Here is a 224,824-nt window from a genome sequence, read left to right on the forward strand (position 1 = left end):
CAGCGACCTGATGCTGCCGGGGCGGCACGGCCTGGACCTGCTGCAGACGCTCAGGCAACGGCCCGAGCTGCGCGGCAACGCGCGGCTGGCCGTGTTCAGCGCCGGGCTCAACCCGGCCGTCCGTGAACAGCTGGAAGCACTCGGCGTGACGCGCTTCCTGTCCAAGCCCTGTTCGCTGGGAGAGTTGCAATCCTGCCTGGACGGCCTGCGCGACGCGACGCCGCCGGCCGCGACGCCGTCGATCCATCAGGCCGCCATCGAGCAGTATTTCGGCGGCAATGCCGCGCTGTATCAGGCCTTCCTGGCACGCTGCCGGATGCAGTTCCCGCTGGACATCGCCAACGGCCGCCTCGCCTGCGAGCGCGGCGAACACGTCAAGCTCCGCCATCTCGCGCACAGCCTCAAGAGCGTGCTGCTGACGCTGGGGCATGCCGAGGCGGCCGAGGTCGCGAGGCAACTGGAGCTCGATGCGGAACAGGCCGCCACGGGCTCCGAGGACGCCCTCGCCGCCGCGCGCGCCGCCTGGCCGATCCTGGAAGAAGCGCTCGCCCGCCTGCTCTGATCCCGCGGCTCAGATCGCCAGCGGATCCACATCCACGGCCCACCGCGTCAAGCCCTTCTGACGGCGCTTGAGCGCGTGCAGCGCCGGCAGCCAGGCCCGCAGGAAGCGCTGCAGCTGCGCCCGGTTGCCGGCCTCGATCAGCATCTGGAAACGCTCGCTGTCGGCCACGCGCGCGATGGCCATCGGCACCGGCGGATAGAGCAGCAGTCCCAGGGACAAGGGCAGCGCCTGCGCCGCCTCCTGCGCCGCGGTCAGGAAGTCGCGCGCGGCCTCGACGCTGCGACCCTCCGCGCGCACCAGCGCCAGATGCGCGAACGGCGGCAGGTTGGCGGTCATGCGCTCATGCAGCTGGCTGCCCGCGAAAGCCTCGTAGTCGTGCTTCTGCAGCGACTGGTAGAGCGCGTGCTCGGGATACCAGGTCTGGATCCACATCTCGCTCGCGGCCGCCTGCGCGGCGTCGCGCCCGGCCCTGCCGCCGGCCTGCATCAGCAGCGAGAAGAGCCGCTCCGGCGCGCGGAAGTCGCTGCTGAACAGCGCCCCGTCCGGGTTCACCGCGGCGACCAGCGTGATGCGGCGGAAATCGTGGCCCTTGGCGACCATCTGCGTGCCGACGAGGATGTCGACCTCGCCCTCGTGCACCGCCGCCAGCTGCGATTCCAGGCTGCCCTTGAGCCGGGTCGTGTCCGCATCGATGCGCGCCACGCGCGCGCCCGGCAGCGCCTGCGCGAGCTGCTCCTCGAGCCGCTCCGTGCCGCGCCCGAGCGGCGCGATGTCCGGGTTGCCGCAGGACGGACAGGCGCGCGGCACGCGCGTCGTCACGCCGCAGTGGTGGCAGCGCAGCGTCCGGTCCTCCTTGTGGAAGACCTGGTGCGCGCTGCAATGCGGGCAGTCGCTCTTCCAGTTGCACTGGTCGCAGTGCAGCACCGGCGCATAGCCGCGGCGGTTCAGGAACACCAGGCTCTGCTCGCCGCGCTCCAGCCGCTTGCGCATGGCGTCCAGCAGCGGCACCGACAGCGCCGTCGTGACGCCCTTCTTGCGTTCGAGCCGGTTCATGTCGAAGAGCCGGACGCGCGGCAGCGCCCCGCCGCCGATGCGCTCGGTGAGGTCGACACGGCGGTAGCGTCCGGCCAGCGCGTGCTGCCAGCTCTCCAGCGACGGCGTGGCGGAACCGAGCACCACGGGCACCTTCTCCAGGTGTCCGCGATAGACCGCCAGGTCGCGCGCCGAGTAGCGCGCACCGTCCTGCTGCTTGTAGGAGGGGTCGTGCTCCTCGTCGACGACGATCAGCCCCAGCCGAGGCAAGGACGCGAAGACGGCCAGCCGCGTGCCCAGCACCAGCTGCGCGCGACCCAGATGCGCGGCGAGCCAGTTGCGCAGCCGCTGCGCCGGTGTCAGCGCGCTGTGCAGCGAAACGATGGAACGGCCGGCGAAGCGTTCGGCGAAGCGCGCCTCGAGCTGCGGCGTCAGGTTGATCTCGGGCACCAGCACCAGCACCTGCTGGCCGCGTTCGAGCGCGGCTTCGGCGGCGCGCAGGTAGATCTCGGTCTTGCCGCTGCCGGTCAGGCCCCACAGCAACGCGGGTTGGGGCGCCTCGCGAGCGGCCAGTTCCGCCAGCGCGTCCAGCGCCGCCTGCTGCTGCGCGGTCAACGCCGGACGGTCCGGTGCGGAGGTCGCCTCTCCGGTCGCGGCGGCTGCCGCCTTCGCAGCCTCTGCATCCGCCTTGTCGAGCTTCTTCAGCCGCGCCTGCAGCTGCTTTGCATCGAGGTCCCGCAGCTGCGGCGGCAGCACCGCCAGCGCCAGCTCGCCGATGCTGCGCTGGTAGTAGCCGGCCGCGAACTCCACCAACCTGCGCCAACGGTCCGACAGCGGCGGCAGCGCGTCCAGCGCCTCGCCGACGGGACGCAGCTCGGATTCCGGTAGCTGCTCCTCCTCGGGCAAGTCCTGGCCCTCGGGCAGGTCATCCCAGACCAGGCCCATCACGTCGCGACGACCCAGCGTCACATGGACCAGCGTGCCGGGGGTCAAGTCTTGTGGGCCGAGGTAGTCCAGCGGATCGGTCAGGCCGCTGTGCTGGGGTGCCTCGACGGCCACCCGCACGCGGCGCAGCGGTATCTCGCTCACCGGATGCCCCTTCCGACGACGTCACCACCGGTCTGGACATGCTTCGTCGCGGCGTCCCTCAAGGCCTCCATCGGCCATGAGGAAAACGCGCCAAGTGCCTGATTTCCAAGGGTGTTCACAACGGGGTCGAAAGCCTGTGGATAACTTTGTGGGAAACGCCCCGGCTTTTCCAAGGCCACCGGGATTGCCGCCGCGGAGCCCCGTCGGCGTCAAATCCCGGAGAAACGCGCCGCCTCCTTTGAAATCAACGACTTACGCGCCCATCGGGGAAAGCCCTAGCTCGGATCCCTCGTTTGTGCTGCGTTTCGGTGACATGCACGGATTTGGGGATAACTCCAACTAGGCCTTGCGCAGTTTGCGCGAATGCTGATGCACTTCGTCGACCAGTTCAGAGACGCTTTCCGGCGGCGTGAACTGGCTGATGCCATGGCCCAGGTTGAACACGTGCCCGCCCCAACCGCCGTCCGCGCGTTGCGGTGCGCCGAAGCTGTCGAGCACCGCGCGCGCCTGCTCGCGCACCGCGGCCGGCGGCGCGAACAGCACGTTCGGATCGAGGTTGCCTTGCAGCGCCACGCGGTCCTGCACCTGCGCCCGCGCGCGGCCGAGGTTCACCGTCCAGTCCAGGCCCACGACGTCGGCGCCGGCGGTGGCGATCTCGTCCAGCCACAGCCCGCCGCCCTTGGTGAACAGCAGCTTGGGAATGCGGCGGCCGTCGTGCTCGCCCTTGAGCTGCGAGAGCACGCGGCGCGAATACGCCAGGCTGAACTGCTGGAACTGGCCGTCGGCCAGCACGCCACCCCAGGAGTCGAAGACCATCACCGCCTGCGCGCCGGCCTCGATCTGGGCGTTCAGGTAGGCGGCGACCGCGTCGGCGTTGATCGACAGGATGCGGTGCATCAGGTCCGGACGCGCGTACATCAGGCTCTTGACGTGGCGGTAGTCGTCGGAACCGCCCCCTCGACCATGTAGCACGCCAGCGTCCACGGGCTGCCGGAGAAGCCAATCAGCGGGACGCGTCCGTTCAGCGCGCCGCGGATCGAGGTCACCGCGTCGAAGACGTAGCGCAGCTTGTCCATGTCGGGCACGGCCAGCGCGTTCACGGCGGCTTCGTCACGGACGACCTTCTCGAACTTCGGGCCCTCGCCCTGCGCGAACGACAGGCCCAGGCCCATCGCGTCCGGCACGGTCAGGATGTCGCTGAACAGGATCGCCGCGTCCAGCGGGTAGCGTTCCAGCGGCTGGAGGGTGACCTCGGTCGCGTAGTCCTTGTTGGTGGCCAGGCCCATGAAGCTGCCGGCCTTCGCGCGGGTGTCGCGGTACTCGGGCAGGTAGCGGCCGGCCTGGCGCATCAGCCAGACGGGCGTGTACTCGGTGGGCTCGCGCAGGCAGGCGCGCAGGAAGACGTCGTTCAGAAGGGGGGCGCTCATGGGGAGGGGATTATGCTCGGGGCCCCCTGCTCTTGAATTGCGGGACATGGCACACGATATGCCGCTGCGCACAAGGAGGATCCGCCCATGACTTCGACTTCGTCCCGTCTGCTCGCCACCGTCCGCGCCGCCACGTCGGCCGCCCTGATCGTCGGCGCGCCCATCGCGCTCACCGGCTGCGGCTACAACGAGTTCCAGAGCCTGGACGAGCAGGTCAATGCCAGCTGGTCCGAGGTACTGAGCCAGTACCAGCGCCGCAGCGACCTGATCCCCAACATCGTCAACACGGTCAAGGGCGAAGCCAGCTTCGAGCAGGACACGCTGACCAAGGTGGTCGAGGCGCGCGCCAAGGCCACCAGCATCCAGGTCACGCCCGAGCTGGCGCGCGACCCGGCGGCGCTGCAGAAGTTCCAGGCCGCGCAGGGCGAGCTCTCCGGCGCGCTGAGCCGGCTGATGGTCGTCAGCGAACGCTACCCGCAGCTGCAGGCCAACCAGGGCTTCCGCGACCTGCGGGTGCAGCTCGAGGGCACCGAGAACCGCATCACCGTTGCTCGCAACCGTTACATCAAGTCGGTGCAGGAATACAACGTGCTGACCCGCCGTTTCCCGTCCAACCTGACGGCGAAGATCTTCGGCTACGAGACCAAGCCGAACTTCACCGTGCAGAACGAGGCCGCGATCTCCGCGCCGCCGACGGTGAGCTTCGACAAGCCGGCCACGCCTGCCGTGACGGCGCCCGCGCCATCGGCGTCGCCCGCGTCGAACTGAGGCCCCGCGCATGCGGGCCGTTCGATTCCTGGCGCTGGTCGTCTTCAGCCTGCTGATGAGCGTCGGTCTGCTGCCGCGGGCGCGCGCGCAGGACGTCCAGCCGATACCCCCGCTCAGCGGCCGCGTGATCGACCAGACCGGGACGCTGAACGCCGCGCAGCGCGAGGCGCTCGATGCGAAGCTCGCCGCCTTCGAGCGCGAAGCCGGCCCGCAGATCGTCGTCCTGATGGTGCGCACCACGGCGCCGGAAGACATCGCCGCGTTCGCGCAGCGCCTCGGCGACCAGTGGAAGCTCGGCCGCCGCGAGGTCGGCGACGGGTTGCTGATCGTCGTCGCGAAGGACGATCGGCGCATCAACATCCAGACGGCCAAGGCGCTCGAGGGCGCGGTGCCGGACCTCGCCGCCCGGCAGATCATCGAGCGCGACATCACGCCCGCGTTCAAGGCCGGCGACTATGCCGGCGGCCTGAACCGCGCGATCGACTCGTTGCAGGCGCGCATCCGCGGCGAGCACCTGCCGGCGCCGACGCAGCGCGCCTCGAAGTCCGGGGGCGGCCACAACATCGACATCGGCGAGATCGCCATGATCGCGTTCCTCGCCGTGCCGCTGGTCGGCGCGGTGCTGACCTCGATCTTCGGCCGCAAGATCGGCAGCCTGTTCACGGGCGCCGGCGCGGGCGTTGTCGGCTGGGGCTTGAGCAACAGCGTGCTGCTGGGCGCCGGCGCGGCGGTCGCCTCGCTGATCCTGGTCGGCGTGCTCGGCATCGGCGCGGCGCGGCGGCGCAGCGCGAGTCCTTCTTACAGCGGCTACCGCCGCAGCTCGCATGGTTCGGGCGGCATCGCGCCGCCGATCATCTGGGGCGGCGGCGGCAGTTTTGGCGACGGTGGCAGCAGCAGCGGCGACAGCGGCGGCTTCTCGTCCGGCGGCGGCGGCGACTTCGGCGGCGGTGGCGCTTCGGGAGACTGGTGATGGAACGTCCCTCCGATCACGACATCCGCCACGCCGGCGATACGAGCCGGCTGGGGCGCTTTTTCCGGCACCGCTTCTGGGACGAGGCCGACGTGCGGCGTGTGCTGCCGACCGCGGCGCTCGCGCGCCTGTCGGCTCGTGTCACCGAAAGCGAGTTGAGCCACGCCGGCGAGATCCGCCTGTGCGTGGAAGCCAGCCTGCCCATCAGCTACCTGTGGCGAGGGCTGACCGCGCGGCAGCGCGCGCTGGCGCTGTTCGGCAAGCTGCGCGTGTGGGACACCGAGCACAACAACGGCGTGCTCATCTACCTGTTGCTGGCGGAGCACGCGATCGAGATCGTCGCGGACCGCGGGCTGAACCAGCGCGTCAGCGCGGCGCAGTGGCAGCCCATCGTCGACGGGCTGCGACAGTCGCTGCGCGGCGGGCAGTTCGAGCAGGGTCTGGTGGAGGCGATCCGTGCCGTCGAGGCCTTGTTGGCGCGGCACTTCCCGCCCGAGGCCGGCACCGTGCCGCGCAACGAGCTGCCGGACGCGGTGGTGGTGCTCTGAGCCTCAGAGGCTCTTGATCGGCTTGAGCTTCCAGTCGAAGCGCTCTTCCTTCAGACCCCCTTCACGGCCGGGAACTGCAGTTCCTTCGCCGGCACGGTCACATCCGGGAGATGGTCCAGCAGATGTCGGATCAGCGTCAGCCGGCCCCGCCGCTGATCGTTGAAATCGACCAGCGTCCACGGTGCCTGCTTCGTGTGCGTGTGTTCGAGCATGCGGTCGCGCGCGCGGCCGTAGTCCTCGTAGTGCTGGCGCGCCTCGAGATCGATGGGCGACAGCTTCCATTGCTTGAGCGGATCCTCGGCGCGCTCGGCGAAGCGCTCCTCCTGGTGCTGCTGGTCGACCGTCAGCCAGTACTTGAACAGCAGCAACCCGTCGTCGACGAGCAGGCGCTCGAGCACGGGGGCCTGCTTCAGGAAGTCGTCGGTCTGCTGCGGGGTGCAGAAGCCCATCACCGCCTCGACGCCGGCGCGGTTGTACCAGCTGCGGTCGAAGAGCACGATCTCTCCCGCGGACGGCAGGTGCGTCATGTACCGCTGGAAGTACCACTCGCCCTGCTCGCGCTCGCTGGGCTTGCCCAGCGCGACGGTGCGGCACTGGCGCGGACTCAGCGTCTCGGAGATCGCGCTGATGACGCCGCCCTTGCCGGCGGTGTCGCGGCCCTCGACGATGACCAGCAGCCGCTTGCGCGCGTGCTGCAGCCAGCGTCCCAGGTTGTTGAGCTCGACCTGCATCGGCTGCAGGCGGTCCAGGTAGTCCGACTTCGAGAGCTTGCCGTTCCTGTCGCCGCCTTTGTATGCGCCGTTCTTCGCGTTGCGCTTCTCGTCGCTGCGCTTGCCACCGTTCTTGGACTTCTTGTCGGCCATGCTGGCTCCGTGCCGTGAAGGACGGGCCAGCTTACCGCGCCTCGCCGAGGTGGCGGCCAATGCGGTCGATGGGGCACACGCGGGGGAAAGACTCAGAGCAGCTCCAGCGTCTGCATCCCCGCCCAGGTCTCGCCCGGCGGCAGCTCGACCGGCTTGAGCACCTGCGCGGCCTCGACGCACAGCATCTGCTTCCAGCCGCCTTCGGGCATGTCGGCCAGCGCGTCGCCCTTGGCCTGGCCCGGGTTCCAGACCACGACATCGGTGAAGCCCTGCTGACGGATGGCGACGCGGCGGTCGCCGTCGCGCAGGGTCAGGTCGTGCTTCGCATCCTGGTAGATGCGATCCGTCTCGCCGTCCAGGCGCAGCAGGTCCTCGTGCTGGGTGGCGGCGCGTTCCGTCGTCGCATCCCAGTACGCCAGCCCGGACAGTCCCTGCACGGACGCCGACATGATCTGCGTCAGCCGCAGGTAGGTGTGCAGCGCCGCCGTGAAGGACAACGGCGTGTCGCCCTTGTTTTCGCAGGCGAGCTCGATCTGCAGTGCGCGGCCGGCGATGCGGATGCTGATCTCGGCCTCGAAGGCATGCGGCCAGACCATGCGGGTGGCGTCGTCATCGGTCAGGCGCAGGACGGCCAGCGCGTCCTCCTTCCCGGACTCGGCGCTGACCAGTTGCCAGGGCTTGCCACGCGCGAAACCGTGGCGCTGCAGCGGCCCCCGGGTCGAGAACTGCGGAAAGATCACCGGCACGCCGCCGCGGATCGCCTGTCCGGTGCTGAAGGCGCTCTTGGAGGACAGGAAGAGCTGCTCGTCGGCGCCGGCAGGCACCCAGGACACCAGGTGGGCGCCGTGCAGCAGCAGCGTCGCGCGGGCGCCGCCCGGCGCGCGGAGTTCAAGGGCTTCGAGGCCCTGGTGGCGGGTGATGGCGATCGGAGTGGTCATGCTCAAAAGAAAAAACCCACCGGCGCGAACCGGTGGGTGGTTGACCAGCCGGCCGCTGAGGGCCGTCCGGTGCCGGGGTTCCTGACGAAGCCCTTAGTTTTTCACAACCGGACGCGCCCGCGGTCCCGGCAGCAGTCCGTTGGGGGCGGTGACCAGACGGTTGCCCGCCAGGCTCGCGATCTGGAAGCTGCGGTCGGACAGGTTGGCGGCGATCTGATCCACCACCGCCTTCACGAGCAGGCCGATCAGGCCACCCTGGTTGTTGTTGTTCTGCTCGGCGCTGGAGGCGGTCGCCTTGCCTTCCCAGAGCAGCGTGCCGGTCCGGAGGTCGATCAGCTTGGCCTGCATCTCGACGACGGTCTCGCTCGACAGCACCTTGTAGACCGAACCGTACTGCTTCACGCCGACGTACAGCGCCGCGTCGGCGCCGAAGATCTGGCGCAGCTTGGCGGTGTCGATGTTGTGGGCGTCCGACGGCGTCGTGATGCCGTTGGTGCGCAGGGTCTCGTCGACCAGCGTCACCGGCAGCACGTAGTAACCGGCTTCGCCCAGCGGCATCGACAGGTTGGACAACACGCCGTAGGTGGCGTTCACGTCCGGCGTGTCGTTCACCGGCGGCAGCACCAGCAGGGACGCCGGCTTGGCTTCCTTGAACGCGGTGTAGTCGTAGGGCTTGGACGGCGCGGCGCAGGCCGTCAGCGCGGCCAGCACGGCCACCGCGCCCAGGTGCTTGATCAGGGACATCAGGTTCGTCATGGTGTCTTTCTCCTGCACGCTCAGACGCCGCTCGCGGCCTTGGCGGGCGCGGCAGCCGCTGCGGCGGCGGTCTTCTCGGCGGGCTTCTTCAGCAGGAAGTCCACGTAGCCGGCGGACTCCGGGAACAGCGCGCGTTCGGCTTCCAGGTGCGCGCGGGCGGCGTCGTCGTTGCCGACCTTCGCGTACAGCAGCGCCAGGTGGCCATGCAGGCCGGGAGGCGTCGCTTCGTTGGCGGCCTTGTTCTTGATCAGCTGCGATTCAAGCTGCGTGATCTGGTCGCCGGGCGTCGCGCCGTTGGTCTTGAAGTACTGGTAGACGCTGCTCTGGTAGCCGCTCCACTGGTACAGCGGCTTCTGCGGCGTGCCGCAGGCGGTCAGCAAGGCGGCCACGGCCGCGAGGGCGCTCACGCGGAGCGCGCGGGTCATGCGGATGCTCATGATCGGTCTCCGGTTCAGCGGGCGGCTTGCGGCTTCCAGGCGCCGCTGTCGATGCCGGCGACCATCGTGTTGACGGCCTCCTTGATGGCCAGGTCCAGGACCTTGCCGTTCAGCGTCGCGTCGTAGCTCGCGGTGCTGCCGAAGCCGACGATCTCGCGGGTCGACAGCTCGTACTCACCGGCGCCCTGGGCGGAGTACACGACTTCCGAGGTCTGGCTGTTGACGATGTTCAGCGTCACCTTGGCGTAGGCGATCTGCTTCTTGCCGCGGCCCAGCACGCCGAACAGCGCCTGATCGCCGACTTCCTTGCGGCCGAACTCGGTCACCGAGCCCGTCACCAGGAAATCCGCGCCCTTGATGGCCAGGTTGCTGTTCTTGAACTTGGCTTCCTGCTGCGCCTCTTCGAGGTTGTCGCGGTCCAGCACGCTGAAGCGGTTGGTCTGCTGCAGATGGGCGACCAGGATCGACTTCGACTGATTGCCCAGGCGGTCGATGGCGTCGGCGAACATGCCGCGCATGAAGCTGGAGCGGTTCTCGAACTTGCCGACGGCGATCGGCGCGCGCTGACCCTGGTACTGGGCCGGGGCCGGCGTGGTGGCGCGCGGGACTTCGATGCTGCGGGACTGTTCGGTGGCGGCGCAACCGACCAGGGCGGTCACGGCGAGCACCAGCGAGGCGCGACGCGCCAGGACATTGAATGACATGGGAACTCCCTCAAAAAGATGCCGGCTTGATGCCGGCTGCTCTCCGGTTCGGACCGGATGTGCGAAGTGTGCGTCATCGCACAAAGGCGGATCGGCAACATCGAAAAGAACATCGGCAGGAGTGCGAGTTTTTCGCAGTCCTGCCGATGCAGTGTGGTGTCCTCGCCGCACCGGGCGACCGGTGCGGTATCGGAGCTGATGGGGTGGGCTCAGCGCTTGGCGCGGAACTTCCGCAGGGCCGCGATCTGCGCGGCCATCGCGGCGAACTCGCTTTGCGCCTTGGCGAAGTCGATGTCGCTCTTGGCGTTCTTCATCGCTTCCTCGGCCGCCTGCTTGGCAGCCTGGGCACGGGCCTCGTCGAGGTCCTTGCCGCGGATCGCGGTGTCGGCCAGCACGGTCACGACGTCGGGTTGCACTTCCAGCAGACCGCCGGCGACGAAGACGAACTCTTCATCGCCGTTGGGACGCTGGATGCGCACGGCGCCCGGCTTGATGCGGGTGATCAGCGGGGTGTGCTTGGGCAGGATGCCCAGCTCGCCGCCTTCGCCCGGCAGCGCCACGAATTTCGCCTCGCCCGAGAAGATCTGCTCTTCCGCCGAGACCACGTTCACGTGGAGGGTTGCCATTGCGTTTCCTTGATCGAGAAGTGAGAAGTCCGTTCGGAGATCGATGGAGCGCCGCTCTCACGGCGCGCCATCGATGGCTCTTTACTGGATCTTCTTCGCCTTTTCGAAAGCTTCATCAATCGTGCCGACCATGTAGAAGGCCTGCTCGGGCAGGTGATCACACTCGCCGTTCACGATCATCTTGAAGCCGCGGATGGTTTCCTTCAGCGGGACGTACTTGCCGGGCGCGCCGGTGAACACTTCCGCGACGTGGAAGGGCTGCGACAGGAAGCGCTGGATCTTGCGCGCGCGGGCCACGGCCTGCTTGTCTTCCGGCGACAGCTCGTCCATGCCCAGGATCGCGATGATGTCGCGCAGTTCCTTGTAGCGCTGCAGCACCGACTGCACCGACCGCGTCACGTTGTAGTGCTCTTCGCCGATGACGTTCGGGTCGATCTGACGCGAGGTCGAGTCCAGCGGGTCCACGGCCGGGTAGATGCCCAGCGACGCGATGTCACGCGACAGCACGACGGTGGCGTCCAAGTGGGCGAAGGTCGTGGCGGGCGACGGGTCGGTCAGGTCGTCCGCAGGGACGTACACGGCCTGGATCGAGGTGATCGAGCCGACCTTGGTCGACGTGATCCGCTCTTGCAGGCGGCCCATTTCCTCGGCCAGCGTCGGCTGGTAGCCCACCGCGGACGGCATGCGACCCAGCAGCGCGGACACTTCGGTACCGGCCAGCGTGTAGCGGTAGATGTTGTCCACGAAGAACAGCACGTCACGGCCTTCGTCGCGGAAGGACTCGGCCATCGTCAGGCCGGTCAGCGCGACGCGCAGACGGTTGCCCGGGGGCTCGTTCATCTGGCCGTAGACCATGGCGACCTTCGACTTGCTCAGGTCCTCCTGGTTCACGACGCCCGCATCGGACATCTCGTGATAGAAGTCGTTGCCCTCGCGGGTACGCTCGCCGACACCCGCGAACACCGACAGACCCGAGTGAGCCTTGGCGATGTTGTTGATCAGCTCCATCATGTTGACGGTCTTGCCGACGCCGGCGCCGCCGAACAGGCCGACCTTGCCGCCCTTGGCGAACGGGCAGATCAGGTCGATGACCTTGATGCCGGTTTCCAGCAGCTCCTGCGACGGGCTCAGCTCGTCGTAGGCCGGGGCCTTGCGGTGGATCGCCGAGGTCTTCTCGCGCGAGACTTCGCCGCGCTCGTCGATCGGGTTGCCCAGCACGTCCATGATGCGGCCCAGCGTCGGCTGGCCGACCGGGACCTGGATCATGTCGCCCGTGTTGTAGACCTCGCTGCCGCGGCGCAGGCCGTCGGACGAGCCCAGCGCGATGGTGCGCACCACGCCGTCGCCCAGCTGCTGCTGGACTTCCAGCGTCAGGGTCGTGCCTTCCATCTTGAGGGCGTCGAACACCTTCGGCATCTGGTCGCGCGGGAACTCCACGTCCACCACGGCGCCGATGCACTGAACGATCTTGCCCACCGATTGAGTGTTAGCCATTTTTTCGTTCCTTCAATTCAAATCTGTTGCCTGCGGTCGATCGCGAGATCAACCGCTGATGGCGGCGGCGCCGCTGACGATTTCCGACAGTTCCTTCGTGATCGCGGCCTGGCGGGTCTTGTTGTAGACCAGCTTCAGCTCACCGATCAGCGTTCCGGCGTTGTCGGTCGCGGCCTTCATGGCCACCATGCGCGCCGATTGCTCGGACGCCATGTTCTCGGCCACGGCCTGATAGACCAGGGCTTCGGTGTAGCGCACCAGCAGCTCGTTGATCACCGTCGGGGCGTCGGGTTCGTACAGGTAGTCCCATGCGTGACCCGCGGCATCCGTCTCCAGCGACTCGGCCGTCAGCGGCAGCAGCTGCTGCACCACCGGCTCCTGCTTCATCGTGTTGACGAAGCGGGTGTAGCAGAGATAGACCGCCGACAGCTTGCCGTCCGCATATGCGTCCAGCAGCGTCTTGACCGGGCCGACCAGCTTCTCGAGCTGGGGGCTGTCGCCGAGCTGCGTCGCATGCGCGACGACCTTGGCGCCGATCCGGTTCATGAAACCGAGACCCTTGTTGCCGATCGCCACCACTTCGGACTTCTGACCCGCGGACTCAACTTCCTTGAGCTTGCCGGTCGCTGCGCGAAGCAGGTTGGTGTTCAGACCACCGCACAGACCCTTGTCCGTCGTGACCACCACGAAGCCCACCGACTTGGCATCCGGGTTCGCCACCATGAACGGGTGACGGTACTCGGGGTTGGCCTTCGAGAGATTGGCGGCGATGTTGCCGACCTTCTCCGCGTACGGACGGGCCGCGCGCATCCGATCCTGCGCCTTGCGCATCTTCGAAGCGGCGACCATTTCCATGGCCTTGGTGATCTTCTTGGTGTTCTCGACCGACTTGATCTTGCCGCGAATTTCCTTGCCTGCTGCCATGATTTCTCCTGTGAGGGCCGGGTCTTGCCTGACTTCAGCGAGACCCGGTCATGGTTGCTTAGGCGAAGGACTTCTTGAACGACGTGATCGCGGCGTTCAGTTCAGCTTCCGCGTCCTTGTCCATCGCCTTGTCGTTTTCCAGCTTCGTCAGCAGGGCAGCGTGCGAGGTCTTCAGGAACTGGTGCAGGCCGTGCTCGAAGGACAGCACCTTCTTGACCTCGATGTCGTCCATGAAGCCCTTGTTGGCGGCGTACAGCGACGCGCCCATCAGGCTGATCGACAGCGGGCTGTACTGGGCCTGCTTCAGCAGTTCCGTCACGCGGGCACCGCGGTCCAGCTGCTTGCGGGTCGCGGCGTCCAGGTCGGAAGCGAACTGCGCGAACGCAGCCAGTTCCCGGTACTGGGCCAGGTCGGTACGGATACCGCCGGACAGCGACTTGATCAGCTTGGTCTGGGCTGCGCCACCGACGCGCGACACCGAGATACCGGCGTTGATCGCGGGACGGATGCCGGCGTTGAACAGGTTGGTTTCCAGGAAGATCTGGCCGTCGGTGATCGAGATGACGTTCGTCGGGACGAAGGCGGACACGTCGCCGGCTTGCGTCTCGATGATCGGCAGCGCGGTCAGCGAGCCGGTCTTGCCCTTGACTTCACCCTTGGTGAAGGCTTCGACGTACTCGGCGTTGACGCGGGCGGCACGCTCCAGCAGACGGCTGTGGAGATAGAACACGTCGCCGGGGAAGGCTTCGCGGCCCGGGGGACGGCGCAGCAGCAGCGAGACCTGACGGTAGGCGACGGCCTGCTTGGACAGGTCGTCGTACACGATCAGCGCGTCTTGACCGCGGTCGCGGAAGTATTCGCCCATCGTGCAGCCGGAGTAGGCCGACACGTACTGCATCGCAGCGGATTCGGACGCGGACGCGGCGACGACGATGGTGTATTCCATCGCACCGGCGGCTTCCAGGGCGCGCACGACGTTCTTGATCGAGGACGCCTTCTGTCCGATCGCGACGTACACGCAGGTCATGTTCTGACCCTTCTGGTTGATGATCGCGTCGATCGCCACGGCGGTCTTGCCGGTCTGGCGGTCGCCGATGATCAGCTCGCGCTGGCCACGGCCGACGGGCACCATCGAGTCGATCGACTTCAGGCCGGTCTGCACCGGCTGGTCGACGGACTTGCGGGCGATCACGCCCGGGGCGACCTTCTCGATGACGTCGGTCATCTTGGCGTTGATCGGGCCCTTGCCGTCGATCGGCTGACCCAGCGCGTTCACGACGCGGCCGATCAGCTCTGGGCCGACCGGCACTTCCAGGATGCGGCCCGTGCACTTCACGGTGTCGCCTTCGACGATGTGCTCGTAGGCGCCCAGGATCACGGCGCCGACGGAGTCGCGCTCCAGGTTCAGCGCCAGACCGAAGGTCTGCGTGCCATCGGCGGCGACCGGGAACTCCAGCATTTCGCCTTGCATCACGTCGGACAGGCCGTGCACGCGCACGATGCCGTCGGACACGGACACGACGGTGCCCTGGTTGCGCACGTCGGTGGACGCGCCAAGGCCTTCGATGCGGCTCTTGATCAGTTCGGAAATTTCAGCAGGATTCAGTTGCATTGCTTGCTCCCAGCGGCATCCCGCCGAAGCGGGACACCAGGGTGAATCGGGGGGATCTCAGGCAGTCGGGCCGAAGCCTGAAGCCGAGGCTTCAGGCAGTGAGCGCCACTTTCATGCGTTCCAGACGGGCCTTCACCGAGGTGTCCAGCACCTCGTCGCCGACCACCACACGGATACCGCCGATCAGGCCAGGCTCCAGCTCAACCTGCGCTTGCAGCTTGCGGCCGAAGCGCTTCTCCAGCGACGCGACCACGTCGGCCAGCTGGGCCGGCTCGATCGGGAAGGCGCTGAAGATGTGCGCATCGGACACGCCGGACGCGGCATTGGCCAGTTCGTGGAACTGCTGGACCATCGCCGGCAGCGCCGACAGGCGGCCGTTGGCGATCACCTCGCGCAGGAAGTTCTGAACGCCGGGCACCAGCGACTGCTTGCTCGCCGCGGACACCACGTCGAACACCTGGTCGGCGCTCACCTTGGGGTCTTCGGCGAACTGGCGCAGTTGGCTGTCGCCGGCGACGAGCGCCAGCGCGGCGAGCTGCTCGTTCCAGGTCTTGAGGTCCTGGGAGGACGCGACCTGGAACAGCGCTTCGGCGTAGGGACGGGCAATGGTTGCGAGTTCAGCCATGATTACAGCTCCGTCTTGAGACGGTTCAGCAATTCGGCGTGCACGCCGGCGTTGACCTCGCGCTGCAGGATCTGCTCGGCGCCCTTGACGGCCAGCGCGGCGACCTGCTCGCGCAGGGCCTCGCGGGCGCGCACCGACTGCTGCTCGGCTTCAGCCTTGGCAGCGGCGATGATCTTGGCGCCTTCGTCTTCCGCGCGCTTCTTCGCTTCGTCCACGATCGCGGCGCCGCGCTTTTCAGCGTCGGACAGCAGCTTGGTGGTTTCGTTGCGGGTCTGCGCCAGTTGCTCGTCGACCTTCTTGTTGGCGTTGGCCAGTTCGGCCTTGGCCTGGTCTGCGGCGGTCAGGCCGGCACGGATCTTCTCCGCGCGCTCGTCCAGTGCCTTCACGATCGGTGGCCAGATGAACTTCATCGTGACGAACACGAGAAGTGCAAACGGGATCCACTGGATGAAGAGGCTAGCGTTGATATTCACGGCACGATCCTTTCAGTCGTGAAAGGGTTCGGGCTCTATCAGCGAGCGACGGTGGCCAGCAGCGTAGCGGCGAACGGGTTGGCGAACGCGAACAGCAGGGCGATGGCGACGCCGATCAGGAAGGCGGCGTCGATCAGGCCGGCCAGGATGAACATCTTGGTTTGCAGTTCGTTCATCAGCTCGGGTTGACGGGCCGACGATTCCAGGAACTTGCCGCCCATCAGCGCGATGCCGATGGAAGCGCCGATCGCGCCCAGACCAACGATGATGCCGCAAGCCAGAGCGACCAGACCGAGGATGTTTTCCATGTTTTGCTCCTGAGAGAGTTAGATAAAGAGAAAGGGAAAAGGAATCGAGAAATCGCAGGGATCGAGCTGTCCGTCCGGATCAGTGCGCGTCGTGCGCCTGGCCCAGGTAGATCAGCGTCAGCATCATGAAGATGAAGGCCTGCAGCGTGATCACAAGGATGTGGAACAGCGTCCAGACCGTGCCGGCGAGGACGTGGCCGATGGCCAGGCCGATGCCGGTTCCGGTCAGGGCCCAGCCGCCACCCATCAGGGCGATCAGCATGAACACCAGCTCGCCGGCAAACATGTTGCCGAACAGTCGCATGCCATGGGACACCGTCTTGGCGATGAACTCGATGACCTGCATGAGGAAGTTGAACGGCCACAGCGCCCAGTGGTCGCCGAACGGCGCGGCGATGAGCTCATGGCCCCAGCCGCCCAGACCCTTGATCTTGACGCTGTAGAAGAACACCAGCGCCAGGACGAAGGTCGACAGGCTCAGCGTGGTCGACAGGTCGGCGGTGGGCACGACACGCTGGTAGGCGTGGTGCGCGTCATGGGCGACGTAGTTGGTGAACAGCGTCGGCAGCCAGTCCACCGGCAGCATGTCCATGAAGTTCATGAAGAAGATCCACACGAACACGGTCAGGGCGACCGGTCCGATGACGCGGCGGCTCTTCTCGTTGTGGATCACCGACTTGGCCTGGTTGTCCACCAGTTCCACCAGCATCTCGATGGCGGCCTGGAAGCGGCCCGGCACGCCGGCATGAGCCTTGCGTGCGACACGCCACAGGAGGAACACGGCCAGCAGGCCCAGCACCGTCGAATAGATCAGCGAATCGAAGTTGAAGACGCTGAAGTCGACGATGCCCGTCTGCTTCGCATCTTCGAAGGCGAAATTCTTCTGCCAATGCTGCAAATGGTGGGTGATGTATTCACCCGAAGTCGGCGCGTGCCCTTCTGCTGCCATGGTGGTGTTTCCGTCTCTATTTTCTGATTCGACCCCGCCGAAGCAGGGCCAGCCAATTTGCCTTCAGGGTCACGACGAGGGTCGAGAGCAATGCCGCCCAACTCAACGATGCGAAACCCATGGCGACCGCCACCAGGATGGCGACCGCCAGAATGATCTTCACCAGCTCCCAGACCGCGAACGTGAGCATCGGCGTGCCCGCGTCCCTGGCTGATTGCCGCGTCATGCCCCACGCCATCAGGGCGTTCGGCACGACGACCGAGACGGCACCGAACAGCGCCGACCAGGTTTTGTCGGCTTGCAGGGACAGCAGACCCCACAGCGCGACCATGATGGCGCCCGTTGCCGCCTGCCAGGTCAACAACGACCAGACGGACATCACCGGGAGCCGGGCCCGCAAGTCCTGCGCTTCTTCTCGCGTCAGGGGCTTGAAAGCCGGTTCGCCACCCGCATCTCCCTCTGTTCCATCATCCCAGGCATCCTTGCTGGCGGTGCCGCGGTCGTTCGCTGGAACGGGCCGGGGCGGCTCTGCGGGCGGTGCATCGGATGCACGCGCTGGATCGGGATTCACGGCGTCAGGGGCGAGCTGCAAAACCACGGGATTATAGGGGGTCTGGCCTGACAGGCCCTTAACAGCCCGTCGCGCCGGCCCATCCCCGCCGACTTGACAGCCTGTGCGAACCACGCCTAGGGCTCTCCCGAGCCCTGTTCATCGGCGTTGGCATCACTTGCGACACCCGTCCGTGCGCGGTGTGCGCGCAACACCTGTCCCCACATGGCGGGAAAAAAGGCCCTCAGTCTTCCCAGTGTGCGAACTGAACCGGCAACCCCGCGACGGGTACCCGCATCTTGAGCACACACCCGGCCCAGGGCTGCGCGGCGAGTTCCGCCTCGCTGCGCTTTTCCCGTGCGGTGGTGACGAAAAGGGTGCGCATGTCCGCACCACCGAAGGTCGGCATGGTCGCGCAGCGCACCGGCAGTTCGACGCGCTGGAGCACGTCGCCCGACGGCGACAGCCGCAAGAGCTGCTGCCCTTCCATCATGGCGATCCAGTAGGCCCCTTCCACATCGACCGCCGCGCCGTCCGGCCGGCCGCCGTAGTTTTCCAGCGACTGATCCGGCGCGCGCTTCTCGAAACTGGCGAAGACTTCGCGTGGGCCGACCGTGCCGGTTTCAGCATCGAAACTCAACCGGTAAATCTCATGGGCCTTGGTGTCGGCCCAGTACATCGTGTGGCCGTCCGGGCTCCAGGCCAGGCCGTTGGAGACGGTGATGCCGTCCTGGACCTGCTCGAACGCCCCGTCGCGCAGGCAATAGAGTGCCGATTCCGGCTGGCGGGCATCGTCGATGGTGCCGACCCAGAGACGGCCCTTCGCGTCGGCCTTTCCGTCGTTGAAGCGTCGCTTGGAGGCGTCATAGGGCGGATCGAGCAGCTTCTCGTACGCGCCGGTGGCGGGATCGAAGCGCCACAGCCCGTTGCGCTGCGGGATCAGCAACCGGCCGTCGGGCAGCGGCACGACGCAGCCGGGCTCGTCGTTGAGCGGCCAGCGGGTCGGCGTGTCCGCGCCGTTGTCGAGCCGGAACAACGCCTTGCCCGGGATGTCGACGTAATAGAGGCATTGCTCCAATGGATGCCAGAACGGCGACTCGCCGAGCAGCGCCGGCGTCAGCGACGCGGGTTCGAGGCGGTAGAGGTCGTCCGAGGACGTCGTCGAGGCGGCATGGGGCTGTGAGCTCATGCCCCGATGCTATGCCGGTAACCCGACGAAACCCGATGCCCCTGCCGACGGACTGGCGGGATCGCCCCGCCAACCGTCCGCCCTCAGTCCAGATCGACCTTCAGGTAATGCGCGCCGGCGATGGGGTTGAAGTAGTACGGCGGGATCTCCTCGAAACCGAGGCTCTCGTACAGATCGCGCGCGGCCTCCATGTCGTCGAGCGTGTCGAGCAGCATGCTGGAGTAGCCCGCCGTCGTGGCGCGATCGATCAGCGCCTGCGCCATCGTGCGTCCCAGGCCGAAGCGGCGGAACGCGGGGCGGATGAACAGGCGCTTCATCTCGCAGGCATTGGCGTAGTCGGAATCGGTCATCGGCCGGAAGCCGCCGCACCCGGCGATCTGGCCGTCGACCAGCGCCAGCAGCAACATGCCTTGCGGCTCGTCATATTCGCCGGGCAGCGAGGCGAGTTCCTGGTCGAAGTTCTGGAAGTCCAGGTCGATGTCCAGGCTCTGTGCATATTCGCGCATGATCGCCCGCGCTTCTTCCCACAACGGGGGCGAATCGGGGCAGATCAGTCGTATCTCAGGCGTGTCCACAGCGGGCGAGTGTAGCGAGGCCGTTCCGGCGATCAAGTGTCGCGTCTAGAGGCGTGCATCAAGGACCGGCGGCAGGACCGTGGGCCGCGAAGCCAGGGCGGGTCAGCAGGTGCTGGTACCAGGCTTCGACCGCCGGCAGATCCGTGTGCGCGATCGGCGCCGCGCGCCAGCGATGGGCGGACAAACCCAGCACCACATCCGCGAGCGTGAACGTCTCGCCCAGGACGAAGGGGCCACCCGAGCGCACGAGCTGCGTGTCGAGCATCGCCATGTGCCGGTTCCAGTTCGCGATGCCGGCCTCGATCTGCGCGGCGTCCTGGTGGAGCGCGCTCTTGCGCACCGTCGCCATGAACGCATAACGCCAGCTGTTGTTCAGCTCGCCGCCCTGCCAGTCCATCCACATCTCGACGAGCGCGCGCCGGCGTGGCTCGTCGGGCAGCAGGTCGAGGCGACCCTCGCGCCGCGCGAGGTAGCGGCAGATGCTGTTGCTCTCCCACATCGAGAACGGGGCATCAGACCCGTCGTCGTCGATCAGCACCGGCATCATCGCGTTCGGGTTGAGCGCGAGGAACGCCTCGGCCTTCACGTCGACGTCCTCACGCGCCAGGTCCAGGCCCAGTTCGGCGCCGGTCCACAACACCTTGCGGACATTGATGGACGCCGCGCGTCCGAGCACACGAAGCCTGCTCATGCCAGGGTCACCGATGCCGAAGCAGGCGACGAGGCCGATGTGTCCACGGTGGCGAAGCCGAGCACGACGCGGCGCGTCCTGGCCGACTTCTTCTCGATCTTCGTGACGACCACCGCGCCGATCTCCGCCGTGTTGGCGACGTGCGTGCCGCCGCAGGGCTGCAGGTCGACGCCGTCGATCGCGAGCAGACGCACGCGGCCGGTGCCGCGCGGCGGCTGCACGCTCATGCTGCGGACGAGGTTCGGATTCGCATCGAGTTCCTCGTCGCTGATCCAGCGATGGCCGACCGGATGCGCCTCGGCGACCAGCCGGGCGATGCCGGCCGTCAGTGCGTCCTTGTCGAGCGGATCGGTCATGTGGAAGTCCAGCCGCGCGTAACCCGCCGTGATCGAGCAGCCGTCGACCGGATGCGGCACCAGCGCGCACAGCAGGTGCGTCGCGGTGTGGAATCGCATGTGGGCGTGGCGACGCGTCCAGTCGATCCGCGCCGTCACCGGCGTGCCGGCGTCGAGCCCGCTCAGGTCCTGGCCCGGCGCGGGCAGGTGCAGGATCTCGCCGCCTTCGCCCTTGCGGGTATCGGCGATGCGGAGTTCGCGCCCGCCCGGCAGCGTCAGCGTGCCGGCGTCGCCGGCCTGCCCGCCGCCTTGCGGATAGAACACCGTGCGGTCCAGCAGCAGGCCAAGTTCGTCGGCGCGCAGCAGCGTCGCCTCGCATTCGCGCAGCTGCGCATCCTCGCGGAAGAGATCCTGCGTGCTCATCGGGTCCTTGTCGTCACTTCAGCGGCTCCTGGGCGATTCCTGGGCAGCGCTTGAGCCGTTCTTCAGCGGAACTCTGCTCGGCACTTCAGCGGGAAGCCGGCAGGACGTCATCAAGGTCGCCGGACTGCGTCGGCGCGTCGGACAAGGTCCCCTCGATCGCCTCCAGCTCGACCGTGCCCCGGGGCGTCGAGAGCTGCGCGCGCAGGCCGTCGCGGGCCTCGAAGCCCAGCAGCTGCACGCCGCTTTCCGGCAGCTTGTCGGTCGGATGGGCGTCGCCCTTCCATTCGATCGGCACCGGCAGGCCTTCCTTGCGCAGCCGGCGACCGTCCTCGCGCAGCGCGATGCGCCAGCTCAGGTCGCCGCGGGCGGCCTCGACCGCCTCGCCGGCATCGACGCCCTCGCCCGACCACGTGGCCAGCGTCGCGTCCAGGCTCTGCACCCGCGCGACCCAGTGCAGCAGCGACGGGCCATCCTCCTTCAGGCGCTCGCGCACGGCGGGCTGGTCCAGGTCGAACCATCGCGGGCGGCCCGGATCCGGCGCCTCCGGATCGATCGCGATGATCTCCAGATAGCAGCGCGGATAGGTCGGCGGCCCGCTGATGTTGAGCAGCAGGTTGTGCGTGCCCATCAGCGCATGGCGCCCACCGGGTTGAGGGGACACGCCGAGGACACGTTCGCACCAGGCGCGGCCCTCCTCCAACGTGTTCGCGGCGACAACGAGATGATCGACTTCCATGCTCATGGCTTCACAACCTCACCTGACCGTGGATCAATGGCGTGACATCGCCGCCAATCCAGCAATGTCCGCCCTCTTTCGCCACATGCACCCGGCCGGCACGCCCGAGGGCGGCGCCCTGGGCGGCCACATAGCGGTCGGGCGCCAGACCGGCGCCTTGCAGCCATAGTGCCAGACCCGCGTTCAGGCTGCCCGTGACCGGGTCTTCGGCGGGACCGAGGCCGGGCACGAAGGCCCGCACCTCGAATTGCAGCGGCGAACCCTCAGGATAAGCGCCAACGACGCCCAGCTTGAGTCGCCCCATGGACACGTAATCGGGTTCGATGGCCAGGACCGCCTCGGCCGAGGCCAGGCGCGCCGCCATCCAGTCGGGACCGTTGTTGACCCAGACGACGTCCAGCAGGTCCGCATCCGCGACGCGCAGCGATCGCGCCACCTGGTCGCGCAGCGCCGGCTCGACCGGTCCCTCGCGCAGCAGCGGCGGCGCGGCGAAGGCCAGCCGCGCGCCGTCGCGCCGGATGCGCACCAGGCCGATGGCGCATTCCTGCACCACCTCGCCGGGCCGCTTCGGATCCCCGCCGCTGGACAGCCACGCGTGGCAGGAGCCCAGCGTCGGATGGCCCGCGAAGGGCAGCTCGCCGCCCGGCGTGAAGATGCGGACGCGGTAGTCCGCGTCCGGATGCGTGGGCGGCAGCAGGAAGGTCGTTTCGGACAGGTTCGTCCATTCGGCGAACTTCGACATCGTGGCGTCGTCCAGGCCGGCGCCATCGATGACGACGGCCAGCGGGTTGCCCTTCAGCGCCTCGGCGGTGAAGACATCGACTTGAACGAAGCGGCGGAGTTCGGACATGGGAACCTCGGAAAACTCGGAAAACCAGGGCGAGTCGATCCGTCCCGCCTGACGAGGCGGTGACGGGTGACGGGAACAGGGGACAAGCCCCGACCCCGCGTGGGGTCGGTATCGGTCCCCGTGTGGGAACCGACGACGGCTCGTCGATCAGGGCGCCGTTTCGGCGGTCGTCAGCGCGAGCGCCTCGTGCAGCACGCGGCCGAGCTTGTCGACGCCTTCGGCGATCAGGTCGGGCGTCAGCGTCACGAACGACAACCGCAGCGTGCGCGTGTCCGGCTGGTGCGCGTAGAACGCGGCGCCCGGCACATAGGCGATGCCGGCGTCGACCGCGCGCGGCAGCAGCGCCATCGCGTCCAGGCCCTCGGGCAGGCGGATCCAGAAGAACATGCCGCCTTCCGGGGTCTGCCATTCGCAGCCGGGCGGCAGCGCCGTTTCCAGCGCCTTGGCCATCGCATCGCGGTTGGCCTTGTAGCGGGCGCGGATCTTGGGCACGTGCTCGTCCAGGAAGCCGCCCTTGATGACCTCGTGCACGACGCGCTGGTTGAAGCCCGGCGTGTGCAGGTCGGCGGCCTGCTTGGCCTGCAGCAGCTTCGGGTAGAGCTCGCTCGGCGCGACGATGTAGCCCAGGCGGAAGCCCGGCGTCAGCACCTTGGAGAACGAGCCCAGGTAGATGCTGCCTTCCGGCCACAGCGAGCTGAGCGAGGCCGGCGGCGCCTGGTCGAACCACAGGTCGCCGTAGGGGTTGTCCTCGACGATCGGCACGCCGGCCTTGCGGGCGGCGGCGACCACGGCCTGACGGCGCGCCAGGCTCATCACGCGGCCGGTGGGGTTCTGGTAGTTCGGCAGCAGGTACGCGAAGCGCGTGCCCGGCGCATCGTGCGGCAGCGCCTCGATGGCCGACGGCAGCGGGCCTTCGTCGTCGCTGGCGAGGCTGGCGAAGATCGGCTCGTACGGCGTGAAGGCCTGCAGCGCGCCGAGGTAGGTCGGCGTCTCCACCGCGACCGGCGCGCCCGAATCGCAGAGCAGCTTGCCGACCAGGTCCAGGCCCTGCTGCGATCCGCTGGTGATCAGCACCTGATCCGGCGAGGCGTTGATCCCCAACGTCGCGACCTTGGCCGCGACCCACTCGCGCAGCGGTGCGAACCCCTCGCTGGCGGCGTACTGCAGCGCCTCCTTGGCGTTGTGCGTCAGCACGCGGTCGCAGGCCGTCTTGATGGCATCCACCGGGAACGTGTCCGCGCTGGGCAGGCCGCCCGCCATGGACAGGATGCCCGGCTTCTCGGTGACCTTCAGGATCTCTCGGATGATGGACGGGTTCATGCGCGCGGCACGGCGGGCTTGCGTCCAGGGACTGCGGTTCATGGGGGTTGTCTCCGGTTGAGCGGACCAGTCTAAGGGGTCGACCAGCACAGGACCAATACACTGCGCCATACCACCGCATGATCTGTATCGGCATGGACACCAGCACAGCCAACGCCAGCATGAGCGCCCCCAACAGCGCGAATGTCGCGCCGGTCGCCCTCTCCCGCAACGCCAGCCAGCCACTCGCGCAGCAGCTGGCGCAGCGCTTCGCGGCGCGCATCCAGCAGCGGCTGCTGCTGCCGGGGGCACGACTGCCCTCCGTACGCGACTGTGCGCGGCACCACGGCGTCAGTCCCTACACGGTCGTCGCAGCCTACGACCAGTTGCTCGCCCAGGGCTTGCTGGAAGCGCGCAAGAAGCGAGGGTTTTTCGTTCGCGAAACCCGGACGCCACCGCCCCGGGCGCCGGTCGCCCATGACGTCGCGCCCACGCCACTGCCGCCGCCGGTGGACGCCAGCGCGCTGATCCGCGGCATGTTCCAGGCGGACGCACGGCGCTCGCCGGGCCTGGGCACCCTGCCGGCGGAATGGCTGGACCTGGGGTTGCTGCAGTCGACGCTGCGCCGCCTCGCGGCCAACGCGGACGACGCGCTGATTTCCGGCTACGGCGAGCCGCTGGGTGACGAGCGGCTGCGGCGCGCGTTGTCGCGACGGCTGCTGGACATCGCGGTGCAGGCCGCGCCCGACCAGATCATGAGCACCGTCGGCGCGACGCACGGCCTGGACCTGATCACGCGGGCCTTCCTGGAGCCGGGCGACGCCGTGCTGGTGGACGACCCGGGCTGGGCGATCGAATACGCGCGGCTGTCCCAGGCCGGCATGCGGCTGCTGCCGGTGCCGCGCGGCGCGCACGGGCCGGACATGGCGGTGATGCGCCGGCTGATCGAGGAGCACCGGCCGCGCATGTACGTGACGGTGTCGGTGCTGCACAACCCGACCGGCGCGACGCTGGACCTGGCGCATGCGCACCAGGTGCTGCAGCTGGCGCACGCGCACGACCTGCTGATCGTCGAGGACGACACCTACGCGCTGTTCGCGCCGAACCACGCCCCGCGACTGGCGGCGCTCGACCAGCTGCGGCGCACGATCTACGTCTCCGGGTTCTCCAAGATGCTGTCACCGGCCTGGCGCGTCGGCTTCGTCGCGGCGAGCGCCGAACGCATGGCGCGGCTCACCGACCTGAAGCTGCTGGCCTCGCTGACGACCAGCCCGCTGATGGACCGCGCGGTCGCGCTGTGCCTGGAGCAGGGCCTGCTGCGCAAGCACGCGGAACGGATCGCGGCGCGGCTGGTGTCCGCGCGCCAGCGTTGCGTGCGGCTGGCCGAGGACGCCGGCTGCCGCTTCGCCGCGACGCCGGCCGGCCTGTTCGGCTGGGTCGACGTGGGCGCCGACACCGAGCGCCTGGCGCCCGTGATGATGGACCAGGGCTGGCTGATCGCGCCGGGCATCCTGTTCAGCCCGACGCGCACGCCGGGCACGCTGATGCGCATCAACTTCGCGACCTCGCAGGACCCGAAGTTCTGGCAGGCGCTGGAGCGGGCGCGGGAGGCCCTCAAGCGCTGATGCATCGGGACGCGTTCGCCCTCGCCCGGAACCCCCGCCGAGGTGCCGACGACCGCCACGCATAAGATCCGCGGTCATGACGACCCCCAACTCCTCCTCCCCCGTCGACCTGGGCGCCGCGCTCGCCGAGGCCTGGACCGCCGACACCCTGCTCGACGACGCCGCGTGGTCGCTGCCCGACGAGGCGGCGGCCTACCAGGCGCAGGCCGAACTGGCGAAGCGGCTCGACTGGCTCTCGCCCGGTCGGGTGCAGTTCTGGAAGTGCGGCGGCTCGTCGCGCGAGGGCGCGCTGGGCAGCTCGCCGCTGCCGCCGATGCGCGCACGCGAAGTCCGCGGCCTGCGCAACGGCGGCGACTTCGGCGAGTTCACGCTGGTCGGCGCCGAAGCAGAGATCGCCCTGCGCCTGGGTCAAGACGTGACCCCGGAGATGGCCGCGGCCCTGGTGCCCGGCCAGGCCGAACACCTGATCGACGCGATGTGCGTCGCGGTGGAATGGCTGGGCTCCCGTTGGCAGCGCGGCCTGGCGGCGGACAACACGCTGCGCCTGGCCGACGCGCAGACGCACGGCGCGCTGGCGCTGGGTCCGTGGCAGGCCTGGAAGCCGGGCCACGACTGGGCGAACCAGCCCTGCGAACTGATCGTCGAGGGTCAGGCGCCCATGGGCGGCGTCGGCGGCCACGGCCTGAACGACCCGGCCTGGGTGATGGCCGGCTGGCTGCAGATCGCGACGCGCGGCGGGCAGACGGTGCCGGCAGGCAGCGTCGTGACGACGGGCTCGTGGCGCGTGGCCACGAAGCTCGCCAAGGGCGCGACGGTCACCGCCCGCTACGAAGGCCTGGGCGAGTTGTCCGTCCGCGCCTGACGATCACTTCCCGTCGAGTTCTTCCCAGCGCGTCATCAGGGTCAACAGCTCGTCGTCGATCTCGGCGGCGCGGTTGGTGACCTCGGTGATGCGGCCGGCGCCCTGCTGGTACAGGTCGGTGCTGTTGAGCAGCGCCTGCAGGTGCTTCTGCTCGGTCTCGAGCGCGCCGATCTGCTTGGGGATCTCGTCCAGCTCGCGCTGTTCCTTGTAGCTGAGCTTGCGCTTGGACGCGACCACCGGCGCCGGCGCGGGGGCCGGTGCGGGCGCCGGCGTGGGTGCGGCGGCCGGCGCCTGGCGCGCCTTGATCTCGGCGGCGCGCTGCGACTGCTGCAGCCAGTCCTCGATGTCGCCTTCGTACTCGCGCCACTTGCCCGCGCCTTCGCTGACGATGGTCGAGGTCACCACGTTGTCCAGGAAGCGCCGGTCATGGCTGACCAGGAACACGGTGCCGTCGTACTCGGCCAGCAGTTCCTCGAGCAGCTCCAGCGTCTCGATGTCCAGGTCGTTGGTCGGTTCGTCCAGCACCAGCACGTTGGCCGGCCGTGCGAACAGCCGGGCCAGCAGCAGCCGGTTGCGCTCGCCGCCGGACAGGCTGGACACCGGCGATTCCGCGCGCGCCGGCGAGAACAGGAAGTCGCTCAGGTAGCTCTTGACGTGCTTGCGCTGGTTGCCGATCTCGATCCACTCGCTGCCGGGGCTGATCGTGTCGGCCAGCGTCGCGCTGAGGTTGAGCGCGTCGCGCATCTGGTCGAAGTAGGCGACCGACATCTTCGTGCCCAGGCGCACCGCGCCGCTGTCGGGCGCCAGTTCGCCGAGGATCATCTTCAGCAGCGTCGTCTTGCCGGCGCCGTTGGGGCCGATCAGGCCGACCTTGTCGCCGCGCAGGATGGTGCCGGTGAAACCGTCGACGATCACGCGATCGCCGAAGCGCTTGGACACGCCTTCCAGCTCCGCCACGATCTTGCCGCTCGAGTCGCCGGTGGCGACGTCCAGCCGCACCTTGCCCTGCACGTCGCGGCGGGACTGGCGTTCGTTGCGCATCTCGTGCAGGCGCTGCACGCGGGCGACGCTGCGGGTGCGACGGGCTTCGACACCCTTGCGGATCCACACCTCTTCCTGCGCCAGCAGCTTGTCGAAGCGGGCATTGGCCAGCGCTTCGTTCTCCAGCTCGTAGGCCTTGGCGGCCTGGAAGGCGGCGAAGTTGCCGGGGTAGCCGCGCAGCTGGCCGCGGTCGAGTTCGACGATGCGGTTGGCGACGTTGTCCAGGAAGGCGCGATCGTGGGTGATCAGCAGCAGCGAGCCCTTGAAGCCGTTCAGCAGTTCCTCCAGCCACCGGATCGCGTCGAGGTCCAGGTGGTTGGTCGGTTCGTCGAGCAGCAGCACGTCCGGCTGCGCGACCAGCGCGCGGGCCAGCGCGACGCGCTTCTTCAGGCCGCCGGAGAGTTCGCCGATCTTGCGGCCGCCGTCCAGGTCCAGGCGGTGCAGCGTCTCGTCGACGCGCTGTTCCCAGTTCCACGCGCCGATCTGCTCGATGCGCTCCTGCACCCAGCCGAGATCGTCGTTCTCGTCATGCGCCTCGTAGCGTTCGCGCAGCGCCTTGGCTTCGGCGACGCCTTCGCTGACGACGTCGAAGATCGTGGCCTCGGGGCGCAGCTCGGGCTCCTGCGGCACGTAGACGCTGGTCAGGCCCTTTTCGAGCTGCAACAGCCCGTCGTCGAGCTTCTCGATGCCCGCGAGGACCTTCAGCATCGAGGACTTGCCGGTGCCGTTGCGACCGATCAGGCCGACACGGTCGCCGGTTTCGAGGGAGAAATTGGCGCCGTCGAGCAGCGGCACGTGGCCGAAAGCGAGGTGGGCGTTGGAGAGGGAAAGGACAGCCATGGGGGCGATTGTCCTCGAAGGCGCGTGACGACTCCCTCAGACCCAGACGCGATAGGCCCAGAACGCCTCGTCCTGGGCGACGCGACGGCGCAGTTCCTCGGGGCTGAAGCCGCTGAGCCGACGGGTCTCGCGGCACAGGTGCGCCTGGTCGGCGTAGCCGTGGTCCTGCGCCAGCGCGCTCCAGATCACGGCGCCCTCGTCCTCGTCGAGCTTGCGCACCTGCTGGAAGGCGGCCTCGGCGCGGCTGACCAGCCGCAGCGCGCGCAGGCTCTGGCCGCTCCATTGCTTGATGCGGCGCTCCGCCTGACGGACGCTGCGCCCGTGGCCGGCAGCGATCGCGCGCAGCGCCAGGTGTTGCATCCAGCCGGCGTAGCCGCGCGGCGGCGGATCGTCCGCCAGCACCTCGTCGCGCACGGCGCGCCAGCGCGGCAGCAGGAAGTCCTCCAGCGTGCGCCGGGCCGTCTGTTCGTCCCGGGCCGCAAGCACCGCGGCGTCGAGCGCCCGCCATGCCGGATCGTCGATGAACGACAAGGGCAGCATCCGGTCCTTGAGTTCAGCGAGATCGACGCCCGTCATCGCCTGCAGTGCCTCCGGCCGGATCGCGACCATGAAGGCCCGGCAGTCGGACGTCGCCTGGAAACGCTTGGGGCCGCGGCGCGGACCGCCGATGACACTGGCGGGCAGCCAGGGGCCGGGCGCGCCATCGTCACTGCCGTCGGAGACGCTTTCAGCCCCGACGTCCAATTCGCGCACACGTCCGCTCACGGTCCAGCTCAGGCCACAAAGCGGCGTCGCGGGGAACCAGCTCTGGCATTGCGCATCGGTCAAGGTGTCGCCTTGCTCGGCCACCGCCGACAGGTCCCGCCACAGGTAGGCGTAGAGGCACCCCTCCAGCGCGCGAGGCGGGATGTGCAACCGCGCGACGGTGCCGGGATGCAGAGGGGCGTCCATGCATCGCAGTCTAGATGCACCGCCCCTCTCACTTCCTCTCCCGCACTGCGGGAGAGCGTGGGGGCGAGGGCCTGCGGCGGTGGACGGACGGGAGCGCACGATGTCGCTTCGATTCAAGACGCCCCGGCGCAGCACGGAGACGATGCGATCCCATGAGCCATGTCCTTGCGATCCCCGACACCGTCCCCGGTCCGCGCCCTCGCTGGGCCGGCCTGCCCGAAGTCCTGTCCATGCGCCGCGACTACCTCGGCCACATGCAGCGGCTGCAACAGCAGTACGGCGACGTCGTCCACCAACGGCTGCTCGGCCTCGACGACTTCAACTTCTTCCACCCCGACCAGGTCCGCGAGTTGCTGATCGCCGGCCACGACGGGATGATCCGCTGGGAGCGCGCGACGCAGGTCTTCGCCCACGCGCACGGCCAGAGCGTCCTCGTCGCCGAGGGCCCGGCGTGGCAGCGTCAGCGCAAGCTGCTGCAGCCCGGCTTCGCGCCGCAGCGCGTGCAGGGATTCGTGCCGCTGACGGTCGAGGCTGCCCGCCGGGCGCTGGATCGACGCCCCGCCGGGCCCGAGGCATCGGACATCGACTTCGAACAGCTGATGACCCTGCTGACGATGGACGTGATCCTGCGCACGCTGTTCTCGACCGGCGAGGGCGAGGCCGTCGTGGCCGAGGCGTCCTGGGCGGTGCACGAGCTCGGCAGGATCGCGATGGGCGAGATGTACGTGCCGGTCAGCGCCCCGCTGTGGGCGCCGTGGAAGCGCGGCAAGCGTCGCGCGCTGCGCTCGCTGGACACGCTGATCCGCGGCCATCTCGCCGGACGCCGCGAACGCGCCCGACGCGGTGAGCCACCGCCGGACGACCTGCTCGGGATGCTGATGTCCCTGCTCGACGCCGACGGCGCGGCGCTCGACGACACCGCGCTGCGCGACGAGTGCATGACGACATTCCTGGCCGGCCACGAGACCAGCGCGGCCGCGCTGACCTGGTGGGGCTGGTGCATGGCCGCGCATCCGGACGCGCAGCAACGCGCGGCCGACGAGGTCGACGCCGTGCTCGGCGACCGGGCGCCGACGGCTGCGGATCTCACGCGGCTGCCGTGGCTGAGCCTGTGCATCAAGGAGACGCTGCGCCTGTATCCGCCTGCGCCCGCCCTGTTCTCCCGCCAGTTGACCGGAGAGAGGGAGATCGCCGGGCTGCGCCTCAAGCGCGGCGCGATGATCCGGCTGACGCCGGGCGTGATCCAGCGCGACCCGCGCTGGTTCGACGAACCGGACGCCTTCCGCCCGGAGCGCTTCGATCCGGCGGCGGGGCATCGCGAGATCCCGCGCGGCGCCTGGATGCCCTTCGGCGCGGGACCGCGGGTGTGCCTCGGCAGCCACTTCGCGCTGATGGAGATCACCTTGATCGCGGCGATGGTGCTGCAACGGCATCGCCTCGCGCCGGTGCCCGGAACGCCGCCGCCGACGCCGGTGCTCAACATCACGCTGCGTCCCGCGACGCCGCTGCGGCTTCGCCTGATGCCGCGCTGACCAGACGCGCTGAATCTTTTATTCGTGGACGGCGTGCGAGGCGGTCCGTAGCCTCACGGCATGCCCGCCTTACGAGATCGTCTCGGTCAACCGGACGAAACTCCCGTCCGAGAGTTGGAAGCGCACCCAGCGCATCCGGCTCGGCTGGATGGGCATGTCCTGCTCCACCGAAGCGCCGGTGTCGAACTCCACCGCGCCGGGCGCCGGCTCGTACCAGCCGAGCGCGTCCAGACGCGCCTCCTGCGCCACGATCTCGGGCGTGGCGTAGCACCACAACGCGCGTCCGATCAGCTCGGCGCGCGGCAGGCGGCAATGGTGTTCGCGACCGCGCGACATCGCCAGCAACCGGTGACTGAGGTCGCAGATCAGGTGCACCGCGCCGGGCGCGCGCTCGACGAGGCGGCCCAGCTCGAAGTCGGCGGCGCTGTCCAGCCTCGCGGCCATCAGCCGGCGCAGCGCCTGCTGCTCGTCCAGCGAGGGCGCGGCGATGCCCGATTCCCAACGCGACACCGTCGTCTGCGACACGCCCAGCTCGGCGCCGACCGCGCCCTGTTTCAAGCGGCGCAGCGTGCGCCATTGACGCAGGCTGCGGCCGAGCTGGCGGGCATCGCAGGAGAGCAGCGGCGAGTCGTTCATGGGGCGGCGGCGGGCATTCGCAGGGACGAAGGATCGATGTCGATGTCGATGTCGATGTCGATGTCGATGTCGATGTCGATGTCGATGTCGATGTTCAGGGTGATCGGTATTGGAGGACCGGAGTGAGGATTTTGCTGTACTACCTCTGCGGCGTGTTCGCCGCGGCCCAATTGGGCAAGCTGGCCGCGCTGTCGCCGCCGATCGCCCGCGAGCTCCAGCTGGGGTTGGCCGCGATGGCCGCGTTGACCTCGCTGCTCGAAGTCTGCGGCGCCACGCTGGGCGGCGCGGCGGGTCGCTGGCTGCCGCGTCTCGGGCTGAAGCGCGCGCTGGCGGCGGCGGTGCTCGCGCTCGCCGTCGGCTCGGCCGCGGCGGGATTCGCCCATGGCCTGGCCCTGCTCGCGCTGGCGCGGCTGGTCGAGAGCCTGGGCTATCTCGCGATCGTGGTCGCCGCACCGGTGCTGATCGCCCGCGCGGCCGAAGGCCGTCGCCAGGCCGCGGCGATGGCGCTCTGGAGCACTTTCCTCCCGGTGGGCATGGCGATCGGCGCGTGGGGCTATGCGCACGCGGCGGGCTGGGCCGGCTGGCGGCCCGCGCAGGCGCTGAGCGTCGCGGGCGGTGTCCTGCTCTGGATCGGGCTGTGGGCGATCCGCGTGGACGACGACCCGCACGCCGTCGAACCACGCCATCCGCCAGGACCGACCGGCGCACTGCTCTGGGCGCTGGTCGCCGCCTTCGGTGCGTACGCGATCGCGGAAGTGGGTCTGCTCGCGCTGCTGCCCAGCCTGCTCACGCAAGGCGGCATGCCCTTGAGCACCGCCGGGACCTGGACCGCCGCGGCCGCGCTGGCCAATGTGCCGGCGAGCGCGATCGGCGCCTGGCTGCTGAGGCGGCACGGCGCGCTGTCGCGCGCGATCGCCGTCGGCATGGCGGTGTCGCTCGGCGCATCCGGGCTGCTCTACCTCGGCGTGATGCACGACGGCGGCGACGCGTCCTGGCAGGCGATGCTCGCCATCGGCATCAACGCGGCGTCTGGCGTGTTCCCGAGCCTGGTCTTCGCCCTGCTCCCGCTGGCGGCGCGCACGCCGGAGCGGCTGTCGCTCGCCAGCGGGCGACTCACGCAGTTCGGCGCCTCGGGCGCGCTGCTCGGACCGCCGCTGATGGGCACGGTCGTCGAACGTTGGGGGTGGAGCGCCGCGGGCGGTCTGGCGCTCGCGTTGTCGCTGCTCGCGATCCCGCTCGCGCTCTTCGCCTGGCGGCGGCTCGCTCACTCGTCCGACGAGAACCCGGACGCCGCCACGATCGGCCCCCACTGCGCGCGTTCAGCGGACAGCCGGCGCGCGTAGTCCGCCGGCTGCATCGCCAGCGGCTCGCAGCCGAGCTTGGCCAGTCCCTCGACGACCTGCTTCTCGCGCAGCGCGACGCGGACCAGGTCGAAGACCTTGTCGACGATCGCGGCCGGCGTCTTCGGCGGCAGGAACAGGCCGTAGGTCTCGACGCCGATGATGCCCTTGAAGCCCTGCTCGCCGAAGGTGGGCACCTCCGGCGCGAAGCGGGAGCGCTCGTGGTCGGTCACGCCGAGGATGCGCACTCGACCACCCGCCACGTAGGGTAGCAGGTCGCCCAGCAGGAAGCAGCCCGACGCGATCTGCCCGCCCATCAGGTCCTGCAGACCGGGCGCCGCACCGCGGTACGGCACATGCGTCAGCGAGATACCGGCGGCACGCTTGAACTGGTCGCCGAGGAAGTGCGGCATCGCGCCGGCCGCGGGCGAGGCATAGGACGACTGCTCCGGATGCGCCTTGGCCCAGGCGGCGAAATCGCCCATCGTCTTCACCGACGCCGGCACCATCGGCCCGACGCCGAAGCCGCAAGTCGCGTTGGCCATCGGGGAGACTGCGATCGCGTCGGTCTCCGGCTTGTAGGCCAGCTTGCGGTAGACATGCGGATAGATCGTGAACATCGACGACGGGCTCACCAGCAGCGTGCCCCCGTCGGGCGGCGCGTCGCGCAGCGCGGTCACCGCGAGCCGGCCGCCGGCGCCGACGCGCTGCTCGACCAGCACGTTCTCCGCAAGGCGTCCGCGCCAGGCTTCGGCCAGGCGCCGCGCGCTGACGTCCACCGACCCACCGGCCGGGAAGCCGACGAGGATGCGCGGCATCGCCGCGGTCTGCGCGTGCAGCGGCCCGGCGAGGCCGGCCATCGCTGCGCCCAGCAGCAGTCCCGCGTCGCGGCGGGTGAGCTTCCGATCGAGGTCGTTCATCGCCTGTCTCCGTCGTTGTTATCCGTCGTTCCTGTCCGTGATCGTCGTGGCGATCTCCGCCAGGCGCTCCAGGTCCGCCTTCAGGCGCGCGGCGCGCTCGCCGAGTCCGCTCATCAGGCGCTCGTCGTGCGTGCGCACGCGGCGCTCCAGCACCGTGAGCTGGCGCTTTCCCGCCGCCGTCAGGAACAGCCCCCAGCGGCGCGCATCCTCCGCGTCGTCGCGACGCTCGACCCAGCCGCGGCCGGTGAGCCAGTCCGTCAGACGCAAGGCGCCGCTGCGGTGCAGGCCCATCGCTTGCGCGAGCAGTCCCTGCCGCATGCCCGGATTGCGTCCGACCAGCACCAGCGCCGCGAAACGCTGCGGGCTGACATCGAGCCCCGCGGTCGCGCGGTAGAAGTCCAGGTAGAGCGCGTTCTGGGCGCGCCGCAGCGCATAGCCGAGCAGATCGTCCAGGACGCCGTAGTCCAGGCCGGGCACAGGCAGCAGCGGCGCCTCCGGCGGTTCAGCGACGACGTTCGACGGCTTGATTCGGCTCATCGGGATCAGCTTAGGTACTGTTGCATAGCGCAACTATCTCGCTTACCCTGACTTGATCGGCGCCCCATCGCCATTCCACGACGCCTGGAGACTCCCATGGCCCTCGACATCCTGATCGCCGGCGGCGGCATCGGCGGACTGACAGCGGCGCTGGCGCTGCAGCGCGACGGGCACCGCGTGACCGTCTGCGAAGCCACGGCGGAACTCAAGCCGCTGGGCGTCGGCATCAACCTGCTGCCGCATGCGGTGGCGGTGCTCGACGGGTTGGGGCTGATGCCGGCCCTGCAGGCGATGGCGGTGCCGACCTCGGCGCTGATCTTCGCCAACCGGCATGGCCAGACGATCTACGAGGACCGGCGCGGGCTGGCGGGCGGCTACAGCCATCCTCAGTTCAGCGTGCATCGCGGGGAACTGCAGCTGATGCTGTGGCGCGAGGCGGTGGCGCGGCTCGGCGCGGATCGCGTCGTCAGCGGCTGGCGCACGACGGGCGCGCGGTCTGACGGCGACCAGGTCATCGTGACGGGGACGGATGCCGGCGGTGCGCCGGTGGAACGTCGCGCGGACCTGCTGATCGCGGCGGACGGCATCCACTCGGCAATACGGCGCCAGCGCCATCCCGACGAGGGCGCGCCCCGCTGGAACGGGATGATGATGTGGCGCGGCACCTCGCTGGCGAAGCCCTTCCTCGACGGACGGACGATGGTGCAGGCGGGCCACCGGCGCGCGAAGTTCGTCGTCTATCCGATCGCGCCACCGCGGCCGGACGGCTTGCAGCTGATCAACTGGATCTGCGACCGGCGCCTGCGCGAGGACGGTCTCGGCGGTGGGCTGACCGCGCCGGGCCGCGAGGACTGGAACAAGCCCGGCTCGATCGACGATCTGCTGCCGACCTTCGGCGGCTGGCGCTTCCCGTGGCTGGACGTGCCGGGCGTGATCGCTGGCGCGACACAGCTGCTGGAATGGCCGATGGTCGACCGCGATCCGCTGCCGCGCTGGCGACACGGGCGCATCACGCTGCTGGGCGACGCGGCGCATCCGATGTACCCGATCGGCTCGAACGGCGCGACGCAGGCGATCCTCGACGCCGAGGCGGTCGCGCGGGCGCTGCGCGAGGAAGACCGCTTGGAGACGGCGCTCGACCACTACGAGGCCGAGCGCCGCCCGATGTGCGCGAGGATCGTCGAACTGAACCGGCAGGAGGGCTTGGACTACATCCTCGACATGGTCGAGGAGCGTGCGCCGGACGGCTTCAAGCGCCTGGAGAACGTGATCGATCCGGCCGAGGTGGATGCGTTCGTCAAACGCTACAAGGCGGTGGCCGGGCATCGGCAGACGCTGCCGGCGGACCTGCCGAAGGCCGCGGCTCCGGCGCCCACGCCGTAGCAGCCGGAACGACCCTCCTCATCCCGGTCACCCACGCTGCTTGAATCGGGAGCTGCGCCCGGATTTCATGCGGATCGAGGTGAGAGACGTCAGGCGACCTCCCTCGAAGAATCACTGCTCCTTCCACAACCAAGCAAGGAGCGGTGAATGGCCTATGCATATTCGGACCGCCTGATGCCTCCCAAGCCGATTCTGCCGCGCGCCTCGCCGGCTCATCCAAGCGAACCAGCGCAACGCCACTCGTCCGGCGCGCGATGGCTGTTCGTCGAGGAGCGACTGACCGAGTTGGCGGCGCTGCCCTCGAATTGGAATGACGACGGTGCACCTCCCATCTCCGTGTTGGCACTGGAGATCACTCGGCAACTGCTGGCACTACGTCCGCCGCTCATTCGGTTGAGCGAGCTGTTTCCATCTCCCGAAGGCGGGGTGCTGATCGAATATGTCCGAGGCTCCTGGGACCTCACGGTGGAAATCAGCGCCGACGGAACGCTGGAGATCTTCGGGTTCGAGATCGACGGCACTCGCAAGCTGTTCCCGCATCCCTATCCCTCCTTGGATGCCAACTTCTTTGCGGCGCTCGACACTGCAGGAGGCCCGCAATGGCTGTGAGGTTGAGCAACGCGTGAGGGATCTCGCCCGCAGACCGCGCGGCGCCTGCCATCGCCCTCCTCATTCGTCCGCCCACCCCGTCCTCAACCACCTCGCCCAATCCTCCCGCCCGTTCCTGGCAGCGATGCTCGCCATCGGCTCATGGTCGTACGGCACGCTGATCGACTCGGTCATCCAGCCCTGCGCAGTCCGCTCCACGATCGCGTAGCGCGCGTCAGGAGAGCCGTTCTCGGCGACATGGCGGATCGGGTGATCGTCGTCCCATGCCTGCAGGCCGACGCTGCCGGGATTCACCAGCCATTGCCCTCGCGCGCTGCGCAGCACGCGCGGGATGTGCGTGTGGCCGCAGCACACCACCATGGACGCTTCATCGCCGAGTCGATCGGCGATCTCGGGCGATGTCGCCATGCGCAATCGCGGCCCGTCCTGCGTGTCGAGGAAGTACTCGATGTCGCTGCGCGGCGTGCCGTGGCACAGGAAGACCTCGTCGGTCAGTTGCAGCGTTTTCGGCAGCGCGCGCAGCCAGACCAGTTCCGCATCCCCGAGCCGCTCGCGCGCGAAGCGGTCCGACGCGCCACCCGGCTTCTCCGTCGTGACCGCGAGCAGTTGCCGTTCATGGTTGCCGGCGATCGTCGGCCAGCCTTGCGCCATCAGGTATTGCGCCGTCTCCAGCGGCTGCAGCGGGCCGGAGAGGATGTCGCCGAGGTTCACGATCTGATCCACACCCCGTCGCCGTGCGTCTGCCACGACGGCCTCCAACGCGAGCAGGTTGCCGTGGATGTCGGACAGCAGGGCGATGCGCATGGCGGCCTCGGGGGTGGCAGCGCGGGCGGCGATCAGTGAGCCAGTTGCCGCGCGTGATGCGCCAGGTGATCGTCGATCACCGTCGCGATGAAGTAGTAGCCATGGTCGTAACCCTCGTGACGGCGCAGCGTCAGCGGCTGGCCGATGGCTGCGCACGCGGACTCCAGCGCTTCCGGATACAGCTGCTCGACGAGGAACTTGTCCGCCAGCCCTTGGTCGACCAGGATGCCGTGCGGATAAGGCGCGCGCTTCTGCGCCTGGATGAGCGCGCTCGCGTCATGTGCCGGCCAGGCATCGCGGTCCTCGCCGAGGTAGCCGGTGAAGGCCTTCACGCCCCACGGGCAGCGGCTGGGCGCCGCGATCGGCGCGATCGCCGACACGGACGCGAACGCGCCCGGATGCCTCAGCGCCAGCGTCAGCGCGCCATGCCCGCCCATCGAGTGCCCGGCGATGCCGGTCTTCGCCGCGTCCACTCCGAGCGAGGCCTGCACCTGCGGGATCAGCTCCCGCATCAGGTAGCTTTCCATCCGCCAGTGCGTCGCCCACGGCGCCTGCGTCGCATCGAGGTAGAACCCCGCCGCCACGCCGAAGTCCCACGACGCCGTCGCGCCCGGCAGCGCGTTGACCGCGTCGCCGCGCGGACTCGTGTCCGGCATCAGCAGCGCGAGTCCGAGCTCCGCGGCCTTGCGCTGCGCGCCGGCCTTCATCGTGAAAGTCTCTTCGCTGCAAGTCAGCCCGGCGAGGAACACCACCAGCCCCTTCACCGCTCGCGCGCCGCCCGGCGGCAGGAACAGCGCGAAGCGCATGGGCAGGCCGATCTCGGCCGAATCGTGGCGATGGAAACGCTGCACGCCACCGAAACTGGCGTGCTCGCTGATCAATTCGAAAGTCATGTCGATGTCCTCATGCGACCGCGATCAGCGCCCCGCCGCCATCGCCGCTTCCAGCGCATCGATGAAGACGGCGCCGACGTCGAAGCCCGTCTGCTCCATGATTTCCTGGAAGCAGGTCGGGCTCGTCACGTTCAGCTCGGTCATCTTGTCGCCGATCACGTCCAGCCCCACCAGCAGCAGCCCGCGTGCCGCGAGCACCGGTCCCAGCGCCTCGGCGATGCGGCGGTCGTCGTCGGTCAGCGGCTGCGCCACGCCCTTGCCGCCCGCGGCCAGGTTGCCGCGCACCTCGGTCCCCTGCGGGATCCGCGCCAGCGAGTACGGCACCGGCTTGCCGCCGATCAGCAGGATGCGCTTGTCGCCCTTGACGATCTCCGGCACGAAGCGCTGCACCATCACCGATTGCGCGCCGTTCTTGTTCAGCGTCTCGATGATGCTGCCCAGGTTCAGCGCATCCGCCTTCACGCGGAAGATGCCCATGCCGCCCATGCCGTCCAGCGGCTTCAGGATGATGTCCTGGTGCTCCGCGTGGAACGCGCGGATCGCCGCCGCCGAGCGCGTCACCAGCGTCGGCGCGATGAACTGCGGGAACTCCAGGATCGCGAGCTTCTCCGGATGGTCGCGCAGCGACGCGGCCTTGTTGAACACGCGCGCGCCTTCGCGCTCGGCCTGCTCCAGCAGGTGCGTGGCGTAGAAGAACTCCGAGTCGAACGGCGGATCCTTGCGCATCAGCACCGCATCGACGTCGGCCAGGGCCAGGTCTTGCGTGGCCGTGACCTCGTGCCACACAGCCAGCTTGGTGCCGGCCTGGCTGGCGACGGCTTCCGGCGTCAGCGTGAGGCGCTGCGCCGCATGCGCGGTCACGCGGCCGCCGCTGACCCACAGCAGGTCCGGCACTTCGCAGACCCACAGTTCATGGCCGCGCCGGGCGGCCTCGCGCATCATCGCGAACGTGGAGTCCTTGTAGGTGTTGAAGGTCGACAGCGGATCGGCGACGAACAGCAGTTTCATGGGCAAGGCTTTCAGCAGGAGTCTCAAGGTTTCCGGAAGTGTTGCACCAAAAGAGAAACCGCACCGGCGACCACGCCCCAGAACGCCGAGCCGATGCCCAGCAGGCTCAGCCCCGACAGCGTCACGAGGAAGGTCAGGATTGCGGCGTCGCGATGAGGCTCGTCCTTCAGCGCGGCCGACAGGCCGCCGGCGATCGTGCCCAGCAGCGCCAGGCCGGCCACGGCGGCGATCAGCTCACGCGGGAAAGCCGTCAGCAGGCCCACCACCGCGCCGCCCGCCAGACCGATCGCCAGGTAGAACACCCCCGCCATCGCCGACGCCATGTAGCGCCGGGCGGGATCCTCGTGCGCCTCGCGCCCCATGCAGATCGCGGCGGTGATTGCTGCGAGGTTGAACGCGTAGCCGCCGAACGGCGCGAAGACGACCGATGCGAAGCCCGTGGCCGCGATGCTCGCCGACACCGGTGTCTGATAACCCGACGCCCGCTGCGCGGCGACGCCGGGCAGGTTCTGCGAGGCCATCGTGACCAGGAACAGCGGCAGGGCCACGCCGACCATCGCGGTCACCGAGAACGACGGCGTGACCCACACCGGTGTCGCCCAGTCCCAGACGACGGCCTCCAGATGCAGACGCCCCTGCGAGGCCGCGACGGCGATGCCGGCGACCAGCACCAGCGGCGTCGCATAGCGTGGCAGGAAGCGCCGCGCCAGCACATAGGTGAGCGCCATCGTCAGCACCATCGCCGGCGCGGTCTTCGTCGCCAGCACCGCATCCAGGCCGAAGCGCGCCAGCACGCCGGCCAGCAGCGCCGAGGCGATCGCGATGGGGATGCGGTCCATGATCCGTTCGAACCAGCGCGTCGCGCCGGCGATCAGGATCAACACGCCGCAGACGATGAAGGCGCCGACCGCCTCGGGCATCGAGATGCCGGAAACGCCGGCCAGCAGCGCCGCGCCGGGCGTGGACCAGGCGGTCAGGATGGGCTGGCGGGTCCACAGCGACAGGCCGAGGCTGGTCAGCCCCATGCCGAGCCCGAGCGCCCAGATCCAGGAGCTGGTCTGGGCCGGCGTCGCGCCCAGTGCCTGCGCGGCCTGGAACACGACGGCCACCGAGCTGGTGAAGCCCACCAGCACCGCGACGAAGCCCGCGACCACGGCGGACAGGGACAGGTCTTTCAGCCAGCGATTCATGGCCCGGAGCATACCGACCGCCTCGCCTTGGATCCCTCGCAAACGCTCAACGCAGGTTCAACCTGCAGTCAGCGAGCGCGGCGCCAAACGTGCAGTCAGCGAGTACGTGTGGGGCCGGAGTAGGGCTTGGGGTCCCTGGAGGGGCGCCCCATGCCCTGCGGAGAGCCCGCGCTTGGCAGATCGAGGTCAGGACCTCGCGTCAGATCTCGACCTTCGACCCCAGCTCCACGATCCGGTTCGCCGGCAGGTGGAGGAAGTCCGCCGCCGCCGCCGCGTTGCGGTGCATGCTGGCGAACAGCTTCTCCCGCCACAGCGCCATCCCCGAGCCGATCGTCGGGATGACGATGTCGCGCGACAGGAAGTAGCTGGTCTCCATCTCGTCCAGGTGCACCCCACGCTGCTCCAGCAGCTTGAGCGCGTCCGGCACGTCCGGCTCGTTCTTGAAGCCGAAGTGCAGGTTCACCTGCCAGCAGTCGTTGTCCAGGCTTTCCACCTCGACGCGCTTCTCGAAGCCGATCCACGGCACCTCGTGGTGCTTGACGCTGACGAACAGGTTCTGCTCGTGCAGCACCTTGTTGTGCTTCAGGTTGTGCAGCAGCGCGTTGGGCGTCACGCCCACCTCCGCCGACAGGAACACCGCCGTGCCCTGCACCCGCGTCGGCGGGTTGATGAACACCGCCTCGAGGAAGCTCTTCAGGTCGATCGCGTCCTCGCGCAGCTTGTCCGACAGCAGCCGCCGGCCCTGCTTCCAGGTCAGCATCAGCGTGAACATGCCGAAGCCGATCAGCAGCGGGAACCAGCCGCCGTGCGCCACCTTCAGCAGGTTGGACGCCAGGAAGGTCGCGTCGATGACGAAGAACGCCCCGGTCGCCACCACGCACAGCCACAGCGGATAACGCCAGCCGAAGCGGATCACGAAGAAGGTCATCACCGTGGTGATGGTCATGTCGATGGTCACCGCCACGCCGTAGGCGCCGGCCAGCTTGCTCGACGACTCGAAGAAGGCCACCGCCACGACGACGAAGGCGAACAGCCCCCAGTTGACGAACGGCACGTAGATCTGGCCGATGTCGCGCACCGACGTGTGCACGATGCGCATGCGCGGCAGCAGCCCCAGCTGCACCGCCTGCTTGGTGACCGAGAACGCCGCCGTGATCAGCGCCTGCGAGGCCACGATCGCCGCCAGCGTCGCCAGCACGAACAGCGGGATCTCCGCCCAGCTCGGCGCCAGCAGGAAGAACGGGTTCTTGATCGCCTCCGGCCGGTCCAGCAGCAGCGCGCCCTGGCCGAAGTAGTTCAGCGTCAGCGCCGGCATCACGAAGCTGTACCAGGCGATGCGGATCGGCTGCTTGCCGAAGTGGCCCAGGTCGGCGTAGAGCGCCTCGCCGCCGGTCACCACCAGCACCACCGCGCCCAGCGCGACGAAGGCGACCCAGCCGTAATGGGTGCAGAAGTCGACCGCCCACATCGGGTTGATGGCCTGCAGCACGTGCGGGTTGCCGACGATCTTGGGGATGCCCAGCAGCGCCAGCGACGTGAACCACACCAGCATCACCGGCCCGAAGGCCTTGCCCACGCCGCCCGTGCCGAAACGCTGCACCGCGAAGAGCCCCGCCAGCACCACCAGCGAGATCGGCACCACCGCGTCGTGGTACTGCGGCGCATAGACCTCGATGCCCTCGACCGCCGAGAGCACCGTCATCGCCGGCGTGATCACCGCGTCGCCGAAGAAGATCGCCGTGCCGAACAGCCCCACCAGCATCAGCCCGCGCCGCAGCGTGGGCTTCTCGCGCACGGCCGTCGTGGCCAGCGCCAGCATGGCGATCAGGCCGCCCTCGCCGTTGTTGTCGGCGCGCAGGATCAGCAGCACGTACTTGAAGGAGACCACGACGGTCATGGTCCAGAACAGCAGCGACAGCACCCCGAGGATGTTGTCGTGCGTCATGGGGACGTGCGCGCCGTGGAAGACTTCCTTGAGCGCGTACAGGGGGCTGGTGCCGATGTCGCCGTAGACGACACCGAGGGCGCCGATGGTCAGGCCGGCCAGGGCGGCCGGCGAACGGGGCGCGTGATGTGAACTCACAAAGGTCGCGGCAGCCACGCGGGCCGCCGGAAGTCGAAAGTGCGTATTGTCTGCCTTCCGTTGTGCAGTGCGTCAATGCCCCCGCCACCGTTGCGGGGGCGGGGGTTGACGGCCATCACTGGAACACGTAGCTCGCGCTCAGGTTGAAGCGGCGGCCCAGCACGTTGGACGCGCCGCTGTCGTAGTAGCTGAACACGGTGGGGATGCCGTTGGCGCGGTCGTAGTCGTTGGTGACGTTGATGACGCTGGCCGCCAGGGTCAGGCCCTTGAAGCCGCTGTACGCGGCGCCGAGGTCGATCGTGCGGTCACGGCCCACGCGGCAGCGGTTCAGGTTGGACAGGAAGGTCCGCTGCGCCGTCGTCAGCGACGAGCACAGCGTGCTCGACAGCGGATCCGCATGGTTGAAGCGGATCCAGGCGCGCGCCTTGTCGGTGTCCCACTTGAACGTGGCGCTCGCGCGGGTCTTGGAGATGTCCGACGTGGTCGTGCCGACCTGGTGCTGCACCGCCTGGCCCTTCACCACCAGCTGGTCGTAGCGCGCCGTGTAGGTGCCGTTGACGTTCATGCTGAACTTGCCCCAGGCCATCGCGGGCAGCCGGACGTTCAGGTCGTAGTCCACGCCCGAGGTCTTGGTCCACTCGTTGTTGCCGTACTGGCGCACCAGCATGATGATCGGGCCGCTGTTGTCCACGCCCGGCAGCCAGGTCTCCCGGTTGGGATCGCGCACCACCTGGACGTTGCCCGAGCTCGGATTGGCGTTGTAGTCATCCATGATGTCCACGCCGCGCTGCGAGCGGATCTCGTTCTTGCGGTGGAAGTACCAGCCGTCGATCGCCAGGTCCGCGTACTTGCTCGGCGTGAAGATCATGCCGAAGGTGAACGAGTTGGATTTCTCCGGCTCCAGGTTGGGATTGGCGCTGATCACGGTCGGGATGCTGCCCGGGCTGGTCGTGCCCGACGGCACCGCGGTGAAGCCCAGCACGTTGCAGTCCCGGTTCACCGGCACCGCCGCCTTGCTGACCGGCGCGTTCGGGTTGCTGGTGTCGCAGCGCAGGCTGTCGAAGACGCGGCGCTCCTGGAAGCTGTGGAAGGACAGCGCGAAGGAGTTGCCGATCTGCGAGATCGCCGGCGCGCGAAAGCCCGTCGCCGCCGTGCCGCGGAACACCATCAGCGACGGCAGCGCCGTCCACTTGAAGCCGGCCTTGCCGGTGGTGCTGTTGCCGAAGTCGTCGTAATGCTCGTAGCGCGCGGCAGCCTGCAGCTCGAGCTGCTTGACCACCGGCAGGCTCAGTTCGGTGAACGCGGCGTAGGACTTGCGGCTGCCCGAGGCGCCGTTGGCCACCAGGCCGATGTAGTCGCCGGTGCTGTAGACGTCGTCCGGAATGGCGTCGAGCTTCTCCTTGCGCAGCTCGGTGCCCACCGCGATCGCGGCCGGGCCGCCGGGCAGCTGGAACAGCTCGCGGCTGCCGCGCAGGTCCCACGAGACCAGCTGCGACTTGCCTTCGTTGTACGCCGTCGACGACACGCTGTTGATCGCCTCCTGCGAGTTCTGCTTGCCGAAGCGGTAGCTGCCGTTGGCGATCGCCGCGTTCAGCAGCGAGCTGCGCACGCGGCCTTCCTGGAAGCGCTCGTTGTTGTTCTGGCTCACCAGCAGCGCGGTGTCGAAGTCCCAGCCGAAGGCCGTGCCTTCCAGGCCCGCCGTCAGGCGCGTGGAGCGCAGGATGTTGATGTCGCCGGTGGGCAGGTCCTCGAAGCGGTAGATCAGCTGCACCTGCTGCGCGTTGGCCGTGCCGTTGGTCGGATTGTCCGGATGGCCGACCGGCAGGATGATCCCGTTCTGGCGCAGGAAGCTGCCGTCGAGCTTGGGCCAGGTCGTCGCGACCGGATTGCCCGAGGTGACCAGCGAGGTCGTCAGCGCGTACGGCACGCGCTGCTCGGTCGTCTTGGTCTTGGAGATCATCAGGTCGGCATACGCGGTCAGCTCGTTGTTGATCGCGAAGGTGCCGCGCACCATGCCGCTCTGGCGGTCCTGCTTGGCGACGATCTCGTCCGCGTCGTCGAGGCTGAAGCGGCACAGGCCCGTCGGCAGCGAGCCGGTCGTGGGCAGGAAGCCCGCGGGCCGGTTCGGCACGCCCTGGCCGGCCGTGCGCTCCGCCGGGCAGCCCGACAGCGTGCCCAGGTAGTTGGCCCCCGACAGGTTGCTGTTGGCGACGCTGATGCCGCCGATCGTCGTGGAGCCGGTCAGGCTGGCCGGCACGCGGTAGTAGTTGCCGTAGAAGGACGCCGACGAGTCGGGCGTGAAGCGCGCCAGCGAACCGTTCGAGGTCAGGTACTGGTTCTGCAGCGCCAGGTTGCCGCGATCCTTGAGCTCGTTGGCCATGACGCTGTCGCGCTTGGAGACCTCGATGCCGCCGAAGACGTTGAAGCGCTGCGTGTCCAGGTTGCCGAAGCCGAAGGTCAGCGCGGCGTTCTTCGTCGCGCCGACGCCCTGGTCGTTGGCGCCGTAGGACGCGCTGCCCTCGATGCCCTGGTAGTCCTTGCGCAGGATGTAGTTGATGACGCCGGCCATCGCGTCCGAGCCGTACATCGCCGACGCGCCGTCCTTGAGGATGTCGATGCGCTCGATCGCCTCCTTCGGGATGGTGTTGACGTTGATCATCGTGCCGCGGCCGAAGTTGACGTCCACCGCCGCGACCGGCGCGGTGCGGCGGCCGTTGATCAGGATCAGCGTGCCCTGCGAGCCGAAGCCGCGCAGCGAGATCGTCGACAGGCCGCCGACGAAGCCCGACGCCGCGCCGTCGCCGATCGAGCCCAGGTCGACAGCGGAATTCGCACGCAGCAGCTCCTCGACGTTGGCATATCCGGAGTTGCGGATGTCCTCGCGCGTGATACTTTGGACGACCGACGGCGTCTCCTTGTCGGTGCGCTTGATCAGCGTGCCGGTGATCTCGACCCGCTCCAGCTTCTTCGAGTCATCGGTGGCGGCGGCCGCCGATGCGGCGGCCGCGGGGGCTTGCTGGGCGTGGGCCTGGCTGGCGAGCGCGAGGGCGACGGCCACCGCGAGTTGCAAGGGCTGCGCGGACTGCAGGGGCCGCAGACGCTGCGGACGGGAAATGCGACGGACCATGGAAGGAACACTCCTGTGACGGGACTCGGGGAGACGGGGTCACGTTAAGGAGGCGTGTCTTTCCGGCCATGAAGCTTTGTGATGGACTTGTGAAACTTTGGTTATGAATGCGTCATCCACGTCGCCCGAGGCCGCCGAACACTTCATCGCCCGACGCATGTCGCTGCGCCACGCGCGGGTGCTGCTGGCCCTCGCCGACACAGGCAACATCAGCGCCGCCGCCGATCAGCTGCACGTGACGCAGCCCGCGGTGAGCAAGACGCTGGCGGAGCTGGAGCACGGGCTGGGACAAACCCTGTTCCTGCGGCGCGGACGCAACATGCAGCCGACGCCGCTCGGACGCCGTCTGCTGACGTTGGCGCGCAAGCTCGATGCCGACCTGCAACGCGCCGCGGGCGACGTCGCCACGATGGTGCGCGGCGCGTCCGGCGAGGTGCGCATCGGGGCGACCAACGCATCGCTTGCACGACTGTTGCCCATGGCCATCACGGCGATGAAGCTGGAGAACCCCGGCGTGACGCTGAGCGTGCGCACGCATGCGCTGCGCTCGCTGTTCGAGGAACTTCAGGCCGGGACGCTGGACCTGGTCGTCGCGCGGGCGATGCCCCAGGACGAACCGCTGGGGCTGGCGCGCGTGTCACTGCGGCCGCAGCCCGAGGTGCTGACGATGAGCGCGCAGCATCCGCTGGCGCGCACGCCCAAGCTGAGCTGGGAACTGCTGAGCAAGCAGCGCTGGATCTGGCAGTTGCCGGGCACGCGCACGCGGTTGCTGATGGACCGGCTCTGGCAGGAGATGGGGCTCGCGCTGCCCGCCGACCTGATCGAGAGCGGCGACGCGATGCTCGCGCTCCGCCTGATGCGCGAGATGCCGCTGGTGGCGGTGATGCCGCACGACATGGCGATGACCGCCGCCAAGCGCGGCGTGGTCGTGATCCTGCCGCACGCGGTGGACCTCGGGCTCGGACCGATGAGCGTGTGGCACCTGCCGGACACGCAGGGCGAGGCGGTCGACCGCTTCAGGCAGCTCCTGGTGGAGGCGGCCGACGCCTGCGTCGTCAAGACCTGACCCGGGACCGGAGCCGGGGCCGTTGCGCGGCCGGCCTCGACTCAGGCGTAGTCCTCGGCGTCCGGATCGGTCGTCTCCAGCTCGTAGCTCGCCGCGAGCATCGCCAGGCGGCCGATCACGCCGTACATGTAGAACCGGTTGGGCGCGCTGGCGCCGGGCTTCTCGCCGGGCGCGGGCAGGTGCGACGAATGCGCGAAGGCCAGTGGCACGTAGCTCGATCCCGGCGCGTTGAGGTTCTCGTCCTCGGCGCGGTCGGCGTGGACGCGGTAGAAGCCGCCGACGACGTAGCGGTCCATCATGTAGACGACCGGCTCGGCCACGGCCTCGTGCATGCGCTCGTGCGTCACGACGCCTTCCTGCACCAGCACCTGCGACAGCGCGGGCACGCCCTCCAGCCGGGCCAGCTTGTCGCGCGCCTTGATCGCCAGCGTATCCAGGTCCTTCGCGTCGCGGATCGTCATCACGCCCAGGCCGTGCGTGCCGGCGTCCGGCTTGACGACGACGAACGGCTTCTCCTGGATGCCGTATTCCTTGTACTTGCGGCGCGTGCGCGTCAGCGTCGCGTCGACCTGCGCCTGCAGCGCGTCCAGTCCGGCGCCGGTCGTGAAGTCCAGCCCGTCCACCGCCACCGAGTGCGGATAGATCAGCCACGGGTCCATGCCCAGCAGCTTGGCGAATTTCTTGGACACCTCCTCGTAGGCGCGGAAGTGCTGGCTCTTGCGGCGCTGCGCCCAGCCGGCATGCAGCGGCGGCAGCAGGTACTGCTCATGCAGGTGCTTCAGCACGTCCGGCGTGCCGGCCGACAGGTCGTCGTTCAGCAGGATGGTGCAGGGATCGAAGTCCTTGAGCATCAGCCGCGAGCGCTGGCGGATCAGCGGCTCCAGCGTCAGCGAGTTGCCGTCGGGCAGCGCGACCGTCGTCGGCTCCTTGACCGTCTCGTCCAGCGAGCCCAGCCGCACGTTCAGCCCGGCCATCGAGAAGATGCGGACCAGCGTCGCCAGGTTGGACAGGTAGAAGCTGCCGCGGTTCTTCGCTTCCGGGACCAGCAGCAGGTTCTTGGCCTCGGGGCAGATCTTCTCGATCGCCGCCATCGCCGCCTGCACCGCCAGCGGCAGCATCTCGGGCGTCAGGTTGTTGAAGCCGCCCGGGAACAGGTTGGTGTCCACGGGCGCCAGCTTGAAGCCGGCGTTGCGCAGGTCGACCGAGCTGTAGAACGGCGGCGTGTGCTCCATCCACTCGAGCCGGAACCAGCGTTCGATCGCCGGCATCGACTCCAGGACGCGCTGCTCCAGTTCATTGATGGGCCCGGTCAGGGCGGTGATGAGGTGAGGGACCATGATGAGCGGGCGCCTGGACAGCCGGGGGGCGGATGTTCCGATTCTAGGCACGCCCACATTGGGGTTACTCGCCCCATCTCAAGGGGGCCTCAAAAACTGCCGTACCCTCCCCCGCCGGGCGTGCGGATGACGAAGACGTCGCCCGGCGCCATCTCCACCTGGCCGATGTGGCCCAGGACCTCGATCCGGCCGTCCGCGCGCTCGACGAGGTTCTCCCCGACCGCCCCCGGCTGCCCGCCGGCCATGCCGAAGGCGCCCGAGGTCCTGCCGTTGCTCAGGATCGAGGCCGTCATCGGCGTCAGGAAACGGACGCGGCGCTCGCCGCCCTCCCCGCCGGACCAGCGCCCCGTGCCCGCCGACCCCTGACGGATGGCATAGCTGTCCAGGCGCACGGGAAGCGGAACTCCAGCACCTCGGGATCGGTCAGCCGCGAGTTCGTCATGTGCGTCTGCACGACCGAGGTGCCGTCGAAGCCCGGCCCGGCGCCGGAGCCGCCGGAGATCGTCTCGTAGTACTGGTGCGTCGCGTCGCCGAAGGTGAAGTTGTTCATCGTGCACTGGCCGGCCGCCATCACGCCCAGCGCGCCGTACAGCGCGTTGGTCACGCACTGCGAGGTCTCCACGTTGCCCGCGACCACCGCCGCCGGGAACCGCGGATTGAGCATGCAGCCCTCCGGCACGATCACGTCGATCGGCTTCAGGCAGCCGGCGTTCAGCGGGATCGCGTCGTCGACCAGCGTGCGGAACACGTAGAGCACCGCCGCCATCGTGATCGACTTGGGCGCGTTGAAGTTGTTGGGCTGCTGCGGGCTGGTGCCGGTGAAGTCGACCGTCGCGCGGCGCGCCGCGGCGTCCACGGTCACCGCCACCTGGATGCGGGCGCCGTTGTCCAGCGGCAGCGTGAACGCGCCGTCCTTCAGCACCGAGATCACGCGCCGCACCGAGGCCTCGGCGTTGTCCTGCACGTGCTGCATGTAGGCCTCGACGGTGGCGCGGCCGAACTGCGTCACCATCGCCTGCAGTTCCTGCACGCCCTTCTCGTTGGCCGCCACCTGCGCCCGCAGGTCGGCCAGGTTCTGCGCCGGGTTGCGGCTCGGGTGCGGGCCGGAGCGCAGCAGCGCCTGCAGCTCGGCCTCGCGCAGCCGGCCCTGCTCGACCAGCTGGAAGTTGTCGATCAGCACGCCCTCCTCGGTGATGTCCCTGGAGAACGGCGGCATCGATCCCGGCGTGATGCCGCCGATGTCGGCATGGTGGCCGCGGCTGGCGACGAAGAAGCCCGGCGTCGTGTCGTCCTCGTCCAGGAACACCGGCGTCACGACGGTGATGTCGGGCAGGTGCGTGCCGCCGTGGTACGGGTCGTTGAGCACATAGACGTCGCCGCGCTTCATGGCCGGGTTGCGCGCGATGACGGAACGGATCGATTCGCTCATCGAGCCCAGGTGCACCGGCATGTGCGGCGCGTTGGCGATCAGCTGGCCCTGCGCGTCGAACAGCGCGCAGCTGAAGTCCAGCCGCTCCTTGATGTTGACCGAGTGGGCCGTGTTCTGGAGCCGCAGGCCCATCTGCTCGGCGATGTTCATGAAGAGGTTGTTGAAGACCTCCAGCACGACCGGGTCGGCCTCGGTGCCGAGCGCGCGCGTGCGGGCCCGGTCACGGACTCGCGTCAGCAGCAGGTCGCCCGAGGATTGCAGCTCGGCGCGCCAGCCGGCGTCGACGACCGTCGTCGCGTTGCGCTCGGCCACGATGGCCGGGCCGTCGATGCGGGCGCCCGGACGCAGCGATTCGCGATGGTGCAGCTCGGCATCGCGCCAGCCGGCCGGCTGTTCGTCCGCCAGGCAGTACATGCGGACCCGCTCCAAGGGTTCGGGATGGTGCCCGCTCGCGATCGCGGCCTCGACCGGCGCCTCCAGCGACGCGCCGGCGGCCAGCGCCTCGACCGAGACCGCCTCGATCACCAGCGCGCGGTCCGGCATCAGGAAGGCGAAGCGGCGCCGGTAGGCCGACTCGAAGGCCTCGCGGATCGAGGCCATGGCGGCCGGGGCGGATCCGTCCAACGGCAGCGGGCAGGTCAACGCCGTGTCGGTGCCCTGGTAGCGGACCTGTGCCCGCGCAATCGTGCGCAAGGCACCGGCGGGAACGCCTTGCGACTCGAGCTCGCCGCCCGCCTGAACGGCCAGGGACGTCGCCGTCGCGCGCGCGGCCGACAGACCGTCGGCATCGAGCGCGCGCTCGATCGAGGCCTCCCGCATCGCGGTCTGGTCGGCCAGGCCCATGCCGTAGGCGCTGAGCACACCGGCGAACGGATGCGCCAGGATGCGCGTCATGCCGAGCGCGTCCGCGACCAGGCAGGCCGCCTGGCCGCCCGCGCCGCCGAAGCACTGCAGCGTGTAGCCGGTGACGTCGTACCCGCGCGCGACCGAGATCCGCTTGATCGCGTTCGCCATCGCGCCGACGGCGATCTGCAGCGCACCGGCGGCGGCGTCTTCCGCGGTCATCGGCTTGCCCGCAGCGGACATCTGGCCCGCGAGCTCGTCGAATCGCGCCTTCACGACCGCGCCGTCGAGCGGCTCGTCCGCGCCCGGCCCGAAGACCTTCGGGAAATGCGCCGGCTGGATGCGGCCCAGCATCACGTTGGCGTCGGTCGTCGCGAGCGGGCCGCCGCGGCGGTAGCTCGCGGGACCGGGGTTCGCGCCGGCCGAGGCTGGTCCGACGCGCAGCCGCGCGCCGTCGAACGCGATCACCGAGCCGCCGCCCGCCGCCACCGTGTGGATGCTCATCATCGGCGCGCGCATGCGCACGCCGGCGACCTCGGTGTCGAAGGCGCGCTCGAACTCGCCGGCGAAATGGCTGACGTCGGTCGAGGTGCCGCCCATGTCGAAGCCGATCAGCCGGTCGTGGCCGGCCGCCTCGCCCGTGCGCACCATGCCCACGATGCCGCCGGCCGGGCCGCTGAGGATCGCGTCCTTGCCCTGGAAGCGGCGCGCCTCGGTCAGGCCGCCGGAACTCTGCATGAAGAACAGCCGCACGCCGGGCATCTCGGCCGCGACCTGGTCGACGTAGCGGCGCAGGATCGGACTCAGGTAGGCGTCGACCACGGTCGTGTCGCCGCGCGGGATCAGCTTCATCAGCGGACTGACCTCGTGCGACACGGAGATCTGCGTGAAGCCGACGGCCTGCGCCAGGCGCTTGGCGGCGAGCTCGTGATCCGGCGCGCGCCAACCGTGCAGGAACACGATCGCGCAGGCGCGCAGGCCGGCGTCGAACGCGGACTGCAGCTCGAGGCGCAATGCGGCCTCGTCCAACGGCGCGATCTCGCGGCCCTGCGCGTCGACGCGCTCATCGGCTTCGACGACGCGCTCGTACAGCAGCTCCGGCAGCTGGATGTGCCGCTCGAACAGCTTGGGCCGTGCCTGCGTCGCGATGCGCAACGCGTCGCGGAAGCCGCGTGTCGTCACCAGCAGCGTGCGGTCGCCGCGGCGTTCCAGCAGCGCGTTGGTCGCGACGGTAGTGCCCATCTTGACGCAGTCGACCCGGTCCGCCGTGATCGGCTCGCCGGCCTTCAACCCGAGCAGGCGGCGGATGCCTTCGACCGCGGCATCGCGGTAATGCTCGGGGTTCTCCGACAGCAGCTTGAGCGTCTGCAGCGTGCCGTCGGGCGCGCGTCCGACCAGATCGGTGAAGGTGCCGCCGCGGTCGATCCAGAACTGCCAGCGATCGGAGGTGGGGGTGGCTTGCATGGTGAGGTCCAGGAATCGGAGAGTCGGAGAGTCGTCGGAGAGTCGTCGGAATGTCGTCGGAAGGGGATCCAGAGGTCTTCGGGCGCTGACGCCGGTCTCAGGCCGGCGCGGGGGCGAGCTCACGTCCGCGGGTCTCGGGCAGCGCCAGCGCCGCGACGATCACCAGGCCATAGCAGAGCGCCGCTATCCAGCCCAGGGTCTGCCCCAGCGGGTACTGCGTGCTGAAGCTGCCGATCAGCGCGGGACAGGCGGCGCCCAGCGCCCGTCCGATGTTGTAGCAAAAGCCCTGACCCGATCCGCGCACGTCGCTGGGAAACAGTTCCGACAGGAAGGCGCCCATGCCCGAGAAGATGCCCGACAGGAAGAAGCCCAGCGGGAATCCCAGCACCAGCATCAGGCCGTCGGTGATCGGCATCTGGGTGTAGGCCAGCACCAGGATCCCGCCCATCAGCGCGAACAGGATGAAGCAGCGGCGGCGCCCGATCGCATCGCAGAGCCAGGCGCTGGTCAGGTAGCCGGCGAAGGAACCCGCGATCAGCACCAGCAGATAGCCGCTGGTGCCCAGCACCGAGAGGTGGCGCTCGGTCTTGAGGAAGGTCGGCAGCCAGGTCGTCACCGAGTAGTACGCGCCCTGCATGCCGGTGGCCAGCAGGCTGGCGAGCACCGTGTTGCGCAGCAGCGCCGGCGAGAAGATCCGCAGGAAGCTGGCGCGCTCGCCGCGGGCCCGGGCGCGCGCCTGCTCGGCCAGGTAGACCGGCGGTTCGTCGAGATTGCGGCGGATGTAGAGGATGAGCACCGCCGGCAGGATGCCGATCCAGAACAGCACCTTCCACGCGGTCTCCGGCGGCAGCACCGAGTACAGCCCCCAGAACGCCACCGCCGACGCCGCCCAGCCGATGGCCCAGCTGCTCTGCACCAGCCCGGCGGCCTTGCCACGGTGCTTCGCCTTGATCGTCTCGGCGATCAGCACCGAGCCCACCGCCCACTCGCCGCCCATGCCGAAGCCCTGCATCGCGCGGGTGAAGAAGAGCTGCTCGAAGGAGGTGGTGAAGCCGCTGAGGAAGGTGAACAGCGCGAACCACAGCACCGTCCACTGCAGCACGCGGACGCGGCCGAAGCGGTCCGCGAGCACGCCCGCCGCCCAGCCGCCGACGGCCGAGGTCAGCAGCGCACCGGTGGCGATCGCGCCGGCCTGGCCCTTGCTCATGCCCCAGGCCGCGATCAGCGTGGGGATCAGGAAGGTGTAGATCATGTAGTCGAACCCGTCGACGCCGTAGCCGGCGAAGGTTGCGACCAGGGTGCGCCGCTCGGTCGGCGTGGTGTCTCTGAGCCACATGGCGTCGTTCCTCTTTCCAGGTGTCGGTCGGGGTGTCGGTCGGGTGCGTCGATCAGGCCGCGATCAGATCGCGATTGAGCAGGTCGGTCACGAGCATGTGCCCCGGCGCATGCGTGATGCAGAAGGGCGGACGCGCCGTGGCGATCGCCGATTGCGGCGTGACGCCGCAGGCCCAGAACACCGGCAGCTCGTCGTCGCGGATGTCGACGGCGTCGCCGTAGTCGGGACGGGCGATGTCGCCGATGCCGATGCGCGACGGATCCCCCAGATGCAGCGGCGCGCCATGCACCTGCGGCAGCTTGGACGTGATCTGCACCGCACGGATCGCATCGGCGGCGGTCAGCGGCCGCATCGACACGACCGTCGGTCCTCGGAAGACGCCGGCCGGCGCGGTCGCTATGCTGGTGCGGTACATCGCGACGTTGCGCCCCTGCTCGACGTGGCGCAGCGGAATGCCCTCGGCCAGCAGCGCATGCTCGAACGAGAACGAGCAGCCGATGACGAAGGCGACCAGGTCGTCGCGCCACCAGCGTGTCACGTCGGTGGGCTCGTCGACGAGCTCGCCGTCCCGCCACACGCGGTAGCGCGGCACGTCGGTGCGCAGGTCCAGGTCGGCGCCGAGCGCCGCCAGCGTCGGGTCACCCGGTTCGGTCACGCCGAGCAGCGGGCAGGCCTGCGGGTTCAGCGCGCAGTAGTGCCGGAAGTCCGCGGCCAGCGCCGCCGGCAGGATCGCGAGATTCGCCTGCACGAACTCGCTGGCCAGGCCGCTGGTGTGGCCGGTGAAGCCGCCGCGTCGCGCGGCGAGTCGGACGTCCAGCGCGCTGGATGACGCGTCGGGATCGAGGGGACCGGTCGGGTGGCTCATGGCGGGATCGCGGTGGCTGTCTGACGATGGAGCGGATTGTGGAAGTCGCCCACCCCCACGATCCAACGGAAATTTTCCGCGTTCCGTCATCGATTTTTTCGATGACGACAGCAGCACTTCCGCTTAGCGCCGAGACGCCGTCGATGCCATGCGGGCTTTCCCGGAAGACCCGCCGGACACTTTCCCCGCGCCGTGGCGCGCGACGTGATCCAGCGCGGAGTCGAGCACCGACTCCGTCAGCTGCGAACTCGGATCCTCGCGGTAGCTCGCGTGGATCGGCAGCGGCACCAGGTCGGTGTCGCTGCGCAGCACCCGCAGCGCGGTCCGCTTCGCGAGCTGTTCCGCCACGGCCACCGGCAGTGTCGCGATGCCGAAGCCGCCCTCCACCAGCTGCACCATCGCCGAGATCGACGAGATCGCATGCACGCGCGGCAGCGGCAGGCCCGACTCCTGGAACATCTGCAGCAGCGCCTGGTGCGGCTGCGAGCCGCGCTGGAAGGTCAGCAGGTCGTGGCCGGCCAGGTCAGACAGTCCGTAGCGGCGTTTGGTGTGCAGGTCGGATCGGCCGACGAAACCCATCGGCATCGAGGCCATCGCCCGGGTGCGAACGCCGCCGGCATCGGCCGCGGGGATCGCCGCGAAGACCAGGTCCTGCGCACCCCGCCTCACCTGGTCGACCAGCACCGGCGAGGTCTCCACCGTCAGCTCGAGCTCGAAGTCCGGATTCGCCGTGCGCATCTCCTGCAGCCAGCCGGTGAGCCAGCTGTGCACCACCGACTCGATCGCACCGATGCGCAGCACCGCCGGCCGGCCCGCGCCGCCGGTCCCGCCCATCTCCTCCTTCACCTGCCGCTGCACGTCGAGCAGCCGCTGCGCCAGGGTCTGGAAGCGCTGGCCGGCGACGGTCAGGCGGAACTGCTTGTCGCGCCGGTCCAGCAGCACGACGCCGAGCTCCTCCTCCAGCGTCGCGATCCGGCTCGACAGCGCGGACTGCGTGATGTGCAGCTTCTCCGCCGCGCGCGTGATGCTGCGCAGCGAGGCGGCCCAGTGGAAGGCTTCGACAAAGCGGAGGTTCATGGCGGCGGATTATGGGGAGGCACCGACGAAAAAAGCCGCCCCGAAGGGCGGCTTGAGCATTGCAGGAGATTGAAGTTCTTACTTGTCGATCACTTGTGATAAGCGGTCTCGCCGTGCGAGCTGATGTCCAGGCCTTCGCGCTCTTCCTCTTCGGAGACGCGCAGACCGATCACCAGGTCGACGACCTTGAACGCGATCACCGAGACCACGCCCGACCACACGACGGTCAGCAGGACGGCCTTGAGCTGCGTGAAGACCTGCGTGCCGATCGAGTAGGCGTCCGGCGCGATCGTCGCGGCGGTCACCCAGTCGCCGACGGCCGACGGGCCGCCCAGGCTCGGGCTGTTGAAGACACCGGTCAGCAGCGCGCCGACGATGCCGCCCACGCCGTGGACGCCGAAGACGTCCAGCGAGTCGTCCGCGCCCAGCAGCTTCTTCAGACCCGACACGCCCCACAGGCAGGCGAAGCCTGCGACCAGGCCGATCACCAGACCGCCGCCGATGCCGACGTTGCCGGCGGCCGGGGTGATCGCGACCAGACCGGCCACGGCGCCCGAGGCGGCACCCAGCATCGAGGCCTTGCCCTTGAGCAGCGCTTCACCGACGCACCAGGCCAGCACCGCGGCGGCGGTGGCGAACAGCGTGTTGATGAAGGCCAGGGCGGCGAAGCCGTTGGCTTCCAGCGCGGAGCCGGCGTTGAAGCCGAACCAGCCCACCCACAGCAGCGAGGCCCCGACCATCGTCAGGGTCAGGCTGTGCGGCGTGAACGCTTCCTTGCCGTAGCCGATCCGCTTGCCGACCATGAAGGCGCCGACGATGCCCGCGACCGCGGCGTTGATGTGCACCACGGTGCCGCCGGCGAAGTCCAGCGCGCCCCACTGCCAGAGCAGGCCGGCCTTGCCGTTCATCTCATCGACCACGGCGGCGGAGGTGTAGGCGTCCGGGCCCATCCAGAACCAGACCATGTGGGCCATCGGCGTGTAGCTGAAGGTGAACCACAGGACCATGAACAGCAGCACCGCGCTGAACTTGATGCGCTCGGCGAAGGCGCCGACGATCAGGCAGCAGGTGATGCCGGCGAAGGTCGCCTGGAAGGCGGCGAACACGATCTCGGGGATGTAGACGCCCTTGCTGAAGGTCGCGCCCGGCGCGAAGGTGCCGGCGACGTTGTCCCAGATGCCCTTCATGAACAGCCGGTCGAAGCCGCCGATGAACTTGTTGCCTTCGGTGAACGCCAGGCTGTAGCCGTACAGGGCCCACAGCACGACGATCAGCGAGAAGGTGACCATCACCTGCATCAGCACCGACAGCATGTTCTTGCTGCGGACCAGGCCGCCGTAGAACAGCGCCAGGCCGGGCACGGTCATCATGATCACCAGCAGGGTGGAGACCATCATCCAGGTGGTGTCACCCTTGTTGATGACGGGCGGCGCGACGGCGGCAGCCGACGCGGCATCGGCGGGGGCCGAGGCGGCAGGCGCGGCGGCATCGGCGACCGGCGCCGACGGCGCCGGGGCCTGGGCGGTGGTCTCGCTGGCGACGGCGGCGGGCGCGGAGGCCGCATCCTGCGCCATGGCCGCGGGGGCCAGGCCGGTGAAGGCTGCCGCGGCCAAGGCCAGGCAGGCGAGTAGTTTCTTCATGATCGGGACTCTCTTCGTTGGATCTTGATCGGCGGACGCGCGGGACTGCGGCGCGCGGGACGGCGAAGGACTGCTGCGGAGGACGGCGCGGCCTCCCTCGGGGGCCGCGGATTCAGGCGGTGATCAGAGCGCGTCCTGACCGGTCTCGCCGGTGCGGATGCGGATCACCTGGTCCAGCGGGGAGACGAAGATCTTGCCGTCCCCGATCTTGCCGGTGCGGGCGGCGTTCTCGATCGCCTCGATGACCTGCTCCACGACGGTATCGGAGACCGCGGCCTCGATCTTCACCTTGGGCAGGAAGTCGACGACGTACTCCGCGCCGCGGTACAGCTCGGTGTGGCCCTTCTGGCGGCCGAAGCCCTTGACCTCGGTGACGGTCAGCCCCTGGACGCCGATGGCGCTCAGCGCCTCGCGCACTTCATCCAGCTTGAAGGGCTTGATGACGGCAGTGATCAGTTTCATTCGTAGCTCCTCAGAAGACCTTCTTGACGGACACGACCACGCCGTTCTTGCCGAGGTCCTTGTTCTTGCCGCCGATGTAGCCTTCGGCGTTGGTGGCGACGAAGCCCGCGCCGAAGGTGAAGCCGGACCAGTCCTTGTTCACCGTGACCGCGTAGTCGGTATAGCTGGCCGCGCTGTTGTTCTTGACCTTCTGGTGGCCCACGTGCGGGGTCAGCGAGAAGCCGCCGCCGACGTCGAAGGTCGCGCTCAGGTCGAGGTAGCCGCTCTGCTTGGAGTCGGCGAAACCGAACAGGTTGCTGAGCGAGTGGGAGTACTTCAGCGTCGCGGGGCCGTAGGAGACGGCGCCGTACAGCTCGTTGGTGTTGGCGCTGGTCTGGAGCTTGTTGCTCGGGTAGTTGTAGCGCAGGAAGCCGACGTCGACGGTGACGCCGCCGCCGACTTCGGTCTTGTAGCCGGCGTAGGTGTCGATCTCGATGTCGGCGTCGCCGCCGGCGTCCTTGATCCACTTGATGGTGGAGGCCCAGGCGCCGATGTAGAAGCCGCTCGAATGGGCGTAATCGACGCCGCCTTGCAGGGCGGGCTTGAGGCGCGTCTGCGAGATGCCGCGGTAGCGGTAGTCGGAGGTGACGCTGACGTTGAAGGACAGCGGATTGGCCTCCTGCGCCAGCGCCGGAAGGGCGATGGCGGCAATGGCGGCGACGGCTGCGGCGCGGACGACGGCGATGGACTTCATGCGCGGGGGCTCCTGATTGTTGGGGCGACTCTGGGCGACTGCTTCCGGACGAGGCTTTGCAGCTTTTGTGCCAAGCAATCCCGAAAGCGCAGCCTCCCCCGAAAGGGCCCCATTCCGGCTCACAACGCGACGAACGGTTGCCGATCCCGCCCCGTCACGCATCAAAGCGCACCAAATGCATGCGCGAACGGGGGATTGGTTAACCCTTGAAACGCCCCAACAGGGTGCTAGCCGTGAAATCGTTCGCTGCGGACACTGCGGAGCTCATGAACCGAACGAGTGCGGAAGGGCTTCGAATGGCGGGCGACGGAATGCATGAAAGCCGGAGCGACGTGACCGTGCGCCAGGGCCTGCCCCACCGCTGAAGCGAGGCGACATCTCATGGCGATGTCCCTCTCCATCATCCACAGCCGCGCGCTGGATGGTTTGTCCGCGGCCGCGGTCGAAGTGGAAGTGCACCTGGCCAATGGGTTGCCCAGCTTCACGCTGGTGGGGCTGGCCGACCTCGAGGTCAAGGAGTCCCGCGAGCGCGTGCGCGCCGCGCTCCAGAGCAGCGGGCTGGAGTTCCCGGCCAACAAGCGCATCACGGTCAACCTGTCGCCGGCCGACCTGCCCAAGGAAGGGGCGCGCTTCGACCTGCCGATCGCGCTGGGGCTGCTGGCTGCCAGCGGGCAGATCGACGCGGAGATGCTCGCGAACATCGAATGCGCCGGAGAGCTCGGCCTGTCGGGAGAACTGCGGCCGATCAAGGGCGCCTTGGCGATGGCGCTTGCGTTGCGCGCCGCGAAGCTCGATCGGGAACTGATCCTGCCGCGCGGCTGCGCTGACGAAGCAGCGCTGGTGCAGGGGCTCATCGTGCGGGAGGCGGCGCACCTGCTCGATCTCGTCAACGCGCTGCAGCCGCGCAGCGAAGCCCCCTGCCGCGCGTGCAGCGCGATCCGCCGCCGCGCGGCGAGACGCCGCTGGACCTGCGCGACATCAAGGGTCAGTCGGGTCCCAAGCGTGCGCTGGAAATCGCCGCGGCGGGCGGACTGAGCATCCTGCTGGTCGGCCCGCCAGGCACCGGCAAGTCGATGCTCGCGCAGCGGCTGCCGACGCTGCTGCCGCCGTTGTCGGAGTCGGAGGCGCTGGAGTCCGCCGCGCTGCTCAGCGCCAACGGCCAGTTCCGTCCGTCGATGTGGGCGCAACGCGCCTTCAGGGCGCCGCATCACAGCGCCTCGGCCGCGGCGATGATCGGCGGCGGCTCGCCGCCCCGGCCGGGCGAGATCACGCTCGCGCAGCACGGCGTGCTGTTTCTCGACGAGTTGCCGGAATTCCAGCGCATGTCGCTGGAGGCCCTGCGCGAGCCGCTGGAGACCGGTCGGGTCCACATCTCGCGCTCGGCGCACCAGGCGGAGTTCCCGGCGCGCTTCCAGCTCGTCGCCGCCATGAATCCCTGCCCGTGCGGACATCTCGGCAATCCGACCAAGGCCTGCCGATGCTCTCCGGATCAGGTCACGCGGTATCAGAACCGCCTGTCGGGTCCGCTGCTCGATCGCATCGACCTGACGGTGGAGGTGCCAGTGCTGTCCCCGGCCATCCTGTCGGCGGCCGCGGACGGGGAGACCAGCGCCACGGTCGCCGCCCGCGTCGCCGCAGCCCGTGATCGCGCGGTCAGGCGACAAGGGTGCTCGAATGCGATGCTGTCCGCCGGGCAGCTCGACGGACATTTGGGCATGTCGCCGGAGGGCGAGTCGATGCTGCATCGCGCGGCGGCCCGGCTGGCCTGGTCCGCGCGCAGCTTCCATCGGGTGCTGCGCATCGCGCGCACCGTCGCCGACCTCGCAGACAGCGACGTCATCACGGCCCTGCATGTCTCCGAAGCGATCCAGTGGCGCCGGGCGCTGCCGGGGCGCAACGACTGACCCTCGCCTCCGCAGGGCTGGGCCCGTTCCAGAAACGAGAACGCCGGCATCGCCGGCGTTGTCGATGAGCGCGCGCGACTCCGCGCGGCGCTTATTGGCGGATCAGCTGACCTTCGCTGGCGCGCACGACGTCGCCGGTCTGCACGCCCGGGTCGTGACTGAACGTCATCGTGCGGTTGCTCTGGTCGGCGTTGCGCATCTTGACCACCCACACGGTGGTGCTGCGCTGGCGCTTCTCGATCTCGTTGCCGGCGTAGCCGCCCGCGACCGCGCCACCGACCGTGGCGATCTTCTTGCCGGTACCGCCACCGACCGCGCTGCCCAGCAGGCCGCCGACGACCGCGCCGCCGACGACGCCAATGCCGGTGCCCTGACCCTGGCGGGCCTCGGTGTGGACCGACAGCACCGTCGCGCAGGACGCGCAGATGCGGGATTCGGCCGGCGCCGTCCCGCCGGTGCCGGCGTTGTCCGCATAACCGGTGGAGCCGCCGTCGCGCGACGGCTGCTGCTGCGCGACACGACGCGAGTCGTTGCGCGGCTGGACGGCGTCATCGCCGGAGCGGCGCGCCGCGCGCGCTTCGTCCGCGGCGTTGGCGCCGTTGCGGTCGACGATGTTGCCCTGCTGCTCGGTCGCCGCGACCGGCGAATCGGGCATGGACGGCGCGGCTTGCCGCCCCGCGAAGAAAGCCGCCACGACCAGCACGGTCGCCCCAACGGCCCCTGCCGCGATCTTCTGATTGGTATTCAACGCCATGGTTCACCTCTTATGGTTTTCCCCTAGCAACGGGGGATGGGCGAAGAATGCCACGCTGTTACAAGTCGCGGGGGCCGAAAACTGTCCCGTTTGTAAAGGGGTGAAACGCGGCCTGTAGGACAAGGCCGCGTCCTGCCGTTTTCGTTGCGCCGGCACGTCGCCCGGCGCCGCCTGGACCTGCGATCGGCGCGGCCGTCGTCAGCCCAGCAGCGGCGCCAGCGCCCGCTGCGCGTCCTGGTGATCGAGCGCCATCCGCGCCGCCCAGTCCGCGACCTGGTCGTCCCCGATGCGGCCGACGTTGAAGTACGCCGCCTCCGGATGCGCCATGTAGAAGCCGCTCACGCTGGCCGCCGGCGTCATCGCCATGCCCTCGGTGAGCGCCATGCCGATGTCCTCGGCCTGGAGCACGCGGAACATGTCCCGCTTGACCAGGTGATCCGGGCAGGCCGGGTAGCCGGGCGCCGGGCGGATGCCGCGGTACGACTCGGCGATCAGTTCCTCGTTGCTGAGCGTCTCGTCCGCCGCATACCCCCAGAGGTCCAGCCGCACGCGCTGGTGCAGCCGTTCCGCGAAGGCCTCGGCCAGGCGGTCCGCGAGCGCCTTCAGCATGATCGCGGAGTAGTCGTCCAGATCGTCGATGAACTGCTGTTCCTTCTTGTCCACGCCGAGGCCGGCGGTGACCGCGAACAGCCCGATGTAGTCCGGCACCGAGCCCTTGGGCGCGATGAAGTCCGCCAGCGCGCGGTTGGGCCGGCGCACCCCGTCGACGACCGGCCGCTCGGACTGCATGCGCAGCCCGCGCCAGGTCATCAGCACCTCGGTGCGCGACTCGTCGCTGTAGATCTCGATGTCGTCGTCGTTCACCTGCGCGGCGGGGTACAGGCCCATCACGCCGCTGGCGGTCAGCCAGCGGCCCTCGATCAGCCGTTGCAGCATGCGCTTGCCGTCGCTGAACACGCGCTGCGCCTCCGTGCCGACGACCTCGTCCTTGAGGATGGCCGGGAAGGGCCCCGCCAGGTCCCAGGTCTGGAAGAACGGGCCCCAGTCGATGCACTGCGCCAGCTCGGCCAGGTCGTAGTTGCGGAACTGGCGCCGGCCGATGAAATGCGGCACCGCCGGCTGGTAGCCTGTGAAGTCGGCGCGATGCTTGTTCGCTCGCGCCTGCGCCAGCGTCACCATCGGCGTCTGCTTCTTGTTGGCGTGCAGCACGCGGACCTTCTCGTAGTCGGACTTCAGCTCGTCGATGAAGCGCGTGGCGCGTTCGTCGGACAGCAGCTCCGAGCACACGCCCACCGAGCGCGACGCGTCCGGCACATAGACCACCGGGCCTTCGTAATGGGGCGAGATCTTGACGGCCGTGTGCACGCGGCTGGTCGTCGCGCCGCCGATCAGCAGCGGGATCTTCTTCATGCGGAAGTAGTCGTCGCGCTGCATTTCGGCGGCGACGTACTGCATCTCCTCCAGGCTGGGCGTGATCAGGCCCGACAGCCCGATGATGTCCGCGCCCTCGACCTTGGCCTTCGCGAGGATGTCCTGGCACGGGACCATCACGCCCATGTTGACGACCTCGAAGTTGTTGCACTGCAGGACCACCGTGACGATGTTCTTGCCGATGTCGTGCACGTCGCCCTTCACCGTCGCGATGACGATCTTGCCCTTGGAGCGCACGTCCTCGCCGGCTTCGGCCATCAGGCGTTTCTCTTCCTCGATGTAGGGCACCAGGTGGGCCACGGCGGACTTCATCACCCGCGCGCTCTTCACCACCTGCGGCAGGAACATCTTGCCGGCGCCGAACAGGTCGCCGACGACGTTCATGCCGGCCATCAGCGGGCCCTCGATCACGTGCAGCGGGCGGCCGCCGCCGGCGCGGATGCCTTGCCAGGCTTCCTCGGTGTCCTCGACGATGAAATCGGTGATGCCGTGGATCAGCGCATGCGACAGCCGCGCGGCGACGTCGCCGGCGCGCCAGGCCAGCTTGGCGCTGTCGTCCTTGGCGGCGCCCTTGACCGTCTCGGCCACCTCCAGCAGCCGCTCGGTGGAATCCTCGCGGCGGTTCAGCACCACGTCCTCGACGCGCTCGCGCAGGTCGGCGGGGATCTCGTCGTAGACGCCGACCATGCCGGCGTTGACGATGCCCATGTCCATGCCGGCCTGGATCGCGTGGTACAGGAAGACCGTGTGGATGGCCTCGCGCACCGGCTCGTTGCCGCGGAAGCTGAACGACACGTTGGACACGCCGCCGCTGACCTTCGCGCCGGGCAGGTTGCGCTTGATCCAGCGCGTGGCCTCGATGAAGTCGACGGCGTAGTTGTTGTGCTCCTCGATGCCGGTGGCGATCGCGAAGATGTTGGGGTCGAAGATGATGTCCTCGGGCGGGAAGCCGATCTCGTCGACCAGCATCCGGTAGGCCCGGGTGCAGATCTCCGTCTTGCGCTGGTAGGTGTCGGCCTGGCCGGTCTCGTCGAAGGCCATCACCACCGTGGCCGCGCCGTAGCGGCGGATCAGCTTGGCCTGGCGGCGGAACTCCGCCTCGCCTTCCTTCAGCGAGATCGAGTTGACGATGCCCTTGCCCTGGATGCACTTCAGGCCGGCCTCGATCACGTCCCATTTGGACGAGTCGATCATGATCGGCACGCGCGCGATCTCGGGCTCCGAGGCGATCAGGTTGAGGAAGCGCACCATCGCGGCCTTGCTGTCCAGCATGGCCTCGTCCATGTTGATGTCGATGACCTGCGCGCCGTTCTCGACCTGCTGGCGGGCGACGCTCAGCGCGGCCTCGAATTCGCCGTTCAGGATCAGCCGCGCGAACGCCTTCGAGCCGGTGACGTTGGTGCGCTCGCCGATGTTCACGAACAGCGTGCCGGCGCCGATGTTCACCGGCTCCAGGCCGGAGAGCTTCATCGGCGGCACGGCGACGGGCGTCGCGCGCGCGGCGGCGGAGAGGTCGGAGGCGGAGGCCGGGGTGGAGGCCGGGGTGGAGGAATTCGAAGCGGACATGGCGGCGGCGCTTTTCTGAGCTGGACGTGAGCTGGACGTGAGTCGGACGCGAGCTGAGACGGAAGACGGGGCCGCGCAACTCACCGCAACCCCGCGGAACGCGGGTCGGTGAGCGCCGTTGTGAGGCGGTGTCCGGGGAGTCCGACACCGCCGTTCCGAGCCTGGCGGGCACCCGGGTGACGGGACCTGTCGCAACGCTCCTCGGAAACCACCGCCGCCGCAGGGGCGCGGGTGCGGCCTTGCCGGGGGCGGGAACAGCGTGCATTCTACCGATCCGGCCCTGGATTGTTCGTGCCGTATTGCCTTGCCCCGCCTCCGGCGCCCCTATCCTCCCGGGCACAACGACAAGACGACGACACGTCGAAGGGAAGGCACCGTGGATCTGGTCCAACTGCCACCAAACAGCCTGCGCGTGGGACAGGTGCTGACGTTCTCGCTGCGCGACGCGGCGGGGCACCTGCTGTTCGCCGCCGGACATCCGCTGCCCGACACGCCGCAGGTCCGCGACCTGCTCGCCCGCGGCCCCTGGGTGCAGGCGCACGAGACTCGCGAATACCAGCGCGCCCTGGCCCACAAGCTCGACACGATGATGCTGCAGGGCGCCTCGATGTCGGCGCTGGCCAACGCGACCGCCGACTACAAGCCCACCCGGCCGATGCCGGTATCGCAGCAGGCGGCGCCGGCGCACACCGCCATCTGGGCCGACCTGCAGTGGCACGCGCAGCAGGTGCTGCGCGATCCGCGGCGGCCGGAGTTCCTGATGCGCCTGACGGAGCTGCTCGACAAGGTGCTGGCGCGGCTGACGCAGCAGCCCGACGCGTCGCTGGCGATGCTGGTGCACGACGCCGGCCAGGAACCGCTGCAGTACAGCGCGCGACATGCGCTGCTGTCGCTGGCGCTGGTCGAGATGACGACGCGCCAGCTCGGCTGGGGCGAAGGCCGCCGCCGCACGCTCGGCCTGGCGGCGCTGACGATGAACCTGGACAGCGGCGCGCAGCAGGACCAGCACGCGATGCGTCCGGAATCACTCGGCGAGGCGCAGCGCGAGCAGCTCGCCGGCCACGGCGATCGCGCGGCGGCGACACTGCTGTCGATCGGTGTCGACGACGAGGACTGGCTGACCGCTGTCCGCCTTCACCACGACGCCGGTCCGGGGCCGCTGAGCGGCCGTTCCGACGGCGAGCTGATGGCGCGACTGCTGCGACGCGCCGACGTCTACGGCGCGCGCCTGAGCCCGCGGCGCAGCCGCCGGCCGCTGTCCGCGGCGCAGGCGGCGCGGGCGGTCTACCTCGACGAACTCCAGCAGCCCGACGAGGCCGGCGCCGCGCTGATCAAGGCGATCGGGCTCTATCCGCCGGGCTCGCTGGTCCGGCTGGCCAACGGCGAGGAGGGCATGGTCCTCAAGCGCGGGCACAGCGCCAACGCGCCGCTGGTGGCCTCGCTGCTGGGCCGCAGCGGCACGCCGCTGACCTCGCCGGTGCTGCGCGACACGCGCCTGCAGGCCCAGGCCATCACGGCCAGCCTCGCGCCGCATGAGATCCGCCTGCGGATCAACATGGACGCGATGTTGAAGCTGTATTGAGGCTCAGGCCTCTTCGGCGACCAGCCCGCTGAACAGCTTGCTGCCCCAACGGCGCGGCTGGTAGGCGGAGACCTTCTGCGCGATCGCCCGGATGTGGTCCGGCGTCGTGCCGCAGCAGCCGCCCGCGATGTTCAGGAAACCCGCCGCGGCGAACTCCCCGACCAGTCGGCCGGTCACGTCCGGCGTCTCGTCGAAGCCGGTGTCGCTCATCGGGTTGGGTAGGCCGGCATTCGGATAGCAGGAGATCGGCGTGTCGCCGGCGGCCTTCGAGAGCTCCTCGATGTAGGGCCGCATCAGCGCCGCGCCGAGCGCGCAGTTCAGGCCGATCGCGATCGGCTGCGCGTGCCGCACCGAGTGCCAGAACGCCGTCACCGTCTGCCCCGACAGGATGCGGCCCGACGCGTCGGTCACCGTGCCCGAGATGATCACCGGCAGGCGTTCGCCGGTGTCGTCCATCAGCTCGTCGACCGCGAAGATCGCGGCCTTGGCGTTCAGCGTGTCGAAGATGGTCTCGATCAGGAACAGGTCGACGCCGCCTTCCAGCATCGCCTTGGCCTGGTCGTAGTACGCGGCGCGCAGCGTGTCGAAGTCGACGTTGCGGGCGCCAGGGTCGTTGACGTCCGGGCTGATCGAGGCCGTGCGCGGCGTCGGGCCGAGCGCGCCGGCGGCGAAGCGCGGCTTGTCCGGCGTGCTGAACGCGTCGCAGGCCTCGCGCGCCAGGCGCGCGGCGGCGACGTTCATCTCGTAGGCGTAGTTCTGGAGGCCGTAGTCTTCCTGCGCGACGGTGGTCGTGCCGAAGGTGTTGGTCTCGATGATGTCGGCGCCGGCGTCCAGGTACTGGCGATGGATCTCGCTGATGACCTCCGGCTTGGTCAGCACCAGCAGGTCGTTGTTGCCCTTGAGGTCCTTGGGATGATCGGCGAAGCGCTCGCCGCGGAAGTCGGCTTCCGTCAGCTTGTAGCGCTGGATCATCGTGCCCATCGCGCCGTCCAGGACGGCGATGCGTTGCGCCAGGATGGCGGGCAAGGCGGCGCCGCGGGTGTAGGTGACGGCGGGACGGGCGGAGGTCGAGGCGTTCATGAGCCGATTGTAGGAAACGCGTCAATACATCGTGCGGCGCTGGCGATCTTCCAGCTCGGCGTCATAGGCGGCGCCGTCGAACGACGCGCTCAGGCCGGCCAGGATGGAGCCCGTCGACGGCAGCGTCGTGCGCTCGACGTGCCGATCCGGATGCCAGAGCCCGGAGCGCTTGACCGCCCGAGCGCACTGGAAGAAGACCGAATGCACCTCGATCACCAGGACCGACTTCGGCAACTGGCCCTCGACCGCGAAACGCTCCCGCAAGCCCGGCGAAGCGCTGATGCGGCCGACGCCGTTCACGCGCAGGCATTCACCGATGCCCGGGATCAGGAACAGCAGGGCCAGCGACGGGTCGTGGACGAGGTTGCGCAGGCTGTCGATGCGGTGGTTGCCGCGGCGGTCCGGCAGCAGCAGCGTCTTGGGATCGGCCACCTCGACGAAGCCCGGCGCGTCGCCGCGAGGCGAGGTGTCCAGACCATGCGGACCGCGCGTCGCGAGAATCGCGAACGGTGACGCCTCGATGAACGGCCGGTACAGCGGGTGGACGTGGTCGCATTCCTTGTCCAGCGTGGCGGGCGCGGTCGGCGCCTCGTAGACGGTGCGCAGCGCGTCGACGGTCGCCAGATCGTGCGAGCGGTCGAGCCAGGGCGTGTCCACGGCGCCGCTGTCGGGCAATGCGCTCATCCGCCGAAGACCTTCTTCAGGATCGCGCTGCCGGTGCCGACCGGATCCTGGCGGATCTTCTTCTCTTCCTGGCCGATCATGAAATACAGGCCGTCCAGCGCCTTGTCGGTGACGTAGCCCTGCAGGTTGGCGTCCTCCTTGCGGATGAGCCCGAAGCCGGACGCCTTGCCGGCCACCGCGTTGTACTTCTCGCTCAGCGACTGGCGCTCGGTGGCCTTCGTCACGATGGGCAGGAACTTCGTCGTCAGCGGCGAGCGGGTCTTCTCCTCGAAGAACTGTGTCACCGCGTTGTCGCCGCCGCGCACGATCTTCACCGCGTCCTCGACGCTGATGTTGCGCACGGTGGTGACCAGCAGCTGGCGGGCCTCCGGCATCGCCTGCTCGGCGGCGCGGTTCATCGAGGTGATCAGCTCGTCGATGCGCTTGCCCTGGCCGGTGGTGCGCAGCAGGCGCGCAGCGTCCTTCAGCGCACCGGGCAACTCGATCTTCACCTGGGGATTGCCCAGGAAGCCATCGGTGCGGCCCAGGTTGGCGAGCGCCGCCTGCGCGCCGCGCTCGAGGGCGGCGCGCACGCCGGTGGCGGCGTCGCCCTCGCTCAGGCTCAGCGCCATCGCCCAGGGCGAGGCGCACCCCGCGCCCAGCAGCGCGATCAGGTCACGGCGAAACAGGTTCATCGGAGTCTCCTTCATCAGCATCAGGGGTGGCCGGCTCAGCGGCGTCGGGGGCGGGGGCCGGGACCTCGACGACCTCGGACGTGTCATTCGAGGCGTCGATCGCCCGGGTGTCCCCGGCGTCGGCGTCGTCCGATGCAAGGTCGCCCGATGCGGCATCTTCCGACTCCGCGAGGTCCATGTCGATGGCGCCGAACGGACCGGGACCATCGCCGAGCTTGAACTCGATGCGCAGGCTGTCGCCCGGCTCCAGCACCACCGGCTTGCCGAGCACCGGCGACCCCGCGCCGACCAGCGTGCCGGCGCGCAGCGGCCGGTTGAGGGCCGCCTCGGCGAGCAGGTCACCGAGCGACCACTTCATGCCGGTCTTCGCGTCGACGACCGCCTGCTTACGCCCGTTGCGCATGACCTGCAGCTGCAGCGCGGCTCGACCGAGGTACCAGGCGCCGGGCAGCTCGTCGGGCGTGACGGCGACCGGCGCGAACTGCAGCGCCGGGCGGCTGTGCAGCGCCGGCCAGCCGTTGGCGAGTTCCTCCTGCTGCACCGGCCGCAGCACCCAGTCGCTGACCAGCATCAGCAGCCGGATCGATTCCAGCGCCTGCGACGGCACGGCGCCCTGCGCCAGATCGCCCGTCAACGCGGCGAGCTGCGGCTCCGGCTCCAGTCCCGGGGTGCGCAGGTCCAGCAGTTCGGTGGGGCCTAGCAACGCCTCGGCGCCTCCGGCGCGCAGCAGCGGCGCGCTGAGACGTTCCGGCCAGGCGAGGCCGCGTTCACGCAAGGCCTGACCCTGACCGGGGTAGGCCTCCCCGGCGATCCAGCCGGCCAGACGCGGCAGCGGCGCCAGGCATTGCTTCGGGTCGAACGCGAACGCGTGGCGCGCACGACCGTGGTTCAGCGACTGAGACAGCGTCTCCAGCTGGGGCGCCATGAAATTCCAGTCGTCGAGCACCTGTTGCAGGCGCGTCGCGATGCCGTTGGCATAGCATGCCTGGCTGAGGTCTCGCGACACGACCACCAGTTGGCCGTCGCGGGATCCGTCGCGGTAGGTGGCAAGTTTCATTGTGGTGAGCGGACAGTCATTCGTCGGGCGATCGTTGGCGGCATTTTCACCTCAGGACCGGGTCGCGCTCGCGGCGGCGGTCGCCGGGGCGCTGATGCTGCACGCGGGGGTGATGGGCGCGCTGTCGGAGCGCCCGCTGCCGCAGGCGGTCGACACCCCGGCGATCGCCTCCCGCGTCATCGAGACGCTGCCCGCGCCCACGACCACACCAACCCCCGCACCAGCCCACGCGGTGATGCCCGCGGTGATGCCCGGACCGACCACGCGCGTGGTCGCTCCGTCCCGCGTGACGCGCGCGTCCCCGCCCCCGCGACCGCGCCCGCCCACCCACCCGAGACCCGCCCCGTGCCCGCGCTGCTCGCCATGCCATTGCACGGCGACGGCGCCCTCGCCTATGCGTTCGTCATCGACGGTCAACCCGGCGAGGCCGCGCTGGACTTCCACATCGGGAACGGCCGCTACGACATCACCCTCGAACGCCGCGCGGGCGATCGCGAGCTGCCGGTCTGGCACAGCGAAGGCCGCGTCGGTCCGCAAGGTTTGCAGCCGGAACGGCACCGGGTCTGGCGCCAGGGCCGCGAGCGCGAACTGCAGGTCTTCGACCGGGACGCCGCGCGGCCGGTTCTGCTCGTAGGCGCACGCGCCTTTCCGCTGTCGGCGGGCACACAGGACCGGCTGTCGTGGTGGCTGCAACTGGCCGCGATGATGGCGGCGGAACCGGCGCCGCATCTCGGGCAGCGTCTGCGGATCCCGGTGGCCGGTCCGAGCGGCGTCGACGACTGGGATTTCGAGGTGGTCGCGCGCGACGGCGACCGCTGGCTGCTGCGGCGCGACCTGGCCCGCGGCGCCGGCCGGCCCGCGCTGCAGTGGTCGGTCTGGCTCGACGGCCAGCGCGGGTTCCTGGCCGTGGACCTGCGCTTCAGCCTGGACGACGACGAACAGTGGGCGCTCCGCTTGCTGGAGTGAGCCTGTCAGCCGCGCACATGTCCGTTTGGCCTCCGTCCCGTGTGTGCGCGTTACGGTTCGTATATCCGTGAAACCCTGTGCGGTTGGCACCACAAATGCTTGAGACACGGTGCAGCGTGTTCCGCAAGTTCTGCCACCATGGGTCATGGCCTGGGTTGGGGGCGACGGGTCTTGAATCCGCCGCAACAGGCCATAACTCCTCCAACCAAGGAGTCCTTCATGCACATGCTCTACGACTCACCGAGCTACATCGTCGTCCAGTTCGATGTTCCGGTCGCTCCGTCCGCTGGCGATGCCGCGCACGCCGCCCAGGTGGATCACACCAACCTGCCTTCGCTGCAGCGTGACGGCTTCGAGATCGTCGACAAGTTCAGCCGCAAGGAGATCTTCATCGAGGGGGCCCTGGCCCAGACCTTCCAGGAGGGCGTCGAAGCGCTCATCGAACAGGGTCCCGACGTCGACGACCTCGACGCCTTCATCGCGCAGTACGCGAACCTGGGCCAGCAGCCCGTGATCATGCATTGATCGTCAGCCCCCTCCGTTCCCTGGAACGCAGCCAGCCCATCGTTCGCCGACGGGCAGTCAGCGAGCGTCAATGGGGCCGGAGTGGCGGCGCCCACGCTTGGCGTTCCGCAAGACAGGCATCCTTCGCCGGGGCTTGTCCTCCCTCTTTCCCTGCGCCAAGATCGTGCAGCCGCGCCCCGCCGAGGGGTGATGCGGCGAGCGGCGCCCGGGTCCGGGGCCATGTCCGCGTCCTCGACGCCGTCCTCGTTCCGGAGATCCCCTCCCGCACGAATCATGGGCAAGCGCTCGCAGCTTCCGCTGGACTCGCCGGGTCTGTCCGACAGCCCGGTGCTGGACCGCATGTGCTCGCACTTCGTGCTGACGCTGACGGTCCGCCACGCCAACCGCTTCAATCCCCGCCGCGACCTGAGCGGTCTGCTCGCGTTGACGGCGCGTCACCTCGTCTGGCCGCCGCAGGTGCTCGCGCGGGTCCGCGCCTACCTCGCGCGACGCTGCCAGGGCCATGCGTTGTGGGCCGGTCATGAACGGCTGGGCGACACCGCGTTCCTTGGCCGGCATGGCGTCTGGCGTGGCCCCTTCGCCGAAGGCACGCTGTTCTTCTACCTCGACGAATACATCAAGGATGCGCCCAAGGACCTGCTGGCACTGCTGTCCTGCACCTGCGACGCGCTCGACGGCCCGTTGCGGAGCCGGTCCACGCTGGTGGAGCAGAACATCGACGTCCTCGGCCGCCTGCTGCAGTTGAACGCGGCCGAGCGCGCGCTGCTGCTCTACGGCACGCTGGCCCGTTACCAGCGCGAACTGCGCGGGGCGCTGGTCGAGTTCAAGGTCAATACCGCGCAGGAGGCCTTCGCCGCGATCGCGGAAGTGGCCGGCGTCGATCCGCACGAGGTGGCCGACGCGCTGCGCGCCGGCTCCCGGCTGGAGCGGGTCGGCATGATCGAGAACCTGATCGCCGAACACAACATCACCGACCTCTCCGACCTGATGAAGGTCAGCGAGCAGCTCCCGCCGGTGCTGATGCGGGCCTACGAAGGCCCGCAGGACCTGATGGCCGTGTTCACGCGTCCGGTGACGCCGAGCCCGCTGCAGCGCGCCGATTTCGACTTCATCGCGGAAGACGTGACCCTGCTCGCGACGCTGCTGCGCCGGGCGGTGGCGCAAGGGCAGGCCGGCGTGAACGTGCTGCTCTACGGTCCGCCCGGTACCGGCAAGACGGAGCTGGCGAAGGTCGTCGCGCGCGAGGCCGGCCTGGGCTTGTACGAGGTCGAATACGCCGATCGCGACGGCAATGCGCTGAGCGGCCGCGACCGCTACCGCTCGCTGCAGATCAGCCAGGTGTTCCTGAAGGCAAGCCGCGACGTGGCGCTGCTGTTCGACGAGGTCGAGGACGTCTTCCCGCACCTGAGCGGCGACGCCGCGCACCTGATGGCCCGGCTGGACGCGGCGCTGGAGATGCCCGCGACGATGACGGTGAACGGCAAGGCCTGGGTCAACCAGATCCTCGAGAGCAACCCCGTCCCGGTGTTGTGGATCACCAACCGCATCGAGCACATCGACCCGGCCTTCCGGCGCCGCTTCCAGTACCACCTCGAACTGACATCGCCGCCTCCGGGCGCGCGGCTGGGGCTGGTGCGCAAGGCGCTGGAGGATCTGCCGGTGCCCGAGGGCTTCGCCGAGCGGCTGTCGGAGCGCCGCGGCCTGACGCCGGCGCAGGTGCGTACCGCCGTGCGATTCGCGCGGCTGGCGGGGACCGGACGTGCGGCAGGTGAGGACGGCGCCGCGTTGGGCGCCGGGCAAGCGGCTGAGCACGTGGCGGAGGACCGCGCCGAGCAAGCCGCGACCAACGAACGCCTCGTCAGCCGGCAGCTGCTGCATGCCGACAAGGCGCTCGGGCTGGTCGACGCCTCGCCCCAGGCACGCCCGTCGGCGACACGTTACTCGCTCGACCTGATCCACTGCGAGTGCCGCTTCGCGTTGCCGCGCCTGATCGAGGCGCTGCGCCGCCGCGGCATGGGCACGCTGTGCTTCCACGGTCCGCCGGGCAGTGGCAAGACCGCGCTGGCCGAGCACATCGCCTCGGCATTGCAACGGCCGCTGATGGTGCGGCTCGCCAGCGACCTGATGTCCAAGTACGTCGGCGAGACCGAGCAGAACATGGCCCGCATGTTCGAGACCGCCGCCGCCGAAGGCGCGCTGCTGCTCCTGGACGAGGCGGACAGCTTCCTGCGCAGCCGCCGCAGCGCGGAGCGGCACTACGAGGTCAGCGAGGTGAACGAGATGCTGGCCGGCATGGAACGCCACGCCGGCCTCTTCATCTGCACGACCAACGCCTTCGACGACCTGGACGAGGCGGCGTTGCGCCGCTTCAGCTTCAAGATCCGCTTCCTGGCGTTGCGGCCGGACCAGCGGCTGACGATGTTCGAGCGCGAACTCGGCACCCCGCCGGGCGACGCGCAGGCGGACCGGCTGCGTGCCCTGGACGCGCTGACGCTGGGCGACTTCGCCGCGGTGCGGCAGCAGGCCGAGATCCTCGGCGAAGCACTGTCGCCCGATGAGTTCCTGACGCTGCTCGAGGCCGAACACCGCGTGAAGCCCGAAGTGCGCCAGCGACGCCCGATGGGCTTCCGCGCCGGCGAGACCTGACCCCCTCTCCGGACGCCCTCTCCGGCCGCCCTCCTCGGACGCCTTCTTCGGCGGGTGCCCCGCTCGCCTCGGACAAAGCCGGTTCTATGGCATCGTGCCGTCCATGCTGAATCCGTCCCCATCCACTTTCCTGGCGCGCGCGTCGCGCGCGCTCACCGCCGGCTCGCTGGTCCTGGCGGCGCTGCTGGCCGGCACCGGTGCGCTCGCCGCGCCGACGAAGCCGACCTGCCCGCCCGAACCCGCGCCGCTCCCCGCCGATCGGCTGGCCGCCCAGGCCAAGGATCGGGGCCTGATGTGGACCATCAAGCGCGATGGCCGGACCTCCTACCTGTATGCGAGCCTGCACGTCGGCAGACCCGGCTGGGCCGCCCCCGGGCCGCGGCTGCGCCAGGCGCTGGACGAGGTCGACGCCGTCGCGCTGGAACTCGACCCGCTGGACCGCGACGCCTGGAAGATGCCGCCGATGCCCGAGCTGCCGCTGGACGCCGCGATGCGCCAGCGCCTGGACGCGCAGGCCGCGGCGGTCTGCCTGGAGCCGCGCGCGCTCGCCGCGATGCATCCGCTGCTGCAGACCAGCACCTACATGCTGCTGCGCGCCCGCACGCTGGGACTGGACGTGCGCTACGGCCAGGAGATGCTGCTGAGCCAGTGGGCCCGCGACCGCGGCCTGCCGGTCCTGGCGCTGGAGACGCTGCAGGGCCAGCTCGAGGCCCTGCTGCCCGCCGACGCGGAGGCGGCCCGGCATGAACTGCGCTCGAACCTGCAGCAGCTCGAACGCCCGAAGTCGCTGCTGCGCACGCTCGACACGATGGTGACGGTCTACGACCGCGGCGACCTGGCACGCCTGAACCGCTACGCCGACTGGTGCGACTGCGTGACCGACGCCGCCGACCGCGCCGCGCTGCAGCGCATCAACGACGGTCGCAATCCGATGCTGGCCCAGCGGATCTCCGAGCTGCACCAGCGCGGCCAGTCGATGCTGGTGGCCGTCGGCGCGATGCACATGACCGGTCCGCGCGCACTCACGACGCTGCTCAAGGACCAGGGCTTCGAGGTAACCCTGATGCCGCGGGCCGCATCGCGCTGACCGAGTTGCGGCACACTGGGCCGCCGCCGGCCCGGGCCGGCCGTCCCCTCCCCCATTCCTTCCCTGGAGTCCCCATCTTGGACCCCCTGCCGTCCTTCCTCCAATCGCTGTTCCTGGTGCCGCTGACGCTGCTGCCGATCATCAACCCGGTGGGCGTGGCCCCGATCGTCATCGGCGCGGCCGGCGGCGACGACAAGGTCCTCAAGCGGCTGGCGCGCCAGGTCGCGATCAACGGCTGGGTCGTGATCATGGTGTCGCTGCTGGTGGGCACCTACGTGCTGGACCTGTTCGGCATCTCGCTGCCGGTCGTGCGCGTCGGCGGCGGCCTGCTGGTGGCCTACAGCGCCTGGGTGATGCTGACCCGCAACGAGACCGACGAGATGCAGGCCGCCGTGGTGCACGCCTCGCCCGGCGACATCACCGAGGCGGAGATCGTCCGCCGCAGCTTCTTCCCGATCACCTTCCCGCTGACCACCGGCCCGGGCAGCATCGCCGCGGCGATCGCGCTGGGCGCGCAGATCCCGCGCTCGCCGGTGCCCTACGTGATGGGCGCGGGCGTGGCCGCCATCGGCGCGGCCTTCACCGCCGCCGTGGTTTACCTGGTGTACCGCAACGGCGGCCGGCTGCTGATGAAGATGGGCGAGGTCGGCACGCTGGTCATGATGCGGCTGATGGCCTTCGTGCTGCTGTGCATCGGCATCCAGATCCTGTGGACCGGCTGGGCCGATCTGAACCACATTCCGACCTGACGCGGCCAGCGCCCTTCCCGACGTCGGACGGTGGCCGGCAGGACGTAGGATCGGACCCATGGCCGCCCCCGGAGGCACCCCGTCCCACGGCGGGGCCACCGGCGAGGACGGCCCCGAGGAGACACCATGGCGGACACCGACTTCAGCAAATTCGTTCCGGGCTTCGACTTCCTGCAAGGGCTGATGAAGAACGCCGGTGCGGCGATCCCCGGCTTCAACCAGTGGGTGGCGCCGACGCTGGATCCGGAGGAACTGGACAAGCGCATCAGCGAACTGCGCACGGTGCAGTTCTGGCTCGAGAACAACGCCCGCATGCTCACCGCGACCATCCAGGCGCTGGAAGTGCAGCGGATGACGCTGTCCACGCTGCACGCGATGAACGTACCGATGGCGGACCTGAAGGACGTGCTGAAGACGCCGCCGGTGCCGCCGGCTTCGCCCGCTTCGCCGGCCGCGGCGGCTCCGCAACGGGAAGCCAAGGCGCACGCGACACCCGGCACGGACGCCGGAGCGGAACCCGGCATGACGCCCGATGCGAAGGCGGAGGCGGGGGCGACGTCCGGCGACGCCACCGGCCCCAGGCCCGCCGGCGCCGACCCGATGCAGTGGTGGAACGCGCTGACGCAGCAGTTCACGCAGGTCGCCTCCAATGCGATGAAGACGGCCCAGACCGCAGCGAGCGCGGCGACCACGGCTGCCGCCTCGGCAACGGCCGCCAAGCCGGCGGCGAAACCTGCCGCGAAATCCGCGGCCAAGGCCCCCGCGAGATCCGCGGCCAAGCCCGCCGCCACGCCCGCCGCGAAGAAGGCGGCGCCGGCACGCAAGGCCGCCGCCAAACGCAAGGCTCCCTGAGTCCCCCAGCCTCCCGACGGCCGTTCATGCCTCGCTTTCTCCAGGCGCACGCCACCCATCCCGATCCCCACATGGCGCTGGCCCTGGCCGGCGCGCAGCTGGAGGGGCAGCGCGCCGGCATGACGCCGACGCTGGGTTTCCTCTACCTGACGCATCCCTACGTGCCGCACGCGCAGGCGCTGCTGGACGAAGTCCGCGAGCGCTGGCCGGGCTGCGGCTGGGTCGGCGCATCGGCGCTGGCGGTCAGCGCCAGCGGCGTCGAGTATTTCGACGAACCCGCGCTGGTGGTCATGCTCTGCGACCTGCCGTCCGACCAGTGGCGGATCTTCTCGGGCCTGCGGCCGCTGACGCCGGACTGCGAATCCCGCAGCCTGCTGCTGCATGCCGACGGCGGCACGCCCGACCTGCAGGAGCTGATCAGCGAGCTCGCCCAGCGCTGCAGCAGCGGCTACCTCTTCGGCGGCCTGGTCAGCGGCGGCGATGCCGCGGTGCAGATCGCCGACGGCGTCTTCGAAGGTGGGCTGTCGGGCCTGGCGCTGGGCCCCGACGTGCGCTGGATCTCGCGCGTCAGCCAGGGTTGCCAGCCGCTCGGCCGCGAGCGCCGCGTCACCGCCTGCGACGGTCCGCTGGTGACCGGACTCGACGGCCAGCCCGCGCTCGACGCGCTGCTCGAGGACCTGCGGCTGCCCGCCTACACCGGCGAATCCGGCTCCCTGCGCCAGGCCATGCCGCTGTTCCGCCGCACGCTGGTGGGACTCGGCGACGAGCCCGGCGCCCGGCGCGAATACGGTGCCGAGGTCCGCGTGCGGCATCTGGTCGGCCTCGACCCCGGCCGGCGCGGCATCGCCGTCGCCGAACAGATGCGCGAGGGCGTGCTGCTGAGCTTCTGCGAGCGTCATCCGGACGCCGCCCGACGCGACCTGGTCCGGATCTGCACCGAGATCCGCGCCGAGGCCGAGGAGCGCGGCGCGCGCATGGCCGGCGCGCTGTACTTCAGCTGCACCGGACGCGGCGGACCCCACTTCGGCTCGCCGTCGGCGGAGCTGCAGTGGGTGCAGCACGCGCTCGGCGAGGTGCCGCTGGCCGGCTTCTTCGCCAACGGCGAGATCGCCCACGCGCGGCTGCACGGCTACACGGGCGTGCTGACGGTCTTCCTGGACGCCTGATGGCCGGCCGCCGCGACCTGTTGCAGGCTGCCGCGGCCTCGGTCCTCGGCGCCGGTCTGCCCGCGCTGCCCGATCCCGCGACGGCCGCCCGCGCGTCGCCGCCGGTTCCGCCCGCCGCCGCGCCGCCGGAGCCCACCACCGTCATCTACCCACGCCACCTGCCGCAGCAGGACCGGCAGGTCGACTACTTCATCAGCCTGCTTCACGCCGCCTTGCAACGCAGCGGCGCGCGCTATGCGCTGATCCAGACGAAGTCGGAGATGGTGCAGAGCCGCGCGCTGCTGGAGATGGCGAGCAACGATCCCGGCATCGACGTGTTCTGGACGATGACCGACCCGCCACGCGAGCGGAGCCTGCTGCCGGTCCGCGTGCCGCTGGACCAGGGGCTGATCGGCTGGCGCCTGTGCCTCGTGCGCGCCGCCGACCGCGACCGGCTGCGCGACGTGCGCGAGCTGAAGGACCTGGCGCGGCTGACCGCCGGGCAGATGCACGACTGGCCGGACACCGCCGTGCTGCGCGCCAACGGGCTGCCGGTGCAGGTCAGCACGCATTACCAGGGCCTGTTCCAGATGCTGTCCTCGGGCCGCTTCGACTACTTCCCGCGGTCGATCTTCGAGATCGATTCGGAGCTCGCCAGCTTCGCCGGGCAGCAACTCGTCATCGACCCTTACCTGCTGTTGCACTATCCGGCGGCGCTCTACATGTTCGTCCGCCCGGGCCGTCCGCGACTCGCGGCGGACCTGACGCGCGGGATGGACGCGCTGGTCGCCGACGGCACCTTCGAGCGGCTGTCGCGGCAGATCTTCGGCGATCTGCTGCAGCGCCACCGCATCGACCAGCGCCGGGTGCTGCAGCTCCGCAACCCGCTGCTGCCGGCGCAGACCCCGCTGGACCGCAAGGCGTTGTGGTGGCCGCTGCCGGCTTCCCGCTGACGGGCTCCCGCCGACGGGGGATGCAGGTTCAGTCCGGGGTCAGCGCGCGGGGCTACAGTTCGACGCCATGACCGCCGTCCTTCCTTCGACCCACGAGCCGCCCGGCGACCAGGCCGCCGCGCTGGCCGGTTTCCGCGCCGGGCGTCGCGCGCAGCTGGTCCAGGCCCTGCGGGCCGAGCTGCCCGCGCACGCGCTGCTGTGGCAGGACGAGCAGACGCGTCCCTACGAATGCGACGGCCTGACCGCCTACCGCGAGCGCCCGTTGGCCGTGGCGCTGCCCGAGACCGAAGCGCAGGTCGCGGGCGTGCTGAAGGCTTGCCATGCACTGGGCGTGCCGGTGGTCGCGCGCGGCGCCGGCACCGGCCTGTCCGGCGGCGCGATGCCGCATGCCGAAGGCCTGACGCTGGCGCTGGCGAAGTTCAACCGCATCGTCGCCATCGATCCCCTGGCGCGCACCGCCCGGGTCCAGTGCGGCGTGCGCAACCTGGCGATCTCCGAGGCGGCGGCGGCGCACGGCCTGTATTACGCGCCGGACCCGAGCAGCCAGATCGCCTGCACGATCGGCGGCAATGTCGCGGAGAACTCGGGCGGCGTGCGTTGCCTGAAGTACGGCCTGACGCTGCACAACGTGCTCAAGGTGCGCGGTTTCACCGTCGAGGGCGAGCCGGTCGAGTTCGGTTCCGAGGCGCTGGACGCCGCCGGGCTGGACCTGCTGAGCGTCGTGATCGGCAGCGAAGGCATGCTGGCGGTGGTGACCGAGGTCGTCGTCAAGCTCACGCCCAAGCCGCAGCTGGCGCGTTGCATCATGGCCAGCTTCGACGACCTGCGCCGCGCCGGTGACGCCGTGGCCGCGATCATCGCGGCCGGCATCATCCCGGCCGGCCTGGAGATGATGGACAAGCCGATGACCGCGGCGGTGGAGGACTTCGTGCACGCCGGCTACGACCTCGAGGCCGAAGCCATCCTGCTGTGCGAGAGCGACGGCACGCCGGAAGAGGTCGAGGAAGAGATCGGCCGCATGAGCGCGGTGCTGCACGCCAGCGGCGCGACGCGGCTCGAGGTCAGCGAGACCGAGGCGCAGCGCCTGCGCTTCTGGAGCGGCCGCAAGAACGCCTTCCCGGCGTCGGGGCGCATCAGCCCGGACTACATGTGCATGGACTCGACGATCCCGCGCAAGCGGCTCGCCGACATCCTGTTGGCGATCCAGGAGATGGAACGCAAGTACGGGCTGCGCTGCGCCAACGTCTTCCACGCCGGCGACGGCAACCTGCATCCGCTGATCCTGTTCGACGCGAACGATCCGGACCAGCTGCACCGTTGCGAGCGCTTCGGCGCGGACATCCTCGAGACCAGCGTCGCGATGGGCGGCACGGTCACCGGGGAACACGGCGTGGGCGTCGAGAAGCTCAACAGCATGTGCGTGCAGTTCTCGCCGCAGGAGCGGGAACGCATGCTCGACCTGAAGCGGGCCTTCGATCCGAAGGGCCTGCTGAACCCCGGCAAGGTGATCCCGACGCTGCAGCGCTGCGCCGAATACGGCCGCATGCATGTGAAGCGCGGCGCCCTCTCATTCCCAGAACTGGAGCGATTCTGATGGCAGCGCAAGCAGCAGGGGCCGCGGCGGCGGACCCGGAGCCGTTCGCCGGCTTCGTCCCCTCGACGCAACTGATGGCGACCTTGGAGGCGATGGCGGCACGCTTCCAGGAAGGTCGGCCGGTGCGCCTGACCGGCCACGGCAGCAAGGACTTCTACGGCGGCCCGCTGGGCGATGCCGAGCCGATGTCGACGCTGTCGCTCAACGGCGTGATGGCGTATGAGCCGAGCGAGCTCTACGTGACCGCGGCGGCCGGCACGCCGGCGGCGGACGTGGAGGCGCTGCTCGCGCAGCACGGGCAACACCTGGCCTTCGAGCCGCCGCGTTTCGTCGGCGCCGCCTCGGGCGGCACGGGCACGATCGGCGGGATGGTCGCGAGCGGACTCTCCGGTCCGGCGCGGGCAACGGCCGGCGCCGTGCGCGATCACGTGCTGGGGCTGACGATGCTCGACGCGAAGGGCGAGCTGCTGCACTTCGGCGGCACGGTGATGAAGAACGTGGCGGGCTACGACGTGTCGCGGCTGATGGCCGGCTCGATGGGCGTGCTCGGACTGATCGCCCAGGTCACGCTCAAGGTGCTGCCGCAGCCGGTCGCGACGGTGACGCTGCGCTTCGAGGCCTCGCAGGACAAGGCACTGCTGCGGATGAACCGGTGGGGCGGGCAGCCGCTGCCGATCTCGGCGAGCGCCTGGTGGGACGGCGCGCTGGTGGTGCGCCTGTCCGGCGCCGAGGCGGCGGTCCGCGCGGCGGGCCACAAGCTCGGCGGCTCCGCGATTCCCGAGGCGATGGCCGCGCCGTTCTGGCAGGGTCTGCGCGACCAGTGCGACGAGTTCTTCCTCGGCGCGCGCCGCGCGGTCCAGGGCGGCGCGACGCTGTGGCGCATCGCCGTGCCCTCGACGACGCCGGCGATGGCGCTGCACGGCGAGCAGCTCGTCGAATGGGGCGGCGCGCAGCGTTGGGTGGTGACGCCGATGGCGCCGGCCCAGGTGCGCGAGGTCGTGGCCGCCGCCGGCGGTCACGCGACGATGTTCTACGCGAACGACAAGTCCGAGGGCGCCTTCTCCCCGCTCGGCCCACAGTTGACGAGGATCCACAGGGAGCTGAAGCGGCAGTTCGATCCGGCGGGGATCTTCAATCCGGGGCGGCTCTATCCGGACCTGTGATCCCGGTCCCGGATCCGGATCCCGAAGCGGGACGACGCCCTCAGCCCTCCGACGCGCAGCAAGCCGACAGCAAGCCGACCGATGCAAACCCACCTGGCTCCCGAATTCCAAGGCACCCCGGAAGGCGAGACCGCCGAGGCCATCCTGCGGCGCTGCGTGCATTGCGGCTTCTGCACGGCGACCTGCCCGACCTACCAGCTGCTGGGGGACGAGCTCGACGGGCCGCGCGGTCGCATCTACCTGATCAAGCAGGTGCTCGAGGGCGAAACGCCGACTGCGGCCACGCAGCAGCATCTGGATCGCTGCCTGACCTGCCGCAACTGCGAGAGCACCTGCCCGTCCGGCGTGCAGTACGGCCAGCTCGTCGAGATCGGGCGGCAGATCGTCGATGCGAAGGTGGAACGCCCGCGCGAGGAACGCCTCAAGCGGTGGCTGCTGAAGGAGGGGCTGACCTCGCCGCTGTTCAAGCCGGCGCTGCGGCTGGGCCAGGCGCTGCGTCCGCTGGTGCCGGGCGCGCTGAAGGACAAGGTCCCGCCCACGCCAGACGCGCGCGCCCACCAGTGGCCGCAGCGCACGCATCCGCGCAAGGTGCTGATGCTGCTGGGCTGCGTGCAGCCGGCGATGATGCCCAACATCAACGCGGCCACCGCCCGCGTGCTCGACGCCGCCGGCGTGCAGACGCTGGTCGCCGACGAGGCCGGCTGCTGCGGCGCCATCCGCTCGCACATGAACGACCACCACGGCGGCCTCGACGACGCGCGGCGCAACATCGACGCCTGGTGGCCCATGGTCGACGGGCATGGCGAGCAGGTCGAGGCCATCGTGATGAACGCGTCCGGCTGCGGCGTGCAGGTCAAGGATTACGGGCGGCTGCTGGCGCTCGACCCCGATTACGCGGAGAAGGCCGCGCGCATCTCCTCGCTCACCCGCGACCTCAGCGAGTACCTGCCGGAACTGGTCCAGCCCTTGCGTTCACGGCTCGGCCAGCCCGGCGCCACGACGCCGCGGCCCAAGCTGGCCTATCACCCGCCCTGCACGCTGCAGCATGGCCAGCAGCTGCGCGGCGGCGTCGAAGGCCTGATGCGCGAACTCGGTTTCGAGATCTCGGTCGCCCCCAGCGAGAGCCACCTGTGCTGCGGGTCCGCCGGCACGTATTCGGTGCTGCAACCGGTGCTGTCCAAGCAGCTGCGGGAGCGCAAGCTGGCCGCGCTGGCACCGCTGGCCGCCGAGGCCATCGTCTCGGCCAACATCGGGTGCATCCAGCATCTGCAAAGCGGCACCGACATCCCCGTCCGCCACTGGATCGAAGTCCTGGACGACGCATTCCTGCATGGATGAGTCATTGACTTCGACGCCAAAGCCGTTGGGGAAGCGTCGCATCGACGCATCACTTTGCACCGAAACCCCTCCCAATTGAGGAGGAGTTCTCACCTCAAAGACCCCACTCCGGGCAAACCCGGGCATGCCCATTGCCTGCGGCCCGCAGAATCGCCTCCCATAACAGGAGGGGAGCGCGCAAGCGATCCAACCAGAAAGTGAAATAGGCCGGTCACCGCGTGGTGTCCGGCCTTTTTCCGTCTGGACGATGCACGGCCGCGGCGAGCCTCAGGGTTTCCCCGTCGCGCAGAGCGAGCAGACGCACCGGCGGACGTGCCGGGCCGGCGGACAGAGGCGGATACTCCGCTGTCATATTTGTTTCAGCGGCTTCGACCGGAGCCCGATCCGCCATGACCCTGACCCGTCGCACCTGGCTGCTGGTGCCCGTCCTGGCCGCGCTGGCCGCCTGCGCCAGCGCCCCGTCCGCCCCGACATCGACCGCCAGCGCCGCCCCGTCGACACCCGGCCCCGTCGCGTCCGTCTTCCAGGCGAAGAAGCCGCCCCGGCTGGTGGTCTTCATGGTGGTCGACGGGCTGCCGATCCGGCAGGTGCTCGGCTACCGCGACCAGCTCCAGCCGGACGGCTTCCAGCGCTTCCTCGACCGCGGCGCCTGGTTCGCCAACGCGTATTACGGTCACGGCTACACGGTCACGGCCGCCGGCCACTCGATCATGCTGAGCGGCGCCTACCCGCAGCGCAGCGGCATCATCGGCAACGAGTGGCGGGATCCGATGACCGCCGCCCCGCAATACAACACCGCCGATCCGCGCTACCAGTACATCGGCAACAAGACCGAACCGCTGGCCGGCACCAGCCCCAACAACTACAAGGTCGAGACCGTCGGCGACGTGCTGCGCACGCTGCAGCCGGGGTCCAAGGTCATCGGCATCTCCGGCAAGGACCGCGGCGCGATCCTGCCGGCCGGCCACAAGGGCACGGCCTACATGTACATGGGCGGCAGCGGGGAGTTCGCCTCGTCCACCTATTACATGGACAAGCACCCCGCCTGGGTCGACGCCTTCAACGCGGCCAAGCCGGCCGACAAGTTCTTCGGCAAGACCTGGTCCCCGAGGCTGCCGGAGGCGGCCTACGCCCGCAGCGTGCCCGACGGCCAGCCCTGGCAGGCCAACAGCGGCAACGGCAACCGGCTGCCGGCCGTTCTGGGTGCCGGCATGGACGGCCCGGGACCGCGCTTCTACGGGAACATCCTGCCCTCCCCGTTCGGCGACGAACTGACGCTGGCCTTCGCGAAGGCCGCCGTCGAGGGCGAACGGCTGGGCGCCGACGACCAGACCGACATCCTGTCCGTCAGCCTGTCCAGCCACGATTACATCAACCACGCGTTCGGCCCCGAGTCGCGGCTGTCGCACGACCATTTCCTGCATCTGGACGCCTACCTGCAGGATTGGTTCAAGTATCTGGACGCCAAGGTCGGCCGCGACAACTACGTCGCCGTGCTGACCGCCGACCACGGCTTCACCGACACGCCGGAATGGGCGAAGTCCCAGGGCCGGGACGCCGGACGCATCAATCCGGCACAGGTCGTCGGCGTCATCAACGCCGGCCTGTCGAAGCGCTTCGGCGAGTTCCGCTGGGCCCTGAACATGTCCGGCTCGGGCGTGATCTTCGACGAGGTGGCGATCAAGATGGGGGCCTCAACCCGGACGACGTCTACGCGACGGCCAAGGCATCGGTCGAACAGATCGACGGCGTCCAGGCGGCGTTCACCCGCGCGCAGCTGGCGGGCGTGGACACCACGACGCCCTACCTCGAGCAGTTCCGCCGCTCCTGGTACCCGGGCATCGCCGCCCCCTGCAGGTGGTGCCGAAGGCCGGCTGGATGTTCGGCTCCCGCGCGACCGGCACCACCCACGGCAGCCCCTACGAGAACGACACCCACGTCCCGCTGCTGACCTGGGGCCCGGCATGGGTCGGCCAAGGCCGCATCGAGCAGCGCGTCGAGATCGTCGACCTCGCGCCGACGCTGTCGGCCCTGCTCCACATCCCCGCGCCGAAGCAGGCGCAGGGCCGGTTGCTGCCGCTGCCCGCCAAGTAGCCCCGACGTCGCCCCGAAGGCGGCCACCCGAGCGCGGATTCCCCCGTTCACCCCACCCACCCGCCACCGGAGCGGGGGTGGGATGCGTCCGCCACACGGCTCCTGTAGGCTCGGCGGTCTCGCAGAAGTGACAGGGAGACCGCCGTGTTTGGCTGGTTCGAAAAACTCGTCGATCCGTTTCCGCAGACCCCGGCGCCTCAGCCGCCCCAGGGGTTCTTCGCCTTCGTCTGGGCCGGCTCGCACGGCATGCGCGGGCTGGTGGCGGTGCTCATCGTCCTGACCGCCGCCATCGGCGCCTTCGAGGCGCTGCTGTTCTCGATGCTGGGCTCGGTCGTGGACTGGCTCAGCCAGGTCCCGCCCGCACAGTGGTGGTCGACGCAGCAGGACAAGCTGCTGATGCTGCTCGGCATCCTGCTGGCCAGCCCGCTGCTGATCGCGCTGCAGTCGCTGAGCAAGTACCAGGGCCTGTCCAGCAACTTCCCGATGCGGCTGCGCTGGAACTTCCACCGGCACCTGCTCGCGCAGAGCATGAGCTTCTACCAGGACGAGTTTGCCGGCCGCGTCTCCGCCAAGCTGATGCAGACCGCCCTGGCCGTGCGCGAATGCTGGCTGATCGTCACCGACATCCTGGTCTTCATCACGATCTACTTCGTGACGATGCTGGGCGTCGTCGGCAGCTTCGACGCGACGCTGCTGCTGCCCTTCCTGGGTTGGCTGGCCTGCTACGTCGTGGCCCTGTGCTACTTCGTGCCGCGCCTGGGCAAGGCGGCCACCGCGCAGGCCGACGCCCGCAGCCTGATGACCGGCCGCATCACCGACGCGTACACCAACATCAGCACGGTCAAGCTGTTCTCGCATTCCAACCGCGAGGCCGGCTTCGCACGCGGCGCGATGCAGGACTTCCTGAACACCGCCTACCGCCAGATGCGGCTGATCAGCGGCTTCGAGATCGTCAACCACGCGCTGTCGATGGGCCTGATCGCCTCGACCGCCGGCATGACGGTCTGGCTGTGGACGCAGGGCCAGGTCGGCATCGGCGCGGTCGCCGCCGCCACCGCGATGGCGCTGCGCCTGAACGGGATCTCGCACTGGATCATGTGGGAGATGGCCAGCCTGTTCGAGAACATCGGCACCGTGCAGGACGGCATCACCACGCTGTCCCGCCCCATCGCGATCCAGGATGCCGACGGCGCCCGCGCGCTGGACGTGACCCGCGGCGAAGTGCGTTTCGACCATGTCGACTTCAGCTACGGCGGGCGCAAGACCGTGCTGCACGACCTGACCCTGACGATCCGCCCGGGCGAGAAGATCGGCGTGGTCGGCCGCTCCGGCGCGGGCAAGTCGACGCTGGTCAACCTGCTGCTGCGCTTCCACGACGTGGACAGGGGCCGGGTGCTGATCGACGGCCAGGACATCGCCACCGCCACCCAGGACAGCCTGAGACGCCAGGTCGGCATGGTGACCCAGGACACCAGCCTGCTGCACCGCTCGGTGCGCGACAACCTGATGTACGGCCGCCCCGACGCGACGGAGGACGAGATGCGCGCCGCCGCCGAGCGGGCCGAGGCCGTGGACTTCATCGACGGCCTGACCGACCCGAAGGGCCGCCAGGGCTACGACGCCCACGTCGGCGAACGCGGCGTGAAGCTGTCCGGCGGCCAGCGCCAGCGCATCGCCATCGCCCGCGTCATGCTGAAGGACGCGCCGATCCTGCTGCTCGACGAGGCGACCAGCGCGCTGGACTCCGAGGTCGAGGCCGCGATCCAGCGCAGCCTGTACCGCCTGATGGAAGGCAAGACGGTGGTGGCGATCGCGCACCGGCTGTCGACGATCGCGGCGATGGACCGGTTGATCGTGATGGACCAGGGCCGCATCGTCGAGCAGGGCGACCACGCCGCGCTGCTGGCCCAGGGCGGCCTGTACGCGAAGCTGTGGGCACACCAGAGCGGCGGCTTCCTGGTCGAGGACGAACCGGCACCGGCCTCGGAGGAGGCACCGGGGAAGGACACCCCGGCGCAGGCGCTGTCGCCTGAAGGCGTCACCCCCATGGGCCGTCCGCCTCATGCCTCCGGATCCATCGCCGGACATGTGGCCCAGGTATCAAGCACGGCAAAGGATTCTGCGTAAGCCTGCGCTGACTTACCTGGCGTGTGACGGACGCCGCACGCCACCCGTTCAAGGGGTTGGGCGGGGTATCCGGTGGCAGGCTTGTATGGAACACTGCGATCGCAGGTCGGACGGGAGCGCCGATCCGCTTGAGCGTCCGCAGGAATCAGGACGGCATAGCATCACGAAAGCTGAGCATATGGACAACAGCAGCGACACCACCCCGCAGTCTTCGGCCACCCCCACCCCGGTCAGCCCGGTCCAGGGTGCCGTCGTCTCGCAACGCCGCCGCCGTTTCATCCAGGCCGGCGTGGTGCCGGTCGGCCTGACGCTGGCCAGCCGTCCCGCGATGGCCTGGCACTGCAACACGACCTCGGCCTGGGGCTCGGCGATCCTGCGCAACGGCGGCGCCAGCGTGCAGGCGCGCGCCGACGCGGCGGTGATCAACAACACCGAGTGCTGGTACATCTCCAACTGGGCCAACAACTCGGGCCGGTCCCAGGTGCGCGGCGGCAACGCCCCTGGAACTACATCATCGCCCAGTGGTATTCCGGCAAGTCGCTGTCGTACGCGCGCACGAACCTGACCGTCTCCAAGCTGTTCCCGGGCGGCCTGAAGAACGTCAGCGGCACGTCCAACGTCTACAACCTGCTGAAGAACGACGCCAGCGGCTACGGCACGATGATGATCGTCGCCCGCCTGAACACCCTGTTCGCCGGCAACAGCGTCGGCCAGTGCGTGCTGTCGGCCACCGGCCAGGACATGCTGCTGCAGATGGCCTCGCAAGGCCCCGGCATCTTCAAGCCGTCGAACTCGACCGGCGCGGCCTGGACCCAGGCGGACTACAAGAACTACCTGTACAGCAACTGGCTCGTGGCCTGATGGCCGGAGCTGCCTGGCGCTGCAGGCAACCGCTCGCTGACGTGCTGCTCGCCTGGGAGGGCGAACAGCACGCGGTCTATTTCGACCCCGACAGCGGGGACACCCACCTGATCGCCGCGCTCGGCGCGCAGCTGGCCGAATGGCTGGCCGCCGAGCCGCTGGACCGCGATCAGCTGCTGGCGCGGCTGGCCCGGGACGTCGACTGGGACGAGCCCCCACGCCCGACGCCCTCGCCGAACTGCTGGACCTGCATCTGCGCCGCCTGGCCGACATCCACCTGCTGACGCCGGCGGACGCGGCGGATGCCGTCGCGGAGGCGGCGGAGGAGCCGGTCGCTTGAAACTGCAGGACGTCGGCACCGCCGGGCTGCGGGCCCGGATGCGCGACGGCGGCGTGACGCTGCGGCTGTCGCCCTTCACCGTGCGCATGCGCTCCGACATCCCGCACCTGGCCGAGGATGTCGCGGCCATGTACCGTGATTTCGAGCTGGTCGAGGACGACGAGTTCGTCGACTTCCACGTCGCCGTGCTGCGCAGCCCGCACTGGCTCAGCCGCCTGCAAGGGCGCGCGGAGTTCTGGTTCGACGGCCAGCGCTCGTTCACGCCGCTGCCCGCCGCGCAGGCGCTGGCGATGCTCGAGTGGGGCATCAACTGGTGCATCGCCGCCCACGCCCATCAATACCTGCTGATCCACGCGGCGGTGCTCGAGCGCGGCGGCCGCGCGCTGCTGATGCCCGCGCCGCCGGGCTCCGGCAAGAGCACCTTGTGCGCGGCACTGGCGCATCGCGGCTGGCGGCTGCTGTCGGACGAACTCGGCCTGCTGGACATGGCCACGGGCCTCGTCCACGGCATGGCGCGGCCGATCAACCTGAAGAATGCATCGATCCCGCTGATCCGGTCCTTCGCGCCGCAGGCGCACTTCAGTGCCTCCATGCCCAACACGTCCAAGGGCACCGTCGCGCTGGTGCGTGCGCCGCAGGACGCGATCGAGGCCCGCGTGGCGCCCGCCCGCCCCGCCTGGGTGGTGCTGCCGGCCTGGCGCGCCGACGCGCCCGCACAGCTGATGCCGATCGAACGCGCCCGCGCGTTCATGGACCTCGCCGAGCAGTCCTTCAACTACGACGTCCACGGCCAGGCCGGCTTCCAGCGCCTGGGACGGCTGGTCGAGGCCTGCGCGTGCTACCGCTTCGAGTACAGCCGCCTCGACGAGGCCGTGGCGCACTTCGAGACGCTGGCGGAGGCGTCGCCGTGAGCGCCGCTGTGAGCGCGGCCATGGGTGCGCATCACGGCGACCGTCGCCGTCCGCTGCTGGTCCGCGTGCTGCTGCAGCCCGCGATCGCGGTCGGCTTGAGCCTGTCCGACTGGGACCTGCTGCTGCGCCAGGCGCGGCGGTCCAACCTGGCCGGCAAGCTGGCGGCCCAGATGGAGGCCGGCGGCTGGCTGGCCACGCTGCCCGAGCAGGTGCAGCCGCACCTGCGCTCGGCGCTGCTGCTGTCGCGTCGACAGGCGCAGATGCTGCGGCGCGAGGTCGACCTGCTGCGCCAGACGCTGGCCGAGCTGCCCGGGCCGCTGATCCTGCTCAAGGGCGCCGCCTATGCGCTCGGCGGCCATGCGCCGGCGCCGGGGCGGATGTTCAGCGACATCGACCTGCTGATCCCGCCCGCGCAGCTGCCGCGCTGCGAGACGACGCTGCTGGTGCACGGCTGGGACTTCGACGACGACCTGGACGCCTACGACCAGCGCTACTACCGCGACTGGATGCACGAGCTGCCGCCGCTGCACCACAAGCGCCGGGGCACCTCGCTGGACGTGCACCACACGCTGCTGCCGCCGACGGCGCGCACGCCGCTGGACAGCGGCGCGCTGTTCGATGCGCCGCGCTCGTTGGCCGGACCCGCCGGCCTGCCCGGCGTCTTCGTCCTGCCGCCCGAGGACATGCTGCTGCACAGCGCCGCCCACCTCTTCCACGAGGGCGAACTGCCCAACGGCCTGCGCGACCTGTTCGACCTCGACGCGCTGCTGCGCGAGTTCGGCGCGATCGACGGCTTCTGGACGCGACTGGGCGCACGCGCACGCCGCATCGGGTTGTCGCGCCCGCTCTGGCTGGCGCTGCGCTACACGCGGATGCTGCTGGACACGCCGTATCCGGACACGCTGCCGGCGGAACTCGGCCCGCCGCCCGGCGCGCTGGCGCTGCGGCTGCTGGATGCCTGCTACCGCCGCGCGCTGCGCCCGTCGCACGACAGCTGCAGGCTGCCCGGCCACGACCTGGCCGAGGCGGCGCTGTACGTCCGGTCGCACTGGCTGCGGATGCCTGTCGGGCTGCTGGCGCTGCACCTGACGCGCAAGGCCTGGAGCCGGATGACGACGCCCCCGGCGCGCCCCAGGTCGACCCGCCCGGCAACGCCTGACGGTCCGCCCGCCGGCTCGAGGCCGGGCCCGGCCTTTGCCACGAAGCGCAGGGCCTTCGCTTATGCTCGCTTCCCATGAACCGACCCAAGCCTTTCTCCATGATCCGCGAGTTCCATCTGGCGGACTGGTTCACCCTGGGCAACGCCTTCTGCGGCGTCGGCGCGCTGTTCTCGGTGATGACCTTCCTGCAGACCGGCACGGTGCAGCACCTGTACTACGCCTGTGCGCTGATCCCGGCGGCGCTGGTCTTCGACGTGTTCGACGGCCGCATCGCGCGCTGGCGCCAGAAGAGTTCCGCCATGGGGCGCGAGCTCGACTCGCTGGCCGACGTGATCTCGTTCGGCGTCGCGCCGGCGGTGATCGCCTACGGCTGCGGCATGCAGGGCCTGTGGGACCGCATCGTCCTGGGCTTCTTCGTCGCCTGCGGCGTGTCGCGCCTGGCCCGCTACAACATCACCGCAGAGACCCTGTCCGGCGGCGGCGACAAGGTCGCCTACTTCGAGGGCACGCCCATCCCCACCTCGCTGCTGCTGGTCATCGTGCTGTGGGTCGCCGCCTGGCAGGGCGCGATCGGCGAGGCGCTCTGGTTCGGCACCCTGAAGCTCGGCGGCTTCACGCTGCATCCGCTGGTGCTGCTGTTCGCGGTCTCGGGCTCGCTGATGATCAGCCGGATCCGCATCCCCAAGCTCTGAGCCTCGGGGCGGTCCCGGCCGCCGGCAAGCACCAACGACAAGGCCGCCTCGAGGGCGGCCTTTGTCATGGGCGCGTGCAACGCAGACACGCGCTTCCGGACCGTTCAGGGCCGTTCAGGGCCGTCCGCCGATGATCCGGTTGCTGCGCGCCGCGAGCTTCTTCAGGCTCAGGGCGACCGCGTCCCCGTCTGCCCGCCGCACGCCCATGGCGGTGGCCCGGTCGGCCTCCGACGGACTGACCGCCGGGCAGGTGCCGCTGCTGCGGTACTGCAGCGCCGCGGCCAGCATCGCCTCGTTGGCGTCGCCCAGCGCATGGTTGAAGTCGTCCGCGACCTGGCAACCCCTGACCCCGGTCGCCCCCGGCCCCGCCGGCACGAAACCGTCCGCGTAGTCGCCGAAGCCCTTGTTGTTGGTGCCGACGAACTCGATCGGGAAGTAGCTGTAGCCGCAGTTGTCCTTGGCGGTGAAGCCGTAGGGCTTGCCGCAGGTGGTGCCGCCGACCAGCACGACGTCCACGTCGACACCGCGCAGGCCGTTGATCAGCGCCTCGCTGGCCGAGCAGGTGCCCGACTGCGCCAGCACGAACACGCGCCTGAGGTTCAGCGCCGGCAGCGGCTGCTGCGAGGTGCAGTTGTTGCCCGACAGCAGGCAGGACTGGCTGTAGAACGGCGTCTTCGAATCGGGGCTGCTGGTCTCCGCCGCGCGCTTGCTGTTGTAGCGCAACTGCTCGAAGGTCTTGCCCGAGGTCGCCGTGCCGCCCGCGATCATGTAGGCCAGCTCGCTGGCGATGAACAGGTAGCCGCCGCCGTTGTAGCGCAGGTCGACGACCAGGTCGCTCACGCCGCTGGTGCTGAAGTTCTGCATCGCGGTGATCAGTTGCGATTCCGCCGTCAGGATGTGGTCGTTGAACAGCAGGTAGCCCACCTTGGCGCCGTCGGCCGCGGTGATCACCTGGGTCGTCGGCACCGGAGTCTTGGTGATGCTGCCCGCCGCGAGCGTGACATTGCGCGGCACGCCCGCGTTGGACGTCAAAGCGAAGCGGTGGCTGGTGCCGGCGGTGTCGGGGAAGAGCGCCGCGTTGAGCGTGTTCACCCCGGCCGCGTCGGCGACATCCGCCGCCGCGCCATCCGCGGTGACCAGCGTGTCGCCGCGGCGCACGCCGGCCAGGTCGGCGACGCTGCCCGGTTCGACGAACGCGACGCGCAGACCGCGCGGCGGCGTCGGCGACTTCATCGACCACTCGATCCCGTAGCCGACTTCCACGCCGCCCTGCGACAGCGCGTTCCATTCGCGCGTGCTCATCACGAAGCTGAACTGGTCCTTGCGCTTGTTGCTGGCGGTGCGTGCCGGCGACAGCAGGTCCTCGAAGTAGGCGTTCAGCGCGGCCCCGACATCGCTGCCGCTGTACGCGGCCGCCGAGGCGTCGATCGACGGCACGTCCTCGCGCCACAGGTAGGCCTCGTCGAGGTAGGCGCGGACCCAGCTCTTCTCGGCGCCCAGGGAGCCGGTGCGCAGGTTGGCCGCCGCTTCCGTGTTGCCCGGCGCGCATTGCTGGGCGTAGCTGGCGCTGGGCTGGATCGGGCCCTGGGTACCGGCATTACCGCCGCTGTTCCCGCCGCTGTTCCCCCCGCCACTGCTGCCGCCACCGGCGGAGCCGCCGCTGCCGTTCAACGGCGTGCCGCTGGCGCCGCCGCCACCGCCGCAGGCGCTCAGCAGCATGGCCCCGATCGCCCCGGCCACGGCCAGACGCGCCACCCGCCCCATCGCGGTTCTGTTCATCGCAACTCCCTCGAGGGACTTCGGTCCCGTGTCTCTTGTTTCTCCGTCGACATCACCGGATGCCGTTCGGAAACCTACGAGGGCCGAGTTATAGCGAAAACCGCGACGGACCGCAGGCTCAGTCGAGCGCCTCCGCCTTCAGGGTCACGAGCGACGCACCCTCGCCGCTGACGAAGATCGTCCACCCGGACCCGCTCACGGGCGCCGGCAGGTCCAGCGTCTGGCCGGGCGCCAGCCAGTGATCGTCGAGGCAGCCCGCGCGGGTGATCCACGCACGGCCGCCATGGACACGCAGCCGCACGGGGCGACGCAGTCGCAGCGCGACCGAGCGACCGTCGGTCGGCAGCACGACGGCGCCCGGTCCGGGACCGGGAGGAACGAAGGCCGGCGCGGGCAGGAGCCGGGACCGGAGCGGCGAAGGGAGCAGGCGGAACGGTTGCATGTCGTCACGATAAAAAATCGCGCCGTCGCGCTCCATCCACAGCCACCGACCGATGCGAGGCATACAGCCTGCGCACGGGCGGGACCTGTGCTGGCCGGCTTGCCGCCGATCTGTATTGGTCGTCGCCGGGTGGGAGCACACAGAATCGACGCATGGACGCGCCGCTGTTACCGCTGTACATGCAACTCGCCGACCGGATGGCCCGGTCGATCCGCTCGGGCACGCTGAAGCGCGGCGAGCGGCTGCCGTCGGTGCGGGAGCTGGCGGGACAGCACGGCGTGTCGCTGTCCACGGCGGTCCAGGCCTACCGCTGGCTGGAGGATGCGCGGCTGATCGAGGCCCGGCCGCGATCGGGCTACTTCGTCGCGGCGCGCCCGCCGCGACTGCCGGAGCCGCGGGTCTCGCGGCCCGATACCGCCTCCCGGATGGTGCAGCTGGACCAGCTGGGCGTGCAGGTGATGGCGCTGTCGCAGGATCCGACCTTCATCTCCTTCGGCGCGGCCTGCCCGGGCCCGGAGCTGTTCGACCAGGACCGCGTCCGCCGCGCGATGGCGCGCTCGGTGATGCGCCACCGGGACCTGCTGTGCACCTACCCGCTCGGCCCGGGCATGGAGGAGGCGCGGCGGGCGGTCGCGCGCCATGCGCTGGGACTGGGCTGCGTGCTCGACCCGGACGAGGTCGTCCTCACCAACAGCTGCATGGAGGCCATCAGCCTGTGCCTGCGCACGGTGTGCAAGCCCGGCGACGTGGTGGCGCTCGAATCGCCGACCTACTACGGCTTCCTGGAGATCCTGCAGAGCCTGCACCTGCGCGCGCTGGAGATCCCCACGCATCCGCGGCACGGCCTGTCGCTGGACGCGCTGCAGCTGGCCTTCGAGACCCAGCAGGTCAAGGCGGTGCTGACGGTGCCCACCCTGTCGAATCCGCTGGGCGCGTCGATGCCGGTGCCGGAGCGCCGCCGTCTGGCGGCGATGGTGGCGCGGCACGACGTGGCGCTGATCGAGGACGTGCTCTACAACGACCTGTCCGAGCAGGAGGACAAGCGCCGCGCGGTGAAGTCCTTCGACACGACGGGGCACGTGATGATCTGCGGCTCGTTCTCGAAGACGATCGCGCCCGGGCTGCGGCTCGGGTGGGTCGACGCGGGGCGTTGGGGCCGGGTGTTGCGGCAGACGAAGGCGGTGCAGTCGGGCGGCCAGACCAGCGTGCTGGAGCTGGCGCTGGCGGACCTGCTCACGCAGGCGGGCGGCGGCGCCGCGTTGCGCCAGCTGCGGGCCACGGTCGCGGCCCGCGTCGACCACGCCCGGCAGATGATCGCGGAGAGTTTCCCGAAGGGCACGCGCGTGTCCGACCCCGCCGGCGGCTTCATCCTGTGGGTGGAGCTGCCCGAGGGGCTGGACACCGCGCTGCTGTACGAGGCCTGCCTGGCGGAGCAGATCGTGATCGCGCCGGGGATGATGTTCTCGGCGAGCCCGCGCTTCCGCAACTGCGTGCGGCTGGGCGTCGGCGGCCAATGGGGTGAACAGCACCCACACGCGTTGCGCCGGATCGGCGCCCTGGCGAAGTCGCTGCTCATGGCCCCTTCAAACATCTCCGGCGGCAACGAACTCGCGGCCTGAAGCGCGCCCAATCTAGGCGCGGAGCACAGCCGTAGCGGCGCTACGGCGCGCATCCGCAACGACGAGTGGGCGTGCTTCAGGCCGCGAGTTGGTCAGCCTTGGAGCCATTCGTCCTTGGGGTCCAACCCCTTGGGGGCCTTGAGGCGCGTCAGCGCGGCCTCGTCCTCGAGCAGCCGCCAGCGCCACCAGTCCGTGCTGATGGACTTGATGAGCGCCGCGTGATGCGCGGCGAGCTTCTCCGGCACGGGCTCGCGCGCACGACCGAGCAGCCGCTGCCCGAAGCCTGCGCCGCGCTCCCCGCCGCCGCCGAAGCTCATGTGGTCGGCGCCCTCCAGCCACAGCTGCGCCTTGGCGCCGGCCGGCAGGGTGTCGTAGACGGCGCGGCGGTAGCGGCCGTCGCGCTCCTGGCCGATCGGGTTGCCGTCGAGGCTGCCGGTCAGGCACAGCATCGGCCGCGTGATGCCCTTGATGCCGCCCGGGAAGTGTCCGGCCGACGGACTGAACGCGGCGAAGGCCTTGAAGTGCGATTCCGTCAGGTCGGGCGCGCTGCGCTCCCGGAAGTCGCGTCCGGCGACCGCCAGCGTCGTCTGCGCGCCGAAGGAATGACCGGACATGCCCAGCGCCTCCGGCCGCACGCGGGCCCACGCGCCATTGCCCTCCTTCTGCAGCTTCAGCAGCTGCTCGACGGCGAATTGCACGTCGTGCCCCCGCTCGATCAACTGCTCGGCACTCGCGGCGGCCTTCACGCCCTGCAGGCCGCTGCGCCAGATCGCGCGGTCGCTGCCGGCATGCTGCAGATGCAGCGTCGCGATGCCCGCATCCGCCCAGGCCTGCGCCCATTCAGTGCCGCCGTCCAGGCTGCCGCCCAGACCGTGTGAGAACACGACGAGTGCGACCGGCCGATCGCCCTCGGGCAGGCGCAGGCGCCAGGGGATGTCGCGCAGGCGGGACTGGTCGCGCCACGCGCCCTGCTGGACGCCGGGCATCGGCGCGGGCACGGCATCGGCGGCGGAAGCACCGGGCGCCGAAGCCGGCGCGCCCTGCGCACGCGCGGGGAACGCGGCAGCGGCGCCGAAGGCGGCACCGACGGTGTTTGCGGCGGTCAGGACGGAGGCACGCTTCAGGAGCGCACGGCGGGCGGGATCGTGAGGCAGAAAATTCATGGCGACGAGGCGGGCAGATGCCGTTCCCGCCCTGGCAGCACCGTCTTGAGGCGCAGCGCCCAGCACACGCCGCCGACCAGGAGCAGCACGCCGGCCACGCCCATCAGCGGCGGCGACTCGCCGCGGTGCAACTGCGCATAGACCAGCGCGGCCAGCGTCTCGAAGACGATCAGCTGTCCGACCAGCGCGGTGGGCAGGCGCTGGCTGGCCTCGTTCCAGCACAGCGTGCCGAGCCAGGACGCGAACAGCCCGACGGCCGTCATCAGGCCGACGAAGGGCCACAGCCGCGGTCCGGCCGGGAAATCGAAACCGGCCGGCAGCAGCGGCAGCCCGGTGCCGTCGGCGATCGCGAGGACGAGGAAGGCCAGCACCGCCATCGGCAGCGTCACCAGCCCCTGCGCGGTGGCCCAGGCGCGGGGGTTGCGGTCGGCGTGCGCGCGCAGCCAGTCGGCGTTGCGGATGGGATACCAGGTCCAGCAGGCCAGCGCGATCAGCGCCAGTCCCGCCCCTGCAGATAACGTCCGAGCGCCTGCGGCGCGACGGCGGCCTGCTCGACCTGGTTGACGCAGCCGATGCCCAGCGCGATCAGCAGCAGCGCGGGTGCCAGGTCGCGCCAGCGGTAGTGGCCGTCGCGCACGGCATTGCGCCGGTTGGAGCAGACCGCGATGACGACGGGCAGCGTGCCGATGATCATCGTCGGCAGGGGGCCGCCGGCGCGCTGGATGGCGGCGGCCAGCGTCAGGTAGTACAGGAAGTTGCCGATGGCGCTGAGCTTCACCGCGTCGACCCAGTCCGCCCGGGTGAGGCGCTTCAGCTCCCGCCAGTCGATCGCCGCCAGCGGCACGGCCAGCAGGCCGAACGCGAGGTAGCGCCCGGCCATCAGCATGGCGGCGGGGTACTCGGGCAAGAGCAGCGGCGTGACGAACACCAGGCCCCACATCAGGCCGGCGGCGAGCGCGAACAGGAATCCAGACAGCATGCGACGCAGTGTCGCCCCGCGTCAGGGTCGGCGTCTTGTACCGAGTTGCTGCTGGTAGCGCGCGGGCGTCACGCCATAGCGTCGCGCGAAACCGCGGGTCAGGTGCGCCTGGTCGGTCAACCCGACGGCGGCGGCGACCTGCGCAGGCGCATGGCCGGCGGCGAGCTGCCGCTTGGCCTCGTTGAGCCGCAGCGCCATCAGCGCCTGCTGGGGCGTCGCATGGTGCTGCGCCTTGAAGCTGCGCAGGAAATGGAAGGGGCTCAGGCCGGCGACGGCGGCCAGGCGGGCGGTGTCCAGCGATTCGTCGAGGTGGGCGCGCATGTGCTCGATCACCGGCGCGAAGCGCGGCGCGGCGCCGTCGGCCCGGACCGGCGCGCGATGCGCATGGCGGCTCAGCCCCTGCACCAGCTCGAGCAGGGCGCTGTCGAAGGCCAGCGGCTCCCGTGCGCGCCACAGCGCGGCGATCAGCCCGGCGGCGCGCGTGGCGGCCGCCGCGTCGTGCGCGACGGCCGCGTCGAAACGCCAGGCCGGCCCGCCGTAGAGCTCGGACAGCAGCGCCTCGTCGAGGTAGACCATCCGGTAGCCCCACGCATCGGCGGTGGCGGCCTCGCCGGTATGGATGTCCTCGGGGTTCATCAGCATCAGCGTGGCGCGCGGCGCGAGATGCTCGCCGCCGCGCCAGCGGAAGCGCCCGACGCCCTCGGTGATCGCGCCCAGGCCGTAGGCCTCGTGCGTGTGCGGCTCGAAGCTGTGGCGCAGGATGTGGGCGTGGTACAGCTCCACGCCCGCGCGGTGCGCGGGGCGGCGGTACTGGGCCTGATCCTCGGGATGTTCGAACGCCGTGGGCATGGGGCGCAGTCTATGCGGGCCCTCTTGCCGCGCGCCGGCGTCAGCCTTCGCGGCTGGGGAAGGACCGGCTCAGAGCAGTCCCGGCGTCATCCCCGTCCAGCGCTTGAACGAGCGCCGGAAGTTGCTCTTGTCGGTGAAGCCCAGCGAGCGCGCGACCGCCTCGCCGCGCTGGCCGCGCAGCAGCATCAGGTAGAGCGCGGCGTGCGCGCGGACCTGGTCCAGCTGCGCCTGGTGGTGCGTGCCGAGCTGGGCCAGCTGGCGCTTCAACGTCGCCGGGCTGACGCCGAAGCGTCGCGCGCTGCGTTCCAGCGAGGGGTCGCCGCCGACCTCGGCCAGCAGGTGGTCGTAGAGCGCGGCGAGCTGGCCGCGCGACGCGGCCTCGGGGTCCGCGCCCTGGGCCAGCGCGCCGGCCGCGAGCGCCGGACGTCCAGGCACCGCCGCACGCCAGGGCAGCGTCGCCGCGGTCAGCGGCAGCCGCATCGCGTCGACCTGGCAGCCGAAGCGCAGGTCGGCGCCGAGGTAGGCCGCGTGCTGCGAGAGCTCGCGCGGCCAGGTCCGGTTGAAGGAGAAGGACCACGGCAGCGGCGTGCCGCCCAGCCATTGCGCCATCGCCACGACGGCGCTCATCTGCATGTCCACCAGCAGCGGCTGCAGGCTGGCCGGCGCGCCGCAGGACTCGGTCCAGACGAGCAGCAGTTCATCGGCCGTCTCGACCAGCCGCGGCGTCAGCAGCGGCGACAGGCGCGCCGGCCAGTCGCAGAGCACGCGCAGCGCCTGGCGCAGGTCGCCGGCCTGCTGCAGCGCCTGGCTCGCCAGGCCGTAGTGGCCGGGCAGGCTCAACTGCCCGATCACGAAGCCGACGTCGCGCGCCAGCGGCTGCAGGGCCGCCAGCATCGACAGCAGCTGCCGGGGCGACAGCGTCTGGCCCGGCGCCACGCCGCAACGGCCCAGCCACTCGGCCGGTGCGATCGCGCGGCTGCGCGCGAACTCGCCCAGCAACGCGCCCTGGTAGGCCCAGGGGATGAACGCGTGGTCCGCGCCGTGATGCGCCGCGGCCCGCGTCGGCAGGGCCTGACGCAACGCGGCCAGGGCGTCCCCGGCCGCCTCGGTCGACAGCCGCGCGGCCGCCGCGTCGAGGCTCACCGCAGCCGCCCCAGCAACCGCAGCAGCTGCGCCTCGGCGTCCTCCTGCGGATCCAGCGCGGCACTGGCCATGCGTGCGCTCAGGCGCGCGCGGGTCCGACCGTCGGCACACGGATGCACATGCGCGGACAGCGCCGCGAGCAGGTCGCCCGGCAGCGCGGAATCCGCGTTCGGCAGCAGCGCGACGAAGCGGTCGGCGGCGTAGCGGCAGAGCAGGTCGCCCGCGCGCATCTGCAGCAGCAGCAGCGGCCCGGTGGCCTGCAGCAGGCGGTCGGCTTCGGCCAGGCCGTGCTGGCGCGCCAGCGCGGGCAGGTCCTGCCAGCCGAGCATCACCAGCGACGTTCCCGGCGAGTCCGCGTCGCGGTCGAGCGCCTGCTGGCGCCGGATCTGGTCCAGCAGGTAGGCGCCGTCGCCGAGCTGGGTCAGTCCGTCGATCTGCGCATGCTCGCGGTAGCCCCGCTCGCGGCCGGCGCGCAGCGCGTTCAGCGCGAGCTGCTCCTGCCGCCACAGGTGCAGGCCGAAGGTCAGTCCCACCATCCCGATGACGTGGAAGCTCGACTCCATGCCCATCAGCAGCGTGAACGCACGCGGAAACTTCCAGAACTCGTCCATCAGGTCCGCCCAGCCGCCCAGCAGCATCCCCGACAGGCCCAGGCACAGCCAGGTGGTGACGCGGCCGGCGGGCCGGCTCGCGCGCAGCTGCACCAGCCACAGCGCCAGCATCGCGACGATCGAGGTCTCGCTGACGATGTCGATCCAGCGCCAGAGGCCCAGCGGCTTGGCGATGGCCCAGTAGCCGAAGGACCAGGTGACGGCGGCCATCGCCAGCAGCAGCGCATGGCCGAAATGACGCGAGCCCGCGACCGGCGCGAGCACCAGCGGCGGACGAGGCAGCACGATCTTCATGGCGCGCGATGCTAGGCGGCGCGTGTGACAGTCGCCGTCACACGGCCCGGCGGGGGTCGGATCGGCTCACCGGCCGGACCCGGCGGAGCCGACCGCGCCGGACCTTGCCGAGAATGCCACGCTGTCACGGACCCGCCATCCGCGCTTCCTAACGTGCGCCGCATCCGTGACTCAGCGACCCACTCCCATGCGCACGCCGCCCCGCCCCACCCTGCTCGCCCTCTGCCTGTCCAGCCTGTTCGCCGCCGTTCCGGCGATGGCGCAGCAGAGCGCCGATCCGAAGGCCGACGCCCGACCTGAAGCGAACGCCGGCGTCAAGGCCGAAGCGAAGCCCGCGTCGACGTCCGGCGCGAAGTCCGACGCCAAGAACGACGCCAAGGACAAGACGTCCGAGGCGAAGCAGCTCGAGACCGTCGTCACCGTCGGCCAAGCCGCGGCGCTGCGCTCCGCGCTCGACAAGCAGGCGGCCGCCACCGGCGTCGTCAACGTCGTGCACGCCGACGGCATCGGCCAGCTGCCCGACAACAACGCCGCCGAGGCGCTGGCCCGCATGCCGGGCGTGTCGGTTGAGCGCGACCAGGGCGAAGGCCGCTTCATCCGTGTCCGTGGCCTGGGCCCGGACTACAACGCCGTCAACATCAACGGCGCACTGACGCCCGCCTCCGAATCCGACCGCCGCGCGCCAGGCCTGGACCTGGTGCCGGCCGGCCTGATCCGCTCGCTGGAGGTGCAGAAGACGCTGACGCCGGACCAGGACGCCAACTCGCTCGGCGGCACGGTGACCGTGCGCACGCTCAGCGCCTTCGACCAGCCGGGGCGGCTCTTCACGATGGAGCTCGGCGGCAACTACGACGCCAACGCGTCCAAGACCAAGCCGCGCGGCTCGGTGGCCTTCGCCGACCGCTTCGCCGGCGGCACGCTGGGCGTGGCGGTGGCGCTGTCCGGCGATCAGCGCCGCTTCGCCAGCGACAACGTCGAGACCGGCGGCGACTGGGACGGCGACAAGCTGAACAGCTTCGAACTGCGCCGCTACAGCATCACCCGCGAGCGCGTCGGCGCCGCGCTGAACCTCGACTTCAAGCCGGACGAGGCGTCGCTCTTCTACCTGCGCAGCTTCACCAGCAAGTTCACCGACCAGGAGAGCCGCCAGTCGATTGCCGTCGAGTTCGACGAGGCGCAGGCGCCGGGTGAGACCGGCGACGGCACCGTCAGCCGCGGCCTGAAGGCACGCAAGGAGATCAACAAGTCCAGCGCGGCGGTGCTCGGCACCGAACTGTCGCGTGGCGACTGGAAGTTCTGGGCCGAGGCCGGCGCCGGTCGCGCCAGCGAAAGCAAGCCCGACACGCTCGCCTCGTCGTCGTTCACGGCGGACTTCTCGGGCCTGGGCTACACGGACACCGTCAAGCCGATGCCGACCGCCGTCGCCGGCCTGGGCGACGCGTCGCGGTATGCCTTCAACAAGGCCAAGATCGAAAGGAGCAATGCCACCGACCGCGTGCGCCACCTGAAAGCGGACGTGCAGCGGGAGTTCGATCTCGGCGGCTGGGACCTCGACCTCAAGACCGGTCTGAAGGCCACGCGCCGCGACAAGGACAACGAGCAGGAAACCTACGCTCCGAGCGCCAAGGTGCTGAAGAAGGCGCCCTACAACCTGACCGGCGCGCTGCTCGGCCTGGGCAACTTCGTCGGCGGCGGATCGATCGACTATCCGTGGACCTCGTTCGGCCCCGGCATCGATGCCGGCAAGCTGCACGGCCTGTACGGCGGCATCGACCTGAACGCGTTCCGCGACGCGGTCGATTCCACCGTCAACGACTACGGCATGAAGGAACGCACCGACGCCGGCTACCTGCAGGCCACGCTGGAAAGCGGCGGCACGCAATGGCTGGTCGGCGTCCGCCACGAGCGCGTGCGCTTCACCGCCGACGGCACCGCGTGGAAGGACGGCGTGCTGAGCGCGGTGCACCAGGACACGCGCTCGCGCCACTGGCTGCCGGCGGTGCTGCTGCGCCAGACGCTGAACGAGGGCCTGGTGCTACGCGCGGCGCTCACCCACTCGGTGGTGCGGCCGGCTTTCGGCCAGCTCAGTCCCGGCGTGACCGTCGACGGCGACGAGGCGACCATCGGCAACCCGCTCCTCAAGCCGCTGCGCGCGCGCAACCTGGACCTGGGCCTGGAGCAGCGCCTGGGCCGCGACGGCGCGATGTCGGCCTACGTCTTCCACAAGAAGATCCGCGACTTCGCGTTCCAGACCGATCTGGCGGGCACGCCCGGCTGGGAAGACTTCAGCCACGTCGAGTCCTTCGCCAACGGCGGCGATGCGACGGTGCGGGGCGTGGAGCTCTCCTGGAGCCAGGCGTTGAGCACGCTGCCCGCGCCATGGAACGGCCTGGTGGTCGGCGCCAACGGCAGCTTCGTGAAGTCGCGCGCGACCATCGTCGGCTACGACGGCGGCCAGCTCGTCAGCCGCCGCATCGCGCTGCCGAGCCAGTCCGATCGCAGCGTCAACCTCAGCCTGGGTTGGGAGTCGCCGGCCTTCGGCGCGCGGATCGCGCTGAACCACAAGTCGCCTTACCTGCTCGAAGTCGGCGACGTGCTGGACGCCCGCCAGGACCGCAAGGTCGACACGCAGAACCAGATCGACGCCTCGATGCGCGTGCAGCTGACGAAGCAGCTGCAGCTCCAGTTCGAGGCGCTGAACATCGGCAACGAGCGCTACTACGTGTACCAGGGCAGCAAGGCCTTCAACACGCAGTACGAGCAGTACGGCCGGGCCTACAAGCTCAGCCTGAAGCTGGCGATGTTCTGAAGCGGCGGCACACGATGACGACGATGGTGAAGAAGACGAAGACGATCGGCGCACTCGCAATCTCGGCCGCCTTGGCGACTGCGATGTCGGTGATGGGGTGGGTGGCTCACGCGGCGACCCCGGTGGTCGCGGGCGCGGGTGCCGTGTCCGCGACGATGCCGAAGGCGGTGCTCGAACTCGGCAAGAGCGGGCTGCGTCTGCTCGATGACAAGGGGCAGGTGGTGGACGAGTTCGGCGTCCGGGCCAAGCGCTGGGACCGCCGCCAGTTGGCCGACGGAACGACGGTCGCGCTGCTGCAGGATGCCGACTCCGGCGCGCTGCGCCTCATCGAGGTCCGCGATCGCCAGTTGCGTGAACGCGCGCAATGGACCGGTCCGGCCTTCGATGTGGAAGCCGTCTGCCTGTACCTGGAGCCTCGACAGCAGACGCTGCAGGCGTTCCTGCTGGGCAGCGACGGGTTGGCCGAGCAGTGGTTGCTGACCGCAGCGGCACACGGCCGGGGCCAAGGTCGGAATCAGGGTCAGGTGTTGCGTCAGCTCGCAACGGTGCCCGACGCCAAGGGCTGCACGGTGCGCGACGACGAGGCCACGCTGTACGTCGCCGAAGCCGGCGTGGGCCTGTGGGCCTTCGTCGCGGATCCCGAGCGCGCGGGTCGCGAGCTGGTCGCGCCCGGCCTGGCGCCGCAGGACATGGCGCTCTGGATGGAAGCCAGCGCGGCGCAGCCGCGTCCGGTGATCCCGGTCGCCAGGCCCTCGGCCCAGACCGAGCCGGTACGCGGCGGCGGCGATGCGGCGGATGACCCGGCGATCTGGGTCCATCCGACGCAGCCGGCGAGAAGCCGCATCCTCGGCACCGACAAGAAGCGCGGGCTCGCGGTCTACGACCTGCAGGGCCGCGAGGCGCAGTTCCTGCCGGTCGGCCGGGTCAACAACGTCGACCTGCGCCAGCGCGTGCGCTACGGCGGTCGCACGTGGGACCTGGCCGTCGCGACGCAGCGCGACCGGCGCAGCGTGCTGCTGTTCGGGATCGACGGCGCGGGCCGGATCTCGACGCTCGCCGAGTTCCCGACCGGACTGGACGAGGTCTACGGCATCTGCAGCGCCCGCAATCCGGCAGGGGGTCTGGACGCCTTCGTCAATGACAAGGATGGACGTGTTTTGCAACTGCGCGTGACGCAGCGGGCGGGCGCGTGGTCGGCGTCGACGGTGGCGTCGATGAAGCTGTCGACGCAACCGGAAGGTTGCGTCGCCGACGAGCCGGGTCGGCAGCTGTTCGTCGGCGAGGAGAAGCGCGGGCTGTGGCGTGTGGCGCTGGACGCGGACGGACGGCTCGGCGACGCAACGCTCATCCTGCCGGTGGGCGAGCTGCTGCACGCGGACGTCGAAGGCATGGCCGTGCACCGCGGTCCGGACGGCGCCTGGCTGGTGGTGTCCTCGCAGGGCAACGACAGCTACGTCGTGCTCGATGCGGACGCGCCGCATGCGGTCAAGGGGCGCTTCGGGGTCGGACTGAATCCGGCGCGCGGCATCGACGCGGCGTCGGAGACGGACGGGCTGGACATCACCTCGGCGTCGCTCGGCGGCGAGTACGGCGAGGGCCTGCTCGTCGTGCAGGACGGCCACAAGCGCTGGCCGATGGGCCGGCAGAACTTCAAGCTGGTGCCGTGGCGCGAGGTCGTGCGGGTGATCGAGGCGCCTTGATCGCGCGGGCGAGAGGGCTGATGATCCGGGCCTTTTCAACCCGGGCCTCGGCCCTCAGCCCCCTCGCGCGCATGTCCCCTGATCTCGTGATCCGCCCGATCGCTCCCTCCGACCTCGCCGGCTGGCGGCCGCTCTGGGACGGCTACAACGCGTTCTACGGACGCCTCGGCGAGACCGCCCTGCCCGAGGCGGTCACCGCGTCCACCTGGTCGCGCTTCTTCGACGAGCGCGAGCCCGTGCACGCCTTCGTCGCGGTCCTCGACGGCCGCCTGGTCGGCCTGACGCATTACCTGTTCCATCGCAGCACGTCGCGGATCGAGGACACCTGCTACCTGCAGGACCTGTTCACCGCCGAGGCGGTCCGCGGGCGCGGCGTCGGACGCGCACTGATCGCGGCCGTCACGGCGGCCGTCCAGGCGCGCGGCGGGCATCGCCTCTACTGGCAGACGCACACGACCAATGCCGCCGGCCGCGCGCTGTATGACCGCGTCGCGGAACACAAGGGATTCATCGTCTACGGCCAGGACTTCTGACCCGCGCGAAGGAACGGCGCCGGAGACGGCGCGCGGTCCGGGTCCGGGCTCAGAACATCCGGCGACGCAGGTCCTGGCGCGCGCTCTCCGCGAGGTCGGTGCCGCGGGCGCCGCCTTCCGGGAAGGACGCCATGCCCATCTGCAGGCGCACATGCATCGTCACGGCGTCCACGCCGTAGGGCGCCTTCAAGGCCACCGCCAGACGATGCTGCACCAGGTGCGACTCCGGGATGCCGGCCTCCAGCAGCAGCACCGCGAAGCTCGTCTCGCCCACCTGCAGGACCATGTCGGTCCCGCGCACCCGGCTGCGCAGACGGCGACCCACGGCGGCCATCAGGCCGTCACGGGCCTCGAGCGCGGCGGCGCGGGCGTCGACGCCCTCGCCCTGCTCGGGGGATCCGGTCCCGGCGGACGCAGCCGGGCCCGGGGCGTCCGACGCCTGACTGGTCATGTCGGGCTCGACCTCCAGCCACAGCACCGACAGATGCCCGCCGTAGCGGCGGCACTGCGTCAACTGGCGCGAGATCATGAGGCCGAACTCGGCCAGCGAATCCACCCGCGGCACCCACAGCGCCGGGGTCTGCCGCGGCGGCTTGACGCAGCCGGTCCGGACCTGCTCCATGGCGTCGGCGGGCGCTACGGCGGCGGTGGACAGACTCATGCGCAACTGCTCCAGGCGGATGACGGGTCACGCCCGCGCGCCGTTGCCGGCGGTCCGCGGGGTGCGAATGATGCGGGGGTGAGGACACGACCCGCTGAAGCAGCCCGATCCATGCCGGCCTCCCTTGCCACATTGACCAAGCCGTGTCCTCATCTATCTAAAACGGATCCCTGGCGGCCATCCCGACATCCGCTAACAAATATCTTCTAAGTGGAAACCCTTGAAATGACGCCAGGAGGGTTCGGATCGCGTCATCCGTCGCCCCAAGCCCTGTAACAAGGTCATACGGGGCCGCTAGAGTTCCGCTCCATGAAGGACATCACCGAACTGCTGCACGATGCCGGTCAAGGGGACCGGGCCGCCGCCGACCAGGTGGTGGCGCAGCTGTACGGCGACCTTCAGCGCCTGGCGCGCCAGCGCATCCGTCAGGCAGGAGACCTGACCCTGCTGGACACCACGGCGCTGGTGCACGAGGCGTGGCTGCGGCTCGCCGGCGCGCAGGGGCAGACCTTCCCGGACCGGCGCCACTTCCTGGCCTATGCGGCCCGCACGATGCGTCACGTGGTCATCGACCTGGTGCGCGCGCGGCAAGCCGAGCGCCGCGGCGGCAACCAGCCCGACCTGACGCTGAACACCGCGGTCGTCGAGGGCACGCCGCAATCCGACGACCACATCCTGCGCGTGCACGAGGCGCTGGACGAGCTGGCGACGATCGACCCGCGCCTGGCGCAGGTCGTGGAGATGCGCTACTTCGGCGGCCTGCTCGAGCAGGAAATCGCGGAAGCCCTCGGTGTCACGGAACGGACGGTCCAGCGCGACTGGCAGAAGGCGAGAATCCTCCTCTCGCTGAGCCTCAAGGACTGACCCCCGGGTCGGCACCGGGCTCGGTCCCACCGCACAAGACGCACAAGACGCCCACCGATGGACGCACTCGATAAACAGCGCTGGATCGCGCTGAGTCCGCTGCTCGACGAACTCCTGGACCTGGAGGGGCCGGACCGTGCCCGCCGGCTGGCGGAGATCCGGGCCGGCGACGTCGCGATGGCCGAGCACCTCGAAGCGCTGCTGGCGCGCGACGAGGCGCTGAACGAGGACGCGTTCCTGGAGCAGCCCGCGGCGGAGTCGCTGCAAGGGCCTATCCCCTCGGCGGTGCCGCCGCTGGACTTCCGCGGCGAGTCGCTCGGCCCGTACGAGCTGGAGCGTGAGCTCGGCCAGGGCGGCATGGGCGCGGTGTGGCTGGCGAGCCGGGCCGACGGCCGCTTCGAGGGCCAGGTCGCGGTCAAGTTCCTGAAGTCCGGGCTCTTCGGCAAGGGCGACAGCGGGCGCTTCGAGCGCGAGGGCCAGATCCTCGCGCGGCTCTCGCATCCCAACATCGCGCGGTTGCTGGACGCGGGCGTGCACAACGGGCACCAGCCCTACCTGGTGCTGGAGTATGTCGACGGCCTGCCGATCGACCGGTACTGCCAGATCAACGCGCTGGACGTCGAGTCGCGCATCAAGCTCTTCCTCGACGTGCTGGCGGCGGTGGCGCACGCGCATTCGCGGCTGATCCTGCACCGCGACCTGAAGCCGAGCAACATCCTGGTCACGCACGACGGACAGGTGAAGCTGCTGGACTTCGGCATCGCCAAGCTGCTGGACGACGCGACGCAGTCGGGCATGGCGACCGAGCTGACGCAGCGGGCGGGCAGCGCGTTCACGCCGCAGTACGCGGCGCCGGAGCAGGTCCAGCAGGCCGACGTCACGACGGCGACCGACGTCTACGCGCTGGGCGTGCTGCTGTACCAGCTGCTCGGCGGACGCCACCCGACGGCGGACGACACGCAGACCCACCTGGACCGGCTGCGCGCCGTCGTCGAACTGGTGCCCAAGCGCCTGTCCGATGTGGCGCGCGATCAGCTCGACCCGGTCATTGCGCGGCAGTCCAAGCTGCTCAAGGGCGATCTCGACACGATCGTCAGCAAGGCGTTGAAGAAGCGGCCGGCTGAACGTTACGCGAATGCCGAGTCGATGGCTGTCGACCTTCGGCATTGGCTGGCGCACGAGCCGATCACGGCAAGACCTGACACGCGGTTCTATGTGCTCAGGCGCTTCGTGCGACGGCACCGGTTGAGCGTGGCGGCGAGCAGCCTGGCCGTGCTCGCGATGATGTCGCTGACGGGCATCAGCGTGCTGCAGGCCAGACGCGCGGAACGGGCGGAGCACCAGGCGCAGGAGCGGAGACAGCAGGCGGAAGACTTGCTCAGCTACATGCTCGGAGAGTTCGCGGACAAGCTGCGACCTGTTGGCCGGCTGGAGCTGTTGGACAGCGTCGGGAGCAAGGCCCTGACTTACCTCGCGCAGGACCAGGACGCCACGCCGATGGAGCGGCTGCAGCGCGCCAAGGCGCTCACCGTGATCGGCGAAGTGCGCGTGTCCAAAAGAAATCTGAAGGAGGCGCTGGAGCCGCTGACGGCCGCCCGCAAGCTGTTGGAAGGCCTCCCGCCCTCGGACGCACTGACCGGTGAATGGCGCAAAGCACAAGGCGCCGCTGCCTTCTGGGTCGGGCATGCCCATTACTACTCGCGCGAACTGGACAAGGCGACAGAAGCTTGGCTTGCCTATCGTGATGCCGAGCAGGCCTGGGTCGACGTAGAACCGAAGAACCGGGAGGCATTGATCGAACTCTCGTATGCCTACAACAGCCTCGGAACAGCACGGCTCGAGACCGCTGACCTGGAAGGCGCGCTAGACCATTTCAAGCGCTCGATCACCTACAAGCGTGAAGCGGTAGCGAGTGCCGACCCGAAGGACATGGGCGTCCGGGGCGATCTGGCCGACAGCCTCAGCTGGCTCGGGACGACCTATTTCATGAAGGGACAGACGCGGGCCGCGGAGACCATGTTCTCCGAGGCAACGGCAGTCATCGCGGGCGTCCGATCATTCGCCCCGGGTGACGGGGCGTGGGCCTACAGAGAGGCTTTCATGCGCAGGTGGCGAGCTGAAGCGCTCTTCCGACTTGCCAAACGCCCGGAGGCAATTCAAGAGGCCCGAACGTCGGTCGAGTTGCTTCGCGCGTTACATGCGCAAGATCCGGCAAACGCTCAATGGTGGCTCAATCTCATCCTGAGTCAGGTGGCGGCGCTGGACTTCGAGTGGCAGGCTTTGTCCTCCTCAGACCGCCTTAGCCGGGTCAATCAGGTGAGGACTCAAATCGAGCAGTTCTCCAAGGCAAAGCCAGCGAGCAATCCAAGACTGCTTGAAGCCTGGGGGCGCTGGTCCGTGCTATTGGCGAAAACCTTGGCCGTGCAGGGAGACGTTGCAGGCGCGATGAAGGTACTGAATGACGAGGCTGACTCTGAGAATTCCATGAAGTCGGTGGCGTTGCCGGACCTTCGATCAGTGTCAATTTACGTCGAGACGCGACTTCAATTGATTGCTCTGGCGCGCGCGCATCCCGATGCGCTCGGTTCAGTGGATCTTCCGCTCAGATGCAAAGAGATCGATGACATCACAGTGAAGATACCTGCCGCAATTGGTGTTCATCGGCTGATTACCCAGGCCTGGGTTGAGGCCCAATCCTGCCTGGGACGGGGACAGAGGGAGGAAACCAGACGCGCGGCCGAATGGCTAGCGCGCGATCGATCTCTTGAGTCACCAACCTAAATTCCAAACCACCGCTCAAGGAGAGATCAATGTCCTATTCTGTTTTCGTCGAGGCGAAAGTCAGCACCGATGGCAACTTTGCCGACTGCAAATACTTCAAGGACTACGAGGGAACTGAAGAGATCCCAGGCTCCGACATCCACATTCCCATTGACGCGGGCCAGTGCACTTTCTCCCAAGCGGAAAGCACGGAGCTGCTCCTGATCGGCGCCACGTTCAAGACAATTGGTTCGGCACCAGGCATGAACGCCAGCAACTTCTCGCCTGCGGACGACGAGAACAACGTCAGCTTCACGATGCCCACGACGGCCTCGATCATCAAAGGCGTGGTGTTGCTGTTCTCGACGCCGGGTGTCGTCGAGAACCTCTACCCGAGCAGCGACCCGCAGGTGCTCAACGACGGCCCCGCTACCTGCTGACCGTTGCGCGTGCCGGTCTTCCTACATGCCGATCTCGCGCAGCCAAGACCGGCGCGGAGCGCTTGGGCCTCAATACGGCCCGTTTTTTCCGATGTCGTTGCGAGTAGGCCTGAACCGGCCAACCCCAGCACGTCATGGCTTGCATTGGCGATTTCGAAAACGCAAAGCCAGTTGGGTGCGCGGGTGCTGGAGGAACGCCGGGTCGTGGAAGACCTGTTCTCGCCTGTGTTGGGCTTCGCTCGGAATCACTGAGGCCGGAGCGCGACTAGCGCCTCCTCCGCCATGACCCGTCCCAGCCGGGACGGGTCCACCCGATCCATCACGCGCGCGTCGAGCGCGAATTCCTTCTGCTGCGTGTAGGCCACCGCGCCTATCCTCGGCTGGCTGCCGGCCGCCTGCGGTCCGAGCATCCCGAACACCGGATAGACGCGCAGCCGCGCGATCAGCAGTCCCTGCGCCGCATCGGCGAACACCGCCGTCTCCAGCACCCGCGTGCAGCCGCGCCGCTGCACCTCCGCGAGCAGCCCCTGCAGGTTGCGCGGCACATCGGTCGCGGCCACCGGCAGCACCACGTTGATCACGGGGAAGCCGGCTGCCACGAGCGGCTCCGCGCCGCGAGGTTGAAGGCGCCGTTGGCCTCGTCCCAGCGCCGGTTGGCCGCGGGCTGGTCGGGATCGAAGTTGCGGCCCTGGCCGAAGAGCATCACGCACGGCGCACCGTTCGCCGTCGGCGCCGGGCCCGATGCCGGCGCGGCCATGACGGGCGGTGCCACCGGCCCCTGCGCCCGCGCGGGCAGTGACGCCACGGCCAGCAGGCCGACGGCGGCAGCCGCAGCAACGGCGGCAACAGGCGCAAGCGCCTTTCGGAAGTGCGGTCTCGACATGGGTCGGATTGTGCGCCGCGGGGATCGCCGCACAATGGCCGTTCCCCCTTGCTGGAGAGAACGATGCGCGAATGGACGAGCCTCGGCCCGCTGGCCGCGACGACCCTGACGGTGGTGGCTGCCGTGGCATTGGCCGGCTGCGCCACGCCGGTGAAGGACGAACGCATGCGCGCCGGCACGACGACCGCCGCCGAGGTGCAGCAGTACTACGGCCCGCCGACGCGCGTCTGGCCGGAGGCCGACGGCGGCCAGACGCTGGAGTACGCGACGCAGCCCTTCGGCCGCACCTGCTACATGGTCCGGCTGGATGCGCAGGCGCGACTCGTGAGCGTGGTCGACGGCCTGTCCCCCGCCAGCCGCGCCCGCATCGTGCCGGGCCTCACCTACGAGCAGGTGACGCGGATGCTCGGCCAGGAGCGCAAGCGCATGTTCTTCAAGCTCAGCGGCGAGGACGTCTGGGACTGGAGCATCGAGCCGGAGATGAACGGCTACCTGCTGCGCTTCAACGTCCACTTCAAGCAGGGCGTGGTGGTGCGTACCTCGCAGAGCGTGGTCTATCCGGACCGGCGGTTCCTGTGGGATGACTGAGGCGGGCGAGGCAGCGTCGCGACCGGGCACCACCGCTCGCCTGAGCACACGCCGCTCGCGCGCCGCGGGTTCTCCTCCCAAAGGGGGAAGCCCTTCCGCTCCCCTGTGACGGAATCAATACAGCCGACGCGCTGTCGTCGCGCTGACGCGCGGCGCGGTTCACACCCTCTTTACACTTCCCGCCCAAGAGGGAGAGAAGAGGATGTCGAACCAATCCGTCGGCCTGGCGCCCCGCGCGCTGGCCATGGTCATCGACGGCGCATTGATGATCGCCGCGAGCACCTTGTTGATGTGGGCCGTGTACGGCGACCCGGTGTCGAAGTGGAACGATCTGCGCCCCGGCACCATCGCCATCAACTGGCTGCTGCCGCTGATCGTCTGCGTCGTGTTCTGGAGCTGGCAGGGCGCCACGCCCGGCAAGCTGGTCGCCGGGATCAAGGTCGTCGACGCCCGCAGCGGCGGACGCCCGTCGCCCGCGCAGGCCCTGATCCGCTGGTTCGGCTATCTGCTGTCGGCGATCCCGCTGTTCGCCGGCTTCCTGTGGGCACGCGTCGACGCCGAGGGGCGCACCTGGCATGACCGCCTGTCCCGCACCGCCGTCGAGCGCAGCCGCGACGCCCCCGCCGACGGCGAGGGCCTGCTCATCGGCTACATCGCCAGCCACTGGCGCGGCGAGCAGAGCCTGGCGCAGAGCTTCTGGATCAACCACGTCCTGCTGACCTGGCCCCTCGCGGCCGGCGTGCAGGGCCTGGTGGCCTGGCTCGCCACCAAGAGCGACGGCCTGCAGGGCGTCGCGATCGCGCTGCTGATCGTCTGGCCGCTGCTGATCCTCGTCGAGATCTGGAGCGCCGTCGGCACCTGGCGCTCGGTGAGCGGCTATGTCGAGGCGGGTGGCTCCGCCCTCCTCTCCGGTCTCGCGCGGCTGTCCCTGCTGGGGTCCTTCCTGCAGATCGCGTTCTCGCTGGCGCTGGGCGTGTTCGGGGAACTCCCCGAGCTGTGGAAGCTCGCCCGCGGCATCGACCCGATCGGCAACGTGCGCCTGGTCGTCAGCGGCGACGGCCGCACGATGCAGCTGAACGGTCCGATCGGCGCCGGCGACGCCGGCCGGCTGAGGTCGCTGCTCGAGACCTCCCCGGGCGTGCGCCTGCTGGAAGTGGCGTCCCCCGGCGGCCGCGTCACCGAGGCGGAGCGCATGGTCGCGCTGATCCGCCAGCGCGGTGTCGGCACGCGCGCGATCGGCAATTGCGAGAGCGCCTGCACGCTGATCTTCCTGGCCGGCAACAAGCGCCAGCTGATGCCCGGTGCGCAGCTGGGCTTCCACCGCGCCAGCAGCGGCACCTACAACCCGGCCTTCGACGAGATCGCCAACCAGGAACTCGCCCGGACCTATCGCCGCATGGCGCTGCCGGAGGAATTCATCCAGAAGACGCTCAACACGCCGTCGCGCACCATGTGGTACCCGCCGCCGGCCGACCTGGTGCGCCACTCCCTGATCCAGCCGCCGCCGAGGACGCTGGACGTCGCCCTGCCCGACGGCGACAAGCCGGGCCAGTACGCGCCGCTGAGCGACTACGTCAACGCGTTGCGGGCCAGCGACGCCTGGTTCCGGCTGGACCAGCGCTTCCCCGGCTTGATCGACGACGCCGCCGGCCGCATGCGCGCGGCCCACGTCGCGCTGGCCGGATCGGAGCACGCCGTCGCCGGGGCGCAGATCGCGGCGCAGGGCGCGCTGGCGCCCAACGTGCGCGAGATGCTGCTGAACGGCTCGCGCGACCTGCGCCGCCGTTACCTGCAGGTGGTGCGCGCACAGCTGACCGCGGCCCAGGCGCTGGGCGCCGAGACCTGCCAGTCGTGGTTGTCCGGCTCGCCCGTGCCACGCCGGCTGCTGCCGGAGGACGCCATGGCGCTGGAAGCCCTCTGGCTGACCGACGCCGCGGGCGAAGTGCTCCCCACGCGGACCCGCGCGCCGCAACCGACGCCGCTGGAACTCGAGGTCGTGAGCCGGACCGTCGGCGCGACCGCCTCGGGCGCGTTCTCCAAGCTGTGGACCGACGGCGACGCCGGACCCGCGCCCATCACGTGCGAGCGCGCCGCCCAGGTGCTCGACCACATCCAGCGCAGGACGGTGGGAGCGCCGCGCGAACTGGCGGAGCGGGTGGTGTTCCAGAACGCGCGCTGAGCGCGCGACCGGGTCAGTCGTCCTCGCCGAGGCCGGCCGCCGCCTTCGCACGGAGCCGCGCGTGGTGGTAGGCCCCCTGCGGGATGTGCAGCAGATCGGCGATGCGCCACATCGTGTGGCGCTCGATGTCGCCGAGCCGGCCGTCGGCATAGGCCACCCCCACATCAGCTCGATCAGACGCAGCTTGGCGGACATGTCCCAGCGCTCGTCGACCGGCGAGGTGAAGGCGAACAGGTCCGACGCCGTGCGGGCGGTGCGTTCGGCCTGCGCCGTCAGCGCATCGGCCTCGTCCTCGGGCAGCGCGAACAGCGCGGTGAGCGCCCGTCGCACCGCGGCGCGCTCGGCACCGGCGCCATCCGTATCCGCGCGCATCACCTCGACCAGCAGCACGGCCGCCGCCAGCGGCAGCGACGGCGCCCCCCGCGCGAGCGCCCGAACTCGTCGTCCGGCGCCAACGTGTCGAAGAGGTCCATCAGCGACTTGAACATGGACCGATGGTGGCATGTCCGCAGCCGCGGGGCTTACGCATGACTTAAGAGGGACGACCAGAGGGTGTGCCCACCCTCCCCCCTCAGGGTGTGTAAGGCTTTACAGTGGCCGCGCTCCCGCGCTCCCGCGACCATCCGCGCCGACGGCAACACCGCCGTCGCTCATAGGGAGAGAGTTTTGAAGAAGATGCTTCTGCTGACCGGCGCCCTGCTGGTCGCATCGGCCGCGCATGCCGACTGGATTCCTCGCATCGTCGAGCGTCATTTCACGACCACCATCACCCTCAACGGGGGCACGAACCAGATCAATTCGGCCTACGAGGGTGAGCTCTACACCGCCGCCTATGCCATCGTCGACACCGGCAAGCGGCTGCAGACCACGATCAATGCCGCGATGGCGCAGACCTTCGCGGAAAAGGGTGGCAGCCTGAATTCCGGCGCGCTGACCGGCCCCTATCGTGTGCGGCTCACACCGAACGGCGGCGAGACCAACTTCTGGATGACCGGTGCCAACTACGTGGCCACCGGCACCGCCTCCGGCAAGTACTCCGGCATCAGCTACACCTGTTACCTGACGATCAAGCTGAACGACATCCAGGCCGTCGCGCGCTTCGCCGGCGGCGCGCTGGTCACCGGCAGCGGCTCCACCACCTATGCCCGCGACGTCAGCGCCAGCTGCTCCACGGCGATCAGCTGGATGCCGATCTTCGGCGACATGGCGGAGCGCTTCGCGCAACGCATGGCCGTCAGCATTGCCAACGGCGCCATCGACAGCTACGCCAAGGGTCTGTTCGACGATGTGGTGAACCGCTATGCCGGTGCACCCTCGAGCGCGCTGGACCGCGTGGCCAACACCATCACGGCGGTCACACAGGCCAACGGCGTGACGGTCGACGTGCCCAGCATCATGAGACTGGTGACGGACAACCAGGGATCGATCGACATGACGCTCGGCACCTTCGCCCCGAACTTCACCAAGTTCGGCGTCGGCGCCCCGGATTCCAACTTCCTGGTCGGCCAGGTGCTGGACTTCAACTTCAGCCATCCCTGGATCGGCAACTTCCGCATGGGACTGGTGGACAACACGCAGGTGCGCTGGATCTACCAGTGCCCGGGCGGTTCGCGCAGCTGCCAGATCCCCTGAGGACCTTCCCCGCCCGGGCGCGATGCCGCGCCCATGACGGACAAAGGCCGCGCCCGAGGGCGCGGCCTTTTCATTCACGAACCGGGTCCACCGGTTCGACGCAGGCAGGGCGGCTTCAACGCACCTTGCCGTCCTTCCACGCATTCAGCAGCTTCTCGTAGGCGATGGTCTCGCCCTTGGGCTTCTCGTTGGCCAGCTTGGCCCACGGCGCGCCCTTGTCGGACAGCCACTTCTTCGGGTCTTCCTTCTTGTTGAGCTTGGGCGCGCACTTGGCCATGCCGGCGCGCTCCAGCCGCGCCATGACCGCATCCATCTCGTCGGCCAGCGTGTCCATCGCGGCCTGCGGCGTCTTCTCGCCGGTCACCGCCTGCGCCACGTTCTTCCACCACAGCTGCGCCAGCTTCGGATAGTCCGGCACGTTGGTGCCCGTCGGCGTCCACGCCACGCGCGCCGGCGAGCGGTAGAACTCGATCAGGCCGCCGTACTTGGTGGCGTTCTTGGTGAAGTAGTCGCTGCGGATGTCGCTGTCGCGGATGAAGGTCAGGCCCTGGATGCTCTTCTTCAGGCTCACCGACTTGGCCGTCACGAACTGCGCGTACAGCCAGGCCGCCGCGGTCCTGTTCGCGTCATGCCCGCTGAAGAAGGTCCAGCTGCCCACGTCCTGGTAGCCGTTCTGCATGCCGTCCTTCCAGTACGGCCCGTTCGGTCCCGGCGCCATGCGCCACTTCGGCGTGCCGTCCGCGTTCACCACCGGCAGACCCGGCTTGACCATGTCCGCCGTGAAGGCCGTGTACCAGAAGATCTGCTGCGCGATCTGACCCTGCGCCGGCACCGGACCCGATTCCCCGAAGGTCATCCCGGTCGCTTCCTTGGGCGCGTACTTCTTCATCCAGTCGACGTACTTGGTCAGCGCGTAGACCGCCGCCGGCGAGTTGGTCGCGCCGCCGCGCGCCACCGAGGCGCCCACCGGCGTGCACTTGTCGTCGGCGACGCGGATGCCCCACTCGTCGACCGGCATGCCGTTGGGGATGCCCTTGTCGGCCGCGCCGGCCATCGACAGCCACGCGTCGGTGAAGCGCCAGCCCAGCGACGGGTCCTTCTTGCCGTAGTCCATGTGGCCGTAGATCGGCTTGCCGTCGAGGGTCTTCACGTCGTTCGAGAAGAACGCGGCGATGTCCTCGTAGGCGCTCCAGTTCAGCGGCACGCCCAGGTCGTAGCCGTACTTGGCCTTGAACTTGTCCTGCAGGTCCTTGCGCGCGAACAGGTCGGCGCGGAACCAGTACAGGTTGGCGAACTGCTGGTCGGGCAGCTGGTAGAGCTTGCCGTCCGGCGCCGTCGTGAAGCTGGTGCCGATGAAGTCCTTCAGGTCCAGGTCCGGATTCGTCCACTCCTTGCCCGCGCCGGTCATGTAGTCGGAAAGATTCATGATCTTCCCGTACCGGTAGTGCGTGCCGATCAGGTCGGAGTCGGAGATCCAGCCGTCATAGATGCTCTTGCCCGACTGCATCGAGGTCTGCAGCTTCTCGACGACGTCGCCTTCCTGGATCAGGTCGTGCTTGACGGTGATGCCGGTGATCTCGGCGAAGGCCTTGGCCAGCACCTTGCTCTCGTACTCGTGCGTGGTCAGCGTCTCCGACACCACCGAGATCTCCTTCACGCCCTTGGCCTGGAGCTTCTTGGCCGCCTCGATGAACCACTTCATCTCGGCCGTCTGCTTGTCCTTGGACAAGGTCGACGGCTGGAATTCGCTGTCGATCCACTTCTTCGCCTCAGCCTCGCCGGCCCATGCCGTCGTGGCGCCCAACGCCAGCAATGCGGCCACGGCCAGCGCGGAATACTTGCTCTTGTTCACGCTTGTCTCCTGTGTCTGTCGAATCTCCCCCTGCATGAGGACGAATCGCGGCTCCGGGGGAACGGGAAAGCCGAATTCCTTGAAGCTTCAACTACTCGAACACTGCTCGTTCAACCCTTGCGTAAGATCAGGCCCAGCACCAGCATCGACGCGACGAAGCTGATCCACACGCTGGGCTCGGCCTCGAGCTGGAACCACTCGGCCATCTTCGCGCCCAGGCCGACGAAGGCCAGGTTGAGGTACGCGGCCGTCAGCAGGCCGATGAACAGCCGGTCGCCGCGCGTCGTGCGCATCGGCAGCCAACCCTTGCGCAGCGTCGTCGGCGACTTGATCTCCCACACCGTCATGCCGATCAGCATCAGCACCACGCAGCTGAAGAAGACGGCCACCGGCGTTGTCCACACCATCCAATCGAACATCGTGGACCTCCCTTAGACACGGCCCATCGCGAAACCCTTCGCGATGTAGTGACGGACAAACCAGATGACGATCGCACCCGGCACGATGGTCAGCGTACCGGCGGCGGCCAGCGTCGCCCAGTCCATGCCGGAAGCGCTGACGGTACGCGTCATCGTCGCGACGATGGGCTTGGCGTTGACGCTGGTCAGCGTGCGCGCCAGCAGCAGTTCCACCCAGCTGAACATGAAGCAGAAGAACGCCGCCACGCCCACGCCCGCCTTGATCAGCGGCAGGAACACGGTGAGGAAGAAACGCGGGAACGAGTAGCCGTCGATGTAGGCGGTCTCGTCGATCTCGCGCGGGATGCCGCTCATGAAGCCTTCCAGAATCCACACCGCCAGCGGCACGTTGAACAGCAGATGCGCCAGCGCGACGGCGATGTGCGTGTCCATCAGCCCCAGCGTCGTGTAGAGCTGGAAGAAGGGCAGCAGGAACACCGCCGGCGGCGTCATGCGGTTGGTCAGCAGCCAGAAGAAGACGTGCTTGTCGCCGAGGAACGAATAACGGCTGAACGCGTACGCCGCCGGCAGCGCCACGGCGACCGAGATCACCATGTTGATGCCGACGTAGATCAGGCTGTTGATGTAGCCGCTGTACCAGGACGGGTCGGTGAAGATGGTCTTGTAGCTGGCCAGGGAGAAGTGCTGCGGCCAGAGGCTGAAGCTGGAGAGGATCTCCTCGTTGGTCTTGAAGCTCATGTTGACCATCCAGTAGATGGGCAGCAGCGCGAAGAGCAGGTACGCGATCAGGAAGATCGTGCGCTTGCGGAAACGACGCTCATCCATGGCCAGCCTCCGAGGTCTTGTCTTGGGTGCCGAGCGACTGCATCCAGTTGTAGAGGATGAAGCACAGCAGCAGGATGATGAGGAAGTAGATCAGCGAGAACGCCGCGGCGGGGCCGAGGTCGAACTGGCCGACCGCCTTCTGCGTCAGGTACTGGCTGAGGAAGGTGGTCGCGTTGCCGGGACCGCCGCCGGTGAGGACGAAGGGCTCGGTGTAGATCATGAAGCTGTCCATGAAGCGCAGCAGCACCGCGATCATCAGCACGCCCCGCATCTTGGGCAGCTGGATGTAGCGGAACACGGCGAACTTGCTGGCGCCGTCGATGCGCGCGGCCTGGTAGTAGGCATCGGGGATGGAGCGCAGTCCGGCGAAGCACAGCAGCGCCACCAGCGGCGTCCAGTGCCAGACGTCCATGATGAGCACCGTCACCCAGGCGTCGGTCGCGTCGCCGGTGTAGTTGTAGTCCACGCCCAGCGCCTGCAGCGAGGCGCCCAGCAGGCCGATGTCCGCGCGGCCGTAGATCTGCCAGATCGTGCCGACGACGTTCCAGGGAATCAGCAGCGACAGCGCGACGATCACCAGCACCAGCGATGAGCGCCAGCCCTGCGCCGGCATCGACAGCGCCAGGCAGATGCCCAGCGGGATCTCGACCAGCAGCACCGCCAGCGAGAAGCCCAGCTGGCGCAGCAGCGCGCCGTGGAGCTCCTCGTCGCGCATCACCGCGGCGAACCACTCGGTGCCGACGAAGACGCGCCGCTCGGGCGAGATGATGTCCTGCACCGAGTAGTTCACCACCGTCATCAGCGGCAGGATGGCCGAGAAGGCCACGCAGATGAACACGGGCAGGACGAGGAACCAGGCCTTCTGGTTGATCGGTTTCATGCGAGGCCCTCCGTGGTCGCCGCGATCAATCGCTCGTCGGCGCCGTAGAAGCAGGTATGGGGATTGAGCACGCGCAGCGCCACGGTGGCGCCGGTCTCGGGCGGCTGTGCATGGGCGGACAGGCGCGCCTTCAGCGTGTGCGGGCCGACCTTCGCGGTGAGCAGCCAGTAGGTGCCGATGTCCTGGACCTGGCTGACCACGCCGGTGATCGTGCCGGGCAGCGCGGGGACGCCGTCGCTCACGTCGTCGACCTCCACGTATTCGGGCCGGATGCCCACCATGAACGGCTCCGCGCGAGACAGGGCCGCACCGGAACCCGGAGGCACCGAGCCGGCCACCGGCTGCCCGGCGACGCTCAGTCCGCCGCCGTCCTCCAGCGCCGCCGGCAGGAAGTTCATGCCGGGCGAGCCGATGAAGTGGCCGACGAAGCGGTGGCTCGGGCGCTCGAACAGCTCGCCCGCGGAACCGACCTGCACCGCGCGGCCGCGCGTCATGACGACGATCTGGTCCGCGAAGGTCAGCGCCTCGACCTGGTCGTGGGTGACGTAGATCAGCGTGAGCTTGAGCTCGTTGTGGATCTGCTTGAGCTTGCGACGCAGCTGCCACTTCAGATGCGGATCGATGACGGTCAGCGGCTCGTCGAAGAGCACCGCCGAGACGTCCTCGCGCACCAGCCCGCGGCCGAGCGAGATCTTCTGCTTCGCGTCGGCGGACAGGCCGGACGCGCGCTGGTTCAGCTGGCCGTTGAGTTCCAGCATCTCGGCGATCCTGCCGACGCGCGCCTTGATCCTGTCGGCCGCCACGCCGCGATTGCGCAGCGGGAAGGCGAGGTTCTCGGCCACCGTCATCGTGTCGTAGATGACGGGGAACTGGAACACCTGCGCGATGTTGCGCTGCTGCGGCGTCAGCGCGGTGACGTCGCGGCCGTCGAAGCGCACGCTGCCCTGCGAGGGCCGCAGCAGCCCGGAGACGATGTTCAGCAGCGTCGTCTTGCCGCAGCCCGACGGGCCGAGCAGCGCGTAGGCGCCGCCGTCCTCGAACGTCATCTTCAGCGGCAGCAGCGCGTAGTCGCTGTCCTCCTTCGGGTCGGGACGGTACGCATGGGCGAGGTCCAGGTCGATGCGGGCCATCAGCGGGCTCCCCGGCGCTCGGGGGCGCGTGTCAGCAGGCCGGCCGCGTCGAAGACGTGGACGTGGGCGGCGTTGAGGTACAGCGTCAGCGGCGCGCCGAGCTCGAAGTCGTGCACGCCGGTCAGCTGCGCGACCAGCTCGCCGATCTGCGTGCGCGCATGGACGAAGGTGTCGGAGCCGGAGATCTCGGCCAGCTCGACCTCGCCCTGGATCGCGATGTCGCCGGGCCGCTGCGTCACGCGCAGCGCGCTGGCGCGCACGCCCACCGTCACGCCGCCCTGCCCGGGCAGCGCCAGGTCGAGGCCTGGCCGCAGCTGCAGCCGGTCGCCCAGGCCCTGCGCGATGAGCAGGTTCATCGGCGGATCACTGAAGGCGCGCGCGACGCGCAGCGACGCGGGGCGGTGGAAGACCTCGGCGGTCGGGCCGTACTGGAGCAGCTCGCCGGCGTCCATCACCGCGGTGTAGCCGCCGAGCTGGAGCGCCTCGGCCGGTTCGGTGGTCGCGTAGACCACGGTCGACTCCCCGGCGGCGAAGAGCTGGCCGAGTTCCTCGCGCAGTTCCTCGCGCAGCTTGTAGTCGAGGTTCACCAGCGGTTCGTCGAGCAGCATCAGCGGCGCCTGCTTGGCCAGCGCACGCGCCAGCGCGACACGCTGCTGCTGGCCGCCGGACAGCTGCGCGGGCAGCTTGTCGAGGTGCATCTCGATGTGGAGCTTGTCGGCGAGTTCATCCACGCGCCGGCGGATCGCATCGCGGTCGAGCTTGCCGCGCAGCTTCAGCGGCGACGCGATGTTGTCCCGAACACTCATCGACGGATAGTTGATGAACTGCTGGTAGACCATCGCGACGTCGCGCTTGCGCACCGGCCAGCCGGTGACGTCCGTGCCGTCGACGGTCACGCTGCCCTCGCTGGGCTTGTCCAGGCCCGCCATCAGGCGCATCAGCGTCGTCTTGCCGGCCTGCGTCGCGCCCAGCAGCACGGTGACCGCGTTCGGCACCAGCCGGAGGTCCATCGGGTACAGGTGCTGCTGCGCGCCGACCTTGTGGCTCACGCCGCGCAAGGTCAGCTCCATGGTGTCGGCTCCATCGATGTGTCTCTTCGCATGTCGTTCTTGTGGATCGGTCTCTGGATCGGAATCTCGGCCCGGCGCCCGCGCCGGGGTCAGGTCATGCCGCCGCGGCCGGCGGATTGGCCCAGAGGTGCTCGCGTTCGGCGAACCACTGGAGCACGGCCATCCGCTGGCCCTCGGTGTAATGCAGTCCGAGCTTGGAGCGGCGCCACAGCACATCGTCGGCCGCGCGCGCCCATTCCTCGCGGACCAGGTATTCGAGCTCCGCCTGGTGCAGCCCGGGGGCAATTTCCGGACCAAGGTCGTCCAGCCGTTCCGCGCCGCCGAGCACGCGCCCGAGGCGCGCGCCGTAGGCCCGCGCGAGACGGCGGGCCAGCGACGGCGGCAGCCACGGATGGCGCTGGCCGACGGCGGACAGCAGGCGCTGGAAATCGGTGTCGGGCCGCTGCGGCGCGCCGATCCAGTCGCGCAGGTCGCCGCCGGGCAGGTGCGCATGCTCGGTCCAGGCGCGACGGCGGTCGCCGAGCAGATCGCCCAGCAGATCGGCCGCGTCCTCGGCCAGCTTGCGGAAGGTCGTGATCTTGCCGCCCCACACGCTCAGCAGCGGCGCGCCGCCGTCCGAGTGCGTCTCGAGCAGGTAGTCGCGCGTCACGGCGGACGGATCGCCGGAGGCGTCGTCCAGCAGCGGGCGCACGCCGGCGTAGGTCCACACCACGTCCGAGGCGACCACCGGCTCGCGGAAGTAGCGGCTCGCCTGCTCGCAGAGGTAGGCGATCTCGCGCTCGTCGATGCGCGCCTTGCCGAAGCCGGCCAGCGCGTCCGGTGCCAGCTCCACGTCGGTCGTGCCGATCAGCGTGAAGTCGTCTTCGTAGGGGATGGCGAAGATGATCCGCTTGTCCGGGTTCTGGAAGATGTAGGCGTGGTCGTGCTGGAAGCGCTTGTTGACGATGATGTGGCTGCCCTTGACCAGGCGCAGGCTCTTGGTCGCGAGCGCCTCGCCACGCGCAGGCGCGGCGACTTCGCGCAGGAAGCCTTCGGCCCACGGGCCGGCCGCGTTGACCAGCGCGCGTGCCTTCAGCGTGCGGTCGCCATCGGCGCAGCGCAGCGTCGCGGTCCAGTGATCCGCATGCCGCTTCGCGGCCGTGACCGTCGTGCGGGTATGCAGCACGGCGCCGTGCTCGCGCGCGTCCAGCGCGTTCAGCAGCACCAGCCGAGCATCGTCCACCCAGCCGTCGGAGTAGACGAAGCCCTTGGTGTACTCGGCCTTCAGCGGCTCGCCGTAGGGGGAACGGCGCAGGTCCACGCCCTCGGAGCCCGGCAGCACCTCGCGCCGCGCCAGGTGGTCGTACAGGAGCAGGCCGATGCGGATCATCCAGGCCGGGCGCATCGCCGCGTCGTGCGGCATCACGAAGCGCAACGGCCACATGATGTGCGGGGCGCTGCGCAGCAGCACCTCGCGCTCCTGCAGCGCCTTGCGCACCAGCGAGAACTCGTAGTACTCGAGGTAGCGCAGCCCGCCGTGGATCAGCTTGGTCGACGACGACGAGGTGTGCGCCGCGAAGTCCGAGGCTTCCGCCAGCACGACTTTCCAGCCGCGGCCCGCGAGGTCGCGCGCGATGCCGGCACCGTTGATGCCGCCGCCGACGACGAGCACGTCGCATGCCCCGTCCGCGCCGGGGGAGCCGGACGCATCGCGCGCACCGACGGCGCCTGCATCGGGAGCGGCGCGGTCGGTGGAAGTCGGGTCGGGGAACGAGGCGGCGGTCAAGGTGTCTCCTTGGATCGAATTGGCCGGACAGTCAAACGGCCACCCTGCGATGGCCGTTGGAAAGTTCGCAATTCTGTTCTTCTTTTTCTTTTTAGCGCGAATATGCGCGTTTTGACTGAGGGTTAACCCGGTCAATTGTTCGTTTCGGTTCCTTTAGCCTGCGCGCCATGAATCCGAACCCCCGTCAGAACGATCTGCTGCAGGAGGTGCGCGCCCATGGATCGGTGAGCGTCGAGTCGCTCGCCGAGAAGTTCGGCGTGACGCTGCAGACGGTGCGCCGGGACGTGCAGCGCCTGTCCGAAGCCGGCCTGGTGCAGCGCTTCCACGGCGGCGTGCGCGTGCCCTCGTCGACCACCGAGAACATCGCCTACCGCCAACGCCAGGCCATGCAGGCCGACGGCAAGGCGCGCATCGCGCGCGCCATCGCGGCGCGCATCCCGGCCGGCTGCTCGCTGATCCTGAATCTCGGCACGACGACGGAGGCGGTGGCGCATGCGCTGCTGCGCCACAAGGGCCTGCGCGTCATCACGAACAACCTCAACGTCGCGATGATCCTGAGTGACAACCCGGACTGCGAGCTGGTGATGGTCGGCGGCTCGGTGCGGCACCGCGACCGCGGCATCGTCGGCGAGGCGGCCGTCGACTTCATCCGCCAGTTCAAGGTGGACATCGGACTGATCGGCATCTCGGGCATCGAGTCCGACGGCAGCCTGCGCGACTTCGACTACCGCGAGGTGATGGTGGCGCGGACCATCGTCGAGCACTCGCGCGAGGTGTGGGTCGCGGCGGACGCGACCAAGTTCAACCGCCCCGCGATGGCCGAGGTCGCCCGATTGCCGCAGATCGACGCGCTGTTCACCGACGAGCCGCCGCCGGAGCCTTTCCCCGCGCTGATGGCGGATGCGGGCGTGGAGCTCGTGGTCGCGCCGTAGCATCGCGACACCAAGAACACAACGAACGAGACAAGCCATGACCTACCTGCTCGCCCTGGACCAGGGCACCTCGAGTTCGCGCGCGATCGTCTTCGACGCGCAGGGGCGCATCGTCGCGATGGCGCAGCGCGAGTTCCGCCAGATCTATCCCCAGCCGGGTTGGGTCGAGCACGATGCCGATGAAATCTGGGAATCGCAGCTCGCCGTCGCGCGCGAGGTGCTGACCAAGGCGTCGCTGAAGGCCTCGGAGGTCAAGGCGATCGGCATCACCAACCAGCGCGAGACCACGCTGGTGTGGAACCGCAAGACCGGCCGGGCCATCCATCACGCGATCGTCTGGCAGGACCGTCGTGCCGAGCCGCAATGCGCCGCGCTGCGCGAGCAGGGCCACGGCCCGCGTATCCAGGAGAAGACGGGGCTGGTGGTCGACGCGTATTTCTCGGGGACCAAGCTGCAGTGGATCCTCGACAACGTCAGCGGCGCGCGCGACGCGGCGGAGCGCGGCGAGCTCGCGTTCGGCACGGTCGACAGCTGGCTGATCTGGAAGCTCACGAACGGCGAGGTGCACGTCACCGACGTCAGCAATGCCTCGCGGACGATGCTCTTCAATGTGCGCGAGAACAAGTGGGATGAAGAGCTGCTCGCGCTGCTGCGCATCCCGAAGTCGCTGCTGCCCGAGGTGAAGCCGTCGGCGTCCGAATTCGGCCGCGTGGCGCCGGAGCATCTCGGCACGGCACTGATGATCGGCGGCATCGGCGGCGACCAGCAGAGCGCGCTGTTCGGACAAGCCTGCTTCGAGGCGGGCATGGCGAAGAACACCTATGGCACCGGCTGCTTCATGCTGATGCACACGGGGCCGCGCTTCCAGACGAGTGCGAACGGACTGATCACGACGAGCGCGGCGCAGATCGACGCGACGCCGCAATACGCGCTGGAAGGCAGTGTCTTCATCGGCGGCGCGGTGGTGCAGTGGCTGCGCGACGGGTTGAATGCGATCAAGGGCAGCGGCGAGGTGCAAGGGCTCGCGGAGAGCGTGCCCGACGCAGGCGGCGTGATGTTCGTGCCGGCCTTCACCGGACTCGGCGCGCCGTATTGGGACGCGGAGGCGCGCGGCGCGATCGTGGGTCTGACGCGCGGATCGACGGTGGCGCACATCGCGCGCGCGGCGCTGGAAAGCATCGCGTTCCAGAGCGCGGCACTGCTGCAGGCCATGAGCCGTGACGCGGTGGCGGCCGGTGGCGCGCCGGTCAGCGAGCTGCGCGTCGATGGCGGTGCGTGCGTGAACGACCTGCTGATGCAATTCCAGGCGGACCTGCTCGGCATCCCGGTCGTGCGTCCGAAGGTGATCGAGACGACGGCGCTCGGCGCGGCCTACCTCGCCGGCCTCACGGCGGGCGTCTACGGCAACCTCGGCGACATCGGCCGCAACTGGCAGACGGAACGCACTTTCCGCCCGACCATGTCGCGCGACCGCGCCGAGACGCTGATGGCGCAGTGGGAGCGTGCGGTGAGGCAGGCCTCTGCGCGCTGACCGGATTCCTCTTCGGAGGGCCACATTCAGAGGGTCAGGTCTTCACCCCTCAATGACTGATTTGAGGAAGTGCCAGACGAGATCGGCGTGCCTAGAGTTGCGAGCTTCCATTGAAGAGAAGCCGCATGACCAAACCTTTTGAACTGATCAAGATGGGCACGTATGGCGAGGGCCAGGTGCTCAACATTCCCGATGAAGTCCGAGACGAACTTCGCTTGGCGCCGGGGGACCGGGTTGAGTTTCTCAGGCTTGCTCCCCACGAGTACCTGATCTATTCGGCAGAACATCCGCTCAGCCTTCAAGGCATGATCGGGAAGCCCAAGCGCAAGGTGACGATCAAGGACATGAACCGGGCTATACGAGCCCGGGGAGGTCATGTCCGTTGATTGATCAGAACCCGATCGACTCGCCGGCACCGAGCAGCGTCAAGACGCCCAGCACCGCGAAGATGATCGCCGCGATGCCGTGAACCAGCCGCACCGGCATCTTGTGCGCGAGCTTGTCGCCCACGAACACCGCCGGCACGTTGGCGATCATCATCCCGAAGGTCGTGCCCGCGACCACCGGCCACAGGTCGTTGAAGCGCGCCGCCAAGGCCACCGTCGCGATCTGCGTCTTGTCGCCCATCTCGGCCAGGAAGAAGGCCACGATCGTCGTGCCCAGCACGCCCAGGCGGAACTTGCCGCCCGTCTCCTCTTCATCGATCTTGTCGGGGATCAGCGTCCACGCCGCCATCGCGATGAAGCCCACGCCCAGCACCCAGCGCAGCGTCTGCGGTGACACCTGCGTCGTGATCCAGCTGCCGACGGCGCCGGCACACGCGTGATTCACCAGGGTCGCGATCAGGATGCCCAGAACGATCGGTCCCGGCTTGCGGAAGCGCGCCGCCAGGATGAAGGCCAGCAATTGGGTCTTGTCGCCGATTTCGGCGAGGGCCACGAGGCCGGTGGAGATGAGGAAGGCTTCCATGAAAGACTCAGCGGCCGAGACATACCAATGACCATGTCGCCGCCGGCCGCAAAGTCCGGGGACATGGTCAAAGGTCTCGCCAGGCTGGGAACCCGTGGGTTCCTGGCTACCTCGCGCCATGAGCCAAGGCTCAAGTCTGTTGACGCGGGTCTGCTGAATCAGCCCGTCGGGCGACGGGCGGGGTGCAGCGGCTACTCCCCAATGACAGCCTTCATTGTAATCGCTGTCAGCCCCGGCCATGCGCGCTGCGCCGGCTCCGGGGAGCCCGCATCGCCCAGCAGCAGCAGATGTGTGCGGGTATCGCGCCAGCTGGAGCCCATCAGCAGCTGCAGCACCGGCGCGCTCACCGCGCGCAGGCGCTGCGGCCACTGCACGCAATCCTCGAGTTCACCGGCAGCCAAGGCCTGCGACAGCAGCGCATCCGGCGCCTCCGCGAGCTGGAACTCCCACTCGCCCTGAGCCAGCGCCTGCGCCAGCGCGAGGTCCTCCGGCGTCACCGCCTCGGCCGCGAGCAGCGGCAGCTGCTCGCGCAACTGCGCGAGCTGATCCGGCACCGCCGCCACCGGCAGCGTGACGCTCAAGCGCCAGCACAGCGCGCCGCCGAGCGATTCCATCTCGCTGTCCCAGGGCCAGGGCAGTCGTGCCGCAAGCCGCTGATGCATCAGCGTGCGCGCCAGTTCGCGCAGCGCGGGCGGCGTGCCACGCGGCACCGGTGTCTGCACGATCAGCCGGCAGCCCTGTCCTTGCGGCAACGGCAGGAATTGCGCGGTCGCCGGCGTAGGCGCCGCGGCCGGCAGCGACACCGCCGGCGTCGGGCCGGCGGGCGGCAGCTTCGCCACGCGCCAGCCGCCCATGAAGTCTTCGGCCAGACCGCGCGCGGTCTGCAGGCTCAGGTCGCCCGCGAACAGCAACACCGCGCGCTCCGGCCGCCAGTACTGTCGATGGAAGGTCAGCACATCCTCGCGCTTCAGCCGCTTCAGGCTGGCCGAGGTCTGCACCGGTTGCGCCCGCCCGCGGAACTGCCGCCGCGCCGCCCACGGCGCCAGCAGCAGCGCGTCGGCGCGCCGCAGCACCAGCGCATCGAGGGCGCGGCTGCGGATGTGCTCCAGCGATTCGAAGGCGAGCAGCGGCCGCTGCGTCAGGTCCGCCAGCAGGTTGACCGCGTCGTCGCACTGATCGGGCAAGGCCTCCAGCACGATCTCCGCCGTCGACGGCGTCAGCTCCAGCCGCAGCGGCAGGCCGAGCAGATCGCCCGCGTAGGCGATGTCGGCGGATTCCATCTCCTCGCCGTCGCGCTTCGCGCCCTGCGCGAGCATCGAGAGCGCCACTTCCGCCAGACCGTCCTTGCCTGCCGGGTCGCGCAGCCAGCCGCCCTCGCCGATCAGCCGGACCGCCGTGCGCGGCGCGCCGGGTCGCGGCAGCACGACCACGCGCAGCCCGTTCGCGAGCTTCGTCTGTTCCAGCGGCAAGGGCAGCGGCGATGGTGCCGGCGGCGCCTCGGGCGGGCGATCGAAGCCATCCTGCGCCAGCGCCGGCCAGGCCGTCGACCCCGACACGATCGCAGCGCCGAGCATCCACCCGCGACGGTTCAGCGTCATCGTCATGCGGCGACTCCCGCGGCAGCACCGATGTCCGCCAGCAGCGTCAGCACCGGCGCCTGCACCACCTGCTTGCGCCAGAACTGCTGCACCTCCGCGCCGCTCAGCTTGATCCACACGGCCATGTCCTTGGCCGGCGCGCCGGCATCGCCCCGCACCGCCCACGCGGTGCCGAGCGAACGCGCCAGTCGGTCCGCGGTCCAGTCGGCCGACAAGGTCTCGCGCCGCAGCAGCGCCTTGGCCTTGTTCAGTTCCTCGTCGGTCACCGGCTCGTCGGCCAGGCGCAGCACTTCCTGCTGCAGGGCTTGCGCCACCGGCGCGGCCGTCTGGCCGTGCGCCGCGAGCGCCTGCGCGACCAGCAGTCCGGCGTCACGATGCGCGTCGAGCCGCAGGCTGAGCTGATGCGCGAGCGCCTTCTCGTCGACCAGCGTGTCCGTCAACCGGCCGGACCGGCCCAGGCCCAGCAGCGCCTGCGCGAGCTGCCACATCGGCGTCGACGGATCGTCGGCGCGCGGCACCTGCCAGACCAGAGCGGCCGCCGGCAGCGGCGCCCGCGCAAGCGAAAGCTTCAGCGTCTGGCTCTGGGGGCGGCGCGATTCACGAAGCTCGCGCGGCTCCGCGACCAGCGTTGATGCGGGGGGCGAGGCAGGCGACGCGGTGGGCGTCGAGGCCCCGCTGACGAAGACGGCAACGATGCCGTGCCGGCGGGCCCCGACGAGGACATGGACGTGGACGTCGACACCGGCATCTGCGCGCCTTGCGCCGGCATCGGCGGCCGGATCGAGCCGAAATAGTGCAGCACCCAGCGCGCGACCGCCGCCTCGTCGAAGGCGCCGGTGATGACGAGCAGCGCGCGGTCGCAGCCGAAGCGGCTGGCGTGGAAGGCGCGTACGGCGTCGATGTCCAGGTCCTTCAACTGCTCCGGGTCGCCGAGCGCGCCGCGCTGGTACGGATGCGTCAGGTACCCGCTGCGCTGGACGGCGAGGTCCAGCCGCGCGTAGGGATTGAGCTGCGGCGCCAGCACCGCCTGGCGCAGTTGCTGCCGCGCCGTGGCGAGCGTGTCCGGCTCCAGCCGCGGGTTGCTCATGCGCTCGGCCTCGGCCCACAGCACGCGTTCGAGCTGGTGGGCAGGCACCACGGTCTGCAGCGCGGCGAAGTCCTCGTCGATCTCGATGCCGCTGCGGCCGCCGGCCGAGGCGATCAGGCGGTTGAACTGGCCGGGTTCGAGATAACGGCTGGCACCGGCGACGAGCCGCAACACCAGATGCGTCATGCCGCTGCGGCCGGTGGGATCGTCGCGGCCGCCGCAGCGATAGACCACGCGCACCGCCGCCTGCGTGCCCGCGACCGGGCGCGCCAGCCAGAGCAGGCCATTGGGCAGCCGTTGCGGCTCGAGGGACGAGGCAGTCATGGGCGGCAATCCTAGCTGCCAATCCGCTGTCAGCAGCCGGTCCGCATCATGGACGCGACGTCGTCCTACAAGCCGGCCCACCCGATTCGGGGGGCGCGGTCGGACGACGAGGGGTCCAGCCCAGGTCGACGCCCCGCACGCAGGGGACACCCGTCCCGTCGTCATCGTCCTTCCACGGAGAGTCCGCCATGAGCGCCTTGAACTTCGCCTACACGATCGTCTACGTCGAGGACGTGGGTGCGTCGCTGGACTTCTTCGAGCGCGCCTTCGGGCTCCGGCGCCGCTTCCTGCACGAATCGGGCGCCTACGGCGAACTGGAGACCGGCGCCACGACGCTGTCCTTCGCGCGGCACGACATCGCGCGCGGCAACCTCGGCCAGGACTACCGCAAAGCGGAGGACGGATCGCCATTGGGCATGGAGATCGGACTGTCCACACAAGACGTTCCCACCGCCTATGCCCAAGCACTGGCGGCCGGCGCGCAAGGCCTGACCCCGCCGATCACGAAGCCCTGGGGCCAGGTGGTGGCCTATGTCAGGTGCCCGGACGGCACGCTGGTCGAGATCTGTACGCCGATCTGACCGCGGCCGGCGCGACTCAGGCGTCGTCCCCGACGCCAGGTCGCGGCTCCACCACGATCCGCGCGTGGCGCTGGAAGGTGAAGTACGCCCAGGCCCAGTCCGCGAACACGCGGACGCGGTTGCGGAACCCGATCAGGAAGTACACGTGCACGAACAGCCAGAACAGCCATGCGGAGAAGCCGCTGAACTGGATCGACCCCAGGTCGGCCACCGCCGCCTTGCGGCCGATCGTCGCCAGGTTGCCGTAATCCATGTAGCGGAACGGCGCTTCCGACCGCCCCCGCATCCGCGCCAGGATCTGCCGTGCCGCGTGCCGGCCGGCCTGCTTTGCTCCCGGGCTGACGCCGGGCACCGGCTTGCGGCTGCCGTCCTTCTCGAGGCTGGTCGCGGCGGCCATGTCGCCGACGACGTAGACCTCCGGATGGCCGGGGATGTTCATGTGCTCGTCGACGACCACGCGACCGGCGCGGTCCAGCGGCACGTCCAGCGTGCGGGCCAGCGGCGACGCCGCCACGCCGGCCGCCCAGACCTTGGTGCGCGATGCGATGCGTTCCCTGCCGCCGTCGGCGGTCTGGAGATCGACGCCCTCCTCGTCGATGCCGACGACGCGGCAGCCGGTCCGCACCACCACGCCGATGCGCTCCAGCTGCGCCTGGGCCTGCGCCGACTGCGCCGGCTTGAACGCCGCCAGGATCCGGTCCGAGCCCTCGACCAGCAGCACCTGCGCGCGGCTGGGGTCGATGCGGCGGAATTCGTCGCGCAAGGTGTGGCGCGCGATCTCGGCCAGCGTGCCGGCCATCTCGACGCCGGTCGGCCCGCCGCCGATGACGACGAAATTCAGCCAGGGCATGCGGCTGTCCGCGTCGGGCAGCGTCTCGGCGCGCTCGAAAGCGCTCAGCAATCGCGCGCGCAGCTGGAAAGCGTCGGCGAGCGTCTTCAACCCGGGCGCATGAGCCTGCCACTGGTCGTTGCCGAAGTAGCTGTGCGTCGCACCGGCGGCCACGATCAGATGGTCGTAGCGCAGGCGCTGGCCGTCGGCGAGCACGACCGCCCGCGCGTCCTTGTCGATGGCCTCGACATCGGCCATCAGCACCGTGAGGTTGCGCTGATGACGCCGCATGTGGCGGATCGGCGAGGCGATAGCCGGCGCGGACAGGCCCGCCGTCGCGACCTGGTACAGCAGCGGCTGGAACAGGTGGTGGTTGCTGCGGTCGATCAGCGTGACGCGGACCGGGGCTCCGTCGAGGACCTTGGTGGCCTCGAGGCCACCGAAACCGCACCCGACGATCACGACATGGGGAAGCACAACATGTGGGTCAGCCATGCAACGCATCGTAGCGGGGATGACGACCCGGACAGGTCATGCCCATGGCCCACAATCGCCGGATGCGCCGCGCCGACCGCCTCTTCCAGATCGTCCAACTCATCCGTGGACGCCGCCTCACGACCGCCGAATTCCTCTCCCAGCGGCTGGAAGTCTCGATCCGCACCGTCTACCGCGACGTCGCCGCGCTGCAGCAGCAGGGCGTGCCGATCGACGGCGAAGCGGGCGTCGGTTACCGCATGCGGGTGGGCTTCGAATTGCCGCCGCTGATGTTCAGCGCCGAGGAAGCCCAGTCGCTGGTCGCCGCGGTGCGGCTGGCGCAGCCGCAACTCGACGCGGTGCTCGGGCAGCGCGCGGAGGAAGCCCTCGGCAAGATCTTCGCGGTGCTGCCCGGCAGCGCGCGCGCGGCGGCCGAGAGCCTCACCGTCTACGCGCCGCAGCGCGGCCTCGATCCCGCCACGCGGGAGCGCCTCACCCACCTGCGCCAGGCCACCGAGTCCCGCACCAAGCTGCGCCTGCACTACCTCGACCTGAGCGACCAGACCAGCACGCGACTCGTCCGGCCGCTGGCCTGCTTCTTCTGGGGACCGGTCTGGACGTTCTCGGCCTGGTGCGAGCTGAGAGAGGACTTCCGCAGCTTCCGCGTCGACCGCGTGCAGCAGCTGGAAATGACGGAAGAGCGCTTCCGCGACGAACCCGGCAAGACGCTCGCCGACCTGCAGCGGCGCGAGAACGCGCGCGAGAACTGGGCGTAGGTCTCAGCGGACCGCCACGCCCTGCGGCAGCACCGCGGCGCGCGGACGCCAGCGCAGCAGCGGCGCCTCGATCCAGCGATGGAACGGCAAGGCCGCCAGGTTGCTCAGGATCCAGGCCGCCACCAGCGCCAGCGGTGCGAGCGCGTCCAGCATCGGCGCGGGGCTCTCGGCGCGATGCTCGTACAGCGCGTTCACGAGCAGGCAGACCGGGAAGTGCACCAGGAACAGCGCGTAGGCATGGCGGGCCAGCGATTGCACCGGGGCCCGTCCGTGCCGCTCGAACCACGCCGGCAGCGTGCCTCGACGCCACATGACGATGACGACCGCCGTCAGCGCGGCGACCACCAGGCGCTCCCTGAACTGCAGCGCGAGCGCGGCGACCATCAGTCCACCGAGGGCCAGCAGGCCGGCACGACGCGCCGCGGGCGTCCAGCCCTGGCACCAGCACAGCAGCACGCCCAGGCCGTAGGCGCCGAAGAAGTACAGGGCGTAGGCGTCCATGTCGGCCATGCGGTTGAACTTCAGCAGCGACGCAGCGCACAGCGCGCCGACGACGGCCGGCGCCATCCACTGCCGCGACGCGCGCGTCACCGGCAGGCAGCGCAGGCCCCACATCACGAGCAGCAGCAGCGCGAAGAGCTGGAAATCGATGGCCACATACCAGGCGCCGACGGTCAACGCCTCGACCGACATCAGGTCGTGCAGCAGCAGCGCGTGGGCCAGGACCTGTGTCAGGTGGACCTCGCCCGGGACCAGTTCCGGCAGCAGCGGCTGGACCAGCCACGACGACAGCAGTGTCAGCCCGATCGCCGTCATGAACGGCGGCACCAGGCGCCAGTAGCGTTGCGCCAGCAGCGCCGGCGCCGAGCGGCGCAGTTGCGACTCCTGCGCCGACAGCGCCCGTGCGCTGAGGTAGCCGCCCAGGACCAGGAACACCTGCACGGCCATGCGGCCGTAGTCGTAGAGCCAGCCCGACAGCAGCGGGAACAGGCCGTGCATCGCCTCGGCGATCGGTCCGTAGACCGACAGGTGATGCAGCACGATCAATTGCGCGGCGGCGGCGCGCAGCGCGTCCAGCGGAAACAGGCGAGAAGCCATCGGGGTCGGCGGAATCGGTCGCCGGTGCTTCCCAAGGGACGCCGTCGGCGGAAAACGAAGCGGCCACCGCGAGGTGGCCGTTGGATTGCGCCGGATTCTATAAGCAAATCAACAGGTTACATCAGCGCACAAATCTTGTGACGGTCGCGTGACGCCCGCCCGTTCGCCGACAGGGTGTCCGGCCGTTGCCCCGTGAACCCGTTCAGCGCCTCGGGCGCGTCCCGCGCGGGCGCGGCTTGGGTGCCGGATACAGCGTCCCGTTGAAGATCGCCGCGAACCAGCCGACGTACCAGTCGACCAGTCGCTGCGGCCACGGTTTGGGGGCGCTTTCACCGGCAGTGGCCGGTCGGAGGGATGGCGACGCTCGACGGCGGCCGCGAAGGCGACGAGCCGGGCCCGGAGCGCCTGCAGGCCGGCGACTTTCGACGGCGTCGCCCCTTCGGCCTGGATCACGAGCGCCACGTGCAGCAGCGCGCGATCGTCGCCGAGCGACGCCAGCCGGAGTTGCGCCTGTCCCGTCACAGCACCGGTGCGGGGTCCGCGCCCCTCGAAGCTCAGGCGCAGGCGGCTGGGCGCGTCGAGGTCGAGCTGCAGCACGCGCCCTTCGAATCCCGGCAGCGCCACCAGGAACGCCCCCGGTGCATCACCGGTCTGGCAGCGTGCGCCTTCAGGCAGGCTGTCCGCGAGCAGGGTCAGGTCGTGCAGCGTCTTCCAGGCCAGGGCTTGGGGGACGGGCAGGACGAGGTCGTCGTTGAGGGCGAGCGTGGGCATGCGGGGATTGTGAGTGCGCATGCCCGGCCCGGCGCAAGCCGGGACGAAATTCGCTATGGTGCGCGGATGGACAACATGGACCTGCAGGTGCTGCGCCAGGTGCAGCAATGGATGGACGCCGACCAGCGCGTCGTGCTGGGCACGATCACGCGGACCTGGGGGTCGGCGCCCCGACCGGTCGGCTCGATCGTCGCGGTGCGGTCGGACGGACTGATCGCCGGGTCGGTCTCCGGTGGCTGCATCGAGGACGACCTGGTCGCGAAGATCCGCGAGGGCGCGCTGACCTTGAAGACGCCGGAGCTGATCCGCTACGGCGTCGGCGCGGAAGCGGCGCAGCGTTTCGGCCTGCCCTGCGGCGGCACGCTGGAACTGATGCTGGAGCCGGTGGGCGCGCACTCGGCGATCGCGCCGCTGCTGGAGCGGCTGTCTCGCGGTGAACGCGTGCTGCGCACGCTCGACCTGGCGACCGGGGCCGTCTCGCTGGCGGAGCCTGGCGCGCATTCGCGCGACGGCGCGGACCGGCTGGTCCTGGGCGACGCGCAGCTGGTGACGCACCATGGCCCGCAATGGCGGCTGCTGATCATCGGCGCGGGACAGATGAGCCAGTACCTGGCGCAGATGGCGCTGGCGCTCGACTACCAGGTGCAGGTCTGCGACCCGCGCGACGACTACCCGTGGACGCTGATCGCCGCGCCGCTGACGCGCGAGATGCCGGACGACGTCGTCCAGCGGCTGAAGCCCGACGGCCACACGGCGATCGTGGCGCTGACGCACGATCCCAAGCTCGACGACCTGGCGCTGATGGAGGCGCTGCGCGGCCCGGCGTTCTACGTCGGCGCGATCGGCTCGCGCGTCAACCAGGCCAAGCGCCGCGCGCGGCTGAAGGAGCACTTCGACCTGACCGACGCGCAGCTCGACCGGCTGCACGGCCCGGTGGGCCTGCACATCGGTGCCCGCACGCCACCCGAGATCGCGCTGGCGATCCTGGCGCACATGACGGCGGAACGGTACGGCGTGCAGGTCAGCAGCAGCGCGACGCCGACGGAGGGGAGCGAGGCCGGCTGCGTGGTCTGACCACGCTTTGACCATCCGACATGGTCTCTCCTTTCAGACCTGCACGATCAATTCGCTGTACTGCGGCAGTTGCCCATCAGCCGTGATCAGATGCGCTGCCTCGCTGATCGCTTGTGCAATGAGAAGGCGGTCGAAGGGGTCGTGGTGGTGCAACGCCAAAATCATGGTTGTCGCAGCATGCTCAGCGCTGACCGGCAATTCCGCAAAGCCACAGATCTTGATATTCCTGACCAGTTGATCAGGATCCACATCGATTCGACCAATTCGAGCCTTGATCGCAAGCTCCCAGATCGAGACAGCGGAGACATATACGGCGTCCGCCGTATCGATGAGATGTCGCGTCGCCGCCGTCAGTCGTTGGGAGCCTTCGACAACCCACAGGAAGATGTGCGTGTCGAGAAGCAAGGTCATACGCGACCTTCGAAGCTGGCGAGCACATGGTCCGGCAGCGGCGCATCGAAGTCTTCGGAAATGCGGATCTGCCCCTTGAGAAGGCCATAGGGGACGCGTCGCTTTGCTGGCCGGAATTCGTCTCGAGCCGACGTCTGGGCGACGGGTGGTGGGCAGAGTGAAGTCGGGAACGGGAACCGCTCCACGGGCTTGGGAATCGTGTTCATCTTGAGCGCTGTCCAAGGAGAAGGAGGACGAATCAGTCTAGGACTCGTCTCTCTCCGGGCTCTTCGTCGAGGCGCTCAATTCGACGGCCGTTTGTCCTGCGTCAAAGATCCGATCGATCGTCGCCGCCAATCGTTGCGGGCAGGCGCCCAAGGGCATCTCTTTCGAATCCGCGAAGGCGGATCTGTGGCAGACGAAGTGACTCGCTTCGCTGGCTCTCGAGATGCCGCAGGACAGGGTCCAGCGTCTGGGACCCACTTGGCGGGGATCCGGCCGACCTCTTGATGTCTGGCTCGTTGGGGCAATGGAAACGAAAAAGGGTCAGCACGCCGTGCTGACCCCCGCTCGACGTCAAAGCCCTCTCAGAGGGCGATGCTCATCGCATGCTGTACCCGCGCCCATCCATGCACGCCTCCACCGCGCGGTTGAACACGCCGGCGTCGTTCATCGCCGACGGTTGCGAGGTCGCCCAGCGGTTGCACTCCTGGCGGTCGGCCTCGGTCTGACCGGTCGATTGGCCGTTGCGCGGATAGATGATCGGATCGGGTCGCGGCGGCGCGACCGGCGCGGGGGTCGCCGCGTCGGCGCCAGGCGGCGGCGCGACGACCACATAGCCCGGTCCGGGCGCGGCCACCGTGTAGTACGCGCCGTTGGCGTAGTAGTACGGATAGCCGCCGATGCGCAGCGTCACATAGGCGCTCGGCAGGATCGGCACCACGAAGCCCAGCGGCGGGGCGATCACGCGATAGCTCGGACCCCACGGCTGGTACCAGACGCCGCCGTGATACCAGTAACGGTTGCCCACGAAGACCGCGCCGCCCGGCAGGCCGCGCGAGACGTAGCCCGGGGCGGGGTAGTAGTGGTCGTGGTGGTAGCGGCTGTCCAGGCGCAGACCGATGTCGACACGCGCCCCGCCGCCGCCGTGATGCTGCGCGGACGCCAGGCCCGCGGACAGCGCCAGCGCGACGGGAATCAACCAACGAAGCTTGTTCAGGCTGCTCATGATCTGCTCGCGCCGGCCGACGGCGCCCAGGAAGTCCAGATGCCCATTCAACGCCGCGGCGGTCGGCCACGTCTACGGGAGGGCGTTTCGCCGGGGTAAAGAACCATTGCTTCCGCGACGCCTGCGCACGCGTCCCTGCACGTCGTCAGGTCGCGTCGACCACCGGGGCCGCCAGGACCGCAAGACGGATCAGCGATGATTCGCGCCGCCCGGCGCCTCCCCCGTCACGGCACCCTCCACGCGACTCTCACGACACATTCACGCCGCCGCCACGCGCCGCCCCGACGCCATGATCGAGCTCTACTACTTCCCCAGCAACGCCAGCTTCGCGCCCCACGTCGTCCTGCATGAACTGGGCGTCCCGTTCCAGCTCCGGCTGGTCGACCGCGACCAGGGCGAGCACAAGTCGCCCGCCTACCTCGCGATCAATCCGAACGGGCTGCTGCCGGCCATGCGCGACACGCGCGACGGCGCGGAGGACCTGGTGCTGTTCGAGACCGCCGCGATCCTGCTGCACCTCGCCGACACGCACCCCGATGCCGGCCTGATGCCGCCGCTCGGCAGCGCCCAGCGCGCGCAGGCCTACAAGTGGCTGATGTGGCTGACCAACACGCTGCAGCCCACCGTCATCGCCTACTACTACCCGGACCGCTTCGTCGCGCCGGGCAACACCGCCGGCAGCGCCGAGGTGAAGGCGCAGGCGCAGGTCCGCGCCGGGGCGCAGCTGGACCTGCTCGCCGCCGAATTCGAGCGCCATGGCGGCCCGTTCATGCTCGGCGAGCGCTACTCGGTGCTGGACGCCTTCGCGTTCATGCTCTGCCGCTGGACGCGCAACTTCAGCGATCCGGCACGCAGCCGTCCGGCCCTCGGCGCCTTCCTCGAACGGATGGCGCAGCGCCCCGCGCTCCAGCGCGCGATCGAGACCGAGCGGCTGCCGAAGCCCTGGTTCTGAGAACCCTCCAGGCACGGCGCAGGCCGCCGCGCGCATCAGCGCATCAGCGCGCCGGCAGCGCGGACAGCGTCTGCAGGTAGTCGTAGAGCCGTTGCGCGATCGCGGCGCGCTCCGGCGCGGGCAGGCCCTCGGCCAGCGGGGGCATCGCCGTGCCGGGTCGGACCGACGCCGGCTCGAGCAGCCACCGCCGCCACGTCGCGCGGTCATAGCCGCGGACCATGACGTCGAGTTCCAGCGGCATCTTGTCGCCCCCGTAGCCGCGGATGCGGTGGCAGCTCAGGCAGTGCGTGCGGGCGAGCGCGGCGGCATCGGCGTACGTCGCCGCCAGTCCTGCCGGCAACAGCGCGTGCGTCGACGACGGCCCCACATCCACCGACACGACCTGATAAGGCCACTGCATCCCGCCTTCGGCCTGCAGCGCGGTCGACGACCGGTTGTCCCACACCAGATAGAACGGGCCGAGCGGCACCGGCTTCCCGCCCGGCTGGTCGTTGTCCACCTGGAACGGTCGCCCGTCGGCCCGTGCATGGACCAGCCACGCGCGATGCTGCGCGAATCGCTCCACCGGGATGCGTGACATGAAGCCATCCAGCGCGCGGAAGGTGAGTTCCTGGCCCGGCGAGCGCCATCCCGGCCCGAACAGTGCCGTCAGCACCGCATCGGCCGGGTAGCCCACGTAGCGCACCTCGGGCATGTGGCCCTCGTGCTTCAGATGGGGTTCGAGGACGGCGACCGTCACCGCCTGGCCGATGCGCGGCCCCAGTTGAGCGCCGAGCGCCGCCGGCGTCGGCAGCTCGGCGGCTCGCACCGCCGTCGCGGCGCACGCGCTCGACATCACGAGCGCCGCCGCGACCGCGCGCGCGAACCACGCCGCCTTCATGGCTTCAGGACCAGCGTCCCGCGCGCATGCGACCGCACATCGGCCTCGTCCAGCCATTCACTGCGGTACTGCCCCTTGGCCAGCAGCGGGGCCTGGTCGCGGTAATGCCGGTCCGGCCAGACGCCGCTCTGCCCCACCGGATTGACGCCGAGCGCCTCCTGCGGCCGCGCGAAATCGATCAGCCGGCGCGTCGACGGACCATAGACCACGCCCCAGGGCGCGCTGCCATTGCGCTGCGCGAAGTTGTTGGGCACCTCGTGCCCGCCGGGCACCGGGAACGGGCCCACGTTGAACAGCTGGTCGAGCGGCTTCTGCCTGCCCAGCGGATGCTCGTGCGTCAGGGTGTGGACGGTGTCCCAGCGCCACGCCGTGCGGTCGGGCCCGAGCGTCATGTCGAGGTGCGCGAGCGCAGCCTTCCAGGCGCGGCGCACGATGTCCGTCTGCGTCTCGCGCTGCGGCGTCGAGCGGTCGTCCCACCAGGGCGAATCGGCGTCGGCCGTCAGCCTCGGCAGCGCCTGGTCGAGCGCGCGCGTGCGGCGCAGGTTCTCGAACTGCGCGTCACCGAGTTCGTCCTTCATCGCCGCGCGCAGCAGTTCCGCCGTGAACTGCTGGAACAGCACCGGCGCCACCGCGTCGGCCTTGTAGGCCCCGTTCCAGCGCACCAGCGCCTCGACCAGCGACTGCTCCTCGGTCGAGGCCGATCCGCGCAGCAACGGAATGATCGGCCGCAGCACGCGCGGGCCGTAGTCGGTCTGCACGTCGAGCTGCAGCGCCTGGCTGTTGTGGATGTCCCAGCGCTTGCCCTGGTTCAGCAGCGCGTCCAGCCGCTGCCCCCGATCGGCGAGGTTGTAGTACCCCGGCACCGGCGCGTCGCCGGGCGGCTGGTAGTTGGCCGACAGCACGTAGCCGCGCGCCGGATTCTCCTCGTGCGGATTCGCGGAGAAGGGCAGGAAGCCGGGCTTGTCGGCCTCGTCCGTCGCGCCGTCGAGGACGAAGGTCGGGTTCACGCCCTCCGGCCGGATCGGCAGCTTCGCCGCCGCCCACCAGGCGATGTCGCCGGTCGCGTTGGCCCAGACGACGTTCAGCCCCGGCGCATGGATCAGGCTGGCCGCCTCGCGCGCCCGGTCCAGCGTGTCCGCGCGGCCCAGCTGGTAGAAGCCGTCCATCACCGGGTTGTCGGTCTCCAGGAAGGCCCACCACATCGCCACGGGGCGCTCGCCGCGGTCGCCCGGGATCGCATCGTTGACGATCGGTCCGTGCGGCGAGCGGCGCAGCGTCAGCACCTGGTCCGGCTGGCCCTTGACCTTGAGCACCTCCTGGCGCGACGTCATCGGCACCCACCGGTCCTTGATCCAGACCTCGTTCGGATTCTCCGGGTTGACCTTCTCGGCGATCAGGTCGACATCGTCGTTCTGGAACATCGTCAGGCTCCAGCCGAAACGCTGGTTGTGCCCCAGCAGCGCCATCGGATTGAGCGCGAGGTGATGCCCGTAGAGCTCGAACTGCGGCGTGCGCAGATGCGCCTCCCACCACACGGCCGGAGCCGAGTACGCGATGTGCGGATCGCCCGCCAGCAGCGGCTTGCCGCTGGCCGTGCGGCTGCCCGAGACGGCCCAGGCGTTGCTGCCCTCGAACTGCGGCAGGCCGGCGAGCGCCGCCGCGCGGCCGCTGACCTCGGCCAGCCGCGTCAGCATCGGTGCCACGTCGGCGAAGCGGCGGTCCGCCCCGGTCGGCGCGCCGCGGGATCCCGTCCCGTTCAGTGCCTGCGGCTCCAGCGCACCGGTCGGATGCCACTGCAGATCGAAGATGCGCAGGTAGTCCGGCCCGAGCTGGTCGCGGATGGCCGTCAGCGCCGGTTCGGTGCGGAACGCCGCCGCGAAGCTGTAGGCCAGGTAGCCGGCGATGCTGTAGGTGTCGGCGGCCGTGAACGGGCGCCTGGGAATGCCGAGGACCTCGAACTCCAGCGGCGCCGGCCGGCTGGCCTGGTATTGATTGACCCCGTCCAGGTAGGCGTACAGCGCCCGCACCGCGCCGGGCTGGGCCGTGATCGCCGAGGAGGCCGCGGCGAGCTCGTCGGCGCGCTGCCGGATGCCGAGCGTGCGGAACAGGCGGTCGGTCTCGACCAGTTTCGGGCCGAGCACTTCGGCGAGTTCGCCGCGCGACAGCCGCCGCAGCATCTCCATCTGGAACAGCCGGTCCTGCGCATGCAGGTAGCCGAGCGCCCGGTAGAGGTCGTCCTCGTTGCGCGCATCGATGTGGGGCACGCCCCACTCGTCGTAGCGCACGGTGACGGGCGCGCTCAGGCCCGAGAGCTGCAGCTCGCCGTCGCGCACCGGCAGCTTCTTGTGGACGTGCCAGGCCGCGCCGGCGGCGCCGATGGCCACGAGCGCGGCGAGCGTGATCGCGCCGCGCTTGAGCCAGCGACCGACGCTCATGGGCGGACCGGTCGGCGCAGGTTCGACAGCGCCTCGACGCGCTTGATCAGCTCGCGATCGTTCCAGGGCTTGTGGAACATGCCGTACAGCCCCTGGATCTGATGCAGGCGCGCATGCAGTTCCTCGTGACCGGTGATGGCGATCATCGGCAGGTCCTCGGTGGCCAGGGCCCCCTGCACCGCCTTGATCAGCTCGAAGCCGTCCATGTTGGGCATCTCGAGGTCGGTGATCAGCACGCCGAAGCGGGTCTGGCCGAGCAGCTCCATCGCCTCGACGCCGTCGCGCGCGGCGACGACCTCATGGCCGGCGTCGCTGAACAGCTTCATGAGCTTGGCACGCACCACGGCCGAATCGTCGACCACCAGCAGCGGCAGGCGCTCCTGCGAGGTCTCCGCGGCGGCCGGCACCGGCGGGGGAACGACGGCGGCCGGAGCGGGCGGCAGCGGACGCGGCACGGGCGGCGGCGGCGCGCCGAAGTCACGGTAATCGCCGCGGCGCACCGTGATGATGATGATCAGGATGGCCAGCGGGACCACGATCAGCAGCGGCAGCAGGAACGGCTGCAGGGTCTCAGGCAAATCAAACGGCATTCGGCACTCCGACTCCTCCCCAAACCGGGCACGCTACACGGTCGCGGGGCGCCACTGTAGAGGAAAAGCCCTCTCGGTGGATGGCCGGTGGATGACAGCCGACGAGCCGCCGCCGCGTTCGCGGGACCGACGTGCTCGCGCCACAGACCCCCTGAGGCGGGGTCGCCGCATCAGGGGGCACGATGGGGAGGTCATCCCGGGCCGGTCCGCCCCCGCATGATTCAGGTCCAGCTCAGCGCGGCGAGGTCGTTCGCGAACAGCGGCGTCCGGGTCCACAGGCCCTTCAACCCGGCGCGCGCCACGGTGATCCATTGCGGCTGGTACAGGAAGGCGGCGACGGCATCCTCCGCCACCTTGCGCTGCGCCTCGCCGAACAGTTTCGCCCGCTGCGCCGGATCGGCGGTGTTCTGCATGCGTTCATACAGCGCATTGAACGCCTCGCTGCGATAGCCCCAGTAGTAGTCCGACCGCGCGAAGTTGCCGAAGTCGTGCGGCTCGACATGCGAAATGATCGTCAGGTCATAGGCCCGGTTGGCGTAGACGCCCGACAGCCATTGCGCCCATTCGATCTGCTCGATCGCCACCGTGATGCCGACCGCCGCCAGCTGCGACGCGATCAGTTCGCCCCCTGGCGCGCATACGGCACCGGCGGCAGCTTCAGCGACAGCCGCAGGCCGCTCACCTTGGCCTGGGCCAGCAGCGCCTTCGCCGCCGCCGGGTTGTAGGCATTGATCGCCGTGCAGTCGACGTAGCCCGGCGTGTCCGGCGTGACGAAGCTGCCGATCGGCACGCCGTAACCGTCCGCGCTGGCCTGGATCACGGCCCGACGGTCGATCGCCATCGCGATGGCGCGGCGCACGCGGACATCCTGGAGCGCCGGGCGCAGATGGTTCATCGCCAGGATCGTCTTGGCGCGCGACGACGCGGTGATCACCTGGAAGCGCTGGGGCTGGGCCTTGAACTGCGCCAGCGCGCGCGCCGCCGCCACGCGCGGGAAGACGTCCACGTCACCCGCCAGCAGCGCGGCGACCTGCGCGGCCGGTTCGCCGATGAAACGGAACTGCACGCGCGGGATCCGGATCGCCGCCGTGTCGCGGAACGTGGGCCAGGCGGCCAGCGTCAGGCTGGCGCCGCGCTGCCATTGCGCGACGACATAGGGGCCGGTGCCGACCGGCGCCAGCGCGTCGCGCCGGGCGGGCTGCGGCTTGGTGATCACCGCCGTCGCCTGCCCGAGCAGTGCGGGCAGTTCCGGCTCCGGCTGCTTCAAGCTCAGGACCACCGTCAGCGGATCCGGCGTCGCGATCGATGCGATGTTGGCGAAGACGCGGCGATCCTTGTTCTGCCCGCTGGGCGACGCGGACGCCTCGAACCGGGCCTTCACCGCCGTCGCGTCCAGCAGCGTGCCGTCGTGGAAGCGCACGCCGGCACGCAGCACGAAGGTCCAGGTCCTCAGATCCGGCGAGGCGCTCCAGCGCAGCGCCAGCAGCGGCTGGGCGGTGCCGTCCTCCGCCACCTTGGTCAGGGGCTCCAGCACGTTGTAGAGCATGATTTCGCCGATCGCGGCGGCGGCGCCGGTGGTCGGGTCCAGGCCCGGCGGTTCGAGCGTCATGCCGAGCACCAGCGGGCGCCCCGCGTTGCCTTGCGCGAACGCCGGCAGCGGCGCGGCGAGGGTCGCGCCGACGGCGCCGAGCGAGAGCAGATGGAAGCGGCGGCGGTCCAGGGCGGTCTTGGGCAGGGAGTCCATGGCCGCGGATCATGCCAAAGCGGCGAGCAGGTCCTGCGTGTACGGGTGTTGCGGTTCGCCCAGCACCCGGGCCGCGGGACCGTGCTCGACGGCCTCGCCGCCGCGCAGCACCAGCGCGCGGTCGCACAGGACCTCGACCGCCGGCAGGTCGTGGCTGACGATGACGAGGCTGATGCCGTCGCGCCGCTGCAGTTCGCGCAGCAGCGCCAGGATCTGCGCCTGCACGGAGACGTCGAGCGCCGAGAGCGGCTCGTCCGCGACGATCAGGCGCGGCCGCGTCGACAGCGCCCGCGCGATCGCCAGCCGCTGGCGCTGACCGCCCGAGAACTGATGCGGGAACCGTAGCGCGGCGTCGGCCTCGAGCCCGACGGCGGCGAGCACTTCCGCCACGCGTTCGCGGCGCTGCGCGTCGTTCATCGGCAGCGCCAGCAGCGGCTCCATCACGCTGCGTCCGACCCGCCAGCGAGGATCGAGCGAACCGTACGGATCCTGGAACACCATCTGCGCCTGCGGTCGCAGCGCGCGACGTTCGCGCGCGGGCATCGCGTTCACGTCCTGCCCGTCCCACAGCACGCGGCCTTGATGCGGGCGCTCCAGCGCCATCACCAGCCGCGCCAGCGTGCTCTTGCCCGCGCCGGACTCGCCGATGATCCCGAGCGATTCGCCGGCCTGCAGCGTGAAGCCAATGTCGTGCAGGACCCTCCGTCCGCCGTAGCGTTGGCTCAACCCCTCCACCTGCAGCAGCGGGGTCGCCGGGACGGGCGGCCCCGATGGACTCGACGGACCTGTCGACGTCGAAAGGATCGCGGAGAACGAAACGGTCACGGCGCGACCTCCCAGCAGGCCAGCCGGCCATCGAATCGGGGCGGCTCCGTGGCACAGCGCGCGGTCGCCAGCGGACAACGCGGCGCGAAGGGGCAACCCTCGCCGAGCTGCGTCAGCGCCGGCACGTTTCCCTGGAGCGGATGCAGCGGCTGGTCACGTCCGGCGCCGAGCCGCGGCCGCGCGGCCCACAAGGCCTGCGTGTATGGGTGGCGCGGATGCGCCAGCAGATCCGGCCCGGCGCCCTGCTCCATCACGCGACCGCCGTACAGGATCGCCAGGCGGTCGACGCGGCGCGCGGTCAGTGCCAGGTCGTGCGAGATCAGCAGCAGGCCCATGCCGCGTTCGGCCACCAGGTCGCGCAGCAGGTCCAGCACCTGCACGCGCAGGCGCGCATCGAGCGCCGTCGTCGGTTCGTCGGCGATCAGCAGGTCGGGTTCCGCGGCGAGTGCCATCGCGATCAGCGCGCGTTGCCGCTGGCCACCGGACAGTTGATGCGGATAGGCGCGTGCCTGCCGCTCGTCGAGACCCACGCGCGCCAGCAGCGCGGTCGCCCGCTCGCGGGCGGATGCGCGGTCCGGCTCCAGGCGATGGATCAGCATCGGCTCCGCCACCTGCGCCAGCACGCGCTGGAGCGGATTCAGCGCCGTCAGCGGCTCCTGGAACACCATCGCGATGCGCCGGCCCCGCAGGCCGCACCAGCGGTCCTCGTCCAGCGCGAGGAGGTCGGTACCGTCGAGCGCGATCCGCCCTTCGACGTCAGCACCTTCCGGCAACAGGCCCATCGCGGCGAGCGCCGTCAGCGTCTTGCCGCTGCCGGATTCGCCGATCAGCGCGAGGCTCTCGCCGCGCGCCAGCGACAGGTCGATGCCGCGCAACGCATGCAGGCGCTCGCCGCGTCGGCCGGGCAGACGCACGTGGAGGTCGCGGATCTCGAGCAGCGGTGCGGCGGCGGGTGCGGCCGCCCCGTGGTCCGCGGCAGCGGCGGCCCTGTCGGCCGCGTCCGTGTTGGCGGTCATCGCGGCTGCTCCTTCGGATCGAGCCGGTCCCGCAAGCCGTCGCCGAGCAGGTTCAGGCCGAGCACCGCCAGCGTGATCGCGACGCCCGGCGCGAGGGCGAGCTGCGGCGCCTCGAACATCAGCGTCTGCGCCTCGGCGAGCAGCCGCCCCCAGCTGGCCTGCGGCGGCTGGGTGCCCAGGCCGAGGTAGGACAGGCCGGCCTCGGCCAGGATCGCCAGCGCGAAGCTCGTCGTTCCTTGCACGATCAGCAGCGGCAACAGCTGCGGCAAGACGTGTCGCCAGGTGATGGCCCACGGTCCCTGGCCGGCGACGCGGGCGGCGAGCACGAAATCGCGCGTCCACCAGCTCTTCGCGCTGCCGTTGACCAGCCGCGCGAACGACGGCACGGCATGCAGCCCGATCGCGGCCATCGCGACCGTCATGCCGGGGCCGAGCGCGGCGGCCAGCAGGATCGCGAGCAGCAGCGCGGGAAAGGCGTAGCCGAGGTCGACGCCGCGCAGGATGAGCGCCTCGACCGGACCGCGCCGCGCGGCGGCGAGCAGTCCCAGCGCGGTGCCGGCGACGAGGCCGATGCCCACGGCCACGATGCCGACCAGCCACGCGCTGCGCGCGCCGGCCATCAGGCGGCTGAGGACGTCGCGGCCGAGCTGGTCGCAGCCGAGCCAATGCGCGGCGCCCGGCGGCGCGAGGCGGCGGGCCATGTCGATCTGCTCCGGCGGCCACGGCGTCCACGCCAGCGACAGCAGCGCGGTCGACAACAACAGCGCGGTGAGCACGAGGCCCGCGACGAATCCGGCGCGCTTCATGTGCGGGTCTTCATGCCTCGGTCCTCAGGCGCAGCCGAGGGTCGATCCAGCCGTGCAGCAGGTCCACCGCGAAGTTGAGCAGCAGGACCAGCGCGGCGAGTCCCATGACGCCGTTGCGCACGACGATCAGGTCGCGGTTGGCGATGGCCTGTGCCATCAGCCGGCCGAGTCCGGGCAGGGTGAAGACGTTCTCGATGACGATGGTGCCGGCGAGCAGGTTGGCGAACTGCAGCCCGCCGAGCGTGAGCAGCGGGATCGCCGCATGGCGCAGGCCGTGGCGCCACAGCGCCGCGCGACGCGACAGGCCCTTGGCGCGGGCGCTGCGCATGAAGTCCTCGCGGACGATGTCGAGCAGCGCCGAACGCGCGATGCGCGCCAGGATCGCGGCCTGCACCAGCGCGAGCGAGAAGGCGGGCAGCAGCAGCGCGCGCAGGCCGGGCCACAGGCCGCCGCCGAGGTCCTCGCGCCAGCCGGGGAAACCGCCGGCGTCGAACCACTGCAGCTTCACCGCGAAGAGCAGCACCAGCAGCATGCCGAGCCAGAAACTGGGCACCGCCAGGCCGAGCTGGGTCAGTCCCATGACGAGGTGATCGCCGGCGCGGCCCTGCTGGCTCGCGGCCCACCAGCCGGCGGCCAGCGCGAGCACGACGGTCAGCGCCATCGCGAGCAGGGCCAGCGGAAGCGTCAGCGCCAGCCGTTCCAGGATCAGATCGGCGACCGGCGCGCCGTAGGCATAGGACAGGCCGAGATCGCCTGTCACGAGTCCGGTCAGCCAGTCGAGATAACGGTGCCAGGCCGGCTGGTCCAGGCCCAGCTGGCGCGCGAGCGCGGCGACGGCCTCGGGCGGCGCCTCGGGGCCCATGATCAGCTGGGCGGCATTGCCCGGCAGCCATTCCAGCGCGCCGAAGATCAGCGCCGAGGCCGCCAGCAGCGTCATCAGCAGCACGGCGAGGCGCTTGAGCAGGTGGTTCATGGCGGGCGGGATCATAGGGGCGATGCGGGCACCCTGAAGACGCACGCGGGAGACTCCCCTTCCCCGCCGCGACAATCAATGCAAGCGCGCCGCCCTCAACCGCCGGTGCACCGCCCTCGCCTGCGGCACCCACCCCAGGCGCGCCCAGCGGCGCCACATCAGCAGGCCGCGGATCCACTCGTCGGCGGCGTAGGCGATCCACAGGCCGACGAGGCCCAGCCCCAGCACCTCGCCCAGCAGCCAGCTGCCGCCGGCCAGCACGAGCAGCATCGAGCCCGCGCCGACCATCACCGGGTACTTCGCGTCGCCCGCCGCGCGCAGCGCGTTGATGACGACGAGGTTGAAGGTCCGCCCCGGCTCCAGGATCACGGTGATCCACATCAGCACCACCGCGCTGGCGAGGATTTTATGGTCGTGCGTGAACATCTGCAGCAGCCACGGCGACGCCGCTGCCGCGCCTGCCGCGACCACCACGCTGATCATCAGCCCGCGTGCGAGCGCCCGCCGCACCAGCCGGTGCGCCTCGTGCAGCTGTCCCGCGCCGATCAGGTGACCGACGACGATCTCCGCCGCGAAGCCCGTCGCCAGGCCCGGCAGCAGCACGAAGTACATCAGCTGCGAGGTGTAGCTGTGGGCCGCCAGCGCCGACGCGCCGAGGTGCCCCGCGATCGCCACGCTCACCATGTAGGCGAGCCGGTACGCGATGTTCTCCGCCGCGCCCGGCAGGCCGATGTGGAGCACGCCCGCGAGCTCCGCGCGCTGCAGCCGCCACCAGTCGGAGGCCTTCGGTCGCAGGTCCAGCCGCGCGCGCCAGAGCCACACATGCAGGCCCAGGCCGAACGCCCGGCTCACCGCCAGCGCGACCGCGAATCCCGGCAGGCCGAGGTGCGGCATCAACGTCACCGACAGCAGCAGCTGGGCCACCTGCATCGCCACCAGCACCATCAGGGTGTCGCGGCTGCGCAGATGGGCGCGCATGACGCTCGCCATCGAGGCATTCCAGGCGTCGAGCATCATGGCCGGCGCCAGCGCCATCAGGAACGGCTGCGACAGCGGCAGCACCTCCACCGGCGCATTCATCAGGCGCAGCAGCGGCCCCGCGAAGAGCAGCGCCATCAACGCCGTGAAGCCGCCGAGCCAGGTGCTCGCGCCGAGTGCCGCGCGTGCGGTCGCATCGGCCACCGCGCGCCGGCCACCGCCCAGCGCCTGCGTGATCACCACGCTGATGCCGGCGCCGATGATGCGGAACAGGATGAACAGCGTCGCCGCCAGCTGGTTGGCCAGCGCGAACGCGGCACCGGCGGGATCGGAGATCCGCGCCGCCAGCATCGTCCCGATCAGCCCGATGGCGATGCCCAGGCAGAGCTCGAGGAACAGCGGCCAGGCCAGGGCGAACAGGCGGGGAGCCGGCGGGGCGTGCGGGGAAGGCGAGGAGGACGGCATGAGGCGGCGGCAGGCAGGTCTCGCGCCGCCGCTGACAGCGGTGGACACGACGCGAGGGATTCTCTCGTGAGGCCTGCAGGCCGGGGGCCGTAACCGGGATGAAACCGCGAGGGCGCCGGCACGACGCCCGGGTCTGTCGTTTCGCCGCCACCGCGACGGGCGATCGACGACCGCCTGCGTGGGTCAGCCCGCCGCCGGGCCCGGCGGCGTGGCGACCGGGCACATCGGCAGGCCGCCGGCCATCAGCGTGGCACGCTCGGCGTCCTCGGCCCGTCGCAGCGACACCAGCTCGGACCGCGTGCCGTAGAGCTCGTCGAGCTCCTCCAGCAGCAGCGCGCGCACCTGCGCCTCGGCCATGGGCGGCAACGCGCGGACCCATTGGCGGTCGCGCCCGTCCAGGCGGTAGACCACCACCCAGATCTCGCAGGTGTCGATGAATGCGGACATCCGTGCAGCCTAGTCCAGCCGCCCGGGCCTGGCGATGGGGGCTGCCCCCACCTGTGCGCCATATTCATCGAATCGCCGCCCCCGGACGGGGGATCAGCGCCATTCGACGACCGACACCCCCAGCCCGATCCGGGATTCGCGGAAGTTGTAGTCGATGAGGCTCTCCCCGTAGCCGCTGAACAGCTGCAGGTAGCCGTGCAGCCCGCCGCCGATCGGGAAGGCCCATTCCAGCTGCGCCGAGCCGCGCGAGCGGTCGCCGCCCTTCAGGCTGTGCCGCGCCGTCAGGGCCAGCACGTGCCGGCCCAGCTTCTGCGTCACCAGCACCTCGCCGCGACCGGCGTAATCCTGGATGCCCGGGTTGTCGTCGCTGCCGGTGTTGAGGATGCGCCACCAGGGACGCAGGCTCACCGTCGTCTCGCCGCGCTCCAGGCTGAGCTCGCCGATCACCCGGTTCCAGCTGCGCGACAGCGGCGCCGCCCGACCGTTGGACTGGTGGTTGAAGCTCAGGCCCACCATGCTGGCCTTCCAGCCGAACGGCAACCCGACGTCGGTCCCGTGGGTGAGGATCAGCTCGGGTTCGTAGTTGGTCTCGCGGAACGGCCGCGACTCGCGCCCGTTGTAGACCTGCCAGCGCGAGTTCTGCGTGTAGGCGCCCCAGACGGAGAAGGTGCCGTGGTCGTCGAGCGCCCAGATCTTGGACTTCAGGCTGATCTGGAATTTCGCCTCGTTCTTGTCCAGGTCCAGCGCCTGCACCACGCCGTTGTCCGGACTCTCGGACGACGCGGGACCCGGCGAGCGGTTGGACCGCGAGGTCCACGACACCGGCAGCAGGTAGACCGGCCGGTGGGGCCGCGGCAGGAAACGCGGCATCTGGTCGCGACAGGACAGCTCCCAGCGCTCCGACAAGGTCGAGCCGAGGTAGTTGCGGGCGCTGCCGGAGGCTTCCGGCAGGCGCGAGCAGGGGTCGTCGACGCGCGGCGCGCTGGCCGCGGCCGCCACGGGCAACGCGGCCGGCACCGGCTGGAGCCGGACCTGGGCAGCCGCCGATGGGGGCGACGCGTCCGGCGCCCGACCGTTCAGACGGTCGTAGCAGCCCAGGCGCGCATCGTTGTCGCGGATCGCGGCGCAATCGGCCGGCGTCTTCGCGGCGGCGGCGGCGGACAGCGCCGGGTTTTCCGCCGGCAACGCCGCCACCTGTGCGGACGCCTCCTGCGGCATCGCCACGATGAGTGCCGCCAGCAGCGCGGCGGCCCATGTCATCGCCATTGCCAGACGGCGGCGGAACTCCCTGATCGACAGCATCTTGCTTGGCCCTTGTTCAGTCGGGGCGTCGATTGCAAACAGCGTTCCCGGGTGCCATCGGCATAACTTTCCGGGACCACGCTCCCTAGAATCAGCCGCCATGCAGATGTCCCCGCCCGTCGACCGCGCCCCGCACCTCGCCCAACACCTGGACGCCCCCTCGCCGCGCCCCGCAAGTCCTGGCCCCGCTGGGCCGCGCTCGCTGCGCCGCTGCTGCTGGCGGCCTGCTCGCAGTTGCCCCGCACGCCGGCACCCGCGCCAACGCCGGGCGGACCGTTCAGCCCGGCCGCCCTGCAGGCGCTGCGACCGGCGCAGTTCCGCTCCACGGTCGGTAGCGCCGCCGAGGCCCAGGATCGCTGGGGCACCGACCGGGCCCGCATCCGGACCGCCTCGGCCCAGGCACTGGCAACGCCGCAGGACGGTGCGGCGCTGCGCGAGCTGGCGCAGGCGCTGCGGCTCGTGGCGCACTACCGGACCGAGATCGACACCGCCCGCCCGGCGCTGCTCGCCGCCCTCCCGGCGCTGGACGGCCAGCCGGCGGAGGTCCAGCGTCCGCTGCTGACGGCGGCCTACACGCTCTATGCGGTCGACGCCGCCCCGCTGTTGCGCCCGCTGCTGCCGCGGCTGGCCGCGCCGCGCGAGTTCGCCATCGCCGCCTACGCGCTGATGCAGACCCGCCAGCCGGCGGACCTGGCGCTCATCCAATCCCAGCTGGCGCAGCGCGACCGCGCCGAGCCGCGCCTGCAGGCGCTCGCCCAGGCGGTCGCCACCGCGCAGGGCCTGCCTCAGGCCGCCCGGCCGCCGCTGGCCGACCTGCTGACGATCCGTCCGGGCCATCCCGTCGTGTTCAGCTTCCAGCGGCCGGGTCGGCAGCAGATGGGACTGGCGCTGGTGAGGCAGGCCGACGGCCGCTTCGTCCGGCGTTCCGACGGCGGCCTGTTCAACATCGAGCAGCTGGCGCTGTCCAGCAGCGGCCTGCCCGGCACGATCACGCTGGGTAACACGCCACAGGGCCTGTTCACGATCCAGGGCGCGGGACGCGCGGCGTCCAACATCTGGATCGGCCCGACGCCTTACCTGCACACCAAGGTGCCCGGCGAAGCCAGCGTCGCCGAGTACGAGCAGCGCGCCCCCGGCCCGGACGAACCCGCGTGGTCGCTGGACCGGTACCGCTCGCTGCTGCCCGCATCGTGGCGCGACTACGCCCCGCTGCAGGAGGCGTGGCTGGCCGGTCGCGCCGGCCGCGACGAGATGCTGATGCACGGCAGCACCATCGATCCGCGCTACTACGCCGGCAGCCGCTACTACCCGGGCACGCCGTCGGACGGCTGCCTGGTCGCGATGGAGTACTGGTCCCCGGACGGCGTGATGGTGCACAGCGACCAGATCGCCTTGCTGCAGGCCTTCACCGCGCAGGGGAGCGACCGCGGCTACCTGGTGCTGATCGAACTCGACGCCGCCCCGACGCCGGTGGCCCTGGCCGAGGTGATCCAGTCCGTGCTGGAAGCCGAGGCCCGCACGACCGGACGTCGATGAGGCGCGAGCAGGGCATGAGGTTCGCGGACGCGAGGCCTCATGCCCGGATCGGGCCTGCGCGCCTGAGGTGACAGTCCTTGCCAGAGCCCTCGCGATTACCGTGGGTTATGGCGCGCCCGCCGCGTTTCATTGGCAGCCGGCCCGTACGCCCACTAGAGTAGGCCGCACCTTGCGGGCCTCCCCTTCCGCCCTGGCCGACCCATGTCCCACCCTCTGAAGACCGAAACCCCCAGCCCCCACCATCAAGACCTGGACCTGTACGACAGCGCCCGGCTGATGGAGGTCTTCATCGAGGACCAGCGGTCGGCGGTCGAGGCGGTGCAAGCGGCGGCGCCGGCGCTGGCCGCGGCGGTGGACGCGGCGCTGCCGCGCATCGCGGCGGGCGGGCGGCTGCTGTATGCCGGCGCCGGGACCTCGGGTCGGCTCGGCGTGCTGGACAGCGTCGAGCTGGTGCCCACCTTCTCCTGGCCGCGCGAGCGGGCGGTCGCCGTGCTGGCGGGCGGCGAAGGCGCGATGTTCGCCGCCGTGGAAGGCGCGGAGGACGACGAGCCTCAGGGTCGCCGCGACATCGAGGCGCTTGCGCCGACGCCCGACGACGTGCTGATCGGCATCGCCGCCTCGGGTCACACGCCCTACGTGCTGGGCGCCCTGGCCGCCGGCCGCGCCGCCGGCTGCCTGACGATCGCGATGGCCAACAACCCGGGCGCGGCCGTGCTGGCCGCCGGGGAGCATCCCGTCCTGCTGGACACCGGCGCCGAGGTCATTTCCGGCAGCACGCGGCTGAAGGCGGGCACCGCCCAGAAGATCGCGCTGAACAGCTTCTCCAGCGCGCTGATGGTGAAGCTGCACAAGGTCTACGGCAACCTGATGGTGGACATGAAGGCCACCAACGCGAAGCTGGTCCGTCGCGCCGTCGCGCTGACGATGCGCGCCGCCGGCACGGACGAGACGGCCGCGCGCGCCGCGCTCGACCAGAGCGGCTTCCACGTGAAGACCGCGACCGTGATGCTGCTGCGCCAGCTGGACGCCGCGGCCGCCCAGGCGCTGCTCGCGCGGCACGCCGGCGACGTTCGCGCCGCGCTGGCCGACCGCTGAGGCCGGCACCTCGGTCACCGGTCGCTCACGGTCCTCGCACGGCCCTCTCACGCAAGCGCTGCAATCCCCGATGCGGCACCCGCCCGGTTTGCGCCGACACTGAGCGCCATGCACGCTGATCCCGTTTCCCCGAGCGCCCGCGGCCCCTGGCGCTGGGTGCCCACGCTGTACTTCGCGCAGGGCATGCCTTACGTGGTCGTGATGACGCTGTCGGTCATCATGTACAAGAACCTGGCGATCTCGAACACCGACATCGCGCTCTACACCAGCTGGCTCTACCTGCCCTGGGTGCTCAAGCCGCTGTGGTCGCCGCTGGTCGAGATGCTGGGCACGAAACGCCTGTGGATCGTGACGCTGCAGTTCGCCGTCGGCGCGGCGCTGGCGATGGTGGCGCTGACCTTGCCGATGGAACGCGCGTTCCAGATGTCGCTGGCCGTGCTCTGGCTGATGGCGTTCGCGTCGGCGTCGCACGACATCGCCGCCGACGGCTTCTACCTGCTCGCGCTGGAGAAGCATGAGCAGGCCGCCTTCGTCGGCGTGCGCTCGACGTTCTACCGGGTGGCCAACATCGGCGGCCAGGGCGGCCTCGTCTGGCTGGCCGGCGAGCTGCATGACCGCGGCGACAGCTGGGTGCTCGCCTGGCAGGGCGTGATGGCGGTGCTGGCGGGCGGCTTCATGCTCCTCGCGGCCTGGCACCTGTGGCGACTGCCGCGGCCGTCCGTCGACGTCCCGCTCCCCCGCGACCAACGCGAGCCGGGCACCTTCTTCCGCATCTTCGCCGCGTTCTTCCGCAAGCCCGGTCTGGCGGTGACGCTCGGCTTCCTCCTGCTCTACCGCTTCCCCGAGGCGCAGCTGCTGAAGCTCGCCACGCCCTTCCTGCTGGACTCCCTCGACAAGGGCGGGCTCGCGCTGACCAACAAGGAAGTGGGTCTGGCCTACGGCACGGTCGGCCTGATCGCGCTGACGCTGGGCGGCCTGCTGGGCGGCTGGATCATCTCGCGCGTCGGCCTGAAGAAGGCGCTCTGGCCGCTCGTGCTCGCCATGCACGTGCCCAACGTGGTGTTCCTGGCCATGGCCTACGCCCACCCCGGCAGCCTGGCCGTCATCAGCGCGGCGCTGGCGGTCGAGCAGTTCGGCTACGGTCTCGGCTTCACGGCCTACCTGATGTACATGGTCCTCGTCGCCGAAGGCGCCCACAAGACCGCGCACTACGCCATCTGCACCGGCTTCATGGCCCTGGGCATGATGCTGCCGGGCATGTGGAGCGGCTGGCTGCAGGATCACCTCGGCTACCCGCACTTCTTCGCCTGGGTGCTGATCGCGACCGTCCCGTCGCTCGTCATGACCGCGCTGATCAGGATCCCGGAGAACTTCGGCCGCAAGGACCCCGCCGCATGAGCACGCCATCGAACGGCGGCCGCGGCTCCAGTGGCGCGGGAAACGCTGCCAGCGACCGCCTGCTGTCGCTCGACGCCTTCCGCGGCTTCGCCATCGCGGCCATGCTGCTGGTCAACAACCCGGGCGACTGGTCCGCGCTCTACGCGCCGCTCGAGCACGCCGCCTGGCACGGCTGGACCTTCACCGACTGGATCTTCCCGTTCTTCGTCTTCATCAGCGGGATCTCGATGAGCTTCAGCCTGGCCCGCCGCGGCCAGGTCGACGACCGCGTCGCGCTGCTGCGCCACATGTGGCGGCGGGGCGCCACGATCATCCTCATCGGGCTGGCGTTGAACCTCTTCCCGTTCTTCCACGTCGAGACGCTGCGCATCCCGGGCGTGCTGCAGCGGCTGGGGCTGATCACGATCCTGGTCGCGCCGATCGCGCTGTGGTGCGGCTGGCGCGCCCAGCTGGCGTGGTTCACCGGCCTGCTGCTCGGCTACGGCCTCGTCCAGACCTTCGTCGCCGTGCCCGACGCGTCGGGCGTCTGGCATCGCGGCTCGCTGCAGCCGGGCGAAGACGTCGGCGCCTGGCTCGACCGGACGCTGTTCGCCGGCCATCTGTGGGCCCACGCGAAGACCTGGGACCCCGAGGGCCTGCTGAGCACGCTGCCCGCCGTCGCGAGCCAGATCGCCGGCCTGCTCGCGGGGCGCTGGCTGGCGCAACGCGGCCGCGATCCCGGCGAGAAGGCGACCTGGTTCATGGTGTCGGGTCTTGCCTGCCTCTGGATCGCGCAGGTCCTCGACGCCTGGACCCTGCCCATCAACAAGAATCTCTGGACCCCCGCCTTCGTTTTCCTCACGACCGGCTGGGGATGCCTGGTGTTCGGCGTGTTCTACTGGCTGCTCGATGCCGCGCCGCTGCCGCGCCTGCGCGACGCGATGGCGCGCCGCCTGCGCCCGCTGGTGGTGTTCGGCATGAACGCGTTGTTCCTGTTCGCGTTGTCGGGCCTGGTGGCCCGCCTGCTCGGACTGATCCACGTCGCCGAGGGCGTTCCGCTCAAGGCCTGGCTGGTCGCGCCGCTGCGCGCGCTGCCCGTGGATCCGCGCCTGGCCTCGCTGCTGTTCGCCGCCGGTTTCGTGGCGGTGTTCTACGGCATCGCGTGGGCGATGTGGCGACGCGGCTGGATCGTGAAAGTGTGAGCGGCCCCTGCGGCGGCGCCCGGTGAGAGCCTTCGATGCGACGACGACAGTGGATGACCGCGGCCCTGGCCGCACCGGTACTCGGCTCCGTGGGGACGATGCTCTCGGGCTGCGGCACCGCCCCGCCACAGGGCCTGCCCGCGATACCGGGCGCCACGCCGGACGACGGCCCCCGCCGGCGCCCCGCGAGTTCCGCGCCGCCTGGGTCGCGACGGTCGCCAACATCGACTGGCCGAGCCGCCGCGGGCTGAGCGACGCCGCGCAGGTCGCCGAGATCCACGCGATCCTCGACAGCGCCCGCGCGCTGCGCCTGAACGCGATCGTGCTGCAGGTGCGGACCAGCGCGGACGCCTTCTACCGTTCGACGCTGGAGCCGTGGAGCGAGTACCTCTCCGGCGTGCAGGGCCAGGGCCCCGGCTACGACCCCTTGGCGCTGTGGATCGAGCAGGCGCATGCGCGCGGCCTCGAGCTGCACGCCTGGCTGAATCCCTACCGGGCGAAGCAGAGCGGTGGGAAGTCCGCGTCCGCCGCCACGCACCTGAGCCGCACCCGGCCCGAGTGGGTGAAGAAGTACGGCGACCAGCTCTGGATCGATCCGGGCGAGCCGGCCGCCGCGGAGCACACGCTGGCGGTCTGCCGCGACCTGCTCACCCGCTACGCCGTCGACGGCCTGCACATCGACGACTATTTCTATCCCTACCCGGTCCAGGACGCGGCCAAGCAGGACATCGACTTCCCGGACGAACCCAGCTGGCAGCGCTACCTGCTCGGCGGCGGCACCTTGCCGCGTGCCGATTGGCGGCGGGACAACGTCGACCAGCTGGTGCGGCGGCTGTACGAGCTGGTCCGCGACGTGCGCCCCACCGCCCGCGTCGGCATCAGCCCGTTCGGCCTGCCGCGGCCGGACCTGCGTCCCGCCGGGATCACGGGCTTCTCGCAGTACGACAAGCTGTACGCCCATGTCGAGCACTGGATGGCGATGGGCTGGCTGGACTACGTGGCCCCGCAGCTCTACTGGCCACGCGCCCAGAAGCCGCAGGCCTTCGAGCCGCTGATGCGTGCCTGGCAGGGCGTCAATCCGCTGGGGCGGCATGTCTGGCCGGGCCTGTTCACGAGCCGCGCCGCCAACGAGGCCGAAGGCTGGCCGCTCGACGAGATCCCGGCGCAGGTCGACCTCATGCGCACCGCGCCGGCGACGGGCGGGCACCTGCACTTCAGCATGGTCGCCCTGCTCAAGAACCGCCGGGACATCGCCGCCACGCTGCGCGACGGCGCCTACGCCCAGGCGGCGCTGACGCCGACCTTCCCCTGGCTGTCCGCGCCGGCGTGCGCGGCACCGTCCGTGTCGCGCGAGCCCGACGGCAGTTGGCGTGCGACCGTCGCCGGCACGCCGGCGTGCCGCTTCGCGCCGTGGCGCCGCCCGCCGGGCAGCGGCTGGCGCTTCGAGGTGCTCCCGCCCGACGGCCGGATCCACAGGCCCGGTCCCGGGGAGACGCTGGTGCTGTCCGCCATCAATGCGATCGGCGACGAGGGCCCGCGCGCGACGTTCGTCGCCTGAACCCACGCGATTTCTGTCGACTTGGCGCAACGACGCCCCCGGGTCGTGGGCGGTAGCCACGCCTAGGGGAAACCCTTGAAAACTGACTCAAAGAAGCTGGTGGCTCATGCACCGTCGCGCGCCGTCGCGCCCTGCCCCGGGGCCATGTTTCCGCCACGTGTTGCGCGCGTGCACCAACCGCAAACGCCAGTGAACACTTGTCACAGCTCCTCAACAATCGCTCTCCAGACTGCGCCGCTGACGCGTTGTCGAGGCGCCAGGACAGGCCATGCCAATTGGCTCGAATGGCGCATTGACAGCGCGACGTGAAGGGGAGCTCTCCCGATATTGCCGCATTGATGCGGCAGGTTTCGGCTGGTAGGCTTTTTGCTTCATAAGCGAAGAAGGCCGCTGCATAAGCCGGCCTCGCGCAATAACAAATCGAGGGCGGTCAAGGACGGACACGCGACAAATCGCGGTGAAGTCGGCCAAGGAAAACGTTTGCGGAACGTTTGATGCCTCCCTCGGAACGGGTTTTCGGTCTGACGTCGCACAGGAGCACAGGAAATGAATCAGAAGGATTGGTCGGGTTTTTCGCGGACGGCGCTATCCGTCGCGGTCGCCATCGTGGCGGCCGCGCCAGTGATGGCCCAGAACACCACGTCCGCCATCGGCGGACGCGTGGTCGGCGTTGACGGCAAGCCCGTCTCCGGCGCCACGGTGGTGATCCTGCACAAGGAGTCCGGCTCCTCGAACACGCAGACCACCGATGCCGACGGCCGCTACAGCGCCCGCGGCCTGCGCGTGGGCGGTCCCTACACCATCACGGTGAGCAAGGACGGCGACCGCGAAGTCTCCGAGAACGTCTACCTGGCCCTGGCCGAGACGCTCGGCCTGGACGTGCAGCTGGGCAAGGCCTCGACGCAGCTCGAGACCGTGGTCACCAGCGGCCGCGGCAGCGCCGCCAAGTTCAACAACGCGACGATGGGCGCCGGCACGCAGATCACGCGCGCCGACCTGGACGCGTTCGCCTCGTTCTCCGGCAACCTGCAGGACTACGCCCGCAACGATCCGCGCCTGGCGCAGACCGACAAGGAGCGTGGCGAGATCTCGGCCATGGGCCAGAACTCGCGCTACAACTCGATCACGATCGACGGCGTCGCCATCAACGACACCTTCGGCCTGGAAGGCAACAACCTGCCGACCGCCAAGCAGCCGATCTCGATCGACGCCATCCAGTCGGTGCAGGTCAACCTGTCCAACTACGACGTGACCCAGAAGGGCTACACGGGCGCCAACATCAACGCCGTCACCAAGTCCGGTACCAACGAGTACAAGGGCAGCGTGTACTACAAGTACCGCAACGACTCGATGATGGGCGAGCGTTTCGACCGCGGCACCGGCCGCTACACCGACTTCCTGGGCTTCAAGGAAGACACCAAGGGCGTGACCCTGGGCGGTCCGATCATCAAGGACAAGCTGTTCTTCTTCGCCAACTATGAAGAGACGAAGAGCAACCGCGCCCAGCCGGAATTCGGCCCGATCGGCAGCTCGCTGACCAACAACGCGATCTCGCAAGGCCAGCTCGACGCGATCACCAAGACCGCCAAGGATGCCTACGGCATCGACACCGGCTCCGTGCTGGGCACCTCGCTGCTGTCGGTCAAGGACTACCTGGCCAAGATCGACTGGAACATCAACGACCAGCACCGCGTCAACGTGCGCGTGGCCCGCACCGAGCAGTCCGACACCAACAACGGCGGCTTCGGCGGCTACAGCGCGACCGGTCTGCAGATGACCTCGCAGTGGTGGCAGCAGAAGAAGAAGATCGACACCGTCGTCGGCCAGTGGTTCGCCGACTGGACGCCGGACTTCTCGACCGAGCTGAAGATCTCGAGCCGCGACTACAACAGCGTGCCGCAGAACAACAGCAACCTGCCCTCGATCGGCATCCGCTTCAACGGCGCGCTGCCCGACGGCGCCCCGGCGGGCTCCAGCACCGGCAACCGCTTCGTCAACTTCGGCACCGAGCAGAGCCGCCAGTTCAACGTCCTGGACACCAAGACCGTCGACGGCTACCTGGGCGCGACCTGGGTCAAGGGCGATCACGAGATCAAGTTCGGCGGCGACATCCAGCGCAACAAGATCTACAACGCGTTCTTCCAGAACGTGAACGGCAACTACACGTTCGGCTGCGAAAGCGCGTGGCAGTACACCTTCGGCGCGATCAACTGCAACACCGCCTCGGCGGCGCTGGTGCAGCAGGCCGTGCTGGAGAACTTCACCCGCGGCCGTCCGTCCTCGTACCAGGTGCAGGTCCCCGTCGCGGGCGGCACGCTGAACGACGGCGCGGCGCAGTGGACGCTGCAGCAGGCCGGCCTGTTCGTGCAGGACACCTGGAACATCTCCAAGGACCTGAACATCACGGCCGGCTTCCGCGTCGACCAGATGAGCACGGACGACAAGCCGACGTACAACGCCGCGGCCGCGGCCGCCCCCGTCGCGGGCCGCGTGACCGGCCCGGCCGCGGTGGCCCGCGCCACCGGCGGCTTCGGTCTGGACAACTCGACCACCGTCGACGGCGAGAACCTGTTCCAGCCGCGCTTCGGCTTCAACTACAACCTGGACAACCGCACCGGCCACAAGAAGCAGATCCGCGGCGGCGCGGGCCTGTTCCAGGGCGCGGCGGCCTCCGTGTGGCTGACCAACCCGTACTCCAACACCGGCATGGCCACGCGCATCATCGGTTGCGGCGCCGCGGGCCTGAGCGCCTGCTCGCCGACGGCGTCGGGCGTGTTCAATGCGGACCCGACCAAGCAGCCGATCCTGACCGGCACCACGCCGGCCGCCAACGTCGACTTCATCCAGAAGGGCCTGGGCCAGCCGTCGGTCTGGAAGATGAACCTGGCCTATGACGCCGAGCTGCCGTTCTTCGGCATGAACTTCGGCGTCGAGTGGGTCTACACGAAGGTCCAGACCGGCATCTACTACCAGCATCTGAACCTGGGCGATCCGACCGCCACCGGTCCGGATGGCCGCTCGCTGTACTACACCCCGCAGAGCTATGACCAGCGCTGCTGGCAGAACACGAACGGCAGCCTGGCCACCAACGTCGTCGGTGGTTACGACTGCGGCGGCGGTCGCTCGCGCGCGTTGTCCAACGCCTCGTACAACAACGTGACGCAGGCGACGAAGACGAAGAAGGGCGACGGCAATGCCGTGACCCTGTCGTTCCAGCGCCCGGCGCGTGACGGCTTCGGCTTCGGCGTCGCCTACACGTACACGGAAGCGTCGGAAGTGAGCCCGCTGACCTCGTCGGTGGCCAACTCCAACTTCAACTCGCGTGCCGTCTTCAACCCGAACGAGAACGTGGCCGCCAACTCGGCGTACATGATCCGCGACCGCGTCACGGCCAACGTGACCTGGCAGAAGGCGTTCATCAGCAACCTGAAGACGACGGTGGGCCTGTTCTGGGAAGGCCGCAAGGGCAAGCCCTACAGCTGGACCTACCTGAACGACATGAACGGCGACGGCGTGGCCGGCAACGACCTGATGTACATCCCGGCGGCGCGCGGCGCGGCCGGCGTCAAGTTCGCCACCGCGGCGGACGAGGCGGCGTTCTGGAACATCGTCGACAACAACCCGGACCTGGCGAAGTACAAGGGCACCGTGGTGCCGCGCAACAGCTCGTTCTCGCAGTTCGTGAACAGCTTCGACCTGCGCCTGAGCCAGGAAGTGCCGGGCTTCTTCCCGCAGCACAAGGGCAAGGTCTCGTTCGACATCCTGAACATCGGCAACCTGCTCAACAAGAAGTGGGGTCGCATCGACGAGGTGACGTTCCAGTCGGCCGGCGGCAACCGTCGCAGCTTCGTGAACTTCGCCGGCATCGATGCGGCGGGCAACTACGTGTACCGCACCAACGCCAACGCGATCAACGACAACCTGGCCATCCGCCAGGTCAAGGGCGAATCGCAGTGGGCGGTCCAGGTGACGGCTTCCTACGAGTTCTGATCCACGACACGATCGACTGCACGATCTCCGCGATCGACCGGCCTCCGCGGCCGGTCCTTCACGGCACCGCAACGGGCTCCTTCGGGAGCCCGTTTTTCATGGCGCGGGCGGCGCAGCCCCGTCCGGCCCGCCAGGCGCGGGCGGGCGGGGACGCTCGACCGGCACCGGCACCGGCACCGACGTCAAGCGCCTCATTGCCGTCCATCAGCCATGAGCCCAACTCATACCTGCCACGCGCATTGACAATGGCGAACGCGCGAGGCCCCTCGTAAGCTCCGCGCGCCAACGCCGCCATGAGTCCGACGCCCTCCGCCACCGCCGATTTCCTCGCGCCCGACCGGCCTGTGCCGGCCCGCGCGGGTGCCGCATCGGGACCGGTGGGACTGAAGCTCGGCCTGGGCCTGGACGCCGGCGGCACGCAGACGCGCTGGGCGTTGGCCCGGCCCGACGGCACGCTGGTCGCGCGCGGCGAGGTCGGCGGCTTCAGCGCGCTGCTGCTGGACACCAGCGCCGGCCGGGTCGTGCTGGCGCAGACGCTGCAATCGCTGGCCGCCGCGGTCCTGTCGCACGCGGTGCCCGGCGCGCTGAGCGGACTGCAGGCCGGCATCACCGGACTCGGCGAACCGGAGGGCCCCGCGGGCCGGCAACTGCGCGCGCTGCTCGCTCAGCAGCTGGGTCTGGCGCCCGCGCAGATCCAGTGCGACAGCGACATCGCGCAAGCCTGGCACGCGCTCTTCCGGCCCGGCGAGGGTTACCTGGTCTACGCCGGCACCGGTGCGATCGCGGCCTTCATCGACGAGGCCGGCACGCTGCACCGCGCCGGCGGCCGCGGCCCGCTGCTGGGCGACGAAGGCGGCGGGCAATGGATCGCGCGCGAGGCACTCGCGCTGGTCTGGCGCCGCGAGGACGAGTCGCCCGGCGCCTGGACCGGTTCCCGCTCGCGCGACATCTCTTCGACGAGCTCGGCGACGCCGACTGGCCGACGACGCGCGCGTTCATGTACGGCGGCGACAGCGCGGCACGCCGAGGTTCGATCGGCCGGCTGGCGCTGGCCGTCGCGCGCGCCGCCGCGGACGACGACGCCGATGCGCTGGCCCTGCTGCATCGCGCCGGTCGCGAGCTGGCCCGGCTGCCGCTGGCGCTGGTGCGCCGGCTGGGCCCGCGGCCGGTGAGCGCCGCCGGACGTGTGCTGCAATTGCATCCGGCGATCGAATCGGGCCTGCGCGACGCACTGCCGCACGACCTGTCCCTCACCGTCCATCAACCCGACACAGCCCTGGCCGCCGCGCGGCGCGCGGCCCTCGCCTCATGAAAACCAAGCTCCTGACCCTCGCCGCCGCGGCCCTGCTGGCGGCCTGCGCCTCGCCGACGCAGCTGCAGATCGACCGCACCCACGTCTCCGAGAACCAGGACAGCCGCGCCCAGTTCCTGATCCTCCACTACACCGTGATCGACTTCGAGAAGTCGATGAAGGTGCTGACCACCGGCGGCAAGGTCTCGGCCCATTACCTGGTGCAGGACACCCCGTCCAAGGTCTACCAGCTGGTCGACGAGAACCGCCGCGCCTGGCACGGCGGCGTCAGCTACTGGGGCGGCGCCACCAACCTGAACTCGGCCTCGATCGGCATCGAGATCGTGAACCCCGGTTTCACCGAGACACCGATGGGCCGCGTCTACGCACCGTATCCGCAGGCGCAGATCGACGACGTGATCAAGCTGGTCAAGGAGATCGTCGCGCGCCAGGGCATCCGCTCGGACCGCATCCTCGGTCACAACGACATCGCGCCCGGCCGCAAGCAGGATCCGGGTCCGGCGTTCCCGTGGAAGCAGCTCGCCGACGCCGGGCTGATCGCGTGGCCGGACGCCGCGCAGGTCCAGATCAAGCAGGCGATCTATCAGGTCGCGCCGGTGCCGGATGCCGTCTGGTTCCAGAAGCGCCTGGCGCAGGTCGGTTACCAGACGCCGCAGACCGGCCTGCTGGACACCGCCACGCGCGAGGTGATCAGCACCTTCCAGATGAAGTACCGCCCGGCCGACTTCTCCGGCGGCATGGACGCCGAGACCGCCGCGCTGCTGGAGGTCGTCACGACGCCCGGCGGCCTGGTGATGAAAAAGCCGCTGCCGGCGGACAGCCAGCCGCGCTCGGCCTATTGAATCCGCCGACGCCTCGCCCGCCTCGCCCGCCTCGACCGGCCCGACCGCGCCTGTCGACCCCGACCGATCCTTCCCCGCCCGCCACCGCCCGCCTTGCTGAACTTCCTGCTCCGCCGCCTGGCCTCGTTGCTGCCGACCCTGATCGGGGTGACGCTGGTCGCCTTCGGCCTGATCCGGCTGGTGCCGGGTGATCCGATCGCGATCATGATGGGCGAGCGCGCGCTCGACGACGCGACCCATGCGCGGCTGATGCACGAGCTCGGCCTGGACCAGCCGCTGTGGCGCCAGTACGCGGACTACGTCGGCGGACTGCTGCACGGCGACCTGGGGCGCTCGCTGGTTTCTCACGAGCCGGTCTCGCACGAGTTCCTCGCGCTGTTCCCCGCGACGGCGGAGCTGGCGCTCTTCGCGCTGCTGCTGGCGATCTTGCTGGGCATGGCGCTGGGCACCGGCGCGGCGCTGCGGCGCGGCTCGCTGCTGGACCAGGGCGTGATGGGCGTGGCGACGGTCGGCTACTCGATGCCGCTGTTCTGGTGGGGGCTGATCCTCATCATGTTCTTCTCGGTGGGCCTGGGCTGGACACCGGTGTCGGGCCGCATCGCGGTCGAGTACGACGTCCAGCGCGTCACCGGCTTCATGCTGATCGACGCGGCGCTGCACGACGAGGCGGGCGCGTGGCGTTCGGCGCTGCGGCACCTGCTGCTGCCGGCGCTGGTGCTGGGCACCAGCACGACGGCGGTGATCGCGCGGATGACGCGTTCCAGCCTGCTGGAGGTCCTGCGCGAGGACTACATGCGCAGCGCCCGCGCGCGCGGCCTGTCTCCGGCACGGGTGGTGCTGGTGCACGGCCTGCGCAACGCGCTGATCCCGGTGATCACGGTGATCGGCCTGAAGGTCGGCAGCCTGCTCGCGGGCGCGGTGCTGACCGAGACCATCTTCAGCTGGCCCGGCATCGGCAAGTGGCTGATCGACGCGATCGCGCGGCGCGACTATCCGGTGGTGCAGGCGGGGATCCTGATCTCGGCCTGCACCTTCATCGCGGTCAACCTGCTGGTGGACCTGCTGTACGGCGTGGTGAACCCACGCATCCGCAAGCAGGGCTGAGACGTCCATGAGCGCCCTCCCCTCCACACCTTCGACCACGCCGACGATCGCGCCACCTGGCCCGCTCGCCGAGTTCTGGCGCGGCTTCTCCGCCAATCGCGGCGCGCTGGTCGCGCTGATCGTCTTCACGCTGCTGGCGCTGGCGGCGCTGCTGGCGCCCTGGATCTCGCCGCACGATCCGGTGCGGCAGTACCGCGAGCACATGCTCACCCCGCCGATCTGGATGGACGGCGGACAGATGCGCTTCGTGCTCGGCACCGACGAGCTCGGCCGCGACCTGCTGTCGCGCCTGCTGCACGGCGCGCGGGTGTCGCTGGGCATCGGCCTGGCGTCGGTGGTGCTGTCGCTGATCCCCGGCGTGCTGCTGGGACTGCTGGCGGCCTTCCATCAACGGCTGCTCGCGCCGGTCGTCATGCGCGTGATGGACGTGATGCTCGCGCTGCCAGGCCTGCTGCTGGCGATCTGCGTGATCACCGTGCTCGGCCCGGGCCTGACGAACACGGTGATCGCGATCGCCGTCGGCAGCCTGCCGGAGTACGTCCGGCTCACGCGCGCCGCGGCGCTCGCGGAGCTCGGCAAGGACTACGTCACCGCCAGCCGCGTGGCCGGCGCGTCGGCCTGGCGGCTGATGTTCTCGGCGGTGCTGCCGAACTGCACGGCACCGCTGATCGTCAACGCGTCGCTGAGCTTCTCGGCGGCGATCCTCGAGGCGGCCGGTCTCGGCTTCCTCGGCCTGGGCGTGCAGGCGCCGATGGCGGAGTGGGGCACGATGCTCTCGTCGGCGCGCGACTACATCGTCCGCGCGCCGTGGGTGGTGACGCTGCCGGGCCTGGCGATCCTGCTGTCGGTGCTAAGCGTCAACCTGATGGGCGACGGGCTGCGCGACGCGCTCGATCCGCGCCTGAAGAGGGTCTCGTGATGCTGGAGATCCGCGACCTGCGCGTGCGCTTCGGCGCGTTCCCGGCGGTGGACGGCGTCGACCTCGACGTCGCGCCGGGCGAGGTGCTGGGCATCGTCGGCGAATCGGGCTCCGGGAAGTCCGTGAGCATGATGGCGCTGATGGGCCTGATCGATCCTCCCGGGCAGGTGACGGCCACGGCGCTGCGCTTCCAGGGTCAGGACCTGCTGGGCATGAGCGCCTCGCAACGGCGCCGGCTGATCGGCAAGGACATCGCGATGGTGTTCCAGGACGCGCTGGCCAGCCTCAACCCGAGCTACACCGTCGGCCATCAGATCGAGGAAGTGCTGCGCACCCACCTCGGTCTGCGTGGCGCCGCGGCGCGCCAGCGCGCGATGGCGTTGCTGGAGCAGGTCGAGATCCCCGATCCCGCGAGCCGGCTGAAGGCCTATCCGCACGAGCTCTCCGGCGGCATGAACCAGCGCGTGATGATCGCGCTGGCGATCGCGTGCTCGCCCAAGCTGCTGATCGCCGACGAGCCGACGACCGCGCTCGACGTGACGATCCAGGCCCAGATCATGGATCTGCTGCTGCGCCTGCAGCGCGAGCAGGGCATGGCGCTGGTGATGATCACGCACGACCTGGCCGTGGTGGCGGAGATGGCGCAGCGCGTCGCCGTCATGTACGCGGGCCAGGTGGTGGAGACGGGCACGTTGCCCGAGGTCTTCGGATCGCCGATGCATCCGTACACGGCCGCGCTGATGGCGGCGATCCCGGAGCACAACCGCGGCGCGCACCGGCTGCAGGCGCTGCCGGGCATCGTGCCGGGCGCGCTGGACCGGCCGGCGGGGTGCCTGTTCTCGCCGCGCTGCCCGCGGGTGCAGGAGCGCTGCCGTGCCGATCGGCCCGATGTCGTCGACGGCGTGCGCTGCTTCTACCCGTTGATCGAGGAGTCCGTCGCATGAGCGCCGTGCCAGACAAGCCTGCCGCCGCCGGTGCGGCGCCGCTGCTGGTGGCGCGCGACCTCGCCCGGCATTACCGCGTGAGCCGCGGCTGGTTCGCGCCGAAGGCGACGGTGCGCGCGCTGGACGGCGTCAGCTTCTCGCTGGCGCCGGGGAAGACGCTGGCGGTCGTGGGCGAATCGGGCTGCGGCAAGTCCACGCTGGCGCGGGCGCTGACGCTGATCGAGACGCCGACCTCCGGCGACCTGCGCATCCATGGCCGCGACGCGGCCGACGCCTCGGCGCGCCAGGCCTTGCGACGCGACGTGCAGATGGTGTTCCAGAACCCGTATGCGGCGCTGAATCCGCGCAAGACGATCGCGTCGACGCTGGCGGAGCCACTGGTCATCAACACGCCGCTGAGCCGCGCCGAGCGGCAGGAGCGCATCGAGGCGCTGGCCGCGAAGGTGGGCCTGCGTCAGGAGCACCTGCAGCGTTACCCGCACATGTTCTCGGGCGGTCAACGCCAGCGCATCGCGATCGCGCGGGCGATGGTGATGCAGCCGGGCATCGTCGTCGCGGACGAGCCGACGTCGGCGCTGGACCTGTCGATCCAGGCGCAGATCCTGAATCTCTTCATGGACCTGCAGGCGGAGTTCGGGACGGGCTACGTGTTCATCTCGCACAACCTCGCGGTGGTGGAGCATGTGGCCGACGAGGTGATGGTGATGTACCTCGGCCGCGTGGTCGAGCACGGCGACAAGCGCCGCCTCTTCGCCCAGCCGCTGCACCCGTACACGCAGGCGCTGATCAGCGCCACGCCGGCGCTGCGCCCGGCCGACCGCCGCCAGCGCATCCGCATCCACGGCGAGCTGCCCAGCCCGCTGAAGCCGCCGACGGGATGCGCGTTCCATCAACGCTGCCCGATGGCCGTCGCGCGCTGCGCGGAAGTACGGCCGGAGTTGCGGGAGATCGATGGGCGGCTCGTGGCTTGTGATGTGATCTGACCGACGATTCACATCGGATGAAATGCGAGAGAGCGCCCTGCGCTTTCAAGTCAGCATTTCGGCTTTTTGAGGTGATTGCGGGCGACATCGGACGGGCGTGAAATTGCTGCCCGCCATCGTTTGGAGCCTACTCCATGTCGTTCCGCCTGCCCGAAACCTCGGCGTCCGCGTTGGGCCGCCCTGGCCCATTTCCGCCGGACGTCCCACCCATAATCGACTCGCCCCAAGGAGCCGATATGGACGCCATCGAACACGAATTGATCGTCAGCCTGACTGCATTCAAGAAGCAGACGGACACGGTCCTCAAAGAAGCGAAACATCGACCCATCACGGTGCTTCGCGGTGGCAAGCTGGCCTTTTACGTGATGGACCCGATCCTGTACGAGGCGGTCATGGATGACCTGGCCGATCAGGCCGCCTACCGGAAGACCATTGAACGGCTTTCCGACAAGTCGCCGCTGGTCGAGGTGGACTTTGACGACCTCTGAAGAGAAACCGTTGAAAGGACACCGCTATGGCATCCGCTTCCATGTAGATGCATGGCGGGAGTGGCTGAATCTGGACGGCTCCGTGCGGAAGCTTCTCAAAGGACTGCTGGGCAAGCGATTGAACAAGCCCCACGTCCCCGGATCCGCGCTCCACGGAGAACTGGCAGGCTTCTACAAGATCAAGTTGCTCAAGCAAGGCATCCGCCTGATCTATCGCGTCGAAGACGGCATCCTGATCGTGATCGTCTTCTGCATTGGGAAGCGGGAAGACGGACTCGCTTATGCGCTCACGCTCTCCCGGATCAGGCAGGCCAACTGAGTCCACATAACCCAGTGTTATGGTCCAACCCGCCCATTTCAGTTGTGACCTGGGAAGCGGCGTTTCGACAATGCGCGGCTTGCCCTCCTCCCGATGCGCTCAGTCCTCCCCCTCTCGCTGGCTCTGCTCCTGTCCGCCGCGCTTCCCGTCGCTCATGCGGCCGGTGCCGCCGCGGTCAAGCCGCTCGTGTACTGCACCGACGCCAGCCCCGAGGGCTTCGACCCGGGGTTATGGGATTCGGCCAGCACGAACAACGTCAACAACCAGATGTTCCAGGGCCTGGTCCGCTTCGAGCGCGGCGGTACCGCGCTGCAGCCGGCCCTCGCGACGAGCTGGACCATCAGCCCCGATGCCCGTGAGTTCACCTTCACGCTGCGCGAGAACGTCCGCTTCCACACCCGCCCCTGGTTCACGCCGACCCGTCCGCTGAACGCCGACGACGTGCTCTTCACCTTCGGCCGTTTCCTCGACCGCGAGCACCCGTTCAACAAGGCCTTCCCGGCCAACTTCATCTATCCGCAGAACCTCGGCCTGGCCAAGGCGATCGCGAGTATGGAGAAGCTCGACGACCGCACCGTCCGCTTCACGCTGACCCAGCCCAACGTCACCTTCGTCACCTGGTTCGCGATGGCCTTCGCCGGCATCCAGTCGGCGGAATACGGACAGCAGCTGCTGCGCGACGGCAAGGCCGCGCAGATCAACCGCCTCCCGATCGGCACCGGCCCGTACCGCTTCCGCAGCTATGCGAAGGACGACGTCGTCCGCATGGAAGGCAACCCCGACTACTGGGGCGAGCCGCAGAGGACGCGGAAGCTGATCTTCACCATCAGTCGTGAAGCGCCGGTGCGCGTGCAGAAGCTGCTCGCGGGCGAGTGCCAGATCACCTCGCCGCTGCGCGACATCGACGTCGCCGCGATCGACCGCCATCCGGAGCGCGTCAGGCTCGAGAAGATCCAGGCGCTCAACATCTCCTACCTGTCCTTCAACCTGCGCAAGGCACCGACCGACAACCGGCTCGTACGCGAGGCACTGGACATCTCGGTCGACCGCGACGCAATCTTCCGCGCGCTGTTCCCGCGCGGCGACGCGATGCAGGCGGTGAATCCCTTCCCGCCCGCGATCCCCGGCTACAACAAGTCGATCAAGAACGAATACAACCCCGACCGCGCCAAGGCGCTGCTCAAGCAGGCCGGTTTCCCGGACGGGTTGGACATCGACCTGTGGGCGCTGCCCGTGACGCGCCCCACCAATCCGAACGGGCAGTTGATGGCGCAGCTGATCCAGCAGGACTGGGCCCGCATCGGCGTGCGCGCGCAGATCCGCACCTACGAGTGGGGCGAGTACCTCAAGCGCGCCAACGCCGGCGAGCACACGGTCTACATGAGCGGCTGGGCCGGCGAGAGCGGTGACGCGGACGACTTCCTGACCCCCAACCTCAGTTGCGCGACCAACAAGTCGGGCGTGAAGTTCTGCAATCAGGAATTCGAGCGCCTCATCGACGCCGCCCGCGCCACCGCGGATCAGGCCAAGCGGATCGCGCTCTACGAGCAGGCCCAGGAGATCTTCAAGCGGGAACGCCCGTGGATCACGATGGCACACTCGACGGTGTACATCCCCACCAGCAAGGACTTGCGCGGCTTCAAGATGCAGCCGAACGGGGGTGTCGTCTTTGAGAACGTCTATCGTGAATAAGCCTCCCCTCCTTCTCAGCGCGCCGGCCCGAGCGCCGGGCCGCCCCAAGCCGGGCCGGGCCCCCACGGGGGGTCGGACGACGTACCCGTCGGACGGGGGGCCGACATGAGGCTCCGCCATATAGAAGTCTTCCACGCGATCATGCAGGCAGGCACGATCAGCGGCGCGGCGCAGCTGCTCCACATCTCGCAACCTGCCGTGACCAAGGTGCTGCAGCACTGCGAGCTGCAGCTCGGCATGCCGCTGTTCGACCGCGTCCGCGGCAAGCTGTATCCGACGCCGGAAGCGCAGCGGCTGTTCGTCGAGATCGACAAGCTCAACCGCGACCTGGTCGCGATCCGGCGCCTGGCCGCCAACCTGCGCAGCGGCGAATCCGAATCGCTGCGCCTGATGGCCACGCCGACGCTGGGCGCCTCGGTGATCCCGGCGGCGATGACGCACTGGGCTCAGGCTTTCCCGCGCAGCCGGTGCCAGCTCAGCACGAACCACACGCGGGAGATCGTCTCCGCACTTCTGCTCGGCGAGGCCGACCTGGCCCTCAGCCTGCAGGACCCGCGCCACCCCGGCATCAAGGCGGAGGTGCTGGCCAGCGGCACGATGATGGCGCTGTGCCCGATGCACAGCCCCGAGGCGCAAGGCACCGGCCCGCTGCCCCTCGAGGAGATCCAGTCCGAGCTGATCGCCATGGCCGAGGACGACCCGCTCGGCCACATGCTGCACAACGCCAGCGAGGCCGAAGGCCGCCACCTCGACAGCCGCATCACCGTCCAGACCTACCAGCTCGCCCGCGCACTGGTGGAGGCCGGCGTCGGCATGACCGCCGTCGATCCCTTCACCGCCGCCTCGGCGGACCGCACCCGCGTGAAGGTGCGTCCACTGGCGCCGGCCATGAGCATCCAGCTGTACCTGCTGACCTCCGCCAGCGCACCGCTGGCGCAGGCCGCGCGCCGGCTGGTCACCTACCTGCGGGACGCCGCCCGCGCCAACCTCGAGAGCCTGGAGTGACGCGCCCCGGCGTCTGATCATCCGCCTCCACGTCGCCTCACCATGACCTCGGACGCCTCCGTCGCCAACGCCCCGCCGCCGCCCATCCCCTGCGAGGAGATCGCCTCGCACGCCGAGTTCCGCGCGCTGCTGACGATCCCCGGCATCGCGGTGGACCTGCGCTACGCGACGCCCGACAACTTCGTCGGCCGCAACGTCTACGGCGGACTGGACTGCGCCTACCTGCGCCGCGAATCGGCAAACGCGGTCGCCGAGGCCGCCGCCTACCTCGGCCGGCACTGCCCCGGCGTGATGCTGGTCGTGCTGGACGCGCTGCGGCCGCAACGCGTGCAGGAAGCCCTGTGGGCCGAGCTGGAAGGCACGCCGCTGACGAAGTACCTCGCCCATCCGGCGCGGCGCTCGATCCATTCGTTCGGCATGGCGGTCGACGTCACGCTGCTGGACGCCGAAGGCCGCGAACTCGACATGGGCACCGGCTTCGACGAGATGACGCCGGCCTCGCATCCCGAGTTCGAGGCCGAGCAACTCGCCACCGGCGGCCTGACCGCCGACCAGCTCCGCCACCGCGGCTGGCTGCGCGCGGCGATGCGCCATGCCGGCTTCCAGACCATCAGCACCGAGTGGTGGCACTTCGACTTCGGCGACCGCGAGCGCGTCCGCCGCGAGCTGCCGCTGGTGATCTGAGCGCCCTCACCTCATCGCACGAGTCGACCTGGCCGACTCGACGCGCCTGCCTTCCGGAGATCCCATGACCGCTTCCCGCCGACAGATCCTCACCGGTGCCGCCACCGCCGCCGCGGCCACCGCGCTCGGTGCGCTGCCGTCGGCGCAGGCGCAGACGGGCCCGTCCTCTCGTGAAGCCCGCAGCGCCCGCACGACCGCCGCGCCGGAGCCGCTGCGCGCGCGGCGGCTGAAGGTCGGCGACACGATCGGCCTGGTCAGCCCCGCCAACGCCACCTACGAGCGCGAGCCGCTGGAGATCGCCGTCGAGTCGCTCGAGGCGCTCGGCTTCAAGGTCAAGCTCGGCGCCAACGTGCGCGGGCGCTACGGCCAGTTCGGCGGTACCGATGTCCAGCGCGCGGCGGACATCAACGACTTCTTCGCCGACGACGAGGTCGCGGGGATCCTCGCGCTGACCGGCGGCTCGGGCTGCAACCGCATCGTCGACAAGCTGAACTACGCGCTGATGCGCCGCAAGCCGAAGTTCTTCGGCGGCTTCTCGGACCTGACCAGCCTGGTCAACGCGATCCATCGGCAGACCGGCCTGATCACCTTCCACTGCCCGGTCGCGGGCTCGGAGTGGAACGAGTTCTCGCTCCAGCACTTCCGCGCCGTCGCGATGGACGCGCAGGCGGACCTGCTGCAGAACCCGCAGGGCGAGCGCGGCGCCCATGTGGTCCAGCGCGAGGACCGCATCAGCACGCTGCGGCCGGGCGTCGCGCGCGGGCCGCTGGTCGGCGGCAACCTGGCGGTACTGAGCTCGCTGGCCGGCTCGCCCTATTTCCCGGAAACGCGCGGCGCGATCCTGTTCCTGGAAGAGGTCAACGAGTACATCTACCGCGTCGACCGCATGCTCTCGACGCTGCGCCTGAGCGGGGCGCTCGACCAGCTGGCCGGCGTCGTGCTGGGCAAGTTCACGCAATGCGGACCCGGTGACGGCAGCTTCGGCACGCTGACGCTGGACGAGGTCTTCGACGACTACTTCCTGCCGCTGAACGTGCCCGTCTACCGCGGCGCGATGATCGGCCACATCAAGCGCAAGTTCACCGTGCCCGTCGGTCAGCCTGCAGAGATGGACGCGCGCGCCGGCACGCTGCGGCTGCTGTCGCCGGCGGTGCTTTGACCCTGCGGGGCGTCAGCGCCGCGCCACCCAATCCACCAGCGCATCGATCGCCGGACGTGCCTTCGCCGCCTGATCGTCGTTGACGATCGCGACCACGATCCAGGTCTTGCCCGTCGAGTCCGGCACGAAGCCGGCCAGCGCCACGACGTCGCGCAGCGTGCCGGTCTTCATCCGGGCGCGGCCTTCCGCGGCCGTGCCCCTCAAGCGACGGACCAGCGTGCCGTCGACGCCGGCCACCGGCAAGGTCGCCAGCAGCTCGGGGCCGTGCGCGCCGCGCGCCGAGGCCTGCAGCATCGCCGCCATCTGCGCGGCAGACGCGCGCTCGCTGCGCGACAGGCCGGAGCCGTTCTCCAGCGCCAGGCCGTCCGTGGGGATCTTCTGCGCGACGAACCACTCGCGCACCACGCGCGCGGCAGCCGCGCCGGTGTCCTCGCCCGGCTGGGCCGCGGACGCGCCAAGCCTCAGGAACAGCATCCGCGCCAGCGCGTTGTCGGACGCCTTCATGACCGGGCGCAGCAGCTCGGCCAGCGGGCGGTCGCGGTGCTGCGCCAGCACGCGGGCACCTTCAGGCGTCGCGCCTTCGCGGATCTCGCTCGAGAGCGTCCCGCCCAGCGAGCCCCACAGCTGCCGCAGCGCCTGCGCCGTCTCCCACTGCCGGTCCAGCACGTTCAACGACTGCGAGACCTGGCACCCACGCGGGAACCCGCCCGCCAGCACCAACCGGCCGCCGCCGTCGGGCAGCGCCTCGAAGCGCGACGGCTGCCAGTCGTCGTCCCAGTCCTTGCAGGGCCTGTCGTTCAGCATGACCGCGCTCGTGTCGATCGTCAGTCCGCCGAACTGGGGGAACGGTCGCACCGTCAGCCCTCGCTCGTCGGACCAGAAGTCGTACTGCAGCAGGCTGCCGTTGAGGTGCAGTGCATCCGGGATCACGTTGTAGGGGAACTCGGCCTGCTCATCGAAACGCGGCGCGCCGAGGTCCGGCCGCGCCGGGTTGAACAGGCCGCGGTCGACGATGACGCCCCCCGCGAGCTCGCGCACGCCGTGGCGCTCGCGCACCTCGCGCAGCATCGCCCACAGCGCGGGCCAGTCGAGGTCCGCGTCGCCGCCGCCCTTGAGCACCAGCGGCCCCGCGAGGCGGCCGTCGCGGATCTCGCCCGCGGCCAGCAGCTGGGTCTGTCCCCGGCTGTTGGGACCGAGCCGGTCCAGCGCCACCACCGCGGTGATCGTCTTCATCGTCGAGGCCGGCGCCATCGGCCGGTCCGCGTTCAGGCGCAGCCCGGTGCCGGGCGCGTCGAGCGGATAGGCCACCACCGCCAGCGACGACGCCGGCACGCCGGCCTGCCGCAGCGCGGTCTCGACCGGCGCGGGCGGGGTGTCGACGAGGGTGGCGCAGCCGCTCGTCGCGAGCGCGGCGGCCAGGAGGACGAGGACGGGGATCGATCGCATGGGCTGCGACTGTATATTCCCGGCCCCGCTGCATTCCCGCAGGTTATATGCGCGAGACAAGCATTCATCGGGACGGAAACAACAAATGGGTGACGTTCCTATGACGGCGAAAACCGCTCGTGCTTGAAGATCGTTCACAGCTCGCAACACAGCAACACAAAGGGTCGCCCCCGCATCGGACGACCGCAATCGTTGGAGGCGTTTCCAGGACGCCGGACCGGTTAACAAGGAGAAGGTCGTGAAACTGAATCAACTCGCCCGCTGCCTCGTCGTGGTGGGACTGGGCGCCCATGCGGCGGCCTGGTCGCAGGAAGTCCAGAAGATCGAGCGGGTGGAGATCACCGGTTCGAGCATCAAGCGCATCCAGGACGAAGGCGCGCTGCCGGTGCAGACCATCTCGCGTCGCGACCTGGACCGCCAGGGCATCGTGTCGGCCGAACAGCTGATCGCCACGCTCTCCTCCAACGGCAACGGCCTGGACAACCTGGCTTCCAACGCGGACGTGGTGTCGGGCCAGGCCCGCGGCAACAACGGCGCGAGTTCGGCCAACCTGCGCCTGCAGGGCGCGAACGCGACGCTGATCCTGCTGAACGGCCGCCGCATCGCGGCGCACGGCCTCAACGGCGGCGTCGTCGATCTGAACCAGATCCCGATGGCCGCGATCGAACGCGTCGAGGTGCTGAAGGACGGCGCCTCGTCGACGTACGGCACCGACGCCGTCGGCGGCGTCATCAACTTCATCCTGCGCAAGGACTACACCGGCCTGACCGTCAGCGGCTTCACCGACGTGACGCAGGAGGGCGGCGGCAACATCTACCGCGGCTCGGTGACCGGCGGTTTCGGCAGCGTCGACAAGGACGGCTTCAACATCATGGGCGTCCTGTCCGTCACGGACAACAAGCGCCTGGACGGCTCGCAGCGCGACTTCGTCAACAGCTTCCAGCCCAGCCGCGGCCTGTCGCCGGACACGCGCGGCACGCCGTTCGCGACGGTCTTCTTCCAGCCGTACATCCCGAACCCGACCTACAACGGCGCCACCATCACCAACGCCAACATCCTGGACCTGCCCGGCCAGGCCGGCTGCGCGTCGCAGCCCAACACCGGCCCCTATGCCGAGAAGATCTGGGGCACCGGCACCACCGCCGCCGGCAACCAGTTCGGCTGCGCCTGGGACACCGGCAAGGCCGCGGTGATCCAGCAGCCGGTGAAGAACACCAACTTCGTGTCGCGCGGCCTGCTCAAGCTGGGCGAGCACATGCTGACCGGCGAGGTGCTGCTGGGCCGGTCGGAGTCGAACAAGATCTTCTCGCCCAACCAGATCTCGGCCAGCACCACGGCCGTGCAGGTGCCCAACGGCACGCGGGTGCCCAATCCCTTCAACGGGCTGGCCTATCCGTCCAGCGGTGCCGGATACCAGCGCGTGTGGGATGCGCTGGTCGGCGCCTTCCCGTCGCTGGCCAGCCAGGCCGGCAAGCCGCTGGCCTTCCGCTGGCGCTGCATGGAATGCGGCCAGCGCGAGTACGTGACCGAGTCCGACACCGGCCGCTACCTGCTGAGCCTGGACGGCCCGCTGCCCTTCCTCAAGGACTGGGACTACAAGGTCGGCGCCTCGCAGGCCTTCAGCAAGAGCAACTCGACGCTGGGCTCGGGTTACCAGAACTGGGTCGGCCTGGCCAATCTGATCAACACCGGCGTGCTCAACCCCTTCCTGCTGGCCGGCGAATCGCAGACGCCCGCGGCGATGGCGGCGCTGGACGCGATCTCGGCCGAAGGCACCAAGCTCTATGGCGGCAAGTACACGACCGACGAGTACGACGCGACCGCCTCGGGGCCGCTGTTCAAGCTGCCGGCCGGCGACGTGATGGCGGCGGTGGGCGTGGACTACCGGGTCGAGAAATACCGCTTCGACGGGAACCAGACCGTCAACACGAACGACATCAACACCTGGATCTTCAACGCGCCGTTCGACAACGTGAACGCGCTGAGCGGCGTGAAGCGCAAGGTCGGCGCGATCTTCGGCGAGACCATCATCCCGGTGGTCAAGGACCTGGACCTGAACCTGTCGGTCCGCTACGACAAGTACACCGGCTTCGGCAGCACGACCAATCCGAAGGCCTCGGTGCGCTATCAGCCGATCCAGAGCCTGGTGCTCCGCGGCTCGTACAGCACCGGCTTCCGGGTGCCGACCTTCAACCAGATGTTCAACGGCGTCACCGAGTCCGCGCAGACCGGCGCGACGCTGTTCGACCCGGCGACCTGCCCGAGCAAGGCGGTCAGCAGCCTGCCCGGCTGCCAGTCGATCACGTTCACCACGCTGTTCAGCGGCAAGATGAACCTGAAGCCCGAAGAGTCGAAGATGTCCAACATCGGCTTCGTGTGGCAACCGTCGGCAAACTACAGCATGAGCGTGGACCTGTGGGACATCCGTCGCGACGGCATGATCCAGGCACTGTCGCTCACGCAGTTCCTGAACAACGCATCGCTGTTCCCGTCGGCGTTCATCCGCGACGCGAGCGGCAAGCTGATCAGCGTCGATACCAGCTGGGTCAACACCGGCGAGACGCGCACGCGCGGACTGGAACTCTCGATGCGGGGTAGCACGCCGATGAACGGCGGACGTCTCTCGGCCGGCCTGGACGGGACCTATCTGCTGGAGAAGAAGTCGGCACTGGTGGACGGCGCGCCGCTCGGTGCGAGCGAGATCGGCCAGTTCACGCGGTCGAGCGAACTCGGCATCCGCTGGAAGCACAGCGCCTACATCAGCTACTCGTACGGTGACTGGGCCTGGACCCTGCGCCAGCAGTACTCGACCGGCTACTACGGCTACGGAACGCCGGCCGTGCTCAGCGGCGCGGCAGGCGCGACGGCCTTCGATCCCTGGGTCAAGCCGTACTACCTGCACCACGCGAGCGTGGCCTACAGCGGCATCAAGAACCTGACGGTCACCGTGGGCGTGAAGAACATCTTCGACCAGGACCCGCCGTTCGCGAACAGCTACGACACGAACACCGGCTCGGGCAGCTCGTGGGAGCCGCGTGTGGCCGACCCGCGCGGACGTTCGTTCACGCTGGGGTTGGACTACAAGTTCTTCTGATCAAGCACCGTCTGCCGCTTCGCGCGGCGGGCCATCGGACACCAGGCCCGCCGGGAGACCGGCGGGCTTCTTCGTGATGCCGCCGAGTGCGCGGGAACTCAGGGGGAAGACGTTCCTCATGCCCTGTTCCCGGATCGTGTGCAGCAGTCGGAGGACGGGTCCGGTGGGTCGGGTCATGCCCTGCTCATAGCGGCGCAGCAGACGCGCCGTCGTGTTGAGCATGTTGGCGAAGACGTAGAGGTTCAGATCCTCCTCCTCCCGGATGGCGCGGACCTCCTCGGGCGTCAGGTCTTCGGGAGGCGCCATGCCACCCCATCCCAGACGCTGCATTCGCTCGTCGCTCACCCAACCGCGAGCGTGCATGGCCCACCCGGTTTTCACCATCCGGTCAATTGATTCGTGCTTGCGCTTACGCATCACAGTTCACCTCTTTCAGGAGTCCAGAGTCAACGGCGTCCGCCAGTTGATCGGCGTTCATCTCTTCCAGCAGAGCAGTTGTCTGTTTGCAGATATGCAACTTCCCTGCTTCGATATTGGCAATGGCGTTTTTCGCGTAGCCCTCGACGAAGAACCACGGACCGCCTGGCCGACGGGCCACGATCACGCGATACCCGTCGCGTTTGCCGCCTCCGGATCGTCCGATCCGTTTCTTGAAGAGTCCACTACCGAGATCTGCATCGGTCAGCCCGCGTTCCATTTCCGCCACGGCGCGGCACAGGTCCGCGTCTGCGCAGTTCCTGCTTGCGCATCCACCGTTGAAAGCCCTGGACCAGATAGACGGGAATCGCCACATCGCCCTCTTCGCATGGTTGCGAGAGGACTGAGTGACAGGTCATGCCCAGGACTGATTCGTCCTGAAGTCGGCGCCCTGATGGGGGAGGCGCCGCTCAGGCGCTGAGCGTTCTCTCGCCCGGATCCAAGGTCACCGCCACGCCGATCGGCAGCGGCAGGTTGGGCGTCGTGTGGCCGCTCGGCCAGCCGGCGAGGACCGGGATGCCGAGGCCGCCGACGTAGTCGGCAAGCACCTCGTCGGGCGAGTCGGCGTCGGTGAAGCTGCCGAGCAGCACGCCGGCGATGTCGTCGAGCGCGCCGCCCAGGCGCAGCTGGCACAGCAGGCGGTCGACCTTGTAGGGGTCCTCGCCGATGTCCTCGAGGAACAGGACCGTGCCACGCAAGTCCGGCATGAAGGGCGTGCCCATCAGCGCGACCAGCACCGCCAGGTTGCCGCCCGCCAGCACACCGCGCACCGGCGTCGATCCCCGGTTCAGCGGATGCGGCGCGAGCACCGGACCGAGCAGATCGCCGGCACGGAGGCCGCGGCGCAAGCGCTCGCCGAGCGCGACGGCATCCGCCCAGCCGGCCTCGCCCTTGTGCCAGTCCGAGGCCGGCATCGGTGCATGCCAGCCGGCGATGCCGAGTTGCTGGCGCAGCGCGTGGAGCGCCGTCAGGTCGCTGTAGCCGATCAACGGTTTCGTCGATCGATGCAGCAGCGCGCGATCGATGCGGTCGAGCAGCCGCAGGCAGCCGTAGCCGCCGCGCAGGCCGATCACCGCGTCGACCTGGCGGTCGTCCAGCGCCTCGTGGAGGTCGGCGAGGCGACGACCATCGTCCGCGGCCAGATGGCCGAGGAACGTCGGTCCGTGGCAGCCGGGGAACACCTTGGCGCGGAAGCCCAGGCGCTCGATCAGCGGGATCAGCTGCTCGAGCGTGCCCTCCCTCGGCGGACCGGCGGGCGCGATCACGCCGAGGCAGGCGCGCTCGGGCAGCGGGGGCAGCAGGAAGGTGTCGTCAGCCATGCGGCGCGGAGTGGGGCTCCAGCCACGTCGCCATCCGCGCGTCGATCGCGGCGCCGAGCGCCGGGATGCGCCAGGTCGTGGAGCAGCTGGGATGCGGAGCGTAACGCGAACCGAGGTTGCTCAGCAGCGCGATCAGGTAGTGCCGGCGCCTCGGCAGGATGCCGCGCACGATGCCCGCATCGGACGTGTAGTTCTCGGTGTTGCCGGTCTTGTGCGCGAACCAGACCTCGCCGCCGGTGGCGAATCGACGCAGGTCACCGGGCAAGGACACCTCGCCCGCATGCAGCCCACCGTCCGGCTGCAGCCACCGGCCAGGCAGGCGCGCCGGCAGCCCCGGCACCCAGCCGGGCACGCCGCCGAGCGCGCTGCTCGACAGCACCTGGTGCAGCGCCTGATCCTGCAACGCATGCATCGCCTGGTTGCGGCTCTCCGGCGACAGCCGCGGCGCATCGGCGCGCAACCACGGCGCGCGCGGCGCCACCGGATCCAGCCACCACAGCAGGCGCACCGTGTCCCACGCGGTCATCTGGATCTGGCCCACGCCCGATCCCGAGCCGTTGCCCCAGCCGCCCTCCGCCGTCGTGTTGGCGAAGCGCAGCGTCGTGAACCCGAGCGAGGCGAACAGCGTGTGCAGTTCATTGCGCACCTCGCGGCCCCCATCGCGACGGATCGCGCCGGCCGAGTGCATCAGCGTCACCAGCGCCGAGGTCGCCTCGTTGCTGCTCCACGTGACCATGTCGTAGACCCAGTCGGACACGGCGCGCTCACGGCCGGCGTAGGTCAGCGGTTGCCACCAGCCGGCCCGCCCTTGATCGACAAGCCGGCCCACGCCCGCCAGCAGCATCAGCTTCAACAGCGATGCCGGGTACGGCGCGACGATGCGACCGCCGCGCTCGCCCGCCTCGCCGGCCAGCGGCGTCCAGTCCATCGTGGACCAGTCGGACGTGGGACGCCACGCGATCGAGTGGCCCTCGGCATCGCGTTGATCGGCCAGGTACCGGATGTTCCGGACGGGTCCTGCGTCCGGCGCGATGTCCGCAACGAGGCCTTCGGGATGCTCGCGCGAGAACAGCACATTCGCCGCGACCGGCGCACCGCGTTCCGGGAAGGCGACGACGGCGAGATCGATGCTCGGGAAGTGCCGGATCGCCCGCCCCTCGTCCTGCGGATCGATCGTGGCGCTGAAGTCCTGCGCGAGCACCGACGCGCGCAACGCCTCGGCGAGCGAGGCCGCGTCCAGCGTGACGGGCTTGGCGGCCATCGTCATCGCGGGGCCTCAGGCGGCGCGGAGTTGCAGCCCATCCAGCGCGATCGGACTGGGCTTGCCGGAAACGAGGTCGGCCACGATGCGGGCCGAACCGAACGAGAAAGTGAATCCCAGCGCACCATGACCGACATTCAGCCACAGCCCGCGCAGCGGCGTCGCGCCGAGCATGGGCGCGCCGCTCGGCGTCGCCGGACGGAGGCCGGCCCAAGGCACGGCGTGGTCGTAGTCGGCCGCCTTCGGGAAGGTCTCACGCACGTTGCGCTGCAGCGCGGCCAGGCGCTTCGGATCGATGCTGGTGTCGTCGCCGACCAGATCGACCATCGCCGCGACGCGGAGCTGGTCGCCGATGCGGGCGTAGAGCGTCTTGCGCTCGAAGTCCGTGACGCTGACCGTCGGCGGACGGTGCACGCCGTTGATCGGCGCGGACAGGCTGTAGCCCTTCAGCGGATACAGCGGCAGCCGCAGGTCGACGAGTCCGGCCAGGGCGGCACTCTGCAGCCCGGCGGCCAGCACGACGCCGTCCGCGACCAGATCGCCCTGGTCCGTCCTCAGCGCGACGACGCGGTCGCCTTCCACCACGAAGCCGGTGGCGTTGGCCTTCACCCGCCCCCGGAAATTCGGATGTCGCGCGAGCCGCTCGCCCAGTTGCACGCTGAGCGCGTGGCAATCGGCGACCGCCTCGCCGGACGTGAAGATGCCGCCCGCCAGCCACTGCGCGCCGCCATCGCCGAGCGACGGTTCGATCGCGAGGCATTCGTCGCGGGTCAGCGCCCGTTCCGGCCCGCCGGCCGGCGTGCGCGCGGCCACGCGAGCGAACTCCTCCGGCTTGCGGTACACGACCAGCTTGCCCGGCGTGCGCAGCGCGATGGCATCCAGCGCCGCATGCCGCTGCAGTTCGCCGAAACACCGTTGGCTGAACGCGCCCAATTCAAGCAGGCGCTCGGTCGTGCGCTGGTTGACCGGCCCGCGGCAATGGGCCAGGAACGAGGCCAGCCAGCGCCATTGCGCCGCCGTGCCGTCGGGCTTGAATCGCAGCGGACCGTCCGGATCGAGCAGCCAGCGCAGCGCCTTCAGCGGCACGCCGGCATCGGCCAGCGGCGACACGTAGCGGTAGCTGAGCTGCCCCCGTTCGCACGGCTCGCACCCGTGCCCAGCGCGGCCTCGCGCTCCACGAGCGTCACCCGATGCCCCGCCTCCGCCAGGGCCCAGGCGGTGGTGACGCCCACGACGCCCCCACCGATCACGACTAGCTGCTTCATCCCGGACGAATTCATTCTTGAATGGTCCGGGAGGTTACGGATTCACGACACCCTCAGCCAATGAAAGCGGTGCCGCTACCCATAACCTTGTTGAATGCGCGCAAGGGGGTGCCTGCGTGGCACCGAGCGCGAGAGGGCCAACCGGGGGCCCTTTTCTCCATCTCCCTCCTTGAGTTCCGAAAAGGGCCCCCGGTCGTCCCTCTCGGTGGGTGACCGAGGTACCGGATCTTCAGGCGAGGACCGCCGCCATCGCGTTCGCCGTCGCTTCCACGTTGCGCGTGTTCAGGCCCGCGATGCACATGCGGCCGGAGCGCAGGATGTAGACGCCGAACTCCTCGCGCAGGCGGTCGACCTGCTCCGGCGTCAGGCCGGTGTAGCTGAACATGCCGCGCTGCTTCAGGAAGTAGTCGAAGTTGCGACCCGGCACCTTGGCCGAGACCACCTCGAACAGCGCGTTGCGCATCGCCAGAATGCGCTCGCGCATCTCCTCGACCTCGCCTTCCCACAGCGCGCGCAGCGCAGGGTCGCCCAGCACCTTGGCCACGACCTGGCCGCCGTGCATCGGCGGGTTCGAATAGTTGCGGCGGATCGTGAACTTCAGCTGGCCCAGCACGTTGGCCGCCTGCGCCGCGTCCGGGCACACGACCGACAGCGCGCCGCAGCGCTCGCCGTACAGGCTCATGTTCTTGGAGAAGCTGTTGGCGACGAAGAAGCTCAGGCCCGCCGACGCCAGCGCGCGGATCGCGAAGGTGTCCTGCTCCAGCCCGTCGCCGTAGCCCTGATAGGCCAGGTCCAGGAAGGCGATCAGCTCGCGCTCCTTCAGCACCGGGATCAGCGCGTCCCACTGCGACTGCGACAGGTCCACGCCCGTCGGGTTGTGGCAGCACGCGTGCAGCAGCACGACGCTGCGCGCCGGCGCCTCCGACAGCGCCTGCAGCATCGCGTCGAAACGCAGGCCGCCGGTCTGCGCGTCGTAGTACGGGTAGCTGCGGCACTCGATGTACGAGCCCTCGAAGACCGCGCGGTGGTTGTCCCAGGTCGGGTCGCTCAGGTAGATCGCGCTGTCGGGGAAGTAGCGCTTGATGAAGTCCGCGCCGACCTTCAGGCCGCCCGACGAACCCACGCCCTGGATGGTCGCGACGCGCTTGCTCTGCAGCGCCTCGCTGTCGGCGCCGAACAGCAGCTTCTGCACCTCGGTGCGGAAGTTGGCCGCGCCTTCCATCGGCAGGTAGGGCCGCGCGCCGGCCTGTTCCACCACCGCGAGTTCGGCCCGGCGCACGGAATCCAGCATCGGGATGCGGCCGTCGTCATCGAAGTAGATGCCGATGGACAGGTTGATCTTCTGCGTGCGCGGATCCTTCTGGAAGGCCTCGTTCAGGCTGAGGATGGGATCGCCCGCGTAGGCGTCGACGTGCTGGAACATGCTGGGAACTCCACGTTGGACTATCGGCTCGCCTCATTATCCCCAGCCGCGCCCGTCCGCACCGGAACAGCCCGCCTGCCGAAGCGCCGATACAGGCCGACGACAATGCCGGCTTCGCATGACCTGATCCACCCGCACCACAGCATCACATGATCAACGACTTCAACGCGCGCGGCGCGGCCTGCCTGCCCGGCCACATGGGCATCGAGATCGTCGAGGTCGAGAAGGGCCGCGTCTTCGCGCGCCTGCCGGTCACCCAGCAGGTGATGGCCCCCAACGGCTACCTGCACGCCGGGAGCGTCGTCACGCTGGCCGACACCTGCTGCGGCTACGGCTGCATCTCGTCGCTGCCCGACGGCGCGCAGAACTTCACCACGGTCGAACTGAAGTCCAACCACCTGGGCACCGCCCGCGACGGCGTCATCGAATGCCTCGCCACCGCCGTCCACATGGGCCGCACGACGCAGGTCTGGGATGCGACCGTCACGCACAACGGCAAGACGATCGCGCTGTTCCGCTGCACGCAGATGGTCCTGTACCCGAAGGCCTGATCAGAGCGCCTTGCCGCTGCCGATGGCCATCACCAGACGGGTCACGAGCACCAGCTTCGGGGCGATGGCGTCGACGACGACGTACTCGCTGTCGCTGCTGTGCGCGCCGTAGCCGCGCACGCCCAGGCCCTCGATCACCGGCGCCTTGGTCGCCAGCGACGCATAGGCGGCATCGGTGCCGCCGCCGGTCGGGCGGTCACGCACGACCAGCTCCAGCTTCTGTTCGTCGGCCAGGGCCTTGACCTTCGCGGCCAGCGCGCGCAGGCATCGGTCGCCGCCAGCGGCGGGCGGCCGCGGTTGAAGCTCAAGCTCACTTCCGCATCCGGGACCAGCTTGTTCTGGATGCGCTTGCGCAGCTCGGCTTCCAGGGCGTCGAAGTCGGAGAAGCGGTCCGCGCGCGCGTCGCCCTGGGCCTCGGCGCGCTCCGGGATGGCGTTGCGGACCGAGCCCGCCTTGGACATCGTCCAGTTGAGGTGCAGGCCGCGCTTCGGATCGGACAGATCGCGTGTCTGCAGGATCTGGTGCGACAACTCGGTCAGCGCGTTGATGCCCTTCTCCGGCGCCGCGCCCGCATGTGACGAGCGCCCCTTGACCTTCAGGTCGACCGAGGCGATGCCGCTGGTGGCCAGGCGCACCGTGTCCGGCGTGGTCGGACCGCCGCCGCCTTCGAAGGACAGCACCGCGTCATGCTCGCCGCCGAGCTTCGTGATCAACGGATTCGAGCCCGGGGAACCGATCTCCTCGTCGCCGTTGATCAGGACGGTGATCTCGGCGTAGTCCTTGAAGCCGACCGACTTCAGCAGGGCCAGCGCATGGAGGATGGTGGCGACGCCCTGCTTGTCGTCGGCGATGCCCAGGCCGTAGGCGTGGTTGCCGTCGATGCGGAAGGGCTGCTGCTTCAGGCCGCCGCGCTGGTAGACGGTGTCCATGTGCGCGATCAGCATCACGCGCTTGCCGTTGGCGTTGCCACCCTTGAACGACGCCTGCACGACCTGGCCGACCTTGGCGGGGCCGTCGCCCGCGTCCGACGTCGGCGAGGCGATGGTCTTGTCCGGATCGATCAACTGCACCTGGCCGCCGAGCTCGCGCAGCCGCTGCGCGATGACGCCGGCGATGCGGTCCAGGCCCTGGCGGTCGGAGCTGCCGGACTCGATCTCGACGAGCTGCTGCAGCGTCTTCATCAGCGCGGGCTGCTCCTTGGCGGCAAGCGCGTGAAGCTCGGGAACCGTCTGCGCCTGGACGCCGAGGGCGGTCATCGCGGCCAGGGCCAGCGCCGCGCGGCGCAACCGGGGGAAGGAGGAGGAGGCAGACATCGGGGCAGTCATCTTCGGAGTCTCCAGGCGTTCTTGTGGGGGGCGACGGGCCATCCTAGCCATCAAGGCGGCCCGCTTGAAGGCTCGAAAGCGATGGGGCAAGCTCCCGGCCATGCGACGACCGCCGCCAATCGCCCATCGCCTGTGCGTCTGCGCACGGATCGCGCTGATCCTGCTCGCGGTGCTGCCCGTGGCTACCGTCGCCGAGGAAGCGCGCCGCAACGTCTTCGATGATCCCTTCGTGCAGCTGAGCTCGGCAATCCCGCCGTCCGAGTGTCCGGCCCCGTCTGGACCGCTGATGAGCGAGGCCGAAGCCAGGGCACAGGCGCATGGCCGCATCGAGCGCGGCACCAGCTGCTTCCAGAGCGGCCGCTGCCGGCTGCCCAACGCCTATCTCTACGACAAGGAGATCATGCCGCGCGTGCAGAAAGCCGTCGCCGCGGACGGCCGGTTCGCTGCGACGACCAGCGTCTGGGCGCTCGGCCAGCGGCGCTGGATCTGGCTGCAAGGCTGCGTGCGCAGCGCCGATGAGGCGTCCGCACTCGAGGCGTTGGTGAAGCAGATCGACGACGTGGAGTTTGTCGTCAACGAGTTGAAGCTCGTCCCCGGCGCGTCGGCAAGTCCGGCGTCGGGGGCCTCACGCTGAGCGGGCATGGCCGGCGTCCAGCCACTCGATCCACCGTCCGTGCGGATGCGACCAGGCCAGCACGTCGGTGCGGACCTCTCCGCCGTCGCGCCATTGCAGCGTCCACAGCGTGCCGCTGCCGGGCGATTCGCCGGCCGGGCAGTCCGGCGGCGACGCCATCGGCGCCAGTTTGCCGACCTCGCCGCTGATCCAGACCAGCCCGCGGTCGCGCACCAGCTGATCGATGCGCTCGACATGCGTCTTGAACGACGCGGCATCGAAGTAGGCCAGCACCCAGACGTTGAAGATCACCGGCGTGACGCCGGCAGGCAGTTCGTCCATCCAGCGCTCGAGGTCCGCCAGTCCGTCCTCCGTTCGCAGCAGCGGCACCGGATGCCGCCGGGCGTCGGCCAACGCCCGGTCCAGCCGCTCCCGGCGCGCGGCATCGCCCGGCCAGAGACAGGCGCGCAGCCAGCGGGCCGCCACGTCGTCGGCAGGGGCGATCGGCTGCAGATCGACGCCCATGCGGCGACCGGCCCGCCAGCGCGGCGCACCGAGCAATCCGGCGGGGCGTTCGCCACGCCAGATGCTGCGGATCAATGGCGCATCGGGGCGCTCGCCGGGCGTCACCTCAATCCCATCGTCATACGCGTAGCGATCGACGCCCAGGATCAGGCCCGCGCTGCAGCCGAATTCGAACAGTGCCAGTTCGACCGGCTGGGCGTCGGTGCCGCCGAGACGCGACGCGAGCGCCTGCAACGCGGGTCGGAGCACCGCACAGCGGCCGGTCTCGTTGGTCTGCGTGGTGCGCGTGCGGATCAGCGCGCGCAATGCGGCGTCCTCGCGATGGACGAAATCCCGGAGCTGCGGTCCGAGGGCGTCGTCCGGCGTCCGCGAACCCCCCACGCTGGCGTAGTAGGCGGCCAGCGGATGGGTAGCGCCGGCCAGGATCCGGTCGTGCAATGCGGCCAGCAACAGCACCGGCTTGCGCTGGGTCGCCGGCGCCTCCAGCAGCAGCGCCAGGAGGTCCGGGTCGCCGGCGATGATCCCCGCCAGCGCCGCGTAGAACGGGTCGTCCCGGCCGTCGGTTTCGGCGAACCGGGTGAAGTGGTGGGCGATGCGCCCGAGTGCGTCTTCCATGACCGGCGACTCTAGGACCGTCCGGGCTTGCGGAATGTCGGATATCCGACAATTCACGCCTGCCGACCCGCCATTCCCCTCGCCCATGCCGACCGCCGTCCAGGCCCTCTGCGCCAACTTCCCCGATCTGACGCCGCCCGCCACGCTCGCCCTGCGGCTGGAGGCGCTGATGCCCAGCCGGCGGCTGCCGGCCGGTCGGGTGCTGTTCGCGCAGGGCCAGTCGCCGTCGGCGTTCTACCTGGTCGAGGACGGCGAGATCGAGGCCCGGTTCGCCGCGCTCGACGGCCGGATGTCGGTGCTGGAGCACGTGCGGGCGCCGCGTCTGTTCGGGCTCGCGGCCTTCATCAGCGGCAAGCCCTCGCGCTATGAGGCGGCGGCCGTGTCGGACAGCCGCGTGCGGGTCATCGGCGCGCCCGCATACCGCGTCCTGATGGACGACTGGCCGGGTTTCGCCCGGGCGCTGATGCGGGAATTCGCCGAACGCTTCGAAGGCAACCTGCGCCTGCTGGAGGCCGCCCGGCATCTGAGCGCCGCCGAGCGCTTCGGCGTGGCATTGCGTCAATTGGCCGATGAACGCGCCGGCCCCTCGGACGCCGAGGGCTGGCAGGCGTTGCGGGCGACTCAGGCGGAGCTGGCGCAACTCGCGCACCTGTCGCGGCAGACGGTCAATCAGCTGCTGCGCGCCGCGCAGGCCGAAGGCCGGCTGCGGCTGCGTTATGGCGGGCTCGACATCCGCCGGTGAGCCTCACTCCGCCAGTGCCGCCTCGATCTCGCCGCGGATGGCGGCGGGCGCGTCGTTCGGCGCGAAACGCTTCAGCACCTGCCCGTCGCGGCCGACCAGGAACTTGGTGAAGTTCCACTTGATCGCCTGCGTGCCCAGGATGCCGGGCTTCTCGCCCTTGAGCCACTGCCACAGCGGGTGCGCCTCCCCGCCGTTGACCTTGATCTTGGCCATCATCGGGAAGCTCACGCCGTAGTTCAGCTGGCAGAACGACGAGATCTCCTCGTTGCTGCCGGGATCCTGGCCGCCGAACTCATTGCTCGGGAAACCGACGACCACCAGCCCGCGCGCCTGGAAGTCGCGCCACAGGTCCTCGAGACCCTTGAACTGCGGCGTGAAGCCGCACTCGCTGGCGGTGTTGACGACCAGCAGCACGCGGCCGCGGTACTGCGACAGCTCGACCGGCTCGCCGGCGATGCTGACGGCGTCGAAGTCGAAAGCAGTCTTGCCATTGGCGCTCATGGGGGACCTCCTCGTCATCCTCGTGACGGCCCGGGTGGGCCGGGGTGCATCCTAGCGCGGTGCAGGCGATCAGGCGCGACGCCGCTCCAGCGCCGCCAGCATCGCCGCAGCCAGGATCGCCGCACCGCCGGCGGCGGTCTTTCCGTCCAGCGTGCCGCCGCCCAGCAGCAGCGCCGAGATCGCCGCCACCGGCACCTCCGTCAGCATGACCACCGCCGTGACGTTGGCCGGCAGGCGCGCCGCCCCGTATTGCAGCGACAGGTTGGAGACGAAGAACAACAGCGCCATCCCCGCCAGCGGCAACAGCCAGACCGCGCCGGGCAAGGAAGGCCACGGAGCCAGGCCCCGGCCGGCCATGGCCGTGGCGGACAGCCCCGCCACCAGCACGCCGCCGGCGAACATCGCCAGCGCCCGGGCGCCGGGGCTGCGGGCGGCCTCGCGGCGCAGCATCACGTTGTTGAACGCGAAGGTCATGCCGCCGACCAGTCCGAGGACATCCGGCAGGCTGGACGGCAGCGGCCAGCCGCCGTCCGCCGGCGCCAGCACCGCCAGCGCGCCGCCCAGCGCCAGGGCGATCCGCAGACCGGCCGACACCGTCAACGGTTCGCCCAGGACCAGCCGCGCCAGCAGCACCGCCCACAGCGGCATCAGGTAGAACAGCAACACCACCCGCACCACGTCGCCGGTCGACACCCCCCAGTTGAAGGCGGTATTGGTCATCCCGGCGGCCAGCGTCACCACCCACAGGCCGGGGGAGCGCAGCCATTCCGCCATCGCGCCGCGCTGGCTGCTCAGCACCACGATCAGGGACAGGATGTAGAGGATGACCGTCGTCCAGAGCGGGTGCATGCCGGCCCCCTCGAACTGGCGGAACGGCCACCAGGACAGCCCCCAGATGGTGGCGTTGAGCATCAGGGCGAGGATCGGCATTCGGGAACTGGGGACAGACGGAGTGACAGACGAAGGGACAGGGGCGCGACAGAAGCCCACAAGGGGTGGGGCTTGTGCAACAGTCCCCCCGACAGGGCTTGGATCCGGCCTGCGGACCGGCCAACAATGCCCAGGGTTTGTAGCATGGCGCAAGGACTGACCCTGACCTCCAATCGGGGCGCCGTGCGCCTGTCATGCACGCGGCCTACCCTGTCGCGTGTGACCCGTCCACCAAAGTAGGGAGAGCTTCTTGGATCACCTGGCCTGTTTCGCCCCCGAGGATTTGCAGTCCAAGCCCGGGCCCGACCTGCCGAGCTACCACTGGCGCCTGCTCGCCCAGGGAGACTCCTGGTTCTCGACCGCCCAGGCCAAGCTCAGCGCGCACGCGAACCTGCTCCAGGAACTGGTGCTGACCAAACCCACCGTCGCGATCAACTGCGCCGGGCAGCGCGAAAGCCTGTCCAAGGTGGTGGAACTGGCGTCTTCCCCCGACTTCGTCCGGCTGCTCACGGCGCCCGATGCCCAGGTCTGGGACGGCATCCTGCTCTCCGTCGGCGGCAACGACCTGATCAAGGCGGCGCAGACGCCGACGCAGCTCGACGGCGTGGAAGTGCCGCTGCACCTGCGCCTGCTGCGCAACCAGACCGAATGGGGGCCCCGTCCGCGGGCGTCGGCCGCTACTTCTCGGAGCCCGGCTGGGCGACCTACGCCGACTACCTGAAGGCCAACCTGCGCCATCTGCTGACGCTGCGCGACCAGGGGCCGTCGGCGGGCAAGCCGATCTTCATCCACTGCTACGCGGTGCCGATGCCGCGGCCGGCCGGCGCGGAAGATGCCGGCCACGGTCCGTGGCTGTATCCGGCACTCAAGGCCTATGCGATCCCGGCCGCCGACTGGGCGGCCGTCAGCCGTCTGATGGTGATGCACCTGGCCCAGCTGCTGAAGACGCTGATGGCGGACAAGGAGCAGTTCCCGGGGCTGTTCGTGTTCGACTCGACCGCCGTGCCCTTGGCCGCGGCGACGCCGGGCGCCAGCGGCATCAGCGGCGACTGGCACAACGAGATCCACCTCAACCACAGCGGCTGCCTGAAGATCGGGCGCGCCTGGTCGGAGCACATCGATCAGGTGCTGACCACGGGCGGCATCATCGTCGCCGCGCCGCCGACCGGGCGGGGACGCGCGCGGCGCTGAAGGCGTCGGCAGTCAGACAGCGCATCTCAAAAGACGACGGCCCCGAGGGGCCGTCGTCGTTTCAGCGGAGGCGTCCGCTCAGTGCTTGTCGCTGCGCGCGATGGCGAGCAGGCGCTCCAGCTCTTCTGGATGCTCGCGCTTGTTGTGCTCGTGCCAGCGTCCCACCACCCACATCGTGCCCGCCACCAGCAGGCCCAGGATGGTGATCGAGCCGAAGGCCGAGGTGCCGAAGCGGGTCAGCATCGTGTACAGCGCGCCCAGGCCCAGGATGCAGGCCTGCTCGTTGAAGTTCTGCACGGCGATCGAGCGGCCCGCGCCCATCAGGTTGTGACCGCGATGCTGCAGCAGCGCGTTCATCGGCACGACCAGGTAGCCGCCGATGCCGCCCAGCAGGATCAGGAACGGGATCGCGACCCAGAGGTTGTTGATGAAGTTCAGCACCAGCATCAGCAGGCCCAGGCCGATGCCCATCGGGATGACGCTGGTGGCCTTGTCCAGGCGCACGACCGCGGACGCCACGATCGCGCCGACGGCCGTGCCGATCGCCACCACGCCGGCCAGCGCCGACGCCTGCGTCGTGCCGTAGCTCAGCGCCGCGGCGGCCCAGGCGAAGACGATGTAGCGCATGTTACCGGACACGCCCCAGAACAGCGTCGTCATGCCCAGCGAGATCTGGCCCAGCTTGTCCTGCCACAGCCGCGAGTTGCAGGCGGCGAACTCGCGCACCAGGTCGGTCGCGTTGTGCGAGATCGGCTGCAGCGGCGAATCGGTGCGGGGGATGCGCAGGTTGAAGAGCGCCGCGATGAAATACAGCACCACCATGAAGGCGATGGCGGCCTGCGGCGGGGTGTCGATGCCGGTGTCGATGTAGGGGATGTCGATGGCCAGCAGCCAGGCCGAGGCCCTGTCGCCGATCAGCTGTCCGCCGAAGACGGCGCCCAGGATGATGGAGGCGATGGTCAGCCCCTCGATCCAGCCGTTGGCCTTCACGAGCTGCGACGGCGGCAGGAGTTCGGTCAGGATGCCGTACTTGGCCGGCGAGTAGGCGGCGGCGCCGAGGCCGACGATCGCATAGGCGATCAGCGGATGCACGCCCACCAGCATGCTCAGGCATCCCAGCACCTTGATGGTGTTGGAGATGAACATGACCTTGCCTTTGGGCACCGCGTCCGCGAACGCGCCCACGAAGGGCGCGAGCACCACGTAGAACAGCGCGAACATGGGCACCAGCGCGGCGCGCTGCCACTCGGCGGCGCCGCTGGTGCGGAGCAGTTCAACGGCGGCCACGAACAGCGCGTTATCAGCCAGCGAGCTGAAGAACTGCGCTGACATGATGGTGTAGAAGCCTTTTTTCATCGACCCGGCATACCTGGAACTGCGGTGAACACGCTGGGTCCACGGGGTGGGGAAAGGGCAGCGCTGCGGCGGGTTTATAGCACGCGCTCGTTTTCGTAACAGCGCTTCACGGGACAGTGTCTCTGTGCTAATCCGCACCGCTTTTCCGACCCCATGGCGCCCTCCCCTCCGCACCGCGGAGGGGCGTGAACCCCTTCATGCGCGGCACAATGGGGGCCCATGCCGCGTCCGATCGAAGCCCTCGTCCACCAGCCCGCGCTGGCCCACAACATCGCCCGCGCCCGCGCCTGCGCGCCCGACGCGCAGGTGTTCGCAGTCGTGAAGGCGAACGCCTACGGCCACGGCATCGAGCGGGCGTTCGACGCGCTGCGCAGCGCCGACGGCTTCGCGCTGCTGGACCTGGACGAGGCCCAGCGCGTGCGCGACCTCGGCTGGCGAGGCCCGATCCTGCTGCTGGAAGGCTGCTTCGAATCGCGCGACCTGGAACTCTGCTCGCGGCTGAAGCTCTGGCACGCGGTGCATCACGAGCAGCAGGTCGACTGGCTGGCCATGCACAAGACGCACGAGCCGCACCGGGTGTTCCTCAAGCTCAACAGCGGCATGAACCGGCTGGGCTTCTCGCCGAGCGCGTTCCGCGGCGCCTGGACGCGGTTGAACGCGCTGCCGCAGGTGGACGAGATCTCGCTGATGACGCATTTCTCGGACGCCGACGGCCCGCGCGGCATCGAGCACCAGACCGCCGTCTTCAAGGAGGCGACCGCGGACCTGCCGGGCGCGCGGTCGCTGAGCAACAGCGCGGCGATCCTGCGCCACAGCCAGGACCCCGAAGTGCGCGCCGACTGGGTGCGCTCGGGGATCATGACCTACGGCAGCGCGCCGGACTTCCCGGAGCACGACCTCACCCACTGGGACCTCAAGCCCACGATGACGCTGCGGGCCAAGGTGCTGGCGGTGCAGCACCTGAAGGAAGGCGACAGCGTCGGGTACGGCAGCAGCTTCGTGGCGCAGCGCGCGATGCGCATCGGCACGGTGGCCTGCGGGTACGCGGACGGCTATCCGCGCCATGCGGTGCACGGCACGCCGGTGCTGGTCGGCGGCAGGCGCAGCGCGACGATCGGACGCGTGTCGATGGACATGCTGGCGGTCGACCTGACCGACCATCCGAACGAGGGCGTCGGCAGCGAGGTCACGCTCTGGGGCCAGGGTCCGCACGGCGCGGTGCTGCCGATCGACGAGGTGGCCCGCTCGGCCGGCACGATCGGCTACGAGCTGATGTGCGCCGTGACCAGACGCGTGCCGGTGCACGTCGAGACGCTGGGCTGAGGCCCGGCGAACGGCTGCCCCGTCGGCGTCATGCACCTGGACTGGACGCCGGCCGACTGGGAGCTCGAGATCTCCGCGATCCGGGCCAGCGGGCCGGGCGGCCAGAACGTCAACAAGGTGAGCAGCGCGGTGCACCTGCGCTTCGACATCCGGCGCTCGACGCTGCCGGCGCTGATCAAGGAACGCCTGCTGGCGCTCAGCGACCAGCGGATCACGGCCGAGGGCGTCGTGGTGATCAAGGCCCAGGAATCACGCAGCCAGGAACAGAACCGCGCCGATGCGGTGGCCCGGCTGGTCGCGCTCGCGCAGAGCGTGGCGCACACGCCGAAGGCGCGCCGGGCGACGAAGCCGACCTACGGGTCGCAGAAACGCCGCCTGGAAGCCAAGAGCCAGCGCGGCGACATCAAGGCCGGCCGCGGCAAGGTCCGCGGCGACTGAGCCGGCGCGGGATCGGACGATCGATGAGGGAGAGGACATGTTCAAGGCATTGCGGATCCTGATCCTGCTCGGGATCCTGTTGACGGTGGCGCTCACCACGCTGGTCAGCCGCTGGCAGGCCCAGTCCTGGAAGCGGCCCCAGGTCGTGACGCTGTATCCGATCAACGCGTCCGGCGACGCCGTGACGGACCTCTACCTGGAGCGGCTGGACGCCGCCGCCTTCGCGGGCCTGGAGCCGTATTTCCGGCAGGAGGCGGCCCGTTACGGCGTGCCCCTGTCGCAGCCGGTGCGGATCGTGCTGGGCAGCCGTGTCCACGTCGCGCCGCCGGCGGTGCCCCGGGACGGCGGGCCGCTGTCGGCCATCTCCTGGAGCCTGCGCATGCGCTGGTGGGCCTGGCGAAAGACGCCGCCGAGCTCGCCCGCGCCCGACGTGAAGCTCTTCCTGATGTACCACCCGCCGGATTTCGCCGGCGCGCTGCCGCACTCGATCGGGCTGGAGAAGGGGCGGCTCGGCCTGGTGCACCTGTTCGCGACGAAGGCCCAGCAGGCGCAGAACGAGGTCGTCATCGCGCATGAGGCGCTGCACACCTTCGGCGCGACCGACAAGTACGACCCGTCGACGCTGGCACCGATGTTCCCCGAGGGTTTCGCGGCGCCGCGCCAGGAGCCCCGGTACCCGCAGACGGCTGCCGAGCTGATGGCCGGCCGCATCCCGGTGCGGGAGGGCGAACTGCGGATCCCTTCGGGCCTGGGCGAGACCGCGGTCGGTCCGGCGACGGCGGTCGAGATCGGCTGGGTGAAGTAACCGGGCGTGTCATCGGCGTTGTGCGCCCCTCCATTCGAGGGGGTGCGTCGACGCTTTGCAAACCTGACATGGTGAGAATCCGACCCGAGAGGGAAGGAACTCCATGAACAAGAAGATCGGCGGGCTCAAGCTCGCGTTGGCCGCGCTCGTGGGTGCGATGCTGAGCCCGGTCGCCATGGCGGCGGTGACGGTGACGCTGGAGGGGAGCTACACCTTCGGGTCACGAACCATCGACTGTCCGGCCGCGGCCACCGACTGTTCGCCGTACACGACCGCCATCTTGTTCGGCACGCCGATCGCGTACAGCCAGACCTTCACATTCGAGTTCGGCGTTTCGCCCGGGCAATTGCCGTCCTATACCTCTCGGACCACGGTCACAGACCCGTCGACAGGTCGCGACATGGACCTGCTCTACTTCTCGCAGCGTTACGCGAATCTGGTCAGCTCGGATCTGTCGAGTTCCCAGGTGCCGGCGGCACCCGCAACGGTCTTCAACCCTGTCGCGGGCACCCTCGGTTCGACCGTGAGCGTCACCAACGTGGCGCGACGTGCCCGCTCGGTCGACGCCTGGAGCGACACCGGCGAAGTGGTCAGCGCCGCGGAATCTTTCAGCCTCCACAGCAGTGAGGACGGCGAGACACCCGGCGGGGCCAGCTTCGAGCGCAGCTTCTCTCTCGGGGCAGGCGGGCCATTCGCCGCGCTGGCGGCGACGGATTTCAACCGCGCGGAATCGAGCGCGTATTTCCTCGAGCAGTTCCAACGACTGGGCAGCTGCGCAGGCTGCCTCTCGCTGAACTACCGCGACAGTTACTGGCTGGCGGACGGCAGCTACAGCACGACCACCTTCGACGGTCGCGCCCACATCATTTCCATCGTGGAATCCGCCTCGGCCGTGCCGGAGCCGTCGACCTACGCGCTGATGCTGGCCGGCGTGGCCGCCATCGGCGTCGCGGTGCGCCGGCGCAAGGCCGCTTGAGGGCCGACGACGAATCACGACAGACCCCAGGGAGAGGAAAGCAATGAAGATGCGCTGGATGGCCGCCCTCGTGGGCGCGATGTTGAGCCCGGTCGCGATGGCGACGGTGACGGTGACGCTGGAGGGGAGCTACACGTTCCAGTCCCAGGTCGTCGACTGTCCGCCGACGGAGACCGATTGCTGGGCGCACTCGACCGAACTGAATTTCAGTTCACCGATCACGCTCACGCACACCTTCACGTTCGAGTACGGCCTTTCTCCGAATGCCGTGGAGTACAGCTCGAGCAGGTCGACGTCGCTGGACCCATGGACGGGGCGCGAACGGGAGCGACTGAGTTTCACGCAGCGGTACACGAACACGAGCAGCCTGGACATGTCGACCTCGCTCGTGCCGACGGCGCCGGCGTCGGTGACCAATCCCATCGGGGTCGATCCGGGCGCGACGGGAGATGTACGCAACATCGTCCAGCGTTCGCGATCCGTCAGCAGCTGGACCGACACCGGCGAGATCCTCGGCGCCAATGAGGGATTCAACGTCTACAGCGGGGTGATCTGGTCGAACCCCGACGGCAGCGCGTTCGTCAACGAGATGAACCTGGGGCTGAGCGTGCGCTTCCCGGCGCTTGCGGTGTCGGACTACAACCGGCCCGAATCCACGAGCTACTTCTTCGAAGAGCTGTCTCGCCTGGGGACTTGCGAGGACTGCCTCAGCCTGCGTTATCGGAGCGCCTACTGGCGGGCGGACGGCACGTATGGCGAAGCCCTGGTGCTGGGTAACGCCCGCATCATTTCCATGGTGGAGAGCGCCTCGGCCGTGCCGGAGCCGTCGACCTACGCGCTGATGCTGGCAGGCGTGGCGGCCATCGGCGTCGCCGCGCGCCGCCGACGCGCCGCTGACACGATCAAGCCCTGATCTCCTCCAGCAAATCCGGGTGCCGGTCGAGCAGCCTCAGCAGTTTGATCAACGCCAGCGGCGGTTGCGTCTTGCCGGTCTCGTATCGGGAGAAGGCGTTCACGCCGCCACCGAAGATTTCACCGGCCTCGCGTTGATCCAGCGCAAGCCTCTTGCGGACCTCCGCGATGAAAGACGGATCGACTTGCGAGGCGTTCACCTGTTTGGAGAAGGCACGCACTGCCTTCATGACGCGACCAGACTCATCCATGTCCAGGGTGACTTCGTCGCACGATGGGCAGAAGTCTCCGGTGACCGCAGGAATGGTCGTCGACACGCCTTTGTAGACATGCTTCAGATCGCGGGTGTCGCGCATCGTCCTCGCGAATCCGCAGGCCGGACATTTCATTTCACAACTCCTTGAATGGGGCCTCTGCCCCTCCGTCATCGAAGGCGAAGCTTGTGATCGAACGAGAAGAGTGCCCTTGCGATTCCGCAATACCTGGCGCCAGTTCCCGCTTCAGCGGGAAACCATCAGCGCGGTATCAGGAAGGACTTCGAACCGGATGAGAACATCCGATCACCGCTGCGGCCGTGTCGCCACGTAGATGCTGCCCAGGCAGAGCACCATGCCGGCGAGCGCCAGCATCGTCGGCCGCCAGCCTTCGAAGATCGCCGAGATCCCCAGCGCGATCACCGGGATGACCACGCCGGTCAGCGCGGCGCGCGCCGTGCCCTGGCGCTGTGCCAGCTTGAAGTACAGGACGAAGGCGAACACCGAGCCGAACACCGCCAGGTACAGCAGGCTGAACACGTACGACGGCGTCCACGCGAAGTTCAGGCCCTGCCCCGTCGCCACCGAGGCGGCCAGCAGGAAGATCGCGCCATATCCCATGCTCCACGCCAGCACCGGCACCAGCGCCAGGCCGCGGCGGGTCAAGGTCAGCGTCAGGACGTTGCCGATGACTGCGGCCAGCACCGCCGCCAGGCCGATCGCCAGACCGTAGGCCGCCGTCGGGCGGGCGCCGGTCGAGGCGATCTCCGGCCAGAAGATCATCACCACCCCCGCCACCGCGCCCGCGGACGCCGCCAGGAATCGGCCCGTCACGCGTTGCGCGAAGAAGATCCGCCCCGTCAGCGCGTTGCCGAACACCATCAGGCAGAACAGCACCGCCACCAGCCCGCTCGGGATGTGGCGTTCGGCCTCGTAGACGGAGAAATAGTTGCCGCTGTACTGCACGATCCCCGTCGCCAGCATCAGCCCGTGCGCCGACCACGGCAGCTTCAGCGACAGCTTCTGCCAGCGCGCGAAACCCGCCAGCATCAGCGCCGCCAGACCGAATCGCCAGCCGACCGAGTTCAGGATCGGCACGCCCGAGGCGAGCTGATACAGGATCACATGCCAGGTGCTGGCCCAGATCAGCGTCGGGCCCCAGAACAACCAGCGGTCGGAAACGGTGGACATGATGTGCGGTGGCGATCTGTACCGGCCGCCCGCGCGAGGGCGCATTCAGCGGGCCGGTGGAAACGACGAGGCCGCCCTGTTGGGGGCGGCCTTCGGAGGGAGCGACCGCCTCTGGCGGGTCGCTCAGGAGAAGCCGGATGGCGGCGTTCCGGACCGGCGCCTCAGTCGGCCGCCTTCTTGAAGGTGGCCAGCAGCGCGCCGGCGGCGACGAACAGCGATCCGAAGATCCGGTTCATCGCCTTCAGGTGGGATTCGGAACGCAGCGCCCGCAGCACGCGCGCCGCGAGCAGCGTGTAGCCGGCCATCACGACGGCGTCGGTGAAGGCCAGCGTCGCGCCGATCACCGCGTACTGCTGCGGCAGGCTGTGGTGCAGGTTCAGGAACTGGGGGACCACGGCCAGCAGGAAGACCGTCCCCTTGGGGTTCACCGCGTTGATGCCCCAGCCGCGCAGGACCAGGTCACGGCGCGAGACCTGCCGGCCTTCGGCCTGTTCCGCCACCAGCGGCTTGGCCGGCGAGCGCCATTGCTGGATGCCGAGGTACACGAGGTAGGCCACGCCCGCCCACTTGACCACCGCGAACGCCTGCTCGGACGCCGCGATCAGCGCGCCCAGCCCGGCGCCGACCACCACGATCTGGGTCAGGATGCCCAGGATCAGGCCCATCGTCATGAAGTAGCCGCGCTGGAAGCCGTGATTCAGCCCGGCGCTCATCGCCGCGATGGCACCCGCGCCCGGGGACAGGCTGATGGCCCAGGAGGCCGCGAAGAACCCCAGCCAGACTGACAACTCCATGATCGACTCCTTCGAAGAGCCGAGGTTGTAGCACGACGCCCTTCACGCCGACGAAGGTCAGGGAATGGGCGGCGAACGGAGGGGGATGGGCGGGAGGTGGGCGGGGGATGGGCCGGTTATGCCCGCTGCCACATTCGGAATGCCGCTCCCGTGGCGGCGCTCCAATAATCCCGCGCCATGTCCGCCTCCGTCCTGCTCGCCGTCGTCGTCGCCTACTTCTCGCTGCTGCTGGGGGTGGCCTGGTGGACCTCGCGCCGCGCGGACAACGACAGCTTCTTCATCGGCAACCGCAACAGCCACTGGGGACTGGTCGCCTTCGGGATGATCGGCACCTCGCTCTCCGGCGTGAGCTTCATCAGCGTGCCGGGCTCGGTCGGCGCCGGCGCGTTCAGCTACTTCCAGATCATGATCGGCCAGTTCGCCGGCTACGCCGTCGTGGCCTTCGTGCTGCTGCCGCTCTACTACCGGCTCAATCTCAGCTCCATCTACCGTTACCTCGGCACCCGCCTGGGCGTCGCCGCCCACCGCACCGGCGCCGGATTCTTCATCCTGTCCCGCACCCTGGGCGCGACCGCCCGCCTCTACCTCGTCGTGCGCATCCTGCAGGACCTGGTGCTGGCCCAGAACGGCATGCCGTTCTGGCTCAGCGCGCTGCTGGTGCTCGTGATGATCCTGCTCTACACGCTGGAGGGCGGCGTCAAGACCATCGTCTGGACCGACACCCTCCAGACCACCGGCATGCTGGGCGGCCTGGTGATCTGCGTGGTGTTCCTGCTCCACGCGCTGGGCCTGGACCTGGCCTCCGGCTGGTCGACCATGCGCGCGGCCGGCCTCGCCGACGTCTTCGTCACCGATCCGATGAGCGCCTCGCACTGGGCCAAGCAACTGCTCGCCGGCGCGGCCATCGCCGTCGCGATGACCGGCCTGGACCAGGAGATGATGCAGAAGAACATCTCGGTCAAGCGCCTGGCCGACGCGCAGAAGAACATGATGGTGATGGCGGCCATCATGACCGTCGTGGTGCTGCTGTTCCTGTTCCTGGGCGGCCTGCTCACGATGTATGCGCAGCAGCAGGCCATCAGCGCCCACGGCGACCGGTTGTTCCCCGCCGTCGTGATGGGCCACCTGCCCGCCTGGGTGCAGCTGATCTTCGTGGTCGCGCTGATCTCGGCGCTGTTCCCGAGCGCCGACGGCGCCATCACCGCGCTGACGTCCAGCACCTGCATCGACCTGATCGGATTGCAGGAACGCCGCGACTGGGACGAGGCCCGCCAGCGCCGCGTCCGCAAGGCGGTGCACCTCGGCTACGCGGGGTTGTTCCTGCTGCTGACGCTGGGATTCCGCTGGCTCGACGACCCGAGCATGGTGTCCCTGATCCTCAAGCTGGCGGGCTACACCTACGGGCCGCTGCTGGGGCTGTTCGCCTTCGGCATCCTGACGACGCGGACCCTGCGGGCGGGCGTCCTGCCCTGGGTCGCGCTGGCGGCGCCGGCGCTGTGCTGGGTCGTCGACGCCCACCAGGCGACCCTCTTCGGCCACTACCGGATGGGGCTGGAACTGCTGCTGGTGAACGCCGCGCTGACCTTCGCCGGGCTGTGGGCGGGTTCGCGTTCTCCGATGGACCGGAGCTAGCGTTCCGCAGCGGCGGACTGACCCTCGCCCGCTATCCTGGGACGACGTGCCACGCCGCACGCTCCGCCGCCGCCGCCCATGTCGCACGCCCATCGCGCCCATCACGTCTCGAAACCCCCGTCGTTCGCCCAGCGCCAGCACGCTCGGCTGCGCTGGGTCGAGGACCTGAGGCGCCAGCTGCGCAGCCGATTCCTGCTCCGGCTGCATGTCTTCGTCATTGCGATGCTGATGTTCGGCGCGCTGATGCTGGGCGGCGCGGGGCTGCGGGCGATGGGCGTGGAGACGCTGGCCTGGCGCTACGCACTGCTGCTGCCGGCCAGCTACCTGCTCTACCTGGGCCTGCTGCGCGTATGGGCGCGGGCGTTGCTGCGTCACGACGGGTCGCCGCTGGACGGCACGCCGGACCTGCTGGACTTCGGCTCCCAGCTCGCCGGCAATCTGGGACGCGGACGTCCCTCCGTGCCGTTCCGCAGCGGCGGAGGCGGCGATTTCGGTGGCGGCGGGGCGTCCGGAGATTTCTCCACAAGCGCATCCACATCCTTGTCCACCGACTTGCCCACACCCTTTTCCACAGCTTGTCCATCGAACTTGTCCACAACCGGCGACGCGCTGGGCTCGGCCAGCGATGCGATCGGCGGACTCGACGAGGGCCTGGTCATCGCCGTGCCCATCGCGCTGATCCTGGCGACCGGCGCGGCGCTCGGCTTCTGCGTCTTCGGACTGTTCGGCGTGGACGTGCTGCTGGCGGTCTCGGTCGAGGTGGCCCTGGCCAGCGTCGCCGGTGGCATGGCCTGGCGGCACTTGAGCGAAGGCGGCTGGTGGCGATGCGCGGTCCGGCGCACCTGGGGACCGGCGCTAGGCCTGCTGCTGGTGGGCGTGCTGCTGGGTGCCGCCATCGATCACTGGATGCCCGCCGCCGATTCGCTGCCGCACGCCTGGCAACTGGTCCGGGTGAAGTGATCGCCGCAGGCGGCTCCTGAGCGGCTCCTGCCGCGAGCGGGTCGGACCGGCGACGACAATCGGCCCATGGCCACCCAGAAATCCCACTACGTCTGCTCCGAATGCGGCGCCACCAGCGCCAAGTGGCTGGGCCGCTGCCCGTCCTGCAGTGCCTGGAACACCCTCGTCGAGACCGCCGCCGAACCCGCCGCCGGCAAGAACCGCTTCCAGGCGCTGGCCCGCAGCCAGCCCGTCGCGACGCTGTCCGAGATCGAGGCCCGCGACTTCGAGCGCACGCCGACCTCGCTCGAGGAACTGGACCGCGTGCTGGGCGGCGGCATCGTCACCGGCGGCGTGGTGCTGATCGGCGGCGACCCGGGCATCGGCAAGTCGACGCTGCTGCTGCAGGCGGTGGACGCGCTGTCCCGCCAGATGAAGGTGCTCTACGTCACCGGCGAGGAATCCGGCGCGCAGGTCGCGATGCGTTCCCGCCGCCTGGGCCTGGACGGCTCCCAGGTGCGCGTGCTGGCCGAGATCGGCCTGGAGAAGATCCTGGCCACCATCGAGGTGGAGCAGCCCGACTTCTGCGTCATCGACTCCATCCAGACGATGTACTCCGAGCAGCTGTCCTCGGCGCCCGGCTCGGTCGCGCAGGTCCGCGAATGCGCCGCGCAGCTCACCCGCACCGCCAAGTCCGGCGGCTGCGCGATGGTGCTGGTCGGCCACGTGACCAAGGAGGGCGCGCTGGCCGGGCCGCGCGTGCTGGAGCACATCGTCGACACGGTCCTCTATTTCGAGGGCGACACCCACAGCAGCTACCGCCTGGTCCGCGCGATCAAGAACCGCTTCGGCGCGGTCAACGAGATCGGCGTCTTCGCGATGACCGAGAAGGGCCTGAAGGGCGTCACCAATCCGAGCGCGATCTTCCTGTCCACGCACGGCGAGCCGGTGCCCGGCTCCTGCGTGCTGGTCACGCTGGAAGGCACGCGGCCGCTGCTGGTGGAGCTGCAGGCGCTGGTCGACGGCGGCGGGCCCAGCCCGCGCCGGCTGTCGGTGGGCCTGGAGCGCGACCGCCTCGCGATGCTGCTGGCGGTGCTGCACCGGCACGCGGGCGTCGCGACGATGGACCAGGACGTCTTCGTCAACGCCGTCGGCGGCGTGCGCATCAGCGAGCCGGCCGCCGACCTGGCCGTGCTGCTCGCCATCCAGAGCTCGCTGCGCGGCAAGCCGCTGCCCAAGGGCTTCTTCGCCTTCGGAGAGGTCGGCCTGGCCGGCGAGGTCCGCCCCGCGCCGCGGGGCCAGGAGCGGCTGAAGGAAGCCGCCAAGCTGGGTTTCTCGATCGCCGTCGTGCCGCAGGCCAACGCGCCGAAGAAACCGATCGACGGCCTGACGGTCCACCCGGTCGCCCGCATCGAGGACGCCATCGAGATCCTGCGCGGGTTGTGACAGGGCAGGTCCCGGCGCCGATGCCAATGCCAATGCCAACGCCGGCCCTGGCGTCGGCGCGGGCAACGGCGCAGGCGACAGCGGCATCCGCAATCGCCACACCCGCCGCCGCCGCGGCCCGACGACAATCGCGGGTTCGGTCCCACCCGGGCATCCCCCTTCGGCACCCCCTTCGGAGTTCCCCCGCATGAATCGCCTCGTCGGCATCCTCCTCGCCCTCGCCGCCATCGTCCTCGGCACCTACTTCTTCGGCTGGAAGGGCGCCGTCCTGGGCACCTCCGCCGTCATCTTCTACCTGCTGCTGCAGTTCTCGCAGCTGATGCGCGTCATGCGCACGGCGCAGCGCTCGCCGCTGGGGCACGTGTCGAGCGCGATCATGCTGAACTCGAAGCTGCACGCCGGGATGAAGCTGATCGACCTGATCCGCATGTGCAAGTCGCTCGGTGTGAAGGTCGAGGAGCACACCTACCGCTGGACCGACACCGGCGGCGACGCGGTGGACGTGGTCATGGACAAGAGCGTGGTCACGCGATGGACGCTGATCCGCGCCCAGGCGCCCGAATCGGCCGCCCCCGCCGACACACCGGCCGCATAAAATCCCGACTTCGCAGCACCCGGCCCATTCGCGGCCGCAAAGGAAGACCCATGTCTCTGGACGATCGCGACGGCAAGATCTGGATGGACGGCGAGCTGGTGGACTGGCGCGACGCCAAGATCCATGTGCTGACCCACACGCTGCACTACGGCTGCGGCGCCTTCGAAGGCGTGCGCGCGTACCAGACCGACAAGGGCACCGCGATCTTCCGGCTGCGCGAGCACACCGAGCGCCTGTTCAACAGCGCCAAGATCCTGCGCATGAAGATCCCGTTCTCGATCGAGCAGGTCGAGGCAGCGCAGAAGGCGGTCGTCCGCGAGAACCAGCTGGCCAGCTGCTACCTGCGTCCGCTGACCTGGATCGGCAGCGAGAAGCTGGGCGTCAGCCCCAAGGGCAACAAGATCCACCTGATGGTCGCCGCCTGGGCCTGGGGCGCCTACCTGGGCGAGGAAGGCCTCAAGCGCGGCATCCGCGTCAAGACCAGCAGCTACACCCGCCACCACGTCAACATCACGATGACGCAGGCCAAGACGGTGTCGAACTACACCAACTCGATCCTGGCCAACATGGAAGCGACCGAGGACGGCTACGACGAGGCGCTGCTGCTGGACGCCTCGGGCTTCGTGTCCGAGGGCGCGGGCGAGAACCTCTTCATCATCAAGAACGGCGTCGTCTACACGCCGGACCTGTCGGCGGGCGCGCTCAACGGCATCACCCGCAACACCATCTTCGCGATCTGCCAGGACCTGGGCCTGCAGCTGGTCGAGAAGCGCATCACCCGCGACGAGGTCTACATTTCGGACGAGGCCTTCTTCACCGGCACCGCCGCCGAAGTGACGCCGATCCGCGAACTGGACCGGATCGAGCTGGGCAGCGGCAGCCGCGGCCCGATCACCGAGAAGATCCAGTCGGCCTTCTTCGACATCGTCAACGGCCGCAATCCCAAGTACGCCCACTGGCTGAGCGTGGTCTGAGCGGGCGGCCGTCGCCGACCTCCCCGACCCCGGACTGCCAGCCTCCGCAAGCTTTCAAGAACAAGATCATGAGCGCCAACACCACCACGCCCAAGGCCACCGTCGAAGTCACCGCACAGGACCTGCAGGGTCCGGGCGTCGTCTTCTGCCCGAATCCCAAGATGCCGCTGTGGAGCAACCACCCGCGCGTCTTCATCGACCTGAGCCACACCGGCGAGGGCGCCTGCCCGTACTGCGGCACGCTGTACAAGCTGAAGGCCGGCGAGCACCTGCCCTCCGGTCACTGAGCCGCGATGGTCGACGGCATGGTCGTCGGCCCTCGCCCGCTCCCTTGAACAAGGAACGAGACCCATGGTGCGCAAGCCTCAGACCGCCCTGCTGCTGGCCTCTCCGGAGGACACCGAAGCGCAGTTCTACGAGGCCTTGCAGGCCGGCGACCTGGAACGGCTGATGGCCGTCTGGGGCGACGAGGACGAGGTCTGCTGCGTGCATCCCGGCGGCCCCCGCGTCGTCGGCGCAGCGGCGATCCGGGCGAGCTTCGAGCAGATCTTCGCCAGAGGTGCTATCCCCGTCCACCCGGAGTGCCAGCGCAAGCTGGTCAACGGCGAGACGGCGATCCACCAGGTGCTGGAGCGCGTCGAGATCACCGACGAGGACGGCGTGCAGAGCGCGTGGGTCGTCGCCACGAATGTCTACCTGAAGACGGCGCTGGGCTGGCGCATGGTCGCGCACCATGCCAGTCCGGGGACGTCGCAGGACGTGAAGCAGGAGCTGTCGATCGTGTCCGCGGGCGCGCCGACGACGCTGCATTGAGAGGGTTGTCCATGCAGTACCAGGCACCTCCCTGGTTGCCCGGAGGTCACGCGCAGACGATCTGGCCCGCGCTGTTCGCGCGACGCTACGAAGGCCCACCCCCCAGTTCCGCCGCGAACGCTGGTCGACGCCGGACGGCGACTTCGTCGACGTCGAGCACCTGGTCGATCCCGCCACATCAGCAGCAACGGGAACGGACGCGGCGTCCGCGCCCGCCGAACGGCCGTTGCTCGTGCTCTTCCACGGCCTGGAAGGCTCGGTGGACAGCCAGTACGTGCAGGCCTTCGCCGCCGTGGCGCAGCAACGGGGCTGGGCCTTCGCGATGCCGTACTTCCGGGGTTGTTCGGGCGAGCTCAATCTCGCGCCGCGGGCCTATCACTCCGGCGACTACACCGAGATCGGCTGGATGCTGGAGCAGCTGCGCGCCGCGCACCGCGGGCCGATGATCGCCGTCGGCATCTCGCTGGGCGGCAACGCGCTGCTGCGCTGGGCGCAGGAGGCCGGCGAGAGCGCGTCGTCGACCGTCCAGGCCGTCTGCTCGGTCTGCTCGCCGATCGACCTGACGGCGGCCGGCCACGCGATCGGCAAGGGCTTCAACAAGCTGGTCTACACGCGCATGTTCCTGCGGACGATGATGCCCAAGGCGATGAGCAAGCTGAAGCAGCATCCGGGTCTGTTCGACGCCGAGCGGATGCGGCGGGTGCGCAACCTCTACGAGTTCGACAACATCTTCACCGGACCGGTGCACGGTTTCCGGGACGTCGACGACTACTGGCTGCGCGCGTCGGCCAAGCCGCACCTGGCGCGGATCCGCATCCCGGCACTGGTGCTGAACGCGCGCAACGATCCGTTCGTGCCGGCACACAGCCTGCCGGAGCAGAGCCATGTCGGCGCGCACGTGACGCTGTGGCAGCCGCGCGAGGGCGGGCATGTCGGGTTCCCGTCGGGCCGGCCGCCCGGCCATGTGCGCACGATGCCCGAGCGCGTGACCGACTGGCTGGCGACGCGGCTCTGAGCCGTGCGCACGGAGCCGCATCGGCCCGCCTTGCGGACCACGACCGGAAAGGAATGCTCATGGACGCGATCGTCGAAGCGGCGCTGAAGAAGTGGCCCAACGTGCCGCACTGCTACGGCTGGCTGGCGCTGGACGCGCGCGGCGACTGGTACATGCGCGACGAGCGCATCCAGGCCGCCGGCCCGTTCCCGGCGGTCAAGGGCAGCCGCATCGTGCACGACAAGCTGATCGGCTTCATCGAGCGCAACTACGCCTCGGACGACCAGGGTGCCTGGTTCTTCCAGAACGGCCCGCAGCGGGTCTACGTGCAGCTGGAGGTCGCGCCCTGGATCTGGCGGCTGCAACCCGACGGCCGCGTCCTGAGCCACACCGGGCGCGAGGCCCAGGTCGCCGTCGCCGTGCTGGATGAGCAGGACCGGCTGTTCCTTGAGACCGATCTGGGGTTCGGACTGGTCCACACGCAGGACGTGGGCCTGGCCGCGGACGCCATCGAGTCGGGGCGCTGGCCGCTGGGCGAGGCCACGCACAACGAGCTGATCCTCCTGCACGAGGTGGTGCTGACGCCCGTCGACCCGAAGGCGGCATCGGGCAAGGACTGACCCTCCTTGGAGGAACGGTGGTGCGGATCCGGACGGCCGCTCACCCGATCGCCCACGAAAAAGCCGACCCGCGGGCCGGCTTTCGTGTCTGTGGGGCGCGAGGCTTACTGCGAAGCGCCGGAGGCCGGAGCGGCGGGAGCCGAAGCGCCCGCATCGGCGCCCGAAGCAGCGGCTGCGGGCAGCTTGGGCTCGTCGAACTTGGCACCGCCCTGGTTGGCCATGTAGACCACGGCGCGGGAGATCTCGAAGTCGCTGAAGTCGCCGCCGCCCTGCGGGCCCATGTTGCCCTTGCCCTTGAGGGCGGAGTGCACCAGGGTGTCGAAGCCGGACTTCACGCGCGGGCCCCAGGCGTCGTGGTCGCCGAGCTTGGGGGCGCCGGCCGCGCCGGTGGCGTGGCAAGCGGAGCACTGGGCCTGGAAGACCTGCTCGCCGGACTTCATGGCGGCGGGGTTGGTCAGGTCCTTGAGCTCGATCGAGCCCACGGGCTGGATGCGGGCGGCGACGGCCTCACCCTCGAGGCCGGTGCCGCCGGCGCCCGGCTTGATCTCGCTGGACACGTAGTTCGCGAGCATCACGATGATCACGATCGGAATGACGAAGGCGAAGAAGACCGCGACGATCAGCTGCTTGGGGGTCTTGATCGGGCCCTCGTGGGCGTCGTGTCCTTCGGCGTGCGTGTCCTGGGCGTTGGCGTGGTCCTGGGTTCCGCTCATGAATTCCTCGTGGCTCGAATCGACTACGGCAGAAAGCGAATCCGGGTTTCTGAGGGGGTGTCGGATGACGGACCGCCCTGGGAAAACCGGACCGGGGAACAGCAAATCGGCGCAGTATAGCCAGCCCCCTGCCGCCCCACCCTGGGGCTTTCGTCAAGGTCGGCACGTTGGTGGGGCAGGTGTTGCGCGAGGGTCGCGCAGGTGTTCGCGATGGTGCTGTTTCGACCGGACGCGTGGACTCGGGTCGAGGAGGGTCAGAAGAAGGCTAGAATGCGCGCTTCCCGCGGCGACCGTGGTGAAGTGGATATCATTGGGCCCTCCGAAGGCTTAGTCGCAAGTTCGATTCTTGCCGGTCGCACCAGAATACCGAGAAGCCGGTTGTCACGAACGTGGCAACCGGCTTTCTGCTTTCTGTCGCCGCACGACGCGATCCCCCATCGGCGGGCGCACCGACACGCAAAATCGCTCACGCGGATGCCGCCATTTGTGCGATTGCTCCGCGAAGGGATTTCCCTAAAGTTCCTCACCTCTGCTCCAGGGCGACCGCCAGGTCTGCACCTCGCTGGAGCTGGCTTCACGCCCGCCAAGAGGTCTTCGGATGGAACTGCTCAAAGAGAACTGGATCAGGCTCGCCTACGGCGCGGCCAGCGTCGGCATCGTGTGGGCCGCGTATCACTTCCGCATCCAGGTCCTGTCCGACAAGGACACCTTCGACCGCTTCAGCTACATCGGCGGTGTCGCGACCTTCATCGGTCTGCTGATCACGGTGTGCGAGGTGCTGCAAGCCATCAGCATCTCCAAAGGGATCCGCGCCGAGGCGCGGGCGCTCCTCGCTGAGGCACGGAAGGTGGATCGTGCAACCCTCTTCAGCGAATGCCTGCTGATGATCGATCGCATCAACGATGACGTCATCGACAAGCGCTTCGGAACCGCCCTGCAAGGCCTCCAACAAGTTCGACGCTCATTCCTCCGCGCAGCAATGCCGAGCACCAGTCCTGAGGCGCTGTCCGGAAAGCTCGCGGAGGTTGAAGAACTCTTGCAGGAGTCGGTTCGAGCAGCCGCCACGGCATCCCGCTCCAAACGAGGCTCAGTCGAGATTCAACAGGCGCTCCTGGCCGCCAAAGAGATCCTTGAACAACTCATTTCTGGAAGGACTGCGAACCATGTTCCCTGACAAGATCCGACGCTTCGTTTCAAGGCTCCTCCAACGTACCGAGGCCGGTGAGATCCCGTGGGAATATGACCTGTTCGACGCGGTCGCCTGGAAGGAAAAAGACTTCGCGGTCTCCCTCCATTACTCGTTCAACGGCCGGGAGGACTGCGGCGTCTTCCGTTTCGTCTATCGGGATGCGCAAGGAAGCGATTTTGAGTTCTTCACGAACAGCGACAGCGCCGACTACCCGTTGACGAAGCATCTGTTCGACAGCGCCCAGGCGACCAAGATGGAACTTCCGTTCTGACGACCGGCGAGGCGGATACTGGTCCGTCCACAGGTCCATCGAAGGCTCGCCATGCGCCTCCTCATCCTCGGCGGCACCGTCTTCCTCGGTCGCCACGTCATCACCGCCGCGCTGGCGCGCGGCCACACGGTCGCCATGCTGAATCGCGGGCGGCACGGGGCGGGTCTGTTCCCCGAGGTCGAGCGCCTCATCGGCGATCGCGACGGCGACATGAGCGCGTTGCGCGGCCGCACGTTCGATGCGGTCATCGACTGCACCGCATTCAACCCGGCGCAGGTCGAGCGCACCGTCGCCGCACTCGACACGGGCGCACCGCATGTGGTGCTCGTGTCCTCGATCTCGGCATACGGCGTGTTCCCGCCGCATCGCGTCTTCGATGAATCGACGCCACTCGCTGAAGGCAGCGAAGGCTACGGGCCATTGAAGGCCCGTGCCGAAGAGGCGCTCGCGAACGCCCTGCCCGACCGGCACGCGGTCGTGCGCCCGGGCCTGATCGTCGGCCCGCATGATCCGACGGGTCGATTCACGTACTGGCCGACGCGCGTCGCGCGCGGCGGGGAGATCCTCGCGCCCGGACGGCCCGAGCGGCCGGTGCAAGTCATCGATGTCCGCGACCTCGCCGCGTTCTGCCTGAAGCTTGCGGAGTCGCGCGCCACCGGCGCATTCAACGCGGTGGGCCCCCGCCTGACGATGAAGGCGTTGCTCGAGGCCTGTGCGAAAGCGGCGCCGGACAGCGACGCCCGCTTCACCTGGAAGCCGGATGCCATGCTGCTCGTGCTCGGGGTCGCGCCGTGGACCGGGTTGCCGTTGTGGCTGCCCGAAGAGGATCCGGCCTTCGGTGGCATGCTGCTGGGCGACGCGTCCCGCGCCGTTGCCGCGGGCCTCACGACCCGCCCGATCCAGGACACGGTCACCGACACGCTGGCCTGGGCCGACTCACCGCGGGAGGCGGACTGGGACGCCGGCAAGCAGGTGGCGACGCTGGCGCCGGCGCGCGAGGCCGAGATCCTCGCCGGCCATTCCGCCACGGACCGACCGGGCGGTCCGGGCGGCTCCGGCCACCTCAGGTCAACCTGAACACCGCGATCGCCGTCGACAGTCGCTTCGACTGATCCTTCAGACTCTCCGCCGCCGAGGCCGCCTCCTCGACCAGCGCGGCGTTCTGCTGCGTCATCTGGTCCAGGTGACCCACCGCGGCGTTCACCTGGTTGATGCCGTCGCTCTGCTCCTGCGAAGCCGCGCGGATCTCGGCAATGATGTCTGTCACGCGCTGCACGCTGGTCACGATGTCGTTCATCGTCGTGCCCGCGTCGCTGACCAGGCGCGAGCCCGATTCCACCCGGTCCACGCTGGTGGCGATCAGCGTCTTGATCTCCTTGGCCGCCTGCGCGCTGCGCTGCGCCAGCGAGCGCACCTCGCTCGCCACCACCGCGAAGCCCCGGCCCTGCTCGCCCGCCCGCGCCGCCTCGACAGCCGCGTTCAGCGCCAGGATGTTGGTCTGGAAGGCGATGCCGTCGATGGTCCCGATGATGTCGGCGATGCGCCGCGAGCTGTCGCTGATCTCGCCCATCGTCGCCACGACCTGGCCCATGACCGCGCCGCCGCGCTGCGCCGTCTCCGCCGCGGAACCCGCCAGCTGATTTGCCGTCGTCGCCGCGTCCGCCGTCTGCCGCACCGTGCCCGTCAGCTGCGTCAGCGACGCCGCCGCCTGCTGCAGGTTGGACGCCGTCTGCTCCGTGCGCGCCGACAGGTCCATGTTGCCGGTGGCGATCTCCGCGCTCGCCGTGCCGATGCTGTCCGTCGATCCGCGCACCTCGCCGATCAGGCGCACCAGCGCGCCTTGCATCTCGCTCAGCGACCGCAGCAACTGACCGGTCTCGTCGCCCCCCGTCGTCTCGATGCGGCCGGTCAGGTCGAAGCGCGCGATCGCGTCGGCCACTTCCGCCGCCTGCGCCAGCGGACGCGTGATCGACCGGGTCAGCCACACCGCCAGGGCCCCACCCGCCGCAAGCGCGACCAGCCCGAACACCACCAGGGCGGTCCGCGCCCGTGCATTGGTCTCCGCCAGCGCCTTCAGCGACGTGTCGAGCTGATCCCGCTGCTGCTGCGCGATCACGCGGATGCTTTCCAGATAGGCCGCCGCGGCCGGCTTGAACTGCTCGTCGAAGAGCTGCTTCGCCCGCGCCGGGTCACCCTGCTTCTTCGCCTCGGTGATCGTGTCGCGCACCTTGATGTAGGCCTTGCGCAGCTCCGCCACGCGATCGAAGGCGGCGCGTTCCTCCGGCGAGTCGAGCAGCTTGTCCAACCGGGCCTGCAGCTCGCTGGAGGACTTCGTCGACTCCGCCGCCTGTTCGGCGAAGAAGGTCGCCAGGGCCGGGTCCGCGCTCACGGCGATCGCCGTCGTGCGCGTCCCGCCGTTGAAGACATTGCGGTACCAGTCGGAGGCCACCCGCTCGGTGACGATGGTCTCCTGGTACATGGCCTCCGTCTGCGCCGCCACGCGGCTCAGTCCCAGATAACCCATCGCGGATCCGATCAGCGCAATCACCAGCACCAGGGCCTGGACCAGCCCCAACCGTCGGCCGATGGATCCCCGGACGTTCTTGTCGGACATCATGTTCGTTCTCCTCGACACCGGCCCGAAGGGAGATCGGACCGCGATGCGGCGCGATGTTGTCATCGGTACCGTACACCGATATCAAGCCGCCGTTAAGTCGTGTCGGCCCCGTGGCAGGCGGGGCAGCGGCGTGGGCGATCTTCAGATCCGAGGCATCAGGCGCACCTGCGGGATCGGCTTGAGCGAGCCCAGGTCCAGTGTGCGCGGCTGGCCCGACAGCTTGTGCGGCGTCGCCGCGCCGAGCCCGTCCAGGCCGGTGAGGAAACGGGCCGCCTCGGCCCGCAACGCCGACGAGCGCTGGTAGCGCGTGTCGGTGTCGAGCAGCACCAGCCAGTCCGCCAGCGTTCCCGTTCCCGTTCCCGTTCCCGTTCCCGCGGCCGCTCCCGCCCCTGATCGCATCGCCGAGACCAGCCCGACCGTCGCCGGCTGCATCGCGCCGAGGAAGGTCGTCAGTCGGGCGCGCCGGTGGCTCTCCCAGCCCGCGCCCCCTCGGCCCCCAAGGGATGGAAACGCGCGATCAGCCGCTCGGCGGCCAGGCCGCCCGCCTCCGCCAGCGCGGCGATCGTGCCGGCGGGCATCGTCAGGTTGAGCCCGCCCTCGTCGGCCCGCTGGCTGATCTGGACGATGCGGTCGCGGAAGCCCGGTGTCGGGAACAGGATCTCGTCGCGCCAGTTCTGCATCGTGCCGACGATGCTCCACAGGAAGCCGGTCAGTCCCGCCAGCGGCGCCTTCTCCCGCGCGTCCGGCGCGCGTTGCTCCCAGCCGTCGACAAGGTCGGGCTCCGGCCAGTAGCGCAGGCGGCCGCCCCGGTCATCCTCCGGAAGGTAGGTCCGTCCGCTGTCGTTGCCCGGCCCCTCGGGCTCGATCGCATGGTCCGGATGCGGACGCTTCAGGTTGACCGCGAAGGTCGGATGCCGTGGCAGCATCGCGTCGAACAGATGCAGCGGCATGTTGCTGCCGATGCCGCCGTCGGAGAACCAGATCCGGGTCGCGCGCAGTCTCAGGCGGCGGCGTTCCTCGGCCGTCGCCGCGGCGCGCACCGCGGTCTGCGTGCGCTGGTTGGCGGTGCGCGACCAGTCCACCGCGTACAGCGGCACCGCCGACAGCAGCAGCGGGAAGCTCAGGCTCATCCGGATCGCGACCACCACCGGCAGGTCGCCATGGCGTGGCAACGGGTGCAGTTCCCGGCCCTGGGCACTCTCGATCACCGGGCCGTCATGCCCCTGGCCGAACGGCGCCGCCAGCGCCGCCATCACCGCCGGCGGGAACAGCCGCGACCACTCCAGCGGGTCGTAATAGAACATCGGCGTCCCCGATCGGAACGGGATGCTGTAGACCATCTGCTGGCTGACCGCGCTGGTGATGACCTCGAGGTGGATGCGGCGCGTCGCCGGATCCGGCCCCCACAGGTCCCCGAAGCTCAACGGCGGTCCATCGACGCTCTTGCCGGCCAGCTCATTGAAGTAGCCGTGCAGCCAGTCGGTCAGCGCGGTCTGTCCGCCCTGCCCCGTCTGCCCTGTCACCCCCATCTGCCCCATCTGCCCCATCTGCTTCGTCTGTCCGGGCTGCGTCAGGCCGCTGCACAGGCCGTAGCCGTTGTCCCGGAGTCCGCGAAGCAGGCTTCGGGTGAAGAGCAGCAGAACCACGCCCATCACGGCCGCGGTCAGGAGCGCGGCGAACACGGCCAGTCCCACGAGCGCAGCCACTGTCGTCCACGGGCCGGACCCGCTGTCCGGCATGAGCAGCCGGGCATACGGCACCAGCAGCACCGCGCCGGCGCCGGCCATCGCGAGTGCCACGAGCCCATGCATCGCCACCATGCCGGCGAGCACCGACGCCACCGCCGCGCCCGCCGGCTTCCCGAGCGCCCGCGTCAGCACCTCGAAATGGCGGCGCAAGGCGGGGACCGGTTGGAAGAGCGTGAACAGCCGGCTGCGACCGGGGCCAGGTCTTGCGCCCGACGATCCGGTCTCCGGCGACCCGGCGCCGAGCTCCTCCGGCAGGCGGGCCAGTCGCTCGAACGCGCCGGCGTGGCCGCGCTGGCGGCCGAACTCCGCCGCGGCGCTGGCCCCGGCCGCGATCGCGCCCGCCGAGGTGCCGCCGATGTTCTTGAACCGGTATCGATCGGACAACCCGGCCACCAGCCGCGGATAGATCACGCCGCTGGTGACACCGCCCTTCATGACGAGGTCGCAATGACTGACCCCGTCCGCCTCCGGACGCCGGCTCCGGGCCGGAGCCTCCTCTGACTGCCTCATGCCGTCGCTCTCCATGACGCCCGATTCTCAGGGCACGGAGGGCAGGTGCTGTCAGGATCGTTCCGGTTCGACGTCGCGCACCTTGCCGTCGCGGAGCACCACGCGGTGGTCGCCGAAGCGCGCCACATCCTCGGGGTCATGCGTGATCATCAGCATCGGCATGCCGATGCGCTCGAGCAACGTGTCGAGCTCCGCCCGCATGCGGCCGCGCAGGTCCGGATCGAGGGCAGAGAACGGCTCGTCGAGCAGCAGCGCGCGCGGCTCGTTCACCAGCGCCCGGGCCAACGCGGTGCGCTGGCGCTGCCCGCCGGACAGTTGATGCGGCCGCTGCTGCGCCACGCGTTCCAGCTCGAAGGCCTGGATCCAGCGGTCGACCGCCTCGCCGCCGTCATGGCGCGACGGATTCCGCCAGCCGCGCTTCAGCCCGAAGGCGATGTTCTGCCGCACCGTCAGCTGCGGAAACAGCGCATAGTCCTGGAACAGGTAGCCCAGCCGTCGCTCGCGCGCCGGCATGTCGATGCGGGACGCACTGTCGAACACCGGATGGCCGTCGACGTAGATCGTCCCTTCGTCGGGTTTCAGCAGACCCGCGATCGCCTGCAGCGTCAGGCTCTTGCCCGCGCCCGACGGCCCATAGATCACCGTGCGCCGGGCGTCGGTGCTGAAGGCCACGTCGAGCTCGAAGCTTCGACCGCCCCCTCGACCCGCTTGCGGATCCGGACCTCGAAGCTCATGCCGTGCTCCTCGGGCCGGCCAGCCGTCCGGCGACCAGCAGCACCACGATGCAGGTCAGCGACACGATCAGCACCAGCAGGTTCGCGGTGTCGTCCTGCCCGGCCTGCACCGCCTCGTAGACCGCCACCGACAGCGTCTGGGTCTTGCCCGGGATGCTGCCGGCGACCATCAGCGTCGCGCCGAACTCGCCCAGCGCGCGGGCGAAGGCCAGCAGCACGCCGGCCAGCACGCCGCGCCACGCCATCGGCAGCGTCACGCGGAAGAACAGCGCCCATTCATCCAGGCCGAGCACGCGACCGGCGCGCTCGAGCTGCGGGTCCACGCCTTCGAACGCGGCGCGCGCCGACTTCATGACCAGCGGGAAGGCGACGATGGTCGCCGCGATCACCGCCCCCTGCCAGGTGAAGATCAGGTTGATCCCGAAGGTGTCCCACAGCCAGGCGCCGAGCCAGCCGCGCTTGCCGATGACGACCAGCAGGTAGTAGCCGAGGACGGTCGGCGGCAGCACCATCGGCAGCGTCAGGATGGCGTCCAGCAGCTCCCGGCCCGGGAAGCGCAGGCGCGCGAGCGCGAAGCCGGCGGCGACGCCGAGCACCAGGTTGAGCGCGGTGGCCCAGCCGGCGACCTTCAGCGACAGCGCGAGCGCGATCCAGGCGGATTCCACGGGGGACGGCGCTCCTCAGTCAGACCTCGTCAGCCGGTCTGCGGCTCAGGGCTTCTGGAAGCCGTACTTGGCCAGCACCGCCTGGCCGGCGGCCGAGGCGACGAAGTCCAGAAACTGCTTGCCGCCGTCGGCATTCGCGCCGCCGTTGGTGACGGCGATCGGGTAGGAGATCGGCGTCTCGGTCGGCACGCTGAACAGGATGCGGACCTTGTCCTTCAGCACGAAGGCGTCGGTCGCGTAGACGAAGCCGGCCTCGGTCTCGCCACGCGACACGTAGTCCAGCGCCTGACGCACGTTCTGCGCAAAGACGGCCTTCGGCTCGATGGCGGTCCACAGGTTGGCCTTCTCCAGCGCGGCCTTCGTGTAACGGCCGGCGGGCACGCCTTCCGGCTTGCCGATGGCGATGCGCTTGACGGCGGGCTGCTGCAGCTCGGCCAGCGACTTCAGCGCCACGCCGTTCTCCACCGGCGTGATCACGACCAGCGCGTTGCTGACGAAGTTGCGACGCGAGCCCTCGACCAGCAGCTTCTGCTGCTGGGCCTTGTCCATGGTTTCCTGGTCGGCCGATGCGAACACGTCGACCGGCGCGCCCTTGGCGATCTGGGCGAGCAGTGCGTCCGACGCGGCGAAGTTGAACTGCACCTTCGTGCCGGGGTGCGCGGCCTCGAAGGCCGGTGCCAGTTCCTTGAAGGCGTTGGTCAGGCTGGCGGCGGCGGAGACGGTCACGTCGGCGGCGTGCGCGAGGCCCGCGGCCATCAGCGCGAGGGTCAGCACGGCGGCGCGGCGGGCGAACTTGAACGGGGTCGGACGCATGGCGATTCCCTCGAAGGATGGACACGAAAGTGGCCGCAATATATCCCAGGATATTGCGAAGGACGCTGCTCGAACACGGGCCTGCCCGCCACGCGCACGAGCGTCACTGCGCCCACGCCGCCTCGATGCCCTCGATATCGCGACCCGCGCGATGACGATGACGATGGCGATGACCTCAATGGTTCGAAGCCGGCGACGCCGGTGCCCCTCGAAGCGAACCCTGAGCGAAGCGAAGACTGTGAGCGCAGAGGGGCACCGGCGTTGCCGGCTTGCGCGCCACTCGTGCCTGTATTCAGCCGGCCAGCAATTTGAGCAGCTGCTTGATCTCGGGTTTGCACGCTTGGAGCGCCGTCTCCTCGATCTGCCGATAGAGCGAGATCAACGTCCGTCCTGATTCGGTGAGGGCGCTCCCCCGCCCTTGGCGCCGCCTGCGGCGGTGGCGACCGCGGGTTCCTTGAGTGCGCGGTTGGTCTCATCGATGAGCAGCCAGGCGCGGCGATAGGACATGTCGAGGGATTTGGCTGCCGCGGTGATGGAGCCGGTCTCGTCGAGTGCTTCCAGGAGCGCGATCTTGCCGGGCCCGATGGCGATGACGTCGCCGACGGTGACGCGCATGCGGAGCTTGAGCGTCGGCCTGGGCGCCGGGTCCGATGCCGGGCGGGGTGAGGGGCGGGCGGGAGTCGAGCGGGCAACCATGTCCGCATTACACCTGATGCCGCCGGAGGCGCTGCACCCGTCGCGCCTCAGTCCGCCAGCCGCCAGCCGCCGCGCCCGGCCGCCTTGGCGGCGTAGAGCGCGTCGTCCGCGCGGCCGAGCAGCGCGACGTCGCCCTCGGCCCCGCCGTCGTGGCAGGCGATGCCGATGCTGGTCGACAGCTGCAGCGCCTGCCCCTGCAAGGTCAGCGGCGCCTTCACGACCTCCAGCACCTTCTCCGCGACGAGCGTCGCCTCCTGCGGTGAATGCAGGTTCTCCAGGATCAGCACGAACTCGTCGCCGGCCAGCCGGCAGAGCTGGTCGGTCTCCCGGATCGCGCCACGGACGCGATCGGAGAAGGCGCGGAGCACCACATCCCCGGCCGCATGGCCCAGGGAATCGTTGATCTGCTTGAAATGGTCCAGGTCCATGAACATCAGCGCCATGGTCCGCTGGTTGCGCCGCGTGCGGGCGATCGATTCGGACAGGCGGGACTCGAACTGGCGCCGGTTCGGCAGCCCGGTCAGCGGGTCGACGCGGCTCAGCTGATCCAGCTCCCGTTCGACCTGCTTGAACGGCGTGATGTCGGTCGCCAGCGTGTAGACGCCCGCGACGCTGCCGTCGGGGCGCAGGTCGGGCACGTACTCGGCGAGCATGTCCCGCGCCACCCCGTTGGTCTCCGAGCGTGTCTCGAAACGCTGCCGCACGCCCGCCAGCGCCGCTTTCAGGAACGGTTGCCGCTGCGCATGCAGCACCGGGCCGATGACCTCCAGCAAGGTCCGGCCCAACGCCGCCTCCGGCTCCATGCCCATCCAGGTCCGGAAGGTCGCGTTGAGGAACTGCAAGCGCTCCTCCGCGTCGATGTAGGAGATCAGCACCGGCAGGTTGTCCGCGATCGTGCGCAGCCGGCGCTCGCTGGTTTCGTGGCGCAGCACCGCCTCGTGCAGTTCCAGCGTGCGCGCTTCGACGCGACGCTCGAGCGACGCGTTCAACGCCGCCAGCGAGCGGTCCTGCTCGGCCTGCCGGTGCGCCAGGTCGGTCAGCGCGTGCGACAGCAGCGCCGCCTCGCGGTAGCCGCCGACGACCGGCAACGCGTCCTCGCTCAGGTGACGGCGTTGCGCGATCGCGTCGGACAGCTCGTTCAGCGGGCGGCTCATGCGCCGCGCCAGCCACCAGCTCAGCGGCACGGCCGCCGCCAGCAGCAGGATCGCGCTGAGCATGATCTGGCGCCGCAGCCCGTAGTAGTCGGACAGCGCCACCGCCACCGGCTGCCGCACCAGCACCGTCCAGCCCAGGCCGGGGTACAGGCCGTAGCCCTGGCTCGGCACGCTGACGGCGAAGTAGTCGACGCCGTCGGCCTCGTGATGCCGCAGGCCCTGGCCCTGCTCGATGCCGATCGGCATCTTCTTGCCCTCCAGGTCCGACGGGCCCAGGATCACCGCGCCGTCCTTGCCGAGGACCAAGGCGTCGGCCTGATGGGACGACAAGGTCGCGTCGATCAGCTCGCTCTTGATCTGGCGCGCCCAGCCCCAGCTCAGATGCACGCCGAACACGCCCTGCAGCTGACCGCGCTGGTCGAGCAGCGGGATCGCGAAGTCGACGAAGCGCCAGGGCTCATTCTGGCGCGGCAGCAGCTTCTCCAGCAGCAGGGCCGCGTGCACGTCGCCGACGAAGGGCTGGCCCCCCTTCGCGCCCTGCCACCACGGGCGCTTGGAGACATCGACGCCGTCCAGCAGCCCGCCGGCGGCGGCCAGCACCTTGCCCTGGCTGTCGGTGACGCCCAGCCACGCGAAGTGATCGAAGCCGACCTGCACCTGGTCCAGCGCGCGACGCATCGCCTCGGGGTCGTCGAAACGGCGGAAGGGCTCCAGCTGCGCCAGCACCCGGACCTCCTTGAACTGCTGCGCCATGCCGCGATCCAGTGCGTCGCGGAAGTCGACCGCGACCTGCCGCAGCGACTCGACCGCGCGGCGCTCGGCGTGGGCGCGGGCGAAGTTCTCGATCAGCAGCGCGGAGATCAGCAGCGCCGCCGCCACCGCCGACAGCACCATGGCGGTGAGCCAGCGGCCCAGCGAGGCGCGCGAGCCGCGCGGGGGAACGAAGCCGTCGGCGCCCGATCCGCCTGCGCCGTTCGGGTTGCCGGGCGCCGGAGGCGGCGTCAGGACCTGGGAGTTGTCGTGCATCTCCGCAGTTGTAGCGAGAGCCGGCGCGGCCCGCAACGCGGGATAGTGCCACTGCACCAGCGGCGGGCAAAGCCCGACCCTGTCCGGGCACCGTCGGGGGGCGGGCTGTGCAGGCGCACCAAAAGCGGTCAAGCTGGGGGCCTGGCCGGCCTGCCCGCCGGACGGGGGTGGGCACGGCGCTTGCAACCGGCCCCTTCCGACCGCCACCCGGAGGCGGTCCGTCCCTGGAGACCTCATGCATGCGCTGACCCTTCCGGCCGCTGGCCACTATGACGAGATGCTGCTGCAAAGCGGCGCGATCCGGCCCAGCTACCAGGCCTTCGCGGACTGGCTGCACGCGCAGACGCCCGACGCCCTGGCCAAGAAGCGGGCCGAGGCCGACCTGCTGTTCCACAAGGTCGGCATCACCTTCGCCGTCTACGGCGACGAGGCCGGCGCCGAACGGCTGATCCCCTTCGACACCGTGCCCCGCATCGTCCCCGCCGACGACTGGCGGATGCTGGAGCAGGGCCTGCGCCAGCGCGTCACCGCGCTCAACCGCTTCCTGTGGGACATCTACCACGACCACGAGATCGTGAAGGCGGGCCTGATCCCCGCCGAGCAGGTCTTCGCCAACGCGCAGTACCAGCCGGCGATGCAGGGGCTGGACCTGCCGCTGGGCGTCTACGCCCACATCACCGGCGTGGACCTGATCCGACATTCCGACGGCGGTTATTACGTGCTGGAGGACAACCTGCGCGTGCCTTCCGGCGTCAGCTACATGCTGGAGAACCGCAAGATGATGATGCGGCTCTTCCCGGAGCTGTTCGCGAAGTACTCGATCGCGCCGGTCGCCCACTACCCGGCGCTGCTGCTGAACACGCTGCGCCAGGCCAGCCTGGCCGACAACCCGACCGTGGTCGTGCTGACGCCGGGGCCGTTCAACTCGGCCTACTTCGAGCACGCCTTCCTCGCCCAGCAGATGGGCGTGGAGCTGGTCGAGGGCCAGGACCTGTTCGTCAAGGACGGTTTCGTGTTCATGCGGACCACCGTCGGTCCCAAGCGCGTGGACGTCATCTACCGCCGCATCGACGACGCCTTCCTCGACCCGCTGGCCTTCCGGTCGGATTCGATGCTGGGCGTGCCGGGGCTGCTGTCGGTCTACAAGCAGGGCCACGTGGTGCTGGCCAACGCGGTCGGCACCGGCGTCGCGGACGACAAGTCCATCTACCCGTACGTGCCGGACATGATCCGCTTCTACCTGGGCGAGGAGCCCATCCTGCACAACGTCCCGACCTGGCAGTGCCGCAAGCCGCAGGACCTGGACCATGTGCTGGCCAACATGGCCGAGCTGGTGGTGAAGGAAGTCCACGGCGCCGGCGGCTACGGGATGCTGGTCGGGCCGGCCGCGACGGCCGCCGAGGTCGCGGACTTCAAGGAACGCGTCAAGGCCAATCCCTCGAACTACATCGCCCAGCCGACACTGTGCCTGTCGAGCTGCCCGACCTTCGTCGAGCGCGGCATCGCCCCGCGCCACATCGACCTGCGGCCTTTCGTGCTCTCGGGGCGCGAGGTCAACATGGTCGCCGGCGGTCTGACGCGCGTGGCGCTCAAGGCGGGCTCGCTGGTCGTCAATTCGTCCCAGGGTGGTGGCACCAAGGACACCTGGATCCTGGAGAACTGAACCATGCTCAGCCGTACCGCCGCACAGCTCTACTGGATGAGCCGATACATGGAGCGCGCCGAGAACCTGGTGCGCATGCTCGACGTCACGCACTCGCTGTCGTTGCTGCCGCAGTCGCGCGGCGCCGCGACGGAACTCGCCGCGCCGCTCGCCGTCACCGGCACGCTGGAGGCCTACCAGGCGCGCCACCCGCGCCTGAGCGCGGAGCAGCTCTTCCGCTTCATGGGGATCGACCTGGAGAACCCGGCCTCGGTGCTGTCGTGCATCCGGCAGGCGCGGGAGAACGCGCACGCCGTGCGCGGCCAGATCACCGCCGAGATGTGGGAAGCCATCAACACCAGCTGGCTGGAAGCCCGCGAACTCGCGCGCAAGGGCGTGGCCGAGCCCTCGTCGTTCTTCGACTGGGTGAAGGAGCGCTCCCACCTGTTCCGCGGCGCGACCTACGGGACGCTGCAGCGCAACGACGCCTACTGTTTCATCCGGCTGGGCACCTTCGTCGAACGCGCGGACAACACCGCGCGGCTGCTGGACGTGAAGTCGCAGCTGATCGCACCGGCGGTGGACACCCTCGCGCCGGTCGATGCGCCGAGCGAGAGCGCGCCCGACTTCTATGCGTGGAACGCGCTGCTGCGTTCGCTGTCGGCCTTCGAGGCGTACCACGCGGCCTACCGCGACAGCCTGAACGGCCGCCGGGTGACGGAGCTGCTGATCCTGCGCCCGGACGTGCCGCGCTCGCTGCGCGCGTGCTGCGACGAGATCCGCGCGGTGCTGCCGCAGATCGAGGCGCGCGGCGGCGACGAGGACGCGGGGCGCAAGGTCAAGCAGAGCGCCGGCCGGCTGGCGCTGCGGCTGGAGTATGGTGCGGTGGACGAGATCCTCGACCAGGGGCTGCATCCCTGGCTGACGGGTTTCCTGCAGGATTCGGCGCGGCTGGGCCGCGACATCCAGCAGGCCTACTTCGAGGCGCAGTGAAACCAGGGACAGCGCCATGCATCTGCACATCTCGCACGAGACCGTCTACGCCTACGACTCACCGGTGGCGCGCAGCACGCAGTACCTGCGGCTGACGCCGCGTCCCACGCGCGGGCTGCGCGTGCTGCACTGGCAGCTGGAGCTGCCCTCGCCCGCCAGCGCCTGCAAGGACGCGTTCGGCAACACGATGCATGTGCTGAGCCTGGACGGCCCGCGGCGCGACATCGTGCTGCGCGCGATCGGCGAGGTCGATACCGACGATGCGCCGCCCACGCCGGACCCGGAGGAGGAACTGCCCTCCCCGCTGTTCCTGCGCGACAGCCCGCTGACGCGCGCGGACGACCAGCTGCGGCAGTTCGCCGCCGGCTTCGCGGAGGCGGCCCAGGCCGACGCGCACGGCGCGCTGCTCGCGCTGATGGCGGCCATCGGCGAACGCATGCCCTACGTGCGCGGTTACACCGACGCGGCGACGCCGGCGGCGGAGGCCTTCGAGACCGGCCACGGCGTCTGCCAGGACCACGCGCAGGTCTTCGTCTGTTGCGCGCGGCTGCTGGGGCTGCCGGCGCGTTACGTGTCGGGCTACCTCGCGACCGACTTCGAGCACGTGGCGAGCCACGCCTGGGCGGAGGTGCGGCTGCCCGCGGCCGGCGACGCCGGTTCCGCGCACGGCATGGCGGGCGGCTGGCTGGGGTACGACATCAGCAACCAGTGCCTGGCGGACGGGCGTTACGTGAAGCTGGCGACCGGGGCGGACTACCTGGACGCCTGCCCCGTGCGCGGGGTCCGGACCGGCGGCGGCATGGAGACGATGCGGGCGGAAGTGCTCGTGAAGCCCGGCACGACCGACCAGCAATGAGCGCGCACCACGACGGCGCGCTGCAAGCCTGATGCGCTAACCTTCCGTCCATGACTTACTGTGTTGCCATGCGGCTGCGCGCCGGCCTGCTGTTCGCGTCGGACTCGCGCACGAACGCGGGCGTGGATCACATCGCCACGTTCCGCAAGATGAACCTGTTCGAGCAGCCGGGCGAGCGCCTGGTCACGCTGCTCACCGCCGGCAATCTGGCGACCACGCAGAGCGTGGTCAGCCTGCTGCGCCAGCGCGCGACCGTCAACGGCCGCCACCTGATGAGCCTGACGTCGATGTACGACGTCGCGGAGCTGGTGGGCAAGACCTTGAAGGAAGTCGTCGCACGCGACAGCGACGGCGTCGGCCAGTTGAACCAGGGCGTGGACTTCGGCGCCAACTTCATCGTCGGCGGACAGATCCGGGGCGAGGCGCCGCGCGTCTTCCACGTCTATCCGCAGGGCAACTTCATCGAGGCCACGGAAGACACGCCCTACGTGCAGATCGGCGAGTCCAAGTACGGCAAGCCCATCATCGACCGCGTCATCGACTTCGACAGCTCGCTGGCCGAGGCGACCAAGTGCGCGCTGATCTCGTTCGACTCGACGATCCGCAGCAACCTGTCGGTGGGCCTGCCGATCGACATGCTGCTCTACAAGACCGACAGTTTCGCGCCGGCCGAGCCGCACCGGATCACCAAGGACGATCCGTACTTCAAGACGATCAGCCAGGGCTGGGGCGGCGGCTTGAAGCGGGTGTTCGAGCAGTTGCCGGACGACGACTGGTTCGCTTGAGCGGACGGGGCCGCTGCACGCGGCTCAGGATCGAGGCGCTGTCGGTGCCGCCTTGCAGCGGATCGCGAAGTCCACGTGGTAATGCTCGTCGTGGCGCACCCATGGCTTACTTCGCATGAAGCTGAGGTGCTTCTCCAGCCACGGGCCGCGCTTCGTCGCGAATAGCTTCGGCAGATAGGCATTGTCGAAGATGACCAGCGCGATGCCGGTGCCCTCTGCCTTCGCCGCGGCGTCGAGCTGGTAGAGATGTTCGGCCAACGCCTCGAAGTCGATGCGGTACTCGCCGTGCCGCGTCTCTTTGTCGAACTCGATGTCGTAGCCGAAGCGCTGCGTGACAGGCGTGGGGAGCGGCACGGACCGGCCCTTGCCGTCCTTCACGGGAACGAAGAAGTCCACCGAGGTGCCGTTCTGATGGGTGCGGTGCGGTTTGAAGCGCCCGCCGTCGGCGAAGCCTGTCTCACCGTAGACAAAGACGGTGCCCGGCATCGTGGTCTCCAACGTCCGGTAGCTGCGCTCGACGATGCGCGCCACCGACGAGTGCACGTAGGTCCGACCCGCCCCGGCGGCGATGGTGCTGTAGGCCGAGAAGTTCGGGCCGCTCAACGGGAGGCGAGCGCTGTCGGCAATGCGCCCGTTGGCCACGGTGCCGAAACAGCGGCTCTCGGCAGCAGTTCCGATCGACGGCAGGAAGGCGAGCGCCGTCGATACGCCAAGGAGCCACGGCGTCGGTCGCCGCAGTTCTGTCTCGCGACTCAAGGCGCGGACGGTCCGGATGTGGCAGCGCCAGCCTCGACCGACGGCGGGACCGGCTTCGCGAGCTGCGCGTTGATCTCCTCGAGGATCCGCTCCAGCGAGTCCTCGCCGTAACCACGGTGCATTGCGGCGATGCGACCGTCGCGGTCGATGATGAACAGGTGCGGCAGCGCGTTCACGCCATAGGCTTTCTGCGCGCTCTTGTCGGCGTCGCTGACGAGCTGGAGCTTGAAGTCCTTCATGATGCCGGCCACGCGGCGGAAGACCTTCCTGTCCTCGGTGTTCACCGCGATCACCCGCAGCCGCCCCTTGGCGACGTTCTGCAGGCTCTCGAGCTGCGGCAGTTCCTTCAGGCAGTACGGGCACCAGGTCGCCCAGAAGGTGACCACCACGATCTGGCCGCGATGGGTGGCCAGGCTCAGTTCGTCGCCGCCCAGGGTTCGACCGAGCCGCTCGGGCGCGAGATCACCCTGCGTCAGACCTTCGGCATGGACAGCCCCAACGACCATCGCGCAGACGGCCAGCAACGTCCCCGCCAGACGGCGGGCTCCGGATCCGAATCTCATGGGTGACTCCCTGTCACGGCGCGCGGTCGACTCGCCGCTTCCGTGGAGAGCGATGCTAACGCGCCGGCTTGCAGTCGCAGACTTCGCTGCCGTTGTCGAAGACGACGCGCCAGCGACCGTCCGCATCGAGCCGCCACGTCGATGCGAAACGCGCGACCAGCTTGTCCTTCACGTGCACCGGGCCGGTGGAGTACCCGAGCTTGCCGTCCGGCAGCATTTCAACGAGATCGGGCGCCCAGGAGAACGGCGCTTCGGGGCCGTCGAAAAAGCGCTTCCAGTGCGCCAGCACGGCGGCCCGGCCGCGCAGCGGCTGCCTGCCGTCGATGAAGACCGCATCTTCGGCGACGAACTCGGCGAAGGCCTTGAAGTCCCGCTTCGCCATCGTGGCGGCGAAGGCGACTTCGGCATTGCGCACAGGATTGCCGTCGCCAGCGGCGGATTGCTCCGCGGCTTGCGACGACGTCGTGGCAGCCGTGCCCAACGCACTGGCGGTCAGCGCAAGTGTGGATCGGAGGATCGATCGGCGGTCGGGCACGGCGGGGCTCCTCGGCGTGCGCGGCCAGTCTAGGCCGCTCCCCGGCCCCTGCCATCAGTCATCCAGCGACTTCAGGAACTGCTTCAACTCCGGCGTCCTCGGCGAGCCGAACACATCGGCCGGCGTGCCGATCTCATGGACGCGCCCCTGATGCATGAAGATCACCCGATCCGCGACCTTGCGCGCGAAATTCATCTCGTGCGTGACCATCAGCAGCGTCATGCCTTCGTCGGCCAGCGACTCGACGACGCGCAGCACCTCGCCGACCAGCTCCGGATCGAGCGCCGACGTGATCTCGTCGCACAGCAGCACCTGCGGCTCCATCGCCAGCGCCCGCGCGATCGCCACGCGCTGCTGCTGACCGCCGGACAACTGGTCGGGCATGGCGTCGAACTTCTCCGCCAGGCCCACGCGTGCCAGCAGCGCCCGTGCCTGCTCGGCGGCGTCCCGGTCGGAGCGCCGCTTCACCAGCGTCGGCGCCAGCATCACGTTGCGCCCGACGCTCAGATGCGGGAACAGGTTGAAGCTCTGGAAGATCATCCCGACCTGCTGCCGCAGCGCACGCATCGCCATCGCGCTCTCGTGCAGCAGCGGTCGGTCGGCCACGCGCAGCGAACCGTCCTGGAACTGCTCCAGCCCGTTGATGCAACGCAGCAGCGTGCTCTTGCCCGAGCCGCTCTTGCCGATCAGCGCGATCACCTCGCCGCGCATCACGTCCAGGTCGATGCCCTTGAGCACCTCGTTCGTCCCGTAGGACTTGCGCAGCGCGGTGATGCGGACGATCGGCACGCCCGGCACCGGCATCGTCATCGGCGGGTTCATGTCGTTGATCGGGTGGTCGATCACGTGCTCGACCAGCTTGTCAGGCAGTGCGGCCATGCTGCTTCCTTTCGAGGTGTTGGGCGGCCAGGCTCACGGGGAAGCACAGCACGAAATAGAACAGCGCCACGCAGCCGAAGACCAGGAAAGGCTTGAAGCTCGCGTTGGCGATCATCCCGCCGGCCTTGGTCAGCTCCACGAAGCCGATCACCGAGGCCAGCGCCGTCCCCTTGATGACCTGCACCAGGAATCCGACCGTGGGTGCGATCGCCAGGCGCGCCGCCTGCGGCAGGATGACGTGGCGCAGCTGCTCGCCGAAGCTCATCGCCAGGCTGCGCGCGGCTTCCCACTGTCCGCGCGGCACGGCCTCGACGCAACCGCGCCAGATCTCGACCAGATAGGCGCTCGTGTAGAGCGTCAGCGCCAGAGAGGCGGCCGTCCACGCCGACACGTCGATGCCCAGCAGCGACACGCCGAAGTAGGCGAGGAACAACTGCATCAGCAGCGGCGTTCCCTGGAAGATCGCGACGTAGGCGCCGATCACACGCTGCGTCTTGCGACCCAGCCCGATGCGCAGGCACAGCAGCGTTGCGCCGACCAGGCCGCCGCCGACGAAGGCGATCAGCGACAGGGCCACCGTCCAGCGCAGCGCGAGCGCCAGATTGCGCAGGATGTCCCAGAGGGTGAACTCGATCATGAACGCCTCCCGCCGCCGAAGAACCACTTCGGCCCCGCCCAGAGCAGCAGGCGCCGCGTGATCAGCGACAGCGCCAGGTAGATCGCCAGCGCGACGAACGTCGCCTCGAAGGCGCGGAAGTTGCGGCTGTGGATCAGGTTGGCGGCGTAGCTCAGTTCCTCGGTGGAGATCTGGCCGCACACGGCCGTTCCCAGCATCACGATGACGATCTGGCTGGTCATCGCCGGCCACACGCGCTTGAAGGCCGGCGGCAGGATCACGCGCGTGAAGACCTGCGTCGGGCCCAGGGCCAGGCTTTGCGCCGCCTCCCACTGGCCCTTGGGCGCGGCCTGGATGCCGGCGCGCAGGATCTCGGTGCCGTAGGCGCCGAGGTTCAGCGTCATCGCGATCAGCGAGGCGGCCTCCGGCGACAGCTTCACGCCCAGCGCCGGCAGGCCGAAGAACACGAAGAACAGCTGCACGATGAAGGGCGTGTTGCGCAGCAGCTCGACGTAGACGCCGACGCCGCGCCGCAGCGCCGTCGACCCGCAGGCGCGGGCCCAGGCGCCCAGCGTCGCGATCAGCAGGCCCAGCGGCACGGCGATCACCGTGAGCCCCACCGTCCATGCGAGACCGCGCAGCAGCAGCGGCCATTCGGCGAGGACGGCGCCGAAATCGAACTCGATCATGGACGGCTCCCGGAGTGCCTGCGACGCGCGATCAATGCCGATGTGCGGTCAGGTCGCCGCTCAGAGCGGCAGCTCGCCCGCGCCGCGGCCCAGCCACTTCTTGGAGAGCGCCTCGAGTTCCCCGCCCTGCTTGGCCGCCGCGACGATCGCGTTGACCTTCGCGAGCAGGGCGTCTTCGCCCTTGGCTACGCCGATGAAGCACGGGCTGTCCTTGAGCAGCAGCTTGTATTCGATGTTCAGGCCGGGCTGGCGCTGCATCAGGTTGCCGGCGACGGCGGCGCTGGTGGCGACCACCTGCGTCTGGCCAGCGGCGAACGCGGCGATGGTCGCGTTGTTGTCCTCGAAGCGCTTGAACTCCAGCGTCGTGGGCGCGACCTTGGCGAGCTCCTGGTCCTCCATCGCGCCGCGCGTCACGGCGACGGTCTTGCCGGCGAGGTCGGCGAAGCTCTTGATTGCGAGGCTCTTGGGCGCGAAGACCGCTTGATAGAACGGCGCGTAGGCCGAGCTGAAGGCGATGACCTTCTCGCGCTCCGGGTTCTTGCCGAGCGTGGAGATGACGA

General features: G+C 69.6%; 204 protein-coding genes, 1 tRNA gene, 9 pseudogenes and 2 riboswitches (2 of these 216 cut by a window edge). Of the genes and pseudogenes, 95 read left to right on the forward strand and 119 right to left on the reverse strand.

The window, feature by feature from the left end; translation table 11 throughout:
* Positions 1-562, forward strand: partial view of a response regulator gene (locus ACQ86G_RS05230; RefSeq protein WP_431259613.1) — the 3' portion only. 158 nt of this gene lie to the left of the window's left edge; 562 of the gene's 720 nt are visible here — the last part of the coding sequence; its start codon lies beyond the left edge, outside the window; it ends in the stop codon at positions 560-562.
* A gap of 9 nt (positions 563-571) precedes the next feature.
* On the opposite strand, the gene ACQ86G_RS05235 is transcribed toward ACQ86G_RS05230, so the two are convergent.
* Positions 572-2,683 carry a primosomal protein N' gene (locus tag ACQ86G_RS05235; protein ID WP_431259614.1) on the reverse strand — a complete coding sequence of 704 codons (2,112 nt, stop codon included), beginning with the start codon at positions 2,681-2,683 and terminating at the stop codon, positions 572-574.
* 339 nt (positions 2,684-3,022) lie between these two features.
* A pseudogene (gene hemE / locus ACQ86G_RS05240) lies at positions 3,023-4,110 on the reverse strand (uroporphyrinogen decarboxylase).
* Between the two features lie 87 nt (positions 4,111-4,197).
* Here hemE and ACQ86G_RS05245 point away from each other — a divergent pair.
* The 3 genes from ACQ86G_RS05245 to ACQ86G_RS05255 are packed head-to-tail and all read left to right on the forward strand — an operon-like array spanning position 4,198 to position 6,396.
* Complete coding sequence (locus ACQ86G_RS05245; RefSeq protein ID WP_431259615.1) at positions 4,198-4,878, forward strand: LemA family protein; 681 nt, start codon at positions 4,198-4,200, stop codon at positions 4,876-4,878.
* A gap of 10 nt (positions 4,879-4,888) precedes the next feature.
* Positions 4,889-5,848, forward strand: coding sequence for a TPM domain-containing protein (locus ACQ86G_RS05250; protein ID WP_431259616.1), 960 nt, complete (start codon positions 4,889-4,891; stop codon positions 5,846-5,848).
* On the forward strand, positions 5,848-6,396 hold the full coding sequence (locus tag ACQ86G_RS05255; RefSeq protein WP_431259617.1) for a TPM domain-containing protein: 549 nt from the start codon (positions 5,848-5,850) through the stop codon (positions 6,394-6,396). The genes ACQ86G_RS05250 and ACQ86G_RS05255 overlap by 1 nt, the downstream gene beginning before the upstream one ends.
* 50 nt (positions 6,397-6,446) lie before the next feature.
* On the opposite strand, the gene ppk2 is transcribed toward ACQ86G_RS05255, so the two are convergent.
* From ppk2 to ACQ86G_RS05360, 21 genes are all read right to left on the reverse strand, one after another.
* Positions 6,447-7,259: a polyphosphate kinase 2 gene (gene ppk2 / locus ACQ86G_RS05260; protein WP_431259618.1), complete on the reverse strand. Its 813-nt coding sequence runs from the start codon at positions 7,257-7,259 to the stop codon at positions 6,447-6,449.
* 92 nt (positions 7,260-7,351) lie between these two features.
* Positions 7,352-8,197: a D-hexose-6-phosphate mutarotase gene (locus ACQ86G_RS05265; RefSeq protein ID WP_431259619.1), complete on the reverse strand. Its 846-nt coding sequence runs from the start codon at positions 8,195-8,197 to the stop codon at positions 7,352-7,354.
* Between the two features lie 93 nt (positions 8,198-8,290).
* Entirely contained in the window at positions 8,291-8,953 is a 663-nt protein-coding gene (locus ACQ86G_RS05270) for a DUF799 domain-containing protein (protein ID WP_431259620.1), read from the reverse strand.
* Positions 8,954-8,973: 20 nt separating this feature from the next.
* Positions 8,974-9,390, reverse strand: a complete 417-nt coding sequence (locus tag ACQ86G_RS05275) for a DUF4810 domain-containing protein (protein ID WP_431259621.1) — start codon at positions 9,388-9,390, stop codon at positions 8,974-8,976.
* A 14-nt stretch (positions 9,391-9,404) separates the two neighbouring features.
* Entirely contained in the window at positions 9,405-10,094 is a 690-nt protein-coding gene (locus tag ACQ86G_RS05280; protein WP_331613317.1) for a CsgG/HfaB family protein, read from the reverse strand.
* Positions 10,095-10,303: 209 nt separating this feature from the next.
* Positions 10,304-10,720 carry a F0F1 ATP synthase subunit epsilon gene (locus tag ACQ86G_RS05285; RefSeq protein ID WP_431259622.1) on the reverse strand — a complete coding sequence of 139 codons (417 nt, stop codon included), beginning with the start codon at positions 10,718-10,720 and terminating at the stop codon, positions 10,304-10,306.
* A gap of 81 nt (positions 10,721-10,801) precedes the next feature.
* Positions 10,802-12,214, reverse strand: coding sequence for a F0F1 ATP synthase subunit beta (gene atpD / locus ACQ86G_RS05290; protein ID WP_067279183.1), 1,413 nt, complete (start codon positions 12,212-12,214; stop codon positions 10,802-10,804).
* Positions 12,215-12,262: 48 nt separating this feature from the next.
* Positions 12,263-13,138 (reverse strand): F0F1 ATP synthase subunit gamma, encoded by an 876-nt coding sequence (gene atpG, locus ACQ86G_RS05295; protein WP_297530792.1) that lies wholly within the window; start codon positions 13,136-13,138, stop codon positions 12,263-12,265.
* A gap of 58 nt (positions 13,139-13,196) precedes the next feature.
* Positions 13,197-14,750: a F0F1 ATP synthase subunit alpha gene (atpA, locus tag ACQ86G_RS05300; protein WP_431259623.1), complete on the reverse strand. Its 1,554-nt coding sequence runs from the start codon at positions 14,748-14,750 to the stop codon at positions 13,197-13,199.
* A 91-nt stretch (positions 14,751-14,841) separates the two neighbouring features.
* A complete protein-coding gene (locus tag ACQ86G_RS05305; protein WP_297530791.1) occupies positions 14,842-15,375 on the reverse strand; it encodes a F0F1 ATP synthase subunit delta in 534 nt (177 codons plus the stop codon).
* A gap of 2 nt (positions 15,376-15,377) precedes the next feature.
* Positions 15,378-15,848: a F0F1 ATP synthase subunit B gene (locus tag ACQ86G_RS05310; RefSeq protein ID WP_377158334.1), complete on the reverse strand. Its 471-nt coding sequence runs from the start codon at positions 15,846-15,848 to the stop codon at positions 15,378-15,380.
* Positions 15,849-15,886: 38 nt separating this feature from the next.
* Complete coding sequence (gene atpE / locus ACQ86G_RS05315; protein ID WP_067066400.1) at positions 15,887-16,156, reverse strand: F0F1 ATP synthase subunit C; 270 nt, start codon at positions 16,154-16,156, stop codon at positions 15,887-15,889.
* 79 nt (positions 16,157-16,235) lie between these two features.
* A complete protein-coding gene (atpB, locus tag ACQ86G_RS05320) occupies positions 16,236-17,105 on the reverse strand; it encodes a F0F1 ATP synthase subunit A (RefSeq protein ID WP_331616052.1) in 870 nt (289 codons plus the stop codon).
* Positions 17,106-17,121: 16 nt separating this feature from the next.
* Positions 17,122-17,676 carry an ATP synthase subunit I gene (locus ACQ86G_RS05325; protein WP_431259624.1) on the reverse strand — a complete coding sequence of 185 codons (555 nt, stop codon included), beginning with the start codon at positions 17,674-17,676 and terminating at the stop codon, positions 17,122-17,124.
* Between the two features lie 223 nt (positions 17,677-17,899).
* Positions 17,900-18,844: an SMP-30/gluconolactonase/LRE family protein gene (locus tag ACQ86G_RS05330; protein ID WP_431259625.1), complete on the reverse strand. Its 945-nt coding sequence runs from the start codon at positions 18,842-18,844 to the stop codon at positions 17,900-17,902.
* 83 nt (positions 18,845-18,927) lie between these two features.
* Positions 18,928-19,419 carry a GNAT family N-acetyltransferase gene (locus ACQ86G_RS05335; RefSeq protein WP_431259626.1) on the reverse strand — a complete coding sequence of 164 codons (492 nt, stop codon included), beginning with the start codon at positions 19,417-19,419 and terminating at the stop codon, positions 18,928-18,930.
* Positions 19,420-19,477: 58 nt separating this feature from the next.
* The gene (locus tag ACQ86G_RS05340; protein WP_431259627.1) at positions 19,478-20,110 is read right to left on the reverse strand and encodes a glutathione S-transferase family protein; all 633 of its coding nucleotides are present in this window, start codon (positions 20,108-20,110) and stop codon (positions 19,478-19,480) included.
* A complete protein-coding gene (locus tag ACQ86G_RS05345; RefSeq protein WP_431259628.1) occupies positions 20,107-20,868 on the reverse strand; it encodes an alanyl-tRNA editing protein in 762 nt (253 codons plus the stop codon). Before ACQ86G_RS05345 ends, ACQ86G_RS05340 begins: the two co-directional genes overlap by 4 nt.
* 85 nt (positions 20,869-20,953) lie before the next feature.
* Positions 20,954-21,604: a VOC family protein gene (locus ACQ86G_RS05350; protein WP_431259629.1), complete on the reverse strand. Its 651-nt coding sequence runs from the start codon at positions 21,602-21,604 to the stop codon at positions 20,954-20,956.
* Positions 21,605-21,614: 10 nt separating this feature from the next.
* A complete protein-coding gene (locus ACQ86G_RS05355) occupies positions 21,615-22,454 on the reverse strand; it encodes a PhzF family phenazine biosynthesis protein (protein ID WP_431259630.1) in 840 nt (279 codons plus the stop codon).
* Positions 22,455-22,601: 147 nt separating this feature from the next.
* Positions 22,602-23,816 (reverse strand): PLP-dependent aminotransferase family protein, encoded by a 1,215-nt coding sequence (locus tag ACQ86G_RS05360; protein WP_431259631.1) that lies wholly within the window; start codon positions 23,814-23,816, stop codon positions 22,602-22,604.
* Positions 23,817-23,935: 119 nt separating this feature from the next.
* Between ACQ86G_RS05360 and ACQ86G_RS05365 the strand changes: the two genes are divergently transcribed.
* On the forward strand, positions 23,936-25,378 hold the full coding sequence (locus ACQ86G_RS05365) for a PLP-dependent aminotransferase family protein (protein WP_431261339.1): 1,443 nt from the start codon (positions 23,936-23,938) through the stop codon (positions 25,376-25,378).
* Between the two features lie 76 nt (positions 25,379-25,454).
* Positions 25,455-26,240: a fumarylacetoacetate hydrolase family protein gene (locus ACQ86G_RS05370; RefSeq protein ID WP_431259632.1), complete on the forward strand. Its 786-nt coding sequence runs from the start codon at positions 25,455-25,457 to the stop codon at positions 26,238-26,240.
* Between the two features lie 3 nt (positions 26,241-26,243).
* Here ACQ86G_RS05370 and ACQ86G_RS05375 read toward each other — a convergent pair whose 3' ends face one another.
* Together ACQ86G_RS05375 and ACQ86G_RS05380 are read right to left on the reverse strand one after the other, a co-directional pair.
* Positions 26,244-28,121, reverse strand: coding sequence for an ATP-binding cassette domain-containing protein (locus tag ACQ86G_RS05375; RefSeq protein WP_431259633.1), 1,878 nt, complete (start codon positions 28,119-28,121; stop codon positions 26,244-26,246).
* 36 nt (positions 28,122-28,157) lie between these two features.
* Positions 28,158-29,072, reverse strand: coding sequence for a helix-turn-helix domain-containing protein (locus ACQ86G_RS05380; protein ID WP_431259634.1), 915 nt, complete (start codon positions 29,070-29,072; stop codon positions 28,158-28,160).
* A gap of 152 nt (positions 29,073-29,224) precedes the next feature.
* Between ACQ86G_RS05380 and ACQ86G_RS05385 the strand changes: the two genes are divergently transcribed.
* On the forward strand, positions 29,225-30,604 hold the full coding sequence (locus tag ACQ86G_RS05385) for a cytochrome P450 (protein WP_431259635.1): 1,380 nt from the start codon (positions 29,225-29,227) through the stop codon (positions 30,602-30,604).
* A 69-nt stretch (positions 30,605-30,673) separates the two neighbouring features.
* Here the strand turns inward: ACQ86G_RS05385 and ACQ86G_RS05390 are convergent, their stop codons facing one another.
* Entirely contained in the window at positions 30,674-31,240 is a 567-nt protein-coding gene (locus ACQ86G_RS05390) for a helix-turn-helix transcriptional regulator (protein WP_431259636.1), read from the reverse strand.
* 122 nt (positions 31,241-31,362) lie between these two features.
* On the opposite strand from ACQ86G_RS05390, the gene ACQ86G_RS05395 reads away from it, so the two are divergent.
* Positions 31,363-32,583: a CynX/NimT family MFS transporter gene (locus ACQ86G_RS05395; protein WP_431259637.1), complete on the forward strand. Its 1,221-nt coding sequence runs from the start codon at positions 31,363-31,365 to the stop codon at positions 32,581-32,583.
* Here ACQ86G_RS05395 and ACQ86G_RS05400 read toward each other — a convergent pair.
* Both ACQ86G_RS05400 and ACQ86G_RS05405 read right to left on the reverse strand, forming a co-directional pair.
* Positions 32,505-33,500 (reverse strand): Bug family tripartite tricarboxylate transporter substrate binding protein, encoded by a 996-nt coding sequence (locus ACQ86G_RS05400; protein ID WP_431259638.1) that lies wholly within the window; start codon positions 33,498-33,500, stop codon positions 32,505-32,507. The genes ACQ86G_RS05395 and ACQ86G_RS05400 overlap by 79 nt on opposite strands.
* A gap of 18 nt (positions 33,501-33,518) precedes the next feature.
* Positions 33,519-34,037 carry a MarR family winged helix-turn-helix transcriptional regulator gene (locus tag ACQ86G_RS05405; protein ID WP_431259639.1) on the reverse strand — a complete coding sequence of 173 codons (519 nt, stop codon included), beginning with the start codon at positions 34,035-34,037 and terminating at the stop codon, positions 33,519-33,521.
* Positions 34,038-34,133: 96 nt separating this feature from the next.
* Here ACQ86G_RS05405 and ACQ86G_RS05410 point away from each other — a divergent pair, with 96 nt between their 5' ends.
* Complete coding sequence (locus ACQ86G_RS05410; protein WP_431259640.1) at positions 34,134-35,420, forward strand: flavin-dependent oxidoreductase; 1,287 nt, start codon at positions 34,134-34,136, stop codon at positions 35,418-35,420.
* Positions 35,421-35,567: 147 nt separating this feature from the next.
* Positions 35,568-36,029 (forward strand): hypothetical protein, encoded by a 462-nt coding sequence (locus ACQ86G_RS05415; RefSeq protein WP_431259641.1) that lies wholly within the window; start codon positions 35,568-35,570, stop codon positions 36,027-36,029.
* Between the two features lie 60 nt (positions 36,030-36,089).
* On the opposite strand, the gene ACQ86G_RS05420 is transcribed toward ACQ86G_RS05415, so the two are convergent.
* From ACQ86G_RS05420 to ACQ86G_RS05445, 6 genes are all read right to left on the reverse strand, one after another.
* The gene (locus ACQ86G_RS05420; protein WP_431259642.1) at positions 36,090-36,833 is read right to left on the reverse strand and encodes a metallophosphoesterase family protein; all 744 of its coding nucleotides are present in this window, start codon (positions 36,831-36,833) and stop codon (positions 36,090-36,092) included.
* Positions 36,834-36,865: 32 nt separating this feature from the next.
* Positions 36,866-37,726: an S-formylglutathione hydrolase gene (fghA, locus tag ACQ86G_RS05425; protein ID WP_431259643.1), complete on the reverse strand. Its 861-nt coding sequence runs from the start codon at positions 37,724-37,726 to the stop codon at positions 36,866-36,868.
* Positions 37,727-37,750: 24 nt separating this feature from the next.
* Positions 37,751-38,734, reverse strand: coding sequence for a glutathione synthase (gshB, locus tag ACQ86G_RS05430; RefSeq protein WP_431259644.1), 984 nt, complete (start codon positions 38,732-38,734; stop codon positions 37,751-37,753).
* A 23-nt stretch (positions 38,735-38,757) separates the two neighbouring features.
* Positions 38,758-39,924, reverse strand: a complete 1,167-nt coding sequence (locus ACQ86G_RS05435) for a benzoate/H(+) symporter BenE family transporter (RefSeq protein WP_431259645.1) — start codon at positions 39,922-39,924, stop codon at positions 38,758-38,760.
* 199 nt (positions 39,925-40,123) lie between these two features.
* Entirely contained in the window at positions 40,124-42,007 is a 1,884-nt protein-coding gene (locus ACQ86G_RS05440) for a potassium transporter Kup (RefSeq protein WP_431259646.1), read from the reverse strand.
* A 115-nt stretch (positions 42,008-42,122) separates the two neighbouring features.
* Positions 42,123-45,065: a TonB-dependent receptor domain-containing protein gene (locus ACQ86G_RS05445; RefSeq protein WP_431259647.1), complete on the reverse strand. Its 2,943-nt coding sequence runs from the start codon at positions 45,063-45,065 to the stop codon at positions 42,123-42,125.
* Between the two features lie 172 nt (positions 45,066-45,237).
* On the opposite strand from ACQ86G_RS05445, the gene ACQ86G_RS05450 reads away from it, so the two are divergent.
* Complete coding sequence (locus ACQ86G_RS05450; RefSeq protein ID WP_431259648.1) at positions 45,238-46,200, forward strand: LysR family transcriptional regulator; 963 nt, start codon at positions 45,238-45,240, stop codon at positions 46,198-46,200.
* 41 nt (positions 46,201-46,241) lie between these two features.
* On the opposite strand, the gene gshA is transcribed toward ACQ86G_RS05450, so the two are convergent.
* From gshA to ACQ86G_RS05490, 8 genes and pseudogenes are all read right to left on the reverse strand, one after another.
* Positions 46,242-47,537, reverse strand: a complete 1,296-nt coding sequence (gene gshA / locus ACQ86G_RS05455; protein WP_431259649.1) for a glutamate--cysteine ligase — start codon at positions 47,535-47,537, stop codon at positions 46,242-46,244.
* 89 nt (positions 47,538-47,626) lie between these two features.
* Positions 47,627-51,273: pseudogene (locus tag ACQ86G_RS05460) on the reverse strand (hydantoinase B/oxoprolinase family protein).
* 97 nt (positions 51,274-51,370) lie between these two features.
* Positions 51,371-52,609 carry an MFS transporter gene (locus ACQ86G_RS05465; RefSeq protein ID WP_431259650.1) on the reverse strand — a complete coding sequence of 413 codons (1,239 nt, stop codon included), beginning with the start codon at positions 52,607-52,609 and terminating at the stop codon, positions 51,371-51,373.
* Positions 52,610-52,661: 52 nt separating this feature from the next.
* On the reverse strand, positions 52,662-53,474 hold the full coding sequence (locus ACQ86G_RS05470) for a putative hydro-lyase (protein WP_431259651.1): 813 nt from the start codon (positions 53,472-53,474) through the stop codon (positions 52,662-52,664).
* Positions 53,475-53,597: 123 nt separating this feature from the next.
* Complete coding sequence (locus ACQ86G_RS05475) at positions 53,598-54,551, reverse strand: LysR family transcriptional regulator (protein ID WP_431259652.1); 954 nt, start codon at positions 54,549-54,551, stop codon at positions 53,598-53,600.
* Positions 54,552-54,640: 89 nt separating this feature from the next.
* A complete protein-coding gene (amt, locus tag ACQ86G_RS05480; RefSeq protein ID WP_431259653.1) occupies positions 54,641-56,191 on the reverse strand; it encodes an ammonium transporter in 1,551 nt (516 codons plus the stop codon).
* Between the two features lie 123 nt (positions 56,192-56,314).
* Positions 56,315-56,653: a P-II family nitrogen regulator gene (gene glnK / locus ACQ86G_RS05485; RefSeq protein ID WP_067279313.1), complete on the reverse strand. Its 339-nt coding sequence runs from the start codon at positions 56,651-56,653 to the stop codon at positions 56,315-56,317.
* Positions 56,654-56,663: 10 nt separating this feature from the next.
* A complete protein-coding gene (locus tag ACQ86G_RS05490; RefSeq protein ID WP_431259654.1) occupies positions 56,664-57,386 on the reverse strand; it encodes a TorF family putative porin in 723 nt (240 codons plus the stop codon).
* Positions 57,387-57,773: 387 nt separating this feature from the next.
* On the opposite strand from ACQ86G_RS05490, the pseudogene ACQ86G_RS05495 reads away from it, so the two are divergent.
* Positions 57,774-59,290, forward strand: a pseudogene (locus ACQ86G_RS05495) (YifB family Mg chelatase-like AAA ATPase).
* Positions 59,291-59,381: 91 nt separating this feature from the next.
* On the opposite strand, the gene ACQ86G_RS05500 reads toward ACQ86G_RS05495, so the two are convergent.
* Together ACQ86G_RS05500 and metH are read right to left on the reverse strand one after the other, a co-directional pair.
* A complete protein-coding gene (locus ACQ86G_RS05500) occupies positions 59,382-60,044 on the reverse strand; it encodes a glycine zipper 2TM domain-containing protein (protein ID WP_431259655.1) in 663 nt (220 codons plus the stop codon).
* A 198-nt stretch (positions 60,045-60,242) separates the two neighbouring features.
* Positions 60,243-63,041: a methionine synthase gene (metH, locus tag ACQ86G_RS05505; RefSeq protein ID WP_431259656.1), complete on the reverse strand. Its 2,799-nt coding sequence runs from the start codon at positions 63,039-63,041 to the stop codon at positions 60,243-60,245.
* A 103-nt stretch (positions 63,042-63,144) separates the two neighbouring features.
* A riboswitch (S-adenosyl-L-homocysteine riboswitch) is annotated at positions 63,145-63,250 on the reverse strand.
* Between the two features lie 167 nt (positions 63,251-63,417).
* Between metH and ACQ86G_RS05510 the strand changes: the two genes are divergently transcribed.
* Positions 63,418-64,623, forward strand: a complete 1,206-nt coding sequence (locus ACQ86G_RS05510) for an HD-GYP domain-containing protein (protein ID WP_431259657.1) — start codon at positions 63,418-63,420, stop codon at positions 64,621-64,623.
* Positions 64,624-64,626: 3 nt separating this feature from the next.
* Here the strand turns inward: ACQ86G_RS05510 and ACQ86G_RS05515 are convergent, their stop codons facing one another.
* Genes ACQ86G_RS05515 through ACQ86G_RS05530 form a run of 4 tightly spaced genes read right to left on the reverse strand, consistent with a single transcriptional unit; the run spans position 64,627 to position 68,118 of the window.
* On the reverse strand, positions 64,627-65,703 hold the full coding sequence (locus ACQ86G_RS05515) for a homocysteine S-methyltransferase family protein (protein WP_431259658.1): 1,077 nt from the start codon (positions 65,701-65,703) through the stop codon (positions 64,627-64,629).
* A 21-nt stretch (positions 65,704-65,724) separates the two neighbouring features.
* Positions 65,725-66,387, reverse strand: coding sequence for a pyridoxamine 5'-phosphate oxidase family protein (locus ACQ86G_RS05520; RefSeq protein ID WP_431259659.1), 663 nt, complete (start codon positions 66,385-66,387; stop codon positions 65,725-65,727).
* Positions 66,384-67,061: a DUF4197 domain-containing protein gene (locus ACQ86G_RS05525; RefSeq protein ID WP_431259660.1), complete on the reverse strand. Its 678-nt coding sequence runs from the start codon at positions 67,059-67,061 to the stop codon at positions 66,384-66,386. The genes ACQ86G_RS05520 and ACQ86G_RS05525 overlap by 4 nt, the downstream gene beginning before the upstream one ends.
* Positions 67,042-68,118: a fumarylacetoacetate hydrolase family protein gene (locus ACQ86G_RS05530; RefSeq protein WP_431259661.1), complete on the reverse strand. Its 1,077-nt coding sequence runs from the start codon at positions 68,116-68,118 to the stop codon at positions 67,042-67,044. The genes ACQ86G_RS05525 and ACQ86G_RS05530 overlap by 20 nt, the downstream gene beginning before the upstream one ends.
* A gap of 345 nt (positions 68,119-68,463) precedes the next feature.
* Between ACQ86G_RS05530 and ACQ86G_RS05535 the strand changes: the two genes are divergently transcribed.
* From ACQ86G_RS05535 to pssA, 18 genes are all read left to right on the forward strand, one after another.
* The gene (locus ACQ86G_RS05535) at positions 68,464-69,084 is read left to right on the forward strand and encodes a hypothetical protein (protein WP_431259662.1); all 621 of its coding nucleotides are present in this window, start codon (positions 68,464-68,466) and stop codon (positions 69,082-69,084) included.
* Positions 69,085-69,303: 219 nt separating this feature from the next.
* The gene (locus ACQ86G_RS05540; RefSeq protein ID WP_431259663.1) at positions 69,304-69,609 is read left to right on the forward strand and encodes a BTH_I0359 family protein; all 306 of its coding nucleotides are present in this window, start codon (positions 69,304-69,306) and stop codon (positions 69,607-69,609) included.
* A 273-nt stretch (positions 69,610-69,882) separates the two neighbouring features.
* On the forward strand, positions 69,883-72,255 hold the full coding sequence (locus ACQ86G_RS05545) for an ATP-binding protein (RefSeq protein ID WP_431259664.1): 2,373 nt from the start codon (positions 69,883-69,885) through the stop codon (positions 72,253-72,255).
* Between the two features lie 103 nt (positions 72,256-72,358).
* Positions 72,359-73,342 (forward strand): TraB/GumN family protein, encoded by a 984-nt coding sequence (locus tag ACQ86G_RS05550; protein WP_431259665.1) that lies wholly within the window; start codon positions 72,359-72,361, stop codon positions 73,340-73,342.
* 77 nt (positions 73,343-73,419) lie between these two features.
* Complete coding sequence (locus tag ACQ86G_RS05555) at positions 73,420-74,091, forward strand: MarC family protein (RefSeq protein WP_431259666.1); 672 nt, start codon at positions 73,420-73,422, stop codon at positions 74,089-74,091.
* 126 nt (positions 74,092-74,217) lie between these two features.
* Complete coding sequence (locus ACQ86G_RS05560) at positions 74,218-74,943, forward strand: PhaM family polyhydroxyalkanoate granule multifunctional regulatory protein (protein ID WP_431259667.1); 726 nt, start codon at positions 74,218-74,220, stop codon at positions 74,941-74,943.
* Positions 74,944-74,969: 26 nt separating this feature from the next.
* Positions 74,970-76,109 (forward strand): FIST signal transduction protein, encoded by a 1,140-nt coding sequence (locus ACQ86G_RS05565; protein WP_431259668.1) that lies wholly within the window; start codon positions 74,970-74,972, stop codon positions 76,107-76,109.
* Complete coding sequence (locus tag ACQ86G_RS05570; protein WP_431259669.1) at positions 76,109-77,041, forward strand: substrate-binding periplasmic protein; 933 nt, start codon at positions 76,109-76,111, stop codon at positions 77,039-77,041. Before ACQ86G_RS05565 ends, ACQ86G_RS05570 begins: the two co-directional genes overlap by 1 nt.
* A gap of 67 nt (positions 77,042-77,108) precedes the next feature.
* The gene (locus ACQ86G_RS05575) at positions 77,109-78,635 is read left to right on the forward strand and encodes an FAD-linked oxidase C-terminal domain-containing protein (protein ID WP_431259670.1); all 1,527 of its coding nucleotides are present in this window, start codon (positions 77,109-77,111) and stop codon (positions 78,633-78,635) included.
* A 74-nt stretch (positions 78,636-78,709) separates the two neighbouring features.
* Positions 78,710-79,798 carry a glycolate oxidase subunit GlcE gene (gene glcE / locus ACQ86G_RS05580; RefSeq protein ID WP_431261340.1) on the forward strand — a complete coding sequence of 363 codons (1,089 nt, stop codon included), beginning with the start codon at positions 78,710-78,712 and terminating at the stop codon, positions 79,796-79,798.
* Positions 79,799-79,879: 81 nt separating this feature from the next.
* Entirely contained in the window at positions 79,880-81,136 is a 1,257-nt protein-coding gene (gene glcF / locus ACQ86G_RS05585) for a glycolate oxidase subunit GlcF (RefSeq protein ID WP_431259671.1), read from the forward strand.
* Positions 81,137-81,525: 389 nt separating this feature from the next.
* Positions 81,526-83,361, forward strand: a complete 1,836-nt coding sequence (locus ACQ86G_RS05590) for an alkaline phosphatase family protein (protein ID WP_431259672.1) — start codon at positions 81,526-81,528, stop codon at positions 83,359-83,361.
* A gap of 13 nt (positions 83,362-83,374) precedes the next feature.
* Positions 83,375-85,357, forward strand: coding sequence for an ABC transporter ATP-binding protein (locus tag ACQ86G_RS05595; RefSeq protein WP_431259673.1), 1,983 nt, complete (start codon positions 83,375-83,377; stop codon positions 85,355-85,357).
* A gap of 435 nt (positions 85,358-85,792) precedes the next feature.
* Complete coding sequence (locus ACQ86G_RS05600; RefSeq protein WP_431259674.1) at positions 85,793-86,218, forward strand: hypothetical protein; 426 nt, start codon at positions 85,793-85,795, stop codon at positions 86,216-86,218.
* Positions 86,218-86,502, forward strand: coding sequence for an HPr-rel-A system PqqD family peptide chaperone (locus ACQ86G_RS05605; RefSeq protein ID WP_431259675.1), 285 nt, complete (start codon positions 86,218-86,220; stop codon positions 86,500-86,502). The genes ACQ86G_RS05600 and ACQ86G_RS05605 overlap by 1 nt, the downstream gene beginning before the upstream one ends.
* Before the next feature lie 52 nt (positions 86,503-86,554).
* A complete protein-coding gene (locus tag ACQ86G_RS05610; protein ID WP_431259676.1) occupies positions 86,555-87,469 on the forward strand; it encodes an HprK-related kinase A in 915 nt (304 codons plus the stop codon).
* On the forward strand, positions 87,466-88,707 hold the full coding sequence (locus ACQ86G_RS05615; protein WP_431259677.1) for a nucleotidyltransferase domain-containing protein: 1,242 nt from the start codon (positions 87,466-87,468) through the stop codon (positions 88,705-88,707). Before ACQ86G_RS05610 ends, ACQ86G_RS05615 begins: the two co-directional genes overlap by 4 nt.
* The gene (gene pssA / locus ACQ86G_RS05620; RefSeq protein WP_431259678.1) at positions 88,704-89,321 is read left to right on the forward strand and encodes a CDP-diacylglycerol--serine O-phosphatidyltransferase; all 618 of its coding nucleotides are present in this window, start codon (positions 88,704-88,706) and stop codon (positions 89,319-89,321) included. Before ACQ86G_RS05615 ends, pssA begins: the two co-directional genes overlap by 4 nt.
* Positions 89,322-89,435: 114 nt before the next feature.
* On the opposite strand, the gene ACQ86G_RS05625 is transcribed toward pssA, so the two are convergent.
* A complete protein-coding gene (locus ACQ86G_RS05625; protein ID WP_431259679.1) occupies positions 89,436-91,100 on the reverse strand; it encodes a S41 family peptidase in 1,665 nt (554 codons plus the stop codon).
* A 118-nt stretch (positions 91,101-91,218) separates the two neighbouring features.
* Complete coding sequence (locus tag ACQ86G_RS05630) at positions 91,219-91,542, reverse strand: DUF2917 domain-containing protein (protein WP_431259680.1); 324 nt, start codon at positions 91,540-91,542, stop codon at positions 91,219-91,221.
* A 152-nt stretch (positions 91,543-91,694) separates the two neighbouring features.
* Here ACQ86G_RS05630 and ACQ86G_RS05635 point away from each other — a divergent pair, with 152 nt between their 5' ends.
* Positions 91,695-93,161, forward strand: a complete 1,467-nt coding sequence (locus ACQ86G_RS05635) for a PLP-dependent aminotransferase family protein (RefSeq protein WP_431259681.1) — start codon at positions 91,695-91,697, stop codon at positions 93,159-93,161.
* Between the two features lie 92 nt (positions 93,162-93,253).
* On the opposite strand, the gene ACQ86G_RS05640 is transcribed toward ACQ86G_RS05635, so the two are convergent.
* From ACQ86G_RS05640 to ACQ86G_RS05660, 5 genes and pseudogenes are all read right to left on the reverse strand, one after another.
* On the reverse strand, positions 93,254-94,324 hold the full coding sequence (locus ACQ86G_RS05640; protein WP_431259682.1) for an alpha/beta hydrolase family protein: 1,071 nt from the start codon (positions 94,322-94,324) through the stop codon (positions 93,254-93,256).
* A pseudogene (locus ACQ86G_RS05645) lies at positions 94,321-95,303 on the reverse strand (DMT family transporter). Before ACQ86G_RS05645 ends, ACQ86G_RS05640 begins: the two are co-directional and overlap by 4 nt.
* Positions 95,304-95,324: 21 nt before the next feature.
* Positions 95,325-96,152 (reverse strand): AraC family ligand binding domain-containing protein, encoded by an 828-nt coding sequence (locus ACQ86G_RS05650; protein ID WP_431259683.1) that lies wholly within the window; start codon positions 96,150-96,152, stop codon positions 95,325-95,327.
* A 69-nt stretch (positions 96,153-96,221) separates the two neighbouring features.
* Entirely contained in the window at positions 96,222-97,295 is a 1,074-nt protein-coding gene (locus ACQ86G_RS05655) for an AraC family transcriptional regulator ligand-binding domain-containing protein (RefSeq protein WP_431259684.1), read from the reverse strand.
* On the reverse strand, positions 97,292-98,200 hold the full coding sequence (locus ACQ86G_RS05660; RefSeq protein WP_431259685.1) for a GGDEF domain-containing protein: 909 nt from the start codon (positions 98,198-98,200) through the stop codon (positions 97,292-97,294). The genes ACQ86G_RS05655 and ACQ86G_RS05660 overlap by 4 nt, the downstream gene beginning before the upstream one ends.
* Positions 98,201-98,387: 187 nt before the next feature.
* Between ACQ86G_RS05660 and ACQ86G_RS05665 the strand changes: the two genes are divergently transcribed.
* From ACQ86G_RS05665 to ACQ86G_RS05675, 3 genes are all read left to right on the forward strand, one after another.
* Positions 98,388-101,009 carry a TonB-dependent receptor gene (locus tag ACQ86G_RS05665; RefSeq protein ID WP_431259686.1) on the forward strand — a complete coding sequence of 874 codons (2,622 nt, stop codon included), beginning with the start codon at positions 98,388-98,390 and terminating at the stop codon, positions 101,007-101,009.
* 23 nt (positions 101,010-101,032) lie between these two features.
* Positions 101,033-102,709 carry a phytase gene (locus ACQ86G_RS05670; protein WP_431259687.1) on the forward strand — a complete coding sequence of 559 codons (1,677 nt, stop codon included), beginning with the start codon at positions 101,033-101,035 and terminating at the stop codon, positions 102,707-102,709.
* Between the two features lie 71 nt (positions 102,710-102,780).
* Complete coding sequence (locus tag ACQ86G_RS05675; RefSeq protein WP_431259688.1) at positions 102,781-103,242, forward strand: GNAT family N-acetyltransferase; 462 nt, start codon at positions 102,781-102,783, stop codon at positions 103,240-103,242.
* Between the two features lie 49 nt (positions 103,243-103,291).
* On the opposite strand, the gene ACQ86G_RS05680 is transcribed toward ACQ86G_RS05675, so the two are convergent.
* Positions 103,292-103,903, reverse strand: a complete 612-nt coding sequence (locus ACQ86G_RS05680; RefSeq protein WP_431259689.1) for a diguanylate cyclase domain-containing protein — start codon at positions 103,901-103,903, stop codon at positions 103,292-103,294.
* 309 nt (positions 103,904-104,212) lie between these two features.
* Between ACQ86G_RS05680 and ACQ86G_RS05685 the strand changes: the two genes are divergently transcribed.
* The 3 genes from ACQ86G_RS05685 to ACQ86G_RS05695 are packed head-to-tail and all read left to right on the forward strand — an operon-like array spanning position 104,213 to position 107,967.
* Positions 104,213-104,767, forward strand: coding sequence for an ECF-type sigma factor (locus ACQ86G_RS05685; RefSeq protein ID WP_431259690.1), 555 nt, complete (start codon positions 104,213-104,215; stop codon positions 104,765-104,767).
* Between the two features lie 57 nt (positions 104,768-104,824).
* Complete coding sequence (locus ACQ86G_RS05690) at positions 104,825-107,548, forward strand: protein kinase domain-containing protein (RefSeq protein WP_431259691.1); 2,724 nt, start codon at positions 104,825-104,827, stop codon at positions 107,546-107,548.
* 29 nt (positions 107,549-107,577) lie between these two features.
* Positions 107,578-107,967, forward strand: coding sequence for a hypothetical protein (locus tag ACQ86G_RS05695; RefSeq protein ID WP_431259692.1), 390 nt, complete (start codon positions 107,578-107,580; stop codon positions 107,965-107,967).
* Between the two features lie 245 nt (positions 107,968-108,212).
* Here the strand turns inward: ACQ86G_RS05695 and ACQ86G_RS05700 are convergent, their stop codons facing one another.
* Both ACQ86G_RS05700 and ACQ86G_RS05705 read right to left on the reverse strand, forming a co-directional pair.
* Positions 108,213-108,566 carry a hypothetical protein gene (locus ACQ86G_RS05700; RefSeq protein WP_431259693.1) on the reverse strand — a complete coding sequence of 118 codons (354 nt, stop codon included), beginning with the start codon at positions 108,564-108,566 and terminating at the stop codon, positions 108,213-108,215.
* Entirely contained in the window at positions 108,545-108,850 is a 306-nt protein-coding gene (locus ACQ86G_RS05705) for a hypothetical protein (protein ID WP_431259694.1), read from the reverse strand. The genes ACQ86G_RS05700 and ACQ86G_RS05705 overlap by 22 nt, the downstream gene beginning before the upstream one ends.
* Before the next feature lie 63 nt (positions 108,851-108,913).
* Here ACQ86G_RS05705 and ACQ86G_RS05710 point away from each other — a divergent pair, with 63 nt between their 5' ends.
* Entirely contained in the window at positions 108,914-109,438 is a 525-nt protein-coding gene (locus ACQ86G_RS05710; protein WP_431259695.1) for a hypothetical protein, read from the forward strand.
* 202 nt (positions 109,439-109,640) lie between these two features.
* Positions 109,641-111,617: an RDD family protein gene (locus ACQ86G_RS05715; protein WP_431259696.1), complete on the forward strand. Its 1,977-nt coding sequence runs from the start codon at positions 109,641-109,643 to the stop codon at positions 111,615-111,617.
* A gap of 13 nt (positions 111,618-111,630) precedes the next feature.
* On the opposite strand, the pseudogene ACQ86G_RS05720 reads toward ACQ86G_RS05715, so the two are convergent.
* Positions 111,631-112,121 (reverse strand): annotated as a pseudogene (locus ACQ86G_RS05720) (TerB family tellurite resistance protein).
* A gap of 162 nt (positions 112,122-112,283) precedes the next feature.
* Here ACQ86G_RS05720 and ACQ86G_RS05725 point away from each other — a divergent pair.
* Complete coding sequence (locus ACQ86G_RS05725) at positions 112,284-113,249, forward strand: hypothetical protein (protein ID WP_431259697.1); 966 nt, start codon at positions 112,284-112,286, stop codon at positions 113,247-113,249.
* A gap of 115 nt (positions 113,250-113,364) precedes the next feature.
* Here the strand turns inward: ACQ86G_RS05725 and ACQ86G_RS05730 are convergent, their stop codons facing one another.
* The 7 genes from ACQ86G_RS05730 to glpD all read right to left on the reverse strand — a co-directional run bounded on the left by ACQ86G_RS05730 (position 113,365) and on the right by glpD (position 121,190).
* Positions 113,365-115,077, reverse strand: a complete 1,713-nt coding sequence (locus ACQ86G_RS05730; RefSeq protein ID WP_431261341.1) for an ABC transporter substrate-binding protein — start codon at positions 115,075-115,077, stop codon at positions 113,365-113,367.
* A 134-nt stretch (positions 115,078-115,211) separates the two neighbouring features.
* Positions 115,212-115,520 (reverse strand): DUF2160 domain-containing protein, encoded by a 309-nt coding sequence (locus ACQ86G_RS05735; RefSeq protein WP_431259698.1) that lies wholly within the window; start codon positions 115,518-115,520, stop codon positions 115,212-115,214.
* Positions 115,521-115,532: 12 nt separating this feature from the next.
* Positions 115,533-116,345 (reverse strand): carbohydrate ABC transporter permease, encoded by an 813-nt coding sequence (locus ACQ86G_RS05740; protein WP_067279465.1) that lies wholly within the window; start codon positions 116,343-116,345, stop codon positions 115,533-115,535.
* Positions 116,338-117,225: a carbohydrate ABC transporter permease gene (locus ACQ86G_RS05745; RefSeq protein ID WP_431259699.1), complete on the reverse strand. Its 888-nt coding sequence runs from the start codon at positions 117,223-117,225 to the stop codon at positions 116,338-116,340. The genes ACQ86G_RS05740 and ACQ86G_RS05745 overlap by 8 nt, the downstream gene beginning before the upstream one ends.
* Complete coding sequence (locus ACQ86G_RS05750; RefSeq protein ID WP_431259700.1) at positions 117,222-118,355, reverse strand: ABC transporter ATP-binding protein; 1,134 nt, start codon at positions 118,353-118,355, stop codon at positions 117,222-117,224. The genes ACQ86G_RS05745 and ACQ86G_RS05750 overlap by 4 nt, the downstream gene beginning before the upstream one ends.
* Positions 118,355-119,425, reverse strand: a complete 1,071-nt coding sequence (locus ACQ86G_RS05755; RefSeq protein WP_431259701.1) for an ABC transporter ATP-binding protein — start codon at positions 119,423-119,425, stop codon at positions 118,355-118,357. Before ACQ86G_RS05755 ends, ACQ86G_RS05750 begins: the two co-directional genes overlap by 1 nt.
* A 94-nt stretch (positions 119,426-119,519) precedes the next feature.
* On the reverse strand, positions 119,520-121,190 hold the full coding sequence (glpD, locus tag ACQ86G_RS05760; protein WP_431259702.1) for a glycerol-3-phosphate dehydrogenase: 1,671 nt from the start codon (positions 121,188-121,190) through the stop codon (positions 119,520-119,522).
* Between the two features lie 167 nt (positions 121,191-121,357).
* Here glpD and ACQ86G_RS05765 point away from each other — a divergent pair, with 167 nt between their 5' ends.
* The 3 genes from ACQ86G_RS05765 to ACQ86G_RS05775 all read left to right on the forward strand — a co-directional run bounded on the left by ACQ86G_RS05765 (position 121,358) and on the right by ACQ86G_RS05775 (position 124,039).
* Positions 121,358-122,122, forward strand: a complete 765-nt coding sequence (locus tag ACQ86G_RS05765) for a DeoR/GlpR family DNA-binding transcription regulator (protein WP_431259703.1) — start codon at positions 121,358-121,360, stop codon at positions 122,120-122,122.
* A 37-nt stretch (positions 122,123-122,159) separates the two neighbouring features.
* Positions 122,160-123,653 (forward strand): glycerol kinase GlpK, encoded by a 1,494-nt coding sequence (glpK, locus tag ACQ86G_RS05770; RefSeq protein ID WP_431259704.1) that lies wholly within the window; start codon positions 122,160-122,162, stop codon positions 123,651-123,653.
* Positions 123,654-123,778: 125 nt separating this feature from the next.
* The gene (locus tag ACQ86G_RS05775) at positions 123,779-124,039 is read left to right on the forward strand and encodes a hypothetical protein (RefSeq protein WP_431259705.1); all 261 of its coding nucleotides are present in this window, start codon (positions 123,779-123,781) and stop codon (positions 124,037-124,039) included.
* 4 nt (positions 124,040-124,043) lie between these two features.
* Here the strand turns inward: ACQ86G_RS05775 and ACQ86G_RS05780 are convergent, their stop codons facing one another.
* The 4 genes from ACQ86G_RS05780 to ACQ86G_RS05795 all read right to left on the reverse strand — a co-directional run bounded on the left by ACQ86G_RS05780 (position 124,044) and on the right by ACQ86G_RS05795 (position 127,631).
* Positions 124,044-124,622 carry a TMEM165/GDT1 family protein gene (locus ACQ86G_RS05780; RefSeq protein WP_431259706.1) on the reverse strand — a complete coding sequence of 193 codons (579 nt, stop codon included), beginning with the start codon at positions 124,620-124,622 and terminating at the stop codon, positions 124,044-124,046.
* Positions 124,623-124,700: 78 nt separating this feature from the next.
* A riboswitch (yybP-ykoY riboswitch) is annotated at positions 124,701-124,834 on the reverse strand.
* Positions 124,814-126,226 carry a M16 family metallopeptidase gene (locus ACQ86G_RS05785; RefSeq protein WP_431259707.1) on the reverse strand — a complete coding sequence of 471 codons (1,413 nt, stop codon included), beginning with the start codon at positions 126,224-126,226 and terminating at the stop codon, positions 124,814-124,816. Its footprint overlaps the riboswitch before it by 21 nt.
* Complete coding sequence (locus ACQ86G_RS05790; RefSeq protein WP_431261342.1) at positions 126,223-126,846, reverse strand: insulinase family protein; 624 nt, start codon at positions 126,844-126,846, stop codon at positions 126,223-126,225. Before ACQ86G_RS05790 ends, ACQ86G_RS05785 begins: the two co-directional genes overlap by 4 nt.
* Positions 126,789-127,631 carry a M16 family metallopeptidase gene (locus tag ACQ86G_RS05795; RefSeq protein WP_431259708.1) on the reverse strand — a complete coding sequence of 281 codons (843 nt, stop codon included), beginning with the start codon at positions 127,629-127,631 and terminating at the stop codon, positions 126,789-126,791. Before ACQ86G_RS05795 ends, ACQ86G_RS05790 begins: the two co-directional genes overlap by 58 nt.
* Before the next feature lie 197 nt (positions 127,632-127,828).
* Here ACQ86G_RS05795 and ACQ86G_RS05800 point away from each other — a divergent pair, with 197 nt between their 5' ends.
* A complete protein-coding gene (locus ACQ86G_RS05800) occupies positions 127,829-128,212 on the forward strand; it encodes a VOC family protein (RefSeq protein ID WP_431261343.1) in 384 nt (127 codons plus the stop codon).
* Positions 128,213-128,228: 16 nt separating this feature from the next.
* Here the strand turns inward: ACQ86G_RS05800 and ACQ86G_RS05805 are convergent, their stop codons facing one another.
* On the reverse strand, positions 128,229-129,536 hold the full coding sequence (locus ACQ86G_RS05805) for an NAD(P)/FAD-dependent oxidoreductase (RefSeq protein ID WP_431259709.1): 1,308 nt from the start codon (positions 129,534-129,536) through the stop codon (positions 128,229-128,231).
* A 62-nt stretch (positions 129,537-129,598) separates the two neighbouring features.
* Here ACQ86G_RS05805 and ACQ86G_RS05810 point away from each other — a divergent pair, with 62 nt between their 5' ends.
* Complete coding sequence (locus ACQ86G_RS05810; protein WP_431261344.1) at positions 129,599-130,291, forward strand: helix-turn-helix transcriptional regulator; 693 nt, start codon at positions 129,599-129,601, stop codon at positions 130,289-130,291.
* Between the two features lie 3 nt (positions 130,292-130,294).
* Here the strand turns inward: ACQ86G_RS05810 and ACQ86G_RS05815 are convergent, their stop codons facing one another.
* Positions 130,295-131,389, reverse strand: coding sequence for an acyltransferase family protein (locus ACQ86G_RS05815; protein WP_431259710.1), 1,095 nt, complete (start codon positions 131,387-131,389; stop codon positions 130,295-130,297).
* Between the two features lie 108 nt (positions 131,390-131,497).
* The gene (locus ACQ86G_RS05820; protein ID WP_431259711.1) at positions 131,498-132,160 is read right to left on the reverse strand and encodes a CoxG family protein; all 663 of its coding nucleotides are present in this window, start codon (positions 132,158-132,160) and stop codon (positions 131,498-131,500) included.
* A gap of 66 nt (positions 132,161-132,226) precedes the next feature.
* Between ACQ86G_RS05820 and ACQ86G_RS05825 the strand changes: the two genes are divergently transcribed.
* Positions 132,227-133,234, forward strand: a complete 1,008-nt coding sequence (locus tag ACQ86G_RS05825) for an XdhC family protein (protein WP_431259712.1) — start codon at positions 132,227-132,229, stop codon at positions 133,232-133,234.
* A gap of 33 nt (positions 133,235-133,267) precedes the next feature.
* Here ACQ86G_RS05825 and ACQ86G_RS05830 read toward each other — a convergent pair whose 3' ends face one another.
* The 3 genes from ACQ86G_RS05830 to ACQ86G_RS05840 form a co-directional block, all read right to left on the reverse strand.
* Positions 133,268-133,645 carry a type II toxin-antitoxin system VapC family toxin gene (locus ACQ86G_RS05830; protein WP_431259713.1) on the reverse strand — a complete coding sequence of 126 codons (378 nt, stop codon included), beginning with the start codon at positions 133,643-133,645 and terminating at the stop codon, positions 133,268-133,270.
* A complete protein-coding gene (locus ACQ86G_RS05835) occupies positions 133,642-133,851 on the reverse strand; it encodes a hypothetical protein (RefSeq protein ID WP_431259714.1) in 210 nt (69 codons plus the stop codon). The genes ACQ86G_RS05830 and ACQ86G_RS05835 overlap by 4 nt, the downstream gene beginning before the upstream one ends.
* Positions 133,852-134,225: 374 nt before the next feature.
* The gene (locus ACQ86G_RS05840; RefSeq protein WP_431259715.1) at positions 134,226-134,903 is read right to left on the reverse strand and encodes a DUF6515 family protein; all 678 of its coding nucleotides are present in this window, start codon (positions 134,901-134,903) and stop codon (positions 134,226-134,228) included.
* A 238-nt stretch (positions 134,904-135,141) separates the two neighbouring features.
* Between ACQ86G_RS05840 and ACQ86G_RS05845 the strand changes: the two genes are divergently transcribed.
* On the forward strand, positions 135,142-135,804 hold the full coding sequence (locus tag ACQ86G_RS05845) for a glutathione S-transferase family protein (protein ID WP_431259716.1): 663 nt from the start codon (positions 135,142-135,144) through the stop codon (positions 135,802-135,804).
* 43 nt (positions 135,805-135,847) lie between these two features.
* Here the strand turns inward: ACQ86G_RS05845 and ACQ86G_RS05850 are convergent, their stop codons facing one another.
* The 11 genes and pseudogenes from ACQ86G_RS05850 to ACQ86G_RS05900 form a co-directional block, all read right to left on the reverse strand.
* Positions 135,848-136,684 (reverse strand): hypothetical protein, encoded by an 837-nt coding sequence (locus ACQ86G_RS05850; protein WP_431259717.1) that lies wholly within the window; start codon positions 136,682-136,684, stop codon positions 135,848-135,850.
* Positions 136,681-139,119: a penicillin acylase family protein gene (locus ACQ86G_RS05855; protein ID WP_431259718.1), complete on the reverse strand. Its 2,439-nt coding sequence runs from the start codon at positions 139,117-139,119 to the stop codon at positions 136,681-136,683. Before ACQ86G_RS05855 ends, ACQ86G_RS05850 begins: the two co-directional genes overlap by 4 nt.
* Positions 139,116-139,709: a response regulator gene (locus ACQ86G_RS05860; protein WP_431259719.1), complete on the reverse strand. Its 594-nt coding sequence runs from the start codon at positions 139,707-139,709 to the stop codon at positions 139,116-139,118. The genes ACQ86G_RS05855 and ACQ86G_RS05860 overlap by 4 nt, the downstream gene beginning before the upstream one ends.
* A gap of 221 nt (positions 139,710-139,930) precedes the next feature.
* Positions 139,931-141,453: pseudogene (locus ACQ86G_RS05865) on the reverse strand (ABC transporter substrate-binding protein).
* A gap of 9 nt (positions 141,454-141,462) precedes the next feature.
* Entirely contained in the window at positions 141,463-142,278 is an 816-nt protein-coding gene (locus ACQ86G_RS05870) for an ABC transporter ATP-binding protein (RefSeq protein WP_431259720.1), read from the reverse strand.
* The gene (locus ACQ86G_RS05875; RefSeq protein WP_431259721.1) at positions 142,275-143,294 is read right to left on the reverse strand and encodes an ABC transporter ATP-binding protein; all 1,020 of its coding nucleotides are present in this window, start codon (positions 143,292-143,294) and stop codon (positions 142,275-142,277) included. The genes ACQ86G_RS05870 and ACQ86G_RS05875 overlap by 4 nt, the downstream gene beginning before the upstream one ends.
* Positions 143,291-144,100, reverse strand: a complete 810-nt coding sequence (locus tag ACQ86G_RS05880) for an ABC transporter permease (protein WP_431259722.1) — start codon at positions 144,098-144,100, stop codon at positions 143,291-143,293. Before ACQ86G_RS05880 ends, ACQ86G_RS05875 begins: the two co-directional genes overlap by 4 nt.
* Positions 144,101-144,110: 10 nt before the next feature.
* Positions 144,111-145,073, reverse strand: coding sequence for an ABC transporter permease (locus ACQ86G_RS05885; RefSeq protein WP_431259723.1), 963 nt, complete (start codon positions 145,071-145,073; stop codon positions 144,111-144,113).
* A 75-nt stretch (positions 145,074-145,148) separates the two neighbouring features.
* Complete coding sequence (locus ACQ86G_RS05890; RefSeq protein WP_431259724.1) at positions 145,149-146,516, reverse strand: MATE family efflux transporter; 1,368 nt, start codon at positions 146,514-146,516, stop codon at positions 145,149-145,151.
* Positions 146,517-146,699: 183 nt separating this feature from the next.
* Entirely contained in the window at positions 146,700-146,963 is a 264-nt protein-coding gene (locus ACQ86G_RS05895) for a hypothetical protein (protein WP_431259725.1), read from the reverse strand.
* A gap of 93 nt (positions 146,964-147,056) precedes the next feature.
* The gene (locus tag ACQ86G_RS05900; protein ID WP_431259726.1) at positions 147,057-148,265 is read right to left on the reverse strand and encodes a phospholipase A; all 1,209 of its coding nucleotides are present in this window, start codon (positions 148,263-148,265) and stop codon (positions 147,057-147,059) included.
* Positions 148,266-148,499: 234 nt separating this feature from the next.
* On the opposite strand from ACQ86G_RS05900, the gene ACQ86G_RS05905 reads away from it, so the two are divergent.
* The 19 genes from ACQ86G_RS05905 (at position 148,500) to ACQ86G_RS05995 (ending at position 170,474) form a co-directional block, all read left to right on the forward strand.
* Positions 148,500-149,801 carry a hypothetical protein gene (locus ACQ86G_RS05905; protein WP_431259727.1) on the forward strand — a complete coding sequence of 434 codons (1,302 nt, stop codon included), beginning with the start codon at positions 148,500-148,502 and terminating at the stop codon, positions 149,799-149,801.
* Between the two features lie 201 nt (positions 149,802-150,002).
* The gene (locus ACQ86G_RS05910; protein WP_431259728.1) at positions 150,003-150,896 is read left to right on the forward strand and encodes an N-acetylmuramic acid 6-phosphate etherase; all 894 of its coding nucleotides are present in this window, start codon (positions 150,003-150,005) and stop codon (positions 150,894-150,896) included.
* Between the two features lie 108 nt (positions 150,897-151,004).
* The gene (locus ACQ86G_RS05915) at positions 151,005-152,294 is read left to right on the forward strand and encodes an MFS transporter (protein WP_431259729.1); all 1,290 of its coding nucleotides are present in this window, start codon (positions 151,005-151,007) and stop codon (positions 152,292-152,294) included.
* Positions 152,291-153,475, forward strand: coding sequence for an acyltransferase family protein (locus ACQ86G_RS05920; RefSeq protein WP_431259730.1), 1,185 nt, complete (start codon positions 152,291-152,293; stop codon positions 153,473-153,475). The genes ACQ86G_RS05915 and ACQ86G_RS05920 overlap by 4 nt, the downstream gene beginning before the upstream one ends.
* Positions 153,476-153,524: 49 nt before the next feature.
* Positions 153,525-155,033, forward strand: a complete 1,509-nt coding sequence (locus tag ACQ86G_RS05925) for a glycoside hydrolase family 10 protein (protein ID WP_431259731.1) — start codon at positions 153,525-153,527, stop codon at positions 155,031-155,033.
* 546 nt (positions 155,034-155,579) lie between these two features.
* Positions 155,580-159,023 (forward strand): TonB-dependent receptor, encoded by a 3,444-nt coding sequence (locus ACQ86G_RS05930; RefSeq protein ID WP_431259732.1) that lies wholly within the window; start codon positions 155,580-155,582, stop codon positions 159,021-159,023.
* Positions 159,024-159,316: 293 nt separating this feature from the next.
* Positions 159,317-160,195 carry a BadF/BadG/BcrA/BcrD ATPase family protein gene (locus ACQ86G_RS05935; protein ID WP_431259733.1) on the forward strand — a complete coding sequence of 293 codons (879 nt, stop codon included), beginning with the start codon at positions 159,317-159,319 and terminating at the stop codon, positions 160,193-160,195.
* Entirely contained in the window at positions 160,192-160,335 is a 144-nt protein-coding gene (locus tag ACQ86G_RS05940) for a hypothetical protein (protein WP_431259734.1), read from the forward strand. Before ACQ86G_RS05935 ends, ACQ86G_RS05940 begins: the two co-directional genes overlap by 4 nt.
* Positions 160,332-161,177 (forward strand): N-acetylmuramoyl-L-alanine amidase, encoded by an 846-nt coding sequence (locus ACQ86G_RS05945; protein WP_431259735.1) that lies wholly within the window; start codon positions 160,332-160,334, stop codon positions 161,175-161,177. The genes ACQ86G_RS05940 and ACQ86G_RS05945 overlap by 4 nt, the downstream gene beginning before the upstream one ends.
* A gap of 93 nt (positions 161,178-161,270) precedes the next feature.
* Positions 161,271-162,281 carry an ABC transporter permease subunit gene (locus ACQ86G_RS05950; RefSeq protein WP_431259736.1) on the forward strand — a complete coding sequence of 337 codons (1,011 nt, stop codon included), beginning with the start codon at positions 161,271-161,273 and terminating at the stop codon, positions 162,279-162,281.
* Between the two features lie 7 nt (positions 162,282-162,288).
* Positions 162,289-163,200, forward strand: a complete 912-nt coding sequence (locus ACQ86G_RS05955; RefSeq protein WP_431259737.1) for an ABC transporter permease subunit — start codon at positions 162,289-162,291, stop codon at positions 163,198-163,200.
* A complete protein-coding gene (locus ACQ86G_RS05960; protein WP_431259738.1) occupies positions 163,200-164,144 on the forward strand; it encodes an ABC transporter ATP-binding protein in 945 nt (314 codons plus the stop codon). Before ACQ86G_RS05955 ends, ACQ86G_RS05960 begins: the two co-directional genes overlap by 1 nt.
* On the forward strand, positions 164,141-165,127 hold the full coding sequence (locus ACQ86G_RS05965) for a dipeptide ABC transporter ATP-binding protein (RefSeq protein ID WP_431259739.1): 987 nt from the start codon (positions 164,141-164,143) through the stop codon (positions 165,125-165,127). Before ACQ86G_RS05960 ends, ACQ86G_RS05965 begins: the two co-directional genes overlap by 4 nt.
* A 236-nt stretch (positions 165,128-165,363) precedes the next feature.
* On the forward strand, positions 165,364-165,615 hold the full coding sequence (locus tag ACQ86G_RS05970; protein ID WP_431259740.1) for an antitoxin: 252 nt from the start codon (positions 165,364-165,366) through the stop codon (positions 165,613-165,615).
* Positions 165,616-165,625: 10 nt separating this feature from the next.
* The gene (locus tag ACQ86G_RS05975) at positions 165,626-165,934 is read left to right on the forward strand and encodes a type II toxin-antitoxin system RelE family toxin (RefSeq protein WP_431259741.1); all 309 of its coding nucleotides are present in this window, start codon (positions 165,626-165,628) and stop codon (positions 165,932-165,934) included.
* A 93-nt stretch (positions 165,935-166,027) separates the two neighbouring features.
* A complete protein-coding gene (locus ACQ86G_RS05980) occupies positions 166,028-167,626 on the forward strand; it encodes an ABC transporter substrate-binding protein (RefSeq protein ID WP_431259742.1) in 1,599 nt (532 codons plus the stop codon).
* Between the two features lie 105 nt (positions 167,627-167,731).
* A complete protein-coding gene (locus ACQ86G_RS05985) occupies positions 167,732-168,631 on the forward strand; it encodes a LysR family transcriptional regulator (protein ID WP_067279572.1) in 900 nt (299 codons plus the stop codon).
* A 42-nt stretch (positions 168,632-168,673) separates the two neighbouring features.
* Positions 168,674-169,315, forward strand: a complete 642-nt coding sequence (locus ACQ86G_RS05990) for a M15 family metallopeptidase (protein WP_431259743.1) — start codon at positions 168,674-168,676, stop codon at positions 169,313-169,315.
* Between the two features lie 64 nt (positions 169,316-169,379).
* Entirely contained in the window at positions 169,380-170,474 is a 1,095-nt protein-coding gene (locus ACQ86G_RS05995) for a S66 peptidase family protein (protein WP_431259744.1), read from the forward strand.
* Positions 170,475-170,486: 12 nt separating this feature from the next.
* On the opposite strand, the gene dacB is transcribed toward ACQ86G_RS05995, so the two are convergent.
* Complete coding sequence (gene dacB / locus ACQ86G_RS06000; RefSeq protein WP_431259745.1) at positions 170,487-171,920, reverse strand: D-alanyl-D-alanine carboxypeptidase/D-alanyl-D-alanine endopeptidase; 1,434 nt, start codon at positions 171,918-171,920, stop codon at positions 170,487-170,489.
* Positions 171,921-172,158: 238 nt separating this feature from the next.
* Here dacB and ACQ86G_RS06005 point away from each other — a divergent pair, with 238 nt between their 5' ends.
* Complete coding sequence (locus tag ACQ86G_RS06005; protein ID WP_431259746.1) at positions 172,159-175,014, forward strand: TonB-dependent receptor domain-containing protein; 2,856 nt, start codon at positions 172,159-172,161, stop codon at positions 175,012-175,014.
* On the opposite strand, the gene ACQ86G_RS06010 is transcribed toward ACQ86G_RS06005, so the two are convergent.
* The 7 genes from ACQ86G_RS06010 to ACQ86G_RS06040 form a co-directional block, all read right to left on the reverse strand.
* The gene (locus ACQ86G_RS06010; protein ID WP_431259747.1) at positions 175,015-175,431 is read right to left on the reverse strand and encodes a helix-turn-helix domain-containing protein; all 417 of its coding nucleotides are present in this window, start codon (positions 175,429-175,431) and stop codon (positions 175,015-175,017) included.
* Complete coding sequence (locus ACQ86G_RS06015) at positions 175,424-175,711, reverse strand: type II toxin-antitoxin system RelE/ParE family toxin (RefSeq protein WP_431261345.1); 288 nt, start codon at positions 175,709-175,711, stop codon at positions 175,424-175,426. Before ACQ86G_RS06015 ends, ACQ86G_RS06010 begins: the two co-directional genes overlap by 8 nt.
* A gap of 190 nt (positions 175,712-175,901) precedes the next feature.
* Positions 175,902-176,810: a S66 peptidase family protein gene (locus ACQ86G_RS06020; RefSeq protein WP_431259748.1), complete on the reverse strand. Its 909-nt coding sequence runs from the start codon at positions 176,808-176,810 to the stop codon at positions 175,902-175,904.
* Positions 176,803-178,077 (reverse strand): serine hydrolase, encoded by a 1,275-nt coding sequence (locus ACQ86G_RS06025; protein WP_431259749.1) that lies wholly within the window; start codon positions 178,075-178,077, stop codon positions 176,803-176,805. Before ACQ86G_RS06025 ends, ACQ86G_RS06020 begins: the two co-directional genes overlap by 8 nt.
* A gap of 9 nt (positions 178,078-178,086) precedes the next feature.
* Entirely contained in the window at positions 178,087-179,181 is a 1,095-nt protein-coding gene (locus ACQ86G_RS06030; RefSeq protein ID WP_431259750.1) for an FAD-dependent oxidoreductase, read from the reverse strand.
* The gene (locus ACQ86G_RS06035) at positions 179,148-179,351 is read right to left on the reverse strand and encodes an FAD-dependent oxidoreductase (protein ID WP_431259751.1); all 204 of its coding nucleotides are present in this window, start codon (positions 179,349-179,351) and stop codon (positions 179,148-179,150) included. Before ACQ86G_RS06035 ends, ACQ86G_RS06030 begins: the two co-directional genes overlap by 34 nt.
* A 214-nt stretch (positions 179,352-179,565) precedes the next feature.
* Positions 179,566-180,759, reverse strand: a complete 1,194-nt coding sequence (locus tag ACQ86G_RS06040; protein ID WP_431259752.1) for an aromatic amino acid transaminase — start codon at positions 180,757-180,759, stop codon at positions 179,566-179,568.
* Between the two features lie 149 nt (positions 180,760-180,908).
* Here ACQ86G_RS06040 and ACQ86G_RS06045 point away from each other — a divergent pair, with 149 nt between their 5' ends.
* The gene (locus ACQ86G_RS06045) at positions 180,909-181,310 is read left to right on the forward strand and encodes a PaaI family thioesterase (RefSeq protein WP_067279614.1); all 402 of its coding nucleotides are present in this window, start codon (positions 180,909-180,911) and stop codon (positions 181,308-181,310) included.
* Here the strand turns inward: ACQ86G_RS06045 and ACQ86G_RS06050 are convergent.
* Positions 181,311-182,623 (reverse strand): annotated as a pseudogene (locus ACQ86G_RS06050) (glutamate carboxypeptidase).
* A 112-nt stretch (positions 182,624-182,735) separates the two neighbouring features.
* Between ACQ86G_RS06050 and ACQ86G_RS06055 the strand changes: the two are divergent.
* Positions 182,736-183,269, forward strand: coding sequence for a BON domain-containing protein (locus ACQ86G_RS06055; protein ID WP_431259753.1), 534 nt, complete (start codon positions 182,736-182,738; stop codon positions 183,267-183,269).
* On the opposite strand, the gene ACQ86G_RS06060 is transcribed toward ACQ86G_RS06055, so the two are convergent.
* Positions 183,261-184,388: a DUF2332 domain-containing protein gene (locus tag ACQ86G_RS06060; protein ID WP_431259754.1), complete on the reverse strand. Its 1,128-nt coding sequence runs from the start codon at positions 184,386-184,388 to the stop codon at positions 183,261-183,263. The two genes, ACQ86G_RS06055 and ACQ86G_RS06060, sit on opposite strands and share 9 nt — an antisense overlap.
* 85 nt (positions 184,389-184,473) lie before the next feature.
* On the opposite strand from ACQ86G_RS06060, the gene ACQ86G_RS06065 reads away from it, so the two are divergent.
* Entirely contained in the window at positions 184,474-185,130 is a 657-nt protein-coding gene (locus ACQ86G_RS06065; protein ID WP_431259755.1) for a Crp/Fnr family transcriptional regulator, read from the forward strand.
* Positions 185,131-185,133: 3 nt separating this feature from the next.
* On the opposite strand, the gene ACQ86G_RS06070 is transcribed toward ACQ86G_RS06065, so the two are convergent.
* Both ACQ86G_RS06070 and ACQ86G_RS06075 read right to left on the reverse strand, forming a co-directional pair.
* Complete coding sequence (locus ACQ86G_RS06070) at positions 185,134-185,631, reverse strand: glutathione peroxidase (RefSeq protein WP_431259756.1); 498 nt, start codon at positions 185,629-185,631, stop codon at positions 185,134-185,136.
* Positions 185,632-185,700: 69 nt separating this feature from the next.
* A complete protein-coding gene (locus tag ACQ86G_RS06075; protein WP_431259757.1) occupies positions 185,701-186,561 on the reverse strand; it encodes an EamA family transporter in 861 nt (286 codons plus the stop codon).
* 250 nt (positions 186,562-186,811) lie between these two features.
* Here ACQ86G_RS06075 and ACQ86G_RS06080 point away from each other — a divergent pair, with 250 nt between their 5' ends.
* Both ACQ86G_RS06080 and ACQ86G_RS06085 read left to right on the forward strand, forming a co-directional pair.
* Positions 186,812-187,282 carry a hypothetical protein gene (locus ACQ86G_RS06080; RefSeq protein WP_431259758.1) on the forward strand — a complete coding sequence of 157 codons (471 nt, stop codon included), beginning with the start codon at positions 186,812-186,814 and terminating at the stop codon, positions 187,280-187,282.
* Positions 187,210-187,752, forward strand: coding sequence for a hypothetical protein (locus tag ACQ86G_RS06085; protein ID WP_431259759.1), 543 nt, complete (start codon positions 187,210-187,212; stop codon positions 187,750-187,752). Before ACQ86G_RS06080 ends, ACQ86G_RS06085 begins: the two co-directional genes overlap by 73 nt.
* 78 nt (positions 187,753-187,830) lie before the next feature.
* On the opposite strand, the gene lplT is transcribed toward ACQ86G_RS06085, so the two are convergent.
* On the reverse strand, positions 187,831-189,108 hold the full coding sequence (gene lplT / locus ACQ86G_RS06090) for a lysophospholipid transporter LplT (protein WP_431259760.1): 1,278 nt from the start codon (positions 189,106-189,108) through the stop codon (positions 187,831-187,833).
* A 219-nt stretch (positions 189,109-189,327) separates the two neighbouring features.
* Between lplT and alr the strand changes: the two genes are divergently transcribed.
* The 5 genes from alr to ACQ86G_RS06115 all read left to right on the forward strand — a co-directional run bounded on the left by alr (position 189,328) and on the right by ACQ86G_RS06115 (position 193,563).
* Entirely contained in the window at positions 189,328-190,431 is a 1,104-nt protein-coding gene (alr, locus tag ACQ86G_RS06095; protein WP_431259761.1) for an alanine racemase, read from the forward strand.
* Between the two features lie 30 nt (positions 190,432-190,461).
* Complete coding sequence (gene arfB, locus ACQ86G_RS06100; RefSeq protein WP_431259762.1) at positions 190,462-190,869, forward strand: alternative ribosome rescue aminoacyl-tRNA hydrolase ArfB; 408 nt, start codon at positions 190,462-190,464, stop codon at positions 190,867-190,869.
* Between the two features lie 37 nt (positions 190,870-190,906).
* Positions 190,907-191,674: a hypothetical protein gene (locus tag ACQ86G_RS06105; protein WP_431259763.1), complete on the forward strand. Its 768-nt coding sequence runs from the start codon at positions 190,907-190,909 to the stop codon at positions 191,672-191,674.
* Between the two features lie 103 nt (positions 191,675-191,777).
* Positions 191,778-192,650, forward strand: a complete 873-nt coding sequence (locus ACQ86G_RS06110; RefSeq protein WP_431259764.1) for a PEP-CTERM sorting domain-containing protein — start codon at positions 191,778-191,780, stop codon at positions 192,648-192,650.
* Positions 192,651-192,693: 43 nt separating this feature from the next.
* Complete coding sequence (locus ACQ86G_RS06115) at positions 192,694-193,563, forward strand: PEP-CTERM sorting domain-containing protein (RefSeq protein WP_431259765.1); 870 nt, start codon at positions 192,694-192,696, stop codon at positions 193,561-193,563.
* On the opposite strand, the gene ACQ86G_RS06120 is transcribed toward ACQ86G_RS06115, so the two are convergent.
* The 3 genes from ACQ86G_RS06120 to ACQ86G_RS06130 form a co-directional block, all read right to left on the reverse strand.
* Entirely contained in the window at positions 193,553-193,951 is a 399-nt protein-coding gene (locus tag ACQ86G_RS06120) for a type II TA system antitoxin MqsA family protein (protein WP_431259766.1), read from the reverse strand. The two genes, ACQ86G_RS06115 and ACQ86G_RS06120, sit on opposite strands and share 11 nt — an antisense overlap.
* A gap of 171 nt (positions 193,952-194,122) precedes the next feature.
* The gene (locus tag ACQ86G_RS06125; protein ID WP_431259767.1) at positions 194,123-195,007 is read right to left on the reverse strand and encodes a DMT family transporter; all 885 of its coding nucleotides are present in this window, start codon (positions 195,005-195,007) and stop codon (positions 194,123-194,125) included.
* 161 nt (positions 195,008-195,168) lie between these two features.
* Positions 195,169-195,801: a LysE family transporter gene (locus tag ACQ86G_RS06130; protein ID WP_431259768.1), complete on the reverse strand. Its 633-nt coding sequence runs from the start codon at positions 195,799-195,801 to the stop codon at positions 195,169-195,171.
* Between the two features lie 177 nt (positions 195,802-195,978).
* Here ACQ86G_RS06130 and ACQ86G_RS06135 point away from each other — a divergent pair, with 177 nt between their 5' ends.
* The 9 genes and pseudogenes from ACQ86G_RS06135 to ACQ86G_RS06175 all read left to right on the forward strand — a co-directional run bounded on the left by ACQ86G_RS06135 (position 195,979) and on the right by ACQ86G_RS06175 (position 203,814).
* On the forward strand, positions 195,979-197,433 hold the full coding sequence (locus ACQ86G_RS06135) for a sodium:solute symporter (RefSeq protein WP_431259769.1): 1,455 nt from the start codon (positions 195,979-195,981) through the stop codon (positions 197,431-197,433).
* Positions 197,434-197,511: 78 nt separating this feature from the next.
* The gene (locus ACQ86G_RS06140; protein WP_431259770.1) at positions 197,512-198,393 is read left to right on the forward strand and encodes a hypothetical protein; all 882 of its coding nucleotides are present in this window, start codon (positions 197,512-197,514) and stop codon (positions 198,391-198,393) included.
* Between the two features lie 66 nt (positions 198,394-198,459).
* A complete protein-coding gene (radA, locus tag ACQ86G_RS06145; RefSeq protein WP_431259771.1) occupies positions 198,460-199,818 on the forward strand; it encodes a DNA repair protein RadA in 1,359 nt (452 codons plus the stop codon).
* Positions 199,819-200,005: 187 nt separating this feature from the next.
* A complete protein-coding gene (locus tag ACQ86G_RS06150; protein WP_431259772.1) occupies positions 200,006-200,413 on the forward strand; it encodes a hypothetical protein in 408 nt (135 codons plus the stop codon).
* A gap of 50 nt (positions 200,414-200,463) precedes the next feature.
* Positions 200,464-201,387, forward strand: a complete 924-nt coding sequence (locus ACQ86G_RS06155; RefSeq protein ID WP_431259773.1) for a branched-chain amino acid transaminase — start codon at positions 200,464-200,466, stop codon at positions 201,385-201,387.
* 68 nt (positions 201,388-201,455) lie between these two features.
* Entirely contained in the window at positions 201,456-201,674 is a 219-nt protein-coding gene (locus ACQ86G_RS06160; RefSeq protein ID WP_067279675.1) for a zinc-finger domain-containing protein, read from the forward strand.
* Between the two features lie 64 nt (positions 201,675-201,738).
* Entirely contained in the window at positions 201,739-202,200 is a 462-nt protein-coding gene (locus tag ACQ86G_RS06165; RefSeq protein ID WP_431259774.1) for a YybH family protein, read from the forward strand.
* A gap of 11 nt (positions 202,201-202,211) precedes the next feature.
* A pseudogene (locus tag ACQ86G_RS06170) lies at positions 202,212-203,215 on the forward strand (YheT family hydrolase).
* Positions 203,216-203,274: 59 nt separating this feature from the next.
* Positions 203,275-203,814 (forward strand): DUF2946 family protein, encoded by a 540-nt coding sequence (locus tag ACQ86G_RS06175; protein ID WP_431259775.1) that lies wholly within the window; start codon positions 203,275-203,277, stop codon positions 203,812-203,814.
* A 104-nt stretch (positions 203,815-203,918) separates the two neighbouring features.
* Here ACQ86G_RS06175 and ACQ86G_RS06180 read toward each other — a convergent pair whose 3' ends face one another.
* A complete protein-coding gene (locus ACQ86G_RS06180; RefSeq protein ID WP_431259776.1) occupies positions 203,919-204,527 on the reverse strand; it encodes a c-type cytochrome in 609 nt (202 codons plus the stop codon).
* Between the two features lie 286 nt (positions 204,528-204,813).
* On the opposite strand from ACQ86G_RS06180, the gene ACQ86G_RS06185 reads away from it, so the two are divergent.
* The 4 genes from ACQ86G_RS06185 (at position 204,814) to ACQ86G_RS06200 (ending at position 207,064) form a co-directional block, all read left to right on the forward strand.
* Positions 204,814-204,888, forward strand: a tRNA-Arg gene (locus tag ACQ86G_RS06185).
* 237 nt (positions 204,889-205,125) lie between these two features.
* Entirely contained in the window at positions 205,126-205,701 is a 576-nt protein-coding gene (locus tag ACQ86G_RS06190; RefSeq protein WP_431259777.1) for a hypothetical protein, read from the forward strand.
* Positions 205,691-205,987 (forward strand): hypothetical protein, encoded by a 297-nt coding sequence (locus ACQ86G_RS06195; protein WP_431259778.1) that lies wholly within the window; start codon positions 205,691-205,693, stop codon positions 205,985-205,987. Before ACQ86G_RS06190 ends, ACQ86G_RS06195 begins: the two co-directional genes overlap by 11 nt.
* A 51-nt stretch (positions 205,988-206,038) precedes the next feature.
* Positions 206,039-207,064: an NAD-dependent epimerase/dehydratase family protein gene (locus tag ACQ86G_RS06200; protein WP_431259779.1), complete on the forward strand. Its 1,026-nt coding sequence runs from the start codon at positions 206,039-206,041 to the stop codon at positions 207,062-207,064.
* Here the strand turns inward: ACQ86G_RS06200 and ACQ86G_RS06205 are convergent.
* The 8 genes and pseudogenes from ACQ86G_RS06205 to ACQ86G_RS06240 all read right to left on the reverse strand — a co-directional run bounded on the left by ACQ86G_RS06205 (position 207,051) and on the right by ACQ86G_RS06240 (position 215,950).
* Positions 207,051-208,604, reverse strand: a complete 1,554-nt coding sequence (locus ACQ86G_RS06205; RefSeq protein WP_431259780.1) for a methyl-accepting chemotaxis protein — start codon at positions 208,602-208,604, stop codon at positions 207,051-207,053. The two genes, ACQ86G_RS06200 and ACQ86G_RS06205, sit on opposite strands and share 14 nt — an antisense overlap.
* A gap of 141 nt (positions 208,605-208,745) precedes the next feature.
* Positions 208,746-209,036: a hypothetical protein gene (locus tag ACQ86G_RS06210; protein ID WP_431259781.1), complete on the reverse strand. Its 291-nt coding sequence runs from the start codon at positions 209,034-209,036 to the stop codon at positions 208,746-208,748.
* A 17-nt stretch (positions 209,037-209,053) separates the two neighbouring features.
* The gene (locus ACQ86G_RS06215) at positions 209,054-210,787 is read right to left on the reverse strand and encodes a hypothetical protein (protein ID WP_431259782.1); all 1,734 of its coding nucleotides are present in this window, start codon (positions 210,785-210,787) and stop codon (positions 209,054-209,056) included.
* Positions 210,788-210,913: 126 nt separating this feature from the next.
* Positions 210,914-211,596: pseudogene (locus ACQ86G_RS06220) on the reverse strand (sulfate/molybdate ABC transporter ATP-binding protein).
* Positions 211,593-212,261, reverse strand: a complete 669-nt coding sequence (modB, locus tag ACQ86G_RS06225) for a molybdate ABC transporter permease subunit (protein ID WP_431259783.1) — start codon at positions 212,259-212,261, stop codon at positions 211,593-211,595. Before modB ends, ACQ86G_RS06220 begins: the two are co-directional and overlap by 4 nt.
* A 45-nt stretch (positions 212,262-212,306) precedes the next feature.
* A complete protein-coding gene (gene modA / locus ACQ86G_RS06230) occupies positions 212,307-213,074 on the reverse strand; it encodes a molybdate ABC transporter substrate-binding protein (protein ID WP_431259784.1) in 768 nt (255 codons plus the stop codon).
* Between the two features lie 378 nt (positions 213,075-213,452).
* Positions 213,453-213,689, reverse strand: a complete 237-nt coding sequence (locus ACQ86G_RS06235; RefSeq protein WP_431259785.1) for a winged helix-turn-helix domain-containing protein — start codon at positions 213,687-213,689, stop codon at positions 213,453-213,455.
* A gap of 128 nt (positions 213,690-213,817) precedes the next feature.
* Complete coding sequence (locus tag ACQ86G_RS06240) at positions 213,818-215,950, reverse strand: diguanylate cyclase domain-containing protein (protein ID WP_431259786.1); 2,133 nt, start codon at positions 215,948-215,950, stop codon at positions 213,818-213,820.
* 235 nt (positions 215,951-216,185) lie between these two features.
* Here ACQ86G_RS06240 and ACQ86G_RS06245 point away from each other — a divergent pair, with 235 nt between their 5' ends.
* The 4 genes from ACQ86G_RS06245 to ACQ86G_RS06260 all read left to right on the forward strand — a co-directional run bounded on the left by ACQ86G_RS06245 (position 216,186) and on the right by ACQ86G_RS06260 (position 220,226).
* Positions 216,186-217,613 (forward strand): circularly permuted type 2 ATP-grasp protein, encoded by a 1,428-nt coding sequence (locus ACQ86G_RS06245; protein ID WP_431259787.1) that lies wholly within the window; start codon positions 216,186-216,188, stop codon positions 217,611-217,613.
* 3 nt (positions 217,614-217,616) lie between these two features.
* Positions 217,617-218,585 carry an alpha-E domain-containing protein gene (locus ACQ86G_RS06250; protein ID WP_431259788.1) on the forward strand — a complete coding sequence of 323 codons (969 nt, stop codon included), beginning with the start codon at positions 217,617-217,619 and terminating at the stop codon, positions 218,583-218,585.
* A 16-nt stretch (positions 218,586-218,601) separates the two neighbouring features.
* A complete protein-coding gene (locus tag ACQ86G_RS06255; protein ID WP_431259789.1) occupies positions 218,602-219,441 on the forward strand; it encodes a transglutaminase family protein in 840 nt (279 codons plus the stop codon).
* Positions 219,442-219,509: 68 nt separating this feature from the next.
* Positions 219,510-220,226: a peptidase gene (locus tag ACQ86G_RS06260; RefSeq protein ID WP_431259790.1), complete on the forward strand. Its 717-nt coding sequence runs from the start codon at positions 219,510-219,512 to the stop codon at positions 220,224-220,226.
* Positions 220,227-220,250: 24 nt separating this feature from the next.
* Here the strand turns inward: ACQ86G_RS06260 and ACQ86G_RS06265 are convergent, their stop codons facing one another.
* The 7 genes in view from ACQ86G_RS06265 to ACQ86G_RS06295 are tightly spaced (at most 60 nt apart) and all read right to left on the reverse strand, a layout consistent with a single transcriptional unit that may run on beyond the window.
* Positions 220,251-220,982, reverse strand: a complete 732-nt coding sequence (locus ACQ86G_RS06265) for a penicillin-insensitive murein endopeptidase (protein ID WP_431259791.1) — start codon at positions 220,980-220,982, stop codon at positions 220,251-220,253.
* On the reverse strand, positions 220,979-221,545 hold the full coding sequence (locus ACQ86G_RS06270) for a TlpA family protein disulfide reductase (protein ID WP_431259792.1): 567 nt from the start codon (positions 221,543-221,545) through the stop codon (positions 220,979-220,981). The genes ACQ86G_RS06265 and ACQ86G_RS06270 overlap by 4 nt, the downstream gene beginning before the upstream one ends.
* A gap of 55 nt (positions 221,546-221,600) precedes the next feature.
* Positions 221,601-222,080 carry a YybH family protein gene (locus tag ACQ86G_RS06275; RefSeq protein ID WP_431259793.1) on the reverse strand — a complete coding sequence of 160 codons (480 nt, stop codon included), beginning with the start codon at positions 222,078-222,080 and terminating at the stop codon, positions 221,601-221,603.
* A 54-nt stretch (positions 222,081-222,134) separates the two neighbouring features.
* Positions 222,135-222,902: an amino acid ABC transporter ATP-binding protein gene (locus tag ACQ86G_RS06280; protein ID WP_431261346.1), complete on the reverse strand. Its 768-nt coding sequence runs from the start codon at positions 222,900-222,902 to the stop codon at positions 222,135-222,137.
* 40 nt (positions 222,903-222,942) lie between these two features.
* Complete coding sequence (locus tag ACQ86G_RS06285; protein ID WP_431259794.1) at positions 222,943-223,596, reverse strand: amino acid ABC transporter permease; 654 nt, start codon at positions 223,594-223,596, stop codon at positions 222,943-222,945.
* A complete protein-coding gene (locus ACQ86G_RS06290) occupies positions 223,593-224,264 on the reverse strand; it encodes an amino acid ABC transporter permease (protein ID WP_431259795.1) in 672 nt (223 codons plus the stop codon). Before ACQ86G_RS06290 ends, ACQ86G_RS06285 begins: the two co-directional genes overlap by 4 nt.
* Before the next feature lie 60 nt (positions 224,265-224,324).
* Positions 224,325-224,824, reverse strand: partial view of a transporter substrate-binding domain-containing protein gene (locus tag ACQ86G_RS06295; RefSeq protein WP_431259796.1) — the 3' portion only. 325 nt of this gene lie beyond the right edge of the window; 500 of the gene's 825 nt are visible here — the last part of the coding sequence; its start codon lies beyond the right edge, outside the window; its stop codon occupies positions 224,325-224,327.

It is taken from the genome of Roseateles chitinivorans (assembly GCF_050632145.1).
Taxonomy (GTDB): Bacteria; Pseudomonadota; Gammaproteobacteria; order Burkholderiales; family Burkholderiaceae_C; genus Roseateles; species Roseateles chitinivorans_B.

Bases quoted from the DNA above. Each gene is read 5' to 3' on its own strand.
- ACQ86G_RS05560 (WP_431259667.1), top strand. From the start codon at position 74,218: ATGGCGGACACCGACTTCAGCAAATTCGTTCCGGGCTTCGACTTCCTG.
- ACQ86G_RS05365 (WP_431261339.1), top strand. From the start codon at position 23,936: ATGAGCGCCCCCAACAGCGCGAATGTCGCGCCGGTCGCCCTCTCCCGC.
- ACQ86G_RS05400 (WP_431259638.1), bottom strand. From the start codon at position 33,500: ATGAACGACCTCGATCGGAAGCTCACCCGCCGCGACGCGGGACTGCTG.
- ACQ86G_RS05355 (WP_431259630.1), bottom strand. From the start codon at position 22,454: ATGTCCGAACTCCGCCGCTTCGTTCAAGTCGATGTCTTCACCGCCGAG.
- ACQ86G_RS05960 (WP_431259738.1), top strand. From the start codon at position 163,200: ATGCTGGAGATCCGCGACCTGCGCGTGCGCTTCGGCGCGTTCCCGGCG.
- ACQ86G_RS06285 (WP_431259794.1), bottom strand. From the start codon at position 223,596: ATGATCGAGTTCACCCTCTGGGACATCCTGCGCAATCTGGCGCTCGCG.
- ACQ86G_RS06200 (WP_431259779.1), top strand. From the start codon at position 206,039: ATGCGCCTCCTCATCCTCGGCGGCACCGTCTTCCTCGGTCGCCACGTC.
- ACQ86G_RS06150 (WP_431259772.1), top strand. From the start codon at position 200,006: ATGAATCGCCTCGTCGGCATCCTCCTCGCCCTCGCCGCCATCGTCCTC.
- ACQ86G_RS05625 (WP_431259679.1), bottom strand. From the start codon at position 91,100: ATGAACAGAACCGCGATGGGGCGGGTGGCGCGTCTGGCCGTGGCCGGG.
- ACQ86G_RS06075 (WP_431259757.1), bottom strand. From the start codon at position 186,561: ATGCCGATCCTCGCCCTGATGCTCAACGCCACCATCTGGGGGCTGTCC.
- ACQ86G_RS06105 (WP_431259763.1), top strand. From the start codon at position 190,907: ATGTTCAAGGCATTGCGGATCCTGATCCTGCTCGGGATCCTGTTGACG.
- ACQ86G_RS05525 (WP_431259660.1), bottom strand. From the start codon at position 67,061: ATGAACCTGTTTCGCCGTGACCTGATCGCGCTGCTGGGCGCGGGGTGC.
- ACQ86G_RS05330 (WP_431259625.1), bottom strand. From the start codon at position 18,844: ATGAGCTCACAGCCCCATGCCGCCTCGACGACGTCCTCGGACGACCTC.
- ACQ86G_RS06140 (WP_431259770.1), top strand. From the start codon at position 197,512: ATGTCGCACGCCCATCGCGCCCATCACGTCTCGAAACCCCCGTCGTTC.
- ACQ86G_RS05545 (WP_431259664.1), top strand. From the start codon at position 69,883: ATGGGCAAGCGCTCGCAGCTTCCGCTGGACTCGCCGGGTCTGTCCGAC.
- ACQ86G_RS05250 (WP_431259616.1), top strand. From the start codon at position 4,889: ATGCGGGCCGTTCGATTCCTGGCGCTGGTCGTCTTCAGCCTGCTGATG.
- ACQ86G_RS05900 (WP_431259726.1), bottom strand. From the start codon at position 148,265: ATGCTGTCGATCAGGGAGTTCCGCCGCCGTCTGGCAATGGCGATGACA.
- ACQ86G_RS05255 (WP_431259617.1), top strand. From the start codon at position 5,848: ATGGAACGTCCCTCCGATCACGACATCCGCCACGCCGGCGATACGAGC.
- ACQ86G_RS05745 (WP_431259699.1), bottom strand. From the start codon at position 117,225: ATGAAACCGATCAACCAGAAGGCCTGGTTCCTCGTCCTGCCCGTGTTC.
- ACQ86G_RS05470 (WP_431259651.1), bottom strand. From the start codon at position 53,474: ATGAGCCACCCGACCGGTCCCCTCGATCCCGACGCGTCATCCAGCGCG.
- ACQ86G_RS05775 (WP_431259705.1), top strand. From the start codon at position 123,779: ATGACCAAACCTTTTGAACTGATCAAGATGGGCACGTATGGCGAGGGC.
- ACQ86G_RS05740 (WP_067279465.1), bottom strand. From the start codon at position 116,345: ATGGATGAGCGTCGTTTCCGCAAGCGCACGATCTTCCTGATCGCGTAC.
- gshB (WP_431259644.1), bottom strand. From the start codon at position 38,734: ATGAAACTGCTGTTCGTCGCCGATCCGCTGTCGACCTTCAACACCTAC.
- ACQ86G_RS05670 (WP_431259687.1), top strand. From the start codon at position 101,033: ATGGTGAAGAAGACGAAGACGATCGGCGCACTCGCAATCTCGGCCGCC.
- ACQ86G_RS05750 (WP_431259700.1), bottom strand. From the start codon at position 118,355: ATGGCCCGCATCGACCTGGACCTCGCCCATGCGTACCGTCCCGACCCG.
- ACQ86G_RS05915 (WP_431259729.1), top strand. From the start codon at position 151,005: ATGCACGCTGATCCCGTTTCCCCGAGCGCCCGCGGCCCCTGGCGCTGG.
- ACQ86G_RS05680 (WP_431259689.1), bottom strand. From the start codon at position 103,903: ATGAGTCTGTCCACCGCCGCCGTAGCGCCCGCCGACGCCATGGAGCAG.
- ACQ86G_RS05450 (WP_431259648.1), top strand. From the start codon at position 45,238: ATGAATGCGTCATCCACGTCGCCCGAGGCCGCCGAACACTTCATCGCC.
- ACQ86G_RS05895 (WP_431259725.1), bottom strand. From the start codon at position 146,963: ATGTCCGCATTCATCGACACCTGCGAGATCTGGGTGGTGGTCTACCGC.
- ACQ86G_RS05845 (WP_431259716.1), top strand. From the start codon at position 135,142: ATGATCGAGCTCTACTACTTCCCCAGCAACGCCAGCTTCGCGCCCCAC.
- glcE (WP_431261340.1), top strand. From the start codon at position 78,710: ATGGCGACCTTGGAGGCGATGGCGGCACGCTTCCAGGAAGGTCGGCCG.
- ACQ86G_RS05275 (WP_431259621.1), bottom strand. From the start codon at position 9,390: ATGAGCATCCGCATGACCCGCGCGCTCCGCGTGAGCGCCCTCGCGGCC.
- ACQ86G_RS05875 (WP_431259721.1), bottom strand. From the start codon at position 143,294: ATGACCGCCAACACGGACGCGGCCGACAGGGCCGCCGCTGCCGCGGAC.
- ACQ86G_RS06180 (WP_431259776.1), bottom strand. From the start codon at position 204,527: ATGAGCGGAACCCAGGACCACGCCAACGCCCAGGACACGCACGCCGAA.
- ACQ86G_RS05665 (WP_431259686.1), top strand. From the start codon at position 98,388: ATGCGCACGCCGCCCCGCCCCACCCTGCTCGCCCTCTGCCTGTCCAGC.
- ACQ86G_RS05475 (WP_431259652.1), bottom strand. From the start codon at position 54,551: ATGAACCTCCGCTTTGTCGAAGCCTTCCACTGGGCCGCCTCGCTGCGC.
- ACQ86G_RS06120 (WP_431259766.1), bottom strand. From the start codon at position 193,951: ATGAAATGTCCGGCCTGCGGATTCGCGAGGACGATGCGCGACACCCGC.
- ACQ86G_RS05405 (WP_431259639.1), bottom strand. From the start codon at position 34,037: ATGAGCCGAATCAAGCCGTCGAACGTCGTCGCTGAACCGCCGGAGGCG.
- ACQ86G_RS06165 (WP_431259774.1), top strand. From the start codon at position 201,739: ATGGTGCGCAAGCCTCAGACCGCCCTGCTGCTGGCCTCTCCGGAGGAC.
- ACQ86G_RS05280 (WP_331613317.1), bottom strand. From the start codon at position 10,094: ATGTCATTCAATGTCCTGGCGCGTCGCGCCTCGCTGGTGCTCGCCGTG.
- lplT (WP_431259760.1), bottom strand. From the start codon at position 189,108: ATGAAAAAAGGCTTCTACACCATCATGTCAGCGCAGTTCTTCAGCTCG.
- ACQ86G_RS05710 (WP_431259695.1), top strand. From the start codon at position 108,914: ATGCGCGAATGGACGAGCCTCGGCCCGCTGGCCGCGACGACCCTGACG.
- ACQ86G_RS05965 (WP_431259739.1), top strand. From the start codon at position 164,141: ATGAGCGCCGTGCCAGACAAGCCTGCCGCCGCCGGTGCGGCGCCGCTG.
- ACQ86G_RS05825 (WP_431259712.1), top strand. From the start codon at position 132,227: ATGGACAACATGGACCTGCAGGTGCTGCGCCAGGTGCAGCAATGGATG.
- gshA (WP_431259649.1), bottom strand. From the start codon at position 47,537: ATGGTCCCTCACCTCATCACCGCCCTGACCGGGCCCATCAATGAACTG.
- ACQ86G_RS05550 (WP_431259665.1), top strand. From the start codon at position 72,359: ATGCTGAATCCGTCCCCATCCACTTTCCTGGCGCGCGCGTCGCGCGCG.
- ACQ86G_RS05705 (WP_431259694.1), bottom strand. From the start codon at position 108,850: ATGTCGAGACCGCACTTCCGAAAGGCGCTTGCGCCTGTTGCCGCCGTT.
- radA (WP_431259771.1), top strand. From the start codon at position 198,460: ATGGCCACCCAGAAATCCCACTACGTCTGCTCCGAATGCGGCGCCACC.
- ACQ86G_RS06020 (WP_431259748.1), bottom strand. From the start codon at position 176,810: ATGGCTGACGACACCTTCCTGCTGCCCCCGCTGCCCGAGCGCGCCTGC.
- ACQ86G_RS05285 (WP_431259622.1), bottom strand. From the start codon at position 10,720: ATGGCAACCCTCCACGTGAACGTGGTCTCGGCGGAAGAGCAGATCTTC.
- ACQ86G_RS06035 (WP_431259751.1), bottom strand. From the start codon at position 179,351: ATGAATTCGTCCGGGATGAAGCAGCTAGTCGTGATCGGTGGGGGCGTC.
- ACQ86G_RS05435 (WP_431259645.1), bottom strand. From the start codon at position 39,924: ATGAATCGCTGGCTGAAAGACCTGTCCCTGTCCGCCGTGGTCGCGGGC.
- ACQ86G_RS05805 (WP_431259709.1), bottom strand. From the start codon at position 129,536: ATGGCTGACCCACATGTTGTGCTTCCCCATGTCGTGATCGTCGGGTGC.
- ACQ86G_RS06270 (WP_431259792.1), bottom strand. From the start codon at position 221,545: ATGAGATTCGGATCCGGAGCCCGCCGTCTGGCGGGGACGTTGCTGGCC.
- ACQ86G_RS06025 (WP_431259749.1), bottom strand. From the start codon at position 178,077: ATGACGATGGCCGCCAAGCCCGTCACGCTGGACGCGGCCTCGCTCGCC.
- ACQ86G_RS05245 (WP_431259615.1), top strand. From the start codon at position 4,198: ATGACTTCGACTTCGTCCCGTCTGCTCGCCACCGTCCGCGCCGCCACG.
- ACQ86G_RS06240 (WP_431259786.1), bottom strand. From the start codon at position 215,950: ATGCACGACAACTCCCAGGTCCTGACGCCGCCTCCGGCGCCCGGCAAC.
- glnK (WP_067279313.1), bottom strand. From the start codon at position 56,653: ATGAAACTGATCACTGCCGTCATCAAGCCCTTCAAGCTGGATGAAGTG.
- ppk2 (WP_431259618.1), bottom strand. From the start codon at position 7,259: ATGGCCGACAAGAAGTCCAAGAACGGTGGCAAGCGCAGCGACGAGAAG.
- ACQ86G_RS05945 (WP_431259735.1), top strand. From the start codon at position 160,332: ATGAAAACCAAGCTCCTGACCCTCGCCGCCGCGGCCCTGCTGGCGGCC.
- ACQ86G_RS05270 (WP_431259620.1), bottom strand. From the start codon at position 8,953: ATGACGAACCTGATGTCCCTGATCAAGCACCTGGGCGCGGTGGCCGTG.
- ACQ86G_RS06010 (WP_431259747.1), bottom strand. From the start codon at position 175,431: ATGCGTAAGCGCAAGCACGAATCAATTGACCGGATGGTGAAAACCGGG.
- ACQ86G_RS05735 (WP_431259698.1), bottom strand. From the start codon at position 115,520: ATGTTCGATTGGATGGTGTGGACAACGCCGGTGGCCGTCTTCTTCAGC.
- ACQ86G_RS05540 (WP_431259663.1), top strand. From the start codon at position 69,304: ATGCACATGCTCTACGACTCACCGAGCTACATCGTCGTCCAGTTCGAT.
- ACQ86G_RS06205 (WP_431259780.1), bottom strand. From the start codon at position 208,604: ATGATGTCCGACAAGAACGTCCGGGGATCCATCGGCCGACGGTTGGGG.
- ACQ86G_RS06040 (WP_431259752.1), bottom strand. From the start codon at position 180,759: ATGTTCCAGCACGTCGACGCCTACGCGGGCGATCCCATCCTCAGCCTG.
- ACQ86G_RS05410 (WP_431259640.1), top strand. From the start codon at position 34,134: ATGGCCCTCGACATCCTGATCGCCGGCGGCGGCATCGGCGGACTGACA.
- ACQ86G_RS05390 (WP_431259636.1), bottom strand. From the start codon at position 31,240: ATGAACGACTCGCCGCTGCTCTCCTGCGATGCCCGCCAGCTCGGCCGC.
- ACQ86G_RS06055 (WP_431259753.1), top strand. From the start codon at position 182,736: ATGCGACGACCGCCGCCAATCGCCCATCGCCTGTGCGTCTGCGCACGG.
- ACQ86G_RS05530 (WP_431259661.1), bottom strand. From the start codon at position 68,118: ATGAAACTTGCCACCTACCGCGACGGATCCCGCGACGGCCAACTGGTG.
- ACQ86G_RS06065 (WP_431259755.1), top strand. From the start codon at position 184,474: ATGCCGACCGCCGTCCAGGCCCTCTGCGCCAACTTCCCCGATCTGACG.
- ACQ86G_RS05675 (WP_431259688.1), top strand. From the start codon at position 102,781: ATGTCCCCTGATCTCGTGATCCGCCCGATCGCTCCCTCCGACCTCGCC.
- ACQ86G_RS05820 (WP_431259711.1), bottom strand. From the start codon at position 132,160: ATGCCCACGCTCGCCCTCAACGACGACCTCGTCCTGCCCGTCCCCCAA.
- atpB (WP_331616052.1), bottom strand. From the start codon at position 17,105: ATGGCAGCAGAAGGGCACGCGCCGACTTCGGGTGAATACATCACCCAC.
- ACQ86G_RS06130 (WP_431259768.1), bottom strand. From the start codon at position 195,801: ATGGAGTTGTCAGTCTGGCTGGGGTTCTTCGCGGCCTCCTGGGCCATC.
- ACQ86G_RS05785 (WP_431259707.1), bottom strand. From the start codon at position 126,226: ATGACGATGACGCTGAACCGTCGCGGGTGGATGCTCGGCGCTGCGATC.
- arfB (WP_431259762.1), top strand. From the start codon at position 190,462: ATGCACCTGGACTGGACGCCGGCCGACTGGGAGCTCGAGATCTCCGCG.
- ACQ86G_RS05835 (WP_431259714.1), bottom strand. From the start codon at position 133,851: ATGAACACGATTCCCAAGCCCGTGGAGCGGTTCCCGTTCCCGACTTCA.
- pssA (WP_431259678.1), top strand. From the start codon at position 88,704: ATGAACCGACCCAAGCCTTTCTCCATGATCCGCGAGTTCCATCTGGCG.
- ACQ86G_RS05375 (WP_431259633.1), bottom strand. From the start codon at position 28,121: ATGGCTGTCCTTTCCCTCTCCAACGCCCACCTCGCTTTCGGCCACGTG.
- ACQ86G_RS05360 (WP_431259631.1), bottom strand. From the start codon at position 23,816: ATGAACCGCAGTCCCTGGACGCAAGCCCGCCGTGCCGCGCGCATGAAC.
- ACQ86G_RS05690 (WP_431259691.1), top strand. From the start codon at position 104,825: ATGGACGCACTCGATAAACAGCGCTGGATCGCGCTGAGTCCGCTGCTC.
- ACQ86G_RS06195 (WP_431259778.1), top strand. From the start codon at position 205,691: ATGTTCCCTGACAAGATCCGACGCTTCGTTTCAAGGCTCCTCCAACGT.
- ACQ86G_RS05660 (WP_431259685.1), bottom strand. From the start codon at position 98,200: ATGAAGATCGTGCTGCCTCGTCCGCCGCTGGTGCTCGCGCCGGTCGCG.
- ACQ86G_RS05755 (WP_431259701.1), bottom strand. From the start codon at position 119,425: ATGGAGCTGACCTTGCGCGGCGTGAGCCACAAGGTCGGCGCGCAGCAG.
- ACQ86G_RS05420 (WP_431259642.1), bottom strand. From the start codon at position 36,833: ATGCGCATCGCCCTGCTGTCCGACATCCACGGCAACCTGCTCGCGTTG.
- ACQ86G_RS06245 (WP_431259787.1), top strand. From the start codon at position 216,186: ATGCATGCGCTGACCCTTCCGGCCGCTGGCCACTATGACGAGATGCTG.
- ACQ86G_RS05345 (WP_431259628.1), bottom strand. From the start codon at position 20,868: ATGAGCACGCAGGATCTCTTCCGCGAGGATGCGCAGCTGCGCGAATGC.
- modA (WP_431259784.1), bottom strand. From the start codon at position 213,074: ATGCGTCCGACCCCGTTCAAGTTCGCCCGCCGCGCCGCCGTGCTGACC.
- ACQ86G_RS05575 (WP_431259670.1), top strand. From the start codon at position 77,109: ATGACCGCCGTCCTTCCTTCGACCCACGAGCCGCCCGGCGACCAGGCC.
- ACQ86G_RS06235 (WP_431259785.1), bottom strand. From the start codon at position 213,689: ATGCGCGTCACCGTCGGCGACGTCATCGCCATCGGGCCCGGCAAGATC.
- atpG (WP_297530792.1), bottom strand. From the start codon at position 13,138: ATGGCAGCAGGCAAGGAAATTCGCGGCAAGATCAAGTCGGTCGAGAAC.
- ACQ86G_RS05830 (WP_431259713.1), bottom strand. From the start codon at position 133,645: ATGACCTTGCTTCTCGACACGCACATCTTCCTGTGGGTTGTCGAAGGC.
- ACQ86G_RS05685 (WP_431259690.1), top strand. From the start codon at position 104,213: ATGAAGGACATCACCGAACTGCTGCACGATGCCGGTCAAGGGGACCGG.
- ACQ86G_RS05920 (WP_431259730.1), top strand. From the start codon at position 152,291: ATGAGCACGCCATCGAACGGCGGCCGCGGCTCCAGTGGCGCGGGAAAC.
- ACQ86G_RS05565 (WP_431259668.1), top strand. From the start codon at position 74,970: ATGCCTCGCTTTCTCCAGGCGCACGCCACCCATCCCGATCCCCACATG.
- ACQ86G_RS05890 (WP_431259724.1), bottom strand. From the start codon at position 146,516: ATGCCGTCCTCCTCGCCTTCCCCGCACGCCCCGCCGGCTCCCCGCCTG.
- ACQ86G_RS05265 (WP_431259619.1), bottom strand. From the start codon at position 8,197: ATGACCACTCCGATCGCCATCACCCGCCACCAGGGCCTCGAAGCCCTT.
- ACQ86G_RS05990 (WP_431259743.1), top strand. From the start codon at position 168,674: ATGACCTCGGACGCCTCCGTCGCCAACGCCCCGCCGCCGCCCATCCCC.
- alr (WP_431259761.1), top strand. From the start codon at position 189,328: ATGCCGCGTCCGATCGAAGCCCTCGTCCACCAGCCCGCGCTGGCCCAC.
- ACQ86G_RS06175 (WP_431259775.1), top strand. From the start codon at position 203,275: ATGGACGCGATCGTCGAAGCGGCGCTGAAGAAGTGGCCCAACGTGCCG.
- dacB (WP_431259745.1), bottom strand. From the start codon at position 171,920: ATGCGATCGATCCCCGTCCTCGTCCTCCTGGCCGCCGCGCTCGCGACG.
- ACQ86G_RS06135 (WP_431259769.1), top strand. From the start codon at position 195,979: ATGTCCGCCTCCGTCCTGCTCGCCGTCGTCGTCGCCTACTTCTCGCTG.
- ACQ86G_RS05910 (WP_431259728.1), top strand. From the start codon at position 150,003: ATGTCCCACCCTCTGAAGACCGAAACCCCCAGCCCCCACCATCAAGAC.
- ACQ86G_RS05980 (WP_431259742.1), top strand. From the start codon at position 166,028: ATGCGCTCAGTCCTCCCCCTCTCGCTGGCTCTGCTCCTGTCCGCCGCG.
- amt (WP_431259653.1), bottom strand. From the start codon at position 56,191: ATGAAGAAACTACTCGCCTGCCTGGCCTTGGCCGCGGCAGCCTTCACC.
- ACQ86G_RS05635 (WP_431259681.1), top strand. From the start codon at position 91,695: ATGGACGCGCCGCTGTTACCGCTGTACATGCAACTCGCCGACCGGATG.
- ACQ86G_RS05570 (WP_431259669.1), top strand. From the start codon at position 76,109: ATGGCCGGCCGCCGCGACCTGTTGCAGGCTGCCGCGGCCTCGGTCCTC.
- ACQ86G_RS05855 (WP_431259718.1), bottom strand. From the start codon at position 139,119: ATGAGCGTCGGTCGCTGGCTCAAGCGCGGCGCGATCACGCTCGCCGCG.
- ACQ86G_RS05490 (WP_431259654.1), bottom strand. From the start codon at position 57,386: ATGAAGTCCATCGCCGTCGTCCGCGCCGCAGCCGTCGCCGCCATTGCC.
- ACQ86G_RS06045 (WP_067279614.1), top strand. From the start codon at position 180,909: ATGATCAACGACTTCAACGCGCGCGGCGCGGCCTGCCTGCCCGGCCAC.
- ACQ86G_RS06085 (WP_431259759.1), top strand. From the start codon at position 187,210: ATGGGGGCCCCGTCCGCGGGCGTCGGCCGCTACTTCTCGGAGCCCGGC.
- ACQ86G_RS05935 (WP_431259733.1), top strand. From the start codon at position 159,317: ATGAGTCCGACGCCCTCCGCCACCGCCGATTTCCTCGCGCCCGACCGG.
- ACQ86G_RS06210 (WP_431259781.1), bottom strand. From the start codon at position 209,036: ATGCAGCCGGCGACGGTCGGGCTGGTCTCGGCGATGCGATCAGGGGCG.
- ACQ86G_RS06060 (WP_431259754.1), bottom strand. From the start codon at position 184,388: ATGGAAGACGCACTCGGGCGCATCGCCCACCACTTCACCCGGTTCGCC.
- ACQ86G_RS05385 (WP_431259635.1), top strand. From the start codon at position 29,225: ATGAGCCATGTCCTTGCGATCCCCGACACCGTCCCCGGTCCGCGCCCT.
- ACQ86G_RS05605 (WP_431259675.1), top strand. From the start codon at position 86,218: ATGGCCGGAGCTGCCTGGCGCTGCAGGCAACCGCTCGCTGACGTGCTG.
- ACQ86G_RS06015 (WP_431261345.1), bottom strand. From the start codon at position 175,711: ATGGAACGCGGGCTGACCGATGCAGATCTCGGTAGTGGACTCTTCAAG.
- ACQ86G_RS05590 (WP_431259672.1), top strand. From the start codon at position 81,526: ATGACCCTGACCCGTCGCACCTGGCTGCTGGTGCCCGTCCTGGCCGCG.
- ACQ86G_RS05955 (WP_431259737.1), top strand. From the start codon at position 162,289: ATGAGCGCCCTCCCCTCCACACCTTCGACCACGCCGACGATCGCGCCA.
- ACQ86G_RS05985 (WP_067279572.1), top strand. From the start codon at position 167,732: ATGAGGCTCCGCCATATAGAAGTCTTCCACGCGATCATGCAGGCAGGC.
- ACQ86G_RS05860 (WP_431259719.1), bottom strand. From the start codon at position 139,709: ATGCCGTTTGATTTGCCTGAGACCCTGCAGCCGTTCCTGCTGCCGCTG.
- ACQ86G_RS06155 (WP_431259773.1), top strand. From the start codon at position 200,464: ATGTCTCTGGACGATCGCGACGGCAAGATCTGGATGGACGGCGAGCTG.
- ACQ86G_RS05370 (WP_431259632.1), top strand. From the start codon at position 25,455: ATGACGACCCCCAACTCCTCCTCCCCCGTCGACCTGGGCGCCGCGCTC.
- ACQ86G_RS05850 (WP_431259717.1), bottom strand. From the start codon at position 136,684: ATGAAGGCGGCGTGGTTCGCGCGCGCGGTCGCGGCGGCGCTCGTGATG.
- ACQ86G_RS05305 (WP_297530791.1), bottom strand. From the start codon at position 15,375: ATGGCTGAACTCGCAACCATTGCCCGTCCCTACGCCGAAGCGCTGTTC.
- ACQ86G_RS05630 (WP_431259680.1), bottom strand. From the start codon at position 91,542: ATGCAACCGTTCCGCCTGCTCCCTTCGCCGCTCCGGTCCCGGCTCCTG.
- ACQ86G_RS05340 (WP_431259627.1), bottom strand. From the start codon at position 20,110: ATGAGCAGGCTTCGTGTGCTCGGACGCGCGGCGTCCATCAATGTCCGC.
- ACQ86G_RS05415 (WP_431259641.1), top strand. From the start codon at position 35,568: ATGGCCTATGCATATTCGGACCGCCTGATGCCTCCCAAGCCGATTCTG.
- ACQ86G_RS05765 (WP_431259703.1), top strand. From the start codon at position 121,358: ATGAATCCGAACCCCCGTCAGAACGATCTGCTGCAGGAGGTGCGCGCC.
- ACQ86G_RS05815 (WP_431259710.1), bottom strand. From the start codon at position 131,389: ATGGCTTCTCGCCTGTTTCCGCTGGACGCGCTGCGCGCCGCCGCCGCG.
- ACQ86G_RS05650 (WP_431259683.1), bottom strand. From the start codon at position 96,152: ATGCCCACGGCGTTCGAACATCCCGAGGATCAGGCCCAGTACCGCCGC.
- fghA (WP_431259643.1), bottom strand. From the start codon at position 37,726: ATGACTTTCGAATTGATCAGCGAGCACGCCAGTTTCGGTGGCGTGCAG.
- ACQ86G_RS05350 (WP_431259629.1), bottom strand. From the start codon at position 21,604: ATGGAAGTCGATCATCTCGTTGTCGCCGCGAACACGTTGGAGGAGGGC.
- ACQ86G_RS06125 (WP_431259767.1), bottom strand. From the start codon at position 195,007: ATGTCCACCGTTTCCGACCGCTGGTTGTTCTGGGGCCCGACGCTGATC.
- metH (WP_431259656.1), bottom strand. From the start codon at position 63,041: ATGTCCGCTTCGAATTCCTCCACCCCGGCCTCCACCCCGGCCTCCGCC.
- glcF (WP_431259671.1), top strand. From the start codon at position 79,880: ATGCAAACCCACCTGGCTCCCGAATTCCAAGGCACCCCGGAAGGCGAG.
- ACQ86G_RS05780 (WP_431259706.1), bottom strand. From the start codon at position 124,622: ATGGAAGCCTTCCTCATCTCCACCGGCCTCGTGGCCCTCGCCGAAATC.
- ACQ86G_RS06110 (WP_431259764.1), top strand. From the start codon at position 191,778: ATGAACAAGAAGATCGGCGGGCTCAAGCTCGCGTTGGCCGCGCTCGTG.
- atpA (WP_431259623.1), bottom strand. From the start codon at position 14,750: ATGCAACTGAATCCTGCTGAAATTTCCGAACTGATCAAGAGCCGCATC.
- ACQ86G_RS06215 (WP_431259782.1), bottom strand. From the start codon at position 210,787: ATGAAGGGCGGTGTCACCAGCGGCGTGATCTATCCGCGGCTGGTGGCC.
- ACQ86G_RS06070 (WP_431259756.1), bottom strand. From the start codon at position 185,631: ATGAGCGCCAATGGCAAGACTGCTTTCGACTTCGACGCCGTCAGCATC.
- ACQ86G_RS06260 (WP_431259790.1), top strand. From the start codon at position 219,510: ATGCGGCTGCGCGCCGGCCTGCTGTTCGCGTCGGACTCGCGCACGAAC.
- ACQ86G_RS05930 (WP_431259732.1), top strand. From the start codon at position 155,580: ATGAATCAGAAGGATTGGTCGGGTTTTTCGCGGACGGCGCTATCCGTC.
- ACQ86G_RS06115 (WP_431259765.1), top strand. From the start codon at position 192,694: ATGAAGATGCGCTGGATGGCCGCCCTCGTGGGCGCGATGTTGAGCCCG.
- ACQ86G_RS05640 (WP_431259682.1), bottom strand. From the start codon at position 94,324: ATGAATTTTCTGCCTCACGATCCCGCCCGCCGTGCGCTCCTGAAGCGT.
- atpE (WP_067066400.1), bottom strand. From the start codon at position 16,156: ATGGAAAACATCCTCGGTCTGGTCGCTCTGGCTTGCGGCATCATCGTT.
- ACQ86G_RS05500 (WP_431259655.1), bottom strand. From the start codon at position 60,044: ATGGCGTTGAATACCAATCAGAAGATCGCGGCAGGGGCCGTTGGGGCG.
- ACQ86G_RS06190 (WP_431259777.1), top strand. From the start codon at position 205,126: ATGGAACTGCTCAAAGAGAACTGGATCAGGCTCGCCTACGGCGCGGCC.
- ACQ86G_RS05515 (WP_431259658.1), bottom strand. From the start codon at position 65,703: ATGAACGCCTCGACCTCCGCCCGTCCCGCCGTCACCTACACCCGCGGC.
- ACQ86G_RS05795 (WP_431259708.1), bottom strand. From the start codon at position 127,631: ATGACTGCCTCGTCCCTCGAGCCGCAACGGCTGCCCAATGGCCTGCTC.
- atpD (WP_067279183.1), bottom strand. From the start codon at position 12,214: ATGGCTAACACTCAATCGGTGGGCAAGATCGTTCAGTGCATCGGCGCC.
- ACQ86G_RS06250 (WP_431259788.1), top strand. From the start codon at position 217,617: ATGCTCAGCCGTACCGCCGCACAGCTCTACTGGATGAGCCGATACATG.
- ACQ86G_RS05520 (WP_431259659.1), bottom strand. From the start codon at position 66,387: ATGAGCGCATTGCCCGACAGCGGCGCCGTGGACACGCCCTGGCTCGAC.
- ACQ86G_RS05880 (WP_431259722.1), bottom strand. From the start codon at position 144,100: ATGAAGCGCGCCGGATTCGTCGCGGGCCTCGTGCTCACCGCGCTGTTG.
- glpK (WP_431259704.1), top strand. From the start codon at position 122,160: ATGACCTACCTGCTCGCCCTGGACCAGGGCACCTCGAGTTCGCGCGCG.
- ACQ86G_RS05715 (WP_431259696.1), top strand. From the start codon at position 109,641: ATGTCGAACCAATCCGTCGGCCTGGCGCCCCGCGCGCTGGCCATGGTC.
- ACQ86G_RS05465 (WP_431259650.1), bottom strand. From the start codon at position 52,609: ATGTGGCTCAGAGACACCACGCCGACCGAGCGGCGCACCCTGGTCGCA.
- ACQ86G_RS06290 (WP_431259795.1), bottom strand. From the start codon at position 224,264: ATGATCGAGTTCGATTTCGGCGCCGTCCTCGCCGAATGGCCGCTGCTG.
- ACQ86G_RS05380 (WP_431259634.1), bottom strand. From the start codon at position 29,072: ATGGACGCCCCTCTGCATCCCGGCACCGTCGCGCGGTTGCACATCCCG.
- ACQ86G_RS05995 (WP_431259744.1), top strand. From the start codon at position 169,380: ATGACCGCTTCCCGCCGACAGATCCTCACCGGTGCCGCCACCGCCGCC.
- ACQ86G_RS06160 (WP_067279675.1), top strand. From the start codon at position 201,456: ATGAGCGCCAACACCACCACGCCCAAGGCCACCGTCGAAGTCACCGCA.
- ACQ86G_RS05885 (WP_431259723.1), bottom strand. From the start codon at position 145,073: ATGAACCACCTGCTCAAGCGCCTCGCCGTGCTGCTGATGACGCTGCTG.
- ACQ86G_RS05970 (WP_431259740.1), top strand. From the start codon at position 165,364: ATGGACGCCATCGAACACGAATTGATCGTCAGCCTGACTGCATTCAAG.
- ACQ86G_RS06255 (WP_431259789.1), top strand. From the start codon at position 218,602: ATGCATCTGCACATCTCGCACGAGACCGTCTACGCCTACGACTCACCG.
- ACQ86G_RS06280 (WP_431261346.1), bottom strand. From the start codon at position 222,902: ATGAACCCGCCGATGACGATGCCGGTGCCGGGCGTGCCGATCGTCCGC.
- ACQ86G_RS05695 (WP_431259692.1), top strand. From the start codon at position 107,578: ATGTCCTATTCTGTTTTCGTCGAGGCGAAAGTCAGCACCGATGGCAAC.
- ACQ86G_RS05810 (WP_431261344.1), top strand. From the start codon at position 129,599: ATGCGCCGCGCCGACCGCCTCTTCCAGATCGTCCAACTCATCCGTGGA.